Raw genomic sequence first — 204442 nt, 5'->3', positions numbered from 1 at the left:
GATCAGCCTGTTATCCCCAGCGTACCTTTTATCCTATGAGCGATGGCCCTTCCATACAGAACCACCGGATCACTATACTCTACTTTCGTACCTGCTCGGCTTGTATGCCTCACAGTCAAGCTCTCTTGTGCTATTACACTCTACGTACGGTTACCAAGCGTACTGAGAGAACCTTTAGAAGCCTCCGATACAATTTTGGAGGCGACCACCCCAGTCAAACTACCCACCATGCAATGTCCCATTTATAATGGTTAGACTCCAAGTAAATAAAGGGCGGTATTTCAAGGTTGACTCCTTAATGCCTAGCGACACTAACTCATAGTCTCCCGCCTATCCTACACATCATTTACCCAAAGTCAATGCAAAGCTATAGTAAAGGTGCATGGGGTCTTTCCGTCCCGATGCGATTAACCGGCGTCTTCACCGATACCACAATTTCACCGAGCTCACGGTTGAGACAGCGCCCAGATCGTTACACCATTCGTGCAGGTCGGAACTTACCCGACAAGGAATTTCGCTACCTTAGGACCGTTATAGTTACGGCCGCCGTTTACTGGGGCTTCGATTCAATGCTTCGCTTACGCTAACATCCCCTCTTAACCTTCCAGCACCGGGCAGGTGTCAGGCCTTATACTTTATCTTTCGATTTTGCAAAGCCATGTGTTTTTGATAAACAGTCGCCTGGGCCATTTCTCTGCGGCCTCACCGAAGTGAGGCACCCCTTTTCCCGAAGTTACAGGGTTAATTTGCCGAGTTCCTTAACCGTGGTTCACTCGAGCTCCTTAGAATATTCATCCCGACTACCTGTGTTGGTTTACGGTACGGGCTAATGTTGGAGCTTTTCTTGGAAGAGATTTTGTAACTTCGCTTTGTCCGAAGACTCAGCTCAACGTACTATTCCGTCAGTACGTAGTTACCACGTCTCTCCGTCCCTCTCAACTGGTACAGGAATATTAACCTGTTGTCCATCGACTACGCTATATCGCTTCGCCTTAGGTCCCGACTAACCCTGATTCGATTAACGTTGATCAGGAAACCTTAGTCTTTCGGAGTGCAGGTTTCTCGCCTGCATTATCGTTACTTATGCCTACATTGGCTTTTCTAACCGCTCCAGCATAACTCACGTTACACCTTCACCGCTGTTAGAATGCTCCCCTACCGATCGTATTTCAGATCCCATAGCTTCGGTATTAATCTTGATGCCCGTTTATCATCCACGCTCAATCGCTCGACTAGTGAGCTGTTACGCACTCTTTAAATGAATGGCTGCTTCCAAGCAAACATCCTAGCTGTCTTTGCGATTGAACCACGTTAGTTCAACTTAGATTAAATTTGGAGACCTTAGCTGATGGTCTGGGTTCTTTCCCTCTCGCCCTCGGACCTTAGCACCCAAGGGCTCACTCCCGCATATATGTCAGTAGTATTCGGAGTTTATCTGAGCTCGGTAGGCTTTGACACCCCCTCACCCAATTAGTAGCTCTACCTCTATGACACTCAACTGCGAGGCTGTTCCAAAAAACATTTCGGGGAGTACGAGCTATCTCCCAGTTTGATTAGCCTTTCACCCCTACCCACAGGTCATCCCGTAGCTTTTCAACGCTAATGAGTTCGGACCTCCATGTCGTGTTACCGACACTTCATCCTGCCCATGGGTAGATCACTCAGGTTTCGCGTCTGCCCCTACTAACTTTACGCCCTATTCAGACTCGCTTTCGCTTCGGCTTCGAACCTTAAATTCTTAACCTTGCTAGTAAGGAGCAACTCGTAGGCTCATTATGCAAAAGGCACGCCATCATCCCATCCGAAGAGGGACTCTGACCGCTTGTAAGCGTATGGTTTCAGGTTCTATTTAACTTCTCTATTCGAGATTCTTTTCACCTTTCCTTCACAGTACTAGTTCACTATCGGTCTCTCAGTAGTATTTAGCCTTACCAGATGGTGCTGGCAGTTTCACGCAAGGCGTCTCCGACCCCGCGCTACTCAGGATACTGCTATGTTCATATTGTTTACGTGTACGGGACTGTCACCCTATTTTGTCTGTCTTTCCATACAGTTCTACTTCGCGTTATGTAACAATGTTGCAGTCCTACAACCCCAATAATGCCGAAACATTATTGGTTTGGGCTCTTCCCGTTTCGCTCGCCACTACTCAGGGAATCATTTTTATTTTCTCTTCCTCCGCTTACTTAGATGTTTCAGTTCAGCGGGTTGTCCTTTCGTCCTGATAAATCAGGAGGGTTTCCCCATTCGGATATCTGCGGATCATTTCTCTTTGGCAGATCCCCACAGCTTTTCGCAGCTTAACACGTCCTTCTTCGTCTCTGAGAGCCTAGGCATCCCCCATACGCCCTTAGTAACTTAATCCTTTAATTTGGAATATTCTAATTTACAATTGTGGTTAATTGTTATTGTTTTCTTTCAATATGTCAAAGAACTTATCGTATATAGATACGATTTGTGGAGAATATCGGAGTCGAACCGATGACCTCCTGCGTGCAAGGCAGGCGCTCTAGCCAGCTGAGCTAATTCCCCAATAGCGGTGTAGTCCCGGGCAGATTCGAACTGCCGACCTCTACATTATCAGTGTAGCGCTCTAACCACCTGAGCTACGAGACTATTTTATTAATCTTACTCACTCAAGAGGTTTTAACCCTCCTGATAATTCTGCTATTGGCTTTATGCTTTTAAGAACTATTTTTCTAATTTTTGAATAATAATGAGATAGCAAACTTCAAATCTAGAATCTCTAGAAAGGAGGTGGTCCAACCACACCTTCCGGTACGGTTACCTTGTTACGACTTAGCCCCAGTTACTAGTATTGCCCTAGGCCGCTCCTTACGGTTACAGACTTTAGGCACTCCCAGCTTCCATGGCTTGACGGGCGGTGTGTACAAGGCCCGGGAACGTATTCACCGGATCATTGCTGATATCCGATTACTAGCGAATCCAACTTCATGAGGTCGAGTTGCAGACCTCAATCCGAACTGAGCGCGCTTTTTAGGGATTGGCTTCATGTTACCATGTTGCAACCCTTTGTAACGCGCATTGTAGCACGTGTGTAGCCCTGGACGTAAGGGCCATGATGACTTGACGTCATCCCCACCTTCCTCACTACTTACGTAGGCAGTCTCTTTAGAGTCCCCAGCTTAACCTGATGGCAACTAAAGATAGGGGTTGCGCTCGTTGCGGGACTTAACCCAACACCTCACGGCACGAGCTGACGACAGCCATGCAGCACCTTGTTTTGTGCCCCGAAGGGAAAGTACCTTTCGGCACCGGTCACTCACATTCAAGCCCAGGTAAGGTTCCTCGCGTATCATCGAATTAAACCACATGCTCCTCCGCTTGTGCGGGCCCCCGTCAATTCCTTTGAGTTTCACCCTTGCGGGCGTACTCCCCAGGTGGAATACTTAACGCTTTCGCTTAGACGCTGACCGTATATCGCCAACATCGAGTATTCATCGTTTAGGGCGTGGACTACCAGGGTATCTAATCCTGTTTGATCCCCACGCTTTCGTGCCTCAGCGTCAGTTTCGGTTTAGTCATCTGCCTTCGCAATCGGTGTTCTGTAACATATCTATGCATTTCACCGCTACATGTTACATTCCAATGACCTCAACCGAACTCGAGACTTACAGTTTCAATGGCAGTTCTTCAGTTAAGCTGAAGGCTTTCACCACTGACTTATAAGTCCGCCTACGCACCCTTTAAACCCAGTAAATCCGGACAACGCTTGGATCCTTCGTATTACCGCGGCTGCTGGCACGAAGTTAGCCGATCCTTATTCTAACGGTACCGTCAACTATTTACACGTAAATAGATTTCTTCCCGTTCAAAAGCAGTTTACGACCCATAGGGCCTTATTCCTGCACGCGGCATGGCTGGTTCAGGGTTGCCCCCATTGACCAATATTCCCTACTGCTGCCTCCCGTAGGAGTCTGGTCCGTGTCTCAGTACCAGTGTGGGGGGACATCCTCTCAGACCCCCTAGACATCGTTGCCTTGGTGAGCCGTTACCTCACCAACTAGCTAATGTCACGCATGCCCATCTTAAACCCCCGTAGGTTTAATATATCTAATATGCATTAAATATATATTATGCGGTATTAATCTCTCTTTCGAGAGGCTATTCCCCTGTTTAAGGTAGGTTGCATACGCGTTACGCACCCGTGCGCCACTAAACTAGTTCTATTGCTAAAACTAATCTCGTTCAACTTGCATGTATTATGCCTGCCGCTAGCGTTAATCCTGAGCCAGGATCAAACTCTCCATAGTAAAAGTTTATTTGATTGTCTGACTTTCAAGATTTGAATTCTCAAAGTTAAAAATGTTATTTCTAACAAGGTTTGCTATCTCATTATTTTCAAAGAACTTTATACCTTAAACTAATCTCTCGATTAATTTGATATGTCATTTTTTAATTCCCTCATTTCCTCTTTCACTTTCCGTCTCTCCTATTTTAAGGGGTTGCAAAGGTAATTACTTTTTTTTATTTTGCAAGAAAAATATTTTTTTTCTTTTACTCTTTAAAATTTATCGGGCTGCAAAGGTATTTTTTATTTTCTCTTTTACAAGTTTTATTTTTTTCCTCTACTCCTATTTTTAAAGGGCTGCAAAGCTAATTTTATTTTTATATTTTACAATATATTTTTTTCGCTTTTACCTTTTTTCTTTAGAACTGTCCCTCATTTAAGGGGCTGCAAATGTAGACCCTTTATCCAGCTCTCCAAATTTATTTTATAGCCCAATCCACATCTACCCTGTTTATCAAGACTATATTTTTTTTATCATCTTTTAATAACCCCGTTTTACTGCATTCTTAACACATTATACACTGTATTTATATTCGTTCTTTTATATCATTTTCGCTTTATTCTATATTATCTATATATAAAAGCTATCAAGTTTGATACAGAATTAACCATCGAAACGATAATAATACCTATTTATATTGATAAATATTATGCTTTTAAGGTAAGGAATCACTTTAGCCCAAGATATATTCTACTATATTTGCATGGAATATAATACTACAAGTACTTTATGGATAAATTCTCTTATGTAAGTAATGCAGATGTTACTGCGATTGATAACTTATATCAACAATATTTAAATGATAATGATTCGGTAGATTTTGGTTGGAAAAAATTTTTTGAAGGTTTTGATTTAGGCCAACAAAAATTTTCTTCACCTAATAGTACTTCTTCAGATCAACTGGTTTCTGAAGACATGATAAAAGAAATTAATGTTTTAAATCTAATTAAAGGTTACAGAACCAGGGGACATTTATTTACTAAAACAAATCCTGTAAGGGAAAGAAGAAAATATGCTCCCAATTTATCTATAGAAAATTTTGGTTTAGCAGTAACTGACTTGGATAAAACTTTTAATGCTGGTATTGAACTAGGTATTGGGGCTGCAAAACTAAAGGATATTATATTACACTTAGAGCAAACGTACTGTCAAAGTATTGGGGCTGAATTTACTTATATTAGGAATCCTGAAAAACTAGCTTGGTTACAAGAAAAAATGGAGGGTAACAAAAACACTCCTAAATTAGGTATAGAGGATAAAAGACATATTTTATCTAAATTAAATCAAGCTACTGTATTTGAAAATTTTATTCATACTAAGTTTGTTGGACAAAAACGTTTTTCATTGGAAGGGCTTGAAACGCTTATACCTGCACTTGATGAGGTTATTCAATATGGTGCGGAATTGGGTGTGGAAGAATTTGTACTTGGAATGGCTCACAGGGGCCGCTTAAATGTATTGGCAAATATTTTAGGTAAATCATACGAGGATATTTTTAAGGAGTTTGAAGGAAAAGGAGCTGAAGATGAAGGAATATTTGAGGGTGATGTAAAATACCATCTTGGATTTTCTTCTGAACTGATAACAAGAAGCAATAAAAAAATAAAACTTAGTTTATCTCCTAACCCATCGCATTTAGAAACGGTAAACCCTGTAGTAAAAGGATTGACAAGGGCTAAGCTTGATAAAAAACATGCCGGTAATATTGATAAAGTTGCACCTATTTTAATACATGGTGATGCTTCGGTTGCCGGACAGGGTGTAGTATATGAAGTATTACAAATGGCTGGACTGAAAGCTTATTCTGTTGGTGGATGTATTCATATTGTAACTAATAATCAAATTGGTTTTACTACGAATTATATTGATGCCAGAACATCGACTTACTGTACGGATGTTGCTAAAACTACTCTTTGTCCGGTTTTTCACGTTAACGCTGATGATGTAGAAGCGGTTGTTTATACCGTAAAACTGGCAATGGAGTATAGACAAAAATTTAACGGTGATGTTTTTATTGATTTATTAGGTTATAGAAAATATGGTCATAATGAAGGTGATGAACCTAGATTTACTCAACCTTTATTGTATAAAGCTATTGCATCGCATCAAAACCCAAGGGAGATATATAACCAAAAGTTATTAAGTGCGGGTAGTGTTGAAGCTGATTTAGCCAAGGAAATGGACGTTAATTTCAGAAAACAACTACAAGAAAAATTAGAAAGTGCAAAAGCAAGTGAACCATCGAAAGCTAAAAACTTTTTAGCTGATAATTGGGCGGGATATAAATCTGCAAAGAGAGAGGATTTTGAAGTTAAAACTAATACGAGCGTTCAATCGGATTTATTTTTAAAACTTGCTGATAAAATCAGCTCAATACCAAGTGGTTTTAAAGCTTTTAGTAAAATTGAAAAACTTTTTACTGATCGCAAAAACATGATTAAAAATGATAATTATGATTGGGCAATGGGTGAGCTAATGGCTTATGCAGCCCTTAGCCAAGAAGGACATAATGTAAGAATGACCGGACAGGACTGTGAAAGGGGAACATTTAGCCATAGACATGCTATTATTAAGCAAGAGGATAGTGAATTAGCGCATAATGTAATTGATAGTTTAGGGGAGGATAAGAAAGGCGAGGTTGAGTTTTATAATTCTTTATTAAGTGAATATGCTGTATTAGGTTTTGAATATGGCTATAGTATGTTTACTCCTAATGATTTAACTATTTGGGAAGCTCAATTTGGAGATTTTGCCAATGGCGCACAAATAATAATTGATCAATATTTAGCGAGTGCTGAAACTAAATGGAAAACTTATAGTGGTTTAACTTTAATGTTACCTCACGGTTATGAAGGTCAGGGACCGGAACACTCTTCGGCTCGTATGGAAAGATTTTTACAACTTTGTGCTAACTATAATATGCAAGTTTGTAATATTTCAACTCCTGCAAATTATTTTCATGCATTGCGTAGACAATTGAAACGTGATTTCAGATTACCATTGGTAGTAATGACTCCTAAAAGTTTATTACGCCATCCTATGTGTGTTAGCAAATTAACTGATTTTACAGAAGGTTATTTTCAAGAAATTATTGATGATGCTACTGTAAATAAAAAAGACGTAAAACGTGTTTTGTTATGTACCGGAAAAATTTATTATGAATTACTGGACTATCAAACAAAAAATAACAGAAAAGATGTAGCTATTGTTAGGGTGGAACAATTGTATCCGATGCCAGAAACGCAATTATCTGCCATTTATGAGAAATATGGTAATGCTGAGTTCTGCTGGGTACAGGAAGAGCCTAAAAATATGGGTGCCTGGCTTTATTTGTTACGTTGGGATAACAACCGCATTTTAAAACGTATCAGCAGGGAGAGCAGTGCTTCACCTGCAACTGGATTTAGTAAAGTTCACGCTAAGGAACAGGAAGCAATTATTGTTGAATCTTTTAATATATAATTCAATTATTTATTTGGGAAGCATTGTTATTAACTAACAATGCTTCTTTTAATTATTTGCAATGGTTTACTAAATTTACCATTGATTATTTTTTACTATGAAATTATTTAAAGTTTTTATTGGCTTTTGGCTATTGATAGGTTTGGTATTTGTAACTTCTTTATTCTTCCCAAGGGAGTTTAAGGTTGAAAGAAGTATTGTTATTGAGAAACCAATATTTGAATGTTATGCTTATTTAAATAATATAAAAAATATAGCTCAATTAAGTCCATGGGATAAAAGTATTGATAGTACGATGCGTTCGTTTTACTCTCAGCAATTAAACGGGACTGGTGCTTCTTATTATTTTACAGGTAATTTATTGGGCTCGGGAAGCTTAAAAATAAGTGAAAGCATAAACAATGAAAAAATATGTACGAAACTGGACTTAAATGGACACGAAATGTCAGCATCAACTACTTTTCTTTTTAAAGGTATTGGTTATAATAAAACTCAATTAACCTGGACTGACTATAAAGATGTAGGTTATAATCCTATTTACCGGTTTTTAATACCATCTAAGGAGAAGGAAACAGCTTTACAATTTGATGAGGGGCTTATGAAAATAAGAATAGCTATTATGAGCTTTAATTAATTACCAGCCATTGGCTACTAAACGTACTTTTTCTACTTCACCGTCTTCGTTATAGGTTTTCTTTACTTTTACTTCTTTTTTGGCCACTTTGTTATATAAGGCTAACATATTTAGGCCTACTGACTCTATAAACGAAATATTTTCCTGTACATTTTCTGGTTTGTTTACCGGAATAACTTCTGATTGTGCTGTATAACGCATTTGCTCTTTTATATAAGCTGAGATATCTACTTGCTTACGAACGGGAACTGAGTTGTTTGCTAGGAATTGGTTGTTATTTTCAGCAATCATTATTTTATTGGTATCAATTGCAGTATTAACCATGCTTTGGTTCGGTATTATTTTATTTATATCAGCTATATTATTCTCTGCAATAATTTTAACTGGTTTTATTGGCTGAACACTTTGATTGGTGTTATTATTATTTAACGGATTTTCTTTGGTTGATTTTTTTGTATTGGTTGGTTGCTTAGGGTTAATGGTGTTAACTGCTGGAGCCTTTTTAGTGCTTTTTTGCGCGGCTGCCGGGTTAATACCTCCAAATGCTACCATTTGTTTGTCCTGCTCATAAATCAATTGCTTTTCAACATCGCTTTTTCTGTTGATTACATTTTTTATTGAATCTTCTTTTTTGTTCACCTTAGCCAATTCTTCTTCATTTGTGGCTAACGCATTATCTTCTTTTGTATTGCTGTTTGTTACAAACAAAAAGAAAATAGCTATAAAAATAGCTGCCATAGAAGCTACTTTAAAATATAGAGGAATGATTCTAGCTGATTTCTTTTTCAAACTTTCTTTATCTTGAAATATTAGTTTATCGGCTAGATCTAATTTTGTTTTAGTAAATAGATTATATTCTTTTTTTAACTCCGGATAGGCTTCAATATCGTGTAATAATTGCAGTTCCTCTTTTTGAGTTAAATTACCCTCTATATGCGATATAATGGCATTATGGTACTCGTTAACTTTTATTTGAGTAGGTTTTTTCAGTGTTTCTTTGTTAAATGAAAACAATGGTTCTTCGGGTATGGATAAATTTGCCTCTTTAAGTAAAGAGAACTCTTCATTAATAGCTGGATTATTTTCTAAAAATAGAAGCAACATAGCTTCTTCTTGCTTATTTAAATTTCCATCTAAATAATCAATTAGTATAGCTTCATAATTATCTTTATTAATTTCCATATTACTAATTTTATTAAACTACGTTTTCTAAAGTACCTATAAACTCTTTCATGCTTAACCTTGCACGGTATATATATACTTTTACCTGACTTTCATTTAAACCTGTTATTTTACCTATTTCTTCGTAACTGTAACCTTCATAATCTCTTAACATAATTACACTGCGTTGTATATCGTTAAGTTTACTTAAAGCCATATCTATTACTTTTTTCAAATCGTTGTAATTATTTTTTGTGGTTAAATAATCATCGTGATAATCTTCGTATGTGGCCTTATATTTATCTTTTCTTATTGAGTCAATCATAGTGTTATAGGCTGCTGTAAATAAATATGACTTTGCTTTTTCAGCAATAATATCATTTACTTTAAGCCACATTTTTTCAAATGTATCTTGTACTATGTCTTTTGCTCTGTCTTCGTCTTTTATATTTTTATAAATAAAACGATAAACTGCATCGGCATAATTTTCTACACATGTATTGTACTCGGTAACAGTCATTCAATAAGCAGAATTTGGTTAATTTTTGTTTCTATACGCTTGAAATTATTTTTTGTTACAAATTTTAACAAATTATTTTCTGTCCTCCAACTTTTTTTCTAATTCGTTGATTCTTTTTACCAAATCTGGTAGCTTTTTAAACACAACTGACGACTTTAAAGCATCGCCATACTCAAAAGCCGGGCTTCCAAACCATTTTTGTTCTGCTTTTTTGAGGCTGCTGTTTACTCCGCTTTGGGCGCCAATAATTGAGCCATCGGCAATGGTTATATGCCCTACTACTCCTACCTGACCGGCTAAAATGCAATATTTACCAATTTTAGTACTACCAGCAACTCCACTTTGTGAGGCTATAACGGTGTGTTCGCCTATTTCTACATTATGGGCTATTTGCACCAAATTATCTATTTTAGCTCCTTTACGAATAATGGTGCTTCCCATAGTTGCTCTGTCTATACTGGTGTTTGAGCCTATTTCTACATCATCTTCTATAATAACATTCCCTGTTTGGGGTATTTTTTTGTATGATCGGTCTGCCTGTGGGGCAAAACCAAAACCATCGCTTCCTATAACGGTACCTGAATGTATAATAACATTATCTCCTATTACACAATCGTAGTAAATTTTAACGCCTGCGTATATGGTACAATTGTTTCCTATTTTAACTTTATCGCCAATATATGCAGTTGGATATATTTTTGAATTATTGCCTATTTCTGCTTTTTCTCCAATGTAGGCTAATCCGCCTACATATATATCTGTTCCTAGTATGGCATCGCTTGCTATGGCTGAATTGGGTTCTATTCCTTTTTTATTATTGGCTATAGCAGCAAACTGCTCTAATAAAAAGGTAAATGAGGTATAAGCATTTTCTACTTTTATCAGCGTGGTATCAATTGGTTGGCTTGGTTCAAAATCATTATTAACTAGTACTGCTGTTGATTTTGTCTGGTATAAAAAACTTTCGTATTTGGGATTGGCTAGGAATGATAATGCTCCTTCGTGTCCTTCTTCTATTTTAGCTACGGTATGTAGTAATTTATCTCCATTGCCAATAACGGTTCCATTTAATAATTGGGCTAACTGGGTTATACTAATTTGCATGTTTACTATTTTATAAAATACGAATATATAATTTTAGGTTTATGAATGGTTTATTTAACAAAGCACATGAAATATTTTGTGACTGTTTTTGTCAATGTTTCTATATTGTCCTGGTCGCTTGCCTGAGCTATATCTGTAATATGTCCATCTTTAAACAGTATATTGATATGGAAATTATTGTTGCTATAAGCCTTGTTTTGAACGGAATCGGTATATACAAAATAGTTGGCCTCTTCCATTGTAATATCTAGTTTTTCGGCTGCAGTAAACTTATAGCTTTCTAATAATGTTGGTTCAAAAGGTTGGTTTTGTAAAATTACTTTGGGTAAATTTCTATCACGCATCATTATGCATAGTTTGCTTAAAATAATATCGTCATGGTTACACCATACTTTTATGGATGTTAGGATATCATTGTCGTCAAGCTGGGTATAATGGTTAATGACTTCCTGACTTTCAAAAAAATGCTCTTTAGTGATGTTATTGTATAAAAAATAATGAAATGAGGGCGAGGCAAACAGGATTGTTCCTTTTGATATCAATAATTTTGCCCGCTCTATTATTTTTATGAGTAAATTTTCGGCAGCTACTACTGTTTTGTGTAAATATACCTGCCAATACATTAGCCTGCGTGCTATTAAAAATTTCTCTACTGAATAAATACCTTTTTCTTCTATTACTAATTCATCGTTAAAAACGTTTAGCATGTTTATTATCCTGTCGTGGCCAATGGAACCCTCTTGTACGCCTGTATAAAAACTATCTCTACGCAGATAATCTAGCCTATCCATATCTAGCTGACTTGATACAAGCTGGTGCAGGAATTTTTTAGGATATTTATTAGTAAATATATCTATGGCCATTGATAATTTCCCTTCAAACTCGGTATTGAGCAATTCCATATATTTTAATGAAATGGCTTCATGGGGTAAATCGGTAATAATAAAACCTTCTAAAGTATGGCTAAACGGACCGTGACCCATATCGTGCAGGAGTACTGCTATACAAACGGAGATTTCTTCTTCTTTACTTATTTCAATTCCTTTACTTTTTAATATTTCAACTGCCTGATAGGTTAAACTCATGGCACCTATTACATGCTGAAAACGGGTATGTTGTGCACCGGGATAAACTAAATAGGATAAACCTAGCTGTTTTATTCTGCGTAAACGTTGAAACCAAGGGTTTTCGATTAAATCGTATATTATTTCGAAGGGTATATTGACAAAACCATAAACGGGATCGTTTATTATTTTCTTTTTATTGATGGAATTCACGAAACGAAGGTAATTGATTTTTTGCAATGGGTTATTTGGGAAATTAAGTCATAACAAAAATTTAGAAATTTATAGGTTTTAATATAATACCTATATGGTTTGGAGGACATCAACCATAGACAATTTTTTATTTAAAGGAGGTTGATGTTATAAGAAGACCTTGCATGCAAGGTCTCTACAAGGGCTATTCTCAACTTCGTTCGAACTGAATAAGTGGAGAGGAAAATAACTGGTGTAATTAAAAACATACTAAATGACCATCAAGTGCGTTATATTTACCCTTTATAAAAGGAAACGTAATTAAAACATAAACAATTTTTAAATCCCATTTAAGGTATAATATTTGTATACTTTGAATTAAAAAACAACAAATGAGCGAAACAAAAATTCTTTGGGCTGATGATGAGATCGACTTATTAAAGCCTCATATTATTTATTTAACTAACAAGGGCTATACAGTAGATAAGGTAACCAGTGGTGTGGATGCGGTTGAAGCTGTAAAACAAAACAGATACGATGTTATTTTTCTGGATGAAAACATGCCCGGAATCAGTGGATTGGAAGCTTTGAGCCAGATAAAAGGTATTACTCCTGAAGTGCCCATAGTAATGATAACTAAGAGCGAAGAGGAGCATATTATGGAAGATGCTATTGGCAACCAGATAGCTGATTACTTAATTAAACCTGTTAACTCAAGCCAGATATTGCTTTCGTTAAAGAAAATTTTGGACTCGAAACAATTGGTTACTGAGAAAACGGCTCAAAATTACCAACAGGAATTCAGGCAGATTGCCATGGAACTATATGATGTGAATGATTTTGAATCGTGGGTAGCTTTATACAGAAAACTAATTTATTGGGAATTGGAGCTGGCTAAAAGTGGTGATACCGGTATGGATGAAATACTGGCCATGCAAAAACGTGATGCCAATAATGCCTGGGTTAAGTTTGTAGAGAAAAATTTTATTGATTTTTTAAAGAAACCTGATGCAAAAACTCCTGCTATGAGCCATACGGTGGTTAATAAAAAATTATTACCTGCTATTGATAATGATATACCTACTTTTTTGATTATGATTGACAATTTCAGATATGATCAATGGAAAATGGTTCAGGCGCAGTTGAGTGAGTACTTTAATATTGTGAACGATGATGTGTATATGACTATTTTACCTACTACTACTCATTATGCACGTAATAGTTTTTTTGCCGGTATGCTGCCAAGTGAAATTGAAAAACTATATCCTAACTTATGGATAAATGAAGAGGATGAAGAGGGTAAAAATATATACGAGGAGGAGTTTATTAATAAACAAATGCAACGATTGGGGTATAAGGAAAAAATTATTTATACCAAAATAACCAATTTAAATGCCGGCAAAAACTTAATTGACGATGTGGCTAACATGATGAACAATAAGTTTAATATTATAGTTTACAATTTTGTTGATATGCTAAGCCATGTGAGAACGGAAATGAATGTAATGAAAGAGTTGGCTGAAGATGAAGCTGCTTATAGAAGCATTACGGCCAGCTGGTTTGAACACTCTCCTTTATTTGAAGCCATAAAAAAAATAGCACAAAAGAAAGTACGTATTGTTATTACTACTGACCATGGTTCTATTCGTGTAAAAAACCCTGTAAAAATTGTAGGCGATAAAAGTACAAGCACTAATTTACGCTATAAGCAAGGTAAAAACTTAACTTATAATACAAGTGAGCTGTTTGGAGTAAAAAATCCTGCGGATATATTTTTACCTAAACAAAATATGAGTACGAGCTATGCTTTTGCTACGGGTGAAGATTTTATGGCTTACCCAAACAATTATAATTACCATGTAAACATGTATAACAATTCGTTTCAACATGGTGGTATTAGCTTGGAAGAAATGATTGTTCCTTTTATTGTATTGGAAACAAAATAGTTTTTATTTTTTCTTCATAAAAAAACCTCTCCAAGATTTTTCTTGGAGAGGTTTTTTATTGTTTATAGTTGTGATAAAATTATTTACCGCTTACCATAAACTTAATGCTTTGCATTCCGTTTGCATTGCTAATGTTTAAGAAATAAACACCGTTGTTTAACTGGCTAATGTTTAATTGCTCGTTAAAGTTTTTGGTACCGATTGTTTGTTTCATCATTTCTCTACCTAACATATCAGTAATTACTAATTGTGCAGGTAATTGATTGATGTTATCAATACTAACATTTAATTCAGCATAAGCCGGTGATGGATATACTTTAACACTTGAAGCAATTGTGCTTAATTCTTTTACACCTACTTTATTTATTACAACTACTGTACGTATTTTAGAAGCGGTATTACCTGCTATATCGGTAACTGTATAAGTTAATACGTAGCTACCAATTTGGCTTGAATCAACCATACCTGTACGAATAATTTTAGCATTAATATTTCCATCTATGTTATCTGTTGCTGTTGCTCCCGGATCTACATAGGTTGCAGTACGTTGTAATGTATCAGGGTTTTTACCTAATAATACAATAACCGGTTTAGTTGTATCTCCATAAAATACGGTTACTGTTCTTACTACTGAATCTTTATTACCTGCTAAATCGCTTACAACATATGATACATGGTAAATACCTGCAACAGCTGTATTTACAACTGCACCTGTTGTAATAATTTTACTTGTTATGTTTCCGTCTTTATCATCGGTTGCAGTTGCTCCCTGATCGTTGTAAATGCTATCTTTTTTAACTGCTATGTTAGCAGCACCAATCATAGTAATTACGGGTCTTACTGTATCTATATTTGAGAAATCGGCATCATTTGCATCTCTTGGAATTAATTTAAAATTACCATTGGCAAAATACATTGGACCTTGAATAAAGTTCATTTTCATACCTACGTAAATTAAGTTGCTGTAATTTTTAAAGTTGGTATTGTAGTCATCTATTCTTAATCCTGCACCATTTTGTTTTTTAACTGCAAACTCGCCAAAGTTTCCTGTTGGATCATCCGGGTTTTTGCTTGAAACTTCTACGCTATCAAAACGCATTAAAACTGCTTCCCATTGACGGCTGTATGCAATGCTTCCCAATGCAAATGAATCTACAGACAGTGATTTTTCGAATGGTGGTAATGGATTACCTGAAGAAATAACTGAACTTAATATGTTATTTAATGTAGTTACGTTAAATGATTCTCTTACGGTAGCTCTTGTAATTAAAACTGAATCACCTACTGCCCATTTACCTGTACTGTCAGCTCCTGTGTTTCTAGCTACAAAAATAGCTGAGTTAGGTCCTGTTCCGTCTTGAACGGTTACTAAACCTCCAAATCCTATTCCTGTTACTATACCTCTTACATTGATTCCAACTAATGAATCGTTATTCCAAATGGTAGTTCCATTAGGTACTACACTTGTTTGTAATGCACTAATTCTATCAACTCCATTTGGACCAGTAACATAATATTTGTTACCAAAGCTAAATGGATCAGGTACTAAAGTAACTCTTCCTTTTTTATCAACGGCTCCTACCCAATAAGTCATAACACATTCTGCATTGGTTGGAGGAAGTGTTGCACGGTAGTAATTAGGAAACGATGGTACTGCTACCAAAGTAAGTGAGTCAAGAATATTGGTTACTGAATTTTTAAAGTAAATTTTGCTTGCTTGTAAGGTTGTATCCCCTACAGTAATTTCAAAAGTTAATTTTGTTGAATCTGTTGATTTAACAACTGATGGTGTTCTGCTAATGTATTTAATAGAAGGAGGGCAATTGGTACAAACCTGATAATCGCTAGGATTAATTGGAGATAAACCATATCTAGCTTTACCTGAAACTATATATTCTGTAACCACACCTTGGATAAAATCTAATCTTGTTCCTATAGCTGGTGCTTTAAATCTGTTTGGATCTACTACATTTAAACCCAAGGTTGAATCTCCATTTCCATCTCTTCTATAATAAGCAGAGAAGTCACGGATTTCAATTACGTTTCCATTATCATCGATTACACTCCAAGCTGTTCTGTTTGAGTTACCACTAATGCTGTTTACAACATCGTATACTGTTACGTTTCTTAAACGTACCAATGTTCCTTCATAAGCTTCTCCTGTTAATTTTTGTGGATCTCTTGATGATGAATTCGGATTACCTAACATTAATTGGTCAGCAGTAATTTCAGAATACACTAAAGTATCTTTTACTAAACTTAATTGCTCTACTCCGTTTTCCCAATTAGGATTGCTTCTAATCAAGTTTACTTGTGTTTCGCCTTGAAAATCTCTGATCACTGCTGTTACTCTGATTTTGTATCCTTGTATAGCATTGTCATAAAATTTTGTTTCTGATAACAAACCAGCCAAATTAGTTCCTGTTCCTGAAGGTTCACACATAACTTGTATTCCACTCCAAGGTCCACCTCCTTTGCGTTGTATATAAACAGCTTTTCTGCTTGTAGATAATCCGTAAGCTTTAGGACTGCTAATAACAATACCTTCAAAACGAACTGTATCACGGTATACAGTATCTTTAAAAGTAGGATCAACATAACTAGGTAATGTATTACCTGTTGGGATGGTTAATTTAGACATGTTTACAAATTGAACTGAATCAATTGGTAAAATTGGATACGGATTTTGCGCGTTGGCAAACAATCCTCCCAATACTGTGGTGATAAGTAAAATTGTCTTTTTCATATTATTTTTTGTTTATTTATTTCTATTTAATTACTGCAAAACTTCCCGTTTGAACTATGCCTGAGTCTGTATCTTTAACACTGTACATATATATACCTTGTGCTATTTGATTTTTTGCATCGCTCAACAAATCCCATGCATGCTCTCCTCCTGTCATTACTGTTTTTTCTACATCGCTCAATCTTTCAAACCAAGCATTATCTGATCCATTGTAATTTTCGCCACTGTGTTTGAATGATGCTATAATATCGCCACTTGATGTATAAATGGTTATTTCTGCCTTAGCGGGCAGGTTATAAAAATATAATTTCCTGGTACGTGATGTTGTTCCATCCCATGCGGCACTGGTATTATATGGATTGGGATAAACGCCTGCTTTGGTGGCTTGGTCTTCTTTGGTAAAGTTATTTATATCGCTTCCTGTAAAAACGCGGTATTCGTTTTCGCTAAATGATGACTCTAACGATTCTATGTTTAAAGTTTTATTTCCTTTATCGAAAGCGGTTATAATAAACAGGTATTGCCAGCCATTACTTAAATTTTCGATAGTGTATGCATACTGGTATTGGTTTGTATCACCAGGAAAGGTTTTTGGTGTTTGTAATTTTATAGCATCGAAACCATTGTTATAACCTACGCTGTTTCCTGCACTATCCCACTGGGCTAATAAATTACGGGCATCTGTAAAATTGGGTTTCAAGTCATCGCCTATTTTACTTGAGTATATTCTATATCCTTCAAAATCTTTTTGGCGTGTAATCGGGTCTATTGAGTTTTCGGCATTATTGCTCCAGTAAATGGTTACTTTTTTATTGGCTGATACCATTCGCACTTGTGGTGAGGCCGGAGGCTCAGGTAATACGTATCTGTCTAACTTACCATTGGCATTGGCATCTTTTTCTATTGTATAAACACCATTTTCTTCTACATCTTCCCCCACATATGTTGCACGGCAACGTCTAAAATGGTCGGTTAATTCTGCTTGCGATTCTCCTGTGCTTAAAATGGATGTTGATTGTTGTATTACTCCGTTTCTGTCTTGTTTTGCTGCAATATAAGCAACGGTATAGGTAATGCTTGAATCCGGTTCTAGTGAACGAAAAGGGCCTACGCTCATTAATTGTATCCAATTGTTTGGCGCTCCGTTTACAGGACCGCCAGAAGCTTGTAAATCGTTTGAATCGATACCAACTGCTAATTTACTGTAACGGGTATCTTCGGCATCGGGCTTAATATAAGGTGGCGTAGTTGATCCGAATGTCCAGAAATTGGCATTGAACTTTGGTGCTGAAAAACCTTTGCTGGTAAATATTTCCGGTTTAGCCGGGTTGAAAAATAATCCGTTCCAATCGGCTCCTAAAAACTGCATGGCGCCATACGAACTTACGTAATCAAAATCATCAGCTTGTTTTGATGCCATATAAGCTACTATGGCATTGAATTTATTATCTACAAAATTACGTCCGCGTTGAAAAAAGGTTGACCCTGTTTCCCTGGTCACATTTACATTACGTACTACTAAATCAGCAAACTGGCCTATATAAACTGAATCCCAACGTTCTTTACTTTTATTGGTAATGGTATAGTTTAAAATAACAAAATAATCGGCATAGGAGTAGTTCCAATTATAGGTTTCTACTGTAACCACTGCTCTTAATGGATTGTTATGTCCGTTTATTGGTATGGTAGTTCCGGGAACAATTACATTGCTATCAGTCATGGAGAAAACAAAATCCTGATGCGAGATAGCTGAACTTGAATAATTATTGCTTCCTGTTAATTTGGAACGCTCTTTAATAGTTGAAGTGGGTGTAAATTCAAAATTGGCTCCTCCGGTACTATAACCTGCACTCGCTTCTGAAGATGAACTAGACAAGCGTACCTGACCATTTACATAAGCGCCTATCCAAATGCCTGATTCGAACAAATGTTCTACTCCGCTCCCTCTTGGGTACGCCATGGAAGGAGGACCGCTGGTATTTGACCTGACTGTTGGGCGACCAATGGTTCCAAAATTATTAACCGTTAATCCAAGTCGTGAGGCTGTAGTATATTTTCCATCATTCTTAACTTGTGCAAAACCTACTACTCCAATTGAGATTAAAATAACAACTAATATGTTCGATAAAATTGTTTGTCGCATAAATTTTAAGGCTACAAATATGGGCATTTTAATAATACGAAATCGTTAAATTATTTTTTACTCTTTATTTTTACAAAATAGTGAGGCTACTGCTTATTTAGCCTGAATTTAACACTAAATTTACTTTTTGTGGGTCGAAACTTAAACTATTAGCAAAAAAATTTCCACATTCTAAAATTCTTTAAAGACTTGTACCTGTTAAATTTGAGGTGTATTATTTCTTAATTTAATCAATGATAATTGTCAATACTGGAAAAACTTTTTACAAGTATTTGACACCATTGTTATATTGCAGCCCAATTCTAACTAAATTTATTAAAAATAACATACTAATGAAGCATTTTAACTTTAAAGCATCTTATGTATTTGTGATAGTGTTTTTGCTATTTAGCTCACTGTCTAGCTTTGCTCAGGTAGTAAGCGAAGAAACAAACGAAACAGTTAGCACAACTGCTAGTAATATCAACTGGCTAATAGCAGGTATTGCCATATTATTGGTATTTATTATCGGAATGGTTTTCGATATTTTATCGAAAGTTGGTGATGTTCAAAACAAACCAGTAATTAACTGGGGCAGAATTAATGCAGTTATGGCTATTGTATTTTTAGTTGCCGGATTGGGCGCTACAACATGGGAGTTCATGGCTCATAGCAAATTAACGGTATTCAATTTACCTGCTGCCTCTGCTCATTCGGATGAATATGATAACATGTTTATGATTACCTTGGTTTTAACAGGGATTGTTTTTGTAATTACTCAAATTTTATTGTTTTGGTATACTTATAAATATAAAGAAAATAAAAACAGAAAAGCTTTATACTATCCTGATAACCACAAGTTGGAGCTGATTTGGACTATTATTCCTACGTTGGTATTAACGGTATTGGTTGTTAGGGGTTTAATTGTTTGGAACAATATGACTTCAAACAAAGGCGAAAATGCTATGAATATTGAGTTGTATGGTTACCAGTTTGCTTGGAATGCTCGCTATAGCGGTGCTGACAACAAATTAGGCAAATACGATTTCCGTCAAATTGGTGTTGTAAATGCTTTAGGTGTTGATAGTTTAAAAGAGTTTGCCGGTGATGATGTAATAACTACTGAAATGCATGTTCCTGTTAACAAGGATTTGTATTTGCATTTCCGTTCTAAAGATGTTATTCACTCTGCTTATATGCCTCACTTTAGAGTACAAATGAATGTGGTACCTGGTTTACCTACTAAATTTAGTTTCAAACCTATTTTAACTACTAATGAAATGCGTGCTAAAACAGATAATCCTAAATTTGATTACGTTTTATTGTGTAACAAAATTTGTGGTAGTGCGCATTACAGAATGAAAATGACTATTGTAGTAGATACTCAGGAAGAATTTGAAAAATGGCTTAAAGCACAACCTGCTTTAACCGCAAAAGGAACTGAAGCTAACAAAGCATTTTCTTTCTTTAAGCCAAGTGGCTTAGCATCAAAATAAATAACAGCGTATTTAGAGTTTTAAACGATATAATTAACAAATAAAAATAAATATATGAGCGCAGCTGCACATCATGAAGAAGGCCAACACCACGATGACCACGGCCATCACAAGGAAACCTTCATCTCGAAGTATGTTTTTAGCATGGACCATAAAATGATCTCTAAACAGTTTTTAATAACTGGTATCATTATGGGCACAATAGGCATGTTAATGTCATTAATTTTCCGCTTACAACTAGCTTTTCCTGATACTAAATTCCCAATTTTAGCCTCACTTTTAGGCGAATGGGGTAAAGATGGTAAATTGGATCCGAATTTCTATTTGGCTTTGATTACTATTCATGGTACTATCATGGTATTTTTTGTGTTAACAGCCGGTTTGAGTGGAACTTTCAGTAATTTATTAATTCCATTACAGGTTGGTGCACGTGATATGGCTTCTCCTTTTATGAACATGCTTTCATATTGGTTTTTTGCCATGTCGTCAACGGTTTTAATTTGCTCATTGTTTGTACAAGGTGGCCCTGCTTCTGCAGGTTGGACAGTTTATCCTCCATTGTCGGCATTGCCTAAAGCTATTCCTGGCTCTGGTACTGGTATGACAATGTGGTTGGTTTCAATGATTCTTTTCATTGTGTCATCACTATTGGGTGGTATTAACTATGTAGCTACGGTAATTAACATGCGTACCAAAGGTATGAAAATGACTAGAATGCCTTTAACTATATGGGCTTTCACTTTTACTGCTATTTTAGGTATTTTATCTTTCCCTGTATTATTCGGAGGTTCTTTATTATTGGTATTTGACAGAAGTTTTGGTACTTCTTTCTACTTGAATGAAATTCCTGCTGACTTAGCGGGTGGTATTGAAAGAGTTGGTGGTTCGCCTATTTTATTCCAACATTTATTCTGGTTCTTAGGTCACCCTGAGGTATATATTATTTTATTACCTGCTTTGGGTATTACTTCTGAGGTAATTGCTACTAACTCTCGTAAACCTATTTTTGGTTACAGGGCGATGATTGGTTCTATTATGGCTATTGCTATATTATCTTTCATCGTATGGGGACATCACATGTTTATTACGGGTATGAATCCATTTTTAGGTTCGGTGTTTATGCTTGGAACGTTAATTATTGCGGTTCCATCGGCTGTAAAAACATTTAACTACCTGGGTACTTTATGGCAAGGTAACTTGCGTTTAAATCCGGCTATGATGTTTGCAATCGGTTTGGTATCATTCTTTATTTCGGGTGGTTTAACGGGTATTTTCTTAGGTAATGCTTCGTTAGACATTAACTTACATGATACTTACTTTGTGGTAGCTCACTTCCATTTGGTAATGGGTAGTGCTGCTATATTTGGTATGCTTTGTGGTATTTACCATTGGTTCCCACGTATGTTTGGCCGTATGCTGAACGAAAGTTTAGGTCAAATCCATTTTTGGTTAACTATTATTTCTGCTTATTGTGTGTTTTTCCCAATGCACTTTATGGGATTAGCTGGTGTACCTCGTAGATATTATGCTAATACTGCTTACGATCAATTCAATGTTTTTGTTGATATGAACCAGTTTATCACTTTTGCAGCTATACTAGGTGGTATTGCCCAGTTTATATTCTTATTCAATTTCTTCTATAGTATTTTTAAAGGTAAAAAATCGGTTCAAAATCCTTGGGAAAGTAATACATTGGAATGGACTGCTCCTGTTAAACACTTACACGGAAACTGGCCAGGTGAAATACCTCATGTATACCGTTGGTCATATGACTACAGTGTACCGGGTCATGAACAAGATTATATTCCTCAAAACATTCCTGACGAAGGACAAACTGATCCATTACAAGAACCTAAAGTAACTCCAATACCAGAACGCAAAGCTGCTCCAACTATTCAAAAAGAAGAAGTTGTTATGTTTAGCTTAGTGAAACGTTGGTTAGGATTTGCTCAATAATTAAAATCAAGAAAACACTAAACCAATTGTTTAGTGTTTTCTTTTAAAGAGTGATAGTAAATCATTCATAAAAATGCTTAACAACAATTTTGAAAATAGATTCAGACGCTTTGGTATTGCTACCATTGTTTCTATATTTTTCTTAATTTTTGTAGGCGGATTGGTAAGAAGTACCGGCAGTGGTATGGGTTGCCCTGATTGGCCAAAATGTTTTGGTAGTTGGGTACCACCTACTAGTGTTGATCAACTTCCTACTGATTACAAAACAAAATTTGCAGTTCAAGGTAAACAGATTGCTGATTTTGATACTTTTAAAACCTGGACTGAATATGTAAATAGGTTGGTTGGGGTTTTAATTGGGTTCTTTGTTTTTTTAACGGTGGTATTTGCATTCCCCTATCTTAAAACGCAGGCTTCAACCTTTTGGTTAAGTTTTATTGCTTTTATTTTGGTGGGCATTCAAGGTTGGATTGGAGCTAAAGTGGTTTCGTCTGATTTGGCAATTTGGATGATAACAATACATATGATGATAGCTTTACTAATAGTAGCTTTACTCATATATACGGTTACTCAATCTCAACAATTTTATATCACGCAGTTAAAAAAAGATAGTTCTTTAAAATACTTAATCATTATAGCCTTAACTGTTACTTTAATTCAAATAGTTAGTGGTACTCAGGTTAGGGAAAAAGTTGATCACATTGCTAATCTTTTAGGTGAAAACTATAGAAGTCAGTGGTCAAAGTTTTTTTCTGAAGAGTTTATTTTTAAGTTACATAGAAGCTGGTCAGTATTAAGTTTAGCACTTGCTATTGCCGTTTTTATTAAGTGTAAACGTGTGTTTGAAAGAAACTCATTGATATATAAAAGTGCTTTGGCTGTAATATTACTTTTATGTACACAAGCTTTTACTGGTGCGGTATTGGTTAACTGGGGTTTCCCAAAACAAATTACAGCGCTGCATTTAACTATAGGAAGTATAACAGCTGGCTTGCAAATATTAACAAGCTTATTAATTTTTAACAAAACCAAATTGGTTAGTTAAATAAACAAAAAAAACAAATTGAAAAACGTAAACGATAATATTACTATTAATTATGAAGCTTCATGGAAATTGAAGTTCTCTGATTACGCTCAACTTATTAAGTTCAGGTTGAGTAGCTTAGTAGTATTCAGCTCTGTAATTACTTATTTAACTGCTAGCCAAGGTAAAGTTAATTGGTTTGAAGTTTTTATACTGGGCTTTGCTGGGTTACTGGTTACTGGTGCTGCCAATGGTATTAACCAAATTATAGAAAAGGATTACGATAAACTAATGACTCGTACTGCAAACAGACCTGTTTCAACCGGTCGTATGAGTGTAATGGAAGCTGGTATTAGTTCTACTATTATGGGACTCATTGGGGTTCTATTAATTGGTATATTTTTAAATAAACTAAGTGGTGCTTTGGCTTTGGTATCGTTATTAAGTTATGCATTTGTATATACACCTCTTAAACGCATTACGCCTATTTCGGTATTTGTTGGTGCTTTTCCCGGTGCCTTTCCTACTATGTTGGGTTGGGTTGCTTATACTAACAGAATTGACTTAGCTGCTATTATATTATTTACTGTTCAGTTTGTATGGCAGTTTCCTCATTTTTGGAGTATAGCCTGGTTATTGGAAGATGATTATAAAAAAGCTGGTTTTAAAATGCTTCCTTTTAACCCTGGAAGAACCAAGAAAACTGCTTTTCAGTGTTTATTATTTTCGTTGTTGTTAGTTCCTATTGGTATACTACCAACTATATTTGGTATTTCGGGAATTGTAGCTGCAGTAGTAGCTGTTTTTGGAGCTTTATACTTTAGTTATTACGCCTATAAATTATATAAAAGTTGTGAGTTAGCTGATGCTAAAAAGCTAATGCTTGCAGCTATTGTTTATCTACCTATTGTTCAACTATTTTATTTAATTGATAAAATTTAAATGATTCAAACTTTGAATAAACAAATGATTGATGAGCGTGAGCCAGGTGTAGAACCTAAAAAGTTTGTGCTATGGTTATTATTGGTAAGTAGCATAATGCTTTTTGCTGGTTTTACAAGTGCTTATATAGTACGCAGGGGCGAAGGCGAATGGGTAGTGTTTGATTTACCTATTATGTTTATGCTAAGCACTGGTGTAATTGTATTGAGCAGTGTTTTTATGCAATGGGCATATATAGCTGCAAAAAAGGATGAAATAGGACAAACCAAAATTGCATTGACTATTACTTTTGCGTTGGGTGTTCTTTTTGCTGTTATGCAGTATTGGGGATGGGGACAAATGGTATACAATGGCATTTATTTTGGCTTTGCCAATCCGAGTGGTTCATTTGTATATGTAATAAGTGGCGTACACATATTACACGTAATTATTGGATTAATTTATTTATTAACTATACTGGTTCAATCGTTTAGATTTAAAATACATAGAAAAGCTTTAAGAGGTATTGCCATGTGCAATACTTACTGGCATTTTGTAGGTATTCTTTGGATATATCTTTTTGTATTTTTATTATTGAACCGCTAATTAAAATTATTAAAACTGAAACAAATATAAAATAATGGCAAATACAGCTACTTTAACAACGGACGACAGCAAAAAAACATGGGGAGGTGGAAAATCACCCTTCAGTGTTAGTTACGGTAAATTAATGATGTGGATTTTCTTACTATCAGATGCGTTTACTTTTTCATCATTATTAGTGGCCTATGGTTTTGTACGATTTACTTTTACATCGTCATTGCCTAACACAATTGTTAAACCTTTCTCGCATGTAGCGCATAATTTTTCTGAAGAAATGCAAAAAGCCGGTATGTTTACTACTGAGCGTTGGCCTTCACCTGAGTTGGTATTTAACCATTTTCCTTTTATACATGGTATTCACTTACCGTTAATGTTTGTGAGTTTAATGACCTTTATACTTATTTTTAGTTCAGTAACTATGGTATTAGCGGTAGAAGCCGGACATAGAATGGCTAAAAAAGAAGTAGAAAAATATATGATTTGGACCATTATTGGTGGTGCTGCCTTTTTAGGTTGCCAAGCTTGGGAGTGGAGTCAGTTTATTGGTGAAGGTGCTTCATTGCATAGCAACCCGTTTGGACCAACTGCTTTTGCTGCTTTGTTTTTTATTGTAACGGGCTTTCACGGAACTCACGTACTTTCGGGAGTAGTTATTAATATTATTATTTACTTAAACGTAGTAAATGATACGTATGAAAAAAGAGGCCATTATGAAATGGTTGAAAAAGTTGGTTTATACTGGCATTTTGTTGACTTAGTTTGGGTGTTTGTATTTACATTCTTCTATTTAATATAATTAGTTTTTAAAAAGAGTTTATTCATCAAATAATAAAAAAATTTATCATGGATCACGTAGAACATTTAGAACACACCGAATCACCCGCGGATATGAAAAGCCAAATTTGGCGTACATTTTGGGTTTTATTGGCCTTAACTTTAGTAGATATTGTTTTATACTTTGTATTGCTTTCATCACACTCTATTTACAAAAATATTTTGTTTGTAGTTTTAGGTATTGTAAAAGCATTTTACATTGTATCTGTATTTATGCATATGAAATTTGAACGCAAATTTTTAGTTTGGATTATTATTACTCCAATGCTATTTGTTGGCTTCTTAATATGGTTGGCTTTAACTGAAGCTGGCTATACATTCAATTTATTTAGCGGTAAATAATATCATCATTTAAAACCTCGTAAGGGGTTTTAATATTTTAATCAAATAATGAAAAGAAAATCGTTTTGGGTAGCAACTGGTTTATTAGTAATTCCAGTTGCTATCTTTTTTTTATTGAAAGCCAGTAAGCAAAATTTCAGACGCTTACCTTATTTAGGCGAAAAAGTTGAACCAAATGGTATTGATATAAAAGATACTATTTACTATCAGGCGCCCGTATTTAGCGTAACAGACCAAATGGGCAAAGAACTTAATTCAAGTATGCTCACGGATAATATTATAATAGCTAATTTCTTTTTTACCAGCTGTAAAGATATTTGCCCGACTATGAATTATAAATTAGCTGAAATATATAACAAGGCTAAAGAATGGAGCGAGGTTAAGTTTGTTTCTTTCTCTGTTGACCCTGATAATGATAGTACACAGGTACTAGCAAAATATGCACAACAGTTTAAAGCGGATAGCACTATCTGGCATTTTTGCCGTACTGATAAAGCCAACCTGTTTAAAATTGGCCAAGGCTTTTTATTACCTGTTGCCATTGAAGATAGCACAATAGACCATAGTCAACAAATATTGTTAATTGATAAAAGCCGCCATATACGTGGCCTTTACAATGGATTGGACAATAATGATATGAAAAGGTTAAATGATGAATTAAAAGTTTTATTATATGAATACCACCAACCAAAATAAACAGGATAAATTAGTATTTAATGTGGTTATGATTTTATCGGCAGTTGTGCTTATTGCCGTTATTATACTGAATCAAAAAATATTACCCCGCCCAAGTGTATTACCTGTTTGGGCTACTTTACTACCTACACTAAATGCTTTTATTAATGGTACTTGTTCTATACTGTTACTAGTTTCGTTGTACTTTATTAAACAAAAAAATATTAAAGCTCATAAAGCAGTTAATTTAACTGCTTTTGTTTTATCAGCCTTGTTTTTACTAAGCTATATTACATACCACTGGGTGGCTAACGAAACTAGTTTTCCTCTTGATAATCCAAATAGGACTTTGTACTTAATTATACTTATTAGTCATATTATTTTGGCAGCATCGGTACTGCCTTTAATATTGTTATCGTTTTACTGGGGCTTACAAATGAATGTAGAGAAGCATAAAAAACTGGTTCGCTTCACCTACCCTATTTGGTTATATGTTACTGTAACAGGTGTTATAGTTTATGCTATGATTAGTCCTTATTATCCATTTTAGTGTTTAAGCATCCTAAACTGAAAGCGTATTTAGCTTTTATAGCAGTAGCCTTTTTTTGGGGAACTACTTTTTTAGCTATAAGGGTTGGTATTACTGGCGATGAAACGTATAGTTTCCCCCCTTTTTTATTAGCCGCTTTCAGGCACGGAATAGCTGGTATTCTTATTTGTGGTTATTTTATTGTTTTTAAAAAAGTAGGCTTGCCTAACTGGAGTCAGTTTAAACAATATAGCTTAAATGGTATTTTGATGCTTGTTGGCGGCAATGGATTAATCAGTTGGGGTATGCAGTGGGTTGATAGCGGATTGGCTGCGCTAATAAGTGCTTTAACTCCTTTATGGATAGTATTGCTTAATATGGCTTTCGGTTATAAGGAAAAAGTAACTAAAATAATGTGGATTGGTTTTCTAATATGCCTTGTTGCTCAATACTTAATTTTTAAGGACCGTATTAATTTACTTTCAGATAAAACTTATTTGTGGGGATTAATTGCAGTGATGGCTTCTAATATATGTTGGTCGTTAGGCACTATTTTTTCTAAATCAAGTAAAAGTGAATTTCCTGTTTTATATACTGCGGGCTTACAAATGATTCCGGGTTCTATTATACTTTTTATAATTGCAAGTATTAATGGCGATTGGGGGCATTTTAACCCAAGTACGGATTCTATTATTGCCCTTATTTATTTGGTAACGTTTGGTTCATTATTGGCATACGGATGCTTTATGTATATACTGCAGGCATTACCTGCTGCATTGGTTGCTACCTACGCTTACTTCAATACCATAGTGGCTGTTTTATTGGGTTATTTATTCTTGAATGAAATTATAAATACAGAAACTTTACTGGCTATGCTTTTAACTATTTTAGGTGTTTACCTGGTAGGGCAAAAAGCAAAAGTTAAAGAGCCAAAATAAAAATACCTGCTTTACTGTTTTTGATTGTTTATAGATTTATTACATTGCTTTAAAATATGTAATATATGTCTGCAATCAATTCGTTTGTTCAACGCTATGCTATAGGTAAAGGAATAGTCAGTGGCTATTTATCCATTTTCCTCAGTCTGTTAGCTTTAGGTGGCGTTATCTGCTTTTACTTTCCTGAAGTATTTACTACACCTGAGTTTAGAGAAGTTTATACTGCCAAATCAATGAAATGGTTGCTAACAGCTGTCATTATTCTATCGTTTATTTTCGGATTAAGCAATGTATTGTTAAGTAGCAAAAGAACCAGGGGTATTGTTGGTATCTTTATAGCTTGTATTACCGTTGTCATTGGTGGTTTTGATGTACAGGGACGAGCTGTTGAAAAAGCAAACTGGCACTTAGGCTTGGATTGGTTGTTACTTGATTTATTGTTAATGGCTATTATTTTTATTCCTATTGAAATGGTTTTTCCTAAACGAGAAGAGCAGGACAGGTTCCATAAAGAATGGCGAACTGATTTGATTTATTTTACCATTAGCCATTTATGTATTCAGTTTTTTGGAGTTATTACCCAACAACCTGCCGTTTTATTTTTTGGTTCTTTAAACTTAGCCTCTTTTCAATTATGGATTCAACAACTGCCATTTGTTGTCGAGTTGTTTTTAGCCTTTTTTGTAACTGATTTATTCCAATACTGGGCGCACCGTTTTTTTCATTCGCATCATTATTTATGGCGTTTTCATGCAGTCCATCACTCTACACAATCCATGGATTGGTTAGCTGGCTCACGTACTCATTTTATTGATATTTTCTTTACCCGTTCCATTACTTTTATTCCATTGTATGTTTGTGGCTTCTCTCCTATTATTTTCAATATTTATATTTTTGTTATAGCCATTCATGCGGTATTTATACATGCCAATACAAAAATCAATATTGGCTTTTTGAAGTATTTAATTACTACACCTCAATACCACCATTGGCACCACTGTATTGAAAAGGAACACTACGGAAAAAACTTTGCAGTATTCTTTCCTTTTATTGATAAAATATTTGGCACTTACTATTTACCTGATAAGGTTTGGCCTAAAGGAACTGGCTTAGATGAAGCCCAGTTTCCAAAAGGTTATACCAAGCAATTGGTTTATCCTTTTAAACACAATCCATTTAAAAACCAATTGGACGAAGGAAAAGAAAGCAGTAGATAATATGCTGCTTAGTTCACTTTTAGGTTAATGATACTGGCTCCATCGCCACCCATTTCAATATGTTCGTTTTGAATAGATGAAACCAAAGGGCTGTTGTTTAGTGTTTCCCTCACCAACTTGCGCAATACGCCATAACCTTTTCCATGTACAATACGCACTTGTTTAAAGCCTAACAAATAAGCATCGTCAATATATTGTTGCAAACGTTTCATGGCTTCATCACCGCGAGTTCCTATCAGGTTCAGCTCCGGGTTAAAGTCCTTCATTTTATCGTTTAAGTTAATTCCCTGGCTACCCGCTTTCATTTGACTAACAGCTTTTGATTTAGCTACTACCTGCAGTTTTTTCACATCAACCATGGTACGCAAATCACCAAAAGCTACCGTTACTTTATTTTTATTGATAGCTAACACTTCGCCAATACTTTGTTGCCCTTCTACAATTACAAATGAACCCACTTTCAATGCATCGTTCAATACCTTTGGTTTTTCATTTTGCTCAATCTCGGCTTCCTTCACATCCTGGCTCAACTGTGCTATCTGTTCCTTTATCTCTGTTCTTGCTTTGCGTTGTGTTTCCGCATCAGCCTGGTTTTGTTTTACCTCTCGTATAGCAGCTTCTACTTTACTATTGGCTTCCGTAATAATGGCCAATGCTTCTTGCTTGGCTTGTTTTATCAATACCTTTTTATTGGCTTCCATGTCAGCTTTCAGCTGCGTGTATTGCTCCATTAGCGTATTCGCTTTTGCTTCTTTCTCCGCAAAACGTTGTCGTAGTTCTAATACATGTTTTTGTTCTTTCTCTACTTCAATCAATAAATCATCCACACGTTTTTGTTTTACGCCTACTCTATCCTTTGCATAGTTAATAATACTTTGTGCAAGACCTGTTTTAGTGGCTATTTCAAACGCATAACTACTACCGGGTTTACCCATTTCAAGCAAATACAATGGTTGCATTTTTTCATTATCAAAAAGCATACTTGCATTGATTAAACCTTTGGTATTATTGGCAAAGTTTTTTAAGTTACTAAAGTGGGTGGTTACTACACCAAAACTATTTTTACGGTTAATATGATTCAATATAGCCTCGGCTAATGGGCCACCAAATTGAGGATCGGTTCCCATACCAAATTCATCAATTAAAAACAAAGTTTTACCATCAGCAAAATCAGTAAAGTATTTCATCCGTAGTAAATGACTACTGTATGTACTTAAATCGTTTTCTATACTTTGTTCATCGCCAATATCAACCATTACATCTTTAAAAATACCCATTTCGCTATCAGCGCTAGCCGATACCAAAAGTCCGCATTGCAACATGTACTGCAATAAACCTACTGTTTTTAAACATACTGATTTACCTCCGGCATTAGGGCCCGATATAACAGCTATCCTGTTTTCTCCTTCCAACTGAATAGTTAAAGGAACAATAGTTTGTTTATTTTTTTCGTGATTAAGCTTTAATAAAGGATGATAAGCCGTACGTAAATTAACAACAGCATGTTTGCTTAATGCCGGTAAACTGGCATTTAAATCAATTGCCAACAAAGCTTTGGCTCTTATAAAATCAAACAAGCCCATGCGCTGTATATTTCTTTCCAACTCCGGAATTTCAGGCCTTACCTGGTCAGTAATTTCCAATAATATTCTTTCACGTTCCCTGCGATAAGCCAACTGTAATTCACGTATTAAATTGTTCATTTCAAAACATTCTGTTGGCTCTATATATACCGTTTGGCCCGTATTACTTTCATCGTGCACAAAACCTTGTACATGTCTTTTATGGTCAGCCAGTACAGGAATTACCAAACGCCCATCGCGTACTGTTATTTCCAAATCAGCAGCCGCATAATCATTCTTTACAGCTTTATCATAAATAGATTGAATACGCCTTCTTACTTCTTTTTCCTTCTCGTTAATTTTATCCGATATCTTAGCCAGTTCAGGCGAAGCATTAGGTCGCAACAAACCTTCATTGTCTATAATCCTATCAATGCGTCTTACTATTAAATCATTATACATCAACCCTTCCAATAAAGCCTCCAGGTGCTTGTATTTTTCGGGTCTGTCTCTGAAATATTTAGCTATTTGCAAAAACGACTGAATAGCCAGCTTTAATTTATGGAGCTCATCTTCGGCCAACCACATACCTTCAATTTTAGCCTTGTTAAAATAAGGCAATACATCAAAATAATGGTCTGCCGGAAAAGGCGTATCAGTTTGTAGTAAATTTTTAAATTCATTTACCTGCCAAAGCATACGTTCTACAATATCAAACTTATTGTTAAATCGTATTTTATCAATGTAACCCTGCCCTAAGGTTGATACACATTTTTTGGCAACTAATTCTTTTATTTGGTTAAACTCTAATTTAAGTTCTATTGATTGTGGATATGGCACTGTAAATTTCTTTTATATACTTGAATACGTTTAAAACAAAAATGTTTTATAGTGCCGCAATTTAAATATTTTTATGAGTTATATCGAATGGTAAAATCACTAGTAAATCTACTAAAACACAAGTATTTTACTTTACCCTGAAACAAAAAAGATTTGACCACTCCTAGGAGCAATCAAATCTTTTACAAACCAATTTCATTAAATTTCACTTAGTCTCTTCCGGAGCAGCAGCGGCCAATACTTCGCCTTTAAATGTTAAAGTAAAGTTGTTAGGCTCAGAATTGGTAGTTACTGTAGTGGTTTTGGTAAAGCTACCTACTGCGGCTGCATTGTAAGTTAACTTTACAAAACCTTTTTTACCGGGTGCAATGCTTTCCTTGCTAAAATCTTCAGTAGTACATCCACACGAAGGATTAACACTGGCAATAATTAAAGGAGAATTACCTGTATTGGTAAAAGTAAAAACAACCGATACCGGTTTACCTTGTACAATACCACCAAAATTGTGTGTTATTTTTTCCCAGGTACATACGGCAGTTTTTGCTGGTTGACTTGTAGCCATGGCTACAGTAGTTAAATTTGGTTTTTGTGCATTAAGCATACCACTTAATAACACGGCAGCACTTGCTGCTAAGATTAATTTTTTCATTGTTTCGTTTTTTATTACGATACAAATGTGTTGCTTCCATTGCATACATTTTGTTAACGGGTAGCGAATATTTCCTAATGATTTGTTAATTATCTTAACAAATTCTAAATGCACTGAATAAAAATATACATTTGTTCAATAGCCCCCTTTTTATTAATGAAAAGAAGAACCTTAAGTATATTTTTATTACTGGCACTTACCTCCATAATGGGTATAGTAGTTATACAGATATATTGGTTTAGCAAAGCATATGAAAACAATGAACAAGAGTTTGACACCAATGTAAACATTGCTTTAAAAGAAGTAGTAAAAGGTATTTTAAAATACAATAACATAACCAACATTCCGGTTGACCCTGTTAAACAATTAAAGCCCAACTATTATGCAGTAATGGTTAACGACCAGATTAATGCAGAAGTATTGGAGCACTACTTACAAACCGAGCTTAAAAAATTCAATATAAAACAAGGTTTTGAATACAGCATTTACGACTGTTCCAATAAAAAAATAATGTATGGTGGTTATGTAGATGGTGAAGGAAATGATGCACCGGTAGATAAAACCAATTGGCCGCAATGGAAAGCCGATAACTATTATTTTACCGTTTACTTTCCACATAAAACAATAGGCATAGTCGGGCAAATGGCGCTTTGGTTATATTCATCAGCCATTATCTTAATCATTGTTATTTTCTTTAGCTACAGCTTGTTTGTCATATTGAAGCAAAAACGCTTATCAGAAATCCAGCGCGATTTTATCAATAACATGGCACATGAAATAAGGACACCACTCACTACGATAAGCATATCAGCACAAACCTTAAAAGATCCGCAAATATTAGATAGTCCGCAACGTTTATTAAATTATTCAACCATTATTATTGACGAAGCGTCCAAACTAAAAAATCATATAGAGCGTGTTTTATCCATTGCTGAATCAGAAAGTAAACTCAAGCTTAATTTAGAAAAGTTTGACCTGCATGAAATGATACAAAAAATATCAACCCAGTTAATTCATAACAATACCCATAAAAATATACAATTGCATTTCACACCCGAAACTACCCATCAATCCATTGTTGCCGACAAATTGCATATAGGCAATATGATTTCAAATATTATAGACAACTCCATTAAATATAGTGCCACAGACCTCACTATAAACATAAATATTTTGTATAAAACACCTCTTGCTATCAGCATCCATTTTACCGATGATGGTTTTGGTATATCAAAAGAAAACCAGAAAAAAATATTCGATAAATTTTATAGAGTGCCAACAGGTAATATACACAATACAAAAGGATTTGGTATAGGCTTAAACTATGCTATATTAATTGCCAAAGCCCATAAAGGGAATATTACCGTGAGCAGCGAATTAAATAAAGGAACCACATTTATTGTAAACTTACCCATTGCATAAATTTACATGAAAACAAAAATTTTACTAGTAGAAGATGATGTTAATTTAGGCTTTGTAATAAAAGACAATTTGGTGCAACATGATTTTGATGTGCACTTATGCGAAGATGGAGAACTGGCTTGGACAGCTTTCGAAAAAACCAACTTCGATATTTGCGTATTTGATGTAATGCTACCCAAACAAGATGGATTTACATTAACAGAAAAAGTACGACAGATAAACAAAGAAATACCCATTATTTTTTTAACCGCCAAAAGCATGAAAGAAGATAAAATAAAAGGTTTTCAAATAGGTGCCGATGATTATATGGTAAAACCTTTTAACATGGAAGAATTAGTATTAAGAATAAAAGTGTTTTTAAAACGTACGGGCAAAGAATCAGTGGCCAGTATTTACAATTTATGTTCTTACCAGTTTAATTATCCAAACCTTGAATTAACACACGAAAAGGCATTAAAGCGTTTAACTCAAAAAGAAGCTAATCTATTAAAGTTATTGTGCGAAAGCAAAAACAAAATGGTGAAACGAGAGGATATTTTAAAACAAATATGGGGAAGTGATGATTATTTTGCAGGCCGAAGCATGGATGTATTTATTTCCAGACTCCGAAAATATTTAGCCCACGATAACAATATAGAAATTATTAATTACCATGGCATAGGCTTTATGTTTAGTTTAAAATAAGCCATTCTGAAAGTTCAGGCAAAAACCATAAAAAAATGTATTTATTTCCCTTTCCTGTTAAATAGGTTAAAATCATATTTCCCGCTCATATAAAATAGCAAAAAAGCGCATCAGGCAATATTATTTATGATATATTCGCGCACTATTTTTTCAAAATCAAAATGAACAAATACCGAGTTATTGGCGTTATGAGTGGCTCATCTATGGATGGTGTTGATTTAGCGTACTGCGAGTTTGAGTTAGTTAATACCACTTGGGAGTATAAAATTGTAGCTGCGCAAACAATTCCCTATGATGAAAAATGGAGAGTCAGGCTTTCGCAACTTTACAAACAACCTATTGAAATTTATCCAAAAACCGATGCTTTTTACGGTCGTTATTTAGGTCAATTGGTCAAAAAATTTGTTCAGGAATATAAACTAACTGTCGATTTTGTAGCCTCACATGGCCATACTATTTTTCACCAGCCGGAACAAGGTTTTACTGCACAAATAGGTTGTGGTGCAGGACTAAATGCTGAAAGTGGCTTGCCCGTTGTAACCAATTTTAGAAATATAGATGTTATGCTTGGGGGGCAGGGAGCACCATTGGTTCCCATTGGCGATAAATTTCTATTTACAGAATACGATGCCTGCCTGAATCTGGGTGGCATTTCCAATATAAGCTTTAACAGTCAGCAAGGCATTACCGCTTTTGATATTTCACCGTGTAATATCGTTTTAAACCGCGTAGCCCGCTGGTTAAAACTTCCTTTTGATGATGGAGGTAAAATAGCCGCCAGCGCTGAAGTTGATACAGAACTTTTATCGGAGCTAAACGAAATTCCTTTTTACCAGAAAAAAGGAGCCAAATCATTGGGTAGAGAATGGATTAACACTTCCTTTTGGCCCATTGTAAAAAACTATTTAGATACCAGCGAACCAGAAAAAATGGCTACGCTCGTGGAACATATAGCTACACAAATAGCTGATGTTTTAAACCATTACAACATACAAAAAATATTAGTAACCGGAGGTGGTGCTTTCAACACCTTCTTAATAGAAACTTTACAAAAGAAAACAAGCTGCCAGATTGTAATTCCTGAAGCTACTTTAGTGAATTATAAAGAGGCTTTAATTTTTGCTTTCTTAGGCATATTACGCTTACGAAACGAAAACAATATTTTAAGCAGTGTAACAGGTGCCAGCCGCGATAGTATAGGCGGAGCACTACATGGAAATTTCAATACAATAATTTAGTTAACTCAACTTGTAGGTTAACCATAACAAAACAAATATGCAATTACAAAAACTAATTAAGAAGTACGAAGACAAACAACCAGAAATTGTTTTCGAGTGGAAAGATAGTGAAACTGAAGCCGAGGGCTGGGTAGTAATCAACTCTTTAAAAGGAGGCTCAGCAGGCGGAGGAACACGCATGCGTAAAGGTTTAAACAAGCATGAGGTAACTTCATTGGCTAAAACAATGGAAATAAAATTTACCGTTGCGGGCCCTCCCATCGGAGGTGCAAAATCAGGTATCAACTTTGACCCTACAGATCCACGTAAAAAAGGTGTTTTAGAGCGTTGGTACACCGCAGTTATGCCTTTACTAAAAACTTACTATGGTACAGGTGGTGACTTAAACGTAGATGAAATTCATGAAGTAATTCCAATTACTGAAAAGTTAGGCTTATTACATCCGCAAGAAGGAACTGTAAATGGCCATTTTAAATTAAATGCAGCAGACAAACAAAAACGTATTGATAATTTACGTGAAGGTGTGTCAAAAAAATTAACCGATTTACGTTTTGTACCAACTGCCGATAACAACTTAGTTACAGCCGATATGATTACAGGTTTTGGAGTAGCTGAAGGAGTACGCCATTACTATGGTATTTGGGGTGGTAACATTACTATGAAACGTGCCATTATTCAAGGTTGGGGAAATGTAGGAGCTGCTGCTGCCTATTACCTAAGTTTATATGGTGTAATGATAGTGGGAATTATTGACCGCAATGGTGGTTTAATAAAAAACACAGGCTTTACCAAAGAAGAAATAAAAGACCTTTTCTTAAATAAACAAGGAAACACCTTAGTACATCCTGATATGCTAAGCTACGAAGAAGTAAATGCTAAAATTTGGGATTTAGGTGCTGAAATATTTGTACCGGCTGCTGCATCAAGACTTGTTACCAAAGAACAAATTGATAGAATGGCTTTAAATGATTTAGAAGTAATAAGTTGTGGTGCCAACGTTCCTTTTGCCGATGAAGAAATATTCATGGGTCCGATTGCAAATTACACAGACGATCAGGTAGCTATTATTCCTGACTTTATTGCCAATTGTGGTATGGCAAGGGTTTTTGCTTATTGCCAAAGTAATAATGAAGTTGACCTAAGTGATGAAGCTATTTTTAAAGATGCTTCAAAAATTATCTGGCAAGCATTAATGCGTTTGCACCAATTCAATCCTAAACACAATGGTTTACTAAAAAAAGGATTAGAAATGGCCTTGGTAAACTTAGTTAAATAATACACAATAAAAGGCTGGGAAATATTCGTTTCCCGGCCTTTTAAACAATAAACAATTTAAAATATGGAAGTACTTAATAATACCTTTTTAGAAAACCCATTACGAGAGTATCTCATATGCTTATCCATTATACTGGTAGGCTTTCTACTAAAACGATTATTTGCTACATTAATCAGCAAACAAACCTTCCGTATTTTTAAAAGTATTTCCCAAAATAGGTATTACGATAAATTCTTAGAGCTATTTAGAAAGCCCATTGAACAGCTATTATCACTAATTATTTTATACACCGCTTTTAACCGGTTAAACTTTCCTATAAGCTGGAATTTTGATGCCATTGAACATTTCGGTATCAGATGGATTATAGAAGCTGTTTTTGAAATAGCTCTCATTATAGTAATTGCAAAACTATTGCTCAAATCAGCCGATTTTATGGCTTACGTATTCATAGAAGATGATAGCGATAAATCAAACATTGATTTAATACGGTTTATGAAAGAACTGGGCAAAATTACTGTTGTTATATTAGCTTTTTTCATCATGTTGCGATTAGCCTTTGAGGTAAACATAACAGCTTTAATTGCCAGTTTAGGAATTGGAGGTTTAGCCATAGCATTAGCTGCACAGGATACCATTGCAAATCTTTTTGGATCTTTTATTATTTATTTAGATAAACCTTTTAAAGCAGGCGATCAAATTGAAATTTCCGATGTAAAAGGAATAGTGGAAAGAGTTGGGTTTAGAACAACCCGCGTAAGAACCTTAGATAAAACTTTGGTAACCGTTCCAAACAAAAAAATGGTCGATTCTACTTTAAACAATATATCGCAAAGTACAGAAAGACGCGTTAAGTTTACGCTTAACCTAACCTATAAAAGTAAGTCCGATTCCATTCTTAATATTATTAGTCAGATAAAACAAATAATAGAGCAACACCCACATACCAGTCCTGACATTACAGTAAACTTCACCGACTTTGATACAAGTTCATTGGTAATATTAGTAATTTACTTTGTACGTACTAACAAATACGAAGACATGGTTGCAGTAAGAGAAGATATAAATATAGCTATTATGAAAGTGGTTGAAAGCAATGATTGTCAGTTTGCATATCCAACGCAAACAGTGTATGTAAATAAAAATGAAGACTAAACTTTAATTAGTTCTTTTTATTTAATAACTCTTCAATTTCCATTTCAATATCCTGATTGTCGGCATCAATATCAGCAATTTTATGCTGATAAATGTATATAGGCAGTTGACCTAATATAATAGCTAAGCTAATAACAATACCGGTTAAAATCAATATTTCAGTATTACGCAATAAATAAGCAACAGTAATAAACAACACATTGGTTGCATATAAAGCATAACAAACCTCTCTGTGGCTTAATCCTATTTTCAATAACCAATGGTGAATATGGTTTCTATCCGCTTTGAATGGAGATTGTTTTTTGAATGCCCTTACCAGGAAAACACGCAGTGTATCGTACAAAGGAACAATTAAAATGGCAATAGCTATTGCGGGAGCCGTTGAAATAGTTAAATCGGTACTTCTGTTCACCAAACCTGATTCAATGAATTTAATAGAAAATATAGATATCAGAAACCCTATAGTTAAGGAACCAGCATCGCCCATAAATATTTTTGCAGGCGAAAAATTAAAAAACAAAAAGCCAAATAAAGCGCCCGCCAACGCAAAGCTTAATGAAGCCCATCCTAAATCGCCAGTAAAGTAAAACCACAAAGCATAGCTTAATGAAATAATAAAACCCAAACCACCCGCTAAACCATCCACACCATCTATTAAGTTAAAAGCATTGGTAATTACAATAAGGGTAAAAATACTTAACAATACACTCGAATAAATTGATAACTCGTGCAAGCCAAATAAGCCATGAAAATTAGTTATTCTAATGCCTTCAGGTATACATACCAAACAAGCTACAAATATTTGTACCAGTAATTTATTAATGGGAGAAAGAATAATAATATCATCTTTCAAACCAGCAAAGAATAATATAATAAGTCCTGCAGAAAGATATTGAAGTCTTGGTAAAGACGGATCACACCACAAACAAGAAGCTACGCTGAAAGCCGTGAATATGGCAACTCCACCTAAACGGGGAATTTTATTCTTATGAAGCTTTCTATCATTATGAGAGTCAAATAGTCCTTTAAGTTTTGCGACTGTTATTACCGATGGTAATCCAAATAACACGCCAATAAACGAAGTTATAAAAACAAGGATGATATGCTGCATAGAGTAATTAAAAATGCAATGTAGGGAAGCATATAGGGAAAACCAAACATTTAATTTTACCCATTAAAAATTTTACAAAGATTATTAAATTAGAATTTAAAAACGGTTATTCACATAAAAAAACCCTTACTTTTAATAAGTAAGGGTTTTAAGTAAATTTTATTCAGCAGTTTCAGTCGGTGTAGTTGAAGAAGTTTCCTCCTTTTTAACTTTACCACGTCTTGTTTTCTTGGCAGCTGTTTTAGCCGTTTTTAACGATAACATTGCTTCATTGAAATCAACTAACTCAATAATTGCCATTTCAGCGTTATCACCTTGACGGTTCATTAATTTTAAAACTCTGGTATATCCACCCGGTCTGTCAGCAATTTTAGGAGCCACAACACCAAATAATTCTTTTACCGCTTCAGCTTGCTTTAAGTAAGCAAATACTGTTCTGCGGCTATGTGTTGTATCATCTTTCGATTTTGTTATTAAAGGCTCTGCATATGTACGCAATGCTTTTGCTTTTGCCAAAGTAGTTGTTATTCTCTTATGCATAATTAGCGATGAAGCCATATTAGCCATCATAGCCTTTCTGTGAGTTGCAGTTCTACCTAAGTGATTAAGTTTGTTTCCGTGTCTCATTTTCTTATTTCTTTATTACGTAGTTTAAACAACTACGACTAGTCTTCATTTAATTTAAATTTTGCAACATCCATTCCAAATGTTAAACCTTTGTCGCGAACAAGTTCTTCTAACTCTGATAAAGATTTTTTACCGAAATTTCTGAATTTCAATAAATCTGCAATATCATAGCTAACTAATTCTGATAAAGATTTAATATCAGCAGCTTTTAAGCAATTGTATGCTCTAACTGATAAATCTAAATCCGATAAAGGTGTTTTTAAAATCTTACGAACGTGCAATAAGTTTTCATCAACTTCTTGTGGAATTTCTTTTACCTGAGTATCTAAAGTAATTAACTCATCACTGAATAACATAAAATGTTGAATTAATATTTTAGCAGCTTCTTTCAAAGCCTCTTCAGGATGAATAGAACCATCAGTGTTAATTTCAATGGTTAACTTTTCATAATCGGTTTTTTGCTCAACACGGTAATCTTCTACAGAATATTTAACGTTTTTGATTGGCGTAAAAATCGCATCAATAGGTATTACACCAACAACTGAATCTTTAGAACGATTCTCATCAGCCGGTAAATAACCACGTCCTTTTTCTACAACTAGTTCAATTTCTAAATGAACTGAACTTTCCATGTTGCAAATAACTAACTCTGGATTTAAGATTTTATAAGCGTTGGTATGTTTAGCAATATCACCCGCATTAAATTGTTCTTGTCCTTTAATGTTAATGTATATCTTTTCGTTATCAACACCATCCATGGTGCGTTTAAAACGTACTTGTTTCAAATTTAAAACAAGTTCAGTTACATCTTCAATAACACCTTTAATGGTAGAAAACTCATGATCAACACCAGTTATTTTTACTGAAGTTATGGCGTAGCCTTCTAACGATGATAAAAGGATTCTTCTTAATGAGTTACCAATAGTCACTCCATAACCTTTTTCCAAAGGGCGGAATTCGAACTGACCAAAAAAGTCAGTATCTTTATGCATGATAACCTTATCGGGCTTTTGAAAAGCAAGTATTGCCATTTATAATATTTGTTTTAATTATTTATTATTTAGAGTACAACTCTACAATTAACTGTTCTTTTATATTTTCAGGAACTTGATCACGCTCCGGTAAAGAAATAAACGTTCCGCTCATAGTTACAGCATCCCAAGTTAACCAATTGAATTTTTTAGCATTGCTGGTAGCTAAATTATCATTAATTGACTCCAACGATTTTGATTTTTCTCTAACACCTACAACATCACCTGGACGTAAAGTATAAGAAGAAATATTAACTACTTTTCCATTTACAGTTACGTGACGGTGGCCAACTAATTGACGAGCTGCTGCTCTTGTTCCTGCTAAACCTAAACGGTAAACAGTATTATCTAAGCGAGCCTCTAAAAATTTAATCAAATTCTCACCTGTAACACCTTTTCTTCTAACAGCTTCTTCAAATATTTTGTAGAACTGACGTTCTAAAACACCGTAGGTAAATTTAGCTTTTTGCTTTTCACCTAACTGGATAGCATATTCTGTTTGTTTTGTTCTTCTTCTAGCGTTACCGTGTTGTCCCGGAGGAATATTACTACGTTTTTCGTAATATTTATCATCGCCAAAAATTGGATCTTTAAAGCGTCTTGCTATTTTGGTTTTTGGACCTATATATCTTGCCATTTTCTAAACTTTCTTAATTAATGATTATACTCTTCTGCTTTTTGGAGGACGACATCCATTGTGTGGTAGTGGAGTAATATCTTTGATAGATAAAACCTCCAAACCAGCAGATTGTAAAGTACGAATAGCACTTTCTCTTCCGCTTCCCGGACCTTTTACAAATACGTCAACTTTTTTCATTCCTGCATCAACTGCAACCTTCGCACATTCCGAAGCTGCTGTTTGCGCTGCATAAGGAGTATTTTTCTTTGAACCTCTAAAACCCATTTTACCAGCTGAACCCCAAGAAACAACTTGGCCTGTAGCGTTAGTAATAGAGATTATAATATTGTTGAAAGAAGCTTTAATGTGCGCTTGACCATGAGAGTCAATTGCAACAACTCTCTTCTTGTTTACTTTTTTACCTGAATTTGTAGCCATTTTTTCTATTTTATGCTATTTATTACTTAGTAACTTTCTTTTTACCTGCTACTGTTTTACGTTTACCCTTACGAGTACGTGAATTCGTTTTAGTTCTTTGACCACGAACTGGTAGTCCTTTACGATGACGTAAACCACGGTAACAACCAATATCTAACAAACGTTTGATATTTAACTGTTTTTCAGAGCGTAAATCTCCTTCTACAGTAATGTTTTCTGTAATATGTTTACGAATGGCGTTCAACTCATCATCATTCCACTCACTAACTTTTTTGTTTACATCAATTCCATTAGATGTTAGAATTTGAACAGCAGTTGTACGTCCAATTCCGTAAATATAGGTTAAACCTATTTCACCTCTTTTATTTCTTGGTAAATCTATACCTGATATACGAGCCATATTATATTATTATCCTTGACGTTGTTTAAACTTTGGGTTCTTTTTGTTAATTACGTAAACCCTACCTTTACGTTTCACAATTATGCAGTCTTCACTGCGCTTTTTTACTGAAGCTCTTACTTTCATTTCTTCGGTTTATATATGTGTTTACTTGTACCTATAAATTATTCTTCCTTTAGTCAAATCATATGGACTCATTTCTACAGAAATTTTATCTCCTGGTAAAATTTTAATGTAATGCATTCTCATTTTACCTGAAATATGTGCAATGATTTCATGACCATTTTCAAGTTGAACTCTAAACATAGCATTACTTAATGCTTCTGTAATAATTCCATCTTGTTTTATTAACGCTTGCTTCGACATATTTTTTTAAAGGGTTGCAAAAATAATTGATTATTTCAATTTATCAACATTTATTATGCTGCTGATGTATTTCCGCTACGTCCTTTTATTTTTCCGTTTTTCATTAATCCATCATATTGACGCATTAATAAATGACTTTCTATTTGTTGTAAAGTGTCTAAAACAACACCTACTAGAATTAACAATGATGTTCCACCATAAAACTGTGCAAACTGGCTGTTGATGTTAAATGCACCTGCAAATGAAGGTAAAACAGCTACTATAGCTAAGAATATAGCTCCCGGTAACGTAATTCTACTCATTACATTGTCAATAAAATCAGCAGTTGATTTACCCGGTTTAACACCCGGTATAAAACCATTGTTACGTTTCATATCATCAGCAATTTGATTTGCATTTACTGAAATAGCAGTGTAGAAATAAGTAAACAATACTATTAATAAACCAAACGTAAAATTGTAAGCAAATGATAATGGATTAGCAAATGAAGCTAAGAAACTATTTGCTTCAATATTAGAAACAAACTGAGCTGCATAACCTGGTACAAACATTAATGCTTGTGCGAATATAATTGGCATTACACCTGCAGCGTTAATTTTTAAAGGTATGTATTGGCGAACTCCTCCATATTGTCTGTTACCAACAATACGTTTTGCATATTGTACAGGAATTCTTCTGGTACCTTGTACTAATAATATAGTTAATAGAACTACAGCAAATAAAGCTGCTAACTCTACTACGAATATTACTAATCCACCACCACCGGTAGTAAGTTTAAAGTTAAACTCTTCCCAGAACGAAAGTGGTAAGCGAGCTATAATTCCAATCATAATGATTAAAGAAATACCGTTACCAATACCTTTATCAGTTATTCTTTCACCTAACCACATTACAAACATGGTACTGGCAGTCAGTATAATCATTGAACTCAATGTAAACATAAAGTCCGATAAAAGTTCAGGATGAGCTATTGACATAATAGCCTGAGGATTTGTATTTTTTAAATTAATCAAGAAACCATATGATTGAACTAAAGTAATAGCAATAGTTAAGTATCTAGTAATTTGGTTAATTTTTCTTCTTCCATCCTCTCCTTCTTTCTGAAGGCGTTGGAACGAAGGTAAAGCTAATGATAACAACTGAACAACAATTGATGCCGAAATATAAGGCATAATACCCAATGCAAAAATAGATGCACGACCAAAAGCTCCTCCCGCAAACATGTTGATAATACCAAACAAACCACCATCGGCTTGTTTCGTGTCAAGTAAGTTTGGATCTATGCCTGGTAACGTTACATAACTTCCAATTCTATAAACTAACAACAACCAAAAAGTTATTTGAAGCTTATATCTTAAGTCATCTATTTTCCAGATATTTTTTAATGTATCAAGTAGTTTTTTCATTCGTTACATTTTTACAGCTGAACCACCAATAGCTTCGATAGCTTTTATTGCAGATGCAGAAAATGCATGAGCTTTAACTTCTACAGCTGATTTTAGTTCACCTCTTCCAAGTATTTTAACTAATTCATTTTTACCAACAACACCATTATTTACCAAAGTTTCGAAATCGATAGTTTTCAAGTTTTTACCATCCACTAACAATTGCAATCTATCTAGGTTAATACCTACATATTCAACTCTATTTAAATTTTTGAATCCAACTTTTGGTAAGCGTCTGTATAAAGGCATTTGACCACCTTCAAAACCACGCTTTGTGCTAGTACCACTACGTGAACCAGCTCCTTTATTACCACGTGCAGCCGTGCCACCTTTTCCACTACCTTCACCTCTACCTATTCTTTTTCCTTCTTTGTGAACAGAACCTGCTGCTGGTTTTAAACTATGTAAATTCATTGTTTATTTACTTTTAAACGTTTTCAACTTTTAATAAATGAGCAACTTTATTGATCATACCTAATACAGCGGGTGTGCCTTCAACCTCGCGTGATTGGTTTAACTTTGAAAAACCAAGTGCTTTTATAGTGCGCTTTTGTCCTTCAGGGCGGTCAATGATACTTTTTACGTATGTAATTTTTACTTTAGCCATTGTATTATTCTCCTCCGTTAAATACACTTTTTAATGATAAACCTCTAGTATTTGCAATGGTATAAGCATCACGCATATTTAATAATGCATTTACAGTTGCTTTTACCACATTATGAGGATTTGAAGAACCTTTTGATTTAGCTAACACATCTGTTACACCAGCACTTTCCAACACCGCACGCATAGCACCACCTGCAATTACTCCTGTTCCATGTGCAGCAGGTTTTAAAAATACTCTTCCTCCACCAAATTTACCAATTTGCTCGTGAGGAATAGTTCCTTTCATTACCGGCACTTTCATTAAATTCTTTTTAGCATCTTCAACACCTTTAGTAATTGAGTCAGTTACCTCATTAGCTTTACCTAATCCGTAACCAATTACACCATTACCATCTCCTACCACTACTAAAGCTGAGAAACTAAAAGTACGACCACCTTTTGTAACCTTAGCTACACGGTTAATTGCAACAACACGTTCTTTTAATTCTATATCGCTCGATTTTACTCTTTTAATATTTTCTGTTGACATAATATTTTTTATTATTGAATTTGTTTCTGTCTCTTACAAGAAGAAACAAGTTTCATAAAACAAAATTAAAACTCTAATCCTCCTTCTCTTGCGCCATCAGCTAAACTTTTAATTCTGCCGTGGTATAGATATCCGTTTCTATCAAAAACAACTTGTTTAATTCCGGCAGCAATTGCTTTCTCAGCAATTTCTTTACCTACTGCAACCGATGATTCTACTTTAGTTATTTTTTCTTTAATATTTCTAGATGATGCTGAAACAATCGTTTTACCATCTATATCATTAATTAATTGAGCGTATATAGCTTTATTGCTACGAAATACAGTTAAACGTGGTCTATTATCAGTACCTTTTATGCGGCCACGAATACCTCTCTTAATTCTTGTTCTGCGTAATTCTTTTTTTGTTGCCATGACTTATAATTATTTTGATGCTGTTTTACCTGCTTTTCTTCTAAGAACTTCACCCACAAATTTTATACCTTTGCCTTTGTATGGTTCAGGAGCACGAAGCGAGCGTATTTTAGCAGCAACTTGACCAATCAATTGTTTGTCTGCACTTTCTAAGGTAATGATTGGGTTTTTACCTTTTTCAGTTTCTGTTTTTACCGAAATTTCTTTTGGAACTTCGAAATATATATGATGTGAGTAACCAAGAATTAAATCTAAGATATTACCCTCGTTAGTAGCTTTAAAACCAACACCCACTAACTCTTGTTTCTTTTGGAAACCTTGAGTTACACCAACTACCATATTATTTAATAATGAGCGGTATAATCCGTGAAGTGCTCTGTGTCTTTTGTGATCAGTAGGACGGCTAATAAGTATTTCGCCATTTTCTACTACCACTTTTATATCGGCATCAATTTGTTGATGCAATTCGCCTTTAGGTCCTTTTATAGATACTAAGTTGTTGTTGCTGATTTTGAAATCAACACCAGCAGGCAATTTTATTGGGGCTTTTCCTATACGTGACATGTTAAACTATTCTCCTTTTTAATTAATAAATATAACATAAAACTTCACCACCAACATTTAATTTTCTGGCTTCTTTATCTGTCATAACACCTTTAGAGGTTGTTAAAACAGCAATACCTAAACCATTGATAACACGAGGCATATTTTCAATACCTGTATAACGTCTTAAACCTGGACGGCTAATACGATCTAGTTTTTTAATTGCTGAAGCTTTAGTAATTGGATGATATTTTAAGGCTATTTTGATTGAGCCTTGGTGATTAACTACTTCTTCGAATTTGTAGTTTAAGATATAACCTTTTTCAAAAAGAACTCTGGTTATTTCTTTTTTTAAGTTAGAGGAAGGGATTTCCACTATGCGATGTCCCGCTTTGATAGCGTTACGCAGCCTTGTTAAATAGTCTGATATTGGATCTGTCATTTTTGTTAAATTTAATACTTGCCGATAGTAAGCCAAGGGCACTCTTTTCGACTAAGTTAAGTTTATTACATTTTAAAGGGGTGCAAATATAATAATTCGCAACCCTCTAGCAAATTTATTTTTTTCTACCAAGATGATTTAGTCACCCCTGGTATTCTTCCCATTGAAGCTAATTCGCGGAACTGATTACGGCAAATACCGAAGTCGCTCATGTAGCCTTTAGGTCTTCCAGTTAATTTACATCTATTATGTAAACGAACTGGTGATGAATTTCTAGGTAATTTTTGTAAACCTATATAATCACCAGCTTCTTTAAGAGCTTTGCGTTTGTCGGCAAACTGAGCATTTAATTTTTCTCTTTTACGCTGACGTGCTTTTACTGATTCTTTAGCCATTATAATATTATTTATTTTGATTTTTGAATGGTAAACCAAATTCTTTTAACAATGATAAACACTCTTCATCTGTAGCGGCAGTTGTTACAAAAGTAATATCCATACCATTGATGCGGTTAACTTTATCAATAACAATTTCAGGGAAAATTATTTGTTCTGTAATACCCATGGTATAGTTACCACGACCATCAAAACCTTTATCATTTAATCCTGCGAAATCTCTTACACGAGGTAAAGAAACCGAAATAAGTCTATCTAAAAACTCATACATTCTCTCTCCTCTTAAAGTTACGCGAGCTCCAATTGGAATATCTTTACGTAATTTAAAATTCGAAATATCTTTACGAGATTTTGTAGGAACTGCTTTTTGTCCAGCAATAGTTGTCATTTCAACTAAAGCTTGGTCAACAATCTTTTTATCAGATACTGCAGCTCCCACACCTTGGTTTAAACAAATTTTAACCAATTTAGGAACTTGCATTACATTTTTATAACCAAACTTTTCTACTAGAGCTGGTTTAACTTTACCGTTATAGTCTTGTTTTAATCTAGGGACGTACGTTGTTGTCATATTCTTAGTCGATTATTTCTCCTGATTTTTTTGAATATCTTACAGTTTTGCCTTCCTCGTTTTTCTTACGACCAACTTTGGTAGCATTATTGCTTTTATCCATCACTTTAAGATTACTAATATGAACAGGGGCTTCTTTTTTAATAATGCCACCTTGTTGATTTTGAGCATTAGGTTTTGTATGACGGCTAACAATGTTAACACCTTCAACTACTGCACGGTTAGTAGCAGTAATAATTTCAATTACTCTTCCCGTTTTACCTTTATCATCTCCTGCTATTACAGTTACGCGATCGTCTTTTTTGATACGCAACTTAGCTTTGTTGTTCATTTTCTTTTCCATTATTATAATACCTCCGGTGCTAATGAAACAATCTTCATGAATTGTTTTTCCCTTAACTCACGGGCAACTGGCCCAAATATACGAGTAGCGCGTGGCTCATCTTGTGCATTTAATAAAACACAAGAGTTATCGTCAAAACGAATGTATGAACCATCAGCTCTACGAACTTCTTTTTTAGTTCTAACAACAACAGCCTTAGAAACTGCACCTTTTTTAACGCCACCTGATGGTAACGCTGATTTAACTGTAACTACTATTTTATCGCCTACAGATGCATAGCGTCTTCCGGTGCCTCCCAGAACGCGAATACATAATACTTCGCGCGCTCCACTATTATCAGCTACTTTAAGTCTTGATTCCTGTTGTATCATTTTATTATTTAGCTTTTTCTACAATTTCTACTAATCTCCAACGTTTATCTTTGCTTAACGGACGAGTTTCCATTAACTTAACGATATCATTCATAGCGCTTTCGTTTTTCTCATCATGAGCTTTAAATGTTGAAGTCATTTTTATAAATTTCCCGTATTTTGGGTGCATAACCTTACGCTCTACAGAAACTACAATAGTTTTCTGCATTTTGTTGCTTATTACTTTCCCAATTATAACCTTACGCGAATTTCTATTAACTGCTGTTGTTTCCATTTTGTTATAGTTTTTATGCGTTTGACAATTGGCGTGCTTTTTTCTCAGTAAGCATACGAGCAATAGTCAATTTACTTTCTTTAATTAATTTTGGATTTTCAATTGGAGATACTGCATTTTGTAAAGTCATTTTTGTTAAATTTAACTTTTCGTCAGCAATAGCAACTCTCAATTCTTTATCCGACAATTCTCTGATTTCTTTATTATTCATTACTAGTTTCCGTTATAATCAGGTTTAACAACAAATTTGGTAATAACAGGAAGCTTTTGTGCAGCTAAACGCATAGCTTCTTTAGCAGTTTCCAAAGAAACACCTTCTGCTTCAAAAATAATTGTTCCAGGTTTGCAAACAGCTACCCAAAATTCTGGAGCTCCTTTACCTTTACCCATACGCACTTCTGCGGGTTTTCTTGTCATTGGTTTGTCTGGAAACACTCTGATCCAAACTTGACCTTCTCTTTTCATAAAACGATTCAAAGCAACACGAGCAGCTTCTAATTGTTTTGATGTTAAAAAGCATGTGTCAAGGGCTTTTAAACCAAACGATCCAAAGGCAACCGTAAAACCTCTAGAGGCATTACCTTTAACTCTACCTTTTTGTTGTTTCCTAAATTTTGTTTTTTTCGGCTGTAACATATTTACAGTTATTTTATTTTAATGATAAAATCTTGAATTATTTTTTTTCTCTTCTTGGCTTTCTATCGCCACCACCAGCATTAGCTCCAGCACCACCTCTTCTATCTCCACCTCTTCTGTCTGAACCGCCTCTTCTGTCATCACCTCTTCTATCAGGGCGACCGCCATTACCTTTATTATCAGCTGCACCTTGGTTAGGAGATAAATCGCGTTTTCCATAAATTTCACCTTTACAGATCCACACTTTAATACCTATTTTACCATATACTGTTAACGCTTCAGATATTGCATAATCTATATCAGACCTTAAAGTATGTAACGGAGTACGCCCTTCTTTATATGATTCTGAACGAGCCATCTCTGCTCCACCTAAACGGCCGCTTATTGTAACTTTAATACCATCAGCACCCATTTTCATGGTATTTGAAATAGCTCCTTTTAAAGCACGTTTGTAAGATACACGGGCTTCAATTTGGCTAGCAATTTGCTCACCCACTAAAACCGCATCTAACTCAGGACGTTTTATTTCAAATATATTAATAGCTACGTCTTTTTTAGTAAGTTTTTTAATTTCTTCTTTGATTTTATCAACCTCAGAACCACCCTTACCAATTATTATTCCCGGACGAGAAGTGTGAATTGTAATGATAATACGTTTTATCGTACGCTCAATAATAATTTTTGACACTCCGCCTTTTATAATACGGGCACGAAGATATTTTCTTATGTTTTCATCTTCGATAAGTTTTTCAGCAAAGTTTTTGCCACCAAACCAATTACTTTCCCAGCCACGGATAATGCCTAAACGTAATGCTATCGGATTTACCTTTTGTCCCATTATGCTTTAGTATTTTCTTTTTCGTTATTAATTTCTACTGAACTATTAGCTGTAGTCATGCTATCTACAATAAGTGTAACATGATTTGAGCGTTTGCGTATTCTGTGTGCACGTCCTTGTGGTGCAGGCAAAACACGTTTTAACATGGCACCACCATCAACAAAAATTGTTTTTACATACAATTCGCTGCTTTCAGCACGTGCTCCTGTATTTTTTTGCTCCCAATTTGCTATTGCACTACGCAATAACTTTTCAACTCTGTGGGCGCTTTCTTTTTTATTATTAAAGCGTAAAGTATTAAATGCTTCTTCTACTCTTTTGCCACGTATAAGGTCTACAACAAGTCTCATCTTACGAGGAGAGGTTGGACAATTATTTAATTTTGCTACTGCTTCCATTATTAATCTTTCTTAACTGGGTGTGATTTAAATGTACGTGTAGGAGCGAACTCACCTAATTTATGACCAACCATATTTTCAGTAACATAAACAGGTATAAATTTATTGCCATTGTGAACAGCAAATGTATGTCCTACAAATTCTGGAGTTATCATTGATCTGCGACTCCAAGTTTTAATTACAGATTTCTTTTTCGACTCATTCATCGTATCAACTTTTTTCTCAAGTTTAATATCAACAAACGGTCCTTTTTTTAGTGAACGAGCCATACTTTATTACTTCTTACGCTTTTCTATGATAAATCTATTTGAATATTTTTTAGGAGTACGTGTTTTGTATCCTTTTGATTTGATACCGTTACGTGAACGTGGGTGACCTCCTGAAGCTCTTCCTTCACCACCACCCATTGGATGATCAACCGGATTCATTGCTACCGGACGTGTACGAGGACGAACACCTCTCCATCTGTTTGCACCTGCTTTACCTTTTCTCTCTAAATTGTGATCAGGATTTGAAACTTGACCAACAGTAGCGCTACATGCAACTAATATCATCCTAGTTTCACCAGAAGCTAATTTTACAATAGCATAACGGCCGTCACGATTCAACAATTGTGCAAATGAACCAGCAGAGCGAACTAACTTACCGCCTTTTCCTGGTAACATTTCAATATTATGAATTAAAGAACCTAAAGGAATTTCTTGTAAAGGTAAAGTATTACCTATTTCAGGAGGGGCACCAGCACCACTTTGTACTGTTTGTCCAACTTGTAAACCTTTAGGAGCTAAAATATAACTTTTCTCTCCATCTGCGTATTGAATTAAAGCAATACGAGCTGAGCGATTTGGATCGTACTCAATTGTAACTACATTGGCTTCGCCTTGTTTGCTACGTTTGAAATCTACTAACCTATATTTTCTTTTATGACCACCACCTATATAGCGCATAGTCATTTTACCACTATTATTTCTACCACCCGATTTCATTATAGAAACGGTTAGTGACTTCTCAGGTTTTGAAGCTGTAATTTCTTCAAAAGTATTAGCCGACTTAAAGCGTGTTCCTGGAGTTATTGGATTAAATTTTCTAATTCCCATTTTGTCCTTTATACGTTTTGGAAGAAGTCAATTTTTTGACCTTCTTGTAGTGTAACAATAGCTTTCTTAAAAGCAGGTTTTCTTCCATTGAATTGACCACGTTTAGTAAATCTAGATTTAGTTTTACCAGCGTAAACCATAGTGCTAATGCCTGTAACATTTACACCGTATAGTTTTTCAATCTCTTGGGTTATCTCAGGCTTAGTGGCCTTCTTTTCAACTACAAAAGCGAATTGATTTAACTTTTCACTGATGCGGCTATATTTTTCCGTTATTAATGGCTTTTTTAAGATACTCATTACTTAACTTTATTAAATAGGTTATCAATTACTCCAAGAGAATTTTCAAGTAAAATTACCTTTTGAGCATTTAAAATTTCGTAGGTATTAACATCGCCCGCAGTTACCACTTTTGATTTTGGTAAGTTACGGCTAGAGCGATAGATAAACTCGTTATAGTCACCAATTACAATTAAAGTTTTTGTATTGTTTAATTTTAAGCTATTTAAAATATTTACAAAATTCTTTGTTTTTGGAGCATCAAAACTAAAGTTCTCTAACACGGTAATGTTATTTTCTTTTGCTTTATAAGCTAAAGCTGACTTACGAGCCAATTGCTTTAATTTTTTGTTCAATTTGAAACTGTAATCTCTTGGTTGTGGTCCAAATATTCTGGCTCCACCAACACGAGTACCTGATTTGATACTACCTTTACGAGATCCACCTGTTCCTTTTTGGCGATGTAATTTTTTAGTTGAACCACTTACCATGCTACGCTCTAATGAAGAGTGTGTACCTTGACGTTGGTTAGCTAAAAACTGTTTTACATCTAAATATATTGCATGATCGTTAGGCTCAATTCCAAATACATCTTGACTTAGAGTAACTTTACGACCTGTTTCTGTTCCTGTTGTGTTAAATACTGCTAATTCCATCTGTCCTATTTCTCCAATAATATAAATGAACCTTTAGCACCAGGAATAGACCCCTTTATAACCAAAAGATTCTGATCTTTTATAACTTTTAAAATTTCAAGATTGGTTTTCTTAACTCTAACACCACCCATTCTACCAGCCATTCTCATGCCTTTTATAACTTTTGAAGGGTCAGAAGAAGCACCTATTGAACCAGGAGCTCTTTGTCTATCGTGTTGTCCGTGTGTAGCCATACCAACTCCACCAAAACCGTGGCGTTTTACAACACCTTGAAAACCTTTTCCTTTTGAAGTACCAACTACATCCACAAATTCGCCTTCAGCAAATAAGTCTGCAGTAATAACTTCACCTAATTGTAATGCATTTTCAAAACCTTTGAACTCAACCAATTTTTGTTTTGGTGTAGTATTAGCTTTTTTGAAAATACCTTTACGCGCAGCGGGTGTGTTTTTTTCTCTTGCTTCACCATACGCTAACTGAACAGCATTGTAACCGTCTGTTTGCTCAGTTTTAACCTGAGTAACAACACAAGGTCCAACTTCAATAACCGTACAAGCCATTTGCTTACCGTCTTTATTGAAAACACTGGTCATTCCTATTTTTCTTCCTATCAATCCTGACATAATTATACGCTGTCTAAATTTCTTTAATTAATTGATCAAACTTTAATTTCTACGTCTACCCCACTTGGCAACTCTAATTTCATTAATGCATCAACAGTTTTTGCTGTACTGCTATAAATATCAAGTATGCGTTTGTATGAACACAATTGAAATTGTTCACGTGCCTTTTTATTTACGTGTGGCGAACGTAAAACTGTATAAATTTTCTTTTGGGTTGGAAGTGGAATTGGACCACTAACTACAGCTCCAGTGCTTTTTACAGTTCTAACGATTTTTTCAGCTGATTTGTCAACTAAATTATAATCGAAACTTTTTAACTTAATTCTTATTTTTTGGCTCACAATATTTATTATTAAGCTTTTGCTTTTCCGTTAATTTTTGCTAATATTTCATCTTGAACATTCTTAGGAGCTTCAGTGTAATGGCTGAATTCCATTGTAGAAGTTGCTCTTCCTGAAGATAAAGTTCTCAATTGAGTAACATAACCAAACATTTCTGCTAAAGGTACTTTTGCTTTCACAACTTGTGAACCTGCTCTGCTATCCATTCCCTCTAATTGTCCACGTCTTCTGTTCAAGTCACCTATTACATCACCCATATTTTCTTCAGGGGTTAACACCTCTAATTTCATAATTGGCTCTAGTAGTACTGGTTTAGCTTTTCTTGATGCTTCTTTAAAACCCATCCTTGCAGCTAATTCGAAAGATAATGAATCTGAATCCACTGCGTGGAACGAACCATCAAATAAACGAACTTTTAAACTTTCAACTGCATAGCCGGCTAAAACACCATTGGCCATTGCACCTTTGAAACCTTTTTCTACAGAAGGTATAAATTCTTTAGGAATAGCTCCACCAACAATTTGGTTTACAAATTCCAATCCTGGTTTTTCTGGATCGCCTGGGATTAATTCAAATTGAATATCAGCAAACTTACCTCTACCACCTGATTGTTTTTTATATGACTCTCTGTGAGTAACCGGAACAGTAATTGTTTCTTTGTAAGAAACCTGTGGTGCTCCTTGGTTAACTTCAACTTTAAATTCTCTTCTTAAACGATCAACAATAATTTCTAAGTGTAATTCACCCATTCCTGAAATTACAGTTTGACCTGTTTCTTCATCTGTTTTTACTTTAAATGTAGGATCCTCTTCAGCTAATTTCGCTAAAGCCATACCTAATTTATCTGAATCTGCTTGGGTTTTAGGCTCAACAGCTAATCCAATAACCGGTTCAGGGAAATCCATCGACTCTAATACGATAGGGAATTTCTCATCACACAAAGTATCTCCAGTTTTTATATCTTTAAATCCTACAGCTGCTCCAATATCTCCAGCACCCAAACTATCAATAGGATTTTGCTTGTTAGCATGCATTTGGAAAATACGAGAAATACGTTCTTTATTTCCACTACGTGTATTTAATACGTATGAACCTGCATCTAATTTACCTGAATATGCACGCATGAAAGCTAAGCGGCCTACAAATGGATCTGTTGCAATTTTAAAAGCTAACGCTGCAAAAGGTTCATCATAAGAAGGTTTACGTGTTACTTCTTCATTAGTATCAGGATTAATACCTGTTACACTTTGTTTATCCATTGGACTTGGTAATAATTCCATTACTAAGTCTAACATGGTTTGAACGCCTTTATTTTTGAAAGATGAACCACATAACATTGGAACAATTTTCATATCAATAACAGCAGCTCTTAATGCATCTAATATTTCTCTTTCTGATATGCTGGTTGGATCTTCAAAGAATTTCTCCATCAACTTATCATCATACTCAGAAACTGCTTCTAACAATTTCTCTCTCCACATAAGAGATTCTTCCATCATATCTTCAGGAATAGGAATTTCTTGGAAAGTCATACCTTTATCGTGCTCATTCCAAACCATTCCACGGAAGTTGATTAAATCAACAACTCCTTTGAAACCATCTTCAGCACCGATTGGTAATTGTAAAGGAACTGCATTGCTACCTAACATTTCTTTAACCTGTTTTACCACGTTTAAGAAATCGGCACCAGAGCGGTCCATTTTATTAACGAAGCCTAAACGAGCTACGTTATAGTTATTGGCTAATCTCCAGTTAGTTTCTGATTGAGGCTCAACACCATCAACAGCACTAAATAAGAAAACTAAACCATCTAATACACGTAATGAACGATTTACTTCTACAGTAAAATCAACGTGACCAGGAGTATCAATAATATTAATTTGGTATTTGTTACCTCTGTATGCCCAAGGCACAGTAGTGGCAGCAGAAGTGATTGTTATACCACGTTCAGCTTCCTGTACCATCCAGTCCATTGTAGAAGCACCATCATGTACTTCACCAATTTTATGGTTAACACCAGAATAGTATAATATACGCTCAGTTGTAGTAGTTTTACCTGCATCAATGTGAGCTGCAATTCCTATATTTCTTGTTAGTTTTAAGTCGCGAGACATTTTGTTTACCCTTATTTATTTATTATGATATTTTAAAATGAGAGAACGCTTTATTGGCATCAGCCATTTTATGTGTATCTTCTCTTTTCTTTACTGAAGCACCTTCATTTTTAGAAGCAGCTATAATTTCAGCAGCCAATTTATCTGACATAGATTTTTCACTACGTCTGCGGCTGTATAAAATCATCCATTTCATACCTACTGCTACTTTTCTGTCAGCAGGAACTTCAATTGGAATTTGAAAAGTAGAACCACCCACTCTACGAGCTTTTACTTCTACTGAAGGCATTACATTATTTAATGCTTTTTTCCAAACATCGATTCCGCGCTCTTGTAATTTAGCTTCTACTTTATCTAATGCTTCATAAAATATAGCGAAAGAAGTATTTTTCTTTCCACTCCACATCATATTATTTACAAACCTTGTAACCAAAGTATCGTTGAACTTTGGATCAGGAGTTAAAATGCGTTTTTTTGGTTTTGATTTTCTCATTGTAATCTATCGCTTCTTTTCTTAGCTACTAAATTATTTTTTCTTTTTACCTTTTGCGTCTGCTGCAGGAGCAGCTCCTGGTTTAGGACGTTTTGTTCCGTATTTAGAACGTTGTTGTGTTCTTCCTTCAACACCTGCGGTATCTAAAGCACCACGTACAATATGGTAACGTACACCCGGTAAATCTTTCACACGACCACCACGAACTAACACGATAGAGTGTTCTTGTAAGTTGTGACCTTCTCCTGGGATGTAAGCATTAACCTCATTTCCGTTAGTTAAACGCACACGAGCCACTTTACGCATGGCCGAGTTTGGTTTTTTAGGTGTAGTTGTATAAACACGGGTACAAACTCCTCTACGTTGAGGACAATTGTCAAGTGCTGGTGATTTGCTCTTAAAAAGCACATCAGTACGACCTTTTCTAATTAGCTGTTGTATAGTTGGCATATTAATTAAATACTAAATATCCTTTTTTTAAAGGGCTGCAAAAGTAGACAGAATAGTTTAGCAATACAAGTGCTTGACAAAAAATATTTTAATAAGACTAATAAAATACCATTTGCTGAGCGGGTTGAATTTAAAACTAACCATCAGACAGTGCCGCTTGGGACTTTTCCCGTTAAAAGGGCTGCAAATATAATTTAGTTAATGGGTTATGCAAGTTATTTTGCTATTTTTTTTATTTTTATTTTTGAAAACCAATGAGAAAACAAAAAAAATGCCCTTTCGGGCAATTCACTTTTAAGCTATTTCTTTTAATCTAATCCAAGCCCCAAGCATCGTACAAGGCATTGATAAATTTATTTTCACCATTTTCCATTTTATTGTCGGCCATACAGATTTTCATGGCAAACTGTAGTATTTTATTACGTTCATTACTTGTACTAATTTTAAAAAACTGCTCAGCAGTTTCAATAAAATGATCCATCATATCATCCATAGGATAAGCCATCAAAAAAGCTTGCTCCTTAATTAAATCAATAGGTTGTCTAAAGCTTTTCTCTAAAAAATCTAACAATACATTTGATTCAGCTTTTTCAATTTTACCATCTACTTTTGATATGATCATCAACAAATGAAAACCTGCCTCGGTTTTATTCATTTTATTTATAAACTGGGTAGCCATGGGACTTCTTATATTTATTAGGAAAGATATTAAATTATTTTTTATATGCAAGAAATTTATGAAATTTTATTGCCGTCACATAATTGACTAGCAATAAAATAGGAATTATATTAATTGCTGGGTATGCGCTTTTGTGTCTACTTTTTCTATTACTTTTTCCAAAATACCTTTTTCATTTATGACAAATGTAGTACGTAATACCCCCATATACTTTCTTCCAAACATCATTTTTTCACCCCAAACTCCATATGTATCAGCTACTGAATGGTCCATGTCTGACAATAGGCTAAAAGGTAATTGGTACTTTGTAATAAACTTAATGTGCGATTTTGCACTATCAGGGCTCACTCCTAATATTTCGTAACCCTGGGCTTGAAAGGTATGGTAGTTATCTCTTAAATCGCAAGCTTCGGTTGTGCAGCCAGGAGTTGAATCTTTTGGGTAAAAGTATAGAACTAACTTCTTGCCTTTATAATCGGCTAAGGAAACGGTTTCTCCATTTTCATTAGTGCTTTTAAATATTGGTGCTTTATCGCCTTCTTTTAATATTGTCATAATTTAGTTCGTTATAAATTGTCGTGATTGATTAGAATATGATAGGCATGATAAAAAGTTTCTCTGCCACGTTTCCTTTTTTATCTGTAACACGGATTAGTATTTCTGGTTTTATAGTAGCCATGTCTTTTTGCTTACTATCTTTATTTTGAAGCACTAAATTATTCCATACCTCATCAAAATGATAAGTTAGCAGGTTGCTTTTAGCATCATAATCTAATAAAATCCACTGACCGTTTAAATAACCTTTGTATTTTCCAATTCCACTAAAATTATCTTTTATCTCAAAGTAATAATGTAGTGAATCGTTAACTGCTTCTTCTGTATTTATAAAAACTTGTTTTATAACAGGTGCAGTAGTATCTAAGGTTACAAAATAATGTCCAAAATTACTGGCTTTAGCTTTTACAAATCCGTTCTCAAAACTACCGCCAGCACTCCTATAATTTTTTCCATCGGTTAAGTAATAAGCCAGCATCAATTTACTTTCATACTCTTTTTTTACCTTTATCGGTTTAATGCTTATATCGGCCGCTTTGTGAATGGATGCTGTTAAATTTGATATGCAATAAACTTTGCTTAAAGTACTTTTCGTTTTGGGTAAAATGGTGTACTCATAATAAGTTGTATCATACAATGATTTTGGAACCATCTCAAATAAAAATTCTTTGCTTTTTATATTGTTTTGCTTTAATGGATAAAAAACTTTTTTACCTTTTAAAGAATTCGCATTCACTAATTTTTCTTTATCCATTTTTTTAGGCAATCCCTTTATCGGAATGGCTAAAAAATATTTATTTTCATTAAAGTCACTTACCTCAAAAACAAGTGTATCTAAACTATTTTTTGCAATGGTTACTTTTCCTTTTTGTGTATTGGTTTCATAGGTGCTAAATTCATTTCCATCATCAACAAAACATTTTTGAAAACGTATTTTGTTTGTTTTATAAAATGGATAATCGATATGTGCATTTATATACTTGCTCTCATCAAAAGCAAACTGATCTAAGGTATGCTTAAATACCTGTTTTGATTGCCAACTAAGCTGATAACTATAAATGCCTTTTTCTTCTTCCTGGTTGTGAATATAATCGTAGGTTTCTATTCCAAAACCATATACATCAGCATCTAATTCTATTGAATTTTTATAAATAAAATAATATGGTTTTTCGGTAGTTATTAATTGTGCATTATTTATTTTTAAACGTTGTTTAAGTAGTAACCCATCGGTAGTGAATTTATAAATAAATACATTTTTTATAAATGGTGTTAGGGTATCAATAGGTATAATGCCAAATAGTGCCGGGTTTAAAATCTTTTCAGATTTTGTATTTCTTATTTCATAATGAACATGTGGACCTGAACTGCCTCCACTATTACCACTTAAACCTATTAAATCTCCTTTTTTTACCAATAATACGGGCTTCTCAAAAACATAATCAAATTCAAAGGTTTGGTTTTTGTACTGATGGTTATGAATCCATTCGGCTATTTTACCTGAATACTTTTGTAAATGTCCATAAACCGTTGTATAACCATTTGGATGGTCAATATAAATGGCTTTTCCATAACCTATACTTTGAATTTTTATGCGGGATACATAACCATCGGCACTGGCATATACTGGTAAACCTTCGCGCTGATTAGTGCGTAAGTCCATACCACTATGGAAATGGTTATCACGCAGGCCACCAAAAGGCGAAACTAAATTAGGTAATGAATCTAATGGATAACGAAAGTAATTTTGCGGGTAGTTTTGAGCATTAACTGTTCTCTTCAAATTAACTACAACACTCAAAAGTATGATTACTAATTTACCCCACTTCATCCTATTATTTTACCTCACAGGTTAACATTAAATCAGTACCAATAAATCCTTCTAATTTATCTCCAATATTAACCTGGCCAACACCTGCCGGGGTACCTGTATAAATTAAATCTCCTACCTTTAATGTAAAATATTGCGATACAAAACTTACTATTTCTTCAAATGAAAAAATCATTTGTGAAGTATTCCCTTTTTGCACTAATGCTCCATTTTTTTGTAAACTAAAATCTATGTTCTTTAAATCTATATTTTCTATATTGATAAAATTTCCGATAGGCGCTGAACCATCAAATGCTTTGGCTAATTCCCATGGTAAACCTTTGCTTTTTAGCTCACTTTGTTTATCGCGAGCAGTAAAATCAATACCTAAACCAATTTCGGAAAAATAATTGTGTGCAAATTTCTCTTGGATTTTTTTTCCTACTTTATTAATTTTAATAACTAATTCTACTTCATGATGCACATCATTGCTAAAATCCGGTAAGTAAAAAGGTTCATTGTTTTTAAGCAGGGCAGTATCGGGCTTACTAAATATAACTGGGTTTTCAGGAACTGCATTACCTAACTCTTTAGCATGTTCACTATAATTTCGCCCTACACAAAGTATTTTCATGGAATAATTTTAAAACTAATTTCTACTGCGAATATATTTTTATATTGAATAAAATTATTGGTAAAATAATTATCAAAAATCATTCATTATGCTTACAAATACGCTTTACTTTGCAACGCTTTTGAATAACCAAGTTACTATATTATCAAAACTTTGCAGCGAGTTTGGAATTACACATGCTGTAATTTGCCCTGGCTCTCGTTCAGCCCCTTTGGTATTTGCTTTTAACCGCAATAAAAACTTTAAAACTTATACTATAATTGATGAGCGCAGTGCAGCTTATATTGCTTTAGGTATAGCGCAGCAATTACAAAAACCTGTAGCATTAATTTGTACCAGTGGAACTGCTGCGGTTAATTTTTATCCTGCTATTGCGGAAGCTTTTTATCAAAAAATTCCTTTGGTGGTTTTAACTGCGGATAGGCCTTTGGAAATGATTAATCAACAGGACGGACAAATGATTAATCAAATTAATTTGTTTGGCTCTCATGTTAGGGCTAGCATGCAGTTTTCAGTTCAAAGTTCGCAACTTGAGGTGCAAAATGTTTTAGAAAAATCAACTAATCCTGTTTTGGGCCCTGTACATATAAATGTGCCGCTGATAGAGCCTTTATACGAAAATTTAATTCCCGAAATAGAATTAATACAACTTGAGACTAACAAAGAAAAATCGGTTGAATTTGATACTACAAAACTGAGCGATGCTGTTGTCAAGAGTAAGAAAAAAATAATTTTAGTAGGGCAACTTTTACCTAACAGGGCATTGAATAAAGTGCTTATTGCATTACAAGAAAAGGGGTTTATAATTTTAGCTGATGTAGTTTCCAATCAACATGAAAACATTTGGTTAAAACAGTTTGATCTTATTATAGCACAAGCTACTAAAGATACTTTACAAGAACTGGAACCTGATTTAATAATAAGTTTGGGTGGCCCCGTTTTATCAAAAGCATTAAAGTTGTGGTTAAAGCAACAACAACCAAGCTTTCATTTCAGAATTCAGCAAGACGAAACATTAGTTAACACTTACAATAATGTAACTGATTATATTTTTTCAAGCAATATTTTGGTATTGAATTCAATAAATAATCTGTCTTTAGCAACGGATAGTTCTTATAGTGAACTCTGGTATAAAATTGAACAAAAAAGCAATGCATTAACCAAACACTTTACCATAAGTAATACTGCTGTTTTTAACGAATTAGTTGCTGTAGATACAGTATTGGATAATTTGCCTTCCAACAGCCAGTTACATATTGCCAATAGTACATCTATTCGTTATGTAAGCTATTTAGGTGTACCCCAAAAACAATTAACCGTATTTTGCAACAGAGGAACCAGTGGTATTGATGGCTGTAGCTCCACAACAATTGGGGCTGCTTTGGCTAACAATAATATTACTACATTAGTTACAGGTGATTTGGCTCTTTTCTATGATAGAAATGCATTTTGGAATAATTATGTACCAAAGAATTTACGTATAATTTTATTAAACAATAGCGGTGGCGGTATTTTCAATTTAATTGATGGACCCAGCGGCACACCCGAATTGGAGCAATTTTTCTTAACGAAACATCATTTAAAAGCTAAAAATTTAGCTACAGATTTTGGATTAATTTACGAAAATTGCACTTCGCAAGATGAATTGAATAATGCGTTAAAAACATTTTTCGAACCATCGGACACAGCTAAAATAATAGAACTTAGTTTTGACATGGAAGCAAGTGCGGAGGTATATAAAGTGTTTAGAAAAATGAATATTGACCATAGTTGATAGACGACAGACCATAGAGAATTTTAACTATGATCTATTAGCTATCAACTATTAACTAAATAAAATATGACAAGCAAATATAATTGGACTACTCTGAAGGAGTACAAGGAAATTTTATTTCAATACTATGAAGGTATTGCAAAAATTAGTATTAACCGACCTCATGTGCACAATGCATTTACACCATTAACGGTACAGGAAATGAGTGAGGCCATGGAACTCGCACGTCAAAACCAAGATGTAAGAGTAGTAATTTTAACCGGAGAAGGTGGTAAAGCTTTTTGCAGTGGTGGCGATCAAAGTGTACGTGGACATGGCGGTTATGTGGGTGACGATGGAATTCCACGTTTAAATGTGTTGGATTTACAAATGCAAATCCGCAGAATACCTAAACCGGTTATTGCTATGGTGGCGGGTTACGCTATTGGTGGTGGGCATGTATTACATGTAATTTGCGACATTTCAATAGCTGCCGAAAATGCTAAATTTGGTCAAACAGGACCGAAAGTGGGTAGCTTTGATGGTGGTTTTGGCGCGGGCTACTTAGCACGTGTAGTTGGACAAAAGAAAGCACGCGAAATTTGGTTTTTATGCGACCAATACAATGCACAGGAAGCATTGGATATGGGTTTAGTGAACAAAGTAGTTCCATTGGAATTATTGGAAGATGAAACCATTAAATGGTGCCAGAAAATGATTGAAAAAAGCCCCGTTGCATTGCGTATGATCAAGGCTAGTTTCAATGCTGAACTGGATGGACAAGCAGGTATTCAGGAGTTAGCAGGAAATGCTACTTTATTATATTACCTGAGTGATGAAGCCAAAGAGGGTAAAAATTCATTTTTAGAAAAGCGTAAACCTGACTTTAGTAAATTTCCTAAATTTCCATAATGGTTAAAAATAATAAGGCATAAAAAAAGCAGACAAAATTGTCTGCTTTTTTTATGCCTTAAGCTTATAATACTATTTAACAAACTTAGTTGTTAAACGACCTTGATTGGTCATCACTTCTATTAAGTAAGTACCATTACTCAAGTTGGAAATATCTAATTTGCTACCTGTACTTGTGTAATTGTTTATTTGTTTTCCTGTAATATCAAATACTGATACTTGCTCTATTTTAGCATTTTTATTTACTTCAATATTTAATTCGTTAACGGCAGGATTTGGATAAACTGTAGCTGTTAAAATATTATTGATTGTTTCAAAATATTTATCAATGCTTGTTCTGTTTTTAGCAATGGCAATTTCGAAACGTTTGTCTCCATAGCTTCCGGTAACTGAATCCATCACAAAAGAATAAGTAGTGCTATCCATTAAAGGTGTTGTTGTATTTGTAAATTTATCAATTAAAACAAAATCACTACCGGTAAAACCATTTACCCCATAAAAAGTAAATTTAAAGGTGCTTGCCTTTGCTGCAATAACTTTTAATGGAACTACTGTTAAATCAGCTAACTCAGGAATTACGCTGGCTGTTAATTGTTGTCCATCCTGACCGTATGATGATACGTTTACATTGGCATTACTTAATTTTATAATATCGAAACCATCATAGTTATTAGTTGAACCCGGCATTACTTTAAAGAAATACTTATCTATTTCATTGCTGGCAGCAGTTTCCATTCTAATTTCCAATTCAGGCTCTTTCATTTTAAAAGTTGATGAAGGCGTAATGGTTGATTTAAATGTTTCAGTAAATGTTAATGCTGGGCTTGCTCCGGTAGCTTTAATATAAAAAGCTGAGCCTGATGGAATAATTCCACTTGTTAAACCTCCTGTATTTGAGCTTGCATTGTAACTTAAATATGCATTGGTTGTACCATCAAAAATATAAACTGTCGGATCCATATTGGTTCTGTTTGAACCTCCATCGTAAAAAGAATTCCAATCGTATCCGCTAGCGTATGGATTTCCCAACATATTCCAACCATCGTTGGCAGCATTACCCGATGAAGTAAACGTTGGACTAAAAACAAAATTTCCATTGTTTAAAGGTCCAGTTACTGACAATGTAACTGCATCCTGCGGATCGTATGGTGGTACTAATTTAGCACCGCTTCTAGAACCTCTGACAAAAACTCTAAAACCTTTTCCTATTGTTAACGGATCGGTTGAACCATTAGTAGCTGATACCCATCCTGTATTTAAATCGCCAGTTATTAAAGTTTCATCGTAAGTATAAACTGAAGGTTGATCACCTACGGTTGCATCAAAATTATTGGTAGCTCCACCCGGTCCTGAAATATGAATGGTGTTTTTCCAAGCACTCATGGTTGCACCTGAAACAGGAGAGGCTAAAAATCTATATCTTCTGCCGGCAGCAGTAATAAATCGTTGAACATTTGCATTACCTGATATAGTACCTGTGCTAGTACCAACATTTGCTGTTTTGCTTGCGGTTGAGGCAATTGTAACGTTGCCATTTAAATTTAAAGTTCCACTAGTACAAGTTAACAGGTCAGTTATTGTTGTTGCTGCATTTACAGTGGCTGTGTTTGAACTTTTGCTACAAGTTAATGTATTAATACTTGCACCTGCTCCAAAATTAATTGATTGTGCAGCGGTATGTCTTAAAAATATAGTACTGGTACTTGGTGTAAAAGTACCTGAATTGGCTACGTTACCGCCAAAACTAATGGTGTTTCCACCAGTTACAAATGAAGCTGAACTATTAATAGTAAAAGTACCTCCAACATATAATGAACCTGAAGAAAGGGTAACCGCTGCTGTTGTATTTCCTATAGTCAAGTTAGGAATAGCTCCGGTTGAACTTGAAACATTACCCACAATACTTTGAGCCGAAGTACCGTTCATATTGATTGTACCTGTTAAAGTAGTTCCCACGGTTGTTGCATTATGCCCACTAACATCTAATCCTCCTTTTAGGTTAATAGTACCCGTTGCAAAGTTCAAAATTGATGAACTTGAATTACCTGATAAGTAAAGCGTATTATTAACTGTAATTGTTGAACCTAAAGTAATGGTAACCGCTGCATTTGTTGAATTGTATAATTCTAAATCAAAGAAAGTAAAATTAGGAACCGTCCTGGCTCCTCCAGCAGTAAAACGAAATTTACCTGAATTATGAACAAATGTGCCTGCAGTATAGGTTAAAGTACCTCCTAGTGAAGTTCCATTTGTTGTATTGCTTGATGCTCTGAAAGTAGCATTGTTACTGGTACCTGTTCCAAAACTTAAAGTACCTGCAATAGTAATTTGTGTAGCGTTTGTTCCATCAAACTCTCTTGTTGTTGTAATATTATTACCAAAGAAAAGTGACGTACAGGCAAATGTATTTACACCGACAACTATACGACCAGCGTTTAAATTGATAACACCAATTTCAAATGCAATAGCATCATCTATAGTTATTGTACCAGTATAGCCAGCTGCAAGCGTTAAACCAACTCCGGTAAGGGTAGCATTAGCACCTGCATCAACATAGCAATCATCAGTACTGGTACCATCGAATCTAATAGATTCTGACCCATCAGGAGCAGCACCACTCGACCAATTCCCGTCATCGCTCCAAACGCCCGTTCCGTTTGCATTGGTCCATGTATTTGTTTGTGCAATAGCCGGTATAACCAAGGCTAGCACAAAAAATAACATTGTAATTTTACGTATAAATGATTTCATAGTTTTCACTTTTAGTTTAGTTTGCGAATGTAATTTTTTTTACCCGTAAAACAAGCAGACAAACGGTTTTATAATAAAATTTTAATGTGCTATTTCTTGTCAGTCATTTTGTTGTCAATCAAAGCATTATTGTATTGCTGTATGACTATTTTTATTAATGTATCGAGATAGGATTTTTGTTGTTGAAACACTGCTTTATTAATCAAATTATTAGCCATTAAACTGTCTGTTTTTATTTCATAAAAACCCAGTCCTGACTTTCCAGTAAAATGGTATGTAAATGAATCTTTAATGATTTGATAATATCCATTTTGGTAAGTGAGTGAAAATCGATTGGTATCATTTCCATCAAAACTAAAATATGGTTTTTTGTAATTGGTTAATTTTAAAACCATGGGTAAAATGGATAACTGCTGGGTGATTGTATCATTTTTTTCAAAATAAGGTTTTCGGGCATCATACACCAATAAAGGAATTTCGTATTTCCCGGCATCTGTATTGTATTTGGCTTTACTATTTAAAGAGGAGTGATCGGCTGTAATAATAAAAACGGTATTTTTATACCAAGGCATATATTTAATTTTTGCAAAAAACTGCTGTAAACTGTAATCAACATAACGAACGGAACGATACATTTCTTGTTTTTCTTTTGGGAATTTTGCCTGTAACTCTTTGGGTATATTGTACGGGTGATGTGAAGAAAGGGTAAAACAAGTTGAGAAGAAGGGTTTCTTTTTTGCATTTAACTCGTCAGCCCAATAACTTAAATATTTATCATCGTAAATTCCCCAATTGCCATCATAATCGTTTTGATTTGGGTATTCATTTTTGCCATAATAATCTCCGCCATTGGTATTGGCTATAAAATTATCGAAACTCATGGTTCCGTTTATGCCGCCATGATAGAATGATGTTTTATATCCCTCCTCGCTCAGGTAAGCACCAATGCTTTTTAATTGATTGGTCTGGTAATAACTGCTTATGTAATCAGTTTCCATCCAACTTGGCATAGAAGCCATAATACAAGAAACTCCTTCAATGCTTCTTTTGCAATTAGCATAACATTGGGTATAAACGGTAGCATGTGAAGCAAGGCTATCAATAAAGGGTGTAAAACCCTCACCATTGTTGTAAAAACCAACATATTCTTTGCCGAGGCTTTCTACAATAATAAGTACTACGTTTGGCTTTGTAGTATCTGTTATATTGGTATTTTGCTTCACTAATTGGTAATATTGGTCTGCAATATTCTGTGTAAAATAATTTTGTTTTTCAAGCCCTACTTGCTGCACACTCATAATTACATGAAAGGGGGTATTGGTAGCCAAGTTTGCGGCATTCACTCCTACCAGCCTAGCTGCATCAAAAGTGTTTAATGGAATTAATGCAAAACCTCCACGTGCACCTATAAATGATAATGCTGCGATAACTGGTATTAATGCGGCTTGACAATACCATGACCATTCTTTTTGGGTTAACGTAAGCTTTGTATAGTTATAACATTTGTTTAGTAAAAAAAGTAAAACAAAAAACAGCAGGAACGCATACCAGTAATCTATTAAGTAATTAAATATAACCAATCCTTTTATTTCGCTCTTCATACCCATTAATTCAATTCCTGAGCGTTTACCACTGAATGAATAATAACTGGTATCAATTAAATTAAGTAATAGGGCAATTCCGTTCACGGTTAAAAAATAAATTTTTAACACTTGTTGGTACCATTCTTTTTGCCTTAAAGCTATAGGTATTATATGTAGTAAAATAAAAATAGCGTTGGTATATATAATGGCTGATGTGTCAAATAACAACCCGTAATAAAACGTGCTTATTATTTTTACAAACCCTAATTCATACATTGATGTATTAAACAATAAAAAAATCAGTCTACATAAAGCATAAAATATATATATAATGGCAAGCCTTTGTAACAATGCTTTTAAGTGCGGAATGTTATTAAACATAAAAGCAAAAATAATTTTTAAATTATGTTTAGGATATAATTTTTCTTTCATTTTATTTGAAGTATTGCATGATTATAAAACAAAATATATCGTTAAAACCATATAACACATTTGGAATAGAAGCCAAAGCCGCTGATTTTATTGAGATAAACTCTATTGAAGGTTTAAATTTTATTATTGATAACTTTAATTTAGCGCATAGAAAAATGATGATTCTTGGGGGTGGAAGTAATATTTTACTCACTAAGGATTACGATGGCCTGGTTTTAAAAATGGATATACTTGGCATTGAAAAAATAGCTGAGGATGATAATGCTGTTTTTGTGAAGGCCATGGCCGGAGAAAAATGGCACAACTTTGTTTTATATTGTGTAAGCAATGGGTATGCGGGAGTAGAAAACTTATCGCTTATACCTGGTTGTGTGGGAGCTGCTCCAATGCAAAATATTGGCGCTTATGGTGCTGAAATTAAAGATGTTTGTTTTGAGGTAGAAGCTTACCATACTGATACGAACGAACGTAAGGTATTTACGAATGCTGAATGTAAGTTTGGATATAGGGAAAGTATTTTTAAACACGAAGCAAAAGGATTATATATTATTACCTCGGTAACTTTTAAGTTGAATAAAAAAGCCAACCTTAACATTTCTTATGGAGCCATTGAGGAGGTACTAAAAAATAAGAACATCATTCAACCGTCTATTAAGGATGTGAGTGATGCTGTAATTGAAATAAGGCAATCAAAACTACCAAACCCTACTATTTTGGGCAATGCGGGTAGTTTTTTCAAAAACCCTGAAATACAAACTGAAAAGTATTTACAGCTGAAAGAACAGTTTACTGATATGGTTGGTTATAAAACTGGAGATAGCACTACTAAACTTGCTGCAGGTTGGTTAATTGAACAATGTGGCTGGAAAGGGAAAGTAGTTGGCAATACGGGCTCGCATAAAAACCAAGCTTTGGTTTTGGTTAATTATGGCGAAGCTACCGGCAATGAAATATGGAACTTAGCCCTTGCTATTCAAAAATCGGTATTGGATAAATTTGGTGTAACCATAGTTCCTGAAGTAAATATTATCTAACAACATCAATTTTTCTTCATTGATTTTCTCTAACCTATTATAAATAAAAAAAGCCTTTCACGAGGAAAGGCTTTTGAATCGAATATTGTAAAGTGTTGTTTAAAAATTTATTTTACTTTTTCAACAATGGCTTTGAAAGCATCAGGATGGTTCATAGCTAAATCTGCTAATACTTTACGGTTTAAACCTAAACCTTTTTTAGCTGCTAAACCAATAAATTGGCTATAGCTTAATCCATGAGTCCTAACACCTGCGTTAATACGCACTATCCAAAGTGAACGGAAATTACGTTTTTTGGTTTTACGGTCGCGGTAAGCATAGTTTAAACCTTTGTCTATGGTATGCTTGGCAACTGTTAATACATTTTTACGAGCTCCCCAATAGCCTTTAGCTAATTTAAGGAGTTTTTTTCTGCGCCTTCTTGAGGCTACTGAATTGACTGAACGTGGCATAATTTAATTTTTAGTTTTTTGAACCTAAGCGATCATTTCGGTTAGCATGATTCTTTGGGGCTTTTGTTCGGGTTAATACTTGTTTTGAAACCGATTTTAGTTTGGGTAATAATTTATTTGAAGACATTGCATGCAATGTCTCTACGAAAACTATTTACCTATTCCTAATAAATTTTTAACCAATCCCATATCAGGTTTACTGATATATGCAACCCCTGTAAGGTTACGTTTTTGTTTGGTTGATTTTTTTGTTAAAATGTGGCTTTTGTATGCTGAACCTCTCTTAATTTTTCCACTAGGAGTGGCTTTAAAGCGTTTCTTGGCCGCACTGTTTGTTTTTACTTTTGGCATTTTAATCTCCGATTCTTTTTATACTTTACAATTAACGATTTTTTATTTTTTAGGTTTAGGACTCATTATTAAAGTCATTTTTTTGCCCTCTAACTTCGGTAACATATCAACTTTACCCAGTTCTGCCAATTTTTGAGCAAACTGTAATAAAAGAACTTCTCCTCTTTCTTTGTAAACAATTGAACGTCCTTTAAAGAAAACATAAGCTTTTACTTTATGTCCTTCTTGTAAAAAACCTTCTGCATGTTTTAATTTAAAATCAAAGTCATGGTCATCGGTATTAGGTCCGAAACGGATTTCTTTGATGTCTTGTTTTATTTGATTTGCTTTTGCTTCTTTAGCTTTCTTTTTGCGTTCAAATAAAAACTTTTTGTAGTCAATTACTTTACAAACCGGGGGTTCTGCATTGGGTGAAATCTCAACCAAATCAAGTCCTTGTTCATCAGCAATCTCAAGTGCTCTTGTAATTGAAAAAACTCCTGGTTCAACTCCTTCTGCAATTAAACGCACTTCTTTAGCACGTATTTGCATATTGATGTTAAACTCGCCTTCTCCTGGTTTTGTAGGAAGACGTCTTTGTCCAGGAATGTACGCTGGTTTCTTTTTAGGTGGTAATGCCAATTCTTATTATATTTTTACTGTTTGTTCTTCTTTAAAATATTTGATAAACTCTTCTATTGTTAGTTTACCTACTTCTTCGCCTCCGTGTTTACGGACAGAAACGGTGTTTTCCAACATTTCCTGCTCGCCAACTACCAACATAAATGGTATTTTTTTCACTTCAGCATCCCTTATTTTCTTACCTACTTTTTCGTTTCTTTCATCTAAGGGGCCGCGAATATCTGCTTTATTTAGCACATTTACAACTTTTTGCGCATACTCATGATACTTTTCGCTAATTGGTAATATTGTAATTGGCTCAGGGGTAAGCCATAATGGAAAATTGCCTGCGCAATGCTCTATCAATACTGCCACAAAACGCTCTAGTGAACCGAACGGGGCTCTATGAATCATTACGGGGCGATGTTTTTGATTATCGCTTCCTGTATACTCCAATTCAAACCTTTCCGGTAAGTTATAATCAACCTGAATAGTACCTAATTGCCATTTACGGCCAATAGCATCTTTCACCATAAAATCTAATTTAGGTCCATAAAATGCTGCTTCGCCTAATTCAATAACAGTGGTTAATCCTTTTTCGGCTGCAGATTCAATGATAGCATTTTCGGCTAAAACCCAATTTTCATCACTGCCAATATATTTGGTTTTATTGTTTGGATCTCGTAACGAAATTTGGGCTGTATAGTCTTTAAAGTCCAATGCTTTAAAAACATAAAGTACTAAATCTATTACTTTGCAAAACTCTTCTTTTACCTGGTCAGGGCGACAGAATAAATGCGCATCGTCCTGAGTAAAACCACGTACACGGGTTAATCCATGTAATTCGCCTGCTTGCTCATAACGGTATACGGTACCAAACTCAGCATATCTTACCGGTAAGTCTTTGTACGATTTTGGTGACGCTTTATATATTTCGCAATGATGCGGGCAATTCATTGGTTTTAAAAAGAACTGCTCTCCTTCTCTTGGTGTTGAAATTGGTTGAAATGAATCAGCTCCATACTTCTCGTAATGACCAGAAGTGATGTACAAGTTTTTATTACCAATATGTGGCGTAACTACTTGCTGATAACCAGCTTCTACTTGTGCTTTCTGTAAAAACTGAATCAAACGCTCACGCAACATGGCTCCTTTAGGTAACCATAATGGTAAACCCATTCCTACTTTTTCTGAAAAAGTAAATAATTCTAACTCTTTACCTAACTTTCTATGGTCGCGTTTTTTTGCTTCTTCAAGCATGTGTAAGTACTCATCCAATTCTGATTTTTTAGGAAAAGTAATTCCATAAATACGTGTTAGTTGTTTATTGTTTTCATCGCCACGCCAATAAGCACCTGCTACTGATGTTAGTTTTAATGCTTTTATAAAACCAGTATTGGGAATATGCGGACCACGACACAAATCGGTAAAGTTACCTTGTGAGTAGAACGTAATAGTTCCGTCTTCTAAATCTTTTAATAAATCAAGTTTATACTCATCGCCTTTTTCGGTAAAGTATGCAATAGCATCTGTTTTAGAAACTTCTTTACGGTTGTATGCATTGGCTTGCTTAGCCAACTCAGCCATTTTTTCTTCTACTTTCTTTAAGTCATCGGTAGAAAATGATTGACCATTGAAATCAACATCGTAATAAAAGCCATTTTCTAAAGCAGGCCCTATTCCAAATTTTACACCGGGATAAATTACTTCCAAAGCTTCAGCCATTAAATGCGCTGATGAATGCCACATGGTTTGTTTGCCTTCTAAATCATTCCACGTCAGTAATTTTAACGTTGAGTCTTCATTGATAGCACGAGAGGCATCAACAATCTGGTCATTTACTTTTGCTGCGAGTACGTTTCGGGCCAAACCTTCACTAATTGATTTGGCTACATCTAAGGCGGTTGCACCCCGTTCAAACGTACGAACGGAACCGTCTGGTAAAGTTATATTTATCATAAAGGCCTGCAAAATACTATTTTTGCTTTTCAAATAGCTAAGAAAAATTAAAATCTTTTTTGCTGCTAAAATAAGCGGCTGAACTTCATAAAAATTAATGACTTTTGGTTTGCTAAAGAATGGACAACTCCTTACTATTGTTGTAATAGATAAGCACTCAATTTAATTTATGAAAATATTAATTACTGGTAGCAATGGCTTACTTGGCCAAAAGCTGATAGATTTATACAAAAAACACAGCGAACATGAGTTAATTGCTACTGCACGTGGTGAAAACAGGTATGCTGACAAAACAGGATTTTTATATGAAAGTCTAGATATAACAAACAGTAATGAAGTATCGGAAATAATTGAAAAGCATAAACCTGATGTAGTTATAAATACGGCTGCTATGACCAATGTAGACGCTTGTGAAACGGACAAAGAAGGTTGCGACCAGTTAAACGTAGCTGCAGTAAAATACCTGGTTGATGCTTGTAATGCGAACCAAGTTCATTTGGTTCAGGTTTCAACTGATTTTATTTTTGATGGTACGCACGGACCTGTAACGGAAGATGAAAGGCCAAACCCCTTAAGTTATTATGGCTTATCGAAATTAAAAGGCGAACAAATTGTTATTGGTCAGTCTAATAGTTGGTCTATTTTAAGAACGGTATTGGTTTACGGAGTAATAAATGATATGAGCAGAAGTAATATAGTACTTTGGGCTAAAGGAGCTTTGGAAGGCGGCAAAAACATCAATGTAGTTTCTGACCAATTCAGAACACCAACATTGGCAGAAGATTTGGCTATGGGTTGCAAATTAGCTGCCGATAAGAAAGCTCAGGGTATTTACAATATAAGTGGCAGGGATTTTATGAGTGTATTTGATTTGGTTTATAGGGTTGCCGATTTTTGGAAACTGGATAAATCATTATTATCTATTTCAACTAGTGAAGGAATTAATCAACCTGCTAAACGTCCTCCTGTTACGGGTTTTAATATTAATAAAGCTGTATATGAATTAGGTTATAACCCACATAGTTTTTCGGAAGGATTGGCACTGTTGAATGAACAATTGCAAGCAATTACTAAAAACAAAGGTTAATATTGCAGCATGCTAAATTTACTTACTTTATTGCAAACCGCAGTACCAGTGCAACCGGAACAAGAACAAGCCAGTTTTACTTTTTGGTTTATTACTGAATTGGTTGGTGCTGCTTTTGTTTTTATTCTGCTTTATGTCTTCTTTATAAAAAATCCTAAAATTAATCCTCCTCGACAAAAAAGAAGAGATGAAGATACTAAAGCTTAGACTAGAAAAATTTATAAAAATGTATTTCTACTTTTCGCCCAGCGAACGAAAAGGCATTATTATTTTATTGTTACTTACTATTTTGGTTGTATTTATACCAAGTGTTTACCGGCTTTTAAAGCCATTAAACAACACTTATGTAAGTATTAGTAAATTAAACAAATTGGATAGTATTAATGTTACAAATACTGCTAACGATCAGGAAAGTATTTTAACAAACCCCATTAACATTAATACTGCCAGTGATGATGAACTTAAACAACTTGGTTTAAGCGAAAAAAACATTGCTACTGTTCATAATTACTTAAGTAAAGGCGGTAAACTCAAATCGATTGATGATTTGAAAAAATTATATGGTATTAAACCTGATGTAATGGAACAACTAACACCATTTATTGTATTTACCAATGACACTAATTATACGCTTGATACTTATGCTGATAGTACAATAAAAAAGAAAACACCTTTTAAAGCTATTGAGTTAAATACAACTGATTCTGCAACATTGGTAAAGCTGTATAGAATTGGCCCAATAATGGCGGGCAGGATTATTGAATACAGAAATAAGTTAGGTGGCTTTTTAGACCTTAACCAACTAATGGAAATTTATGGTTTTGACGAAGACATTTTATATGATTTGCATGGTAAAATATATGTTGATGCAAGTAAAGCCAAGAAGATAAATTTGAATACTGTAAGTGAAGAGGAGCTAAAGCAACATCCTTATTTTAAATACAAGTTGGCTCGCATTATTATTAATTACCGCCTACAACACGGCAACTACAAAAGTTATACTGACTTATTAAATATTAAAATTGTAAATGATTCTATTTTAACGAGAATAAAAATTTACGGAGAAATTAAATAAACTACTTGAAACATTAAAACCAACAACACAGAAAAACTCAAAGGATAAAATTTATTATTTTAATTTTTAAAATTATCTGTGTTTAGCATTAAACCTTTATTATTGCCGAACTTTTAAAAACCAATAAATTACTATGCTTAATTTTGAGCAAACAGAAAACCAAAAAATGGTAGCGCAAATGGCGCATGACTTTGCAGAAAAACATATTCGTCCTTACGTAATGGAGTGGGATGAAGCACAACATTTCCCGGTAGAAACCATGAAAGAAATGGGCAAATTAGGCCTGTTAGGTGTTTTAGTTCCTGAAGAATATGGAGGAGCCGGACTTGGATACTTTGAATATATCACTGCTATTATAGAAATAACTAAAGTTTGTAGTTCTGTGGGCCTTAGTATGGCTGCACATAATAGTTTATGTACAGGCCATATTTTACAGTTTGGTAACGAAGAGCAAAAGAAAAGATGGTTACCTAAATTAGCTACTGCTGAGTGGATTGGTGCTTGGGGATTAACTGAAGCTAACACGGGTAGCGATGCCATGCGTATGCAATGTGTAGCAAAACAAGATGGTGATTATTGGGTATTAAATGGTTCGAAAAACTGGATTACGCATGGTATTACTGGTGATGTAGCTGTAGTTTTAGCCCGTACCGGTGAGTTATTGGATTCGCACGGTATTACTGCTTTTGTAGTAGAACGTGGCGCACCCGGTTTTAAAGGTGGCAAAAAAGAAAACAAATTAGGTATGCGTGCGAGCGAAACTGCTGAAATGATTTTTGAAGATTGCCGTATACATAAAGATAATATTTTAGGCAATGTTGGCGATGGTTTTAAACAAGCCATGAAGGTATTGGATGGCGGAAGAATTTCTATTGCATCTCTTTCATTAGGTATTGCCAAAGGAAGTTATGAAGCTGCGTTAAAATACTCTAAAGAACGCCATCAGTTTGGCCAACCTATTTCTAATTTTCAAGCTATTGCTTTTAAACTAGCTGATATGGCTACTAAAATTGAAGCAGCTGAATTGTTGACTTTACAAGCAGCTGATTTAAAAATGCGTGGTTTGCCAATGACCAAAGAAAGTGCAATGGCTAAATACTATGCATCGGAAGTATGTGTGTGGGCTGCTACTGAAGCTATTCAAATATTTGGTGGTTATGGTTATACTAAAGATTTCCCTGTAGAGAAGTTTTACCGTGATTCGAAATTATGTACCATAGGTGAAGGCACCAGTGAAATACAAAAACTGGTAATAGCCAGAAGTGTATTGAAAGACTAAACTACTATTCTTTTACCAATTGGTAATAATAACTTATAAAAAAGCCTTCAAGAAAACTTGAAGGCTTTTTTTATTCATAGCTGCCCTAATTCTGATGCAGCCAGTTTTGTATATCATTAATTACTTCAAAAGGTATATGGCGCATAATGCTATATTCGCTATAGGTTGACTCGCCTTCTCCTTCGTGCATAATGTGGTTCATTTTAGGGTATAGTTTAAAGCTGGCATTTTTCTTTTTGCGCAGTTTTTTTTGCCATACAAAAAAATTCTTTTCGTCCACCTGGTAATCTCTTCCTCCTTGCATAATAAAAACGGGAATACTTAATTTTTTTGCCACTTTTATTTGGTCATACTCATTAATCCAAAGCCAATAACTTGCCTGTAAATCGTAAGGTAAAATAGTATAGGAAGTATTTTCTTTTACTTTATGTTTCAATACTATTTTTGAACGCTCTTTTATTTCATCAAAATCGTGTTTTTTATGTGGAAGTATTTTAATTAAATAATCATTCTGATCATTCATCATTTCCAACGGATGATTGGCATTGGCACCTAACATAACAATTCCTTTTATAATTGATTTCTGACTGGCTACGTAAGGAGCTAAATAAGCACCTTCTCCATGTCCTAATAAATAAATTTTACTGCTGTCAACGTGTGGATTTTGTTTCAATAAGTCAATGGCTGCGTACAGGTCAAAAAGCACATCTAATTCCGGTGTATATTGGGTGCCATTCAATTTATATTGCATTATATTAAAACCATAATTTAAGCTCCGTTTATTATATCTGAATACGGCTATTCCATTGGAGGCTAAACCGACTGAAATATCTTTGTAAGGCTTTGATGCAAAAATACCGTCCATATCGGTTGGACCCGCTGCTGGAATAATAATAACTAAAGGTGCTTTTGCTATGGTAGCCGGTGATGTTAAAATACCTCTTAATGGCATAGTTGAATCGGCAGCAAATGTTATATTCTGTTCATTGTATAAACTGGCATCGGCATAAGCAGGAATAGCATATACTTTAAATGCTTCTCTTACGGTAAACATAACGAGCTTTTTGCTTGAACTCATAAAAGTAAGCTGAAATAATAGCTCCATACTATAAACTGTTTTACATACAAACTCCACTAATACCTGCGATTTATTATCGGTAAAACCTCCTAAACGATAAGATTGTATATTGCCATAAGTAGTTGTGGTGGGTGTATAGTTAGAGGCAATGGCAGCAGCACTATTATATGCTTGCTGATCTGCATTAAACTCTGCGGCAATGGAATCAAACTGGTTGGCTATAAATAAATCCAATACGTGCTTGCCTTTTTGCACAAACTCTTCTTTTGAGTTTTGGGCTTGGGCTACAAAACAATTGAACAGGGTTAAAACAATTATAAATATTTTTGTTAGTGACATAATTTAAAACAAGAATATGTGTTTTAATGGAAACTAAAATTTAAAAATTACTAAATAAAAAATGCAGCTTATTGTTCAACAAGCTGCATTTTTTATTGAGATTAAATTAATTACTGTTTAGGTACCAATATGGCCATTACTTTTACATCTAGCTCTTCAGCTATTTTAGCCAATACTAATTTAGGAATTTCTATTTTATGGTCGGCTACTTTAACTTTAAAGTTACTTACCAGTTCTATTTTACCCTCATGTACTGTTATGGTACCTGTTATGATTCTCTCCTGCTCTACCCCATGTATATTTAGTTTTCCTTTTACGGTTACATGGTAAGTTCCGGGTTTGGTTAAATCTATATTCTCCTGCACGGTTCCTCTAAACTGGCTTAATGGAAATTTTTCGCTTTCCATATACTTTTCGTTAAAGTGTTCCTGCATTAGTTTATTAGGAAACTGAAATGATATGTTTTGAATAACAAATGCGATATCTTTTGTTTTTACATTAATCAAAGTAGTAGCGCTTACTGTTTTAGCATCTATATTCTCAGCCGGGGTGCTTGAGAAGAAACTTACCTCTGCATTACTGGCTTTGTAAAGTGGTTGTGCCGTTAAATTGGCTAAAGCAATAGCGGCTGTAGCGGTAATGGTTAAAATTATTTTTTTCATACGTTTTATATTTTAATGTTTTATTTCAATAATAGTGCCAATGGGTGTATGTAGGCTTAGTTCATCTACTTCATCATTGGTTAAGGCTATACAACCTAATGTCCAGTCAAACAAGTGATGCACACTTCCTATAAAGCCAAAACCATTTTTTAAACCGTGTATTTTTATATCTCCACCCGTTGGTTTATTCAATTTTTGGCAACGCTCTACATCTGCTTTGTTTGGATACGATATACCTAAATTGTTATGGTAGCCACTGTCTTTATTTTTGGCATTGATAAAATAAACGCCTTCGGGTGTTTTTTTATCACCTTCATATTCTTTGGCTCCGTCTCCTCCCCTGCCAAAAGCAATTTTATATGTTTTTAGTAATTCGTTATTACTATAAACGTACATCTTATGTTGCGATTTAATTACTACTATTTTATCAATGACTATACCTTGAGGTATCGTTTTATTATTTTTTACTAATAAAAAACTTAGTAGTACTAATAAGCCTAATCCATATAATAGTAAGCGTTTCACTAGCTATAACATTTATACGTGCTACCTGTGCTCTTTATCAAACGAAAAGGTACGGGATAGGTTAAAGCCTATTCTTACCCCAAAATCGCCCCATTTGCCTGTGGTTTGTGTAACAAAACCCTGCTCGTACATGTAAGTGGAGTTACTTAGCATTAATTGAAAAACGTGCCCACCTGTTTCTATATCAAAACCAACAGCCAAATAATCAGTATAGTCTTGTCCTGATTCTGATTTTTCGTCTCTTCCGTTTAAACGGGGATAATATTCTATATTAAAACGGGTACTGCGTGTTAATTTAAACGAGCCGCCTAAACCTAGCGCAAAAACTGTATTCGGGTATGCCTTTTTCTCTACTAAATTTCTATGTACCATAGTGGGTGTTAATTGCAATGAAACAGCATTATTTACTTTGCGTGCAATGATTAACTGGTTACTGAAAGTTAAACGGGAAGAGAAATAATTGTTGATTGCTGTGTTTGTAAACGTTTCTGTTTTAATAGCCATATTACCATAATATGAAATAGCTAATGGAAAGTTTTTTTTGCCACCCGAAGTTTGCTGTGCCAATTTGTATTTAACACTGCCATCATACACCTTTCCAACTGTACTGCGTCCTGCTCCTATCATTAATTTATCGGTAATACCATAGTCAAAAGCTAAACGAACAGAAGCACCGTCTAAACCTAAAAAACTATAATACCAGGCATCATCTTTTAATTCACCAAAACGATGTAAAATCAAAAAGTTTAAATGCTTTTTTGAAATATTCTCATTGCTTTGGCCTGTGATAATCCTGGTGCCTTTAAAAGTAGCTAATACTGGTGTAGCTTTTGTATTTTCATCTTTTAACAAATCCAATAAATCATCTTGAGCCCAAACAAAATTTACAGCTAACAACAGCGTTACAAGAAGTATGTTTTTTTTCATTTTATTTCTATTTTATTCCGGCATTCCTGCCTTTATCCAATTATCTAATTTTGATATATTACAATCCGACATGCTTGATGGCGGCATATTTTTAACGAGAACAACCCTAGTATTTATTTCACTTGCTTTTGACGATAACAACTCATAGGTAGTTAAATCGCCAGCCCCCGTTCCTACTACATGGCAACCACTGTATGCACAATTGGCATCAACCAATGTTTTTATACCCCCTGTATAGGTTAAAGCGGCATTGCAACTATCTGTTGCGTTTACTATTTGCTGTTCTTCCTTTTTATGTTGGCAGCTAACGGCAACAACTATACTGCATATAAGCATTAAAGCAAATACTCTTTTCATAGCACTAATTTTCGGGCATTCCTGCTTTTATCCAGTTATCAAGTTTTGTAATATTACAACTTGACATGCCTGACGGTGCCGGCATATTTTTTTGTGTAATAGCCCTGTCGGTAATTTTTGATGCATTATTTTTCACCAATGTATAGGTCGACAAATCAATAGCCGTTCCTCCTGCAACATGACAATTTGAAGTACTGCAATTATTATCAATTATGGTTTTAATTCCGGTATTGTATGTTAAGGATGCGTTACAATCGGAATTAAGGTTCGGGTATAACTCTTCTTTGTTATCAAAATAACACCCTGATATAACTACAAAACTGAGCAGGACGCCTGATAGTATTATTTTTTTCATATATATCTAATTCACTATTATTTTATCGGTTGATACTCCATGGCAACTATTACATCCACCGCCATTAAAAGATTGACTCATTGCTACTGTGTCAACTCCGCTGATAGCTATGGGGTAACAACCGCCATTAAATTTTATAATTTTTTCGCTGTAAAAATTAGCCTCTTTATCTGTTGCTAAACTTAAAATACGAAATCCTTTACCATTTGGTTCACTCCAAAGCTCAATGCGTGCTTCTGTGTTCAATGCTCCTGAACCTTTAAAAATTGTTCCTGCTACATTCCACCAAGCATAAAATGAAGCTTCATGCTTGTCATCGTTATGGCAACGCATACAATCCTGACCACTATTGTGGCTACTTTTATTTGCACTGCTTTCTACCCCATTTTTTTGCAAACTATCATAATGGGAGCAAGCAATAAATAACAGGATTAAAACAGGTAATACAATTTTTATAGTTCTATTCACTTTTTTAAACACACCGCAATATGTTCAAAAATATTATTTTATTGATTGAATAACATAAAACTTATCAATAATCCTTATAAAATAATAATTTTTTTATACGTATTACAATTTGAAGATGATACGCTGATGATGTAAATACCTGCCGGGTATTCATTAGCAAATGTTAAGTTTAATTGTTGTTGACCAACCGATAATGTTTGTTGCAGTAAGGTTTCTTTTAGTTCGCCTTTTAAGTCTAACAATGTTATTTGGTAGTTATCTTTTGTTTGTACATCAAACTGCAATGTAACATCATTATGGACCGGATTAGGAAAAATACTTTTCCAGTTAATTACATCTAACGAATTAACTGTTGTTTTTGCCCCCGGTAATAAGGTTTTAGATGATGTATAAGTCAGGTCACCTGTATTTTGCTTATTATTATTGGAGGCTATTCCACCTGCATAAAACACAACGGTATCCATTGTTTGTGGAGCAGTCCATTTGAAAGTCCATGTTTTATTATTGCTTGCATCTATACTGGTTGACTCATGGGTAGCGTAGCTATTTGCACTAACGCCAGAACCGCTTTCTGCCAATAACTCTCCAACGGGTAAAAACAAAACACCTTTTTTTCTTACGTTAAGTGCAAAACCAAATCTATTTCTACCCGGATAATTAACCGTTACATTTACATCGTAAGTTTGTCCAGGGGTATAATGAGTTGGGTTGCCTGCAATGGTAATAACAATAGCACCTTTTGAATCGCTATTAGCCACTCCGGGGTGGCATCCGGTGCAATTATTTTCTTGCGGTGCACCTGTTAATGCTAATGCCCCTGACGACATAGAATGAATTTCAATACTCCAAACGCTTATAAAAAATAGTAGTATACTAATGGTTATAGTTTTTCTCATGCTCATATTAATAAAGTTTTAATAAGCAAAACTAACGGTATGCACTAAGAAGAAATTGTCAATTCCTATTCATTTCTTGTATATTTTTTATGCCTTTCCTATAACCAATTGGCGATATACCTGTGTGTTTTTTGAAAAAATGGGAGAAGTGGGTGTAGTCATTAAAGCCATGCTCAAAAGCAATATCCTTTAAGTCAATATCCGTATTATATAATAACCTTTTTACATTTGTTATCAGTAAATCATCCTGCATTTGCATAATGGTTTTACCTGCAATTTTTTTAACTTTTGTGTTTAAATTAAGTGCTGTTAAATTAAACATGGCAGCATACTGTTCGGTTGATAGCCGTTTCATGAAATTATTTTCCAATGCCTTTCTTACCAAGCGAGAAAAGTTGTTTTCAACACCCAAGTTATGGTCTATAAAAGGAATTAATTTAAGCAAAATGGCTGCACATATATTTTGTCTGTATGCATCGTTTATTTCCAGTTTCTGAATTTCATTTAAGAAAAAATCAAATGATTCAAACTCGCTGGCTGATAAATGAATCATGTGTTCTTTTTCAAACAAGGCTCTATAATTTGAATCACTATCAAAACGACTTAATTGCTCAATAAAAACATTGGTAATAGCAACGGTAAATCCCTTGCTTTCTGCATCGCGTGTAAACTGATGTGAGAAAAAATGAGGTACTATTTGAAAAGACTTGTTTTGTAATGGATAAATAGTTCCATCTATCTGGTGTAAACCATTGCCTTCTAAAATAACAAATATTTCGTGGTATTCATGACAATGTGGTTTTTCAACCTGGTAAAAATTAGGATCGTCCCATACAATTAAATCAACCAGTTTTTCTTTACGGCCAATTTTTTGAAAATTGTATGTTGGAATTTTGGTCATAGCTCAATAAACAAATAACTATTACAAAACCGGTATTAATGAATCGACTTAAACAACCTGCTCCAGCGCACTGTTTTATGGCCGGCATCCCAACTCATCCACACAAATAATGCTTTACCTACTATATGTGTTTCCGGTACAAAACCCCAGAAACGGCTGTCGGCTGAGTTGTCCCTGTTATCACCCATCATAAAGTAATAGTTATACTTAAACGTGTATGTTTTTATGGGTTGTCCGTTTAATAAAGCTTGTCCATTTTGCCATGTTAAACTCGGATTGTTTTCGTAATGTTTAATAGCAAATTCATACACATCGTAATTGTGTTCATTCATTTCTATTACATCGCCTTCTTTAGGAATATAAATAGGGCCAAAATCATCTATGCTCCATTTAAACTTTTCCTGAAAGGCTGTATAACCGCTAATATAACTGGTATCGTTACGTTCAACAGAAACAATGCCTTTATAACCTTTTAATTGTTCTTTGGCTTTATTGGTTAAGTTAATCAATAAATATCCTTTATCTGTAGATCCACCTTCTGTTATATCATTATCGTCAACAAATTTTTTGCTAATGCCTTCGGTGCTGGTAACTTTATAAAAGTGCTGCATCAAATCAGGATTATCGGCCGGTTTGTTATTTACAAACAATTGCTGATTCACTACTTTTAAACTATCGCCTGCAATACCAACGCAACGTTTAATATAGTTTTCTTTTTTATCTGTTGGCTTATCTATTTCAAATGGATAATTGAAAACGACTACATCGTTATTTTTAATACTTGATACGGCAAACAATCGTTTATATGGCATTTGCATCCACTCTAAATACGATTTTTTAGTATCGGAAAATGGCAATTTGTTATGTACGAATGGAAAGCTTAATGGCGTTTGTGGTAACCTGTTTCCATAGCTGTATTTACTTACAAATAAAAAGTCACCTACCAATAATGATTTTTCCATTGATGAGGTAGGAATGGTATATGCCTCCATAAAATAACCTCTGATAATAGTGGCGGCTATGGTGGCAAAAATTAAAGCATCGGCCCACTCATACGCTCTTTGCACATTCGTTTTTGACGAAGGCATAAAAATGCGGAATGAAAAGAAAAACAATGGAGAAATGACCAAGGCTATTAACCGGGTAAAATATCCGAATATGATAGCTATACCATAAATACAGTTAAGAAGCGCTAAGCCAAAAGAAGCTCCTGCCGCCATATACAAAACCATGCATATTAAATTAACCAGTATCCAAACAGTAATAATAATCCACTGTTTTTTAGAAAATAGTTTGGGGCTTTTATAAAAATAATTAAACAAGTCACTAAAATAATTGCTCTTTACCGCTTTGCTTGTTTGGTTGTTGGTGCTCATGAAAAATTTATTAATCCTACATAGGTAAAGCTATTTTTACTTACCGCCAGTAGGTTTTGTTAAGTTGTTTTAAAAATATTTAAACGGTAAAATTTAAAATTGTAATATATCATCTAAGGTGTAAATACCTTTTTTACCTACTATCCATTCAGCCGCCATAACAGCTCCTCTGGCAAAACCATTACGGCTTTTTGCACTGTGTGTAATTTCTATGGCATCAATAACACTTTCGTACCTAACGGTATGGTCGCCCATTACATCGCCTTCGCGGTGGCTTTCAATAAGCAGTTCGTTTGGTTTGGTACTTTGTGCTGGTGTTTCGGTATCAAACATTAAGCGGTCTTTTATTTTTTCTTTCGTATCTATTTCACTCATTATTTGTTTGGCTAAACTTAAAGCCGTTCCGCTTGGGTGGTCTTTTTTAGCCGTATGATGCACTTCGCTTATCATTACATCATAGTTATCGTGTTTTTGCATTATTTGTGCTAATAGTTTATTTATTTTATAAAATATATTAACACCAATGCTAAAATTACTGCTGTATAACATGCTTTGACCTTCGGTCAAACACTTGTCTTTAATAAAATCAAACTGATCGTACCAACCGGTAGTACCAATTACAATAGGTACTTTGGCTTCAAAACATTTTAAAATGTTTTCAACTGCTGCTGTAGGCATACTAAAATCAATAGCCACATCAACGTTTTGTAAACTAAGCGGTAAAAAATCAAACGCGTTATTTAAATCAACTCTATATACTATTTCGTGACCTCTTTCCTCTGCAATTTTTTCAATTGCTTTTCCCATTTTGCCATATCCGAGCAATGCTATTTTCATAAGCGTATTCTGTTAGTTGACTTTTAATTTTTAATTGATTGCACAATATAAAACTAAATTATAAAAGGACAAATTAATTGTTGACTATTTTGACCAAAAAACTAGTTTTAATAAGGTTTTCCATGCGTAAGGCTTACTAATTTATTAACTACAAATGGCATAGGTTTAAGTGCACTTATAACCATATTTGTCATTATTTTATTTCCAAACAATAGTTGAAACTGTCTGCCAAACCATAACCTGCTCTTAAATTGCTGATTCCATTGTTTTGTATATTCATTGGTTAAAGCGTGCTTGGTTATTTTTTTTTCAAAATACAACGGCAACAATTTACTTAACATATAGGAAGCATGCATGGCCATACTCATGCCATTTCCGCACAATGGCGTAATTAACCCGGCAGCATCTCCAAGCATAAGCACTCCATTCTCTGATTGGGTTTTAGCAGCAAAACTAATTTGCGATATAACCAGAGGCTTATCGTAAAATGATTTAAACTCGGTTAAGTATCTGTGTAAAAAAGGATTTTTCATCAGTATTCCTTTCTCCATTTCTGCTATACTTCCATTGTATTTTTTAAGGTTTGCGGCATTGGTTAAATAACACAGACAATATCTGTCGTCTTCAATTTTTGAAATACCACAATAGCCATTTTCAAAATTATGCAGCTCAATTATATTGGCAGGTAAATCGGCCTTTACATGGTACTTTACCCCGACATAATTGTTTAACCCCTGTAGTTTATTATTTATAAAATTACGCTGTAGTTTTATATCTATATTACTTCGTTTGCCATAAGCACCTATTAGTACTTCTGATATAAAGGAACCATTGCTCGTTTCTATCTGGTAAGCATTATCAGTAAATGTTACCTCATTTACTTTGCAGTTTTCTATTACTTTTACGCCACTTCCAATGGCTAGTTGTGCTAACGAATAATCTAACTTGTAACGCGATATACCAAAGCCCCCCGGCTTTAACGTATGTGTTAAATACTGCCCGTTGGGTGCTGATATTTTTAATTGTGTTAATGTAGGAAGATTGAATGCAGTTAGTGGAACACCACATCGTTCTAAGTAATTCCACGACTCCATAGAGACATATTCGCCACATACTTTGTGATAAGGATAATTTTCTTTTTCGAAAAGTACAACCTGATAGCCCTTTTGTGCCAATTGGATAGCCAGTGTTAATCCGCCCAGCCCACCTCCAATTATTGCACATTGAAAATATTGCATTGGCTTTATCTTATTATTTCAACCGTACCTCTTACTTTTCGTTCTTTGGTACCATCTAAATAATTTTCGTATATTTTTATTATATAGAAATACGTGCCTGCTACTAATTCTTTTCCTGAAGTTTGGTCTTTACCATCCCAGTTAATATCTATATCAGTAGTTTCAAACACGGGAGTTCCCCATCTATTGTATACCTGCAATTCTATTTTCTCAATAAACCTATATGGAAATGGTTTGAAAATATCGTTAGAGTTATCAGTATTAGGTGTAAAAGTGTTTGGCAATACATAATACGGGCAATTGTCAATACAAAAACTATTTCCATCCGGACTGCTCACATTGCCAACTGTATCAATAGCAATTACGGCATAGCAACCTGCTATTCCATAAGTTAACTGTGGTCTGGTATCAATATATGAATTGGCTCCTCCACTCAATGTGGCTAATTCTATCCAGGTATCGGTTACTTGTTTCCTGTACAATACTTTATACGACTGAATATCCTGCTTGCAATTGGCCGGATAAGTCCAGTTCAAAATAATATCGTTGATATTAAATTTATTACATGGTGTTGTATAACTTAATACGGGCGGACAAGGTGGTATGGTATCAACGGGAGTACCACATACAACTTGCGAATTATTGTATAAAGTATCTGGCCAAAACTGCTGATTATAGTTACCAACGGTTTTTACATAGTAACAATAGGTTTGGCCATTTATTAAACCGGTATCAATGTATGAACTGGATGAAGTAGTAGCAATGGAATCAAAATTTAATCCATTTTGCCTATACACTACAAACGAAGTATTTTTCCAAGGCACATCATATTGCAGGTTTAACACTACAGCCTGATTGGTATTGTATGGCTCTAAAAATGGTGAACTGGCAATAATACTTTCATCTACCAAAGTGGTACCGCTTACAAACGAAACCTTATAATAGTATTGTGCTGATTGTGTATTGATATTTGAATCGATTAAGCTGTCGTTTATAATATCTGCAAAGGTGCTGTAGTTTTTTGCTGTTCCTACATTTGTAAAATTAGTGGTTCCAACAACAGCTCTTTTTACCTGTACGGTATAAGGTGGCGGATTTTGATTGGAATCTAAAAGAAGTGGCTTTAACCATTTAACCAAAATAGCACCCGTAGCAGCATTGGTTTTTAAAACACTTACATTGGTTATAATGGGTTTGGTTCTTTGTATAAGTGCACATACTTCAATACTTGCTTTGCTTTCTGAAGGTTCGGCTAAATTAACAATGCCACCTACATCGTTACGGGCTAAATAAAATGCAGTAACTCTATAACAGTAATTAATCAAAGGAGAAATTCCTTTGCCAAAATCATTGTCAAAATAAGTATTGTTATTTACTCCCTCAACGGTATCTAACAAAACAAAACCTGTTGATGCGGGCACTCCAATCTGGCAATAAGCAGGGTTCCAAAACGAAGAATCAATGCGTCTGTAAATTCTATAACCAAAAGCATAACCACAGGTATCAACAGTCCAGTTTAATTTAAAGCCGTTATCTTGTATAACAGGAGTTAGGTTACGTGGAGCGGGACCATTTACTTTTATTTTAAATGATTGTACATCTGTTAAAGGAACAGGGTCTCCATTGTCAATGGCTCTAAAAACAGCTTGAAAAGAATCAGCTCTTATAGAAGTACAAGCAGGGCGCCATCTAAACAAAAAGCCTGCGGGATTACCCACTGCAGTTGACGGCAGGGTAAAAGCGGGACTGGTTTTTTGGGCAAATGGCCCACCAAAACCGGTTAAACTTATTTGGTTACCAGCATCATTGTCTTTTGCTGAAATATTTTTTTCTAATAAATCACCTGCTATTACGCAAGCATTACTCATAGATGCTATAATTGGAGGATTATTAGTACAAAGCAATATTCTTATTTGAATATCTCTATCTACATAACCAACTAATATGGGCTGTATAACACCATTTCGTCTGTATTCTTTTATACGAATAACTATATTGTAAAAACCAGAATATTTAGGGGTTCCCCAAGTTAATTGCCCGGTAAGCTGGTTAATGGTAAATGAGTCGGATGTTTCGGGTATAGTAAAACCCGGTACCGGCATATTGGGACCAATGTTTGGGGCTCTTATTTCGTATACTAAACTATCGCCATCGGGGTCGTAAGCACTTGGATTATGTACAAATACTTTTCCAACACATCCCCTGTCAATAGGTACCGAAAGTAAAATGGGCGACTGATTGGTATAACCTGCATCAATAATAATTTGTGACTGTACGCTGAATGGAATGTTAACTGAATTACCATCATTTATATTCCGGATGGCATCAACCCTGTTTGGATCAGAAATACTTACCACAAAAACACCTGCACCTTTGTAAGTATGGTTGGTTTTATAAGCATTACGCTTTACACCATAACTGGTACTTGGGTTTAAAATATCAAACGAGGTACGTTCAACTCTCAATGATGTATTATCGCCAAAATCAACATTTATACCATCTGTGCTCGGATCACCCGCACCAAATTGATCGGTATAGGTGTAAACAATTATTTCGTAATTTAAACCCGATATATTTCTAAAAACAATTTCACCTGCCCTATAATGAGTAGCTAATAAATTACTTGTTGAAAACAACAGTAATATGAATAATAGTAATTTACACTTATTAGTAAATTTAATCACTTGAATAGATTTGATAAAATATTTGTCAGCAAATTAGCACTTTTTGTTGCACTTTATATAAATAAAAAATCCATTAACAGTAAAATTATTGTTAATGGATTTCAGAAAAATGTGGTTTAGGTTTTATTTATTTAGAAGTCAACTGGGCTACTAAATACTCTCTGTTTAAACGGGCAATATTGGTTAATGATATTTCTTTAGGGCACTCAGCTGAGCAAGCACCTGTGTTGGTACAAGCACCAAAACCTTCGTTATCCATTTGGGCAACCATGTTCAACACACGTGAGCTACGTTCAGGAGCTCCTTGTGGTAATAATGCCAATTGCGAAACTTTAGCTGAAACAAATAACATAGCTGATGAATTTTTACAGGCTGCTACACAAGCACCACAACCAATACAAGCTGCTGCTGCAAATGCTTCATCTGCATCATCTTTTGGAATTGGCAAATTATTTGCATCCTGCGCGTTTCCGGTATTTACCGAAATAAATCCACCTGAAGCTATAATCCTGTCAAATGCGGAACGGTCTACCGCTAAATCTTTTATAACCGGGAATGCAGAAGCTCTCCATGGTTCCACTACTATGGTATCGCCATCTTTAAAACTACGCATATGTAACTGGCAGGTAGTAACACCTTGGTTTGGCCCATGCGGACGACCATTGATATACATGCTACACATACCGCAAATACCTTCTCTACAATCGTGATCAAAAGCTATTGGCTCATCTTTACCTTCGCTTACTAATTTGTCGTTTAAAACGTCAAACATTTCAAGAAAAGACATATCAGGCGATACATCTTCTACTTTGTAATCAACTAACTTACCTTGACTGTTGCCATTTTTTTGACGCCAAACTTTCAAGTTGATTTTCATATTTCCGCTCATTTTTTTAAGTTTTTGGTTAATGGTGATTATTGCTGATGGTTTTATAATACCTATCAACTTTTATTAACTGATTATATTATTTATAGCTACGTTGTGCAATTTTAATGTTTTCGTAAACTAAATCTTCTTTGTGCAATGTCCAGTTTCCTGTTTCGTTAAACTGCCATGCAGCAACGTGTTTGTAGTTGTCATCATCACGCATCGCTTCACCTTCGTCTGTCTGGTGATCTTCACGGAAATGGCCTCCACAACTTTCGTTACGCTCTAAAGCATCTTTACACATTAATTCTCCTAACTCTATAAAGTCGGCTACACGCCCTGCTTTTTCTAGTTCAGGATTAAACTCATTGGCTTCGCCCGGAACGCGAACATCTTTCCAAAACTCTTCCCTTATTTTTTGAATTTCAGCTATAGCCCAGGTTAAACCTTCTATATTACGAGCCATACCGCATTTATCCCACATAATTTTACCTAAACGTCTATGGAAATAATCAACCGGCTTGGTTCCTTTAATGGTTAATAATTTATTCAATCTGTCGCTCACTTCTTTTTCGGCAGTTACAAACGCTTCGTGGTCGGTTGAGATGGCTTTAACACTAATTTCGTTCGATAAATAAGAACCAATAGTGTAAGGAATTACAAAATAACCATCAGCTAAACCTTGCATTAAAGCTGATGCTCCTAAACGGTTAGCACCGTGGTCAGAGAAATTAGCTTCACCTAAAGCATATAAACCGGGAACAGTTGTCATTAAATTATAATCAACCCAAAGACCACCCATAGTATAATGTACCGCTGGATAAATCATCATTGGGTTTTTATATGGATCAACACCAGTAATTTGTTTGTACATATCAAACAAGTTTCCGTATTTTTCTTTCACTACTTCATATCCAAATGCAGTTAATTGCTCTTCGGTAGGATTTGCAATATGTTTTAAAGTAGCTACTTGTTTACCGTATTTATACTTCATGTTAAAAGCAAAATCCAAATAAACAGCTTCACCTGTTTTGTTTACACCAAATCCGGCATCGCAACGCTCTTTTGCAGCACGTGAAGCCACATCGCGCGGAACTAAATTACCAAAAGCAGGGTAACGTCTTTCTAAATAGTAATCTCTGTCTTCTTCTTTTAAATCGCTTGGATTTAATTTTCCTTCGCGAATAGCAACTGCATCTTCTTTGCGTTTTGGAACCCAAATACGTCCATCGTTACGTAACGACTCACTCATCAAAGTTAATTTTGACTGGTGATCACCAGAAACAGGAATACAAGTAGGATGAATTTGTGTATAACAAGGATTACCAAAGAATGCACCTTTTTTATGTGCTTTCCAAGCAGCAGTTACGTTACTTCCCATTGCATTGGTTGAAAGGAAAAATACATTTCCGTAACCACCGGTACATAACAATACTGCATGACCAAAGTGACGCTCTAATTTACCCGAAATTAAATCACGGGCAATAATACCACGGCATTTTCCGTCAATGTTTACTACGTCTAACATTTCATGACGGGCAAGCAATTGAACATTACCTAAACCTACCTGGCGTTGTAAACCAGAATAAGCACCTAATAATAATTGTTGGCCTGTTTGGCCTGCAGCATAAAAAGTACGTTGTACCTGTGTTCCACCAAACGAACGGTTACTTAATAACCCTCCGTATTCGCGTGCAAAAGGCACACCGCTTGCTACTGATTGGTCAATAATATTACCACTTACTTCAGACAAACGATGAACGTTTGCCTCGCGTGCACGATAATCACCACCTTTAATAGTATCATAAAATAAACGGTAAACTGAATCACCATCGTTTTGATAATTTTTAGCAGCATTTATTCCACCTTGCGCTGCAATTGAATGCGCTCTACGAGGTGAATCTTGAAAACAAAATACTTTTACTTTATAACCTAACTCAGCTAAAGTAGCAGCAGCCGAAGCTCCAGCTAATCCAGATCCAACAACAATTATTTCTAAACTACGTTTATTTGCAGGATTTACCAAAGGAACTGTTGAACGGTACTTTGTCCATTTTTGTTCTAGTGGGCCTTGAGGAATTTTTGAATCTAACATCGTATATAATTGATTAATGATGAATTTTTAATAATTTACTTAACGAAAAAATAAATAGGCATAGCTGCAAAACCCAGAGGAAGAATAATAGCAAATACCCAAGTGCTTACTGCTTCAATTAAGCCATTGTATTTTTTATGGTTTAAACCCAAAGTTTGGAAAGCCGATTTAAAACCGTGGTATAAATGGAATGCGATAGCACCCATAGATAATACGTATAATGCCACTAACCACCACTCAGTTTTAAATTCAAAAGCTACTTCGCGGTACAAATCTTTAACGATGGTTACCTTCATTGTACCTTCCATTACCTCTTCCATTTTTGAATGCATGGTAAAGTCTTTTGGTAAATTATCAGCAAACAATTCTCCTGTTTGTATATTCTCTGTATAGCGTGTATAAGGCACATGCCCAAACTTGTACTGAAACCAAAAGTTACTCATATGAATAACAATAAATACTAAAACAATAGTACCTAAAACACCCATATTTCTGCTGGACCAATGGCTGTTGGCTTTCCCATCAAATGCCTGGTATTTTACCGGTCTGGCTTTTTGATTTTTATAGGCTAACCATAAGCCTTTAAAAGCATGGAATAAAATAGCAGCATACAACAAATATGAGACTGTTTTAATTAAAGGATTGGTGGTCATAAAAACGGCATATTTGTTAAATGCTAAACCCATATCGTTTTTAAACAATTGTAAATTCCCAATCATGTGAATGACTAAAAACGAGCACAAAAACAGTCCAGTAAGTGCCATGATTAATTTTTGCCCTAACGAGGAGCCAAACATTTTAACTATCCAATTCATTTTTTAATTAATAAATATTTTGTTGACTGCGAATGTAAACCTTGCGTAAAGAAGAGTGTAGCTGATTAAAATCAAAAGGTATATTTAGAAAGAGTTTAAATAGCACTATAACATTTTGAAAAACAAATATTTGAATAAAATAAATTTAAATCTGTTTTAGTAAACAAGAGTGGTTTGGTCTTTTAAAAGCATGAACCGGCAAATTGCACCTAAAATCAATAAGGAAAAAAAATTGAAAAAACACCTTTTAAATCCATCCGCTAATTTTTTACGTAAATCAAACAAACTGAAAAATTACACGTATGAAAAAGACTTTACTAAAAATTGCAGCTTTTACCTTTTCAGGTATTTTTATTTTACTCATTGTACTTGGCGTACACATATACCAGGTAACTCATAAAAAAAATAATGACTCCCGCATACGACAGTTAAGCAGAATAGATTTTATTCAACCTATCGACTCATCAGAAGCTATAAAAATAAGAAATTTTGTAGCCGGTTTAAATGGAGTGGAAAGCGCTTACTTTAACCATAAAGACAAAATTTTAGTTTACACTTACTTAGTAGGTACACAAACCACTGATGGTGTTTTTACACAGGTGACACAGTTAGGAAACTATCAGGCAAAAAAATATACCGTTAATGAAAATGATTTAAAAACAGGCTGCCCTGTTATGAATGACAACAAATCAATCAGCGGAAAAATTATTGCTTATCTATCAAAATTATAAACCCAAAACATTATTATGAAAAAACAATTTATGCTGACAGCTGCTTTAGTGGCAGCCCTAGGCACATTTCAATCGTGCTCAAAAGATGATAACAAAACTACCACCACTCCTGCCGTTACTTTATACACCAGAGTTGGAGGTACTGAATTGGTTACAGACCCTAAAAATTCAGGGATTATGATTGAAAAAGGACGTTTAACACTGAGAGCCGTAGTTGACAGTTCTATCAATGTAATTGCAGCAGATGCACAACTGGCAAAATACTTTCCGGTTCTTTTTGCTGAATTAGGCAATGGTAACACTACGGGATTAACTGCATTAAGTGAAAACTTTACTGACTTTATGTGTGCAGCCACAGGCTCAACCAATACGAATTATGCATACTCCGGTAAAAACATGAAAGATGCACATGACCCTGCGAAGAACAGCCGCATAGCAGTAAAAATTAACAACGCTGACTTTGATAAATTTGTTGGAGATATAGGCGAAGGTTTAGCAAAAAATGGCGTTACCGCAAGCAATTCAAAACAGTTAGTTGATGACTTAGTAGCTTTACTTTACACTACCCAATCAGATATAGTTCAACAATAAGTAATAGTTATATGCAATTAAAAAGCCATTCAACCTAAAGATTGAATGGCTTTTATTATTTATTAAAGATATTACTACTAGTAAATTTTAGCGCTGTTACGGTAACCTGAAGTGTTTTTATACCAATCCTGGAATTGAACTCCTCCTGATTGTGCCCATGTTGCAAATTTTAAATGAGCTAAAATAATAGCTTCTCTTTCTGCTGGGTAATCAAAGCTTTCAGGAATATTGATTGCAAAAGGCAAATTGTTTTTAGTTTTATAATAAGTGTTATTCAATACACTTGAATTATCAGCACTTGTTCCAAATATAGCTGTATTAGCTAATTCAGTAGGCTTGTAGTCCGGTAAATGTACTTCATGTCCACGTCCTTTACCTATTTCATCCACATAGATAAACGGATTAAACGAACTTAAACTAAAGCTTTGTGGTGTTGTAAAACTCATTGCTACCGATATTGTATCTGTTACCTGTGCTGTTTGTCCTTTTACTGTATTGTAGTTAGGAATAATAGCAATTGAACTTGCAAATACTCTTAAAATAGCTTTGGTAGCTGCTGCTTCCAATCCTAATCCACCGGTTATAGTTGATACATCCGTTCTGTTTACAGGCAACTCAACGGAGAATGCATTTTTGAAAATTCCACCGGCTGCTCTTAATTTATATTTAGCTGACATATCAACCATTTTATTGCTGGCATTTAAAATACCTTTGTATTGGTAGTTTACAACTACATCGTTCATATCGTAATCACCTTTACTTGGCCATAAGTCTTCAAAAGCAACACTGGCAAAAGTGGTAGCACTTGGATAATAAACATTGTAAGCTCTTGCAGGGTCTGTTGGGTATTCATCGTAAGGGTTTAATACACCATCGCCATCGGTATCAGTTCCTGCTGCAGGTGTAGTATGTATAATATTTGTTTGATCAACTGCGGTTACCGGATTTGCAGTAGCGTAAACGATACAATCGTTAAAATCCTGATCACTACCTTGTTCACGGTTTATATCTTCAAAACCAATTAAAAAACGTTGTGTAGGATTATCGTAAAGCATAGCAACGTGTTCTCTATTGCTTGCACTTGTTTCAGGATTTAAATCGCGAAGTGTATAAAAGAAAGTATGGCTAGAAGCTACAGTGGTACCATTCCAAGCATCTTGAGCAATTGCAAATCCGATAGCAGTATCTGCACCAAAACGACCTATATATACTTTATCACCGGTAGTCATACCTCCTCCACTTCCACTGTATGAAGTATTAGGCATAATAGCAATTAAAGAATCAATTTGGTTGGCACTTGTTGGCTTGTTGTTTTTGTTATAAGTAAAGTAAAATAAAGAGTTTTTGTAACCTGCTCCTTCGTGTACAAAAGTAATCCAAACATCACACTGTGCTGTTAATACTAAATTTCTTTCTAACGAAGTATTTAAATATTGTGGGTTATAAGTTGGAACTGGTCTTTGTTCAGGTAAAGTAGCATTTACGTCAGCTAAAAACTGGCTGGTAACAACATCGCGTGGTTGTAATAAATAAGTGGGTACTCCACTGTTTGTTCCTGTAGAAAAAGTTCCTAATTTATAAGATAAACGACTAAAAGATTTACCTAAAGCTTTTGTACTTTTTAGTGAATATTTTTCAATTACAGTTCTAACCGTTTGTGGGTGTTTACCACCTAAGGTAAGTTGAACAGTACCATTTTGGCTTACCGGAACTATTACATCATTTACTACACCAACGTAATCGGTATTAATGACTACTTCTTTTAAAGCGGTTGGAATAGTATAATCCATATTTAAAGAACCTGCAGCATTGGTTATTCCCGTTGCTAAAATTTTTCCACCATTAGCAGGACTATCATCCATTATATCAATTCTAACTCCACCTAAACCTTGGTCGTTATTTGATAATAAAGTAATTTGAAAATTAGTATTACTAGTTGTTTTATAAGCAAATCCGGGAGGAACAACCATTTCATCCATAGTAGTTGGATTTGGGTTTACAGTAGTTCCATTTTCTTTAGCACTTGATACATCTTTAGTACAAGAACTTAATATAGATACTGCTAGTAATACAGGGATAATTAATTTTTTCATTTTCGGGTGTTTGTCTGTTTTAGTTACAAATATAAAAACACAAAGCATGCCACCAAACCAAATATATGGTTATCAGTCAATTATTTTTTCCTTATAACTGAAAAGATTCCCAAAACAGGAATCCATGTTCTTTTTCGCCACAAAAACACCCCATCTAACTGCTTCGCTATTAAGCAAAAAACTATTCTATATGTTTGAGTACTTAACCCGATATTAATTATGAAAAAAATTTACACTTCACTTTTAAGCTGTTTATAAAATTTTTAGGTGCGTGTGTAAATGAATTTAGTTTCATTCATAACCCAAGAAATAAAAACTTATGGTACAGGCTTTAAAAGATGGTTAGAAAAGAGGAGAAAAATACTATCGAAGGAAGTGTACGAAATAAAAAAGGAACACTTACTGTGTTCCTTTTTTATATTATTTGTTATCGAATACAAACTGTTGGCTGCTGTCTAAACTGATCATTATACTGGAATCTTTTTTGATTTTTCCTGCCAGTATTTCTTTAGAGAGCTCATTCAATATTCTACGTTGCATTACCCGTTTTAGTGGTCTTGCCCCATACTGTGGGTCGTAACCCAATTGCGCTAACCAATCCAGTGCTTCGTCAGTAATATTCAATTCTATTTGCTGATGCAATAAATTTGCTTTTAAGCCTTCAAATTGTAGTGCTACTATTTCTTTTACATGCTCACGGTTAAGCGGAGTAAACATTATAATATCATCAATTCTGTTTAAAAACTCAGGCTTAATTTGTCTACGCAATAACTCCATTACATTGTTTTTAGCTTTAGCTGTTATTGATTCTATATCAGCATCCACTTCGTCCATTTGTTCAAAGCTTTCCTGTATAATATGCGAACCAATATTCGAGGTCATAATAACAATGGTATTTTTAAAATTGGCCATTCTACCCTTGTTATCAGTTAACCGGCCATCGTCCAATACTTGCAATAAAATATTAAATACATCCGGATGTGCTTTTTCAATTTCATCAAGCAATACAACCGAATAAGGCCTTCTACGAATAGCTTCTGTTAACTGTCCGCCTTCTTCATATCCAACGTATCCCGGAGGGGCACCAATTAAACGACTCACGGTATGCTTTTCCTGATACTCACTCATATCAATACGCACCAAAGCACTTTCCTGGTTAAACAAAAACTCTGCTAAAGCCTTGGCTAATTCTGTTTTCCCAACACCCGTAGTGCCTAAAAATATAAATGAGCCAATTGGTTTTTTAGGGTCGCTTAAACCTGCTCTGCTTCTCCTGATGGAATCGCTTATGGCAGCAATGGCTTCTTCTTGTCCAACTACACGTTTGTGTAATTCTTCTTCTAGGTTCAGTAATTTTTCGCGTTCGCTTTGCAGCATTCTAGTTACAGGTATTCCCGTCCAGCGTGCTACTACATCGGCTATATCATCAGCAGTAACTTCTTCTTTAACCATTGGTGAATGGTTTTGTGCTTCATCCAGCTTGGCTTTAAACTCATCTAATTGTTTTTCGGCTTCTTTTATTTTACCGTAACGTATTTCGGCCACTCTTGCAAAATCGCCATTGCGTTCCGCTTGCTCTGCTTCGTATCGTAAGTTTTCAATTTCTTTTTTAGTAGCTTGTATTCCTTCTACTACTACTTTTTCACTTTGCCATTTGGCTTTTAAATCATTTCTATCGGCTTGCAAATTGGCAATCTCTTCCCCTAAATTTTTCACTTTATCATCATCACCCTCACGCTTTATAGCTTCTCGTTCTATTTCCAACTGCATAATGCGTCTGTCCAATTGATCTAACTCTTCAGGAACTGAATCAATTTCTAAACGTAATTTCGATGCAGCTTCATCCATTAAATCAATAGCCTTATCAGGTAAAAACCTGTCTGAAATATAACGTTGCGAAAGTTCTACCGCTGCAATAATTGCATCGTCTTTTATACGTACTTTGTGATGCACTTCGTAACGTTCTTTTAAGCCACGTAAAATAGAAATTGCATCTTCTGTATCCGGTTCTTCTACATATACTTTTTGAAAACGTCTTTCTAAAGCTTTGTCTTTTTCAATATAACGCTGGTACTCTGCTAAAGTAGTAGCACCAATACTGCGTAACTCTCCACGCGCTAAAGCCGGTTTTAAAATATTGGCGGCATCCATTGCTCCTTCACCACCTCCGCCTGCTCCTACTAATGTATGTATTTCATCAATAAATAAAATAATCTCGCCATCGGCACCTATTACTTCTTTCACTACTGATTTTAATCGTTCTTCAAACTCTCCTTTAAATTTTGCACCAGCAATTAAAGAGCCCATGTCTAAAGAAAATATTTTTTTTGTTTTTAAGTTTTCAGGCACATCACCATTTACAATTCTATGTGCTAAACCTTCGGCAATAGCTGTTTTACCAACACCCGGCTCTCCAATTAATACGGGATTATTTTTTGTTCTTCTACTTAGTATTTGTAATACCCTGCGTATTTCCTCATCGCGGCCAATTACCGGATCGAGTTTTCCTTTTTGTGCTAATTCATTTAAATTTTTAGCATACTTATTTAGAGCATTGTATTGGTTTTCGGCTGTTTGCGATGTTACTTTTTGCCCACCTCTTAATTCGTTAATAGCTGCCTTTAAATCTCTTTCATTTATACCTGCATCTTTTAACAAGGTAGCCACTGCATTTTTACCATCTAACATGGCTAAAAACAAATGTTCTACTGATACAAACTCATCGCCAAACTCTTTCAGGTATGATTGTGCCTTCATTAATGTTTGGTTGGCATCGTTCGAAAGGTATTGATTTTGTCCTTCCACTTTGGGAAAGCCTTTTATCATCGCATCTAGTGTTGATTCTATACGATTTTGATTAGCATTTAATTTTTTTAGTAAATAGGAAATAACATTTTCATCTGTTTGAATCAACGCCTTTAATAAATGTGCTGGTTCAATAGCTTGTTGGCCATTTTGTAAAGCAATCTGAACTGCTTCCTGTACGGCATCTTGCGATTTAATTGTAAAATTATTTAAGTTCATAATAATTATAAATTCTAAATAAGAAATATCGTAATTAGAATCTTTCTCAAATCGTCAATATCTGCTCCACTAGCAATTATCTGTACTATTGACATGCCGGAATGAAGCAAATAAGAATAGTTGACTTAAGTATGAATTAAATGCAAAGAAATAACATTTAAAAACAGTCAAAAAGTCTTTTCAATACATACTTCATTTAGCTAATTACATATTACTTTATTTTATAGGTTAATGATAAATAAGGATAAGCTACAAATTCTTCTTGTGTTCTTTCATTAGGTGTTGGGCTTCCATAATACTCATACACGGTTTGCTGGTATGTGTTCCCCATTAAACCAAAATCAAATACTGTATTTCTGCCCGACAATCTAAATGCTACACTCAAAAAATTATTATGATCACTGTTATTAATAAATAAATTATCAGTTATTAAGGCAAGTGTATTACCTACCTTTACATAACCGCTTACTGAAAAGCCGTTAATCGGATCCGCACTGGAACCACCCAGTCTCTTGGCCTGTCCTATGCTGGTTGTTATGTTTAAATCTTTAGTTCCAATAGTAATACCTCCACTTAAAACACCTGTTGATGAACTCCTGTTTGTATTAAACCCATTATTAGGTGTAAAAAAAACATTATAAGCTGCTCCTATTTTTACCATTTCTGAAATTTGAAACTGTGTTCTTAAATGTATATTGGTAAAAACAATCACACCCAAAAAGAAACCTCCTCCTCCAATAGAAAAATTATCGCTAAGGCCATAATCTACGCCATTATATAATACCCAAATGTTTTGGTAAATAAATTCTTTCTTTTTTAAGCCCATATAATTATTGCTGACTAAATATTTATGCTGGGCTAAATAAGGAACATAATTACCATTTGACTTTGATCCACCAAATGAAACGATAGGCAGATTATTAGGGTTTTTATCGTTTACGGCATTGGGGTTAGTTGTTACTGGCTGACTTACCCCACTATTTTTAACATTTACTATACTCGCTATATCTTCTTGTTTTAAAACTACGGTTCCGGCAAACGTGGTTCTAAGCGTTAACTCTTGCAAACTGATAGCTATGATACTTCCTTTTAACACTGTTCCATCTTTTAAAGTTACGTTTACTTCCTGTAAACTATCTTTTCTTTTTTCTGAATTTATTGTTGTGTCTTGCTGCTGCGCTTTTACCCGTGTAAAGCCAATCAGTAAAAAACTTATTGCTATTAAAATTCTTATTCTTTCTTTCATAATTTTGTTCTATATGCTATAAAATGTTTCGTTAAACTTTGCTCTGTTATAAATTTTCCTATCAAATCTAACTAAAGTTTTGAATTATACCCAAACGATATACCTATCCTGAAACCATCATTATTGGGTATTGTACTCCACACATTGATAGGTATATTCAATCGTCCGCTTTTTATTGTTTTACCACAAGCCACCACAATTGCTCCAGTTAATTCTACATCACCACGGCTGTCTATTCTTTTCTCCAAACTATAACCTTTTGCACCCATTATATCTAAGTCCTTTTTACTGTAAAACTTTCCGTTATAATCAGCTCCCTCCATTCTTTGCACAATACTAACAGTAGGTCCAAAAGCTATTTCCCAACCATTTTTGTTATTTCTAAAACCATTTAAAAACGTTAAACTAGGAATAAGCAATTGTTGGTCCAAACCTGTAATCATGGGTAAAAACTCAAACAATGCCTGGTAATTTCCTTCATTCAAATATTGTTTTTCAAATTGGTAACCAAACTGAAACATAGCCGGAGCAGCATTGTAACCTCCATCTTTCTCACTCTTTTTTATAATGTCATTTTCTTTACCAAATAAATAGGTATAACCAAAACGGGGGCCTTCTAAATTTATTCTATTCTTATTGGGGTTGTTGATGCTGTTGTCATAATCAAAACGCTTGGTTAGTTTCACCAACAAATCTTCGTTATTGCCTAAATTAAACATTTTTCGTACGGTAATTTTAATCATTGACTGTACTTCATTGGGTAAATTGTTAAACTCTTCAATCGTAGTTTTTTCTATAACCTGTTTCTTTACATTAATCAATCGTAAAGTAACTACTATATTTTGGCTTATTAATTCAACGCTTCCCGTTATCATGTATTCTGTTTGAATTACTTTAGCTACTTCCAGCAAACACATTTTACCATAACAATTACCAATGTTTAAATTATTCTTTTCTATTAAATAGCTTACATCATACCTGTCCGTTACATCAAAAGTGTCCAGCTTTTCTACCTCTGTTCTTAAAACATTACCTAATTGTTGTGCATCCAGAGTCAGTCCTTTGCTATCAACGTTTAATATAGTAACTGTTGGTTTGGTTATTTGCGCTGTTAAACTTGTTATGGCAAAAACGAAGGCTCCAACAAAGGCCATTTTAATAGTGTGTGAAATAGTTTTCATAATGTTTGTGTTTAAAATTTATGGTACAAACAAACCACTTATTCATAGCCTGTTAAAATTGAAAACAAGCGTCTTTTATAACAATTGAAGTGTTTTTTCTTTGAATAGTTCTTTACAATACTATCGGTAACACTGGTTTTACGCTTTTTGCAAATGAATTTTCTATAATTTGCATATTTTGCAAAAAATACCATTTTGAAATATTGCTAAGTAATTAAATAATGAGCTCAGAACAGACAAAAAACATTCAAAATTCTTTCATTGAAAAAATAAAAGCCGCCATTCCTCAAAATGAAAACCTTGTTCAAAGCATTGCCGATGTTTTAAATATTAGTGTTGATAGTGCTTATAGAAGAATTAGAGGTGAAAAATTGTTTAATATAAATGAGGTAGCCTTGTTATGTTCTACGCTTAAAATAAACTTTGATTCAAACATCAATGCCAATTCAAACCAAGCCTACTTTAACTTTAATAATTTAGAACGCGATAAAACAAAATTTAAAAACTGGTTAAATGCCATTTTGGATAACTTGAAACAAATTAGTGCCCGGCCGGAAAACAGTATTATTTACTCGGCAGACGATGTTCCTATCTGGCACCATTTTAACGATGATTTATTAATCAGGTTTAAGCTGTTTTATTGGTTAAAAACTATTTTGTGCGATGCAGACTTTATTGACAAAAAATTTGATACGCAATTAATCCCTGAAGAATTAGTAACAATAGCCAAAGAGGTTTCTCATTACTACAATCAAACTACCTCTACTGAAATATGGACCGAAGACACCTTTAACTCTACGCTTAAACAGGTAGAATACTTTTGGGACAGTGGATTTTTCAATACACAGAAGGATGCATTTGATGTTTGTAGCTCTATTAAAAATGAAATTACCTTACTGCAGAAAATGTGCGAAAAGAGTAGCAAGCTGGAAAATGGGAAAGAGAACTTTACCATGTATTGCAGCGAAGTAATGGTTGGGAATAACAGCATTGTAGCACAAATAGGCTCTACAAAATTATCATACGTAAGTTACAATACTTTTAACATGATGATTACAGCTAATGTCTCGTTTGTAAACGAAGCGGAAGAATGGTTAAAAAACTTAATGAAAAAATCAATATTAATAAGTGGAATCAGTGAAAAACAACGCAATCAGTTTTTCAATAAAATCCATCAAAAAATTGATAAGCTGGAACAGTCTATTAAAGTAGATGCTTAATTAAAATTTCCCAAGTCAGTTTCAAATAGTATTATTGGAGTCCATTTTAAACTCAAAAAAAATATAAAAACTGCGCTTATTTATTGGAATAAAGCAGTCGATAATTTGTTATGCTAGAAAAATTTATACCCGAAAAATTCCATAGAAGCATCTATCTCTTCAAAAAAAGCTTAATAGGATTCTCCCAAAAATCTTATGCTCAGGAAGGAGAAGATATGGTATTGCAAAGAAAGTTTCATAGCCAGAAAAAAGGCTTTTATATTGATATTGGAGCCCATCACCCACACCGGTTTTCCAACACCCATCTTTTTTACAAAAAAGGTTGGAGCGGTATCAATATAGATGCTATGCCCGGCAGCATGGATTTGTTTAACAAATACAGAAAACGTGATACCAATTTAGAAGTAGCTATTTCTGATATATCGCAAACACTTACTTACTATGCATTTGTTGAACCTGCTATTAATGGCTTTGACCCTGTTTTAAGCAAACAAAGAGTAGAAGCCGGGGAACAACTTTTATTTACCAAAGAAATTAAAACGCTTACACTACAGGAAATATTTGAAAAACATTTACCTGCTCAACAAGCAATTGATTTTATGAGTGTAGATGTAGAAGGAATTGACTTACAAATTTTAAAATCAAACAACTGGGCAAAATACCGACCTAAGATTGTTTTGGCTGAATGCCTTAGTAAAAATGTATTGGAGGTAATGCAAGAGGATGTATATAAATATATGATTGAGCAGGGCTATAGCTTTATAGCTAAAACCATTAATACTTGCTTTTTTGAGGATAATAAAATCTAAGATTTATATTATTATAAAAGAGTTTAATACTAACAGAAAATAAAAAAGGAGGAATTTAAAATTCCTCCTTTTTTATTTTATTTCAAAACATAATTGCTTGAATGAACCATATTATTGTCTATATACAACTCAACGGTATAGGTACCGCTTTCTAAATTTCGCTCTTCCCCTTCGTAGGCTAAGCAAATACTTTGTTTTTCGCTTTGGTAATCAATTTTAATATTTGATGTACACTCTAACGTTTCTCCGTTTACAACCACATTACCTTTGTTTACACCTGATAAAGGTTTTCCGTTAGGTGCCAATATTCTTAAATAAACAGTTCTCTCGCCTTTAGGAGCTACTTTGTTATCCATAATAGTCAAACAAGTTTCTATTTTATTGGTTCTTTTAGCCAATGTGCTTTCCACTAATTTACCGCTACTTTTCTTCTTAAACGAGGCTACTTTAATATACTCAACCTTTAAAACACTGGCTGTTTCAACTGTTTTTTCTAACTTGCTTTTTTCTTGGCTTAAGCCGCTAACAGCATTAGTCAATTCCTGGTTTTGTGCTTTTAACTGACCATTTTCAGTCATTAAAACATCTATTTTTTCTAAATACTCATCGCGTAATGCTTGTAATTTAGCCAATTCAACTTTTAATTTTTTACTTAATTGATTAGCATCTTTTTCATTTTTCAATATTGATCTTATTTTTCTTTCTTGATCATATATTTTGCCATTCGCATCAGAAAGTAAACTATCTAAATTACCAGCTATTCCTCTGTACTTATCTAATTCCATAGAGGTTGAAACTAATTCGCGTTCCACTTCAACACGAATATTAATAAGGCTATCAACTTCGGTTCCATGACTAATAATAGTAGTGGTATGGTTTTTATATTGGTATACATTAAAACCAATTGAACCTAATAACAATAATAACAGCAAAATCAATGCTGTCCGATTGTTGTTTTTTTCTTCTTCTTGCTTATTCATAATAATAGGTATTTTTTTATGCAATGTATAACATTTTTCCTATACAAAGTACATAGTTATGTCAATTAACCTTTAAATTTAAAAACCATTATTTTGATAAAATTACTTAACAATGCTATTATTGTAACTTATTTATGCTAAATAATAAAAAAATAGTGGTTGTTATGCCGGCTTATAATGCTGAATTAACACTTGAAAAAACATACAACGAAATTCCGTTTGATATAGTGGACGAAGTTATATTAGTAGATGATACCAGTAAGGATTTAACCAGTCAATTGGCTAAACAAATAGGTATTCAACACGTTATTCGCCACGAGAAAAACAAAGGATACGGAGGCAATCAAAAAACGTGTTATAACAAAGCGCAAGAAATTGGTGCTGATATTGTAATTATGTTGCATCCGGATTATCAGTATACACCCACACTTATTCACAGCATAGCTTCAATAATAGCTTACGATGTTTACCCTGCGGTATTTGCATCGCGTATTTTAGGCAAAGGTGCCTTAAAAGGGGGAATGCCTTTGTACAAATATTTCTTTAACAGATGTCTTACATTGTTTCAAAATATTTTAATGGGCCAAAAACTATCGGAGTACCACACCGGATACAGGGCTTTTAATGCTGAAATATTGAAAAAAGTAAATTACAATACTTGTAGCGATGATTTTGTTTTTGACAACCAAATGTGCGCGCAAATCTTTTATGCAGGATTTGAAATTGGTGAGGTTACCTGCCCTACTAAATATTTTGACGAAGCATCTTCTATTAATTTTAGCAGAAGTGTTAAATACGGTTTAGGTGTTTTAGCCACTTCGCTCCAATACCGTTTTCAAAAATGGGGAATCATAAATCTGGACCTGTTTAAACTAAATACTATTTCTAATTAACTCAATATGTCGAATTTTAATCCATGGCATGATGTAAGTTTTGGAACTGATGCCCCCAATCACGTAACTGCTATTATAGAGATACCTAAAGGCAGTAAAGGCAAATTTGAATTAGATAAGGAAAGTGGTATGTTAAAGCTGGACAGGGTTTTATTCTCAGCTGTTCATTATCCGGCCAATTACGGCTTTATTCCTCAAACCTATTGCGATGATAAAGATCCGCTTGATATTTTAGTCTTTACATCTATTGAATTGCCTCAACTGTGTTTAATTGATGCAAAAGTTATTGGCGTAATGCGTATGGTTGACCAAGGCGAAGCTGACGATAAAATAATTGCGGTAGCGCAAAATGATATGTCTGTCAACTATTTAAATGATATTAGTGAATTACCTCCACACACTATTATTGAAATGCGCAGGTTTTTTGAAGATTATAAAAAATTAGAGCATAAAGAAGTTAAAGTGGAAGAATTTCTTGGCAGAGAAGAGGCCTTAAAAATTATAGATGAAAGTATTGTTTTATATAAAAAGACTTTCGGTAACCAAGTTTAGAAAACTTCAAACTGAACAAGAAAAGTGTATTTATTTTTAAAATTTAGTACACTTTCCGATACACGCTAGAGCAGACCAACAAACAACAAAACAGAAAATACCTGTAAAACAGCATATTATAAATTCAAAAGTCGATTTAGAATATTATGGCACAGTCCTTGCTAAGTATTTATCAATAATACTTTTTTCTAAATTCATATAAAAGCCCCTTGTTTATAGCTAATCAAGGGGCTTTTTCTTTGGTATTATAAAACGTGAAACAATCAAAAATTAAATTGTTCCACAATTATTTTCCTATTTACTAGCTAACTGCAAAACTACTTGCCAGTTATCAACACCTATGTTGACAAGGCGTTAATTAATTGCTTTACACATTGAGTTTATTTGATGCAAATGCTGTTAACCTATTTAGGCCATTCTTGCTTTACTTTAGAACTAGAAAATAAAATAATTTTATTTGACCCCTTTATAAGTAACAATGAGCTAGCTAAACATATAAATATTGAGACTATAAAATGTGACTACATTTTACAATCTCATGGACACGAAGACCATTTATATGATTTAATAGAAATTGCAAAAAACAACGATGCGCTTATTTTGAGTAGCTGGGAAATAACTACTTGGTTGCTTAAACAAAACTATATCAATACCCATCCCCTGAATATTGGAGGAACCAAAAAGTTTGAATGGGGTTCCATAAAAATGGTTTATGCTGCACACAGCAGTAGTTTACCCGATGGCACCTATGGTGGAATTTCGGCAGGATGGATTATTGAAGCAGAAAACAAAAGAATATACTACAGTGGCGACACTGCACTTACTTTTGATATGAAGCTGATTGGTGATTATTGGAAACCTGATATTGCTCTTTTATGTATTGGTGATAATTTTACGATGAATTATGAAGATGCAGCTATTGCTGCTGATTTTATTCAATGTGATAATATTATCGGTATGCACTACGACACATTCGGTTTCATTAAAGTTAACCACCAGAAAGCAATTGATTATTTTAAACAGAAACAAAAAAACTTAATGCTGATGAACATCGGTGAAAGCATTACTATATAAATATTGGACATAAAAAACATGGCAAAAATAATATCTATAGCAAATCAAAAAGGAGGCGTTGGTAAAACAACTACTGCTATCAATTTATCGGCAAGCTTAGCTGCTTTAGAGTACAAAACATTACTGGTTGATGCTGACCCTCAGGCAAACTCAGCCTCGGGTACTGGTTTTGACCCGCGCGAAGTAAAAACCGGTTTATATGAAGTAATGGTAAATGAAACTGAATGCAGCAAAGCAATTGTAAAAACTGAGCTTCAGTTTATGGATTTATTGCCTTCTAATATTGATTTAGTGGGTGCTGAAATAGAATTGGTTAACTTACCCAACAGAGAAAGATTATTGAAATTTGCCTTGGATAGCATTAGAAAAGATTATGATTTTATCATTATTGACTGCTCTCCAAGTTTAGGTTTAATAACTACCAATGCTTTAGTAGCCAGTGATAGTGTAATTGTGCCTGTTCAATGTGAATATTTTGCATTAGAAGGATTGGGTAAATTATTAAACACTATCAAAATAGTTCAGCAAAGCCTTAATACTAACTTACAAATTGAAGGTATTTTATTGACCATGTACGATATGCGTTTACGCTTAAGCAATCAAGTTGTTGAAGAGGTAAAAATGCATTTTCAACAATTGGTGTTTGATACCATTATTCAACGTAATACTAAACTAAGTGAAGCACCTAGCTTTGGCAAACCTGTTATTTTACACGATGCGGAAAGCAGAGGAGCTGTAAATTATATGAACTTAGCAAAAGAGTTATTGGCAAAAAATGGAATGATTGACGGCAATAATGCTTTAGGTTTTGATGGACAATCGTTAAATTAAAAAAGAAATAAGAGAAAAAGAGTATGAGTAATCAACGAAGAAATGCATTAGGCAGAGGATTAAGTGCTTTATTAGAAAATGCAGCAACCGACATAACCAGTACGGAATCAAAACCCGTTAATTCAATAAGTGAAGTTCCTATAGCCCAGGTAGAAGCAAACCCTTTTCAACCAAGAACAGATTTTAAAGAGGAAGAATTAAACGAACTTGCTGAAAGTATAAAAATACATGGCGTAATACAACCTATTACTGTTCGTAAAATTGGTTTTGACAGGTACCAGCTAATAAGTGGTGAAAGGAGAACACGTGCTTCGAGAATAGCCGGTTTAGAAAAAATTCCTGCTTACATAAGAGTGGCAGATGATCAGGGAATGCTGGAAATGGCATTAATTGAAAATATTCAACGTGAAAATTTAAATGCTATGGAAGTAGCTTTAAGTTACAAACGTTTAATGGATGAGTGCAAATTAAACCAGGAAGAATTAGGTGACAGAGTAGGTAAAAACCGTAGTACGGTAAATAACTACATGCGTTTACTTAAACTACCTGATAATATACAGGCGGCTTTACGTGACGAAAAAATATCGATGGGTCATGCACGTGCCATTATTAATATTGACAATGCTGATGAACAACAATACTTATTCAATGAAATGATTTTAAAAGATCTTTCTGTACGTCAGGTTGAAGCACTGGTAAGGGAAGCCGCTGAAAGGTTGAAACAAGATGGAAAAGACATTGAAGAAAAACCTACTGCAAAAGTTAAAAAAGCCAATGCTTTAAGTGGCGTTGTAGCTAATTACCAAAAACAGCTAAGTACTAAATTTGGTAACAAAATAAAAATAGTAAACGATGAAAAAGGTAAAGGTAATATTACCATTCCTTTTAAGTCGGAAGCAGAATTGAGCAAAATATTTGAAATGCTTTCTTAAATAAAACGTCATTTAAAAAACTCGCCTGAATAAAATTCAGGCGAGTTTTTTATTTATAGCTGTTTCTATACAGCAAGTATTGTCAACTAAATATTGAAAATTAAATTGATTTGTAATTGACAAATCCTCTAATCTTGCACTTCGCTAAATTATTATGACAACTGTAAACATAAAACGAAGTTTTAAATCCCGGGTAAAAAAACTAATTAACTACTTTTTAAAAGGATTGTTGGTGTGTTTACCACTGGTATTAACTTATTATGTAGTATCAAATATTGTTATTTCTGTTGATACCATTATACCTTTTGAAATACCCGGTTTAGGGTTTGTTATTGTTATAGTTGGTGTTACTTTTTTAGGTTGGGTTGGCTCAAGTATTATTTCAAAACCATTGTTTAGCTTAATCGATGATTTTTTATCGAGCTTACCATTTATTAAGGTAATTTATACTTCGGTAAAGGATTTAATGGAAGCTTTTGTTGGTGAAAAGAAAAAATTCTCAAAACCTGTTGTTGTTGAATTATCGCCTGGAATTTACAAACCCGGATTTATTACCCAAGACGATTTAACGGAGATAAATGAACCAACTTTAATTGGTGTTTACTTTCCCCACTCCTATGCTTTTAGTGGTAATTTATTTTTTGTAGAAAAATCAAAAATTAAGTTGTACGAGGGCAATCCAACTGATTTTATGAAATTTATAGTGAGTGGTGGTGTAACTGAAATTGAACAATAAACTAATGAAAAGGCTGGTTGATTTCTTTAAGCTTATTCGGTATAAGAATATACTTATTATATCAATAACACAGGTATTTGCTTACTATTTCTTATCGCCCAATATTGGCGCTGACGATATACTTTCTCAACGGTTTTTACTTTTGGTAAGCGCTACTTTCTTATCGGCAGCGGCTGGTTATATTATTAATGATTATATGGATGTAAAACTCGATATGATTAACAAACCAAACGATGTTATAATAGGCAAAACAATCAGCAGGCGTTGGGCTATTTTACTCCACTCTTTATTCAATATACTTGCCTTTGTATTTGCCTGGATTATATCTTACAGAGTTGCTGGTTTGGTATTTACCTGTTCGCTGTTATTATGGATGTACTCGCAGTATTTTAAAAAAAGCTATCTATTGGGTAATTTATTGGTAGCCACCATGACAGCTTCAACCATTTTTATATTGATTCCCTTTGATGAAAATACCAATAAAATAGCTTGTATTGCCTATAGCTTATTTGCCTTTTTTAGCAATTTAATCAGAGAAATAATAAAGGATACTGAAGACATAAGAGGCGACTCAAAATTTAATGCTAAAACGCTGCCTATACAACTAGGTGTTCGCAAGACGAAAAACATACTACTTACACTACAAATTACTTTTATGTTGAGCTCATTAGGGTTTATATTTTTATTCCCCCATTTTAGCCAAACGGGCCCGGTAAACTTTGTTCTCTTCTTTATTTACTTTGCTTTCTTTATTGAGTTGCCATCCATATACAGCCTTTATTTAATGTGGAAATCGGATGTAAAAAAGGACTTTACCAAATTGAGTTTTATTTCAAAACTAATTATGGTATTGGGCATTATCAGTATGGTTTTTTGGAAAATTTAGTCAGCTTATTTTTCTAAATAATCTAAATCTTTATGAAAGCTTTCTTCTACATACAAGGTTGAAACCAATGCCAATAACAAACAAATAACACCTACCAATAAGGCCGCATAAGTAATGTTAAAGCCAAAGCTATTTTGCAATGCTGCAAATCCTAATGTAATAGGCACAACTGCACCTCTAACAAAATTGGGCACTGTATTGGTTACTGTTGAACGTATATTGGTGCCAAACTGCTCGCAGGCTACTGTTACAAAAAGAGCCCAATAACCTGTTGCAGCACCCAATAAAAAACACATGGTTTTAAAATACGTTACTGATACCTGATTATTGAACAAATAAATAAAATAGAGTATAAAACTAAAACCTAAATAGGCATAGATAACTTTTTTGCGGCTCTTTAATAACTGGCTGAATAAGCCACTGAATAAATCGCCAACGGATAAGCCTATATAAGCAAACATAACACTATCAGCTACTTTAATTTCAATACCTAAAGTACGGGCAAACAAATGCGATTTATTAACCAATACACCTATGCTAAACCAAATAGGTAAACCAATGGCAATACATGCTAAATATTTAAGCAGGTTATTTTTATTGGCTAATAAACTTAACAAATTACCTTTTTTGATATGATGGTTATTGGCTACTTCTTTATACATACCACTTTCGTAAGTACCTGCACGCAACAATAGGAGCATTAAACCTAATACACCACCTACCAAATAAGTTACCTGCCAGTTTTTTAAAGTAACTGAAAAATTACTGGATAGAAAATCTACTATATAATGTCCGTTTTTAGCCACTGCTGCTGCTGCAATAGCACCCAAAGCACCAACGGTTACAATAATCATGGTGCCAATTCCTCTTTTCGATTTTTCCATGTTCTCGCTTACCAATGTAATACCCGCACCTAACTCACCTGCTAAACCTATACCTGCTAAAAAACGCATCAAAGCATACGAGGGAACATCTGTTACAAAAGCATTGGCTATATTGGCTAATGAATACAAAATAATAGAACCAAACAGAACGGATATACGTCCTTTTTTATCGCCTAAAATGCCCCAAATTAAACCTCCTAACAACATACCTGTCATTTGACAATTGAATAAAAAAGTATCTGTTTTATCCATTTGATTGGCCGGAATAAAATCCAATAAACTTTCTTGTTTTACTACATTGAAAACAATCAAATCATAAATATCTACGAAGTAACCGAGGGCTGCTACTATAATTAAAAAAGTAAGTTTTTTATTCATTTTATATCAAAGTTTCTATAGGCTTATTCAATTAGCAATATATCCATTTATTGTTTTAATAATAGTGGCTTCATCTAAATCTATCATACATTTAAAATGTTTTTTAGGACACTGATGATAACCAATTTTACTACATGGACGGCAGTTTAAATTGTTGTTTTCAATGATGGTTTGTTTCACATTGCTATTGCCATAATAAGGATACATACCCAGCAATGGTGTGGTGTTTCCCCACAATGAAATAATTGGTTTTTGGTAAGCAGCACCAATATGCATTAAACCGGTATCATTGGTAATTAAAAAATTGCTTTCTTTCACCATATAAGCTGATTGATGTAAACTCAACTTTCCGCACAAACTTTTTACATGACTACCAGTTGCAGCAATTATACTTTCGGCATTACTTATATCTTCTTTTCCTCCTAGCAGGTAAATGGGTTTATTTATCTGATTGCAAATATTTATTATTTTACTAACTGGAAACTGTTTGGTAAAATGCTGTGCACCGATGGCCCATGCTATATAATTTTCTTTCACATCAACGGGGTAATCCCATTCAAAATTGGACGGTAAAAAATAATCTAGGCCTTTGTTATCGTTTACTACACCAAGCTGTGAAGCTGGCTCAAAATACCTGTCAACTATATGTATGTCGGGCATTTTATTTACTTTTAAATTAACCAATAACCATTTTTCAAAATTTAATTTGGGGAATGACCAGGCTTCTACATCAATTGTTTTTTTGAAAATAAGGGTGCGGATATTATTGTGTAAATCTATTACGTAATCAAAATTTTGTGCACGTAATTCTTTGGCTTTGGCATAAACACTTTTATCTAATATATGCAGCTTATCAATGTATGGATTGGTTTCGAGTATGGGTTTAAAATTAGGCTTGGTTAAAAAGTGTACTTCCGCATTTAGCTGCTGCTTTATACACCTGATAACGGGTGTTGTCAAAACAATGTCTCCAATGGAACTAAACCTTACTATTAATATTTTCATCTTACACACTTAATCTTTATACAGTAAATATTTTTTACGCATGGTTTTGTATTTTACCAAACCGGGTTGCCAACTTTGTTTTATTTGCTCCTCGCTTAAACCTGCTATTATTTGCTTTCTTAGCTTATCAGTTCCTGCTAATTTTTCGAAAAAACTAGTAAAAAACTGACTGCTATCGTTGCGTGCATTATAAAAATCAAGTAACCATGACAGGTTTAATTGCTTAATATTTTTAGCTTCATTAGTTAATAAAAAACCTTTGCATAACTTGTCTTTCTGTGGAGGATTGTCAGCCACGCCTTTAATTGCTACTGGTGTAAACTCATAATTTCCAATTTTACTATTGGGTATACCAATACACTCAAAAGGCTTTTCGGTTCCTCGTCCTAAACTCACATCTGTTCCTTCAAAAAAGCACAAGCTGGCATATAATCTTATGGCTTCGTAGGTACGTAGATTAGGTGAAGGAAAAATGGGTGGTGTATATGGTGTGTGATGGGTATAATTCAACATAGTAATTACTTTCAGTTTGCACTTTACTTTTTTATGTAACCACCCTTGTCCATTTATCATTTGGGCATACTCTCCCATTGTCATTCCATGTAATATAGGTATGGTATGCATACCTATAAACGATTTATAAGCTGTATCTAAAATAGGACCATCTATTATATCTCCATTAGGGTTTGGTTTATCTAATACTATTAACGTTTTATTGTTTTCTGCACAAGCCTCCATTACATAATGCAATGTACTTATGTAGGTATAGAACCTGGCTCCAACATCCTGTAAATCTAAAATGAGTATATCTACATTTTTTAGCTGGGCAGCACTTGGCTTTTTATTATTTCCGTACAATGAAACAACAGGTAATCCTGTTTTTTCATCAATGGTACTTTTAACTTTTTCGCCAGCAGAATAATTGCCACGTAAACCATGTTCAGGAGAAAACAAGGTACTTACATTTACACGTAAGCTTATTAAAGTATCTACCAAATGGGTTTGGTTTAAAACACTGCTTTGGTTTACTACTAATCCAACTTTTTTGTTTTTAAGCAATGGTAAATACGTACTTAATCTTGCAGCACCCAAAACTATTTGGGCCTGCGATTGATAATTAAGCAGCAAAAGCATTAAAAAACAAATGCGACTCTTATATTTGGACAATTTATTTCTCATTTGGATTGCAATTAAGTTTTTTTATATCAAAACGTTTAAGCCAAAGTAAACAAACTTCGTTTTCAAAGCTTATTGTAAAAATAGCCACTTTAGCGGTGGCTTTAAGTATTGCTGTAATGCTTTTAGCTGTAGCTATTTCCAGAGGCTATCAACAACAGGTTAAAGCAAAACTGGCTGGCTTTCAATCGCATATTGTTATTAATAACTTAGATCAAAACCAATCATACGAAAGTTTCCCCATAGAACAAAACAAAACAGTTGAACAGTTTTTATCAACTCAGAATGGCTTTAAACATTTTCAAAAATATGGTATAAAAACCGGAATTATAAAAACGGAGAACGATTTTCAAGGTGTTGTACTAAAAGGTATTGATAGCACATTTGACTGGAGTTTTATAAAAAAGAGCCTGATTGCGGGTTCTCTTCTTAATATAAACAGCCATAAAACATCGAACGAAATAATTATTTCTTCATCGCTGGCCCAAAAACTGGGCTTTAAAATAGGCGATGCAATTATGATATATTTTATTCAGGAACCTCCACGGGTACGTAAGTTTAATGTAACAGGCATTTTTGATACGAACCTGGGTGAACTGGATGACCTTTATGCTATTGTTGACTTAAAACAAATACAAAAATTAAACAATTGGCCAAGTAATGTTATTACCGGCTACGAAGTTTTTATCAATAATTTTGATTCGCTTGATACGCAAATGGACTTACTCTCAGGTGTAACACCTTATACTATGGGTATTACACCAATTACTTCTATTTATCCTGAACTATTTAACTGGTTAAAAATGCTTGATGTAAATGTATTGATAGTATTGGTGTTAATGGCTGCAGTAGCTATTATCAATATGACCACAGCACTATTGATATTAATTGTGGAACGCAGCAATATGATTGGCATGCTAAAAGCCTTGGGAAGCAGCAATAAAAATATTATTAAAATATTTATCAATTTGGCTTCTTTCATTGTGTTCAGAGGGCTTTTATTAGGCAATTTATTGGCCGGGCTATTGGGCTATTTGCAATATAACTTTCAATTTATTAAGCTTTCTGAAAAGGATTATTATATAGGTGCAGTACCTATTTCATTTGCTGTAACTGATTTTATTATCATTAACATTGCGTGCTTTTGCATATGTATCATACTTTTACTATTACCTGCTAATCTAGTTAGTAAGATACATCCAGTAAAGTCAATCAAGTTCGATTAATCCTCCATTAATAAAAATATTAGCTGTTATAATTGCATTTTCTCCCGTTGTCGTTTAAACTACTGTTGCCTGATTATAAATCAAACACGCTGCAACTCATCAACTCTATCATTTTTAATGATAATTATGGTATATATTGCCATTGGAAAATTAAATAATATTCAAAAAAACCATACGTTTATTTTATACGTAAATTGATATAATCAATTTATAGCCCGATACCATGGATAATCCATTAGTAAGCATAATTACTCCGAGTTTCAACCAAGCTAAGTTTTTAGAGGAAACAATATGTTCTGTATTGAACCAAACTTACAAAAACATTGAATATTTTGTAATGGACGGTGGGTCAACGGACGGAAGTCTTGACATTATAAAAAAATACGATTCTCAAATAACTTACTGGCAGTCGAAAGCGGATAAAGGCCAAGCTGATGCCATTAACCAGGCATTTGATAGGTGTAAAGGTAAAATTATTGCCTTCTTAAATTCTGATGATCTTTTATTGCCAACAGCCGTTGAGTCGGCTGTAAGATGTTTTGAAGTGAACCCGAATATTGGTTTTGTATATGGCAAATGTGCTACTATAGATGAAACAGGTACAGAACTACGAGAACCTGAGGGAGAGCGTATTTCAGTAGAATGGGCTCTTGATAAAGGTATGCTACCAAAAGTATTTCAGCCTGCTTGTTTTTTTAATAGAAGCAGAATTGAACGTTCGTACTTTTTGGATAGTTCGTTGCAATATACTTTCGACTATGATTTGATATTATATCTGTTAAAGGAAACGCATAGTTTTTTCATCAATAAACAATTTGCATCTTACCGTATACACAAAGAGGCTAAAAGTCAAAATATTAAAGATGCTTTTCAGGAAAAACTGCAGGTACAACTACGGTATATGAACAAAACCTCACCTAAATGGATTATAAGGAAAATAAAAAGTTTGTTTATGCAAAACAAAAAAGCCCTTTAATAAGGGCTTTTTTGTTGGAGGTATCGAGCAGATTCGAACTGCTGTAGGAGCTTTTGCAGAGCTCTGCCTAGCCACTCGGCCACGATACCTTATGCTTTAAAGGAGTGCAAATATATAAATATTATTTACATAGGTATAAAAAAATCAATTGTGACTGTATTTTTTTAGTTAAGTACTAAAAATCAATCGTTATAATCAATTCTAACCGATTTTATTTCCGTTGAGGAGAAGGTAATTCTAATCTATCAAAAATGGTATGTGTTTTACTATTGGGTTTAAAAGTGTTTCTATTTCTTTTAGCAATTGCTATCGGCTCCCAATTTTCGGTATAAACTACATTTTTCCTAATAACAATAGGAATCATTATAAGTGAACTACCCCCTATTAGTATATTACAGGTAATCAGTGATCCTATGCTTTGATTATTATACAATATATCATAGTTTAAAAAACCTAATAAAACCATACTTCCGGTAAATGCAATCATGTTGGCGTAATAGGAATTTGATTTTGTATAAATCCATTCTAATTGGTTAATTGGAATATGGAGAGAGTCTTCAAAATATAAGGTATCTAAACTTGCAATTATTAAAGTAGCGATAAGGCTTCCTGACATTTTATGTTTAACCTGTATAGAATCACTTAATTCTTTTAAGTAGTTGTCTTTTATTTTAAATTCAGTCCTGTCATTAAAACACAACTTAATCATCTTATTGTTGTTTTTATTCCGAAAATAAATACCCCTTCTATCCTGTCCGAAAGTATTGATTGTAAATAGTATAAAAAGGAAAAGAATAACGTTTTTCATTTGTTTCTCCCCTTTATTTCAAAACCGGTATTGTGATATTTTTTGGTATATGGAATCCCTATTAAAAAGCCAACTCCGCCCAGCAAAAGAGGGATAGTTATTATATTTGTATCGTACTTATACTTAGGCGTAATTATTCCTATAAGCAACAATGAGGAAAGAAATGTAATATGGAATACCCGAAAGCCTCGCTTCAAAGATTGCCCGGATAGCTTTATTGAATTAACCACATTAAAGGGTACAGCTAATTGCTGTTTGGCATTCCTGGGATTGGTAATGTAAAAAGTATCATTGCTTACTGAATCTAAAATTACGTTGCTAAAAAAATTAGGATTCTCATCTATTAAATTAATTTCAGCCTGATGTGGTAGTTTATAGACTTCCTGCGAACCCTTTTTTTTATTGGTAAAAACCACTTCCTTTACTTGGGCATAACAATTCGTGCACCATACAAATTGCAACAGGAATAATATAATAGTTAAATTACTTTTCATTTATAATTTTACTGAAAAACCAATATATAAATTAACATAAACAAACCGTCCTACTCCCTGTCCTGGTGAGTATGTGGAACCATTCTCGATACCATTAACAACAGTAGTAAATGGTATTGGGTTCTGAAACTTAAAGCCAGCGGTATAACCAAAAGTTAATTCAAACAAAGATGTCCTGTAAAATGAATGATTAGCCTCGAGTTCTATTGATTGATAAGTATTGGTTTCGTTATAGGTTTGTTGTAGCGTTCCAAATAATTGATCCTGTGAGGTAATAACCATTTTATCTTTACTTTGAGCAATACAGTAATTTAGTATACAAGCAGACCTAAGAATAGCTCCCTTTTTAGCATAAAGAACAATGCCCGGTTTTATAAAATAGGCAGTAAAAGATTGGTCAATACTAAAGTTTGGGTCAGAAGGCGGATACACATATATTCCAGCATTTCCTACCGCATTTTTGTAACCTTTACCATACCCTAATTTTAATGCATATGACGGTAATTTTTTACCTGAAAGGTGTAAATAAGAAAGTTCAAATGGCATTAAATCTATAAGCCTGGCTTGGAGTCCAATTACATTTAATTTTTCCCTTCTACTACTGTACTGAGCATAAGTGGTTATACTTAAACCATGAATGAATATATAAGTAATTAGCAAATAAATTTTCATGTTTAAGGTGTTATTATTAAATCATCAAAATCAATTCTATCATTATACCAACTACTACGTTGATATGAACCACTTCTAAAATAAGCATTATTAAAAGTATGTGCTACTATAATTGGTTTTTTAACTACATATTTAGACATATCTGCACCACTACACTCATCTGCCTCGTTATAGTAATAGGTGACTTTATTGTATAAAACTATAGTATCCAAATGGGTTTTGGTTTTAACATAAATAATGTTCTCTACATTTTCCGAAATAACCAAATCAACTATCGTATCATTTGATTTGAATACCTTATCTGAATTGCTATAACTTATCTCTACTATTTTATCGGTAGTATCGGTAATTCTCACTCTCCTTTTATAACCTGGAATTGACCCATATCCACCATCATCACCGCAACAGCAAGAACTCATTGAAGAGAAAATTATAAATATGAAAAAGAGGTTTTTGCTCATTTAATTGTATTATACCTATACAAACAAATATATTCAATACCAGAATAAAACCAAGTTTTAAAATTTTACTTCATTGCATATTAAATTTATTATTTTGCCACCTTATTATACTTTAATATGAAAAAAATAATTTTAAGTTCTGCCATTGTTTTGGCTCTTTTCTCATGTGGAAATAACAATACACCAAAACAGGAAACAAAACCAACTGATAGTACTGAAGTAAAAAGTGACAGTACTGCTCAAGCGCAATATTTTGGCGACAAAATAACTGAAGAAGGTGCAATTGCTTTAGCTGATTTAAAAACAGCTATGGGTGATAAGAAAGAATTAAACACTAAAGTAACCGGTGAAGTAGAGGCTGTTTGCCAAAAGAAAGGCTGTTGGATGAATATAAAAAATGCCGCTGGTGAAAGCATGCGCGTTACATTTAAAAACTACGAATTCTTTATGCCAATGGATTGTGCCGGTAAAACAGCTATAGTAGAGGGTGTGGCTAAAATTGAAGAAACAAGCATAGCTGATTTAAAAGAATATGCTAAGGACGATAACCAAAGTAAAGAAGCTATTGCAGCTATTAAAGAACCTAAAAAAGAATTGGTGTTTGAAGCCAATGGTGTTATCTTAAGATAATTACTCATAAGCAGTAAATGCTAAAACAAAGTCCGGATATAGTGCCCGGCTTATATTTTCATTTACTGCTTATTTTTTATCCTATCATTTATGAAAAAAACAATATACTATCTGTTATTGGTTATTACTGTTGCTTTGGGCATAGCTGCCTGTAATAATAGCCCTGAAAGCAAGCAACAACCAGCAAAGGACTCTTTAAAAGTAGAAAATACCATTAAAGATCCTAACCATCCGAAACCAATGGCTTTGATGATGCGCCAAATGGCAGCTAATGCTGATAGTATGAAAGCTAAACTTTTACGTGGTGAAAGTTTAGATAGTTTAAGTTTTCCTTTCATTCGGTTTTATTTGGTAGAACCAACTGACAAGGATGTATTAGAACCTCAATTTTTTGAAAATGCCAAAGTATTTCAGGCAGCACACAAAGCTGTTTTTACACACCCAGGTGAACAAAAAAAATATTATAATTTAATGATTCAAGCTTGTATTGGCTGCCACGAGAACTACTGTAGCGGACCTTTACGTAGAATCAGGAAAATGCCTATTGACAATTAAATGGCAATTATATTCTGATTGGCTTTTGTTTTCATTTCCTCAGGTACACTATTTAAAATAATTTCTTTCAAGGCTTTTATCAGCTTTTCCTTTACGTATTGATGGTGGGTAACTAAACTTACTTCTCGTACCGGAGTGGGCGATTTAAAATAACGTAATTGCATTTTTTGTTTGGCTGAAATTTTTGAGCAAGCCAACTCGGGAATAATGGTTACGCCATAGTTGCTATCTACCAAATTCATTAATGTTTCAATGCTTCCTGCTTCATAAGTAAATTGCGATTGAAAATGTTGTTCTTTCTTTAACTCGCAAAAATTAAATATTTGTGAGCGCATACAATGCCCTTCTTCTAAAAGCCACAATTTATCGAGTGTTATATGTTGTGGTAAAACATATTTCTTGTCAAACTGTGTTTCATTTTTGTTAATGTATAAAAAATATTGCTCATAGTATAAGGGCATTTCTACAATTGTTTTTTCTGCTAAAGGTGTTGCTAAAATACCTACATCTATTTCACCTGATTTTAGTTTTTCTATAATAATGTTGGTAGTAAACTCGTATATAAATAAATTCAGTTTTGGATACTTTTTACTGATGTTTTTTAAAACCAAGGGTAATAAATAAGGTGCTATGGTTGGTATAATACCTACTTTTAAATCTCCGCTTATTTGCCCATGTTCTGACAATACAATTTCTTTCAATTGTTTGCCTTCGTTTAAAACTCTGCGTGCCTGTGCTATTATTTTTTCGCCTACCAAAGTAGGCACAACGGGTTGTTTACTTCTATCAAAAATAATAGCATTTAATTCTTCTTCCAGTTTTTTCACCATCATACTTAAAGTGGCCTGTGTTATATTACATGCATTGGCGGCTTTTAAAAAATGTCTGTAATTGTCAATAGCTACTATATACTCCAGTTGTTGTAAATTCATTTTACGTTCATTATTTAGTTATTACAAATATATTTATTATTAGATAACATCTATTAAGTATTAGAAAATATCAATTTGATTGAATTTATTATTCGCTTCATCTTTGTTTCACTAAACAACACCATTATGAAACATCACTTAACATCTATCGGCTTAGATACGGCATTGAGTAACGAGTTAGCTGTAAAGCTAAATACCCTTTTGGCAAACTATCAAATTTTATACATGAACACCCGCAGTTTTCACTGGAATATAAAAGGCGAGAAGTTTTTTGAATTGCACTTAAAATTTGAGGAGCTATACAATAATTTTCAAATTAAGATTGACGATATAGCAGAGCGTATTTTAACGCTGGGCGAAACACCATTGCACACGTATGCAAAGTATATACAACATGCGGATATAAAGGAAGTGGACACCACAAGTGATGGAAAGGAATGTGTTAAACTGTTGGTAGATGCTTTGCAAATAATTATTGTATTACAAAGAGAGATATTGGACTTAGCTGGCAGGGCTACTGATGAAGGAACGAATGCCCTGATGAGTGATAATATCAGAGAGCAAGAGAAACTGATATGGATGTACCGCTCTTTTCTGACTAAAACTAAATAAACTATATGAAAAAATTAATTACGATGGCACTGCTTATGGCAGCCTCTTTAACAAACTACGCACAAACTATGAAAACTAACACCGGTGCGCCCGTTGGCGATAACCAAAACTCACAAACTGTTGGACCTAATGGACCTGTTCTTTTACAAGATATTCATTTGGTGGAAAAATTAGCTGCTTTTGACAGGGAACGTATACCAGAAAGGGTTGTACATGCAAGAGGTGCTGGAGCCTTTGGAGAATTTGTTTCTGAAGCTGATTTCTCGGCTTTCACCAAAGCAAAATTATTTTCTGCTAAAGGTAAAACAACGCCTGTAGCAGTTCGTTTCTCCACTGTTATTCACGGAACGGGTTCGCCTGAAACTTTACGCGACCCAAGGGGTTTTGCTACTAAATTTTATACGGAAGATGGAAACTATGATATTGTTGGAAATAATTTATCTGTTTTTTTCATACGCGATGCCATGAAGTTTCCTGATATGGTACATGCTTTAAAACCTTCGCCTGTTACCAATAAGCAAGACCCTAACAGGGTATTTGATTTTTTCTCACATATTCCTGAAGCCACTCAAATGTTTACTTATTTATATTCTGATAAGGGTATTCCTGCTTCGTACCGCAATATGGATGGCAGCAGCGTACATGCCTTTAAATGGGTAAACAATAAGGGTGAAGTTACTTATGTAAAATATGCATGGAAAACTTTACAGGGTGAAAAGAATTTAACTGTAAAGGAAGCAGAAGCTATACAAGGCAAGGACTTCCAACATGCAACCAATGATTTATATAATGCTATTCAAAAAGGTGATGCACCTAAATGGGATTTATATGTGCAAATGATAAAAGCTGCAGACTTAAACAATTTTGATTTTTACCCGTTGGATGCTACCAAAGACTGGCCAGTAGATAAAATACCGATGGTAAAGGTGGGCACGATGACTTTACATAAAAATGCGGATAATTATTTTGAAGAAGTAGAACAACTGGCTTTTGCTCCGGGTAGCTTAGTGCCGGGTATTGAAGCTTCGGAAGACAAATTATTGCAAGGTCGCTTGTTTTCGTACTTTGATACACAACGTTACCGATTGGGCACTAATTTTCAACGTATACCTGTAAATGCACCGCAACAAAGCAAAGCTTCAAACCATAATCAGGATGGCAACTTTGCCAATAAGAATGTGCAGTCTGATGTTAATTACCAACCCAGTGTAAGTAGTGGCACTATAAATGACAACTCTGAGTACAAAGTAGCTCCTACTGTTTATACCAATGCTTTTATTGCGCAACAAAAAATAGAAAAAACAAACGACTTTGCACAAGCAGGTGTTTTATTCAGGTCGTACAGCAAACAAATGCAGGCTAATTTAATTGCCAATTTAGCAGGCGATTTAGGTCAGGTAAAAAACAAAGATGTACAAAAGAAAATGATTACTCATTTTTACCTGGCTGATAAGGACTATGGCATGCAACTAGCGAAAGCATTGGGTTTTACTAAAGAAGACTTTATGCATTAATTGTTTAATACTATGTATACACTTAAAACATTTTTAGTCAGTTTAATTATTTTATTTATGCAAACCATTCAAGCGCAAAGTATACAAACGCAAAGCATATTTTATGCCTGCAGACAAGGAGATACTGTTTTGTTAAAACAATTGTTAAAAACAGATAGTTCGGTAATAAACTCCATAGACAGCAAAGGATATACTCCGTTGATTATTGCGGCTTACAATAACCAAAAGGAAATAGTTGAGATTTTAATTGAAAATGGAGCCAACGTAAACCAACAGGATATGATGGGCAATACGGCCTTAATTGGTGTTTGTTTTAAAGGGTATTTTGGCATTGCTGAATTACTCATAAAACACAAGGCAAATATTAACCTGGTTAATTTTAACAATGCCAGCCCGCTTATATTTGCTGTTACTTTCGGGCATCAGGATATTGTACGTCTGTTATTGAAAAATAAGGCTGACCCTTATTGGCGGGACAGTAATAACAAAACAGCACTGGACCACGCCTTTATCCAGGGCAATAGTGAAATGGTTCATTTGCTACAATAAATAAAAAGCCTGTCAGATAGTATCGACAGGCTTTTTTTATGCTCACCAATTGTTAAAATCAGTTCTCTAATCCCTTCATTAACACATAGATTAAGGGGAATAAAACTTTGTATAATATTCTTTTGTAAAAAAAGAAAAACAACTTAGCATTGCGGCTGATTACATTTAACTTTTAAAACAGGAACAACCAATATGCATAGTACTTTTGAAATAACTGAACAACTTACTTTTGATGACATTATCGCTATTATTAGTCAAAACAAAACCATTCAATTAAGTCAATCGGCTAAAGCTAAAATTACACGTTGCAGAGATTACCTGGATAATAAAATGGCCAATAACCAACAACCTATTTATGGTATTAATACGGGTTTTGGCAGCTTACACAGCACTAAAATAAACAATGAGGATTTAGAGCAATTGCAGGTAAATTTATTGCTTAGTCATGCCTGTGGTACGGGCGATTATGTACCCCAGGATATTGTTAAGTTGATGTTATTGCTTAAAGTACAAAGTTTATCATACGGTCATTCGGCCAGTCAATTAGAAACTGTTGAAAGGTTGATTTATTTTTTCAACCACAATATTTTACCTGTGGTATTTGAGCTGGGTTCATTAGGCGCGAGTGGAGATTTAGCTCCCTTGGCTCATTTAAGTTTACCTTTAATAGGTGAAGGTAAAGTTTGGATAGAAGAGAACGGTAAATATGAAATGTATGATGCCGGTACTGTATTAAAACAGCATAATTTACAGCCTATAAAATTAAAATCGAAAGAAGGTTTAGCTTTGATTAATGGCACTCAGTTTATGAGTGCATACGGTGTTTATTGCTTGCTAAAAGCTAACCATTTAATAAACGCAGGTAATCTAATAGCTTGTGTTTCTATTGATGGCTTTGATTGCAGATTGGAACCTTTCCACCATTTAATTCACCAAGTGCGTCCACACGAAGGGCAAATTGAAACGGCTAAAACTATTTTAGCTATACTGGAAGGTAGTGAAATTAGTAAACAACCTAAAGTGCAGGTACAGGACCAATATGCTTTTAGATGTATACCGCAGGTACACGGTGCCAGCAGGGATGCTATTAAACACATTCGTACTGTTTTTAATACGGAGATAAATGCTGTTACGGACAATCCGAATGTGTTTGTAGAAGAGGATTTAATTATTTCGGGTGGCAATTTTCACGGACAAACTTTGGCTATTCATTTGGATTTTCTGGCTATTGCTTTGGCTGAATTAGGCAGTATCAGTGAACGCAGAACGTATCAGTTAATTTCGGGACAAAGAAATTTACCTGCATTTTTAGTGAGTAACCCTGGTCTTAATTCTGGCTTTATGATTCCTCAATATACAGCGGCAAGCATTGTAAGTCAAAATAAACAATTGTGTACGCCTGCCAGTGTTGATAGCATTGTAAGCAGCAATGGACAAGAAGACCATGTGAGTATGGGTGCTAATGCGGCTACGAAGTGTTTACGTGTGGTTAAAAACCTAGAACGTATATTGGCTATTGAATTATTAAATGCTGCCCAGGCACTTGAGTTTAGACGCCCCTTAAAAAGCTCTGCTCAGGTAGAAGCATTTGTGGCTGATTATAGAAAAAGGGTTTCGTTTGTGGCTAAGGACAGATTGCTGCACAACGATATTGAAGAGAGCATTTTATTTATCAATCAGAACTGATAAACAAAACCCATTTGGTTACTGCCTATAATGGGCATAAAACCTCCTTTATTCATTTTCCATTTATATTGATGGGTGCTGTACACCAATTTGGTTGCGGCTATACCTATACCTGCTCCTACTAATACATCGCTAAACCAATGGCGGTTATTGAGTATGCGCATGCTTGCAGCCACTGTAGCCATAGTATAACCACTTATATAAACAAGGGGTTTATTTTTAAATTCCTGATGTAATACTTCTGCTAAGGTAAAAGCAAATACAGAATGCCCGCTCGGAAATGAATTATCGGCTGAGCCATCGGGGCGTGTTACTTGTGTACTGTATTTTAAAATATTGGCTATACCTAAACTAAGTATAACTGCTTTGGCTGTAATAGCAGCTTGATTAGGGAAATTACTTGCACTTTTTACTTTACAAGCATCTAAACTTAACAACAATAAACCCGGACCAAAAACTAAAAAATCATCTGTTCCATCCTTAAAACCGGCAAAGTTATCATTACGCCACGTTTCTACTTGCTTGCTACTTGGCCAACCATTGTTATCAAAACAAACTAAACCATAACCCACTAAAGCTGCAGGAATAATGTAACTACTAACAGTAAATTGGGGTTTAGCTATACTATCTGTTTGGGCTAGAACAATTTGTTTAGCAAGCACAAAACTTAGTAGTATGGCTAATTTAATTTTATGCATTGTCTATTTGACTATTGATAACTGAACAAGCATACATAGCTGCTGTTTCTGTACGTAAAATAGTATTACCTAAGGAAACAGGTATAAATCCTTTTGCTTCGCATTGTGCCAATTCATTATCGGTAAAATCGCCTTCGGGGCCAATTAACACCATTATTGAATAATCTTTACTTTGTAGTAAGTGTTTGGCTAAACCTTGTGTGGTTTCTGTTTTGCACCACGCAATGAATTTTGTGGTTTGTACGGTTTCTTTACTTAGCAATTCTTTTAAACTTATAATATTGTTTAATTGAGGTAACCAATATTGCTTGCTTTGTTTAATGGACTGTACTAAAATTTTTTCGCTACGTTCTTTATTTATTTTATCTCTTTCTGAATTTTCTGCTTCAATAAAGGTTATTTCATCAATACCAATTTCTGTACATTTTTCCAACATCCAATCCATTCTGTCAAAGTTTTTTGTTGGTGCTACAACCAAGTGTAAGTGTCTGCTGTTTGGTTTAGGATGGTGTTTAATTTGTACTGTTTTTAAAATGCATTTTTTAGGATTGGCATTGGTAATTTCACATTGGGCTTCGTTTCCTTTGCCATCTATTAATGTTAAAATATCACCCAGCTGTTTACGTAGTACTCTTATACAATGTTTTGATTCATCTTCGGGTAATTCTATAGTTGAATCTTGTAAATTGGAATGAAAAAATAATTGCATGGTTTATATAAAAAAAGACGCATGAAATACGTCTTCTTTTGCATTTAATATTGTGTGATAAGTTTACTCTGCTACAACCGCAGGTTTTACATTAATTGGATTGGAAGGTTTTTGTGCACCATTTGATGATTTACTTATACCCATTTGGCTACGTCCGTTAAACTCAGCTCCTGATTCAATAATTAGTTTTTGTGACGTAATATCGCCTACTATTTTGGCGGTTGCTTTTACTGAAAGTAATTCGCCTATTTCCATATTGCCACTTACTAATCCTGAAATATCGCAATTGGCTGCTTTAATATTACCTTCAATTTTACTACTTGGCCCAATAACTAATTTACTCTTTACCACTATTGATCCTTTTACTGAACCATCTATTCTCAAATCTCCTTCTGAGTTTATATTTCCAACAATACTCGTTCCTGCATTAATAATATTTATTTCCTGCGGATTGAATGTTTGGTTTTTATTAGCATTAAATATCGCCATTGTTACATGTGTGTTAAGGTTAAAAATTGTTTATTTCAAACCAAACAAAAATATATTTTTTATTGCGTGAAACAAGTTTTTAGCCTGCAAAAAATAACACATTAAAATTTAACACAATCGTAATGCTTAATTTTACTACTGAAAGCAAAAAAAAATTAAAAAAAAATTGAGACTGTATGAAAATACAAAATTAATTTATTACACTTGTAAGAGAAAGCCACAAGGCTTTAAAACAATATAATATTTAATTAAATGAACATTTACGTTGCAAATTTAAATTACAGTGTTTCTAGCGAACAACTGCAACAATTATTCGAAGGATATGGAGAAGTTACTTCGGCAAAAGTTATTTTAGATCGCGAAACAGGACGCTCACGTGGTTTTGGATTCGTTGAAATGTCTAACGATTCAGAAGCTCAAAATGCTATTGAAAAATTACACCAAACAGAACATGTTGGCAAAGTGATTAACGTAACTGAAGCTCGCCCACGTACAGAGAATACTGGTGGTGGTCGTGGTGGATTTGGTGGTGGAAACCGTAACAACAACGACAGAGGTCCTCGCAGATTTTAATATTTGTAAGTACCGAATAAAAAAAAGCAGGATTAATTAATCCTGCTTTTTTTATGCTTATAAACCTAATGGTTATTTGGGCCTCTGTTTATTCCATTTAATTAATAAAAACTTATCACCTACTTCGGAAAGCACATAGCCCATATCTTTCAAATTATCTTTGGCTTCCATGTATTTCATTAACTCTTCATGGCTTAGTAATTCAACTTCGGGATTGCGTTGCAATATATCAGGGCGTACAACACCGTATTGTTTAACCCAATTCATAACGCTTACGTGGCTTACTCCTAACAAACGTTCTATATCTCTATAACTTAATCCTTCGTAATAAAGTTGTATGGATTTAGTTACATAGTAATTATCTATTCGCTTACCTAGTTTATCTACAGTAAAAAAGTAACCGCAACTCTTACACTTGTGTCGTTGGCGGTCTTGTACTATTCCACTTTTAATAACTTTGTCAGTAGCACATTTGGGGCATTTAATTGCTGTATCCATAAAATGGTATTTAGGGCTCAACAAATATTATAAATATTTCATTACCAATGCCATGAGATATCTCATTATTGAATTACGCCAACGTACAATTTATTTTTCTAATTCTATAATCTCTATCGTATCGGGTAAAACACTATGTGATTCATTTAAATTAATACTTTGTTCATTTATTATATGGTATGCTTTGGTATAGTTTTTTAAAATTTCGCTAAACCTGATAAAGTTGACCTGTTGTGCTTTTACATTTCTATTTAAAATAACCATTACTGCTTTTGTATTGGTATACCTGAAGTAAACGTATACTCCATCGTTGGGAGCAAAATGCAATGTTTTTCCTTGTGTGATAGCTGCATTATTTTTTCGCCAATTAGCTAATTTTTTCACATATTTAAATGCTTCATTCTCTTCTTCTGTCCGGCCTGCTGCTGTAAACTTATTTTGCTTATCGCCAGGCCATGCTCCTTCAAAATCCATGCGCACCTGCCCATCGTTTGTTCTTGGTAATTGTGGGTTTTTTACCAATAATTCTGTTCCATAATAAATACTTGGTACGCCCCGTAATGTTAGCAACAAGCCTATACCCATCTTAAATTTCCTGATGTCATTTTTCATGATTGAATAAAACCTGTTCAGGTCATGGTTGTCTAAAAATGTCATGTTTAAATGTGGCTCATTGTACAAGCCATCCTGGGTTAATGTGCGGTACAATTGGGCTGTTCCTTTATCCCAGTCGGGTGTATCGAGCAAGGCTTCGTGTATGGCCCAATGCAAGTTAAAATCTATGGCACTGGTTAAATTACTTTTGGGCGATTTTGAATAGGCTGTTTGTTGTGTAAAATAAGCATTGCTTAAAACACCTCTTTCCCATATTTCACCTGAGCTCCAAAAGTTAGGGTATTCTTTTTTTATATAGTCCATACACTTATTCATAAATTCATAATCGTTATAACTGTATGTATCTATTCTAAATCCGTCTATTCCTGCATAGTTAATCCACCATAAATAGCTTTGCATTAAATAGGTTGCTATGCGCGGGTTGCGTTGGTTTATATCGGGCATTTGGTTATCAAACCATCCATCAACCATTTGTTTTTTTTCGGCTGTACTTGCATAGGGATCAAAATGGGTTGTTGCTCTATAATTGGTACGGGTAAAACCCGGCCATTGGTTTACAAAACTTTTTTCGGGCATGTTTAAAAACATCCAATGCTTATCGCCAATATGGTTAGGTACTAAATCCATAATTAGTTTCATATGGCGTTTTTTTAATTCTTGTCCTAATTTTTTATAGTCAGCATTAGTACCAAAGCGTGGGTCTGTTTTGTAATGGTCGGTTAAGGCATAACCGTGGTAACTGTATTTAGGCTGATCGTTTATTAAAGTGGGGTTTAACCATAATGCTGTTACTCCTAATTCGTCCAGATAATCTAAATGGGTAATTACTCCTTGCAAATCGCCTCCATGGCGTCCATGATATGAATTTCTATTGCAGCTGTCTTCTCTTAAACCCGCCACTACATCGTTGGTGGTATCGCCATTGGCAAACCTATCGGGCATAGCTAAATAGATTAAATCGGCTTGGGTTATGTTATCTATATCCTTACTTAGTTTTTGTAACTTATAGGGGTAACGGAAAGTTTCTGTTCCTTTTGTAAACTGTATGATAAACTGTGTATCGTTACAATGTTGCAGATTAACGTACACATATAAGTAGTCAGGGCTCTCAACCTTTTCTATTCTTACCAGTTTTACTTTGGGATTGATTATTTTAACTGAGTTACTAGCTATATCTCTACCATACAATTGTAATTGCAATTCTTTGTTGTTTAAATTATTCCACCAAAACGGAGGGTCAACTCTGTTTAATGGCTTATACGATTGCGCCCAACTTACATTACTTATTAAACAGACAAGAACAAACAATACTTTTTTCATAGTAACTATTTTTATGAAAACGAATATAAAAATTGTGCTATGTTTTTACTAATAAATAATAGCTATGTATTTGCTATAAACGGGAACTTACCAAACGCAAAAAGGCTACCCTTTGCAGGCAGCCTCTTTCATTGTATTAATACTTACTTATACTAATCGACTAGCATTAGTTTTTTGGTAAATGTATGATTGGTTGATTTACCTGTAATTAGGTAAATACCTTTTTGCAAATTACTTACATCTACTTTTAAATGTCGTGCGTTTTGTTTTTGAAAACTACCTAAGTCCATTATCTGTTTACCACTCATATCAACTATGCTTATGGTTATATCATCCTCTAAACCCTGGTCTATATCTATTGCTACATTTCCATTCGATGGATTTGGATATATTTTGATGTTTTGGCTAATGTTATTTTCTATATTGTTTACACCTACTTTTAACGCTATCAAATCTTTATGTAAGTTGTATAGTAATGGTATTAAAACCATATCGTTATCAATGCTATCCTGATTGGTTAATATTGACATGGACACTGAATTAACGGGATCGTACAGGTTTTCATTAACGCCTCCTAGATTGCTACCTCCATGGCTGTATACAGTGCGTCCGTTAAAACCTGCGTAGGTAAATATGCCTAAACCATAAGCTGCCCCATTTCCTATATTACGGGTTACTTTCATTTTGGTAATCATACTATCGGCAATAATGGTTTTGGTATTAAAAAGCGCATTGAAAAATTTAACATTATCTTCTGCAGTTGCATACAATCCTCCTGCTGCCCACGACACTTTATCCATAGCTACATAACTTAATCCTAAACCTTCCCAATCTGTTAAATAGGGATTGCCAATTGATGTACTCCAATGATGCGCTACATCCATATTGGTTGTTTCTTCTGCAGGTAAAAAGGTTTTGCCTAAACTTAAGGGATTGAAAATATAAGTGCGGTATGCTTCTGACAATGATTTACCTGTTACTTGTTTAATAATAATACCTGCTAGTAAATAGTTAGAGTTGGAGTACTCCCAACTGGCACCGGGCGCAAAAGATGCAGCAGGAATATAAGGAAGTATTTCTTCGGGTGTCCATGGTTTGGCTAAATCATTATTTACTGTTGACCAAAAGGTATTATTGTTGGTATAACTGGCTATTCCGCTGGTGTGGTTTAAAAGCTGCTGTATTTTAGCAGTACCGTTTACATTGCTTACATTGTTAAACCATTTTCCTATTGTATCGTTTATGTTTAACATACCTAACTGGTGTAATTTTAATATAACGGTAGCGGTGTATGTTTTGGTATTGCTACCTAATGTAAACAACATTTCGGTATCGGTACTTTTACCGGTATGTGATATGCCAAAATTTCTTTTCCATATACCCACATTAGGAATAAGTATAGCTGCTGACGAACCTTTTATATTAAGCTTGGTGCATATGCTATCATAAGTTTTGTTTAACTTATCGTTAATGACTTGTGGAACCTGAGCCATAATGCTACCAGTGACAATGGTAAGTAGTAAAGTATTTATTATTTTCATAGTTTATTTTTTGAGCAATATTGTCTATAAAGGCTATATCATCAAAAATTTTGTGATGAAAGGTTAAAACATGGGTAATTAACAAGCATATTCATTTATGCGGTAAAAATTATGTTTTGAAAACAATAATTATACAATAAAAACAAATTATTATATAAGCTAAAAAGGCCTGCTAAAAGCACCTTTGTATTGTATTTTACAATCAAGAATACAACCAAATTATGAAAACAATTAAAATCACGCTTTATGCACTGCTAATATGCACCGGCCTTCTCACTTTACTTCCATCATGTAAAAAAGGATCTGATGATCCTATTGTTTCGCTTAGAACAAGGAAGGATAGATTTACAAATACCTGGACCTTGGCTAAATATGAAAAAAATGGAATTAACCAGGATTTAAACGGTACTTCTTATATTTATAACATATTTAACAGTGGTACTTTAACACAAACTATTGAAGGAGCTCTTTTTGGTGCTCCTGTAAAAACTGTTAAAAGTGGAACATGGGCATTTGAAAATGATGATGAAGATGTTAGAATCACTATAGATGGTGCGGCTGACGTATACAATATTCAAAGGTTAGCATCTTCCGAATTGTGGTTGCGCAAATCTGTTGATGGTAATACATATGTTTATTACTTTGAAGGGAACTAAAAAAATAAAGACTAGCTATAATATTATAGCTAGTCTTTTTAATTTAAAGGGTTAATGGTATATTTTATTTTCCTAATTCAATATGCCCTAAATCTTCTTCTTCTTTTAGTTTCATTATCTGGTCTAATGCATCCGGCACTACATCGCTGCAAATGGTAATAAAGCTACCTTTTTTAGCATGTTTAATGGCGTACTCAATGGCCTCTTTTTCTTTTTTAATGGTCGTTACTTTTTTATTGGCATCTATTTGGCTGATACCGGACGTCATCAAATCAATAATCTCTTCTTCGGTTTTACCTCGTAAGTTTTTATCCTGACGTATAATTATTTCATCAAACATTTTAGCGGCTACTTTACCCAGGTTAATGGTATCTTCATCTCTCCTATCACCCACACCTGCTATAACACCTACTTTTTCTGTTGCATCTATTTTACTTAACATTTCTGAAATGGCTTCAAAACCGGCAGTATTGTGTGCATAGTCAACCATTACATCAAAGTTTTTAAAACGGAATATATTCATGCGACCGGGTGTTTGTGCAGGACCGGGAATAAAGGTAGCTAATGCTAAGCGCATATCTTCTATTTTATAATTGCGGATGAACCCTGCTAATATTACGGGTAATACGTTGGCTATATTGTAAGTGGCTTTACCACCAAATGTAAGTGGTATGTTAATGGCTTTTTCTACTCTTATTTTCCAAGTGCCTTTGCAAATGGTTACATAGTCGTTTTCGTAAATAGCAGCTAAACCTCCTGCTGCTGTATGTGCTTTTATAATCGGGTTGTTTTCATCCATGCTAAAGAATGCATGTTTACAACGCAGGTCTTTGGTCATACCCACGGTATGTACATTGTCTGCATTTAATATGGCGTAACCTCCGGGTAAAACGCTTTCGGGCACTACTGCTTTTACCCTGGCTAACTGTTCTATGGTATCTATATCGCCAAGGCCTAAATGGTCTTCGGCTATATTGGTTACGATGGCTATATCGCAATTATGGAAACCTAAACCTGAACGTAAAATACCTCCTCTTGCACATTCTAATACGGCAAAATCAACGGTTGGATCTTTCAATACAAACTCTGCACTTACAGGGCCTGTACAATCGCCTCTCATCATTAACTGGTTTTGAATATATACACCATCGGTGGTGGTATAACCTACTTTATGTCCCATGGTTTTTACCATGTGCGCCATTAAACGAGTAGTAGTGGTTTTTCCATTTGTTCCTGTTACGGCTATAATTGGAATACGGGCGGTGCTTCCAATCGGGTATAGCATATCTATTACGGGCTCTGCTATGTTACGTGGTAAGCCTGAAGCAGGGTCAATATGCATACGGAAGCCCGGTGCTGCATTTACTTCTATAACGCCTCCTCCTGTTTCGCTTACAGGCTCGCTCAGGGTTTCGGCCATAATATCTATTCCGCATATATCTAAACCTATAATGCGTGCTATGCGCTCGCACATAAATATGTTATCGGGATGTACAAGGTCTGTTATGTCGGTTGCTGTTCCTCCGGTTGAGAGGTTGGCTGTAGGTTTTAACCATAACTCTTCGCCTGCAGGTAAAACGCTTTCGAGGGTTAAATTTTTATTGGTTAAAATATCTAGGGTAAACTGATCTACTTTTATGCTGGTTAATGTTTTTTCGTGGCCATACCCTCTGCGTGGGTCTTCGTTGGTAATGTCAATTAACTCCTCAATGGTGTGCTTACCATCGCCTGTAACGGCAGCCGGCTTGCGAATAGCTGCGGCTACAAATTTGTAGTTGATTACTAAAACACGGTGGTCTAACCCTGTTATAAATTTCTCTACTATTACTCCGCGTGAATATTTTTTAGCGGCTTCTAATCCTTTTACGGCATCTTCCCAATTGTTTATATTGGTTGTAGCTCCTTTACCATGGTTTCCATCAACGGGCTTGGTAACTATTGGATATTTTATACTTTCTATGGCTGCCTGTAATCCTTCTTCGCCATATACTATGCGGCCTTTGGGTACAGGAATTTCTGCTGCACCTAAAAGATTTTTGGTTTCTTCTTTATCGCAAGCTATATCAACTGCTATACTACCTGTGGTACTGGCAATAGTAGCTCTTATTCTCTTTTGGTTTACACCATAGCCTAACTGTACTAATGAGTTTCTGTTTAAACGTATGTATGGAATACCTCTTGCTACGGCTTCGTCAACTATACAACCAGTGCTTGGCCCTAAGCGTTCGTCTTCGCGTATTTCTCTTAACTCTTGTATATCGCTGGCTAAATCGTATTCGCTTGCACTGATTAATGCTTCGGCTATGCGCACGGCAGCACGGGCTGCAAACACGCCTGCTTTTTCTTCCATGTAGCTAAACACTACATTATACACTCCTTCTTTTCCGGTAGAACGTGTACGACCAAAGCCTGTTTCCATCCCCGCCAGTGTTTGTATTTCAAGTGCTATATGCTCTATTACATGGCCCATCCATGTACCTTCTTTTACTCTGCTAAAAAAACCTCCCGGTGCACCAACGGAACAACGGTGGCTATACATGCTTGGAAACATTTTTTCTAAACGCTCCCCAAAGCCTTCAATTTTGTTGGTTGGTTTTTGCTCCATGTCTTCTAAATCCAAACGCATTTGAATAAGCTTATGTCTGCGAACGCTCCAATAATTGGGGCCGCGCATTGTTTTTATATCGAGTATCTTCATGAGGAGGTTAAATTAATTTTTGCTAATAATACTATTTGTTTTTAAAAAGGACTAAAACAATGATAAAAAAATATTTTAGAAAAGAAATGAATAGGAAATTAAAGGGTATTTTAATGGTATTTATTATAGCGTGTATTTTTAAATTAAAATTTTAATACTAAAAAAAATATGTTTGTGTTATTGAAATAATATGCGTCTAATTTTTACCCTTATTTTTATTTGCAGTTTACATTTTTCAAATGCTCAAATTGTATTGCAGTTAAATAACTTACCGGGCAATACACCTGCCGGGGCTACGTACAGTATTGTGTGCGAACAAAACGACTGGAATGCTACTGACAGTCTATTTCAATTTAAAAAGATAAAGAATAAATGGCAACTTGCTTTACCTCCATTAAAAGATACTTTTTATTTTAAAGTAACACGTGCTTCTAATAACAGCATAGAGGTTGACTCTAATTATGAAAGCATTCAGAACAGGGTGGTTTATCCTTATCAAAAAAAATCGTTGGTGACTATTGATGTGGCTAACTGGAATGATTTACAAAAGGAACATTCGGCCAATAGGAATGTTGAAATGCTAAGTGATAGTTTTTATGCATCTATGCTTGGCTATGCACGCAAAATATATGTTTACCTGCCTAATGATTATTACCAGCAACCTGATAAAAGGTATCCTGTTGTTTATGCTTTTCAAGGGCAAAATCTATTTGACAACTATACAGCCCAATACAAGGAATGGCGCATGGATGAAACCTTACGTATATTCCAGAAGCAGGGTGATAACGGTTGTATTGTAATTGGCATTGAAGAGTTACCTAAATACACCAACAAAGAAATAAATCCTTTTTACAAAGGTTTTTTTGCTAACGATACGGGTACTGCTTTTCAATTTGGTCTCTTTATTAATTTTCAACTCAAGCCTTATGTTGACTCCGTTTATAGAACCAAGCGCAGTGATTACTACAATGCCATTGTAGGGGCAGGTAAATTTGCTTCTATGGCTTTGTTTATCGGGCTTAATAATCACTTTGGCTTTTCTAAGGTGGGGCTTTTTTCTCCTATATTTGAAAACCGCGATTCTATTTTTGGCTTTGTAGCTAAAAATAAACGTTTTCGACCCAAACGCTTTTATATTACTTATGCTTATAACGACAGCCTTGTGAATATTAAAGATTGTGAAGAGCTTGCTGATTATTTACAAGACAGTGCCAATTATTTTGATACGGAGGTAAATGTAGCAGCTAAAATGACGGGCTCACACAATGAGGTTTTTTGGTCGAAACAATTCAGGCCTGCCTATGAATGGCTCTTTGACGGATACAACCCTAATAAAGCAAATCTTACTAAGTTTGACCAACGACCCGGTAAAAGTGAGTTGATATTTGCCACTATTTACCCAAACCCAGCACAGGGAAATGTAACCGTTGAAACGGATGCTTTAAATTTTAAAATTTTAACGGATGATGGCCTTATGGTAAAGGAAATAAACAATCCTCCAACTCTTCATAAATATGGAAAATATACTGTAACTTACCAGGAAAGGAAACAATACCTGATTGATTTAGCGGGTATGCTACCGGGCAATTATTATGTGGTTTTTACGGGCAAAGAATCTACTAAAAGTATCAGCAGAATATTGGTAGTACGTTAAAAGGTTATTGTTATTTTAGTTAAATTCCATACTTTTGGAGGTATTACTTAACTCATTTATGGACCAACATTTTGGATTTTCTGAATTAGCAAAACAGGCCTCACTACAACCTAAAGAAGCATTGCTTGAAAAGCGCAATCCACACAATACACTTTACATTGGTGTTCCTAAAGAAACTACTTTACAAGAAGGACGAATTCCATTAACGCCTTCGTCTATACAACTTTTAGTAAGCAATGGTAACGAGGTTTGGATTGAAACGAATGCGGGTAAGCAAGCTCATTTCAGTGATAAGGATTTTAGTGAAGCGGGAGCAAAAATTTGTTATAGTAAAGAGGAGGTTTTTAAAGCCAATGTTATTTTAAAAGTTGAGCCGCCAACGGAGGATGAAATAAAATTATTGACTCATGAGCATTTGTTAATTTCAGCGTTACAACATGCCAGCAAGAGTGATTCTTTTATTAAGCAATTGATGCAGAAAAAATTAACTGCGTTGGCTTATGAAAACTTAAAGGATAGTGATGGTTTATATCCCATTATAAGAAGTATGGGCGAAATTGCGGGTATTACTTCTATAGCTGTTGCCTCTGAATTGCTTAGTACTACGCAAGGTGGCAAAGGGGAGATGTTAGGTGGTATAACGGGTATTCCACCCACTGAAATAGTTATTATTGGGGCTGGTACTGTTGGAGAATATGCAGCTAAATCTGCCTTAGGCAAAGGAGCCAGTGTAAAGGTATTTGACCACTCATTGGCTAAATTGCGCAGAATTCAAAACAACTTATCGAGCAGTATTTATACTAGTTTATTGCATCCTAAAATTATTCAAAAGGCTTTGCAAACAGCAGATGTAGTTATTGGCTGTATGCGTGGTGACGATGGACGAAGCCCTGTTATAATAACGGAAGAAATGGTTTGTCAAATGAAACCTAAATCGGTTATTATTGATATTAGTGTGGACCAAGGCGGTATTTTTGAAACCTGTGAAATTACTTCGCATAAAGAACCCACATTTATTAAGCATGATGTAATACATTACTGTGTACCTAATATTACCAGCAGAGTATGCCGTACGGCCAGTTATGCTTTAAGTAATATTTTTACGCCTTTATTATTAAAGTTAGCCAATACTAAAGACACTGCTACTTTCTTGTACCAAAATGCAGGCGCACGTAATGGTGTGTATGTATACAGGGGTAATTTAACTGATAAACATATTGGCAATAGATTAAATATTTACCACAAGGATTTGGATTTATTGTTAACAGCACATATTTAATGGCTATTCAATTTTATAAAGTTTACGACTTTAAACTGGACGGAACTGACCCACAAGCCATCAATACGGTTAGAACAATTGACATAGAAGGAAAACGTATTTGCTTAACTCGTTTACACGATGGTTATTTTGCTATTGATGATAAGTGTCCGCATGCGGGAGCACCTCTTGGATCAGGTAAATGTGATGAAAACGAAAATGTTATTTGCCCTATTCACCGCTACAAATACAACCCACGAACAGGAAAGGGTTTAGCCAATCAAGGTGATTACGTTGACACCTACCCTACGCAGTTAAAAGATGATGGCGTGTACGTAGGTTTAACGGTTAAATGGTGGCGAAAAATATTGGGTTAATCAAAGTGCAAACCTGAAAAAAAAGCTGTTTTATTTTTTCACATCTTTTAACAAGCTGGCCGAAAATAAACCCAAGGCCAATATGCCAACACCAATACATGCCCACATAAACCATTGTTGCTCGTAAAATGGTTTGATAGCTATTATCTGGTTTTGTGGCAATCTTAAATCTATTGTTTCGCCAACCAATACTTCCGGTAAAATGCTTGCATCTAACTCATGAAAATTGGCAATATCATAAATGGGTGTATTTAAGTTGTTATCGCCACACTGAATGGTGTAGTTGTTATTGGGAGCAAGTTCTGCTGCCAGATAATATGGGTTTTGATAAAAATTAATGGAATCAATTTGCAGTGGTTCATTGTCGTAATTCGCTATTTCAATGTAAAAATCGTTTTCAAATAAATTTACATCGTACATCAAGTTGGTCTTGGAACGAATTTGAAATGCTGTTAAGGCACCATTGTATTGTACCGTTTTATTCTTGTACTTATTGCTTACTATTTTATACAAATTGGCTTCGCGTACATAATAGCTGGGACCGGTAACATACAGTTTCATCTGGTCTATTTGTTGTGCCTGTTCAAAACGAATGTGTATGGTTGTTTTATCGGCTATGCTATCATTGGCTACAGTAAAAGTAAAAGGTTGTATTTTATCTAATGTATTGGCTATTACTTCGCTTGTTGAGTAACCAATGGATAATACGTTTAATGGAACTGAGGTGCTATTGTCTATATTTATCTTTATGTAGTTATAATCAACCAAAGGAAAATCAATTACTTTATTCACTGCTACTTCCTGGTTGTCTACATACAGGGTAAGGTTACTGGTATCGGTTAAGGCAAACCATTTTTTCTTATCGTTACTACCACTTACGGTATATTGTTTGGTAACGGCACTGTTTTTTATTTTTAAAACAACCTGACTCCAAGTTGGCTTATCACCTTTTTCTATAATAAACTCGGTATTGTTGTTATTTACATATTGCAAAGGTTCTATGCTGTTAACAGCCAGCTGGGTAATAAATTTGCTTACTTTATAAGGAACTTGTTTGTTTTTTTCATCTAATATTCTTACATCGTATAAATCGGGCCCGGCAAACTGGCGTAAACTATTGGGTACATGTATTTTGCAATAGGCTTTTTTGGCTACTTGATTTAATAATGCCTTATGGGTAAATTGCTGTGCTGCACTGCTGGAAACAATAAAAACCAATAAAATAAAAAGGCTATAAATTTTCTTCATTGGTAATTTCTTTGGGTTCATCGTTAATAATGATTGCTTTAATTTTTTGATACATGAATGATATAACAAGTAGCACAATGCCTAACAATATGAATGCCAAAATTTTTCCACCTTCTGAAACTTCTCTAATATCGTATACAAATAATTTTATTAGGGTTAATCCTAATAAATACAAAGCAGCTATACGTAAGTGTTTTATCTGGTTTTTTATACCAAACCATAAAAATAAAAATGACAAAACGCCCCATAGCACCGGTAAAAATACTTTACCGGTTTGTTTTATCAGGTCGTTATAAATATCGAAATTAACGTAAAATGCACTATCGGTTACATCTTTGGCCGTAGGCATAACCCGTACCATTTTTATTTTAACCACATGTAAAATTACTTCGCTACTGGCTAAAAATGTTATCGCTATAACGGAACTCCAATACAATATTTTGTTTGACATTTTTTTGGTTTCAATGTCTTGTTTAAACAATCCATAGGTGATAAATGCCTGGTAAAATATGCAAGCCAACGAAACGTAATGGAAGGCAAAAGCCAAATGGCTTGCTTTGTTAAAGGTTAAAACATCATTTATATATTCCCATGAAAAATTGTATTCGAGCTCTTTAAACGGAAGGCTATTAAAGTAGCATACATATATAATTAAATTAATGATACCGATTGTTTTAATGGTATTGGCAAACGCATGTGAAATTTGTTTATTGATGAAGAATATAAGAATGCTTGTAAACAGAAAATGATACATTCCGGTGAGGAAATAGGCCGCTTCAGGAGGGCTTAATCTTGTGTTTAACTGGTAACTTACTTCTAACAAACCGGCTATATAAACCAAAGCAACTAAAAGGAATTTACTCACTTTTAAATAGACAGCTGCTTCATAAATTACTCCATAAAAATCTAAAACCAGCTCTTTGTCTTTTTTCAATAAAATGGTATTAATCCATAAGCTTACACATACAAATGTGCCGGCTATAAAACCTTTGTTAATGATTATAGGTAATGTTGATTGTAATGCATATTGCTGATTCCAGTCTATTATCAGACTAAGCAAGGCTAAAACATAGGTAATAGCCGAGGTTACCCTAAATATATTCATACCCGATTTTTGCGATAACCATAATAACAAAGCTCCTTCAGCTGCCCAGAACAGGGTAATGTAATTTCCTTTTAACTGTATTGGTGCAGCCAGGGTTATAAATGTTAAAGCCAAACCTATTAGTACGTACAATAAATTTTTATCGGCTTTGCTGTTTTTAACAATAAACCAGGCCAGTAAACAATTACTCAAAGCAAGACCCAAAGTAAATGCCCCTTTTAGCTGCGGATTGTAAGCACTGAACAATGCAATGCCTATACCGTAATAAGCAAAAGTGTTGCTTAATAAAATGCCAAAATCAATGCTTTTAAAATACTGCTTGTGCTTAATATTGTAAGCAATATTCATGGCTACAAATACAAAGTAAAATAAGGTAGCAAATATAAATGCACTGCTAAAATACTCCGGATGATTAGGCAGGCCTTTGGTTGTTAACCATGCTATGTATAGTATTAAACTTAATACGTAAGTTATTATATTAACCAATGTCCATTTACGTACAAAAGCCAATACGAGCATACCTAAATCGAGTATTAAAACATAAGAGAATAAAACTATATAGTTTCCACTTCCTGTACTCACTATAAATGGTGTGGCAAAACCTCCTATAATAGAAAGTATAGCCAACTCCTGCCTATTATAACCTATGGAAATAAATACGCTAAAAGCTGTTATTACCAGCATAATGGCAAAGGCTACTGTTTGGCTAAATAAATGATACTCTTGAAAGGCTAAGCCTATGGTAAAGTAGAATGTACTGATACCTCCTGCTACTAAAACGGTACTGAATGCTTTAAAATTTTCGCGAAGTTTATGGGCAAAACCTAATATAATACCACCTGCCAAAATACCAATGCCAACACGCGCTATTTCGTTTATCCAGTTTTGGTCAATAGCATATTTTACAAAAAAGGCTATGCCTAAAACCAATATAGCTATACCTATTTTGCTTATCAGGTTTTCTCCAATAAATTTCTCTAAATCGTTATTCTCAACCATGCCCGCAAACCACGATTTTTCTTCTTCTTTTACAGGCTCTTCTTTTACCTGGCTAAACATGTTAATAGGCTTCTGCTCAGCTTCTATCTTCTCCTCTATCGGCTTAACACTTTCGGTTATATATTTATTTATTTCTGCTACAAACGTTTGCGGTTTTTCTAAAATTTCTTCTTTGGTTTCAACAATAGCGGCATTGTTTACCGCTAAATCCGGCTCCCTATTTTTATACGTTTCAAATATATTTATTGGTGCTGCTACCTCTTTTTCCTGTTTCTGTACTATCTCTTTTTGTGGTGCTGCTTCATGGCTTTTTTGATTGTGTATATCAAAAAGTTTTTGTTCTATTTTTTCTAACCTGTCCTTGGTTTGAAAATAAAAAATAACAATCAGACCGAGTATAATTACCAATAAGAATATTTCCATAGGGGGTAAACTTTAATGAACAAGTATAGTAAAAATAAACATAGTTTGTATGCTCCATTTGTTATTAGACATTGCGTTTTATGGAATTAAAAAAACACCTTTCAAAACAAGTTTTGTAATTTCAATTAACTATTCAATATTGCATTTTTATTTAACTATGAAATCAGATATAGAAATTGCCCGCGAAGTTAAGCTTCAACCTATTCAAAAAATTGCTGCACAAATTGGTATTAACGAAGATCAACTAGAGCAATACGGAAAATACAAAGCTAAAATCAGCTTTGATTTTGATGATGCTAAAATAGCGCAGAGCAATTTGATTTTAGTAACTGCCACTACACCTAACAAAAGTGGAAGTGGTAAAACAACTACATCTGTTGCCCTGGCACAGGGCTTAAATAAAATTGGCAAAAAAGCCATTGTTGCTTTACGCGAGCCCAGCTTAGGCCCATGTTTTGGTATGAAGGGTGGCGCTGCCGGTGGCGGTTACAGCCAGGTTTTACCAATGGAAGATATTAACCTGCATTTTACCGGTGACTTTCATGCTATTACTTCAGCTAACAATACGTTAGCTGCTTTAATTGATAACTACCAATACTATAATAAAAACAATGCAAACGGATTAAAACAAATATTATGGCGCAGGGTGCTTGATGTAAATGATCGTTCGTTGCGCTATATGGTTTCGGGCTTAAATGGTTCAAGTAATGGTATACCCACTGAAACGGGTTTTGATATTACACCTGCTTCTGAAATAATGGCTATATTCTGTTTATCAACTTCGCTTGATGATTTGCGTAAACGTATTGAACGTATTTTAATTGGCTATAAGTACGATAACACTCCTTTTTATGTAAAGGATTTAGGTGTAGCGGGTGCTTTGGTTACTTTGTTAAAAGATGCTTTTCAACCTAATCTGGTACAAACCATTGAAGGGGGTGCGGCTTTTATTCATGGTGGACCTTTTGCCAATATAGCGCATGGTTGTAATAGTATTATGGCGACCAAAGCTGCTATGCAACATGGAGAGTATGCAGTAACGGAGGCAGGGTTTGGAAGTGATTTAGGAGGCGAGAAATTTTTAAATATAAAATGCCGTGCAGCAGGAATAAGTCCTAAAGCAGCGGTATTGGTTACTACTACACAAAGTATAAAACTACATGGTAAAGTTGATGAGAAACTGATTAAACAACCCAATATGGAAGGTTTAAAAGCAGGAATAAAAAATGTAGAACGCCATATTGAAAACTTACAACAGTTTGGACAAACAGTCATAGTTGCTTTAAACAAATTTGGTTTTGATACGGAAGAAGAAATTAATTTTATACAAAACTGGTGTAAAGAAAAAGGAGCTGAGTTTGCTATAAATGAAGGCTTTGCCAATGGTGGTGATGGTGCTGTAGCCTTGGCTAAAAAAGTGGTTGAAGTAGTGGAGAACAAAGCGAGCAAAAGCATTAACCACACGTATGAATTAACTGATTCGGTTGAAGAAAAAATAAGAAAAATTGTTACTACGATATACAAAGGCAGTAGCATAACTTTGGGTAAAAATGCCAAAGCTGCTTTGAAAAAAATAACTGATTTGGGTGCCGATAAATTACCAGTATGTATAGCCAAAACACAATTTAGCTTTACTGACAATGCTGCATTGGTTGGTGCTGCGGAAGGTTTTAATATTCATATTGAAAATTTGGTACTAAACAATGGTGCCGGATTTATAGTAGCAGTAGCTGGTGAAATTATGCGTATGCCGGGTTTACCAAAAGAACCTGCAGCTATGGTTATTGATTTTGTAAACGGTGAAATTACCGGCTTGAGTTAATTCAATACTTTATCAATTAATTTCATGAAAAAGGCGCTAATCATTACACTGGCATTTATACTGTTTGGTGGTGTATTTATAAAATGGAAATACTATTCAACAAATACTTTATTGGTTAAAGCCAAAGAAGAAGTAAAGGTTTTAAGTGATTTGGATTTATTGAAGAACGGAGATATTATTTTCCAGAATTCAAAATCGACACAAAGCAAAGCCATTGAATTAGCTACTCATTCTAAATACACACATTGCGGAATGATTTATATAAAGGACCATGAGTATTATGTTTTAGAGGCGGTACAGCCTGTTAAAACAACTGCATTGGCTTCTTTTATTGCAAGGGGTAATGCGGGGCATTATGTGGTTAAACGTTTGAAAAATGCAGGTCAACTGTTAACCGACAGTATATTGAATAACATGAAAACAATTGGCAACCAGTTTTTAGGTAAAGATTACGATATTACTTTTGAATGGAGTGATGATAAAATATATTGCTCAGAGTTGGTTTGGAAAATTTATAAACGTGGTGCAGGAATAGAAATTGGCAAGTTGGCTACACTTAAAGAGTTTGATTTGAGTAACGAGTTGGTAAAACGTATTATGCGGAAACGTTATGGTAATAACATTAATTACCAAGAGAAAGTTATTTCACCTGTAGCAGTTTTTGAAAGCGCTAATTTAGAAACCGTAAAAGAAAACTAGATAGCCGGCAGCCTGAAAATAAATGCATACTTTAGCTCAACTTAAACAAGGCCAATTACAAGGCGCCACACATATAAAAATTGCTGCCGGCTTAACTGAATTTCCTACTGAAATTTTCAACCTGGCGGATACATTGGAAATTTTAGATTTATCCCAAAACGAATTAAGCAGTTTACCCAATGAATTTGCCTGTTTAAGCAAACTTAAAATTGCTTTTTTCTCTGATAATAACTTTACTGAATTGCCTGCGGTTTTAGGCAAATGCAAAAGTTTAGAAATGATTGGTTTTAAATCGAATCAAATAAAAACAGTAAGCGAAGAATCGTTACCAGAAATAACACACTGGCTTATATTAACCAACAACCAAATTGAAGTAATTCCCGCTTCTATAGGTAAATGTTACCGCTTACAAAAACTGGCTTTGGCCGGCAATAAAATAAAAGCATTGCCTGCTGAAATGGCAAATTGTAAAAGTCTTGAGTTGATAAGAATATCGGCTAACTTACTTACTGAGTTACCTGTATGGATTTTACAATTACCTAAACTTTCATGGCTGGCTTACGCAGGTAATCCATTTACCGAAACGCACCAAATACCCAATAAATTAGCACTGATTGATTGGAACAATATTCATTTACTGGAACAATTAGGCCAGGGTGCATCGGGTGTTATTTATAAAGCTTATTTAAACAAGGATACGCAAGAAACAGTAGCGGTTAAAATATTTAAAGGTGAAGTAACCAGCGATGGTTTACCACTGAACGAAATGAATGCTTGCATGGCTGCCGGTAACCACCCTAATCTAATAGCAGTAATGGGTAAAGTCCACAACCATCCTGAACAAAAAGAAGCCTTGGTATTGTCGTTAATTCCCGCTCATTTTAAAAACTTGGGTAATCCTCCCAACTTAGCCAGTTGTTCACGCGATGTATTTGATAATGGAACTTCTTTTAGCTTACAACAAATACTAACTATTGCCAAAGGCATGGCTTCAGTTGGCGAGCACTTACATAGTCTTGGCATTAACCATGGCGATTTATATGCACATAATATTATGTACGACCAGGCAGGAAATCATTTGTTTGGTGATTTTGGTGCAGCTACTTTTTACAACCCGCAAACAAACGAAGGAGCAGCCATAGAAAGAATTGAGGTAAGGGCTTATGGTTGTTTACTAGATGATTTATTGGGCTATTTGCCTAATGAAGACAAACAACAAAATGTGATAAATAAATTAAGTCTATTGAAAGATGATTGTATGCAAGCTAGTATTTCACAAAGGCCTTCTTTTAGCGAAATCAATATTCAATTACAGGCAATAAATAACTAGGCTTTGTTACTATCCGGATATTCTTCTATGTTTAAATGGTTGTTTATTTCACGGATAATATCGTCTAATTCATGAGCGCTTTGTGCTATCATTTTTACCACTTCCGCATTTTCCGACTCACTTGAATTATCATTGTTAAACAATTTTGTTAGCCCTAAAATATTGGCAACAGGTCTGCGCACCAAATGATTATTGGTAAAGGTATATTGTCTTAATTTGCTGTTTGCATTTTCTAAAGTAAGGGTACGTTCTTTCACACGTTCCTGCAAAGTATTGTTTAGCAAATCAATTTCGTTTTTTTGTTTTTGAATAGATTCATTGGCTAACTGCAATTGTGAATATGCCTGACGCAGTTTACGCCTGCTACGTAAAATCAAAATCAAGGTCAACACACTAAAAGCCAATCCGGTTAATATAATTACAATCAATGTTTTTTGCCTGTTGTTTTCACGTAAATAAGCAGCTTCTTTTTCTAACTGTTCAGTCTTTAATAATGCTGCTTTATTTTCAAAATCAAAAGCAGCCTCAAGCCTCGCTATTTCCCAATCTCGTCCGTTGTTGATTAGACTGTCGGAATACAATTTAAACTGTTCATAATGATACAGTGCTTCATTATAATTATTTGCCTTTTTATATAAAGCACTTAAATGTTCATTTATATCTCGGTTATTGTCTTTATTGCCCAATTGTTTAGCAATAATCAATGCCTGTTTTGCATAATAAAAAGCTTTATCATTGTTATGGAGCTTATCGTAACATTCGCTTAAACTAAAATAAACATCGTATACACCTGATTGGTTATCTACTTCCTGATGTATTTGCAATGCTTTTAAATAATACGTCAAAGCATCTTGGCTCTTTTTCAACAATGACAGCACATTACCTATGTTATGCAATGTTATAGCTAAACTTTTTTTATCATTATATATTTGCTGAATGATTAGTGCTCTGTTGAACAGCTTTAGTGCTTGTGCATAGGAACGGTTGGAAAGACAAACACTCCCTAAATTATAATAAGAATTTGAAATACTTAAACTATCTTTTAGTTCTATAAATATAGCCAACGCTTTTTGGTACGTTTTCTCTGCTAATTTATACTGTTTTAGTTTTCTGTATACAATAGCAATATTACCATAACTATTGGCAATGCCTTTTTTATCACCAACCTTTTCCTTTATATGCAACGACTTATAATATAAATTCATTGCTTCGGTATATTTTCCCTGGTATTTATAAACAATAGCTATGGAGTTATATAACTTGCCTATTTCTTTTTCAATCCTGTTTTCCTGAGCCAGTGCTAAGGCTATATTAAAATTAGCTAAGGCTTCCGCATACCTACCTTTGGTGGTTAATGCCAAGCCAATACCTCTTAAAGCCTCTACTTTACTACCCACTACATTTACACTCAAAGCAAAACATTTACGCGCTAACGCAATGGAGCTATCTGGATTAACCTGCTGGTATAAATGTGCTAACTGGTTAAGTGTATTTAAATAATTGGTGTCTGTTTTATAGTTATTGGTTTTTTCAAAAGCATACACCTTTTGCCAAACACTGTCAATTTTGTGGTTTTGAGCAGTGCCAGTAATACTATAAAATAATACAAGTAGTAGTAAGAAAAATTGTTTTTTCAAGTGTATAAGTATGTAAGCAATGAGTGAGTTTTAGTTTTACAAATCTATCGCTGTAGCTATTAATTCTGCTACATCCAATACCTGTACTTCCTGTTCTTTATTGTGGTGTTTTATACCATCACGCAACATAGTCATACAAAATGGACAAGCAGCTGCTACTATATTTGATTGTGTTTCCAACATATCGTCTGCTCTTTCCAAGTTAACTTCTTTAGTTCCGTTTTCTGCTTCTTTAAACATTTGTGCCCCACCGGCACCACAACACAAGCCATTGGCTTTTGAACGTTTCATCTCCACCAACTCCACATCCAACTTCTCAATAATATTTCTAGGCGCTTCGTAAATACCATTGGCTCTGCCTAAATAACAGCTATCGTGGTAGGTAATACGTTTGCCTTTATAGGGGCCGCCTTCAATGGAAAGTTTGCCTGTAGTTAATAATTCATTGATTAAAGCAGTATGGTGAACTACTTCGTAATTACCTCCTAAAACAGGGTATTCATTTTTTAAAGTATTAAAACAATGTGGGCAGGCAGTAACAATTTTTTTTACGCCATAAGCATTCATGGTAGTAATGTTTTGCATGGCTAGCATCTGGAATAAAAACTCATTACCTGCTCTTTTAGCCGGATCGCCAGTACAGGCTTCTTCTGTACCCAAAATAGCAAATTTTATATCTGCATGATGTAGAATTTTAGCTACGGCCTTGGTAATTTTTTGTGCACGTTCATCAAAACTACCGGCACAGCCAACCCAAAATAATATTTCTACCTCTTCACCCGCAGCTACTACATTAGCTAAAGTTTTTACCTTAAATTCCATACCAATAAATAATTGCTTTTTAAATGAACGCAACAATAATAAGCGCTAAAGGAAAAATAACCATGAAAATTTGTGCTTAAATTTTACAAACGGATGCCATTAATGTTTTAATTTTATGAATAGCACTTATTTACAAGAGGTCACAGGTTTTATGAATGATTAATTCGTCCAATAAAAGAGTATCCTCCTATTTTAAAATATTTAGTAATCCATACTCTTAATAGTTTCATAAATCAGGGCATTAAGAATTTATTATGTTTAAGCCTGGTATACAATACTATATATTAGCAACATAACCCAAGCCTATTATGAAAACAAAACACTACTTCTTTTTTTTTCTTTTACTTCTTATACTTGGAAAAACAACAAAAGCGGAGATATTAGGAGCCGATTTAAGTTACCAATGTACACCTACCTTAGGAGTGTATAAAGTAAACCTTAAAGTATATCGTAGTTGCCAAGGGGTGCCCCTCTGTAATGGGTGTTCGCAAGCCATACCAAATGGCACTACAGCCGGATGCACGACCACAAATGCGGGTTTTGGTACGCCTATTATTGGGGCAGACTCATCCTGTTTAGGAACTAGCTTTGGAAACTATACTTTAGCCATACAATCAGGAATCAATGGGTATGATATTATTCAAACATGTGATTCGGTAAAAACTATTTGCACCAATTGTAATACGCGCACTGCTGGTACTTTTGCGCCTGGTATAGAAGTATATATTTTTGAAGGCAATGTGAATTTAAACTCCTTACCAACTTCGTGCTGTAAGGTAGCTTTGGGTTTAAGTATATGTTGTAGAACTGAGGCTATAACAAATTTTTTACCTAGTAATCTTTATACGGAATGTATCATTAACCGTTGCTTAACAAGCTGTAATAATTCCCCCATTTTTACCAACGAAGCAGTTCCTTTGGTTTGTGCCGGTGTTGATTATGTATACAATTTAGGCGCTATTGACCCCGATGGTGATTCCTTAAGCTATACCTTTGGCGCCAGTTTACAAAACCCAGGTTCGTCAGTTACCTATAATCCTCCTTACAGTGCTGGTTACCCTTTTGCTTATCTGGGAGCACCCAACGCTAGTGGACCCTATCCTGCAGGCTTGCGAATTGACCCTATAACTGGTGATGTGATGTTCAGACCCAGCGGTGCATGGGTTTCAAATTTGGTAATAGAAGTAACCCAATGGAAAAAATCAGGAAATACCCGAGTAAATGTGGGTATAACAAGACGTGATATACAATTCCAAACGCAATTGTGTAATGGCAATTTAACACCCAGAATAAAAATATATCAAGATGGTATTTTACAAAACACCCAAAGCTTTTCTGTTAATGTTAATCAACAAATATGTTTAGATATTGTGGCGGCAGACCAAGCAAATTTAAGTGCTACACCCAATCCTATATTAGCCGATTCGACAGACTTAACATGGAATAACCCGCTACAATATATCCCCGTCATGGCTAATGCCACTTGGGCAAGAAACTATATACTATCACAAAGGAGTACATCTGGCCCTTTAAACGACAGTTTTAAATTTTGTTGGACGCCTCCTACCTCTGCTATTAGAGATCAACCTTATTTATTTACCGTTACAGGTAGAGATAGATTTTGTCCATTAAATGCTTCTGCCATACGAGGAATTAGTATAAAAGTAAATACACCTCTTTTCGCCAAAGTAAGTTTTGATAGTACCAATAGAAAAGTGTTTTGTGCCAATAAAATAATACCTGTAAGTATGAGTTATAAGGTAAGCGGTATAACCTTAACGGCTGGCAATATATTCTATGCGCATTTGTCCGATTCATTAGGTAATTTTAATACCCCTATTCTTGTCGGTTCTAAAATAAGTAATGCCAATACTGGTAGCATTAATTTAAATATACCCAGTGAACTAAGTACTACTGGTAATTATAAATTAAGACTTAGGGTATCCAGTGATAGTACTGCTTATGACCCCTATTTCCCTATTAGCATTGTACCTGGTTTTACTCAACCCATTATTTTCAGCAATACAGATTCTATTTGCAAAGGTTCCAATATTTTGCTTTCGGTATTACCCAATGACAGCAACTATACTTTTAAATGGTTATTCAACAATACCGTTATTCCTGCTGCCAATAATGATAGTTTATGGTTAGATACGACTGGTGCTATCAGAGCCATTGTAAGCAATACCGGTTGTAGTGATACTTCAGTAGTTAAAACTTTTCATTTTTATCCTCTTCCTATTCCTTCTTTTACCAGTGGCAATCTTATTTGTTTACCAAATAATCCAGTTAGTTTTATCAATACTAGCGCCATTAACAGTGGAACAATGAGCTACAACTGGAAGTTTAGTGATGGGACTAACTCTAATTTAACATCACCTATCAAAAACATGGTTGATACAGGGAGTTTAACGGTTAAACTAATTGCTACCTCTGATAAGAACTGTATTGATTCTATACAAAAAATAATAATTGTAAAACAAACAGTAACCCCTCAATTCAGTATCAATGATTCTTCGCAATGTGTAAAAAACAATGCCTTTGTGTTCACCAACCAAACCAATAATCAAGGTGCATCTGTTAATTATATTTGGAACTGGGGTACTGGTTTTATTGCTTCTAATAATATCACTCAAAACTATTCTTACCCAAATGTAGGTAATTACATTGTGAAACTGATAAGCAATAACAACGGTTGTACTGATACGCTTACAAAAAATGTGACTGTAATTGCCAATGCTACTAATGTTGGTTTTACGGTTAATAAAGCTAGTCAATGTTTAAAAAATAATAATTTCTTATTTAACAATTCCAGTACCCCTGATAACATTACTATAAAGTATATGTGGCAGTTTGGTAATGGTGATACTTCTACCCAACGTTCGCCTGATTATTCTTATAATACATTCAATGTTTACAGTGTAAAACTTTTGGTTACTGCCAATAACAAATGTATTGACTCTTTCAGCACCAATGTTGCTGTTATTGCTTCACCTAAAGCCAGTTTTACAATTAACGACTCTGCACAATGTTTAAAAAACAACAATTTTGTTTTTACTAATACCAGTACTCCAGATAACAGCACTGTAAAATATTATTGGCAATTGGGTAATGGAAACAACTCAATACAACGTTCTCCATCAATAACGTATAGCAATAGTAACACATACCCTATTACATTGGTAGTAACAGTTAACGATAAATGTATTGATTCTATAAGTCAAAATATTACTGTGTTCCCTAACCCAATAATAGGTAGTATAACGGGTAGTATAACGGGTAGTATAAATGTAAGTAATCCGGGTATTGCAATACCATACTCAGTACCTGCACAAAACAATGCTACCTATAATTGGAGCATTCAAAATGGTACTATACAATCAGGTCAAAATACCAATGCCATTTCTGTGATGTGGACCAGCAAAGGAACAGGTAAATTAGGTGTATTGGCTACCAATACCAATGGTTGCAAAGACTCGGCTTCTTTAAATGTGAACATTAATAATGTAGGTATACACGATATCAATATCAATCAGGAACTAAGTATTTACCCTAATCCAACTAAGTCAAGCATTCGTATTAACAATACCAATAACAACCTTGTAGGTAAAAACTATATTATTAGTAATACCATAGGACAAATGCTTTTGAGTGGAAAATTAAATGCAGAAGAAACAACTGTTAACTTAGAGTCATTGAGTGCGGGTATTTACTTACTAAGCATTGAAGGCATCAGTAACCAAAGTATTAAAGTAATTAAAGAATAAAATAGTTATTGAAAGTATTTCTCCATGCATAAAAAAAGCTCAACACAATGTGTTGAGCTTTTTTGTTTATTTAATTTTCGGTTAGTTTTCAACCGGCAGTATTCCGTATTGTTTACCCAACTGTAATTGATTTTCTAAAAAGTTCTTAGGGTATTCTACTTTTACATCAACCATTTCATTGCCTTTCATTACCGGTACTAATTTAGGTTGAATAAAACCTTTGTAAGGAGCTACATCTAATTTAGTAAAACGTTCTTTTACTTCTTTTAAAAGCTCCTGATCAACGTTTACACCGTAACCCTCAACCAAGGCAGTAGCTGCTTTGTAATCGCCTTCTGATTTTATACGTTGGATTTCTTTTAACAACTGGCCAAATAAGTCGCGTAACTTTTCATAGTTATTTACACGTACATAGGTTTTACCATCGCGTTTAATAAACTCTATTACATTGTCTTTTTTACCCATTTCGTAAGCCCATTTAGCATTTAATTGTCTGTTGCGCATGTGTGCTTCTTCTAAGTTTTCTCCAACATTTAAACGGGTTAATTGGGTAATTAATCCATTCATAATATAGTTATCGTACTCTGCTTTACCTACCTCAAGGCTAGGCATTACACCCATATCAACTAGTTTTTTATCCATGATATAGTATAAAGCCACTAAGTCTGCACGGGCTTCTTCTAAAGTACTTGCGTAATTTTTTAAAGTTTGGTCAGGGTCACCAACACCTTTGTTTATTTGTCCGCTAGCATGTCCGATTACTTCATGCAAATCGGTATGTAAATCGCCTGCCAATGCACCATGTAATTTAGCACGCTCTATTTGTCCTTTGTTTTCAGCAAACTCTTTTGACATAGGACTTTTAGCGGCCACTATATTATAACTGTGTACTATATTACTTAACGATACTGATTTACTACCGTGTTGCTGACGAATCCAATTGGCATTTGGTAAATTAATACCTATTGGTGTAGAAGGTGCAGCATCACCTGCTTCTTGTATTACAGTAATAACTTTAGCAGTAATTCCTTTTACTTCTTTCTTTTTATGCTCAGCCATAATGGGTGAATTATTTTCAAACCATTGTGCCTCTTTAGCTACTGCAGCAATACGTTTGGTGGCTTCCATATCTTTCATAGAAACTACACTTTCGTAGCTGGCACGTTTGCCTATTGCATCGCCATATACTTCAATAAAACCATTTACTACATCTATGCGGCTTTCGGTATCAGCTACCCAGGCTATATTGTATTCGTCCCATTTTTTCAAATCGCCTGTTTTGTAAAACTCAATTAACAATGATAAGGCTCTTTCTTGCTTTGCGTTTTCCGCCACTTTCACCGCTTTTTCTAACCAATAAACTATTTTATCAATAGCAGCACCGTACATACCGCCTGACTTCCAAATTTTTTCTACTGCGTTACCATTCTCTTTTACCATTTTGCTGTTTAAACCCCAACTAATAGGTTCTGCATCGTCTTTTTTCATACGGGCATCGTAATAGGCTTCTACTTCTTGTTGGGTAAGGCCCTCATAAAAATTATTAGCCGATGCTTTTACATTGTCAATACCTGATGCTAAATCAACCGATTTGCTTTCAAAGTTAGGATCGAACATGATGTTTTTCATCGAACCTAAAAATGCATCAACAGTCTCTCCGGTTTTTAATGGTAACAAAGCTGCATTTGTATTTTTAACTAATCCGCTAAAAAACTCGAACGAGCAGCTTGGTACAAATTTTAAATTAGAATAATGGTGGTGAATACCGTTTGAGAAAAACACGCGCTTGGCATAAGTTTCAAATTGTTTAAACTCTACCGATTTCCTGTCACCTTTATAGCTGCTGTAAATGGCTTCAATTGTTTTACGGATAGCTAAGTTGTGTTTATACTTCTGGTCGTAAATAATATCGCGGCCTGCGTTAGCTGCTTCAAATAAATAATAAGCCAGCTTTTTTTGCTGTATCGTTAATTTTTCAAAACCGTCAATATGGTAACGTAGTATTTGTAAATCGGCAAACCGATCGCACTCTACTTCAAAGCTGTCTTTCTTTACCACTTTTTCTTTTTCACTCATACCTTTTATGTTGTTATTACTACCATAACTGGTTAATGTTAAACTTACTCCTGTTGCTATTGTAACTAGTAAACCGTTTACTTTCATATTATTTATCAATTATAATTTTTTGAATATGGATAATTTCGTTATTGTTTAATAACTGTAGCAAGTAAACATCTTTTGATATATTGGTTACATCTATTACATTAGTGGTAGGCATTGGACGACTCAATATCAGTTGTCCGTTTATATTGAATATTTTATATGTTTCAATTTTTTCATCAGTAATTACTTCTACACTACTGCTGGCTGGTTGTGGATACAAAGTAAATACTTTTGTTTTGCTTAATAATTTATAACCAACACCCGTCTGTCCTTCGTTTTCGGTAGTTAACGCCAAATTAGGCTCACTTTCCATAGCGGTTTTTAAAATACTTAATTGCGAACCTGTTGAATTTACATTAACCAATATCCAGAAATAGAAATAGTCAGTACCGCCTGTTAAATTCATGCGACCTGCTATGTATTGATTACCGGTACCTGCAAAACCTGTATAACCTAAACCGGGGCTATGGATAAATATGCCATTCGATTTCCAGTTTGGTAAACTGGTAAAAGTTTGGTTGTTTGACACCTTGCAAGGACGGCTGTTGGAGCCGCTTATTGTTTCCGTTGCCAACATATAAGCATTGCCATTACCAACGCGGGTTGTAATAGTAAAAGCACCATTGGCAAAATAATTAAAAGTAGCATCAAAGGCTTGATCTCCATTAATGTCAAGCTGATACGATGTTACAGTAGAATCAAGCGTTTGATTAATTACTTGTTTTGTTATAGTTGCCCACGTAGCTTGGCAAACAAAAAGTAAAAATAGGGGTAGTAAAATGTGTTTTTTCATTTTGGGATAAAGAATTGATTTTATATTGCAAATAAAAAGCAAAAACAAAACTCTTAAAACTATATTAGTAATCAAGTTATCACAATCTCATGCACAATGTCCAAATTTTCAAATCGTTCGTTACAAAAAGAGTTATTAGACAATAGTGATATACCCACTGCCGATTTATACCAAAACCTGAAAGAGCTGGCTTTCATCAATACTTGGCTGGGCGGACACAAAGTAACCGTTAAAGGCTTGGAATATCTTAATTTATCGAAACAAAAAACCTATACCCTCATTGATATTGGCTGCGGAGGTGGCGATAATTTAATTTTTGTGGCAAAATGGGCTAGGAAAAATGGATACACCTTTAATTTATTAGGGGTTGATTTAAAAAAAGATTGTATTGATTACGCAAAGAAGCAATGTGCCGCTTTTTCGGAAATTAGTTTTATAGAAACCGATTATAGAAACTTACCACAATTTAATTACTCGTTCGATATTGCTTTGGCCTGTTTGTTTACCCACCACTTAAGCAATAATGAAATTAGTGATTTAATCAGTTGGTGCGATGAGAATGCTCAAGTTGGTTTTGTTATTAATGATTTGCACCGGCATTGGTTTGCCTATTACTCCATAGCATGGTTAACAAGTCTATTCAGTAAATCTTACTTGGTAAAAAACGATGCAAAACTATCTGTACTGAGGGCTTTCGGTAAAACGGACTGGGAAACTATTTTAATGCAGGCGAAAATAAAACAATTGCACATTACCATCAATTGGGCCTGGGCTTTCAGGTGGCTAATAGTAGGAAAACGTAAAGCTTAAAACTTTAACCTTACTGATGCTCCAACAAAGGCGTGTCCGTAAACTACTTGGTAACTAGGATCCCAACGTAGGGTTAAATTCTCGCTCACATCAAATTCTTGCAAATGTGCATCAACAGCCGCATCTATTATTTGCAATGCATATAAACCGCCAATTCCTATCCACGATAAATCGCGGCTTTCCCTGTAAAAATCTCTCAATTCAATCAAATAAGAATCCTGTAGCGGTTCTATTTGAGGATCGCCAATGGGTTGTTTTGCATTGCGCTTTTGAACAGCTACCCTATATATATCGTATTGATTTTGGTAAAAACTAACCGAATAAATTAATGCAGCAAAGCCACCATATACAATAGGTAGTTTCCAATATTTTTTATTGTAAATCTGACCCAAACCCGGTACGAAAGCCAGCAAGGTAGCTTTCTTAGGGCGGCTCATTTTAGTGGTATCGGGTGTGTAAGTAGTATTGGTTTGTTTTTGTGCATATACATTTTGCAGTAAAACAAGCGCACATAAAACAAAAAACAGTTTACGAAACATGGTGGTAATTACTTTTAAACAAAGCACAAAAGTAGCCAATTCAAAAGGTTAAGCAAGTTTATTTCTGGCGCAATTTATCGCCAAATACTTTTTTAAACTTCTCTAACTTAGGGGCTATTACAAACTGGCAGTAAGGCTGATCCCCATTTTGATTGTAATAATCTTGGTGGTAATCTTCGGCCGGGTAATAATTATTCAGCGCTGTAATTTCAGTTACAATAGGGCTACTAAAAGCACCTGACTGGCTTAATTCTGCTTTGTATTTTTCGGCTATTAGTTTTTGATTTTCGGTAGTATAAAATACACCCGAACGGTATTGAGTACCAACATCATTGCCCTGTCTGTTTAAAGTAGTTGGGTCGTGTGTTTGCCAAAATACGGAAAGCAGTGTTTCAAACGAAACTTTGGAAGAATCGTACCATATTTTACATACTTCTGCATGGCCGGTTTTACCATAACATACCTCGCGGTAAGTTGGGTTTTTCACATCGCCATTGGTATAACCACTTTCTATTTTTACGACTCCGTCTATACGTTGAAATACGGCTTCAACACACCAAAAACAGCCTGCGCCAAAAACAGCGGTTTGTAAAGTATCTAAATTTTCTGTTGTCATATTGTTTGTTTTGCTAGTAGTGGCTTTATTATTGTTTTGTGCACAGCCTGTATGCATACAAATAAGCAATAAGGTAATTACATAGGTAATATTTTTAATTGTTTTCATCTTGGTAATTTTTACTGCTACAAATGTGTAACTTTAAATAACAAACGATTTTTTTAATTGTTTGGATTTGTAAGACAGATTACATTACACAATAAAAAAGGGTTATTGCACACTACATGCAATAACCCCCATAAGTTACAATTTTTAAACTTACTCTATTATTAATTTTTGAGTGCTGGTTCCGTTATCAGTATAAGCTTTAACAAAATAAATACCTTGTTTTAAATCGCTTACATCTACGCTATTCATAGTTTGTGAACTTACCAGTTCTTTCATTGTTTTACCACTTAAATCAATAATCTCTATGTTTCTTAAGATGTTATTGCTAAACTCTATATTTACTTTACCATTAGTCGGATTAGGGTATAATTTTAAAGTATTAGCTGTTACACTTTTTACTCCTACCCCGTTTGTTTTAATATCATCAAACAAAAAATCGCTTAACATTCTTTCGGTAGTATCCATATAAGCAGTACTGCTTTCTGCAGAACCTACACCCGGTGAAAAAGGAACATGCGGTGCATTTTGGAAAGTATAGAAAACGGACTTCATGCCCAATGCTTTAGCCATAGAATCTACCACAAAACTGCCGCTTAATCTGGCTACTTTAATACCTGAAGCATAAAAATAATCTGTTTTATAAGGAACAGTTTGGTCATTGGTTCCGTGCACGCTGAATATAGAAAGGTTTGTATTGTTTCGCATCCATTCTATATCGCCTAAACCACCACATAAGTTAATAATACCTTTTACTCTCCAGCTATATCCGGGCGAACCTGTTGAGCCTTCAACTCCACCAATACTGGTCGTATCAATTTTAGGTGTGCTGTTACCTACTTCTCCCGGTAAATCTAAAAAGGCTTCATGCAAACCCAATACACCACCTGCTGAAACACCACCTAAATATACTTGTCCTGCGCTAATTTTATAAGTATTTAAATGGGCTCTTAAATATCTTACAGCTGCCCTACCATCAAGCGTTCCGCGCCATACTGCATTGGCAAACTGAGGGCCCGCTTGGTTTTGGTCTAATATTATTTCGGAAATGTTAACCCCTAAACGGTATTGTAAAGAAATACAAACGTAACCACGTTTTGCAAACTCATTACAAAGGTAAACCACATCTGCATCGTATTGGGTTCCATTAACAAAAGAACCACCGTGTGCCAATACCAATAAAGGACGGTTGGTAGCAGTGTCTCCCATTGGTTGGTAAATATTCATTTTAAGGTCAATAGCTATGTTATTGTATTGGGCAGCATTGCCATACACAACACTATCAATAGTAACATTGGTAAAAATTTTATCTTTATAACGTTGGGCCTGGCTTACAAAAAATGAAAGGGAAAGGGCTAAAATTGTAAATAGTTTTTTCATTAACTTTAGTTTGTTTTGAATGGCAAGTTTAACAAAATATTCTTTTACTTCAATACAATAAATTTAGCATATTAAACCTATTATTTTAAAATAAAGGGTTACTTTTGTACTTCTTTTTATGAGTGATCCTATCAAACACGAATGCGGAATAGCCCTTATCCGCCTTTTAAAACCGTTAAGTTTTTATGAACAAAAGTATGGCTCTGTATTATACGGTTTAAAGCGCCTTTATCTTTTAATGGAAAAACAGCATAACCGGGGGCAAGACGGTGCCGGTGTTGGAACCATTAAAATTAATGCTTTACCGGGCGAAACTTATATTAACAGGCAACGTGCCAATGGCAGCAACGCCATAGCGGAAATTTTTGAAAAGCTAAATAAAAAAATTACCAAATCGGGTACCAAAGAGCAATTAAAGGACCCTGATTACTTGCGCTCCAATGTACCTTTTGCGGGTGAGTTGCTGTTAGGTCATTTGCGTTACGGAACGCATGGTGGCAACAGTGTTGATTTGTGCCATCCGTTTATTCGCGAAAACAACTGGATGAGCAGAAATTTAATGCTTGCAGGTAATTTTAACTTAACCAATGTTGACGAGCTTTTTAATGTATTGGTAGAATTAGGACAACATCCGAGTGAAAAAGCTGATACGGTAACGATGCTTGAGAAATTTGGACATTTTATAGATGAAGAAAACCAACGTTTGTTTACGCGCTATAAAATTGAAGGACACAGCAATCAACAAATATCGAGCTTAATAGCCAGCGAATTAAATATTGAAAATATATTAAAACGCTCCTTACGCGATGCGGATGGGGGTTATGTAATGGCCGGTTTATTAGGTCACGGAGATGCATTTGTAGTGCGTGACCCGAATGGAATAAGACCTTGCTTTTATTACTACGATGATGAAATTGCAGTAGTAACCAGTGAGCGCCCTGCTATACAAACGGGTTTCAATATTCCGCTGAGAGATATTAAAGAATTAGGCAGAGGTAATGCCTTAATTATAAAAAAAGATGGTAAAATAAGTGAGGTAAATATTATTCCTCAGGCCGAAAACAAAGCATGCTCGTTTGAACGTATTTATTTTAGCCGTGGAAACGATAAAGATATTTACAAGGAACGCAAACAATTAGGATTTTTATTGGCTGATAAAATTATGAAATCGGTTGGTAACGATTTTGAAAATACGGTTTTCAGTTATATACCGAATACAGCAGCTGTTTCATTTTACGGAATGATTGATGGTATAAACGATTTACTGAACATTCATAAAATTGAGCAGATAAAAAAATTAGGTTCTGAAATAAACGAAGGCCAGCTAAAAACTATTTTAGCCATGCACCCGCGCAGGGAACGAGTAGCTGTTAAAGATGCTAAACTGCGTACTTTTATTACAGACGATACTAACAGGGAAGATATGGTAGCACACGTGTACGATGTTACTTATGGTATTGTTAAAAACCATGTAGATACGCTTGTTGTTATTGATGATTCTATTGTAAGGGGAACAACTTTAAAAAGTTCTATCTTACGTATATTAGACAGGTTACATCCTAAAAAAATAGTGATTGTTTCATCGGCTCCGCAAATACGTTATCCTGACTGTTATGGAATTGACATGAGTCGTTTAAAGGACTTTGTGGCTTTCCAGGCCATGATAGCTTTGGTTAAAGAACGTAAATTAGATAAGAAAATTGATGAGGTTTACAAAAAATGTAAAGCGCAGGAAAACTTACCTAAGGAGCAAATGAAAAACTACCTGATTGATTTGTATAGCTTATTTACTGATGATGAAATATCGGCTAAGATTGCTCAAATTGTAACGCCTGCTGAAATTACAGCGGAGGTAGCCATTATTTTCCAAAGCATAGATAATTTACACGAAGCTTGTCCTAACCACAAAGGCGACTGGTACTTTAGCGGACACTACCCTACTCCGGGCGGAACCAAAGTAGTAAACAAAGCTTTTATTAATTATTACGAAGGCAGCAATGCCAGGGCTTACTAATAGCTCTCATAACATTCAAAAAAAGAGTCCGCGTATATTCAATTATACGCGGACTCTTTTTTTGCCCCTACTTTTATTGACTGGTAGTATAAATGCACCTGAACCCTAACCAAAGCCGGGGTTTAGTATATATCTGCACATTATCCGGTTGGCATTGCCAGGCATATAAATTGTAGTTACCTCCTACTGCTTTGCCTTCGTCCATTACCATTTCTGAAACATTGCCAAAGAAATTATCTAAACCTAAATTATTACCGGGAAACATTCCGTTGGGTTGAATAGCGGTTTTAAAAGCAGGCCACTTTTCTACCAATTGATTGTTATAGTTAAACAAGGGATACTTGCCTTTAAACAGTGTATCATTTTTGTTTGCTGTTAAAACATACGTAGCTATTCCTGTCCACTCCTGCAAATTGGCTAACCTGTATGCATAGTTGGTTGTGGTAAATAATGTGGAACGCCATTTACAAAACTTCATTACCTGTTTGTGATTAATGCCTGTAATGGCTACATCTAATAATGCTGACTCATCTTTACTTAATTTGCTGGTTTGGTAATAGCCTAAATAGGTTTTTAAGTCTGATACTTTTACAATATCTAATTCGGTTTTTGATTGCTTTAACCTGATAGCGATATCAAACTCCATACAGCTTCTTTGTATAAAAGTCCATATAGCGGGTTCTATGGCACTGCTATCGGGTAATAATGCATTGGCTGCATCCAGCGTTTCATGTTTCAATGTCCAGTTATAAAAGGCCAGCCACATGCCAACGCTTACTTCTGTTTCATCCATGTATAAAGTATCGTTTATTTTAACCATCCCAAACGGACGATTACTAGGTTCTTCTGCACGGCTTGTTAAAGTTAAACCAATACATACAGCCAGTACAATCATCCATTGAGCGAGGTATCTATTTATAACCATCATTACACTTGTATTCCATTTATTCATGCTTCGAAAAACAATTATAGTTAAATCCTGAATACGAACATAAAAACCCAAATGTCAATTTTCACAACATGCATTTTAATTACATTTGTTATCTGCTATTTTTGGCGCATGGATTTTGAGATTTTACATACGGAAAGGCTTTTATTAAGAAAATCATCGATAGAGGAATTTCATTATATTTTTAAGCATTATACTGATGATGGATTGAAAACTTTTTTCGGATTGACTACAGACGAGGAATTACAAAAGGAAAAGGATAAATATAATAACGGGTACACTTCTTATAACCGCTCTTTTTTGTTGTTTCATTTAATTGATAAGGCTACGCAACAAAACATAGGTGCCTGTGGTTTTCATAATTGGTTTGCCATGCACAGCAGGTCTGAAATTGGTTATCATTTACGTGATGATAACAATAAACGCAAAGGTTTTATGAAAGAGGCTTTGCAAGCTATTATTGCTTATGGTTTTAACAATATGAACTTAAACCGCATAGAAGCTGTTATAAGCCCTAAAAACGAGCCTTCGCTCAAGTTGGCAAAACATTATAACTTTAAAGAAGAAGGCCTCTTAAAGGAACATTATTGCGTGGATGGTGTACCGGAAGATTCTGTTATCTTCGGATTGTTGAAAAAGGAATACGCAGCCTAATGGCTTTCATTAAAAGCCATTCATGATTACTTTTAAATTACCTTCGGTAATTATATTTATGTTGAGTGCATTGGGTGTAATATAAATAGTTGATGGTTCTATATTTTTGATGGTACCGTTTATATCTATCATATCAATCCATTTTTTATTAACTGCTTCGTTGGCTACTTTCTTAGCTTCGGCTAACTGGTCGGCAATGGAGAATACCATTTGCTTCTCTATGTTCTCCCTGAATTTTTTGGAGTTTACTAACCAAGAGGCGCTTTTTACCAATATATCACGGGTTTTTATATCAAAATCAAACTGCTTTATTTCTATTGATTTATTGATTGGGTTATAGGATGGAATACCGGTAACGTACACTATTCCTTTAATGCCTTTACCCATTTTCCCTTTTTGCACCTTGCCTTCTAAATCTATTGCTATCATTATTTTGGTGCCGTATGCAAAGGCTTTGGCTTCTTTAATATTTATTTTATACTCGTTTGATTCGAGCACCATTGGCTTAGCAGTAAACTGTTTATTTATGCTTGCGTTTATCTGGTCAAAGGCAATGGTGGCTGCCAGGTTTATCTTCACCTCATCATTTAACTGATTGGCTTGCCTTAAAGGTGGCAAGGCTAAATTAAATGAATCGTTGGTGGGTTTATAACCAGAAACTACTTCTATAATACTTGCTATGCCTAGCTTAATTTGCATTTCCTGCTCGGTATAGGTAATGGGTGTAATAAATATGTTTTTAGGTTTTAATACTAACCAAGCATTATATGCTGTATCTAACAAAGTGGGTTCTGCCAAACTTTTCCAGGTATCGCCTACCATTTTTTTGAGTGGAACTGATTTGGGAACTTCTTGGTCTATTTTACTGGCCATTTTATTTACCTGGCCCTGAATAATGGCACCAAACAATTGTGGTAAATCGAGTTTGGTAATACCCAAATTGATAACGGGTAAATCGTCCCAATAGATTTTACCTTTGCTGTTTAAATTTAAATTCCAATCTCTGTCAATGGAGGGTGTGGTATTAAAAATAACGGTTAGGTTGAGGGATTGGCTGATTGGTTTTTCGAAACCACCGAATACTTTTATATTGTATACAAAATCTATATGCAATGGTGCGGTAATGGTCAATCCATCGTTGGCTGTATTTACAATAAAATCGGTTCTTTTGAGTACGGTTAGTTTTAAATTATCGTTGCCGTTGTCGTCAAACTTATCGTCTTTATATAACTCTATAGTAAATTTTTTATTGATGGATGAAGCGATACCGGCTGTATTAATATGAATAGGTAAACCAATAATAGAGGTTGGCTTGGGTGGCACTACTATACTTACAGCGGGTGGTTTGGGTGCTGTAATTATTTTTGTTTTACAGGCATGGATTATAAACACTAAAAAGCAGGCAACAACGAAATAAAACTTTCTCATAGTGGGCGCAATATATTTTGCATTGTTTACATTATAAAAATTATGCCGTTTTTTTGTTTTATGCCTATTGATAACTGTTTTTTCCTTTTAAATAAAAACATATGCGAATTGACAACTTACTCTTATTTTGCATCGCACTTTATGTTGTTTTTATAAGCGCATGACATTAACCGAAAATATAAAAATTGCTTTTACCTCTATCAGTGCCAATAAAACAAGGGCTGTTATTACTGCCCTTATTATTTCTATTGGTATTATGGCATTGGTTGGCATATTAACGGCTATTGATGGCATGAAAATAAGCATTAATAAAAGCTTTAACAATATAGGGGCTAATACGTTTACCATTAAGAACAGGGGTAATAATGTGCGGTTTGGTGTGAATGGAAAGCCGCAGAAAAAATATAAAACCATTACGCAACAGGAAGCAGAGAAGTTTGCTGAGTTTTTTCAATTTCCCTGTGTTTTCTCAACTTCGGTAAATGCCAGTTTTGCTTCCACTGTTAAGTATGAAAGCTTTAAAACGGAGCCTAATATTATGGTACTGGGTGGCGATGAAAATTATTTACAGGTAGCCGCCTATGAATTAAGTATTGGTCGTAATTTTTCGAAACAGGATGTTGCTTCGGCTGCCAATGTTTGTATTATTGGTAAAGATGTAAAGGATAAACTTTTTAAAACCAAAATACCTTTAGGCGAAATGATTGCCATTGGCGGAGCCAAATACAGGGTAATTGGCGTACTGAAAGAGAAAGGCTCTTCGATGGGTTTTGGTGGCGACAGGATGGTGCTTGTACCTATTAATAATGCTTACCAGGTATTTACTGATAGGGTAATGAGTGCGGTAGTAACGGTAGCTGTTTCTAATGTTACCAATATGGAATTTGCGGTTGATGAGGCGGTGAGTGTGTTTAGAAGGGTGCGCAGGCTAAAAGCTACGGAGGAAAATAATTTTGAAATAATGAAAGCTGATAATGTAGCCAACAAGGTTATTAGTCAGCTTAGTTTTATAACTATAGCCGCTACGGTTATTGGCTTTATTACGTTATTGGGTGCTGCTATTGGTTTAATGAATATTATGCTGGTTTCGGTTACGGAACGTACGCGCGAAATTGGTATTCGTAAATCGTTAGGGGCTACGCAAAGTACTATTCGCAAACAGTTTTTAATTGAAGCTTTGGTTATTTGCCAGATGGGTGGCATTGGCGGTATTATATTGGGTATTATTGTTGGTAATATTGTTACCTCGTTTATTGGTGGGGGCTTTGTTGTTCCGTGGGCTTGGATATTGCTGGGTTTAACTTTGTGTTTTATTGTGGGTATTGCCTCGGGTTATTATCCTGCAAAAAAAGCGGGTCAGCTTGACCCGATTGAAGCACTCCGCTTTGAATAAGAAGTATCGCTTTACACCGATACAAATTCAAAAGCTCTTTTCTCACTATAATAAGCACCAGTTGCATGACTTAATGCAAAACCCACATGCCCTCCTTTGGGTGGTGTTTCTAAAAACAAATAATCACTTTGTTTAGCTATATCAACCGGATAACAAGTTTCTGAAAGAAAAGGATCGTTCATGGCATTTACCAGCAAGGTAGGAATGGTAATGGCCGGTAAAAACTGTAACGAGCTTGATTGTTTGTAATATTCGTGTGCACTGTCAAATCCATTCAATTTAGCGGTATAGGCATTGTCCCACTCATAAAATGTTTTAATATGTTTTATTTGGTCGGTACTAATTTGATTGGGAAACTGTTTGGCTTTAAACACCATCTTTTTATTGAGCGAGTTTAAAAACCTTTGCATATATACTTTGTTTGATGTTTTGCTCATGGTAATGGCACAGCCTACCATATCAACGGGTACTGAAAAGGCAAAGGCTCTTTTTATTTTTGTATTGATGTTTTCGGCTTGTTCGCCCAGGTATTTAAGCAATACATTACCGCCCAAGCTAAAGCCACCCATAATGTATTGGGAATAATTGTACTGTTGTTCTATGTGTTTTAATACGTGTGTTACATCGACTGATTTGCCACCGTGGTAGGTGCTTAGCAAACGGTTGTTCTCACCGCTACAGCTTCTGAAGTTAACGGCACAAATATCGTATCCTCTGTTGGAGAAGTATTCTGCAAAGCCTTTTATATAACTTGATTGGGAGCTGCCTTCTAAACCATGGAACAGTATGAGCAGCTTATCGTGGTTGTTTCTTTTCCAGTCTAAATCTAAAAAATCACCATCGTTTAATTCTAAACGCTCCCGTTTATAAGCCACGTTTGTTTTTCTAAATAAAGCGGGGTAAATAGTTTCAAAGTGCCTATTGGCAAAATATTTATTTCCTTTAAAACTACTTATTAAATAAGGCATGTTAGAGTTGTTTAACGGTGAAACGGAGTACAAATCTATTATTTAATCCGGCACCTCCATACATAATTATGCTCAACCATTTAACTAATAATTACCTAACTATTTGCAAAAGGTAACTTAATATTAATTTGTTTTGGCACAGGGTTTGTAAATACCGAAACAACAATTATTTTCGAACAATAAAATTATTATTATGAAAACCACAATGATTAAATCAATAGGCGTTGCTGCTGTGGCATTAGCCCTTATTTTACCTTCATGTAAATCAAAAAAAGGAGTAACTTCTATTGAGAAAAGCACAGGTGCTGTTGAACTTTCGTTACCTTTTAGCAGTAAGGAGTTTTTTAGCGATAAAGAAAACTTCCGCTCTACTTCAAGTGGTGCAAGCCCTGATTTACAAACTGCCAAGAAAATTGCTTTGCAAAATGCAAAATCGCAAATGGCCAGCTTAATTAATACTACTGTTAAAAAGGTTACGGACCAATATACGCAACAACGTAATATTGATAACAAAGTTGAGTTTAACAATAAGTTTGAAGAGTTAGCCCGCGAGGTTACTAACCAAGAGTTGAGCGATATTAAGATTATTGGCGAGAAAGCTTTTAAGGAGCAAAACGGTGCTTATACTTATTGGGTTGCTATTGAAGCTAACAAACAAGATGTATTGAACGGCTTGCAAAAAGGTATTACTAACAATGCTAAATTGAACCAAGACTACGACAAGAAAAAATTTGAAGATACTTTTAACTCTGAAATGGATAAGTTAGCCAAAGAAAGAGGTAACTAATTCTAATCTGAAAATTTGATACGGGCTGCCTCAAAAGGTTATTTAATTAATACTTTTGATGCAGCCTTTTTATTACAACAAAATACTTTGAAACACTTATTTACATATTATTTAGCTTTACTGTTAATTGGGTTTGGTGCCTGCGGCACTACCAAAAACGGAGTTAACAGAAAGGACCGGAATGCACAGCCTGACTGGGTACAACAAAGGCCTGTGAACAGCCTGTATTATGTTGGCGTGGGTTATGTAAATAAATCGTTGAACCCAATGGATTACCAACAAATAGCTAAAAAGAATGCTTTGAATGATTTGATTGGGGAGATAAAGGTAGTGGTTTCAACCAATTCTATTTTATCGCAATACCAGAACAACAGTAATTTTAGCCAAATATTTGCCAACGATACGAAGGTAAATGCACAGGCTATGGTGGAGGGTTTTGAGGTGGTGGACAGCTGGGAGAACAAAAGTGATTTCTGGATTTACTATCGCTTATCGAAAGAGGAATATGAAGCGGCTAAAAGAAGAAAACTGCAGGCTGCCATTAATCAGTCGTTGGATTATTTGGAGCGTGCTGACAGGCTTACGGTAAATGATAATTTTATGCAGATAGTACGTTTGCGTGTAAAGGCGCTTGGTGCTTTGCAAAGTTATTTGAACGAGGATATTGCCACTGTTTACAATAACAAAAAGGTTTTTTTGGTGAATGAAATTATTAATGAATTGCAAGACCAATTATACAAGCTTCAGGTTAAAACGGATATTATTGAATTAAAAGGTAAAGTGGGAAAGCCTATTAAGAATACTTTTAAAGCTTCGGTAAAAGTACGCAGCAATAATACTGTTGTACCATATATGCCTTTGACTTTGATTGCTGAAAAGGGTAATGTAAGTTATGGTGGCAATACTGAAACTGATCAGTTGGGCGATGCTACGATGGCTATTGCTCGTGTAATTAATAAGGACCCTATTCAGCAAATAAAGGTTTCGGTTGATATAGCAAGCATTATAAAAACGGATAGTTTAAATAACTCGCTTAAAAATATTTTACTGAGTATTGATGCACCGAGTGCCATTATCAGGTTATTAGTGGAACCTGTAAAGGTTTTTACAAATAGTACTGAATTAATATTGGGTAAGAGGATTGAGTTTAATATTATGGAGCCTCAGCTAAAACGTAAATTGGTGGAGAGTGGCTGTAATTTTGTAGGCACTTTAAAAGAGGCTGACTACGAAGTAAAAATAAATGCCAACACTACTGACTTAGGGGTTATGTGGGGCAAAATGTTGCAGGCTGAAATAAATATGGAAATAAGTATTGTTGATGTAAAGAACAATGCGGAGATTTATAAGGATGCCATCAAAGGTGTTAGGGGTTTTCAATTAACGCCTGAAAATGCGAGTAAGGATGCTTATAACAATATGCTAAACCAGTTTTGGCAACAGGACTACCCCACTTTTTTGGATGAGCTTTTATTAAAAGAACGCTAAGCTTTAATAGCTTTAGTTTGCTTCAGCGGCTAACTGTTGCATACAGTTAGCACACAAACAATCGGTATATTTACTAGCTATATAATTAAGTTGGTTGGCATTTAGCTTTACGGTACTGCACTGGCATTGGCTTATATCATCAACCTTACATTTAAAATAGGTGAAGCAATGGGGACACTTTTTGTATTGGGTATTGCTTGGGTCTATTAAACTTAATTCGTTGTACCAAAATCCTTTGGTTTTTATTTCTGTATTGCAAACATCGTTATCGGTATTGACAGGAAGGGTTAATGGCATGTATATTTTTTGTTCTGCTTCTATAGGAATGGCTTGGTTAAATATGGGGCCATCAAAACAAAAGGTATGGAATTCGCCATTTTCACCGCAAGGGTCAACTCCGACAGGTAGTTGATTGATGTAGTCGTGGGTAATTAGCTGACCTACATGTTCGGCTGTTAAACAGGCATCGTTAATGCAACAGGTAATTGTTTTAAAACCGGTATCTATAAATTTATTGACAAGGTATGTGGTGTCTTGTTTCCATAAGGGAAACACGGCTTGCATTTGTACTTTGGCTAAATTGTTTTCGCGATAGGTACGCAGGTCTTCTAAAAATATATCGCCAAAAATAACATGCTGTATGCCTTCGGCTTTTGCTTGCAGTAGGGTTTGTTCCATGGCTTTTTCATAGGCATCGTTGGTGGCTTCGTATGTGTATACTTTTAATTGTGGTATACCTATGGCTTGTGCCTGCGCATCAAGCAAAGCTTCTTTTACGCCATGCATAGCTATGCGGTGGTTTTGTCCGTTTATGGTGGTTAGCAAATACTTTACTTCGTATTTGTTTTCCTGCAAAATGGTATACAAAGCCATAGCGCTATCTTTACCCCCGCTCCAACAAAATATGGCTTTTATTTTTTCCATGTCTTCATTTTACTGCATAAAAAAACACCAGTTTAGTTAACTGATGTTTTTTTAAAATTCTTTTATTTATTTAAAGCTTTTACTATTTCTTCTTTCGTAGTTAAACCTATATTGGTCCAGGTTGCTTTTTTGTTGCGGTATATTTGTAAGGTAGGTAATTCGTCTATTTGCAATTGGTCTAACAAGGCTTTATTGTCGTCTGCATTGATTGTAATTACCTCTACTTTGTCTTTCATTTCTTTGGCAATTTCTTCTATATATGGTTTTATTTTTCTGCATGGTGCACACCAGTCTGCGTAAAAATCGACCAATACTATTTTATTGGTATTGAGTAATTGCTCAAATTGTTGTTTGGTTAAACCGCTTGTGTTTATCTGGGGAGTGGTGCTTACTTCGGGCAGCTTAGCGGCTCTCCATTTCATCATGCCTCCTTGCAACTCATATACTTTGGTAAAACCTGCCTTACGCATTTTATTGGCTGCTGATGAGCTTCTGCCTCCACTTAAACAATATACCATGTATTCTTTGCTTGTATCAAGTGCAGCTATTTGCTTATCAAAATCGGCTCCGTTGTAATCTATATTATGGGCATTAGCAATATGGCCTTCGGCATATTCGCCCGGGGTTCTTACATCTACTATAATGGCTTGGTTTGATTGTTTTATTTTCTCGCTGAATGCAGTAGCGGTTAGCGATGTATTGTTTTGTCCGTTTGAGCAAGCACCTAATAAAATGCTGAGTACTATGAATAAATATGTTCTGATCATTGTTGTGTTTAAATGTGGCTGCAAATTAATTATTATCCTGCAATATTGTGCTACAATATTTCTTTGGTATGCCGGCCAATATTATTTAAAATGTATTGCATAATTTGCCCTCACAATAAAATTGAAAATGGATAAAATTAATATTGCCGAAAAGCTGGCTTTGTTTACTGATTACTGGAACCCGCGTATTGTGGCGGAGTTGAACGGGCAACATGTGAAGCTGGTTAAGTTTAAAGGTGAATTTGTATGGCACCAACATGAGCAGGAGGATGAAATGTTTTTGGTGGTTAAAGGCAGCTTTGTGATGGAGTTTCGTAATAAGAAAGTTACGCTTAACGAAAATGAATTTTTGGTAGTGCCCAGAGGTGTGGAGCACCGGCCTGTAGCGAAGGAGGAAGTTTCTGTTTTATTGTTTGAACCGAATACTACTTTAAATACGGGCAATACAAAAGGTGAGTTGACGAAGGAGAGTTTGGATAGAATATAGTTGTGAATTCCTTGCTTTTTTCTAATCATTGTGAGAGAAGTAAAAATATTATATTATTGTCTATAATTTGAACAAAATAATATGCTGATGAATAAAATATTAATAATTATTGGATTAACTATCTTGGTTGGATGTGCTTCGAAAAAGAACTCAGCTACTTCCTCCGTTGGGCAAGGAGACACCAGAACCAAGCCAGTAGAGTTTATAAATGAGAATACATTTTTACTGACTGAAATAAGTGAGGATAAATCTTATGGGTTCGATAAATTAAATCCAATTAAAGTAGGTGGTGAAGGTGGTGGGCCTAGCAATGAAAGGAAGTTTTTAAATGCTTTATTGGGACCCAATGGCGAGGAATCAAAATACTTTAGAGCCGGAAGTTGTTGTCCGTTTAAAACACCTAATGGACTTTTTGATAATATGGGCTTGTTAGATAAATATAGAGTAACTTGGATAGGCTCTAAAGACACTGTTACTATTTTTATAAATATGTATGATAAGGGTGACCTAAAGATACCTGTTGGATTAACAGCTAAGAAGAAGTAATTATTAAAATAAATAGAGACAATAGCTGTAACTATTCTAATAAAAATAGTAAAAAATTATGCATTGGAAGGTTAAAGTAATTGTTTTTCTTATTTTATCTGCAATTGTAATTAGCTATCCATTTTTTGCCATTAAATATTTTGAAACAGAAAAAGCCTTGAAAATAACTGCAAAATATTTTCTTGGGCCTACTTTCATTTGTCTCTGTTTATTTGGACCAAGATTTTACTTCAAAAAAGTAAAACCACTTGATAGTTATTTAACACAATCTAAATTGAAGGAAAAAGCAAGAGACATTTTTTCTATAATAATAATGATATGTTATAGTTCAATAATATTTTGTGGAATGTTTTTTTCATTAATCATAACAACAAATAGTTTTGGCAAATCACAATTAGTTATAATTAGGCAAACAATAATTAAATACAGACCAGAGGTGACAAAAAATGGAAGATTAAGACATTATATTGATATTAGCAATCCTTATGACAATGACAACATACATTTAGAGGTTTATCGAGAATATAAGCCGGGTGAAATTTTTGAGAAAGAAATGAAATATGGCCAATGGGGCATTTTGTACTCGAAAGAATAGAAATATTAATTGGTAATAAGCATTTGACAAAAGTTGAAACTCATATTCATGTAAACTCAAATCTTGGAAAAATATGGGCAAACTATTGCCAAAGGTTGACAAATAACAATGAAAGTTTTGTAGCCGATGCAGGCGTCCTCGCCTGCAATTGCGGAAATAACAAACTTATACAATTGCTATCATAGTACTTAAATTCATCATTAAATTTTGCATTTATTTTTATCTTAGTTACGGACTTTCGTTTTGCAACTCGCAACTAAAACTGTTTAGGAAACATTGCTGATAATTTTATGACAACTCGATTAAGCATACTATTACTTCTCATCTTGACCGCTTGTAACTCAAGTGTGAATGATAAAACTAGTGTCAATAATCAATCACCTATTAAAAGTGATATTCAAAGACGAGATACTTTAAGAATTAATAACTACCAATATGTTCAGATTTTAAAGGACGATAAATTCTATTGTTTATTTTCTATACAAGGCGATACAATAGTAAAACCTGCAAACTATTACCATGAAGCTTCGTTTTTAGACATTGATGAAGATGGTTACAAAGACATTCGCGTTTTTGTAGTTGGTAATACTCCAAATGAATGTGACAATTATCTATTTGACAAGGAACTTAGAACATTTAAACTCATTGAGCATTGTGACCTTGATATACAAAAAATAAAGAGTACGCCTTTTTATTACTCTTATAACAGGGCTGGATGTGGAGACTTGAATTGGGAAAGTTATTTAAGTAAAATTGACAATTATAAATTGGTAAATTACGGTTACCTTTATGGACAAGGTTGCGACTTTGAAACAAAAGCTACTCCACAAGTGATAGAAATATATAAAGTAAGTGATTCAAATAATGGAGAAAAGAAATTAGTTGAGCGTCTTTCTTATTTAAAGCATATTTCAAAACAAGATGATAAATGGGTATTTATCGAAACATACTGGAAAAACAACTTCAAAAAGTTTGATCGATGAAAAATGTTTTTCTATCCATGCAGGCGAGGACGCCTGCAATGGCTAATTGGTAATAGATGTTCTGTTTGCACCTTTTTTAGTACACTTTGTTTTATTCACCATAAAGTATTTGTTTGACCCTTGAAGCAATTTGTTTGAGGTTAGGAAGCATTTGTTTGAGATTAATAACAGGCGTTTATTTGTGGTTGGTGAGGGACACCAACCACGGACACAAGACAATTTACGAGCTATTGTAACAAAAGTAAAAACTACATATTATTGTATAACTTATCAATTATCCGTAATACCAAAAACAAGAAACTATGCTATTGACTATAATATTAATTGTGTTTTTTCTCCTTGCTATTTTAATGTGTTGGCAAGAGAGTAAAAAACGTAGAATCAATTTCTTTGTGGCCCTTTTTATATGTGTAATAACTACTCCTTTAATCGGCTATTTTATTATCTCTTCGTTTGGGTTAAGAAACCCTCGCGGATGTAAGTGGTGTGGCAATGAATATAATGAAGCTGAGTATTGCGGGATTTGTAAAAAAAATGAAAATGGTGAACTTAAAAATGAACCAGCTATATGAGAAAAATAATTGCAGCCATTAATATGACTCTGGACGGGTTTTGCAACCACGATGCCGATGGAATGATTGTAGATGATGAGATACATGAACATTATAATGAGCTACTCCGGAATGCTGATGTTCTTTTATACGGAAGGAAAACTTATCAATTAATGGAAAGTTATTGGCCAACGATAGTAAAGGAACCTACGGGTAACAAAGCTACGGATGACTTTGCGGTGCTTATAGACAATATTGATAAATTTGTTTTTTCGCGCACGCTTGAACGGGTTGACTGGAAAAACTCAACATTGAAAAGAGAAATTATTAAAGAGGAAATTTTAGCGCTTAAGCAACAGGCTGGTAAAAACATTTGTGCCGGCAGCCCGAGTTTAATAGTGGCTTTAACGGAACTGGGCTTAGTTGATGAATACCAGCTTTGCATACAGCCCGTTATTTTAGGTAAGGGCTTGCCATTATTTAAAAACATAACTGACAGTGTTAGCCTTAAGTTTTTACATACTAAAACATTTGATTCGGGACCGGTAATACTTTACTATGAAACGGTAAAATAACCGTAGAGGCGTTGCATGCAACATCTCTACAAATAATTACTTTTATAGGTTGAATAGTAGCGGTTGGTCGGGAGACACTTCCCGATAGCTATCGGGAGCGGACAATATTAGTAGTACAGATTCTTTCTATTTTAACAAAAAAGACGTTGCAATGCAACGTCTCTACAGGTAATTGCGGTTACGCAATTTTAAAAATAGCTATACGTGCACAAACGTGATAGTCGGACCCACCAATTCGCAGGTAAACTTTAGGGTACGGTGCTTGCGGATTGTTATACGAGCATTGATGCCCGAGTGAAATTTCGAGTGGCTTATCTTTTACTTCTAACACGCAATCGAAAATACTGGGTGTACCATCGTAAGCTGTGCCCATGGTTCCTACGCATAAAGCTCCTGTCATGTTATTGAGTGTTGGTGGATTATTGGCATCATACAATATGCAATAGCCGGGATATACATCGATAAGGGGACTTACGGGAACGGGTGGCACGGGTGGAACACCTGCACTGAGCATGGTGAGGAATGAAAGGCCATTTACGCGATATACTCCACGCTGCAAACAAATCCGTTCGCCCTTGAATTCTTTGGGAATATGGATTGCATTGCCTGAAAATGCTTCTACTTTGTTGAAGATGCGGTTGGGCATATTCTCTTTCATCTCTTCGGTTCCGAGGTCGGAACCGGTACATTCTGCGTAAATGGCATACGCTTCGTAAATGGCTGGCATAGGCTTTTGGGTTTGTTAAATAAAAAATAATATCTATAAAACGTGGTTGGTAAGGACGCCAACCACGGACAAATAGTTTAACAATGTAAAATATAAAGACGTTGCGTGCAACGTCTCTACGGGTAATTTCTATTTAATGATATTCTTGTTTTTCCAATCGGTTTTTCTGAAATCCATTGCATTTTTTTGCGGATTGGTTGCTTCAAAACGGAACACTTCATTGCTCACCACTCTATGCAGTACTATATCTATGAGTGTTGTACTATTAGGCTTAAATACCTTATCGAGTAATTCATCATTGGCTGTTATCTGGCAAGGCACAAAACGAACAAAACCTTCCAGTGGCCTTGGGTTAATTTGTAATCCTAACTTGGTGATTTTATCTTTAAAATTTGTTTCCTGTGAACCGTTCTTCAATACATCGTAATTGAAATAATAGGTAATCATTTCGGGGTTATTACTGTTTCGCTGACGGTCGGCAGCAAACCCTGCAGGTAAATGATTTGGATTGTTGTTGCCTGCTGTTAAAAGCAAATCAAAATCGGTTACGGGGTGTCCTTCTGAATCGGTTACTCTGAATATTACCTGTGAATAACGGTTATGAATAAACGTACGTGTTGTTTTGAAAATACCTTTTACTTCTTCTATCAGTTCGTCTTTTTGTACTACATCTGTTTCTGTTTTAAATTTTTCAACGAGCTTATTGTAATCATCATTGTTCTTCACTTTTATACAATCAAAAATGGCATTTACTGTTTCAGCGCTCTTCACATCATCTGTGCCTTTTTTTACGCTTTTCATAATACCCATTTCATCACCTGAATGTGATTTACCTTTAACTACTCGTAAAGGTGCTGAGGGCGATTCTTTGTATTCTTGTATTTTTAATTCGGATGACAAAGCATATTTTTTTGCTGCATCAACGGTTATGTCTTGTGTTACTTTTATGTAGGTTGAATTTAAGCTTGTACTTGATGTACGCACCACACCATCTGATCCTAATTCACCGGTATAGCTGTTCAAATTATCATAAAACTTTCTATCTATTGATTGGCCTGTTACCACAAAAGGGAAAACGCCATTATTGCTTATTTGAGCACCATCACTCATAATCCATTTCTTATTAAGCTCCCATGCCTGCATGCTGCCCAGCTCCAACCAATCTAATACTTTTTGTCCGGGTTCTACATCATCAAACCAAGCTTTTATACGGCTTAACTTGCCTTTTCCTAATATGGCTAAAGCTGAACCAAAATTAGCGGGAGCAAGCATAATAAGATGACTTACGGGTGGAATACGGTCTGTATTGTATCTTTGCCACCAGTCTCTTAATACAGGAGCTCCTGTTGAGTGGGTAATACATACATATCGTTCTTGCTTAACACTCAGTTTTTCATTAATGGCATATTCAAATGCGCGTGAAATATCCTGCAAACTAACTTCGTCATGAAAGCTGATATAACGGCCAAGAAATATCTCTTCTACTTTAATATCTATATTGTTTTTTTGTGCTTCTGCCTGAAGTCTTAATGGTAAATCGCCATAAGTGTCTATATTGGTTACACTCCAGCCATGAATAAATAGAATTGTTGTTGCCATTGTATTTCTGTTTTTAATACCGCCTGCGCGGAATTGTTTTATATTAGGTTTAACTCAAACCTATTTATAAAAGTGTATTGAAACAAGTACTTGCTTTTGGGGAAACAAATTGATTTAACTACACTCGCAAGCGAAAAAAAGCTTAAACCACTGACAACAAAATAGATAAAACAGATAACTGTATTTTACAGTTAAGAACTGTTCCTAAAAAAAGAGTATTTATACTACTAAAAAAGGGTATTTATACTACGTGTATTAAGTCTATTTAACCATGGTAATGTATAGTGTACATGTAACGTCTTAAAATATTGCAGGCGAGGACGCCTGCAATGGCAGCAACAAAAAAGACGTTGCATGCAACGTCTCTACGACTTAAAACTCGGCATGGAAACGGATGGCAAATACATGTGCGGGGCCGCGGTCTTGGTTATAAGCGGGGTTTATTACCAATTGGTAATCGGGGCTTAACCAAAAATGGTCTTCGTGTAACAAGGCATTGTAAAACAATTCTACTATCATTTCGGGTGCATAATTAAGCGTACCATCACCTATCATAAATCCTTTGCCTCCCGCTTTTAAATAATCTTTGTGTTGTGTTGAAATACCATTGGCTACAAAGGCTAACCCCAACACATCTTCATTGCGTTTCCATTTACTTCCGTTAATGGAAATTCCTGCACTTATGCTCTGGTCTATTTCGGTAAAAGCCCAGGTTTCATTTAATCCATCGTTCCAACTTACTCTGCTAAATAAACCCATGTAATTGTTTAATGCCTGCTCATAATTTAAGCTAAAACCGTATTTGTTTCTTGCACCATTTCTGGTAGCTGTAATATCGGGTGTGAGCATAGTGGTACTTGGAGCTATTGCCTGGGTATAATTACCCATGTGGGCCTGATTATTGAAAAGTAATAATTTTAAAGTGCCTTTTTGGCTTCTTACTTTTACCTTTTTTTCTACCTCTACTACTTGCGAGTTGTATTGTAACAAATCTGTTTCTAAAGTAGGTCCATTAGCATACTCTGGCACCATAGCCAATGCATACCTTACACTCCAAACGGGTGTTACATATTGCAGTACTATACCTACTGTATATCCACGGGTATTGGCTGCATAATCCCATGCACCGGTACTCATTAACGACCAATTTAAAAACTGTGTGCGTGGATCGTGTGAGTATTGGTTGTTATCAAAATAATCGGCTAAACTGAACTTTCCTGCGGTAATGGAAATGTATTTTTCGGGCTGGTAGGAAGCTAATTTATTCATGCCATCGTCTTGCCAGATTTTGCTATTGCCTAATGCAATTTTTTGGGTAACAAATGCTCTTGCTATGTATGGTTGCGGAGCAGGGTTTCCAATTCTAAATGTTTCGCCATTGGTAAAACCGGCTACGCCACGTGCTGCACTCAAACCGCTACCACCGGCTAATTCGGGGTTAAAATAGGCTTCGGCTCCTTTCCATAATTTGGCTCCTAAAAACAAGGTGGTGGTTAATGAAACAGCATCTTCTTCTTTGGGACTTAAACTAAAATCGCTAAAATAGTTTCCACTTACACCGGGCTGCATTTGGTAAACGGTGGTTTGCTGAAAATGAAAACTTAACTTCTTATTTATACTGTCATTATTGTTTTGACTCATTGCTTTGTTGAAGGAAGCAATGAGGCATATTGCTATGTATATTTTATTCATGTTGTTATTCATTGGGCTCTTCTTTCATTGAGTTTAGCAAACTCTTCCATTATTTCTAATTGTTGTCTTTGTAGTTCATGCAAATGTTGCCCTTGATGGTTTAAAATAAAATCAATTTTTTCATGGAGCATGCGTATTTCTAATTCGGCTTTTAAATTTATTTTGTAATCGTTTTTTGAGCGTAACCTGTCGCGTTCTTCCTGCCTGTTTTGGCTCATCATAATAATGGGAGCCTGAATAGCCGCCAAACACGACAAAACGAGGTTTAATAAAATAAAAGGATAGGAATCGAAAGCTTGTTTACTTAATAAAATGGCGTTAACAAACATCCATAAAAGTATAATAGCAAAGAATATAATAATGAATTTCCAACTGCCACCAAACGCTGCAATCTTATCAGAAATTTTTTGCCCGAATGTTAAGCTGGTATCAAAGTTTTCATCTACATCGGTAGTCATTAAATCCTGGTCATCAAAGCTGGCTAAAACATCTTTTTGTAATGCATTGAGCTCCCCATTTTCTTTGGCTAAAAGTTCCTGCAACTGAAGCTTTTTCATGGCATTATATGCTTCATGGCTTATGTATCCATCGGGGTTTAATTCGTACCCTTGTTTTTTTATAAATGCAGCCATGGGGCTCGCAACTGAAAAATTAGGTTTAAGTTCATGGGGCAAATAGACTTTACCATTAACTGAGCACGGCATTTGGTTTTTACTGTTTTGCATAGCCTGATTAAAATATGTTTTGTGTTTTTATTTTCTATTACTGCAATGATAGAGCTATATCATTACAACATTTAAACTCCTTATAGCGAAAAGGCCGACTCTTCAGACGACCTCTCCAATTAACTATTTAACTTAAAATAAGTACTATATCGCTATTTGAAACTGCAATACTACCATGCTTTTTCTATCGCTTTCTTTTAAATCTGTACTGCTAAATACGGGGCGATTCTGATAGTTTAAGGTCAACTTACTTCTGTATCCATTGATGTACCAGTTTAGCCCTGCATCGTATTGCAGCATGCTTTGTTGTAGTCGGTCAAAATTACCATGCAGCACCATAATGTATGGCTGCAACTGACCATTTTTTTCACCTAATACGTTTTGTGGTAATAACACGCCAACTTGCCCTGCTATAATAGTACCTGTTCCCATCATTGGAAAAGCATTGCCTGCCCCGTTAATGGTTGGTGTACCGGCAGCTACTCCATCAGCCGGATTCATAACGCCCAGGTTACGGATATAGTTTTTACCATAACCTAAATACATAGCTGTTACATACGCACTAATAGCCATTCCTTTTGTGCCCATGGGTGCATCGTAATAGACATCTATTGCGTAGTTTAGCATATCTTCCTGTATGGTATCTTTTAACACTGCATCGCCATAACGCCACATGGCATTGGCTTGATATTGAAAACCTGCACCAACATTAAACACGCGCTTTTTACCTAAATAGGTTCCGGTCATGTAGGGTGTTAAATTGCTTTCTTCTTCTAAAAACTGATACATTACATAGGCACTTGTTTGCATATGTGGTGGCTTATAGCTGAAGTCTGAATTAACACCAATGGTTTTAACTACACTGCTTGCTGCTTTGCTTGCCAATAATGGGTCTGATACTATAAAGCGATAATCTAATTTACCTGTTTTTCCTTTGGCATATATACTTAACTTACGTAAAAACTGGTCGTTGGCATCGTTGGTATTTTGCTCAAACAAAGGGGCATCGAAACCCATAATACTGGCTACTGCAGGCGATGCAAAACGGGTAAAACCTGTCCACGCTGTTAAGCCCATACCTACTTGTAATGCTTTGGGTGTAACGTAATATTCGGCCAATACATCGTGGAAAAATATACCGGGTTTTCTATCGGCTATATTGTTAAAATTATTGATACCTAGTTGTGAATAGAAAAACACTTTATCGGTTACCATACCAAATATTTGCTGACGCATGCGCCTGATTCCAATATCGAAGCTTGATGGATTGTTAAAGCCTCCAATGGTGCTTCCGGGGTTCATATCGGTATAACGCCCCCACAACTGAGCGGTAAGTGTTGTTTTTATATAATGCGTTCCTTCATCATTTAAATTCAAACGTAATTCTTTATCGGGTTTGGTTTGTGCGTTTACATTACTGTTAATGCTTAAAGCACCAAGTATTAAACAAATTACTATTGTATACTTTTTCATATGACTGTTTTGCTTGTAGTGAATGTCAATGATTAAACGGAAAGTCTAATCATAACCAACAATGAACATTGCAATATATATAACCGCCATTTAAAACCTTAATTGCAGCTTTACATTTAACCTGCGCGAGGTTAAATAATTTGGTACCGCCCAGGTCTGTGCGGTAGCGTCTTGCAACCAGGTATAGCTAATGGTATTGTTCACGCCTAAAATATTAAATACTTCTAAAGCCAGGTTAGCATATTTTATTTTACGCTTTAAAAAACTGTTTTTGTTTTTATTGTCTTCGGAAATCAAATCCTTGGTAAATCCTATATCAACCCTGCGGTAACTAGGCATATCGTTAATATCGTTATACCTGTCTTTATCAGGTACACCAAAAGGAAAACCGCTACCGTACACCAACATTAAATTAACTTTATAGCTTGGATTATTAGGAAAATAATCCTGAAACAAAATAGCAAACTGAAACATTTGATTGGTTAAACGCGGTATATATCTTTCAGCTTCGGCTTGCCCTTGCGGGGTAACCTGATTGCTAATAATTTCCTGGGTATTCATTAAACTTAAACTAGCCCAACTTTCTGTACCTCGTACAAACTCTCCGTTTACCCTAAAGTCAATTCCTGTGGCATAACCACGCGATGAATTTTCGGCAAAATAGCGTATGCGTACATTGTCTATTTCGTATGGAATAAGGTTGGATAAATCTTTGTAATAACCCTCCACCACAAATTTAAATGGTCTGTTCCATGCTTTAAAATTCATATCGGCTCCCAGTACATAATGTATAGAGCGTTGTGCCTGAATGTTTTTATTGAGCACGCCATCAAACCCTCTTAACTCACGGTAAAATGGAGTTTGGTAGTACCAGCCGTAAGCCGCTCTTATAACCCAGTTTTTGCGTAATTTTCTATTGCTGTTCGAGTCTAAAATTTGTTTGTTGTGACGCCTGTTGGGTTCAAAGGCAAACTGTACTCTCGGGCTCACCACATTCTCATTGTTATAACTCCACCAATTGCTTCTGATACCATAGGTTAAAGTCATGTTGGTTGATTTTTGTAACAAGGTGGTATTTTGTATATAGCCATTTAACCTAAATGTGTTTAAGGCCAAACTGGTTCTTAAATAATCGGGTAAAACAATGGCACTGTCACCAACCAGAGTGGGTTGTGCAAAGCCTGCACTATCGCGGTAATTCCATTCTTTTATTTTATCGTTAATGCTTTCGGTTTGTACAAATGCTCCCCATTGTAAGCTATTGTTTTTGGTATTGGTGGTACCTCTGTGGCCTATGTTAATTACTTTGGCTTCTATGGTATTGCGCGCATTGTTTATAAAATAGCCCACCCCTAACAAGTTTTTAGCACGTCCAAAATTACCACTACCCTGGTCTGTTTCTAATTCACTTAACCTGTAAGCTCCCTCTATGGTAAAAAACTCATTTTCGTTGCTATAAAAAACAGAGCCTATTAACTTAAGTTGTGTTTTACGTGTAGGGTTAAATACCAAACTGGCAGCTCCTGTAGCGGTTCGGTATTCCATTAAATCGGCTCCGCCAAAATATACGTTTAACTGCAGTGCTTGTTTTACGGTACCAAAGGTTGTTTGCCTGTCGCTAGGCACTAAAAAATATCTGTTTTGTGCATAGCTGCCTAATACACTTAAACTTAAGTTTGACCTGAAATGATAGGTTAAAAGGGTTTGCACATCGGTAAATGAAGGTTGGTAATCGCCCTTGGTATCTAAGGTTGAAACTACGTATTTATTGGTCCAGTAACGGGCACCTAATAAATAGGTAAAACGTAAGTTTTTAGTGGCTCCTTCTACATGTGTTTGTGCACCTAATAAACCAACATTAATAGAGGAAGCAAATTTCTTTGGGTCCTTGTATTTAATATCAAGTACGGAACTCATTTTATCGCCATACTTGGCTTCAAAACCTCCTGCACTAAACTTTATGTTTTTTACCAACTCGGTATGTATAAAACTTAAACCTTCCTGCTGTCCGCTGCGTGGTAAAAACGGGCGGTATATTTCAATATCGTTTACATACACTAAGTTTTCATCAAAGTTTCCGCCTCGTACATTGTACTGCGCACTTAACTCGTTGTTTGATGAAACACCCGGCAATGTTTTTAGTATTTGCTCAAAATTACCCGATATATTGGGTAAGGCACTTAATGGCTTAGGGTCTAAAGTAAATGTGCTGGCAAACTCTCTGTTTTTTTCTTCTCTGATTTGCACTGCGCCCAGTACCAAACCTAAATTTAAAACCACGTTGAGGTCGTACTTTTGTTTGGGGTTTAAAGCGGGTACAAAATAAATCTGGCCCTGACTACCTACATAGGAGAATTTAAGTTGAATGGGGTCGTTGGCATCTACCTCTATTTTGTAATAACCAGCACCATTGGTTACAACGGCTTTACCTTGTGATGAGCTAACGGTAACGCCTTCCATTATTTGTCCTGTACTGTCGCGCACTACGCCACTAACACTTGCAGGATTATTTTGTGTTTGCGCACTGGAAACTAACTGAACACCAAAAACTAAAATTAAAAAACAGACTAACTTTTGCATTAAGTGGTTTAAATAAGCGTAATTGTTACTATTCAGATGCGGTATTGTTTTGGTGTTTGGCAATAATAGGGGTTTCGTTTTAAAAATTTGGTCTTTTTTAAACGACAATGGGCTTATTTTAGTTCAGCAGTTATTTTTTTGCTTACCTTTTTCTTGGGTCAACTTGTACGTAATGGTTTTTCAATGCCTGAAACTTTTCCATATCTACCGGCCTGAGCTTTTTATTGGTTTCTGCCGGAAAGTTTTTAAGGCAATCTGGCGTAACACATTGGGTTGGACGTGAAGGTCTTTTTTCAAAACCGCCTCCGCAATTAGGGCATACATTTTCAAAAAGGTTTGTTGCACACTCTTTACAAAAAGTACATTCAAAAGTACAAATCATAGCTTCGTGGCTGTCGTTAGGCAAATCTTTACCGCAGTTTTCACATATAGGTCTTAGTTGTAACATATTATTTTGTTATTGTTTTACGGCCTGTATAATCAGGTAAGCATTCTTTACGGGTTCTTCAAAAAACACCAAATCGGCTTCTTGTTTTAAAGTAGTGTTTACAATCTTAAAACCGTGTTGTGCTAGTAAATCTAAGCAATCGGCCTGGGTGTATAATGTAAACCCATGTGGTGTAAATGGAAAATGTTCCATTACTTCTTTGGGCCTTAAAGCAAGTACTAACTGTCCTTGCGGTTTCAGCACTCTTTTTATGGTGGCTAATACTGCTGCTACATCATCCCAAAAGTAAATGGTATTAACAGTAAAAACGGTATCAAATTGTGCTTCGGCATAAGGCAATTGATGAGCTTCAGCCTTTACAAATGCTGCTTGCCCGTTTGTTATAAAATGCTGATTTATGGTTATAGCTTCTTCTACCATTGCAGCAGAAAAATCGCATCCATTATAAATTACACTTGGGTTTTGTGTGAGTATATCTTGCACAAAAAAACCATTACCCATTCCTATTTCTAATAGCTGTTGGTTAGCTTGTATATTAAGGCACTCAATGCTTTCTAAATTCATGAGCTTATTGCTTTCATTCATTTTTTCGCCTACTGTTTTACCTAAATCGCCTGTTGGCTTACGCAACTGTTCGGCCAGTGTTTTAAAAAAGTCTTCGCTCATGGTGTATGGTAGTTTTAGTATATGTTTTATGCAAAATAAAGGGCTGCAAAAAAGCACTATTCTATTTGTTTACAAACAGGGTTTGTGTAAAATTTAACAGGCAAAAACTAATTGCATAAAAAACGCCTGCAACAATGTTTTTGTTGCAGGCGTTTTAAAATTAATGGTGTTTACTCAACTATTAGTTTGTTTACAAAACTTTCGTTGCCATTGCTTATGCTAATAATATATAAGCCTTTTGAAAACTGGTATTCATCCAGTTTAATAGCTGTACTTACTTGTTGTGTATTGTTTGTACTGCTAAAGGTTTTGCTATATACCAGTTTGCCTAATACATCGGTTACCATAATTTTTACAGGTAAATTCTCCTTAAAGCTGTAATCAACATATACAGCGCCTGTAGTGTTTGGATTAGGATATACATTGGCAAAACTGGTTGATCTTTTATTTACAAGTGCTTTTTGAGTTTCATCCTTTGCTTTTTTTCCAAAATCTATACACCTGCCACATGATATAAAATTACTTTGGTTTTGTGTCCAGCTTCCGTTAAATGGCGACCATCCCTGATACGAAGCAGGATTAAAAACATAATTGATATTCCACGGTGGGTTATGGCCCCAAACGTCATACCTAAAATCAGCATTTATATTATCTCTTATGGCAAAGTCGTTGGCTTTTGAATAAAAGCCCGGTTGCATGCCACCTCCCATACCATTTGCATACCTATACCAAGGGTTGCTGAATGTATTAATATATGTTTCATATTCTGCTTCGTATATACTACTTCTTGAACAATCATAATTATCGAAATAAACTATTTCATCACCAATTTCTCTGTTTATCCAATGTCCAAATATGCCAGTTCCATTGCCTGTAAAACCACAGTCTCTGTATCTAAAATGCCATTCCAGAAAAACATCTTCTCTTTCGTATTTCACATATAAATGGCTTCTGTTTAAATTATGCACTCCTAAATGTGTATCATCCTTTTTGCCATTTGCCACTATTACATCAAACGGGGTATTGCTGTTTATAATTGCCGGGGTAGACTGTAAATCTTTTTCAAAATCGTAATTGAGTGGTACAGCTGTTAACTTGCCATAATCCAATGCACTTTGTACGGGTACAAACCCAAAATGCATCCCATCGCTACAAATAGATAAATCATAATTAATACTTGAAAAACCTTCAAAACCAACATGGGCCTTACTACCCCAACAACCTGCACCATCTGAACCTGACTTAAATGAGGCAACATTCAATATCCAATACCTACTTACATTAAAATTGGTTCCAACATTTGTTGATTTCCCAACCACTTCCTGTAATCCATCTCCAAAATAACCTCCCGCATTTACACAATACGGTTGTACATCGGCAAATTCGCTAATATTAACAAGGGTATTATAGCCTCTTATTAAACGTACACCAAACCAATAGAATTTTAAACGGATACCCCAAGCTCCTACATTTAATTGAAAAACTTGTCCTGCACCTGCCGGATTGGTTTTTAATTCTAAATCGGCTCCAAAAATAGGTACTTTAATAAACCATAATATTTTAGCAAATAATTCGGTGTGGAAATCCAATAGCCGGTCGTTGGCCACCCTATCAGTAAAACTATAAAACCGGGTTTGCATTTCACCATCTAAAGCTCCATCTGACACAGCCATTTTCTTGCAAAACTGAGGGTAATTGCCCATCATTGCTAAGTCGCTCATAAAATTGGTTCTTTCTTTATGCTCTGTATAGTTTTTATACAAACCCCAACCGTTTTTTGTATCAATATGGTATATTAAAAGTTGTTGAGCTGCCCTGGCATCTATAAACAAATTAAAATACCTGGTAACAAGACGTGTGGCCATAGGCATACCAAACAAAGCACCACCCAACACCTTAGCACTTACATCGTACATATGTTGAAGTGATAAAGGAATATTGGCTCCTTGGTGTGGGGCATCTATCGTTATCATTAACCTGCAATTGTGCATCCTTTCTCGCCTATTGGCATCAGGCCAGTTTTTAGGGTCCATATAACCTGCCGACTCCATGAAGGTTAAAGCATAGCGTGCTATTACGCCTCCCATACTTTCCCCTATAATTACAAACTCATAATCGTTTTCTACATCTTTCTTGAGTTGATCAATCATATTGACGACTCGCATAGCATTGCTTCGCATATCAACCCGGCTATTTGACCAATCAACTATATAAAAATCGTAACCAAAATTAGCCAGTTGACTGATATTAGGTACCTGCAGCATGCTATAATACATATCCTCTGCCGTTTTATTTTGCTTAGGTATAAAATCTAAAATATCAATTCCTTCTAAATAAATAACTACTCTTCTGTTTTTAGGGTCAGAATTACAGGCTCTGTAAACAACTACTGGCATATCATCGTAATAAATAATTTCGGTGTAAGGTCTTACTGTCGGACGCGCTTTACCTAACAAAAATTTACTGCGTGAGTGTTTTTTTAACTGCCCGTCTTGTGTGATACGTGCATTTAAATAAATTTCATCGGAAATACCTAAAGCTCCATAATCTATAGTAGTATAGGTAGTGGTAGTAGGGTCTATTAAATGAAAACCGGTACCATCTCCAAAGTCTACTTCAAAATTATACATGGCAGGATTATAAAAAGGTGAATTGACTATATCGGTAAAAAGTGCCCCGCCAATTACCCAGGTAACTTTTGCATACTTAGCTTGGTCATATAATGGAGCACAAGCAAATATATTTTTAACAAAATAGGGCTCCATAGGCCTGTTAGGAATATCCGTTATTTCATCAATGATGGTATCAAAATCAAAATAAAGATTTGATTCCAAAGCTTTATTTACCAACTGGTAATAGGACACATCCATAATACCAAAAGGAACCGTGTCGCCTCTGTATTGTTGTGCAGCTTCGTATACATCTTCATCGCGTGGTAATACGGTTGTATCGTAAGCCATATAAAAGTGTTCCCAATACAACCTGAACCAATTATCGGTGGTGCTTGAGTCGTACGAAATTTTATTCCAATACTTATCATCGGTTACGTGTGCCGACATATCGTACAAATACTCTTGCACCGGTAAAGGGGGTCTGAAAAGTGGAGTAAACAAATGGCGTAGTTGTGCATTTACATCTTGCAGCGGATTGTAAACAGGAGGTGGCGGTGGTATTTGTGCAAATACCTGTAGCGATAGCAATACCAAAACGCTTAGCATGGCTAATTTGGAGAGTAATTTTTGTTTCATTTTTAAAGTTTATTTATAAGTGAATAAATAGGGGTTTCAATAACCATTACTTCTAACAAAAACGAGTTTCATTTTTGTTTCTTTTGGCTCTCGGCTATTGCATTTTGTTCACTGCATGTAAGCCATTTTATAGGTTGTGTAAAATAAATGAACTTAATTTTACAGACCTAAATTCACATTAAAAAGAGGGATATATTTATTAAAAAAGAGTATTTACACTACAACATGGCATAGGCATGTAGGGTGCATAAAAAAGCTATAAACAATTACCAATAAATGATTTACAGGTTTACACGTTAATAAACACAAAAGTTTATGTGTTAGTCAAAAAGATTAAAAAAGGGAATTGTGTAGGGGTTTTGATACGCCAATTAAGAAAAAATAAAGAAACAGTACTTACTATATAAATTCACTATCCCGACTTCGTTCGACATGCCTGACTTGTAGCGAAGAAACAGAACAGGCACAAAAAAAGCCCTGCGGGTGGGCAGGGCTTCGTTTTATTTAAACAGTGGCGTGTGAAATGCGCTCCAATGCTTCTTTGTTAAGTATTTTTATACGTTTGCCTTCAAAATCAATATACTTATCGGTTTTAAATTCCGACAGTAAGCGGATTAAAGTTTCGGTTGCGGTACCTACTATATTGGCTAAATCTTCACGGGGTAAACTGATAGGAATAACGGGTTCTTCTTCTACTGATTTTTGTGCAAAGGTTTGGTGTAAATATAAAATGGTTTCTGCTACGCGTTCTCTTACACTTTTTTGAGCCAGACTTTGTACTTTTTCGTTGTTTAAGCCCATGTCATGACAAAGTGCTTTAAACATTTGTTTGTTTATTTCAGCGTTGCTTTGCAGTAAATCTAAAAAAACCTGGCGGGGTATAAAACAAGCTGTTACATCTTCAATACATGTGGCAGTAGCGGTTAAAGGCTCTTCAGCTATTACAGCACGGTAACCTAAAAATTCACCCTCTTTTGCAAAACGTAAAATTTGTTCCTTACCAAAATTATTGCTGCGGGTTAATTTTACTATTCCTTTGGTTATGCAGTATATACCTAATGGAACATTGTCTTCATAAAAAACGGATTGCCCTTTTTTATAATAACCACACGATTTTGCCATAGTCACCTTTAAGGTTTCTTCTGGCGTACAATACTTCATAAATGAAATGGCCTTTGAATTGCACATTTCACATTCAAGTTTTACTTTTTGCATAGTAAAAAACTATTGGTTTTAAGGTTCAAATATATAGACCTAACGGTTTAACAAAAAATTAAAAAGCGGATTATTTTCTGCAGCTTCTGTTTTTGTTAATTTATTATTATCTATATAACAACCAAAATGGGGCAAAATGTTTTGTAATTCAGCAACTATATTGCCTTTACCCCAAATTATATTTTCGAAATAATGTTCAAAACTTTCTTGCCCGTATTTCTCCAGCAGTGCTTTATAGTCGGCTTCGGTGTATCCTTTATTTTGTTTATAGTATTGGTGGTACAGATCGTGCAGCACATTATCCAAACTATATTTTCCGGCTGAGTTTTTAATAATGGTCAGGTCGGCTATCATGGCGGCCAGCATACCTTCTACATAAATGCTTGTTTTGCGGGCAGGTATGCCGGGCACGTATCCATCTAACCAGGTATCGAAACTGGATTCGGCTACGGAATAATTGTATATGCCGGGGTTGTATATATGCCTTAAAAAATCTCCATTCCAGCCATCTGCGTATTGTTCCCAAGTCCAAACGCCACTGCGCAACAACATTAAATCGCCATAATAGGTAGTAACACCTTCATATACATAACCTAATTCGCTGTAGTTTTCTTTGGTAAAATCATAAGGCCACATAGCGGCAGGGCGTATGCGTTTAATATTCCATAAGTGAAACAGCTCATGGCTGCTAATGGCTAATAAATCGTTGTAAAACTCGGCTAACAAAGTATCAGCACCTTTACCCATAGCTATCACGGTGGAGTCAGCATGCTCTACCCCATGTCGGAATCCGTTGGGTAACATTTGATACAGGAAATGGTAATCTGCACAAGGTAACTCGTTAAATATGGCTGTTTGTACCAAGGTATATTTTAAAGTATCGGCTTCCAGTTGGGCTATGTCTAACTCGTGCTTACCCTGAAACCAAAAATGAATGTTTGTGCTGGCGTTTAATGCAAACCGATGGTGTTGTAATGTTGGGCTGGCTATAAACGGACTATCGGCCAAGTGATCAAAATTCTGCGCCAACAGGGTATGCCCTTTTTGTGGCAACTGGCAAGCTATGGTATAATTTTGTGGTACGTTTAACTTTACTTCAAAACTGTTATTTTGTTGTCCTACTTCGTACATAAAACAATGTACAGGGTTTACGTACACTTGTTCCTGATTAATAAAACAAGCACCTGCATCTAACTGATTGGCATAGTACTCATAACTGATTTTAATTTCATTGTTCTGCGGAATATTGTAAACCGTCCAGCAGTCTTTGGTGGTTTTGCGTACTTTTAAAGCTTGTCCGTTTTCACTGTAAGCACTGAAACACCTTATATTTTTGGCAAAATTGCCTAATTCGTATCGGCCGGGGCGCCAGGCCGGCAATTGTAATTCAATTTGGGTTTGACTACTTATAATAATGGCCTCTAAAACAATAAAATTTTCAGAAGCCTTGTTTATTGATAAAGTGTATTTCATATTTGTTGCAAAATATGAACATAGCTATCATAACTGCAATTTTTTCTGTAACAATGTTATTAATTTTTACAGCTCTCTCTCTTTTAAAAAGTCAAAACATGTTTATACAACTCATTTTTGTGGTGGTAGCGGCATTTAATATTGGCATTATTTCATGCTTATTGTTGGTTAACTACGACAATAAAACGGCACTCATTTGGCCGGGGCTTTTTATTATTATGTTGGTGAATAAAGTAATTGAGTTGCGTAAAAACTTACGTTCATAATTTAATAAGTATATGTACCCAAAAACAAAGTATAATTGCATGGTGAAAAATTGGATATTTATTTTAATTAGCTTATTTGGCTTACAGATAGCAAGCGCACAAACAAGCAAAGAAGCGGATGCTTTAATTGATAAAATAAGCAAACGCTATAAAAAGTTTAAATCAATAAAAGCCGACTTTACTTACAGCATAGAGAGCAAAGCGGAAAAAATAAACGAAAAACAAAAAGGAACTATTGTTATAAAAGGCAATAAGTTCAGGCTTGATTTTGCGGGTCAAACCATTATATGCGATAACAAAACGCAATGGACCTACAGCAAAGAAATAAACGAGGTAAACGTACAACACTATAAACCCAAAGAGGGTATTATAAAGCTGGATGATATTTTTACCATGTACAGCAAAGGTTTTTTCAGCAAGGTATTGGAAACGGTAAAAGAGGGTGGACGTGAGTTAACGGTATTGGAACTAACACCAAAGGATAAAAAGAAAAACTACTTTAAAATAAAATTGTACGTAGAAAAAAACAACCAGCAAATTATTAAGTCGGTTATTTTTGACAAGAATGGCAGTATTCATACTTACTCTATTACCAACCAAATTCCGAATATTAAGTTTGATGATGGCTATTTTGCTTTCAACACAAAAAAATATCCGAACATTGAAGTGAACGACATGAGATAAGATGAAAAAGCAACTTGGCATATTAATTTTTTTACTGGTATTAACATGTGCTGTAGGTGGGTATTTTTTGTTTGAAAACTCGGCTAAAGCCAACATGAGTGAAGTGGACTCTATAGTTGACAAACAACTTAAAGCCTACCCGAATTATTATACCAGTTCCGATAAGTTTACTGACACGTTAAGTTTGGCTATTACTGCCATGAAATATTATACCATTGGTAATTACAACTCGGCTTTAGATGCTTTTCAAAAGTTTGAACCTTTGGAAGAAGATGATGGGTACTACAATTTGTATTTGGGCATTTGTTATTTAAAAACAGGTTACAGTAGTTTGGCTATTCGCCATTTTGACGAAGCCCTTAATTCATTTACTACTTTTAACGAAAAAACGGTAGTGCGTTGGTATTTGGCTTTGGCTATGTTAAAGTCAGAGCGCATAAACGAAGGCCGTGAATTACTTGACGAGCAAGTAAAACAAAATACCCCTTACAAAAAACAAGCGGCTGAGATTTTAAACCAGCTTGATTAATACTGCTGCGTGTTTAATTTACTGTTCTTCTTACTGTAAGTAAAATAAATAATAAGCCCTAATACTAACCAAATACCAAAAGCTATCCAATTGCTTTTGCCTAGCTGTGTCATTAAATAAAAGTTGGTTATCATACCCAATACGGGTAGTAATGAAAAGCGGTGTAAAAACGATAGTATGGCTACCACAGTAAACAATATCCAAAAGCTATAGGCAGGAAAATTTACAGCCCAATCAAAGTTCAGGAATATTTTATTTTCATCAAACACAATAAATAAAAACAGGCTAATTAAATACACCAAAGGCATAATAATGCGCCCACTGATATAAGGTACTTTAAAACCTTTGTGGCTGGTATTGTGGTGCGATTGCATTTGTATAACGCCTGCATTTACCAATACAAAAGCAAACAAGGTTCCAATGCTGCTTAAATCGGTTACCTCGCGTAAGTTCATAAACAAAGCGGGTATAGCTACTAAAGCACCTGTAATTAAAGTAGAGAAAAAAGGTGTTTTGTATTTGGGGTGAATGGCACTGAATTTTTTAGGCAATAAACCATCACGGCTCATGCTCATCCATATACGTGGTTGTCCGTTTTGAAAAACCAATAATACGGAAGCCATAGCTATTACAGCACTTACTGCAACTATACCACTCATCCAGGTTACATTTAAGTTTTCAAACACAAAGGCCAACGGATCGCCAACACCTAATTGTTTGTAGCTAACCATACCTGTTAATGTTAATGAAATAAGAATATATAAAACGGTACATATAATGAGTGAGGCTATCATTGATTTAGGTAAATCGCGTTCAGGGTCTTTACACTCTTCGGCTGTGGTAGCCAAAGCATCAAAACCTATATAAGCAAAAAATACGGATGAAACGCCTTGCAATACACCTGCCAATTTATTGGGCATAAACGGAGTCCAGTTTTCCGGATTTACATAAAAAGCACCTACTATAATAACAAGTACTATTACGAAAAGCTTAATGCCTACAAATATGTTACTGGCTTTTTTGGTTTCGTGTACACCTCTATAAATTAAAGCGGTAATGGCTAATACTATACCTACTGCCGGCAAATCAAAAACTATGCGTAAGCCTAGTATATCAGGTGCATTTTTCCATGCTAAAAACTGTTCCTTTACGATATTTGTAACGGTTTCATTTTTCAATACTAAATCCTGGTAATGTATAAAGCCTTGTTTGGCCGAAGCATAATCCATGGTTAAGTATTCAGGAATATGTATATGCAAACCCTCTAAAAGCCCGGTAAAATAATCGCTCCAACTAATGGCTACAACTATATTGCCTATGCCGTATTCCAGTATCAAAGCCCAACCAATAATCCATGCTATTATTTCGCCAAAGGCTGCATAAGCATAAGTATAAGCACTACCGCTTATAGGAATAGAAGAAGCAAACTCGGCATAACTCATAGCCGAAAAACCACAGGCTATGGCAGTAAAAATAAATAGTAAAATAACAGCAGGACCTCCACTTGCGCTTGCATTGCCTATGGTGCTAAATATACCTGCACCTATAATGGCAGCTATACCCATGGCCGTTAAGTCGCGTAAGGAAAGGGTGCGGGTTAACTGGTGGTTTCCCTCCTCTACTTTTTTTGCTTCGTTAAGTATATGGCTAACTGATTTTTTTCGTAAAAGTTCTTTCATGCAAGTTTTTAAATTTTAAACTTTTTGTGCTGCGCAATTAATTAAATTTAATTGAATAATTATTGATTTAAAGATAGCTTCTTTACCACAATACCATTGTTTGTTTGTATTTGCATAAAATACACTCCGCTATTGATGTCGTGGTAGCTTATTTTATAATGCTTTGCATCTATTTTATGGTTTGTTATGTTTTGAATGGCCTTTCCTTCTGCATTAAAAATACTTATTTTTAAAATATCGGCCTGAGTAGTTTTTACCATTACTTCTTTTAACGATGGGTTGGGATATACGCTGATTTGATTTTCCAAAGCATCCACCTGTTGAACTTGGGTAGTGTTGGCAAACAACCAATCGTAACAAGCACCAAACTCAGCACTCCAAAACGATTCGGAATGGCTGCCATTGGCTTTAATTACATTTTTTAACTCTATATTATTGCGGTATCCTTTGCTTTGCAACAGGCTGCTCATACTACCCTGCCACTTGGCCATATTGCTTCCTTCTGTTAAACCACATACAAAATATATTTTCTGGTTGGTGGTTTTACTTTGTGTGGCTATGTAACTATACAAACTATCGCTAAACCAAAAAGCAGGCGAAAAAACACCTGCCTTACCAAATACATTTGGATATTTAACCATGGCATACATACTGATGAGCCCACCCATGCTGCTGCCTGCTATAGCGGTATTGGGTTGGTCATTTAAGGTACGGTAAGCGGAGTCAATATAAGGCTTTAGTGTGTTTACTATAAAATCTACATACTGGTTTCCTTTGCCCCCACCGTATTGTTTGTTTACATAAGGCGAGTATTCATCTAAGCGGCTTGCTCCTCCATTGTCAATAGCTACTACTATGCATCCGTAATCGCCATTGGTTTGTTTGGCATTTAAGGTTTCATCTACCCCCCACTCACCTGCAAACGCGGTTAGTTTATCAAAACAATTTTGGCCATCGTGCATATACATAACGGGGTATTTTTTTTGTGTATTGGTTTCGTAATCCTTGGGTAAGTATATCCATACTTTTCTGCCAGTATTTAACTGCGGTATCCAAAATGCATTGTTTAGTATTTTAACATTAGCAGCAGCGGTTGAATTATTGCCCCCACCTGTTTTTAAATCTTCCCATCCTTCCACAGTAATTGTTTGTGTACTGTTAGGTGTGTTTATATTCATGGTGCGGTTTGGAATAAAATTTCCGTTCTTATCACCCTCCACTGTAGCCCAACTGCCACGTGTAATTTTGTATTCTGCCGGGGTAACACTGTTGGCTATAGTTAATGTATAAGTATTGCCGGTTTTGGTAAAAGCATGTGGGTTACTTTTGGCATTCCAGTTGTTAAAATTACCAGCCAGATACAAGGTATCGTTTGCAGGCGTATTACTGGAAACAGAACTGATGGTAATAATTACCTGCGCTCGCGTAATGGCAACAGAAAAAAGTATTAAAATAAATGTACTTATTATTTTCATAGGGGCAAGTTAAGCGAAAGTTTTTAAATAGGTTCATAGCCCCATTTGCATACTCAATTTTTACACTTACACTATTTATAGCTTTATTTTTTATACTATTGACTCATGAAAAAATGGATACTCTTCCTTTCGGTTTTGTTTTTAATAAGCCATTACCAAACGGTAGCGCAAACGATTATTCTTATCTCAAAAGATAAAAGCGAAAACATTAAAAAATGGTTGTTGCAAAGTGATAGCTCGGTTGTAACCAAAGAGTTTTATTTTTTATCGCCCGACTCACAACAATACTACTTAGCCAAGAGCAATGGCATTGTTATAGGTGGTGGCGAAGACATTAATCCAGGTCTTTATAAACAAGAGGAATTAATAAGCGATTGTGGTAAAATAGATAATTACCGCGATAGCATTGAGTATATTCTAATAAAACATGCACTGAAAAACAAAAAGCCTATTTTAGGTATTTGCCGTGGGCAACAAATATTAAATGTGGCAACCGGTGGCAGCTTAATTGTCGATATTCCCAAAACGGGTAAAACTACTATGCAACACTCACAACCGGGTATTGATTCAGTGCATTGGGTTTTGTTTGATAAAAAATCGTGGTTGCAAAACACCACGCATTTAGACAGCATCATGGTAAATAGCTCGCACCACCAAGCGGTAGATAAAATTTCGCCTTTGTTTAAAGTAACGGCTCGTGGCAACGATGGTATTATTGAAGCCATTGAATGGAAAGACAATAACCATCCTTTTGCAGCGGCTATTCAGTGGCATCCAGAACGCTTGTATAACCAAGCTTCGCGCAACATGAGTTTATCGTTTGTAAAAAAGGTAAAAGCACATTGATGCTTTTAAGCCACACTTGCTAAGCTTACAGTAAAAGTACTTCCTTTACCTAATTCACTTTGCACCTGAATGGTGCCACCTTGCGCCTCTACAAATTCTTTGCTAATGGCCAAGCCTAAACCCGTGCCTTCGGTTTGTGTACCAGGTACGCGAAAGTATCTGTCAAAAATTTTATCCTTGTATTCCGATGCTATTCCTTGTCCGTTGTCTTGTATTATAAAATTAACTTTGTTTTGGCTTTCATTGGTTTTTACCTGTACCGTTACGTTCCCCTTTTGCGGAGAGTAACGAATAGCATTGGATAATAAGTTGGTTAACACCCATGCTGTTTTTTCACTATCAGCCATTATAGGTGGCAATGGTTCCAGTTTTGTTACTAGCAATGTTATTTGCTTTTGTTCTGCTTGTGTTTTTACGGATTCTAATGCATAGTGCAAAATGCTTTGCGCCTCACTTGGTTTAATCGTCAATTGAATATTACCACTTTCTACCTGAGTCATATTTAACAACTCCGCTGTTATTTTTAACAGCCTGTTAGTATCGTCATTAATGCTTTGTAATAAGTTTTTTTGTTCTTCATTCAATGTGCCTACTTTATCGTTATCCAGTAACTGCAAGCTCATTTTTATAGCCGAAATGGGTGTTTTAAACTCGTGCGAAACGGTAGCTATAAAATTGGTTTTTGCAAAATCGAGTTCTTTGTAATCGGTTACATTGCGGAGTATAATAACATGCCCAATCAATTTCTCTATTTGTTCACCAGTAGGTATAATGGCAATTGGAAACGTTTCTTTTTCAAAATAACTCTCCTTGTTATTGGCATAAATTTTTAAGGGCTTTGTTTTATCGGCATTCTTATCTGTTAAATCTTTTATCAACAACCTAATTAAGTCATTATTCACAGCTAACTTAAAAGCATTTTGCCCAATAAATTCATGCTCTTTTAAACCTACTGTTTTAATAGCTTCTTCGTTCACAAAAATTACATCCCATTTTTCATCTAAACCAATCACCGGGTCGTGCATATTATTAATGAGGGTTTCAATGCGCTTTTTACTCATCATTAACTTGGCTAAATTGCTTTGACTGTACTCTTGTAACTTTTGCGCCATGGTATTAAATGATTGAGCCAACTCTTTAAACTCACCGTGGTTATCAAAATGAATGCGTTCATCGTAATTTTTAGCAGCTATTTGTTTAATACTATCAGACAATTTTTTAATAGGATTGGCTATGTATGCAGGTAAATTAACGAATAGTGTAAAGGCAATAACAAAACATAAAGTACTAACCATAGCTATCCAAAAAGTAGCATTGCCTGCTGTTATTTTAGCCAACACATTTTTTCTTTCTATGGCTTTCATATTTAAATCTATCACTTCATAAATCTGATTACGCAATACATTTTTCAAACTATGACTATCTGGTTTGATTTTATATATTTCAAAAACACGCCTTACTCTTCGTGTACTTTCTTGCTCTCCTTTTTCAGTAATATTGGCTTCCTGTTTTTGTAAGTTAATCTCAAAAGAGTCAATCAATGAATTGTTGTTGACTTCTAAACTAGCTAGCATACCACTGGTAAATTCTAACGTATTGTAATTATCAACTAAAATATTTTCGGTATCGCCTTTTAATAAGTTAATATACCATGCACTTACTCCTCCCAATAATATAATCAAGGCAAATAACAGGCCTATGCCTAATGTAAGTTTTGTTTTTATTTTCACGGTAGTCAACAAAATATTATTTGAATTTAAATGTTTACGTTAAATATGATTTGGCAAAAGTATGTCATTTATTTATTCAACTATTTTCTTTTTCACTACGGTTAATTTTTAACTCAATATAACAAGGTCAATATCTGTTGATGACAATTTCTTTAACAACTTATTAAACTGACTAGTAGCAAAAATAATCCTGAGTAAGTTAATATGTGGTTTGCCTATACAAATTGTTTTTATCTGCAATTTGTCAGCCTGCTCTATTATTGATTTAGCTATAGATGCACTCTCCACTTTAATAATTTCGGCACCCAACTCTGTAGCTAATTTAAAATTATTGATTAAATGGCGTTGTTTAACCAATGTTATTTTATCGCTCCGTTCATAGGGTGTTTGTACATATAGTACAAACCATTTGCTGTTATAGTAATTAGCCAATCGGGCTGTCTTTCTAATTACATTTTTAGCGGTTTGTTCATTGCTGCTTATGCAAGCCATTAACTTATCGTGCTTAAGGGTATTGGTTATTTCAATTTCTACTTTACGCTCAACTTGCGAGGCTACTTCTTTTAAAGCCAACTCTCGTAATTGCAAAATGTGATCACTTTTAAAAAAATTCTGTAGCGCAGTAGCTATTTTATCTGCCTGATATATTTTACCTTCCTTTAAGCGTTCTATCAACTCATCGGCAGTTAAGTCAATATTTACAACCTCATCGGCTTGCGCCAATACGCTATCAGGTATTCGTTCTTTTACTTCTATGCCCGTTATTTTTTTTATTTCGCTATTTAAACTTTCTATGTGTTGAATGTTAACGGCTGAAATAACGTTGATACCTGCTTCCAAAATTTCCAATACATCTTGCCAGCGTTTTTCGTTTTTACTACCTTCTATATTGGTATGGGCTAACTCATCAACAATAACTACCTCGGGTTTTAAATTAATAACGGCTTGTACATCTAATTCATCAAGCTCTTTCCCTTTATAAAAAATTTTTCTCCTACTTATAATAGGTAAGCCTTTCAGTAATTCTTCTGTTTCTTTTCTATGGTGTGTTTCTATAAAACCAATTTTCACATCAATGCCATTGCGCAACAAGGAATGCGCTTCCTGTAACATACGATATGATTTACCAACGCCCGCACTCATGCCAATGTAAATTTTAAATTTACCTCTTCTCGATTTTTTAATTAAATCAAGAAACTCTTGTGCTGATTTTCGGGTTTGTTCCATCGTTACTAAATATAAAACATAAGGAATGTTATTAATAACATTCCTTATGTTGGGATTTTCAAAAATTGTATTACTACAATCTAAATAACATAGCCAATATAATCCTGCTTTCCGATTTTACTAAATCAGGTCTCCAATTAGGATCAAGTGGAGTGGTAGTATAACCCGTTTGCGAAGTTACGCCTCCTTTACCTGCAAAATAAGGCACATTCGATTCGCGGTATACAAACTCCGCACGAAAAGTAATATGTTGTGTAGGCATAAAATCAATATTGGTAGAGCAATCCCAACCTTCAAATTTGTCGCCCGGGTTGGCACTAAAAGGAAATGCTCCTGCTGTTTGCGTAGGATTATTTGGATTAGGCAAAGGACTTGCCTGCCCTGTAGGATACAATACTAAATAACGGCCTGGATTAGTCATAATACCACCGCCTATAGTCCATGCAAATTTGTTTTGACCAAACCACATACGGTTATAAAACATGGCACTGGCAAAATACTGAGCAGGGCCTTTTACTGCATCATCGGTAAATCCATTTACGCCACCTCCATTTTCAAAACCTATATCGCCTGTCAATGAAAAAGCCATTTTATTGATTCCTCGCTTAGCGGGATTGTTGTAATACCTTACCAATACGCTATTATCTGAGTGAAATCTTTTTCTATCAGCAATACCGGCCGCATCGGTTCCATAATAATTATTGCTAACTACTTTTAAGTTGCTATTGTTTGATAAATAAGTGATGCTTCCTCCTAAACCTGGCATGCTGTTAAACTTACCATAACTTTGCCATCCATTGATAAGCCATGGTTCAATTTTCCAGTTTTTATTCGGGAATATTTGAATACGCAAACCATTGAAAAACCATGGTGTATTATCAGAAGTAAATGATGCTTGGTACTCCCAATTCTCTGCCTGATAAAAGGAGTTTAACCCAATATAACTCATAAACAAACCCGCATCTATATTGATACCGTTCCATTTATTTATATGATAACCTGCATAAGCTTCACTTAAGTAACGGTATACATTGGCTAAATCATACTGACCACGATATGGGCTATAATCATTACGAGGTACCACAGTTGAACGGGTTCCAAATTGGGTCATAATTCGGGCACGGGCATTGTTAACATTAAAGTCTCCACCAAAGTGTATGGCCGATAATTGTATTTCATTGTTACGAGCCAATGAAGTAGAACCCACTACCGTATTGTCATTAGGGTTGTTAAACGAATACGTATAGTTGGCATCAATAAATATACTCGGTGTAAAATATTTCATGTCTTTAAAAACAGATGAATCTCTACGGTCGTTTCCGTTTTGCCATGTTTGGTCAATACCTTCAAATGGTTCGCCCTTTTGTTGTGCATGAACTGTTTGGTAATTGCTTACTTGCAATCCAATCAAGCATAGTATGCCTATTTTTTTAGTCACTTTTTTCATTCTATAATTGTTTGTTTAATTGTTGAAATAGATAATTGATTTGATATATACCGTTTGCTTCGTTATAAACTTACTCTTGTTCATTTTAATACTATTTATCAAGCGCTGTATTCAATTTTAACACATTAATTTTAGTTGGACCGAATAATCCAAGAAATGGTTTTTCGGTATTCTGATTGATTAAATTAATCAAAACCTCCTCATCTATTTTACGTATAAATGCAATGCGTTTTACCTGCACTTTTGCTGCCTGAATAGATATATGAGGGTCTAAACCACTTCCACTTGCCGTAATTAAATCAATAGGAATTTCTTCTTTATGTACACTTGGATTATGTACTAAAAAAGTATCTATTCGTGCTTGTACTTGTAAAAGGTATTCGGCATTATTAGGGCCTTTATTGCTACCACCTGAACCTGCAGCATTGTATGCCACCGCTGATGGTCTTCCATTAAAATAAGCATCACTGGTAAACGATTGCCCGATACTGGCATAAAAAGTTTTGTGTTGATGTGTAATCATTTCACCCTTTCCACTATTGGGCATTAATTGTGCTACACCCCAGATAAAAACAGTATAAATACCGGAGAAAACAATGATTAAAAGAAGAGATAATTTAATGCTTGAAATAATATATGATTTCATAAAAAATGTGTGTTTTAAATAAATACGGAAACAAGAATATCAATAAGTTTTATACCCATAAATGGGATAACCACTCCGCCTAAACCATAAATTAAAAGGTTTCTGCGTAACAAAGCACTTGCGCCAATGGGTTTGTACGAAATGCCTTTTAGTGCCAATGGAATAAGCACCGGAATAATAACAGCATTGAATATAACGGCTGAAAGGATAGCGCTTTCTGGGCTATGTAGGTTCATTATGTTTAATGCTCGCAAAGCAGGTATAGCCACGATAAACAAGGCGGGTATAATGGCAAAATATTTAGCTATATCATTAGCTATACTAAACGTAGTCAATGCACCTCTTGTCATTAACAATTGTTTTCCTATCTCCACTATTTCAATCAATTTGGTTGGATCATTATCAAGATCAACCATATTGCCTGCCTCTTTAGCTGCTTGTGTCCCGCTATTCATAGCCACTCCCACATCTGCCTGAGCCAAAGCAGGGGCATCGTTTGTACCATCTCCCATCATGGCTACCAGTCTTCCTGACGCTTGTTCTTTTTTGATGTAGTTCATTTTATCTTCTGGTTTTGCTTCAGCTATAAAATCATCTACTCCTGCTTTTTCAGCTATAAATTTTGCGGTTAATGGATTATCGCCTGTAACCATAACTGTTTTAATACCCATCTTTCTCAAGCGTTCAAAACGTTCTTGAATACCCGGCTTAATAATATCTTGTAATTCTATTACACCCAACACCTCTTCGTTTTCAGCCAAAACCAATGGTGTTCCTCCATTGCTTGAAATCAATTTTACTTTTTCAGCCGAATCACTTGGAAAATAATTTCCTGCTTCTTCACACAAGTGTTTAATAGCATCTGATGCACCTTTTCTAATTCTAGTATGCCCAAAATCAATACCGGAACTACGCGTTTCTGCCGTAAACTTTATAAACTTAGGATTTTCTATTTGGTAACTTAAAGGATCAATATTAGCCAGTTCAATAATTGATTTCCCCTCAGGTGTTTCATCGCTCATGGAACTAAGGACTACACACTTTTTAAAATGCTTTTCATCTACGCCAAATGTTGGATAAAAATGGGTTGCCTTTCTATTACCAATGGTAATGGTTCCTGTTTTGTCTAATAATAATACATCAACATCACCAGCTGTTTCTACCGCTTTACCACTTTTAGTTATTACGTTTGCACGTAAAGCCCTATCCATACCCGCAATACCAATAGCTGATAGTAAACCGCCAATGGTGGTTGGAATTAAACATACGAACAAGGAGATAAAAGCCGCAATAGTAATAGGTGTATGTGCATAATCAGCAAATGGTTTTAATGTAACAGTAACTATAATAAATACCAGCGTAAAACCTGCTAATAAAATATTGAGCGCAATTTCATTAGGTGTTTTTTGGCGACTAGCCCCTTCTACCAAAGCTATCATTTTATCTAAAAAACTTTCTCCAGCTTCAGTTGTAACAACTACTTTAATTTTATCAGATAATACTTTGGTACCACCTGTAACTGAGCTTTTATCGCCTCCCGATTCGCGAATAACGGGAGCACTTTCACCTGTTATAGCACTTTCGTCTATGGTAGCCAAACCTTCTATAATTTCACCATCTGTAGGAATAGTATCACCCGCTTCACATACAAACACATCTCCTTTTTTTAATTGTGATGATGTAAGTTGTAAAATGTGAGATGGCTGTATTTGTGATAAACTTAACATTTCACTTTTCACATCTAACATTTCTGCTTTAATAACTTTTGCAAGTGTTTCTTCTCTGGTTTTTCTTAAACTATCGGCTTGTGCTTTACCACGTGCTTCGGCAATAGCTTCGGCAAAATTTGCAAACAAAAGTGTAAGAAATAAAACGATGAATACCGTTAAATTATAGGCAAAGCTGCCTTGGGTAGTTTCGCCAAACAGTATCCAAACACATACAAAAAACATAACTACTGTTCCAATTTGCACCGTAAACATAACTGGATTACGAAACATACTAACAGGATTCAATTTAACAAAAGCTTGTTGTAAAGCCTTCCGCATTAGAGGTTTATCAAATAAATTATTTTTCATAATGTGAAATGTTGTTTGTAAAATGTAAAAGGGTTTTAGATTTGAAGAAATTATCAATTATGAAACCACATAAGAATTTAAATGCTTGGCTAAAAAGCTTTGAAATTGTTAAAGAATTATATGAGGTAACAAGTAACTTTCCTATTGAAGAAAAATTTGGATTAGTTTCCCAAATCAGACGTGCTGCTGTTTCTGTCCCCGTTAATATTGCTGAAGGAGCTGCTAGAAAAAGTAAAAAGGAATTTATACACTTTTTACATATTTCTCTAGGGTCTTTAACCGAATTAGATACACTAATTCTCCTTTCTACAGATTTGGGATTTATCAAAAAAGATGAGTCCGAATTAATTATTTTAAAATTTGACACGATTGGTAAACTAGTTTATGGTTTAATTAAAAGTCTTGAAAAAGAAGCATGAGTTTCCTTTATAAAAGTTGGATATAAATAAGGAGCGTTTTACATCTTACAAGTCACATTTCACGAAGAAAAACATCTCCCTTATCACGATTAGCATTTTATTTAATTGAAAAATATTCAGTTATTGGACCCAATGTTAATGCGGGGAAAAACGATAATGCTGCCACTAAAACAATAATGGCTAATACCATCATACCGAATGTAGCAGTATCCGTTTTTAAAGTGCCTGCATTTTCCGGTATATATTTTTTGTTAGCTAATATTCCGGCAATAGCTACAGGACCAATAATGGGTAAAAAACGAGCAAGTATTAATACAATACCTGTACTTATATTCCACCAAGGTGTATTGTCTCCTAATCCTTCAAATCCGCTGCCATTATTAGCTGCCGATGAAGTGTACTCATAAAGCATTTCTGTAAAACCATGTGCCTCAGGATTATTGAGTGTACTGGTTGTAAACTCAGGAAAAATTATTGCCAAAGCTGTTCCTGTCAATATTAAAAACGGATGTAACAATGCTATAATCATGGCTATTTTCATTTCTCTGACTTCAATTTTTTTACCCATTAATTCAGGAGTACGGCCAACCATTAAACCACTTATAAATACGGCCAAAATGATAAAGATGAAATAATTTAAAATACCTACACCGCAGCCTCCATAAAAACAATTGGTCATCATTGCCAATAATTGATTCATACTTGAAATAGGCATAAAACTATCATGCATAGCATTTACTGAACCTGTAGAAATAACAGTAGTAGCAATACTCCAATAAGCAGAAGCAGCTGCCCCAAAACGAACTTCTTTACCTTCCATTGCCCCTCCATTATTGCTAATACCCATATTAGTAATAACATTATTTCCCTGACTTTCGGTAATAACAGTGGGTACTACCAATGCTAAAAAACCTATCGTCATTACACCAAAAATGGTCCATGCTAATTTTTTGCGCTGCAGGAAATAACCTAAAGCAAATACCATGGCAAATGGAATAAGCATTTGACTTATCATTTCAAGCATATTGGTAAAGTAGTTTGTGTTTTCCAATGGATGCGCAGAATTGGCGCCAAAAAATCCGCCACCATTGGTGCCTAAATGTTTAATTGGAACAAAAGCGGCAACAGGTCCCGTACTTACTTGAATGGTGTCACCTTGCAAAGTTGTCATTACTTGTTTGCCTTCAAAAGTCATTGGCATACCATTTAATAAAAACAACAATGCCAATACCGTTGATAATGGTAATAAAATACGGGTGCACGACTTAACAAAAAAACTATAGAAATTACCCAGGGTTTTATAAGTTCCTTTACGCAATGCATAAAAAACAGTAATTGCAGCAGCCATACCTATAGCAGCAGTAACAAACTGTAAAAACATTAAATATAGTTGCCCTAAATAACTTACTCCCGTTTCTCCCGAATAATGTTGCAAATTACAATTGACCAAAAATGAAATAGTGGTATTAAAAGCTAAGTGAGCTGATTGGTTAGGGTTGTGATCGGGATTTAGTGGCAACCATCCCTGATTCATAAAAATAAACATTCCTAACAAAAACCAAAGAAAATGAATACCTAACAATGCTTTTAACTGCTCTTTCCACGTTTGTTCTTTTGCCGCATCAATACCACTTAGTTTAAAAATGCCTTTTTCTATGGGAGCAAATATTTTATCTAAAAAAGTGGCTTCATTTCGATATACTTTAGCCATATATTTACCTAATGGAATGGCTAAAATTAAGGTAACAAAAAACATGGCCACTATACCTACTATTTCTGTATTCATACGTTAAAATTTTTCTGCTTTAATTAATACGTAACACATGTAACCAAACACGGCAACCGATATGATGAATAATGCTATCATTTTTTAATTATTTAAATGTTATCAAACCAATGAATGGCTTTATAAAAAAGAACAAAGCACAACAGTACAAGTCCTATTAAAAAAACTGTTTCCATCATTAAACCCCACAGCTATTCACTTGCAAATCGTATTCGCGTTTCAACGAAAATGGTAGAATAGCAAACACTTCATTGCTCATTTCATCGTGCTTATCTAACACCCTTGAAAGTGAATACACAAATACATTGGCAATGGCATTTTTTATAATGATGTTTCCTGAACGGAATAACTTATCGGCAATTTGCAGGCATTTAGCAGCCCTGTTTAACTGTCCGTTTAAAATGAAGTTTACTGTGATATCAGCGAAACGTTGCATTACTTTATAAAGGTTCTTTGATTTTTGGGTTTTCATAGCAAATACTATTTTGCTAATGCTATAATCAAATGGTATTCCTGCAATCCTTTTAATCTATAACTAACTGATAATCCAATCAAATAA

General features: G+C 34.9%; 192 protein-coding genes, 3 tRNA genes and 2 rRNA genes. 70 read left to right on the top strand and 127 right to left on the bottom strand.

All coding sequences use genetic code 11. The features are described from left to right. The 4 genes from V4538_05650 to V4538_05635 all read right to left on the bottom strand — a co-directional run. Positions 1 to 2364: ribosomal RNA gene (locus V4538_05650) — 23S ribosomal RNA — on the bottom strand; the annotation flags it as partial. Between the two features lie 94 nt (positions 2365 to 2458). Continuing rightward, positions 2459 to 2532 (bottom strand) — tRNA-Ala (locus tag V4538_05645). Between the two features lie 10 nt (positions 2533 to 2542). After that, positions 2543 to 2616: transfer RNA gene (locus tag V4538_05640), tRNA-Ile, on the bottom strand. A 134-nt stretch (positions 2617 to 2750) separates the two neighbouring features. Continuing rightward, positions 2751 to 4274: ribosomal RNA gene (locus V4538_05635) — 16S ribosomal RNA — on the bottom strand. Positions 4275 to 5042: 768 nt separating this feature from the next. Here V4538_05635 and V4538_05630 point away from each other — a divergent pair. Together V4538_05630 and V4538_05625 are read left to right on the top strand one after the other, a co-directional pair. Continuing rightward, complete coding sequence (locus tag V4538_05630) at positions 5043 to 7775, top strand: 2-oxoglutarate dehydrogenase E1 component (GenBank protein ID MES2380502.1); 2733 nt, start codon at positions 5043 to 5045, stop codon at positions 7773 to 7775. 97 nt (positions 7776 to 7872) lie between these two features. Continuing rightward, positions 7873 to 8409: a hypothetical protein gene (locus V4538_05625; protein ID MES2380501.1), complete on the top strand. Its 537-nt coding sequence runs from the start codon at positions 7873 to 7875 to the stop codon at positions 8407 to 8409. Here the strand turns inward: V4538_05625 and V4538_05620 are convergent, their stop codons facing one another. The 4 genes from V4538_05620 to V4538_05605 all read right to left on the bottom strand — a co-directional run bounded on the left by V4538_05620 (position 8410) and on the right by V4538_05605 (position 12498). Continuing rightward, positions 8410 to 9591 carry a hypothetical protein gene (locus V4538_05620; GenBank protein ID MES2380500.1) on the bottom strand — a complete coding sequence of 394 codons (1182 nt, stop codon included), beginning with the start codon at positions 9589 to 9591 and terminating at the stop codon, positions 8410 to 8412. 13 nt (positions 9592 to 9604) lie between these two features. Next, positions 9605 to 10090, bottom strand: coding sequence for an RNA polymerase sigma factor (locus V4538_05615; protein ID MES2380499.1), 486 nt, complete (start codon positions 10088 to 10090; stop codon positions 9605 to 9607). 72 nt (positions 10091 to 10162) lie between these two features. Beyond that, positions 10163 to 11194 carry a UDP-3-O-(3-hydroxymyristoyl)glucosamine N-acyltransferase gene (gene lpxD / locus V4538_05610; protein ID MES2380498.1) on the bottom strand — a complete coding sequence of 344 codons (1032 nt, stop codon included), beginning with the start codon at positions 11192 to 11194 and terminating at the stop codon, positions 10163 to 10165. Positions 11195 to 11244: 50 nt separating this feature from the next. Further along, complete coding sequence (locus V4538_05605) at positions 11245 to 12498, bottom strand: HD domain-containing protein (GenBank protein MES2380497.1); 1254 nt, start codon at positions 12496 to 12498, stop codon at positions 11245 to 11247. 344 nt (positions 12499 to 12842) lie between these two features. Between V4538_05605 and V4538_05600 the strand changes: the two genes are divergently transcribed. After that, positions 12843 to 14396 (top strand): response regulator, encoded by a 1554-nt coding sequence (locus V4538_05600; GenBank protein ID MES2380496.1) that lies wholly within the window; start codon positions 12843 to 12845, stop codon positions 14394 to 14396. 79 nt (positions 14397 to 14475) lie between these two features. On the opposite strand, the gene V4538_05595 is transcribed toward V4538_05600, so the two are convergent. Beyond that, on the bottom strand, positions 14476 to 17142 hold the full coding sequence (locus tag V4538_05595) for an immunoglobulin-like domain-containing protein (GenBank protein MES2380495.1): 2667 nt from the start codon (positions 17140 to 17142) through the stop codon (positions 14476 to 14478). 22 nt (positions 17143 to 17164) lie between these two features. Further along, positions 17165 to 19285: a hypothetical protein gene (locus V4538_05590; GenBank protein ID MES2380494.1), complete on the bottom strand. Its 2121-nt coding sequence runs from the start codon at positions 19283 to 19285 to the stop codon at positions 17165 to 17167. A 332-nt stretch (positions 19286 to 19617) separates the two neighbouring features. Between V4538_05590 and V4538_05585 the strand changes: the two genes are divergently transcribed. The 11 genes from V4538_05585 to V4538_05535 all read left to right on the top strand — a co-directional run bounded on the left by V4538_05585 (position 19618) and on the right by V4538_05535 (position 29799). After that, a complete protein-coding gene (locus tag V4538_05585; GenBank protein MES2380493.1) occupies positions 19618 to 20760 on the top strand; it encodes a cytochrome c oxidase subunit II in 1143 nt (380 codons plus the stop codon). 54 nt (positions 20761 to 20814) lie between these two features. Then, on the top strand, positions 20815 to 22716 hold the full coding sequence (locus V4538_05580; GenBank protein ID MES2380492.1) for a cbb3-type cytochrome c oxidase subunit I: 1902 nt from the start codon (positions 20815 to 20817) through the stop codon (positions 22714 to 22716). 73 nt (positions 22717 to 22789) lie between these two features. Next, positions 22790 to 23761, top strand: coding sequence for a COX15/CtaA family protein (locus tag V4538_05575; GenBank protein ID MES2380491.1), 972 nt, complete (start codon positions 22790 to 22792; stop codon positions 23759 to 23761). A gap of 18 nt (positions 23762 to 23779) precedes the next feature. Continuing rightward, a complete protein-coding gene (gene cyoE / locus V4538_05570; protein MES2380490.1) occupies positions 23780 to 24682 on the top strand; it encodes a heme o synthase in 903 nt (300 codons plus the stop codon). Continuing rightward, entirely contained in the window at positions 24683 to 25267 is a 585-nt protein-coding gene (locus tag V4538_05565) for a cytochrome c oxidase subunit 3 (GenBank protein ID MES2380489.1), read from the top strand. A gap of 34 nt (positions 25268 to 25301) precedes the next feature. Continuing rightward, positions 25302 to 26060 (top strand): cytochrome c oxidase subunit 3, encoded by a 759-nt coding sequence (locus V4538_05560; protein ID MES2380488.1) that lies wholly within the window; start codon positions 25302 to 25304, stop codon positions 26058 to 26060. 47 nt (positions 26061 to 26107) lie between these two features. Then, entirely contained in the window at positions 26108 to 26440 is a 333-nt protein-coding gene (locus tag V4538_05555; GenBank protein ID MES2380487.1) for a cytochrome C oxidase subunit IV family protein, read from the top strand. 48 nt (positions 26441 to 26488) lie between these two features. Beyond that, complete coding sequence (locus V4538_05550; protein ID MES2380486.1) at positions 26489 to 27136, top strand: SCO family protein; 648 nt, start codon at positions 26489 to 26491, stop codon at positions 27134 to 27136. Next, a complete protein-coding gene (locus tag V4538_05545; protein ID MES2380485.1) occupies positions 27114 to 27665 on the top strand; it encodes a DUF420 domain-containing protein in 552 nt (183 codons plus the stop codon). Before V4538_05550 ends, V4538_05545 begins: the two co-directional genes overlap by 23 nt. Further along, positions 27665 to 28582: an EamA family transporter gene (locus V4538_05540; protein ID MES2380484.1), complete on the top strand. Its 918-nt coding sequence runs from the start codon at positions 27665 to 27667 to the stop codon at positions 28580 to 28582. Before V4538_05545 ends, V4538_05540 begins: the two co-directional genes overlap by 1 nt. Positions 28583 to 28647: 65 nt before the next feature. Further along, positions 28648 to 29799: a sterol desaturase family protein gene (locus V4538_05535; GenBank protein ID MES2380483.1), complete on the top strand. Its 1152-nt coding sequence runs from the start codon at positions 28648 to 28650 to the stop codon at positions 29797 to 29799. A gap of 8 nt (positions 29800 to 29807) precedes the next feature. Here V4538_05535 and V4538_05530 read toward each other — a convergent pair whose 3' ends face one another. Beyond that, positions 29808 to 32201, bottom strand: coding sequence for a Smr/MutS family protein (locus V4538_05530; protein ID MES2380482.1), 2394 nt, complete (start codon positions 32199 to 32201; stop codon positions 29808 to 29810). Between the two features lie 205 nt (positions 32202 to 32406). Then, positions 32407 to 32850 (bottom strand): DUF1573 domain-containing protein, encoded by a 444-nt coding sequence (locus tag V4538_05525; GenBank protein MES2380481.1) that lies wholly within the window; start codon positions 32848 to 32850, stop codon positions 32407 to 32409. 156 nt (positions 32851 to 33006) lie between these two features. Here V4538_05525 and V4538_05520 point away from each other — a divergent pair, with 156 nt between their 5' ends. The 5 genes from V4538_05520 (at position 33007) to V4538_05500 (ending at position 38622) form a co-directional block, all read left to right on the top strand. Then, a complete protein-coding gene (locus tag V4538_05520) occupies positions 33007 to 34272 on the top strand; it encodes a HAMP domain-containing sensor histidine kinase (GenBank protein ID MES2380480.1) in 1266 nt (421 codons plus the stop codon). A 6-nt stretch (positions 34273 to 34278) separates the two neighbouring features. Beyond that, entirely contained in the window at positions 34279 to 34956 is a 678-nt protein-coding gene (locus tag V4538_05515) for a response regulator transcription factor (protein ID MES2380479.1), read from the top strand. A 161-nt stretch (positions 34957 to 35117) separates the two neighbouring features. After that, positions 35118 to 36194: an anhydro-N-acetylmuramic acid kinase gene (locus V4538_05510; protein MES2380478.1), complete on the top strand. Its 1077-nt coding sequence runs from the start codon at positions 35118 to 35120 to the stop codon at positions 36192 to 36194. A 37-nt stretch (positions 36195 to 36231) separates the two neighbouring features. Continuing rightward, positions 36232 to 37470 (top strand): Glu/Leu/Phe/Val dehydrogenase dimerization domain-containing protein, encoded by a 1239-nt coding sequence (locus V4538_05505; GenBank protein MES2380477.1) that lies wholly within the window; start codon positions 36232 to 36234, stop codon positions 37468 to 37470. 63 nt (positions 37471 to 37533) lie between these two features. Beyond that, the gene (locus tag V4538_05500; protein ID MES2380476.1) at positions 37534 to 38622 is read left to right on the top strand and encodes a mechanosensitive ion channel family protein; all 1089 of its coding nucleotides are present in this window, start codon (positions 37534 to 37536) and stop codon (positions 38620 to 38622) included. 7 nt (positions 38623 to 38629) lie between these two features. Here the strand turns inward: V4538_05500 and V4538_05495 are convergent, their stop codons facing one another. The 37 genes from V4538_05495 to V4538_05315 all read right to left on the bottom strand — a co-directional run bounded on the left by V4538_05495 (position 38630) and on the right by V4538_05315 (position 60746). After that, positions 38630 to 39733: an MraY family glycosyltransferase gene (locus V4538_05495; GenBank protein ID MES2380475.1), complete on the bottom strand. Its 1104-nt coding sequence runs from the start codon at positions 39731 to 39733 to the stop codon at positions 38630 to 38632. A 159-nt stretch (positions 39734 to 39892) separates the two neighbouring features. Then, positions 39893 to 40360: a 50S ribosomal protein L17 gene (rplQ, locus tag V4538_05490; protein ID MES2380474.1), complete on the bottom strand. Its 468-nt coding sequence runs from the start codon at positions 40358 to 40360 to the stop codon at positions 39893 to 39895. Between the two features lie 38 nt (positions 40361 to 40398). Next, positions 40399 to 41391 (bottom strand): DNA-directed RNA polymerase subunit alpha, encoded by a 993-nt coding sequence (locus V4538_05485; protein MES2380473.1) that lies wholly within the window; start codon positions 41389 to 41391, stop codon positions 40399 to 40401. A 25-nt stretch (positions 41392 to 41416) separates the two neighbouring features. Continuing rightward, positions 41417 to 42028, bottom strand: a complete 612-nt coding sequence (gene rpsD, locus V4538_05480; protein MES2380472.1) for a 30S ribosomal protein S4 — start codon at positions 42026 to 42028, stop codon at positions 41417 to 41419. 24 nt (positions 42029 to 42052) lie between these two features. Beyond that, a complete protein-coding gene (rpsK, locus tag V4538_05475) occupies positions 42053 to 42448 on the bottom strand; it encodes a 30S ribosomal protein S11 (GenBank protein ID MES2380471.1) in 396 nt (131 codons plus the stop codon). Positions 42449 to 42470: 22 nt separating this feature from the next. Further along, complete coding sequence (gene rpsM / locus V4538_05470; protein MES2380470.1) at positions 42471 to 42848, bottom strand: 30S ribosomal protein S13; 378 nt, start codon at positions 42846 to 42848, stop codon at positions 42471 to 42473. A 9-nt stretch (positions 42849 to 42857) separates the two neighbouring features. Next, positions 42858 to 42974, bottom strand: a complete 117-nt coding sequence (ykgO, locus tag V4538_05465) for a type B 50S ribosomal protein L36 (GenBank protein MES2380469.1) — start codon at positions 42972 to 42974, stop codon at positions 42858 to 42860. Between the two features lie 21 nt (positions 42975 to 42995). Then, a complete protein-coding gene (infA, locus tag V4538_05460; protein MES2380468.1) occupies positions 42996 to 43214 on the bottom strand; it encodes a translation initiation factor IF-1 in 219 nt (72 codons plus the stop codon). A gap of 53 nt (positions 43215 to 43267) precedes the next feature. Beyond that, on the bottom strand, positions 43268 to 44620 hold the full coding sequence (secY, locus tag V4538_05455; GenBank protein MES2380467.1) for a preprotein translocase subunit SecY: 1353 nt from the start codon (positions 44618 to 44620) through the stop codon (positions 43268 to 43270). Between the two features lie 3 nt (positions 44621 to 44623). Further along, positions 44624 to 45073, bottom strand: a complete 450-nt coding sequence (rplO, locus tag V4538_05450; GenBank protein MES2380466.1) for a 50S ribosomal protein L15 — start codon at positions 45071 to 45073, stop codon at positions 44624 to 44626. A 13-nt stretch (positions 45074 to 45086) separates the two neighbouring features. After that, positions 45087 to 45266, bottom strand: a complete 180-nt coding sequence (rpmD, locus tag V4538_05445) for a 50S ribosomal protein L30 (protein ID MES2380465.1) — start codon at positions 45264 to 45266, stop codon at positions 45087 to 45089. A gap of 4 nt (positions 45267 to 45270) precedes the next feature. Further along, positions 45271 to 45795, bottom strand: a complete 525-nt coding sequence (gene rpsE / locus V4538_05440) for a 30S ribosomal protein S5 (GenBank protein ID MES2380464.1) — start codon at positions 45793 to 45795, stop codon at positions 45271 to 45273. A 65-nt stretch (positions 45796 to 45860) separates the two neighbouring features. Next, complete coding sequence (gene rplR / locus V4538_05435; protein ID MES2380463.1) at positions 45861 to 46208, bottom strand: 50S ribosomal protein L18; 348 nt, start codon at positions 46206 to 46208, stop codon at positions 45861 to 45863. 9 nt (positions 46209 to 46217) lie between these two features. Beyond that, on the bottom strand, positions 46218 to 46772 hold the full coding sequence (gene rplF / locus V4538_05430; GenBank protein ID MES2380462.1) for a 50S ribosomal protein L6: 555 nt from the start codon (positions 46770 to 46772) through the stop codon (positions 46218 to 46220). A gap of 22 nt (positions 46773 to 46794) precedes the next feature. After that, on the bottom strand, positions 46795 to 47193 hold the full coding sequence (gene rpsH, locus V4538_05425; protein MES2380461.1) for a 30S ribosomal protein S8: 399 nt from the start codon (positions 47191 to 47193) through the stop codon (positions 46795 to 46797). A 125-nt stretch (positions 47194 to 47318) separates the two neighbouring features. Then, the gene (gene rpsN / locus V4538_05420) at positions 47319 to 47588 is read right to left on the bottom strand and encodes a 30S ribosomal protein S14 (GenBank protein ID MES2380460.1); all 270 of its coding nucleotides are present in this window, start codon (positions 47586 to 47588) and stop codon (positions 47319 to 47321) included. Between the two features lie 7 nt (positions 47589 to 47595). After that, positions 47596 to 48159, bottom strand: coding sequence for a 50S ribosomal protein L5 (rplE, locus tag V4538_05415; protein MES2380459.1), 564 nt, complete (start codon positions 48157 to 48159; stop codon positions 47596 to 47598). A 4-nt stretch (positions 48160 to 48163) separates the two neighbouring features. Next, positions 48164 to 48502 (bottom strand): 50S ribosomal protein L24, encoded by a 339-nt coding sequence (gene rplX / locus V4538_05410; GenBank protein MES2380458.1) that lies wholly within the window; start codon positions 48500 to 48502, stop codon positions 48164 to 48166. A gap of 2 nt (positions 48503 to 48504) precedes the next feature. Further along, positions 48505 to 48873 carry a 50S ribosomal protein L14 gene (rplN, locus tag V4538_05405; GenBank protein ID MES2380457.1) on the bottom strand — a complete coding sequence of 123 codons (369 nt, stop codon included), beginning with the start codon at positions 48871 to 48873 and terminating at the stop codon, positions 48505 to 48507. 4 nt (positions 48874 to 48877) lie between these two features. Continuing rightward, positions 48878 to 49147, bottom strand: a complete 270-nt coding sequence (gene rpsQ / locus V4538_05400) for a 30S ribosomal protein S17 (protein ID MES2380456.1) — start codon at positions 49145 to 49147, stop codon at positions 48878 to 48880. Between the two features lie 13 nt (positions 49148 to 49160). Continuing rightward, entirely contained in the window at positions 49161 to 49358 is a 198-nt protein-coding gene (gene rpmC / locus V4538_05395) for a 50S ribosomal protein L29 (protein ID MES2380455.1), read from the bottom strand. A gap of 2 nt (positions 49359 to 49360) precedes the next feature. Next, positions 49361 to 49783: a 50S ribosomal protein L16 gene (gene rplP, locus V4538_05390; protein MES2380454.1), complete on the bottom strand. Its 423-nt coding sequence runs from the start codon at positions 49781 to 49783 to the stop codon at positions 49361 to 49363. 37 nt (positions 49784 to 49820) lie between these two features. Next, positions 49821 to 50621, bottom strand: coding sequence for a 30S ribosomal protein S3 (gene rpsC / locus V4538_05385; GenBank protein MES2380453.1), 801 nt, complete (start codon positions 50619 to 50621; stop codon positions 49821 to 49823). Next, the gene (gene rplV / locus V4538_05380; protein ID MES2380452.1) at positions 50621 to 51019 is read right to left on the bottom strand and encodes a 50S ribosomal protein L22; all 399 of its coding nucleotides are present in this window, start codon (positions 51017 to 51019) and stop codon (positions 50621 to 50623) included. The genes rpsC and rplV overlap by 1 nt, the downstream gene beginning before the upstream one ends. A gap of 2 nt (positions 51020 to 51021) precedes the next feature. Next, on the bottom strand, positions 51022 to 51288 hold the full coding sequence (gene rpsS, locus V4538_05375; GenBank protein ID MES2380451.1) for a 30S ribosomal protein S19: 267 nt from the start codon (positions 51286 to 51288) through the stop codon (positions 51022 to 51024). A gap of 6 nt (positions 51289 to 51294) precedes the next feature. After that, positions 51295 to 52116: a 50S ribosomal protein L2 gene (gene rplB, locus V4538_05370; GenBank protein ID MES2380450.1), complete on the bottom strand. Its 822-nt coding sequence runs from the start codon at positions 52114 to 52116 to the stop codon at positions 51295 to 51297. An 8-nt stretch (positions 52117 to 52124) separates the two neighbouring features. Continuing rightward, entirely contained in the window at positions 52125 to 52415 is a 291-nt protein-coding gene (rplW, locus tag V4538_05365) for a 50S ribosomal protein L23 (GenBank protein ID MES2380449.1), read from the bottom strand. Continuing rightward, positions 52415 to 53050, bottom strand: coding sequence for a 50S ribosomal protein L4 (rplD, locus tag V4538_05360; GenBank protein ID MES2380448.1), 636 nt, complete (start codon positions 53048 to 53050; stop codon positions 52415 to 52417). Before rplD ends, rplW begins: the two co-directional genes overlap by 1 nt. Positions 53051 to 53055: 5 nt before the next feature. Next, complete coding sequence (gene rplC / locus V4538_05355; protein ID MES2380447.1) at positions 53056 to 53673, bottom strand: 50S ribosomal protein L3; 618 nt, start codon at positions 53671 to 53673, stop codon at positions 53056 to 53058. Between the two features lie 35 nt (positions 53674 to 53708). Next, positions 53709 to 54014, bottom strand: coding sequence for a 30S ribosomal protein S10 (gene rpsJ / locus V4538_05350; GenBank protein ID MES2380446.1), 306 nt, complete (start codon positions 54012 to 54014; stop codon positions 53709 to 53711). Between the two features lie 11 nt (positions 54015 to 54025). Further along, positions 54026 to 56128 (bottom strand): elongation factor G, encoded by a 2103-nt coding sequence (fusA, locus tag V4538_05345; GenBank protein ID MES2380445.1) that lies wholly within the window; start codon positions 56126 to 56128, stop codon positions 54026 to 54028. A 22-nt stretch (positions 56129 to 56150) separates the two neighbouring features. Continuing rightward, complete coding sequence (gene rpsG, locus V4538_05340; protein ID MES2380444.1) at positions 56151 to 56621, bottom strand: 30S ribosomal protein S7; 471 nt, start codon at positions 56619 to 56621, stop codon at positions 56151 to 56153. A gap of 33 nt (positions 56622 to 56654) precedes the next feature. Beyond that, a complete protein-coding gene (rpsL, locus tag V4538_05335; protein MES2380443.1) occupies positions 56655 to 57071 on the bottom strand; it encodes a 30S ribosomal protein S12 in 417 nt (138 codons plus the stop codon). Positions 57072 to 57384: 313 nt separating this feature from the next. After that, on the bottom strand, positions 57385 to 57726 hold the full coding sequence (locus tag V4538_05330; protein MES2380442.1) for a TerB family tellurite resistance protein: 342 nt from the start codon (positions 57724 to 57726) through the stop codon (positions 57385 to 57387). Between the two features lie 129 nt (positions 57727 to 57855). After that, positions 57856 to 58305: a thioredoxin-dependent thiol peroxidase gene (gene bcp / locus V4538_05325; GenBank protein ID MES2380441.1), complete on the bottom strand. Its 450-nt coding sequence runs from the start codon at positions 58303 to 58305 to the stop codon at positions 57856 to 57858. 31 nt (positions 58306 to 58336) lie between these two features. Continuing rightward, positions 58337 to 60085 carry a M23 family metallopeptidase gene (locus V4538_05320; protein MES2380440.1) on the bottom strand — a complete coding sequence of 583 codons (1749 nt, stop codon included), beginning with the start codon at positions 60083 to 60085 and terminating at the stop codon, positions 58337 to 58339. A 52-nt stretch (positions 60086 to 60137) separates the two neighbouring features. Further along, positions 60138 to 60746 (bottom strand): fumarylacetoacetate hydrolase family protein, encoded by a 609-nt coding sequence (locus V4538_05315; protein ID MES2380439.1) that lies wholly within the window; start codon positions 60744 to 60746, stop codon positions 60138 to 60140. Between the two features lie 88 nt (positions 60747 to 60834). Here V4538_05315 and menD point away from each other — a divergent pair, with 88 nt between their 5' ends. Both menD and menB read left to right on the top strand, forming a co-directional pair. After that, entirely contained in the window at positions 60835 to 62520 is a 1686-nt protein-coding gene (menD, locus tag V4538_05310) for a 2-succinyl-5-enolpyruvyl-6-hydroxy-3-cyclohexene-1-carboxylic-acid synthase (protein ID MES2380438.1), read from the top strand. Between the two features lie 66 nt (positions 62521 to 62586). Beyond that, positions 62587 to 63411, top strand: a complete 825-nt coding sequence (gene menB, locus V4538_05305) for a 1,4-dihydroxy-2-naphthoyl-CoA synthase (GenBank protein ID MES2380437.1) — start codon at positions 62587 to 62589, stop codon at positions 63409 to 63411. Between the two features lie 72 nt (positions 63412 to 63483). Here menB and V4538_05300 read toward each other — a convergent pair whose 3' ends face one another. Together V4538_05300 and V4538_05295 are read right to left on the bottom strand one after the other, a co-directional pair. Further along, complete coding sequence (locus V4538_05300; protein MES2380436.1) at positions 63484 to 66162, bottom strand: T9SS type A sorting domain-containing protein; 2679 nt, start codon at positions 66160 to 66162, stop codon at positions 63484 to 63486. An 89-nt stretch (positions 66163 to 66251) separates the two neighbouring features. After that, complete coding sequence (locus tag V4538_05295) at positions 66252 to 68177, bottom strand: sulfatase-like hydrolase/transferase (protein ID MES2380435.1); 1926 nt, start codon at positions 68175 to 68177, stop codon at positions 66252 to 66254. A 17-nt stretch (positions 68178 to 68194) separates the two neighbouring features. Between V4538_05295 and murB the strand changes: the two genes are divergently transcribed. Next, positions 68195 to 69211 carry a UDP-N-acetylmuramate dehydrogenase gene (gene murB / locus V4538_05290; GenBank protein MES2380434.1) on the top strand — a complete coding sequence of 339 codons (1017 nt, stop codon included), beginning with the start codon at positions 68195 to 68197 and terminating at the stop codon, positions 69209 to 69211. Positions 69212 to 69318: 107 nt separating this feature from the next. Here murB and rplT read toward each other — a convergent pair whose 3' ends face one another. The 4 genes from rplT to thrS form a co-directional block, all read right to left on the bottom strand. Further along, positions 69319 to 69663, bottom strand: coding sequence for a 50S ribosomal protein L20 (gene rplT, locus V4538_05285; protein MES2380433.1), 345 nt, complete (start codon positions 69661 to 69663; stop codon positions 69319 to 69321). A gap of 150 nt (positions 69664 to 69813) precedes the next feature. Further along, complete coding sequence (gene rpmI / locus V4538_05280) at positions 69814 to 70014, bottom strand: 50S ribosomal protein L35 (protein MES2380432.1); 201 nt, start codon at positions 70012 to 70014, stop codon at positions 69814 to 69816. A 42-nt stretch (positions 70015 to 70056) separates the two neighbouring features. Beyond that, entirely contained in the window at positions 70057 to 70545 is a 489-nt protein-coding gene (gene infC, locus V4538_05275; protein MES2380431.1) for a translation initiation factor IF-3, read from the bottom strand. Between the two features lie 96 nt (positions 70546 to 70641). Further along, positions 70642 to 72573 carry a threonine--tRNA ligase gene (thrS, locus tag V4538_05270; GenBank protein MES2380430.1) on the bottom strand — a complete coding sequence of 644 codons (1932 nt, stop codon included), beginning with the start codon at positions 72571 to 72573 and terminating at the stop codon, positions 70642 to 70644. A 169-nt stretch (positions 72574 to 72742) separates the two neighbouring features. Between thrS and V4538_05265 the strand changes: the two genes are divergently transcribed. The 4 genes from V4538_05265 (at position 72743) to V4538_05250 (ending at position 76014) form a co-directional block, all read left to right on the top strand. Beyond that, positions 72743 to 73660, top strand: coding sequence for an SDR family oxidoreductase (locus V4538_05265; GenBank protein MES2380429.1), 918 nt, complete (start codon positions 72743 to 72745; stop codon positions 73658 to 73660). Positions 73661 to 73669: 9 nt separating this feature from the next. Then, positions 73670 to 73867, top strand: coding sequence for a hypothetical protein (locus V4538_05260; GenBank protein MES2380428.1), 198 nt, complete (start codon positions 73670 to 73672; stop codon positions 73865 to 73867). Between the two features lie 19 nt (positions 73868 to 73886). Further along, positions 73887 to 74735 (top strand): helix-hairpin-helix domain-containing protein, encoded by an 849-nt coding sequence (locus tag V4538_05255; GenBank protein MES2380427.1) that lies wholly within the window; start codon positions 73887 to 73889, stop codon positions 74733 to 74735. Positions 74736 to 74868: 133 nt separating this feature from the next. Next, positions 74869 to 76014 carry an acyl-CoA dehydrogenase family protein gene (locus V4538_05250; GenBank protein ID MES2380426.1) on the top strand — a complete coding sequence of 382 codons (1146 nt, stop codon included), beginning with the start codon at positions 74869 to 74871 and terminating at the stop codon, positions 76012 to 76014. A gap of 85 nt (positions 76015 to 76099) precedes the next feature. Here V4538_05250 and V4538_05245 read toward each other — a convergent pair whose 3' ends face one another. From V4538_05245 to V4538_05170, 16 genes are all read right to left on the bottom strand, one after another. After that, positions 76100 to 77431, bottom strand: coding sequence for a hypothetical protein (locus V4538_05245; GenBank protein MES2380425.1), 1332 nt, complete (start codon positions 77429 to 77431; stop codon positions 76100 to 76102). A 110-nt stretch (positions 77432 to 77541) separates the two neighbouring features. After that, a complete protein-coding gene (locus V4538_05240; GenBank protein ID MES2380424.1) occupies positions 77542 to 78093 on the bottom strand; it encodes a YceI family protein in 552 nt (183 codons plus the stop codon). A 12-nt stretch (positions 78094 to 78105) separates the two neighbouring features. Then, positions 78106 to 78618 carry a L,D-transpeptidase family protein gene (locus V4538_05235; protein MES2380423.1) on the bottom strand — a complete coding sequence of 171 codons (513 nt, stop codon included), beginning with the start codon at positions 78616 to 78618 and terminating at the stop codon, positions 78106 to 78108. A 21-nt stretch (positions 78619 to 78639) separates the two neighbouring features. Continuing rightward, on the bottom strand, positions 78640 to 79545 hold the full coding sequence (locus V4538_05230; protein MES2380422.1) for a DUF5777 family beta-barrel protein: 906 nt from the start codon (positions 79543 to 79545) through the stop codon (positions 78640 to 78642). A gap of 12 nt (positions 79546 to 79557) precedes the next feature. Further along, complete coding sequence (locus tag V4538_05225) at positions 79558 to 79902, bottom strand: hypothetical protein (protein ID MES2380421.1); 345 nt, start codon at positions 79900 to 79902, stop codon at positions 79558 to 79560. Between the two features lie 4 nt (positions 79903 to 79906). Next, positions 79907 to 80257 carry a hypothetical protein gene (locus tag V4538_05220; GenBank protein MES2380420.1) on the bottom strand — a complete coding sequence of 117 codons (351 nt, stop codon included), beginning with the start codon at positions 80255 to 80257 and terminating at the stop codon, positions 79907 to 79909. 6 nt (positions 80258 to 80263) lie between these two features. Then, a complete protein-coding gene (locus tag V4538_05215) occupies positions 80264 to 80725 on the bottom strand; it encodes a hypothetical protein (protein MES2380419.1) in 462 nt (153 codons plus the stop codon). A gap of 74 nt (positions 80726 to 80799) precedes the next feature. Next, complete coding sequence (locus V4538_05210) at positions 80800 to 81621, bottom strand: choice-of-anchor V domain-containing protein (protein ID MES2380418.1); 822 nt, start codon at positions 81619 to 81621, stop codon at positions 80800 to 80802. 58 nt (positions 81622 to 81679) lie between these two features. Further along, on the bottom strand, positions 81680 to 82522 hold the full coding sequence (locus V4538_05205; protein ID MES2380417.1) for an AraC family transcriptional regulator: 843 nt from the start codon (positions 82520 to 82522) through the stop codon (positions 81680 to 81682). A gap of 35 nt (positions 82523 to 82557) precedes the next feature. Beyond that, positions 82558 to 83898, bottom strand: a complete 1341-nt coding sequence (gene lepB, locus V4538_05200; protein MES2380416.1) for a signal peptidase I — start codon at positions 83896 to 83898, stop codon at positions 82558 to 82560. Positions 83899 to 83991: 93 nt separating this feature from the next. Further along, positions 83992 to 84735 (bottom strand): 4-hydroxy-tetrahydrodipicolinate reductase, encoded by a 744-nt coding sequence (gene dapB, locus V4538_05195; GenBank protein ID MES2380415.1) that lies wholly within the window; start codon positions 84733 to 84735, stop codon positions 83992 to 83994. A gap of 107 nt (positions 84736 to 84842) precedes the next feature. After that, the gene (locus V4538_05190; protein MES2380414.1) at positions 84843 to 85973 is read right to left on the bottom strand and encodes an NAD(P)/FAD-dependent oxidoreductase; all 1131 of its coding nucleotides are present in this window, start codon (positions 85971 to 85973) and stop codon (positions 84843 to 84845) included. 5 nt (positions 85974 to 85978) lie between these two features. Then, positions 85979 to 88609 carry a gliding motility-associated C-terminal domain-containing protein gene (locus V4538_05185; GenBank protein MES2380413.1) on the bottom strand — a complete coding sequence of 877 codons (2631 nt, stop codon included), beginning with the start codon at positions 88607 to 88609 and terminating at the stop codon, positions 85979 to 85981. Between the two features lie 175 nt (positions 88610 to 88784). After that, complete coding sequence (locus V4538_05180; protein MES2380412.1) at positions 88785 to 89546, bottom strand: succinate dehydrogenase/fumarate reductase iron-sulfur subunit; 762 nt, start codon at positions 89544 to 89546, stop codon at positions 88785 to 88787. 76 nt (positions 89547 to 89622) lie between these two features. Then, on the bottom strand, positions 89623 to 91620 hold the full coding sequence (locus tag V4538_05175; protein MES2380411.1) for a fumarate reductase/succinate dehydrogenase flavoprotein subunit: 1998 nt from the start codon (positions 91618 to 91620) through the stop codon (positions 89623 to 89625). 35 nt (positions 91621 to 91655) lie between these two features. Further along, positions 91656 to 92435: a succinate dehydrogenase cytochrome b subunit gene (locus tag V4538_05170; GenBank protein MES2380410.1), complete on the bottom strand. Its 780-nt coding sequence runs from the start codon at positions 92433 to 92435 to the stop codon at positions 91656 to 91658. A gap of 302 nt (positions 92436 to 92737) precedes the next feature. Between V4538_05170 and V4538_05165 the strand changes: the two genes are divergently transcribed. Then, positions 92738 to 93166, top strand: coding sequence for a hypothetical protein (locus V4538_05165; protein MES2380409.1), 429 nt, complete (start codon positions 92738 to 92740; stop codon positions 93164 to 93166). A 15-nt stretch (positions 93167 to 93181) separates the two neighbouring features. Beyond that, positions 93182 to 93757, top strand: a complete 576-nt coding sequence (locus tag V4538_05160) for a group 1 truncated hemoglobin (GenBank protein MES2380408.1) — start codon at positions 93182 to 93184, stop codon at positions 93755 to 93757. A gap of 77 nt (positions 93758 to 93834) precedes the next feature. On the opposite strand, the gene V4538_05155 is transcribed toward V4538_05160, so the two are convergent. The 4 genes from V4538_05155 to V4538_05140 form a co-directional block, all read right to left on the bottom strand. Next, a complete protein-coding gene (locus tag V4538_05155; GenBank protein ID MES2380407.1) occupies positions 93835 to 95850 on the bottom strand; it encodes an LruC domain-containing protein in 2016 nt (671 codons plus the stop codon). Positions 95851 to 96270: 420 nt separating this feature from the next. Further along, positions 96271 to 98874, bottom strand: coding sequence for an ATP-dependent chaperone ClpB (gene clpB, locus V4538_05150; GenBank protein MES2380406.1), 2604 nt, complete (start codon positions 98872 to 98874; stop codon positions 96271 to 96273). Between the two features lie 211 nt (positions 98875 to 99085). Continuing rightward, a complete protein-coding gene (locus V4538_05145; protein MES2380405.1) occupies positions 99086 to 100120 on the bottom strand; it encodes a hypothetical protein in 1035 nt (344 codons plus the stop codon). Between the two features lie 71 nt (positions 100121 to 100191). Further along, the gene (locus V4538_05140; GenBank protein ID MES2380404.1) at positions 100192 to 101301 is read right to left on the bottom strand and encodes a hypothetical protein; all 1110 of its coding nucleotides are present in this window, start codon (positions 101299 to 101301) and stop codon (positions 100192 to 100194) included. A 221-nt stretch (positions 101302 to 101522) separates the two neighbouring features. On the opposite strand from V4538_05140, the gene V4538_05135 reads away from it, so the two are divergent. Together V4538_05135 and V4538_05130 are read left to right on the top strand one after the other, a co-directional pair. Then, positions 101523 to 102521: a hypothetical protein gene (locus V4538_05135; protein MES2380403.1), complete on the top strand. Its 999-nt coding sequence runs from the start codon at positions 101523 to 101525 to the stop codon at positions 102519 to 102521. A 110-nt stretch (positions 102522 to 102631) separates the two neighbouring features. Then, a complete protein-coding gene (locus V4538_05130) occupies positions 102632 to 103330 on the top strand; it encodes an FkbM family methyltransferase (GenBank protein ID MES2380402.1) in 699 nt (232 codons plus the stop codon). Positions 103331 to 103407: 77 nt separating this feature from the next. Here the strand turns inward: V4538_05130 and V4538_05125 are convergent, their stop codons facing one another. Continuing rightward, complete coding sequence (locus V4538_05125) at positions 103408 to 104310, bottom strand: hypothetical protein (GenBank protein ID MES2380401.1); 903 nt, start codon at positions 104308 to 104310, stop codon at positions 103408 to 103410. Between the two features lie 134 nt (positions 104311 to 104444). On the opposite strand from V4538_05125, the gene V4538_05120 reads away from it, so the two are divergent. From V4538_05120 to V4538_05090, 7 genes are all read left to right on the top strand, one after another. Next, positions 104445 to 105203, top strand: a complete 759-nt coding sequence (locus V4538_05120; GenBank protein MES2380400.1) for a glycosyltransferase family 2 protein — start codon at positions 104445 to 104447, stop codon at positions 105201 to 105203. 6 nt (positions 105204 to 105209) lie between these two features. Next, on the top strand, positions 105210 to 105755 hold the full coding sequence (locus V4538_05115; GenBank protein MES2380399.1) for an inorganic diphosphatase: 546 nt from the start codon (positions 105210 to 105212) through the stop codon (positions 105753 to 105755). Positions 105756 to 106148: 393 nt separating this feature from the next. Beyond that, positions 106149 to 106829, top strand: a complete 681-nt coding sequence (locus tag V4538_05110; protein MES2380398.1) for a metal-dependent hydrolase — start codon at positions 106149 to 106151, stop codon at positions 106827 to 106829. An 18-nt stretch (positions 106830 to 106847) separates the two neighbouring features. Beyond that, positions 106848 to 107660, top strand: a complete 813-nt coding sequence (locus V4538_05105; GenBank protein MES2380397.1) for an AAA family ATPase — start codon at positions 106848 to 106850, stop codon at positions 107658 to 107660. A gap of 23 nt (positions 107661 to 107683) precedes the next feature. After that, on the top strand, positions 107684 to 108592 hold the full coding sequence (locus V4538_05100; GenBank protein MES2380396.1) for a ParB/RepB/Spo0J family partition protein: 909 nt from the start codon (positions 107684 to 107686) through the stop codon (positions 108590 to 108592). A gap of 154 nt (positions 108593 to 108746) precedes the next feature. Next, positions 108747 to 109328 (top strand): DUF502 domain-containing protein, encoded by a 582-nt coding sequence (locus V4538_05095; protein MES2380395.1) that lies wholly within the window; start codon positions 108747 to 108749, stop codon positions 109326 to 109328. 4 nt (positions 109329 to 109332) lie between these two features. After that, positions 109333 to 110214 carry a geranylgeranylglycerol-phosphate geranylgeranyltransferase gene (locus tag V4538_05090; GenBank protein MES2380394.1) on the top strand — a complete coding sequence of 294 codons (882 nt, stop codon included), beginning with the start codon at positions 109333 to 109335 and terminating at the stop codon, positions 110212 to 110214. 5 nt (positions 110215 to 110219) lie between these two features. On the opposite strand, the gene V4538_05085 is transcribed toward V4538_05090, so the two are convergent. Genes V4538_05085 through V4538_05075 form a run of 3 tightly spaced genes read right to left on the bottom strand, consistent with a single transcriptional unit; the run spans position 110220 to position 113660 of the window. After that, positions 110220 to 111476: an MFS transporter gene (locus V4538_05085; protein ID MES2380393.1), complete on the bottom strand. Its 1257-nt coding sequence runs from the start codon at positions 111474 to 111476 to the stop codon at positions 110220 to 110222. Positions 111477 to 111503: 27 nt separating this feature from the next. Next, positions 111504 to 112481, bottom strand: coding sequence for a glycosyltransferase family 9 protein (locus V4538_05080; protein MES2380392.1), 978 nt, complete (start codon positions 112479 to 112481; stop codon positions 111504 to 111506). 9 nt (positions 112482 to 112490) lie between these two features. After that, on the bottom strand, positions 112491 to 113660 hold the full coding sequence (locus V4538_05075) for a DUF1343 domain-containing protein (protein ID MES2380391.1): 1170 nt from the start codon (positions 113658 to 113660) through the stop codon (positions 112491 to 112493). A gap of 5 nt (positions 113661 to 113665) precedes the next feature. On the opposite strand from V4538_05075, the gene V4538_05070 reads away from it, so the two are divergent. Beyond that, a complete protein-coding gene (locus tag V4538_05070; GenBank protein ID MES2380390.1) occupies positions 113666 to 114883 on the top strand; it encodes an FtsX-like permease family protein in 1218 nt (405 codons plus the stop codon). Between the two features lie 223 nt (positions 114884 to 115106). Further along, positions 115107 to 115859, top strand: coding sequence for a glycosyltransferase family 2 protein (locus V4538_05065; protein ID MES2380389.1), 753 nt, complete (start codon positions 115107 to 115109; stop codon positions 115857 to 115859). Positions 115860 to 115874: 15 nt separating this feature from the next. Here V4538_05065 and V4538_05060 read toward each other — a convergent pair. The 5 genes from V4538_05060 to V4538_05040 all read right to left on the bottom strand — a co-directional run bounded on the left by V4538_05060 (position 115875) and on the right by V4538_05040 (position 118252). Beyond that, positions 115875 to 115948 (bottom strand) — tRNA-Cys (locus V4538_05060). A gap of 122 nt (positions 115949 to 116070) precedes the next feature. Continuing rightward, a complete protein-coding gene (locus tag V4538_05055) occupies positions 116071 to 116667 on the bottom strand; it encodes a hypothetical protein (GenBank protein ID MES2380388.1) in 597 nt (198 codons plus the stop codon). Then, complete coding sequence (locus V4538_05050) at positions 116664 to 117161, bottom strand: hypothetical protein (protein MES2380387.1); 498 nt, start codon at positions 117159 to 117161, stop codon at positions 116664 to 116666. Before V4538_05050 ends, V4538_05055 begins: the two co-directional genes overlap by 4 nt. After that, positions 117162 to 117833 carry a hypothetical protein gene (locus V4538_05045; GenBank protein ID MES2380386.1) on the bottom strand — a complete coding sequence of 224 codons (672 nt, stop codon included), beginning with the start codon at positions 117831 to 117833 and terminating at the stop codon, positions 117162 to 117164. 2 nt (positions 117834 to 117835) lie between these two features. Then, entirely contained in the window at positions 117836 to 118252 is a 417-nt protein-coding gene (locus V4538_05040) for a hypothetical protein (GenBank protein ID MES2380385.1), read from the bottom strand. 159 nt (positions 118253 to 118411) lie between these two features. On the opposite strand from V4538_05040, the gene V4538_05035 reads away from it, so the two are divergent. Then, positions 118412 to 118924, top strand: coding sequence for a DUF4920 domain-containing protein (locus tag V4538_05035; GenBank protein MES2380384.1), 513 nt, complete (start codon positions 118412 to 118414; stop codon positions 118922 to 118924). A gap of 90 nt (positions 118925 to 119014) precedes the next feature. Further along, positions 119015 to 119479 carry a hypothetical protein gene (locus V4538_05030; protein ID MES2380383.1) on the top strand — a complete coding sequence of 155 codons (465 nt, stop codon included), beginning with the start codon at positions 119015 to 119017 and terminating at the stop codon, positions 119477 to 119479. Here the strand turns inward: V4538_05030 and V4538_05025 are convergent. Then, positions 119476 to 120411, bottom strand: a complete 936-nt coding sequence (locus V4538_05025; protein MES2380382.1) for a hydrogen peroxide-inducible genes activator — start codon at positions 120409 to 120411, stop codon at positions 119476 to 119478. The genes V4538_05030 and V4538_05025 overlap by 4 nt on opposite strands. Before the next feature lie 126 nt (positions 120412 to 120537). Between V4538_05025 and V4538_05020 the strand changes: the two genes are divergently transcribed. The 4 genes from V4538_05020 to hutH all read left to right on the top strand — a co-directional run bounded on the left by V4538_05020 (position 120538) and on the right by hutH (position 124772). Next, positions 120538 to 121023, top strand: a complete 486-nt coding sequence (locus V4538_05020; GenBank protein MES2380381.1) for a Dps family protein — start codon at positions 120538 to 120540, stop codon at positions 121021 to 121023. Positions 121024 to 121028: 5 nt separating this feature from the next. Then, positions 121029 to 122537 (top strand): catalase, encoded by a 1509-nt coding sequence (locus V4538_05015; protein ID MES2380380.1) that lies wholly within the window; start codon positions 121029 to 121031, stop codon positions 122535 to 122537. Positions 122538 to 122549: 12 nt separating this feature from the next. Continuing rightward, entirely contained in the window at positions 122550 to 123086 is a 537-nt protein-coding gene (locus V4538_05010) for an ankyrin repeat domain-containing protein (protein MES2380379.1), read from the top strand. A gap of 192 nt (positions 123087 to 123278) precedes the next feature. Beyond that, positions 123279 to 124772, top strand: coding sequence for a histidine ammonia-lyase (hutH, locus tag V4538_05005; GenBank protein ID MES2380378.1), 1494 nt, complete (start codon positions 123279 to 123281; stop codon positions 124770 to 124772). Here the strand turns inward: hutH and V4538_05000 are convergent. The 3 genes from V4538_05000 to V4538_04990 all read right to left on the bottom strand — a co-directional run bounded on the left by V4538_05000 (position 124763) and on the right by V4538_04990 (position 126668). Beyond that, positions 124763 to 125470, bottom strand: coding sequence for a phosphatase PAP2 family protein (locus V4538_05000; GenBank protein MES2380377.1), 708 nt, complete (start codon positions 125468 to 125470; stop codon positions 124763 to 124765). The genes hutH and V4538_05000 overlap by 10 nt on opposite strands. Continuing rightward, positions 125463 to 126179, bottom strand: a complete 717-nt coding sequence (locus V4538_04995) for a 16S rRNA (uracil(1498)-N(3))-methyltransferase (protein ID MES2380376.1) — start codon at positions 126177 to 126179, stop codon at positions 125463 to 125465. Before V4538_04995 ends, V4538_05000 begins: the two co-directional genes overlap by 8 nt. Positions 126180 to 126242: 63 nt before the next feature. After that, positions 126243 to 126668, bottom strand: a complete 426-nt coding sequence (locus tag V4538_04990; protein MES2380375.1) for a polymer-forming cytoskeletal protein — start codon at positions 126666 to 126668, stop codon at positions 126243 to 126245. A gap of 252 nt (positions 126669 to 126920) precedes the next feature. Between V4538_04990 and V4538_04985 the strand changes: the two genes are divergently transcribed. Then, positions 126921 to 127241 carry an RNA-binding protein gene (locus V4538_04985; protein ID MES2380374.1) on the top strand — a complete coding sequence of 107 codons (321 nt, stop codon included), beginning with the start codon at positions 126921 to 126923 and terminating at the stop codon, positions 127239 to 127241. 72 nt (positions 127242 to 127313) lie between these two features. Here the strand turns inward: V4538_04985 and V4538_04980 are convergent, their stop codons facing one another. From V4538_04980 to V4538_04970, 3 genes are all read right to left on the bottom strand, one after another. Beyond that, complete coding sequence (locus V4538_04980; GenBank protein MES2380373.1) at positions 127314 to 127739, bottom strand: hypothetical protein; 426 nt, start codon at positions 127737 to 127739, stop codon at positions 127314 to 127316. A 90-nt stretch (positions 127740 to 127829) separates the two neighbouring features. Further along, positions 127830 to 129674 (bottom strand): alpha-amylase family glycosyl hydrolase, encoded by a 1845-nt coding sequence (locus V4538_04975; protein MES2380372.1) that lies wholly within the window; start codon positions 129672 to 129674, stop codon positions 127830 to 127832. Positions 129675 to 129826: 152 nt separating this feature from the next. Further along, positions 129827 to 131215 (bottom strand): serine hydrolase, encoded by a 1389-nt coding sequence (locus tag V4538_04970; GenBank protein ID MES2380371.1) that lies wholly within the window; start codon positions 131213 to 131215, stop codon positions 129827 to 129829. Between the two features lie 221 nt (positions 131216 to 131436). Between V4538_04970 and V4538_04965 the strand changes: the two genes are divergently transcribed. Continuing rightward, positions 131437 to 131871: a hypothetical protein gene (locus V4538_04965; protein MES2380370.1), complete on the top strand. Its 435-nt coding sequence runs from the start codon at positions 131437 to 131439 to the stop codon at positions 131869 to 131871. Between the two features lie 64 nt (positions 131872 to 131935). On the opposite strand, the gene cphA is transcribed toward V4538_04965, so the two are convergent. Continuing rightward, positions 131936 to 134569, bottom strand: a complete 2634-nt coding sequence (gene cphA, locus V4538_04960; GenBank protein ID MES2380369.1) for a cyanophycin synthetase — start codon at positions 134567 to 134569, stop codon at positions 131936 to 131938. A gap of 190 nt (positions 134570 to 134759) precedes the next feature. On the opposite strand from cphA, the gene V4538_04955 reads away from it, so the two are divergent. From V4538_04955 to V4538_04945, 3 genes are read left to right on the top strand one after another with little or no spacing between them, the layout of a single operon-like run. Beyond that, positions 134760 to 136223 (top strand): alpha/beta hydrolase-fold protein, encoded by a 1464-nt coding sequence (locus tag V4538_04955; GenBank protein ID MES2380368.1) that lies wholly within the window; start codon positions 134760 to 134762, stop codon positions 136221 to 136223. A gap of 58 nt (positions 136224 to 136281) precedes the next feature. Continuing rightward, positions 136282 to 137502, top strand: coding sequence for an alanine dehydrogenase (locus tag V4538_04950; GenBank protein MES2380367.1), 1221 nt, complete (start codon positions 136282 to 136284; stop codon positions 137500 to 137502). Next, positions 137502 to 137858: a Rieske (2Fe-2S) protein gene (locus tag V4538_04945; GenBank protein MES2380366.1), complete on the top strand. Its 357-nt coding sequence runs from the start codon at positions 137502 to 137504 to the stop codon at positions 137856 to 137858. Before V4538_04950 ends, V4538_04945 begins: the two co-directional genes overlap by 1 nt. A gap of 30 nt (positions 137859 to 137888) precedes the next feature. Here the strand turns inward: V4538_04945 and V4538_04940 are convergent, their stop codons facing one another. Then, positions 137889 to 139106, bottom strand: a complete 1218-nt coding sequence (locus V4538_04940; protein MES2380365.1) for a hypothetical protein — start codon at positions 139104 to 139106, stop codon at positions 137889 to 137891. Next, a complete protein-coding gene (locus tag V4538_04935) occupies positions 139090 to 141633 on the bottom strand; it encodes a DUF2339 domain-containing protein (protein MES2380364.1) in 2544 nt (847 codons plus the stop codon). Before V4538_04935 ends, V4538_04940 begins: the two co-directional genes overlap by 17 nt. 157 nt (positions 141634 to 141790) lie before the next feature. On the opposite strand from V4538_04935, the gene V4538_04930 reads away from it, so the two are divergent. From V4538_04930 to V4538_04920, 3 genes are read left to right on the top strand one after another with little or no spacing between them, the layout of a single operon-like run. Further along, the gene (locus V4538_04930; protein ID MES2380363.1) at positions 141791 to 143455 is read left to right on the top strand and encodes a formate--tetrahydrofolate ligase; all 1665 of its coding nucleotides are present in this window, start codon (positions 141791 to 141793) and stop codon (positions 143453 to 143455) included. 24 nt (positions 143456 to 143479) lie between these two features. Next, positions 143480 to 144154: a YiiX family permuted papain-like enzyme gene (locus tag V4538_04925; protein ID MES2380362.1), complete on the top strand. Its 675-nt coding sequence runs from the start codon at positions 143480 to 143482 to the stop codon at positions 144152 to 144154. Between the two features lie 22 nt (positions 144155 to 144176). Then, complete coding sequence (locus tag V4538_04920; GenBank protein ID MES2380361.1) at positions 144177 to 145484, top strand: leucine-rich repeat-containing protein kinase family protein; 1308 nt, start codon at positions 144177 to 144179, stop codon at positions 145482 to 145484. Here the strand turns inward: V4538_04920 and V4538_04915 are convergent. Beyond that, on the bottom strand, positions 145481 to 147121 hold the full coding sequence (locus V4538_04915) for a tetratricopeptide repeat protein (protein ID MES2380360.1): 1641 nt from the start codon (positions 147119 to 147121) through the stop codon (positions 145481 to 145483). The two genes, V4538_04920 and V4538_04915, sit on opposite strands and share 4 nt — an antisense overlap. A gap of 36 nt (positions 147122 to 147157) precedes the next feature. Beyond that, positions 147158 to 147943 carry a (Fe-S)-binding protein gene (locus tag V4538_04910; protein ID MES2380359.1) on the bottom strand — a complete coding sequence of 262 codons (786 nt, stop codon included), beginning with the start codon at positions 147941 to 147943 and terminating at the stop codon, positions 147158 to 147160. 308 nt (positions 147944 to 148251) lie between these two features. Between V4538_04910 and V4538_04905 the strand changes: the two genes are divergently transcribed. Then, positions 148252 to 151710 carry a PKD domain-containing protein gene (locus V4538_04905; GenBank protein ID MES2380358.1) on the top strand — a complete coding sequence of 1153 codons (3459 nt, stop codon included), beginning with the start codon at positions 148252 to 148254 and terminating at the stop codon, positions 151708 to 151710. A gap of 81 nt (positions 151711 to 151791) precedes the next feature. Here V4538_04905 and V4538_04900 read toward each other — a convergent pair whose 3' ends face one another. After that, positions 151792 to 153873: a dihydrofolate reductase gene (locus tag V4538_04900; GenBank protein MES2380357.1), complete on the bottom strand. Its 2082-nt coding sequence runs from the start codon at positions 153871 to 153873 to the stop codon at positions 151792 to 151794. A 1-nt stretch (position 153874) separates the two neighbouring features. Continuing rightward, the gene (locus V4538_04895) at positions 153875 to 154666 is read right to left on the bottom strand and encodes a T9SS type A sorting domain-containing protein (GenBank protein ID MES2380356.1); all 792 of its coding nucleotides are present in this window, start codon (positions 154664 to 154666) and stop codon (positions 153875 to 153877) included. A gap of 96 nt (positions 154667 to 154762) precedes the next feature. On the opposite strand from V4538_04895, the gene V4538_04890 reads away from it, so the two are divergent. Beyond that, positions 154763 to 155476 (top strand): methyltransferase domain-containing protein, encoded by a 714-nt coding sequence (locus V4538_04890; protein MES2380355.1) that lies wholly within the window; start codon positions 154763 to 154765, stop codon positions 155474 to 155476. Here the strand turns inward: V4538_04890 and V4538_04885 are convergent. The 3 genes from V4538_04885 to V4538_04875 form a co-directional block, all read right to left on the bottom strand. Further along, the gene (locus V4538_04885; protein MES2380354.1) at positions 155473 to 156015 is read right to left on the bottom strand and encodes a DUF5683 domain-containing protein; all 543 of its coding nucleotides are present in this window, start codon (positions 156013 to 156015) and stop codon (positions 155473 to 155475) included. The two genes, V4538_04890 and V4538_04885, sit on opposite strands and share 4 nt — an antisense overlap. A gap of 58 nt (positions 156016 to 156073) precedes the next feature. Beyond that, on the bottom strand, positions 156074 to 156739 hold the full coding sequence (gene msrA, locus V4538_04880; GenBank protein MES2380353.1) for a peptide-methionine (S)-S-oxide reductase MsrA: 666 nt from the start codon (positions 156737 to 156739) through the stop codon (positions 156074 to 156076). A gap of 150 nt (positions 156740 to 156889) precedes the next feature. Further along, a complete protein-coding gene (locus V4538_04875) occupies positions 156890 to 158116 on the bottom strand; it encodes a T9SS type A sorting domain-containing protein (GenBank protein MES2380352.1) in 1227 nt (408 codons plus the stop codon). Positions 158117 to 158234: 118 nt separating this feature from the next. Between V4538_04875 and V4538_04870 the strand changes: the two genes are divergently transcribed. Continuing rightward, positions 158235 to 160130, top strand: a complete 1896-nt coding sequence (locus V4538_04870; GenBank protein ID MES2380351.1) for an amidophosphoribosyltransferase — start codon at positions 158235 to 158237, stop codon at positions 160128 to 160130. 73 nt (positions 160131 to 160203) lie between these two features. On the opposite strand, the gene V4538_04865 is transcribed toward V4538_04870, so the two are convergent. Next, positions 160204 to 161082 carry an SUMF1/EgtB/PvdO family nonheme iron enzyme gene (locus V4538_04865; GenBank protein MES2380350.1) on the bottom strand — a complete coding sequence of 293 codons (879 nt, stop codon included), beginning with the start codon at positions 161080 to 161082 and terminating at the stop codon, positions 160204 to 160206. Positions 161083 to 161190: 108 nt separating this feature from the next. On the opposite strand from V4538_04865, the gene V4538_04860 reads away from it, so the two are divergent. Continuing rightward, positions 161191 to 161733 carry a GNAT family protein gene (locus V4538_04860; protein MES2380349.1) on the top strand — a complete coding sequence of 181 codons (543 nt, stop codon included), beginning with the start codon at positions 161191 to 161193 and terminating at the stop codon, positions 161731 to 161733. 9 nt (positions 161734 to 161742) lie between these two features. Here V4538_04860 and V4538_04855 read toward each other — a convergent pair whose 3' ends face one another. Next, the gene (locus V4538_04855) at positions 161743 to 163161 is read right to left on the bottom strand and encodes a DUF4403 family protein (GenBank protein MES2380348.1); all 1419 of its coding nucleotides are present in this window, start codon (positions 163159 to 163161) and stop codon (positions 161743 to 161745) included. 160 nt (positions 163162 to 163321) lie between these two features. Here V4538_04855 and V4538_04850 point away from each other — a divergent pair, with 160 nt between their 5' ends. Beyond that, positions 163322 to 164554, top strand: coding sequence for an ABC transporter permease (locus V4538_04850; protein ID MES2380347.1), 1233 nt, complete (start codon positions 163322 to 163324; stop codon positions 164552 to 164554). 11 nt (positions 164555 to 164565) lie between these two features. On the opposite strand, the gene V4538_04845 is transcribed toward V4538_04850, so the two are convergent. Continuing rightward, the gene (locus V4538_04845; GenBank protein MES2380346.1) at positions 164566 to 165522 is read right to left on the bottom strand and encodes an alpha/beta fold hydrolase; all 957 of its coding nucleotides are present in this window, start codon (positions 165520 to 165522) and stop codon (positions 164566 to 164568) included. A gap of 193 nt (positions 165523 to 165715) precedes the next feature. On the opposite strand from V4538_04845, the gene V4538_04840 reads away from it, so the two are divergent. After that, the gene (locus V4538_04840; protein ID MES2380345.1) at positions 165716 to 166309 is read left to right on the top strand and encodes a hypothetical protein; all 594 of its coding nucleotides are present in this window, start codon (positions 165716 to 165718) and stop codon (positions 166307 to 166309) included. A gap of 15 nt (positions 166310 to 166324) precedes the next feature. Beyond that, entirely contained in the window at positions 166325 to 167797 is a 1473-nt protein-coding gene (locus V4538_04835; protein MES2380344.1) for an LPP20 family lipoprotein, read from the top strand. Positions 167798 to 167809: 12 nt separating this feature from the next. On the opposite strand, the gene V4538_04830 is transcribed toward V4538_04835, so the two are convergent. Further along, the gene (locus tag V4538_04830; protein ID MES2380343.1) at positions 167810 to 168721 is read right to left on the bottom strand and encodes a diphthine--ammonia ligase; all 912 of its coding nucleotides are present in this window, start codon (positions 168719 to 168721) and stop codon (positions 167810 to 167812) included. Between the two features lie 62 nt (positions 168722 to 168783). After that, positions 168784 to 169488, bottom strand: coding sequence for a thioredoxin domain-containing protein (locus V4538_04825; protein MES2380342.1), 705 nt, complete (start codon positions 169486 to 169488; stop codon positions 168784 to 168786). Between the two features lie 127 nt (positions 169489 to 169615). Here V4538_04825 and V4538_04820 point away from each other — a divergent pair, with 127 nt between their 5' ends. The 5 genes from V4538_04820 to V4538_04800 all read left to right on the top strand — a co-directional run bounded on the left by V4538_04820 (position 169616) and on the right by V4538_04800 (position 173225). Continuing rightward, on the top strand, positions 169616 to 169975 hold the full coding sequence (locus tag V4538_04820) for a cupin domain-containing protein (protein ID MES2380341.1): 360 nt from the start codon (positions 169616 to 169618) through the stop codon (positions 169973 to 169975). A gap of 87 nt (positions 169976 to 170062) precedes the next feature. After that, positions 170063 to 170521, top strand: coding sequence for a 2-dehydro-3-deoxyphosphooctonate aldolase (locus V4538_04815; GenBank protein ID MES2380340.1), 459 nt, complete (start codon positions 170063 to 170065; stop codon positions 170519 to 170521). Between the two features lie 58 nt (positions 170522 to 170579). Continuing rightward, positions 170580 to 171116 carry a hypothetical protein gene (locus tag V4538_04810; protein MES2380339.1) on the top strand — a complete coding sequence of 179 codons (537 nt, stop codon included), beginning with the start codon at positions 170580 to 170582 and terminating at the stop codon, positions 171114 to 171116. A gap of 347 nt (positions 171117 to 171463) precedes the next feature. Continuing rightward, positions 171464 to 172099, top strand: a complete 636-nt coding sequence (locus V4538_04805; protein MES2380338.1) for a hypothetical protein — start codon at positions 171464 to 171466, stop codon at positions 172097 to 172099. Between the two features lie 568 nt (positions 172100 to 172667). Continuing rightward, entirely contained in the window at positions 172668 to 173225 is a 558-nt protein-coding gene (locus V4538_04800; protein MES2380337.1) for a dihydrofolate reductase family protein, read from the top strand. 178 nt (positions 173226 to 173403) lie between these two features. Here V4538_04800 and V4538_04795 read toward each other — a convergent pair whose 3' ends face one another. The 11 genes from V4538_04795 to V4538_04745 all read right to left on the bottom strand — a co-directional run bounded on the left by V4538_04795 (position 173404) and on the right by V4538_04745 (position 189071). Further along, positions 173404 to 173871 (bottom strand): hypothetical protein, encoded by a 468-nt coding sequence (locus V4538_04795; protein MES2380336.1) that lies wholly within the window; start codon positions 173869 to 173871, stop codon positions 173404 to 173406. Between the two features lie 210 nt (positions 173872 to 174081). Further along, positions 174082 to 175551, bottom strand: coding sequence for a phospholipase (locus V4538_04790; protein MES2380335.1), 1470 nt, complete (start codon positions 175549 to 175551; stop codon positions 174082 to 174084). A gap of 372 nt (positions 175552 to 175923) precedes the next feature. Next, the gene (locus tag V4538_04785) at positions 175924 to 177243 is read right to left on the bottom strand and encodes a carbohydrate porin (GenBank protein ID MES2380334.1); all 1320 of its coding nucleotides are present in this window, start codon (positions 177241 to 177243) and stop codon (positions 175924 to 175926) included. 8 nt (positions 177244 to 177251) lie between these two features. Continuing rightward, a complete protein-coding gene (locus V4538_04780) occupies positions 177252 to 177875 on the bottom strand; it encodes a DUF1003 domain-containing protein (GenBank protein ID MES2380333.1) in 624 nt (207 codons plus the stop codon). Between the two features lie 237 nt (positions 177876 to 178112). Then, positions 178113 to 179441, bottom strand: a complete 1329-nt coding sequence (locus tag V4538_04775) for a hypothetical protein (protein ID MES2380332.1) — start codon at positions 179439 to 179441, stop codon at positions 178113 to 178115. A 90-nt stretch (positions 179442 to 179531) separates the two neighbouring features. Continuing rightward, positions 179532 to 182021 (bottom strand): TonB-dependent receptor, encoded by a 2490-nt coding sequence (locus V4538_04770; GenBank protein MES2380331.1) that lies wholly within the window; start codon positions 182019 to 182021, stop codon positions 179532 to 179534. Positions 182022 to 182163: 142 nt separating this feature from the next. After that, the gene (locus tag V4538_04765) at positions 182164 to 182469 is read right to left on the bottom strand and encodes a DUF1272 domain-containing protein (GenBank protein ID MES2380330.1); all 306 of its coding nucleotides are present in this window, start codon (positions 182467 to 182469) and stop codon (positions 182164 to 182166) included. A 9-nt stretch (positions 182470 to 182478) separates the two neighbouring features. Then, positions 182479 to 183135 (bottom strand): class I SAM-dependent methyltransferase, encoded by a 657-nt coding sequence (locus V4538_04760; protein MES2380329.1) that lies wholly within the window; start codon positions 183133 to 183135, stop codon positions 182479 to 182481. A gap of 170 nt (positions 183136 to 183305) precedes the next feature. Continuing rightward, the gene (locus tag V4538_04755; GenBank protein MES2380328.1) at positions 183306 to 186383 is read right to left on the bottom strand and encodes a T9SS type A sorting domain-containing protein; all 3078 of its coding nucleotides are present in this window, start codon (positions 186381 to 186383) and stop codon (positions 183306 to 183308) included. Positions 186384 to 186887: 504 nt separating this feature from the next. Continuing rightward, positions 186888 to 187598 (bottom strand): Crp/Fnr family transcriptional regulator, encoded by a 711-nt coding sequence (locus V4538_04750; protein ID MES2380327.1) that lies wholly within the window; start codon positions 187596 to 187598, stop codon positions 186888 to 186890. 39 nt (positions 187599 to 187637) lie between these two features. Then, the gene (locus V4538_04745; GenBank protein MES2380326.1) at positions 187638 to 189071 is read right to left on the bottom strand and encodes a M61 family peptidase; all 1434 of its coding nucleotides are present in this window, start codon (positions 189069 to 189071) and stop codon (positions 187638 to 187640) included. Positions 189072 to 189124: 53 nt separating this feature from the next. Between V4538_04745 and V4538_04740 the strand changes: the two genes are divergently transcribed. From V4538_04740 to V4538_04730, 3 genes are read left to right on the top strand one after another with little or no spacing between them, the layout of a single operon-like run. Further along, complete coding sequence (locus tag V4538_04740; GenBank protein ID MES2380325.1) at positions 189125 to 189337, top strand: hypothetical protein; 213 nt, start codon at positions 189125 to 189127, stop codon at positions 189335 to 189337. A 39-nt stretch (positions 189338 to 189376) separates the two neighbouring features. After that, a complete protein-coding gene (locus tag V4538_04735; protein ID MES2380324.1) occupies positions 189377 to 190021 on the top strand; it encodes an outer membrane lipoprotein carrier protein LolA in 645 nt (214 codons plus the stop codon). Between the two features lies 1 nt (position 190022). Beyond that, the gene (locus V4538_04730; GenBank protein ID MES2380323.1) at positions 190023 to 190550 is read left to right on the top strand and encodes a hypothetical protein; all 528 of its coding nucleotides are present in this window, start codon (positions 190023 to 190025) and stop codon (positions 190548 to 190550) included. Here V4538_04730 and V4538_04725 read toward each other — a convergent pair. Both V4538_04725 and V4538_04720 read right to left on the bottom strand, forming a co-directional pair. Continuing rightward, positions 190547 to 192229, bottom strand: a complete 1683-nt coding sequence (locus V4538_04725) for an amino acid permease (protein ID MES2380322.1) — start codon at positions 192227 to 192229, stop codon at positions 190547 to 190549. The two genes, V4538_04730 and V4538_04725, sit on opposite strands and share 4 nt — an antisense overlap. 59 nt (positions 192230 to 192288) lie before the next feature. Then, on the bottom strand, positions 192289 to 193704 hold the full coding sequence (locus tag V4538_04720) for an alpha/beta hydrolase-fold protein (GenBank protein ID MES2380321.1): 1416 nt from the start codon (positions 193702 to 193704) through the stop codon (positions 192289 to 192291). 105 nt (positions 193705 to 193809) lie between these two features. On the opposite strand from V4538_04720, the gene V4538_04715 reads away from it, so the two are divergent. Further along, the gene (locus tag V4538_04715) at positions 193810 to 194550 is read left to right on the top strand and encodes a gamma-glutamyl-gamma-aminobutyrate hydrolase family protein (GenBank protein ID MES2380320.1); all 741 of its coding nucleotides are present in this window, start codon (positions 193810 to 193812) and stop codon (positions 194548 to 194550) included. Between the two features lie 5 nt (positions 194551 to 194555). Here V4538_04715 and V4538_04710 read toward each other — a convergent pair whose 3' ends face one another. The 5 genes from V4538_04710 to kdpB all read right to left on the bottom strand — a co-directional run bounded on the left by V4538_04710 (position 194556) and on the right by kdpB (position 201678). Beyond that, positions 194556 to 196280, bottom strand: coding sequence for an ATP-binding protein (locus tag V4538_04710; protein ID MES2380319.1), 1725 nt, complete (start codon positions 196278 to 196280; stop codon positions 194556 to 194558). Positions 196281 to 196388: 108 nt separating this feature from the next. Beyond that, a complete protein-coding gene (locus tag V4538_04705) occupies positions 196389 to 197507 on the bottom strand; it encodes a sensor protein KdpD (GenBank protein MES2380318.1) in 1119 nt (372 codons plus the stop codon). A 73-nt stretch (positions 197508 to 197580) separates the two neighbouring features. Then, positions 197581 to 198954, bottom strand: coding sequence for an outer membrane beta-barrel protein (locus V4538_04700; protein MES2380317.1), 1374 nt, complete (start codon positions 198952 to 198954; stop codon positions 197581 to 197583). A 91-nt stretch (positions 198955 to 199045) separates the two neighbouring features. Next, positions 199046 to 199600: a K(+)-transporting ATPase subunit C gene (locus V4538_04695; protein MES2380316.1), complete on the bottom strand. Its 555-nt coding sequence runs from the start codon at positions 199598 to 199600 to the stop codon at positions 199046 to 199048. 14 nt (positions 199601 to 199614) lie between these two features. Then, complete coding sequence (gene kdpB, locus V4538_04690) at positions 199615 to 201678, bottom strand: potassium-transporting ATPase subunit KdpB (protein MES2380315.1); 2064 nt, start codon at positions 201676 to 201678, stop codon at positions 199615 to 199617. Positions 201679 to 201737: 59 nt separating this feature from the next. Between kdpB and V4538_04685 the strand changes: the two genes are divergently transcribed. After that, entirely contained in the window at positions 201738 to 202097 is a 360-nt protein-coding gene (locus tag V4538_04685; GenBank protein ID MES2380314.1) for a four helix bundle protein, read from the top strand. Positions 202098 to 202194: 97 nt separating this feature from the next. Here the strand turns inward: V4538_04685 and kdpA are convergent, their stop codons facing one another. The 3 genes from kdpA to V4538_04670 all read right to left on the bottom strand — a co-directional run bounded on the left by kdpA (position 202195) and on the right by V4538_04670 (position 204355). Continuing rightward, positions 202195 to 203883 carry a potassium-transporting ATPase subunit KdpA gene (gene kdpA, locus V4538_04680; protein MES2380313.1) on the bottom strand — a complete coding sequence of 563 codons (1689 nt, stop codon included), beginning with the start codon at positions 203881 to 203883 and terminating at the stop codon, positions 202195 to 202197. A 3-nt stretch (positions 203884 to 203886) separates the two neighbouring features. Continuing rightward, a complete protein-coding gene (kdpF, locus tag V4538_04675) occupies positions 203887 to 203964 on the bottom strand; it encodes a K(+)-transporting ATPase subunit F (GenBank protein ID MES2380312.1) in 78 nt (25 codons plus the stop codon). 97 nt (positions 203965 to 204061) lie between these two features. Then, the gene (locus V4538_04670) at positions 204062 to 204355 is read right to left on the bottom strand and encodes a hypothetical protein (protein MES2380311.1); all 294 of its coding nucleotides are present in this window, start codon (positions 204353 to 204355) and stop codon (positions 204062 to 204064) included. Positions 204356 to 204442: the final 87 nt, after the last annotated feature.

The organism is Bacteroidota bacterium (genome assembly GCA_040388375.1).
Taxonomy (GTDB): Bacteria; Bacteroidota; Bacteroidia; order UKL13-3; family UKL13-3; genus JAAFJM01.
Note: the sequence above shows the minus strand (reverse complement) of the source record. Positions and strands in the feature narration are given on the sequence as shown.

Excerpts from the sequence above, each read along its gene's own strand:
- V4538_05485 (MES2380473.1), bottom strand. The coding sequence starts at position 41,391 with ATGGCAATACTTGCTTTTCAAAAGCCCGATAAGGTTATCATGCATAAA.
- V4538_05300 (MES2380436.1), bottom strand. The coding sequence starts at position 66,162 with ATGAAATCATTTATACGTAAAATTACAATGTTATTTTTTGTGCTAGCC.
- V4538_05575 (MES2380491.1), top strand. The coding sequence starts at position 22,790 with ATGCTTAACAACAATTTTGAAAATAGATTCAGACGCTTTGGTATTGCT.
- V4538_05160 (MES2380408.1), top strand. The coding sequence starts at position 93,182 with ATGAAAAAACAATTTATGCTGACAGCTGCTTTAGTGGCAGCCCTAGGC.
- V4538_04875 (MES2380352.1), bottom strand. The coding sequence starts at position 158,116 with ATGAAAAAACTATTTACAATTTTAGCCCTTTCCCTTTCATTTTTTGTA.
- V4538_04830 (MES2380343.1), bottom strand. The coding sequence starts at position 168,721 with ATGGAAAAAATAAAAGCCATATTTTGTTGGAGCGGGGGTAAAGATAGC.
- V4538_04810 (MES2380339.1), top strand. The coding sequence starts at position 170,580 with ATGCATTGGAAGGTTAAAGTAATTGTTTTTCTTATTTTATCTGCAATT.
- V4538_05625 (MES2380501.1), top strand. The coding sequence starts at position 7,873 with ATGAAATTATTTAAAGTTTTTATTGGCTTTTGGCTATTGATAGGTTTG.
- V4538_04790 (MES2380335.1), bottom strand. The coding sequence starts at position 175,551 with ATGGCAACAACAATTCTATTTATTCATGGCTGGAGTGTAACCAATATA.
- V4538_05125 (MES2380401.1), bottom strand. The coding sequence starts at position 104,310 with ATGAATAAGCAAGAAGAAGAAAAAAACAACAATCGGACAGCATTGATT.
- rplR (MES2380463.1), bottom strand. The coding sequence starts at position 46,208 with ATGGCAACAAAAAAAGAATTACGCAGAACAAGAATTAAGAGAGGTATT.
- V4538_04730 (MES2380323.1), top strand. The coding sequence starts at position 190,023 with ATGAAAAAGCAACTTGGCATATTAATTTTTTTACTGGTATTAACATGT.
- V4538_05085 (MES2380393.1), bottom strand. The coding sequence starts at position 111,476 with ATGAATAAAAAACTTACTTTTTTAATTATAGTAGCAGCCCTCGGTTAC.
- V4538_05525 (MES2380481.1), bottom strand. The coding sequence starts at position 32,850 with ATGAAAAAATTAATCTTAGCAGCAAGTGCTGCCGTGTTATTAAGTGGT.
- V4538_04885 (MES2380354.1), bottom strand. The coding sequence starts at position 156,015 with ATGTTTCGTAAACTGTTTTTTGTTTTATGTGCGCTTGTTTTACTGCAA.
- V4538_04715 (MES2380320.1), top strand. The coding sequence starts at position 193,810 with ATGAAAAAATGGATACTCTTCCTTTCGGTTTTGTTTTTAATAAGCCAT.
- V4538_05205 (MES2380417.1), bottom strand. The coding sequence starts at position 82,522 with ATGACCAAAATTCCAACATACAATTTTCAAAAAATTGGCCGTAAAGAA.
- V4538_04870 (MES2380351.1), top strand. The coding sequence starts at position 158,235 with ATGAGTGATCCTATCAAACACGAATGCGGAATAGCCCTTATCCGCCTT.
- V4538_04955 (MES2380368.1), top strand. The coding sequence starts at position 134,760 with ATGCGTCTAATTTTTACCCTTATTTTTATTTGCAGTTTACATTTTTCA.
- V4538_04940 (MES2380365.1), bottom strand. The coding sequence starts at position 139,106 with ATGAAGAAAATTTATAGCCTTTTTATTTTATTGGTTTTTATTGTTTCC.
- V4538_04965 (MES2380370.1), top strand. The coding sequence starts at position 131,437 with ATGAAAACAATTAAAATCACGCTTTATGCACTGCTAATATGCACCGGC.
- infA (MES2380468.1), bottom strand. The coding sequence starts at position 43,214 with ATGTCGAAGCAAGCGTTAATAAAACAAGATGGAATTATTACAGAAGCA.
- V4538_05505 (MES2380477.1), top strand. The coding sequence starts at position 36,232 with ATGCAATTACAAAAACTAATTAAGAAGTACGAAGACAAACAACCAGAA.
- V4538_05550 (MES2380486.1), top strand. The coding sequence starts at position 26,489 with ATGAAAAGAAAATCGTTTTGGGTAGCAACTGGTTTATTAGTAATTCCA.
- rpsC (MES2380453.1), bottom strand. The coding sequence starts at position 50,621 with ATGGGACAAAAGGTAAATCCGATAGCATTACGTTTAGGCATTATCCGT.
- kdpB (MES2380315.1), bottom strand. The coding sequence starts at position 201,678 with ATGAAAAATAATTTATTTGATAAACCTCTAATGCGGAAGGCTTTACAA.
- V4538_04950 (MES2380367.1), top strand. The coding sequence starts at position 136,282 with ATGGACCAACATTTTGGATTTTCTGAATTAGCAAAACAGGCCTCACTA.
- V4538_04935 (MES2380364.1), bottom strand. The coding sequence starts at position 141,633 with ATGGAAATATTCTTATTGGTAATTATACTCGGTCTGATTGTTATTTTT.
- V4538_05140 (MES2380404.1), bottom strand. The coding sequence starts at position 101,301 with ATGAAAACTATTTCACACACTATTAAAATGGCCTTTGTTGGAGCCTTC.
- V4538_05535 (MES2380483.1), top strand. The coding sequence starts at position 28,648 with ATGTCTGCAATCAATTCGTTTGTTCAACGCTATGCTATAGGTAAAGGA.
- lpxD (MES2380498.1), bottom strand. The coding sequence starts at position 11,194 with ATGCAAATTAGTATAACCCAGTTAGCCCAATTATTAAATGGAACCGTT.
- V4538_05055 (MES2380388.1), bottom strand. The coding sequence starts at position 116,667 with ATGAAAAACGTTATTCTTTTCCTTTTTATACTATTTACAATCAATACT.
- V4538_04900 (MES2380357.1), bottom strand. The coding sequence starts at position 153,873 with ATGAAAGTAAACGGTTTACTAGTTACAATAGCAACAGGAGTAAGTTTA.
- rpsG (MES2380444.1), bottom strand. The coding sequence starts at position 56,621 with ATGAGAAAATCAAAACCAAAAAAACGCATTTTAACTCCTGATCCAAAG.
- rplN (MES2380457.1), bottom strand. The coding sequence starts at position 48,873 with ATGATACAACAGGAATCAAGACTTAAAGTAGCTGATAATAGTGGAGCG.
- V4538_05135 (MES2380403.1), top strand. The coding sequence starts at position 101,523 with ATGAGCTCAGAACAGACAAAAAACATTCAAAATTCTTTCATTGAAAAA.
- V4538_04930 (MES2380363.1), top strand. The coding sequence starts at position 141,791 with ATGAAATCAGATATAGAAATTGCCCGCGAAGTTAAGCTTCAACCTATT.
- V4538_05585 (MES2380493.1), top strand. The coding sequence starts at position 19,618 with ATGAAGCATTTTAACTTTAAAGCATCTTATGTATTTGTGATAGTGTTT.
- V4538_05600 (MES2380496.1), top strand. The coding sequence starts at position 12,843 with ATGAGCGAAACAAAAATTCTTTGGGCTGATGATGAGATCGACTTATTA.
- V4538_04720 (MES2380321.1), bottom strand. The coding sequence starts at position 193,704 with ATGAAAATAATAAGTACATTTATTTTAATACTTTTTTCTGTTGCCATT.
- V4538_04735 (MES2380324.1), top strand. The coding sequence starts at position 189,377 with ATGGTGAAAAATTGGATATTTATTTTAATTAGCTTATTTGGCTTACAG.
- V4538_04705 (MES2380318.1), bottom strand. The coding sequence starts at position 197,507 with ATGGAACAAACCCGAAAATCAGCACAAGAGTTTCTTGATTTAATTAAA.
- V4538_05315 (MES2380439.1), bottom strand. The coding sequence starts at position 60,746 with ATGAAAATACTTTGTGTAGGGCGAAATTATAGTGAACATGCTAAAGAG.
- V4538_05035 (MES2380384.1), top strand. The coding sequence starts at position 118,412 with ATGAAAAAAATAATTTTAAGTTCTGCCATTGTTTTGGCTCTTTTCTCA.
- rpsH (MES2380461.1), bottom strand. The coding sequence starts at position 47,193 with ATGACAGATCCAATATCAGACTATTTAACAAGGCTGCGTAACGCTATC.
- V4538_04770 (MES2380331.1), bottom strand. The coding sequence starts at position 182,021 with ATGCAAAAGTTAGTCTGTTTTTTAATTTTAGTTTTTGGTGTTCAGTTA.
- menB (MES2380437.1), top strand. The coding sequence starts at position 62,587 with ATGACAAGCAAATATAATTGGACTACTCTGAAGGAGTACAAGGAAATT.
- V4538_05580 (MES2380492.1), top strand. The coding sequence starts at position 20,815 with ATGAGCGCAGCTGCACATCATGAAGAAGGCCAACACCACGATGACCAC.
- V4538_04740 (MES2380325.1), top strand. The coding sequence starts at position 189,125 with ATGTTATTAATTTTTACAGCTCTCTCTCTTTTAAAAAGTCAAAACATG.
- ykgO (MES2380469.1), bottom strand. The coding sequence starts at position 42,974 with ATGAAAGTAAGAGCTTCAGTAAAAAAGCGCAGTGAAGACTGCATAATT.
- V4538_05075 (MES2380391.1), bottom strand. The coding sequence starts at position 113,660 with ATGAGAAATAAATTGTCCAAATATAAGAGTCGCATTTGTTTTTTAATG.
- V4538_05045 (MES2380386.1), bottom strand. The coding sequence starts at position 117,833 with ATGAAAATTTATTTGCTAATTACTTATATATTCATTCATGGTTTAAGT.
- V4538_05115 (MES2380399.1), top strand. The coding sequence starts at position 105,210 with ATGTCGAATTTTAATCCATGGCATGATGTAAGTTTTGGAACTGATGCC.
- rplP (MES2380454.1), bottom strand. The coding sequence starts at position 49,783 with ATGTTACAGCCGAAAAAAACAAAATTTAGGAAACAACAAAAAGGTAGA.
- secY (MES2380467.1), bottom strand. The coding sequence starts at position 44,620 with ATGAAAAAACTACTTGATACATTAAAAAATATCTGGAAAATAGATGAC.
- V4538_05245 (MES2380425.1), bottom strand. The coding sequence starts at position 77,431 with ATGTCACTAACAAAAATATTTATAATTGTTTTAACCCTGTTCAATTGT.
- V4538_05145 (MES2380405.1), bottom strand. The coding sequence starts at position 100,120 with ATGAAAGAAAGAATAAGAATTTTAATAGCAATAAGTTTTTTACTGATT.
- V4538_05620 (MES2380500.1), bottom strand. The coding sequence starts at position 9,591 with ATGGAAATTAATAAAGATAATTATGAAGCTATACTAATTGATTATTTA.
- V4538_05615 (MES2380499.1), bottom strand. The coding sequence starts at position 10,090 with ATGACTGTTACCGAGTACAATACATGTGTAGAAAATTATGCCGATGCA.
- thrS (MES2380430.1), bottom strand. The coding sequence starts at position 72,573 with ATGATAAATATAACTTTACCAGACGGTTCCGTTCGTACGTTTGAACGG.
- V4538_05050 (MES2380387.1), bottom strand. The coding sequence starts at position 117,161 with ATGAAAAGTAATTTAACTATTATATTATTCCTGTTGCAATTTGTATGG.
- V4538_05190 (MES2380414.1), bottom strand. The coding sequence starts at position 85,973 with ATGCAATATTTTCAATGTGCAATAATTGGAGGTGGGCTGGGCGGATTA.
- lepB (MES2380416.1), bottom strand. The coding sequence starts at position 83,898 with ATGAGCACCAACAACCAAACAAGCAAAGCGGTAAAGAGCAATTATTTT.
- V4538_05015 (MES2380380.1), top strand. The coding sequence starts at position 121,029 with ATGAAAAAATTAATTACGATGGCACTGCTTATGGCAGCCTCTTTAACA.
- rpsK (MES2380471.1), bottom strand. The coding sequence starts at position 42,448 with ATGGCTACAAATTCAGGTAAAAAAGTAAACAAGAAGAGAGTTGTTGCA.
- rplB (MES2380450.1), bottom strand. The coding sequence starts at position 52,116 with ATGGGAATTAGAAAATTTAATCCAATAACTCCAGGAACACGCTTTAAG.
- V4538_05255 (MES2380427.1), top strand. The coding sequence starts at position 73,887 with ATGTATTTCTACTTTTCGCCCAGCGAACGAAAAGGCATTATTATTTTA.
- rpsS (MES2380451.1), bottom strand. The coding sequence starts at position 51,288 with ATGGCTCGTTCACTAAAAAAAGGACCGTTTGTTGATATTAAACTTGAG.
- rplO (MES2380466.1), bottom strand. The coding sequence starts at position 45,073 with ATGAATTTACATAGTTTAAAACCAGCAGCAGGTTCTGTTCACAAAGAA.
- V4538_05295 (MES2380435.1), bottom strand. The coding sequence starts at position 68,177 with ATGAAAGAAAAATTATATCCTAAACATAATTTAAAAATTATTTTTGCT.
- V4538_05120 (MES2380400.1), top strand. The coding sequence starts at position 104,445 with ATGCTAAATAATAAAAAAATAGTGGTTGTTATGCCGGCTTATAATGCT.
- V4538_05495 (MES2380475.1), bottom strand. The coding sequence starts at position 39,733 with ATGCAGCATATCATCCTTGTTTTTATAACTTCGTTTATTGGCGTGTTA.
- V4538_05565 (MES2380489.1), top strand. The coding sequence starts at position 24,683 with ATGATTCAAACTTTGAATAAACAAATGATTGATGAGCGTGAGCCAGGT.
- V4538_04945 (MES2380366.1), top strand. The coding sequence starts at position 137,502 with ATGGCTATTCAATTTTATAAAGTTTACGACTTTAAACTGGACGGAACT.
- rpsM (MES2380470.1), bottom strand. The coding sequence starts at position 42,848 with ATGGCTCGTATATCAGGTATAGATTTACCAAGAAATAAAAGAGGTGAA.
- V4538_05010 (MES2380379.1), top strand. The coding sequence starts at position 122,550 with ATGTATACACTTAAAACATTTTTAGTCAGTTTAATTATTTTATTTATG.
- V4538_04670 (MES2380311.1), bottom strand. The coding sequence starts at position 204,355 with ATGAAAACCCAAAAATCAAAGAACCTTTATAAAGTAATGCAACGTTTC.
- V4538_04750 (MES2380327.1), bottom strand. The coding sequence starts at position 187,598 with ATGCAAAAAGTAAAACTTGAATGTGAAATGTGCAATTCAAAGGCCATT.
- V4538_04905 (MES2380358.1), top strand. The coding sequence starts at position 148,252 with ATGAAAACAAAACACTACTTCTTTTTTTTTCTTTTACTTCTTATACTT.
- V4538_04815 (MES2380340.1), top strand. The coding sequence starts at position 170,063 with ATGAATAAAATATTAATAATTATTGGATTAACTATCTTGGTTGGATGT.
- V4538_05090 (MES2380394.1), top strand. The coding sequence starts at position 109,333 with ATGAAAAGGCTGGTTGATTTCTTTAAGCTTATTCGGTATAAGAATATA.
- hutH (MES2380378.1), top strand. The coding sequence starts at position 123,279 with ATGCATAGTACTTTTGAAATAACTGAACAACTTACTTTTGATGACATT.
- V4538_04850 (MES2380347.1), top strand. The coding sequence starts at position 163,322 with ATGACATTAACCGAAAATATAAAAATTGCTTTTACCTCTATCAGTGCC.
- V4538_05155 (MES2380407.1), bottom strand. The coding sequence starts at position 95,850 with ATGAAAAAATTAATTATCCCTGTATTACTAGCAGTATCTATATTAAGT.
- V4538_05595 (MES2380495.1), bottom strand. The coding sequence starts at position 17,142 with ATGAAAAAGACAATTTTACTTATCACCACAGTATTGGGAGGATTGTTT.
- rplV (MES2380452.1), bottom strand. The coding sequence starts at position 51,019 with ATGGAAGCAGTAGCAAAATTAAATAATTGTCCAACCTCTCCTCGTAAG.
- V4538_05510 (MES2380478.1), top strand. The coding sequence starts at position 35,118 with ATGAACAAATACCGAGTTATTGGCGTTATGAGTGGCTCATCTATGGAT.
- rplT (MES2380433.1), bottom strand. The coding sequence starts at position 69,663 with ATGCCACGTTCAGTCAATTCAGTAGCCTCAAGAAGGCGCAGAAAAAAA.
- V4538_05000 (MES2380377.1), bottom strand. The coding sequence starts at position 125,470 with ATGCATAAAATTAAATTAGCCATACTACTAAGTTTTGTGCTTGCTAAA.
- V4538_05180 (MES2380412.1), bottom strand. The coding sequence starts at position 89,546 with ATGAGCGGAAATATGAAAATCAACTTGAAAGTTTGGCGTCAAAAAAAT.
- V4538_05100 (MES2380396.1), top strand. The coding sequence starts at position 107,684 with ATGAGTAATCAACGAAGAAATGCATTAGGCAGAGGATTAAGTGCTTTA.
- rpsE (MES2380464.1), bottom strand. The coding sequence starts at position 45,795 with ATGTCAACAGAAAATATTAAAAGAGTAAAATCGAGCGATATAGAATTA.
- V4538_05020 (MES2380381.1), top strand. The coding sequence starts at position 120,538 with ATGAAACATCACTTAACATCTATCGGCTTAGATACGGCATTGAGTAAC.
- V4538_04795 (MES2380336.1), bottom strand. The coding sequence starts at position 173,871 with ATGCCCAACCGCATCTTCAACAAAGTAGAAGCATTTTCAGGCAATGCA.
- V4538_05515 (MES2380479.1), top strand. The coding sequence starts at position 34,279 with ATGAAAACAAAAATTTTACTAGTAGAAGATGATGTTAATTTAGGCTTT.
- V4538_05030 (MES2380383.1), top strand. The coding sequence starts at position 119,015 with ATGAAAAAAACAATATACTATCTGTTATTGGTTATTACTGTTGCTTTG.
- infC (MES2380431.1), bottom strand. The coding sequence starts at position 70,545 with ATGCAAATACGTGCTAAAGAAGTGCGTTTAATTGCAGAAGGAGTTGAA.
- V4538_05230 (MES2380422.1), bottom strand. The coding sequence starts at position 79,545 with ATGAAAAAAAACATACTTCTTGTAACGCTGTTGTTAGCTGTAAATTTT.
- V4538_05265 (MES2380429.1), top strand. The coding sequence starts at position 72,743 with ATGAAAATATTAATTACTGGTAGCAATGGCTTACTTGGCCAAAAGCTG.
- V4538_05095 (MES2380395.1), top strand. The coding sequence starts at position 108,747 with ATGACAACTGTAAACATAAAACGAAGTTTTAAATCCCGGGTAAAAAAA.
- V4538_04910 (MES2380359.1), bottom strand. The coding sequence starts at position 147,943 with ATGGAATTTAAGGTAAAAACTTTAGCTAATGTAGTAGCTGCGGGTGAA.
- bcp (MES2380441.1), bottom strand. The coding sequence starts at position 58,305 with ATGACAATATTAAAAGAAGGCGATAAAGCACCAATATTTAAAAGCACT.
- V4538_05330 (MES2380442.1), bottom strand. The coding sequence starts at position 57,726 with ATGAATAAAACCGAGGCAGGTTTTCATTTGTTGATGATCATATCAAAA.
- fusA (MES2380445.1), bottom strand. The coding sequence starts at position 56,128 with ATGTCTCGCGACTTAAAACTAACAAGAAATATAGGAATTGCAGCTCAC.
- V4538_05560 (MES2380488.1), top strand. The coding sequence starts at position 25,302 with ATGGCAAATACAGCTACTTTAACAACGGACGACAGCAAAAAAACATGG.
- rplX (MES2380458.1), bottom strand. The coding sequence starts at position 48,502 with ATGGAAAAGAAAATGAACAACAAAGCTAAGTTGCGTATCAAAAAAGAC.
- V4538_05250 (MES2380426.1), top strand. The coding sequence starts at position 74,869 with ATGCTTAATTTTGAGCAAACAGAAAACCAAAAAATGGTAGCGCAAATG.
- V4538_05110 (MES2380398.1), top strand. The coding sequence starts at position 106,149 with ATGCTGTTAACCTATTTAGGCCATTCTTGCTTTACTTTAGAACTAGAA.
- V4538_04745 (MES2380326.1), bottom strand. The coding sequence starts at position 189,071 with ATGAAATACACTTTATCAATAAACAAGGCTTCTGAAAATTTTATTGTT.
- V4538_05545 (MES2380485.1), top strand. The coding sequence starts at position 27,114 with ATGAATACCACCAACCAAAATAAACAGGATAAATTAGTATTTAATGTG.
- V4538_05500 (MES2380476.1), top strand. The coding sequence starts at position 37,534 with ATGGAAGTACTTAATAATACCTTTTTAGAAAACCCATTACGAGAGTAT.
- V4538_04865 (MES2380350.1), bottom strand. The coding sequence starts at position 161,082 with ATGAATAAATGGAATACAAGTGTAATGATGGTTATAAATAGATACCTC.
- V4538_04920 (MES2380361.1), top strand. The coding sequence starts at position 144,177 with ATGCATACTTTAGCTCAACTTAAACAAGGCCAATTACAAGGCGCCACA.
- V4538_04890 (MES2380355.1), top strand. The coding sequence starts at position 154,763 with ATGTCCAAATTTTCAAATCGTTCGTTACAAAAAGAGTTATTAGACAAT.
- rplC (MES2380447.1), bottom strand. The coding sequence starts at position 53,673 with ATGTCAGGATTGATAGGAAGAAAAATAGGAATGACCAGTGTTTTCAAT.
- V4538_05555 (MES2380487.1), top strand. The coding sequence starts at position 26,108 with ATGGATCACGTAGAACATTTAGAACACACCGAATCACCCGCGGATATG.
- cphA (MES2380369.1), bottom strand. The coding sequence starts at position 134,569 with ATGAAGATACTCGATATAAAAACAATGCGCGGCCCCAATTATTGGAGC.
- clpB (MES2380406.1), bottom strand. The coding sequence starts at position 98,874 with ATGAACTTAAATAATTTTACAATTAAATCGCAAGATGCCGTACAGGAA.
- V4538_04995 (MES2380376.1), bottom strand. The coding sequence starts at position 126,179 with ATGCAATTATTTTTTCATTCCAATTTACAAGATTCAACTATAGAATTA.
- murB (MES2380434.1), top strand. The coding sequence starts at position 68,195 with ATGATTATAAAACAAAATATATCGTTAAAACCATATAACACATTTGGA.
- V4538_05080 (MES2380392.1), bottom strand. The coding sequence starts at position 112,481 with ATGAAAATATTAATAGTAAGGTTTAGTTCCATTGGAGACATTGTTTTG.
- V4538_04840 (MES2380345.1), top strand. The coding sequence starts at position 165,716 with ATGAAAACCACAATGATTAAATCAATAGGCGTTGCTGCTGTGGCATTA.
- V4538_05260 (MES2380428.1), top strand. The coding sequence starts at position 73,670 with ATGCTAAATTTACTTACTTTATTGCAAACCGCAGTACCAGTGCAACCG.
- rpsL (MES2380443.1), bottom strand. The coding sequence starts at position 57,071 with ATGCCAACTATACAACAGCTAATTAGAAAAGGTCGTACTGATGTGCTT.
- V4538_05220 (MES2380420.1), bottom strand. The coding sequence starts at position 80,257 with ATGAAAAAAATAATACTATCAGGCGTCCTGCTCAGTTTTGTAGTTATA.
- rpmD (MES2380465.1), bottom strand. The coding sequence starts at position 45,266 with ATGGCTAAAGTAAAAATTACATACGTAAAAAGTATCATTGACCGCCCT.
- rpmI (MES2380432.1), bottom strand. The coding sequence starts at position 70,014 with ATGCCAAAAGTAAAAACAAACAGTGCGGCCAAGAAACGCTTTAAAGCC.
- rpmC (MES2380455.1), bottom strand. The coding sequence starts at position 49,358 with ATGAATAATAAAGAAATCAGAGAATTGTCGGATAAAGAATTGAGAGTT.
- kdpA (MES2380313.1), bottom strand. The coding sequence starts at position 203,883 with ATGAATACAGAAATAGTAGGTATAGTGGCCATGTTTTTTGTTACCTTA.
- rplQ (MES2380474.1), bottom strand. The coding sequence starts at position 40,360 with ATGAGACACGGAAACAAACTTAATCACTTAGGTAGAACTGCAACTCAC.
- V4538_04780 (MES2380333.1), bottom strand. The coding sequence starts at position 177,875 with ATGGCTGCATTTATAAAAAAACAAGGGTACGAATTAAACCCCGATGGA.
- V4538_05130 (MES2380402.1), top strand. The coding sequence starts at position 102,632 with ATGCTAGAAAAATTTATACCCGAAAAATTCCATAGAAGCATCTATCTC.
- V4538_05040 (MES2380385.1), bottom strand. The coding sequence starts at position 118,252 with ATGAGTTCTTGCTGTTGCGGTGATGATGGTGGATATGGGTCAATTCCA.
- rplW (MES2380449.1), bottom strand. The coding sequence starts at position 52,415 with ATGAGTATCTTAAAAAAGCCATTAATAACGGAAAAATATAGCCGCATC.
- V4538_04765 (MES2380330.1), bottom strand. The coding sequence starts at position 182,469 with ATGTTACAACTAAGACCTATATGTGAAAACTGCGGTAAAGATTTGCCT.
- V4538_05170 (MES2380410.1), bottom strand. The coding sequence starts at position 92,435 with ATGAATTGGATAGTTAAAATGTTTGGCTCCTCGTTAGGGCAAAAATTA.
- V4538_04985 (MES2380374.1), top strand. The coding sequence starts at position 126,921 with ATGAACATTTACGTTGCAAATTTAAATTACAGTGTTTCTAGCGAACAA.
- V4538_04845 (MES2380346.1), bottom strand. The coding sequence starts at position 165,522 with ATGCCTTATTTAATAAGTAGTTTTAAAGGAAATAAATATTTTGCCAAT.
- V4538_04855 (MES2380348.1), bottom strand. The coding sequence starts at position 163,161 with ATGAGAAAGTTTTATTTCGTTGTTGCCTGCTTTTTAGTGTTTATAATC.
- V4538_05210 (MES2380418.1), bottom strand. The coding sequence starts at position 81,621 with ATGAGAAAAACTATAACCATTAGTATACTACTATTTTTTATAAGCGTT.
- V4538_05175 (MES2380411.1), bottom strand. The coding sequence starts at position 91,620 with ATGTTAGATTCAAAAATTCCTCAAGGCCCACTAGAACAAAAATGGACA.
- V4538_04925 (MES2380362.1), top strand. The coding sequence starts at position 143,480 with ATGAAAAAGGCGCTAATCATTACACTGGCATTTATACTGTTTGGTGGT.
- dapB (MES2380415.1), bottom strand. The coding sequence starts at position 84,735 with ATGAAAATAGCATTGCTCGGATATGGCAAAATGGGAAAAGCAATTGAA.
- V4538_05225 (MES2380421.1), bottom strand. The coding sequence starts at position 79,902 with ATGAAAAGAGTATTTGCTTTAATGCTTATATGCAGTATAGTTGTTGCC.
- V4538_05025 (MES2380382.1), bottom strand. The coding sequence starts at position 120,411 with ATGAATTTACAACAACTGGAGTATATAGTAGCTATTGACAATTACAGA.
- V4538_04820 (MES2380341.1), top strand. The coding sequence starts at position 169,616 with ATGGATAAAATTAATATTGCCGAAAAGCTGGCTTTGTTTACTGATTAC.
- rpsN (MES2380460.1), bottom strand. The coding sequence starts at position 47,588 with ATGGCTAAAGAATCAGTAAAAGCACGTCAGCGTAAAAGAGAAAAATTA.
- rplF (MES2380462.1), bottom strand. The coding sequence starts at position 46,772 with ATGTCACGTATAGGAAAAGCCCCAATAAAATTGCCTGCTGGTGTTGAT.
- V4538_05065 (MES2380389.1), top strand. The coding sequence starts at position 115,107 with ATGGATAATCCATTAGTAAGCATAATTACTCCGAGTTTCAACCAAGCT.
- V4538_04775 (MES2380332.1), bottom strand. The coding sequence starts at position 179,441 with ATGAAAAAGTATACAATAGTAATTTGTTTAATACTTGGTGCTTTAAGC.
- V4538_05630 (MES2380502.1), top strand. The coding sequence starts at position 5,043 with ATGGATAAATTCTCTTATGTAAGTAATGCAGATGTTACTGCGATTGAT.
- msrA (MES2380353.1), bottom strand. The coding sequence starts at position 156,739 with ATGAAAACAATTAAAAATATTACCTATGTAATTACCTTATTGCTTATT.
- V4538_04755 (MES2380328.1), bottom strand. The coding sequence starts at position 186,383 with ATGAAACAAAAATTACTCTCCAAATTAGCCATGCTAAGCGTTTTGGTA.
- V4538_04990 (MES2380375.1), bottom strand. The coding sequence starts at position 126,668 with ATGGCGATATTTAATGCTAATAAAAACCAAACATTCAATCCGCAGGAA.
- rplE (MES2380459.1), bottom strand. The coding sequence starts at position 48,159 with ATGACAACAACGTACGTCCCTAGATTAAAACAAGACTATAACGGTAAA.
- V4538_04785 (MES2380334.1), bottom strand. The coding sequence starts at position 177,243 with ATGAATAAAATATACATAGCAATATGCCTCATTGCTTCCTTCAACAAA.
- V4538_05105 (MES2380397.1), top strand. The coding sequence starts at position 106,848 with ATGGCAAAAATAATATCTATAGCAAATCAAAAAGGAGGCGTTGGTAAA.
- rpsD (MES2380472.1), bottom strand. The coding sequence starts at position 42,028 with ATGGCAAGATATATAGGTCCAAAAACCAAAATAGCAAGACGCTTTAAA.
- rpsQ (MES2380456.1), bottom strand. The coding sequence starts at position 49,147 with ATGGAAACAACAGCAGTTAATAGAAATTCGCGTAAGGTTATAATTGGG.
- V4538_05165 (MES2380409.1), top strand. The coding sequence starts at position 92,738 with ATGAAAAAGACTTTACTAAAAATTGCAGCTTTTACCTTTTCAGGTATT.
- V4538_04760 (MES2380329.1), bottom strand. The coding sequence starts at position 183,135 with ATGAGCGAAGACTTTTTTAAAACACTGGCCGAACAGTTGCGTAAGCCA.
- V4538_04970 (MES2380371.1), bottom strand. The coding sequence starts at position 131,215 with ATGAAAATAATAAATACTTTACTACTTACCATTGTCACTGGTAGCATT.
- V4538_05590 (MES2380494.1), bottom strand. The coding sequence starts at position 19,285 with ATGCGACAAACAATTTTATCGAACATATTAGTTGTTATTTTAATCTCA.
- kdpF (MES2380312.1), bottom strand. The coding sequence starts at position 203,964 with ATGATAGCATTATTCATCATATCGGTTGCCGTGTTTGGTTACATGTGT.
- V4538_04700 (MES2380317.1), bottom strand. The coding sequence starts at position 198,954 with ATGAAAAAAGTGACTAAAAAAATAGGCATACTATGCTTGATTGGATTG.
- V4538_04695 (MES2380316.1), bottom strand. The coding sequence starts at position 199,600 with ATGAAATCATATATTATTTCAAGCATTAAATTATCTCTTCTTTTAATC.
- V4538_04895 (MES2380356.1), bottom strand. The coding sequence starts at position 154,666 with ATGAAAAAACACATTTTACTACCCCTATTTTTACTTTTTGTTTGCCAA.
- V4538_04980 (MES2380373.1), bottom strand. The coding sequence starts at position 127,739 with ATGGATACAGCAATTAAATGCCCCAAATGTGCTACTGACAAAGTTATT.
- V4538_04685 (MES2380314.1), top strand. The coding sequence starts at position 201,738 with ATGAAACCACATAAGAATTTAAATGCTTGGCTAAAAAGCTTTGAAATT.
- V4538_05520 (MES2380480.1), top strand. The coding sequence starts at position 33,007 with ATGAAAAGAAGAACCTTAAGTATATTTTTATTACTGGCACTTACCTCC.
- V4538_04860 (MES2380349.1), top strand. The coding sequence starts at position 161,191 with ATGGATTTTGAGATTTTACATACGGAAAGGCTTTTATTAAGAAAATCA.
- V4538_04975 (MES2380372.1), bottom strand. The coding sequence starts at position 129,674 with ATGAAAAAAGTATTGTTTGTTCTTGTCTGTTTAATAAGTAATGTAAGT.
- V4538_04800 (MES2380337.1), top strand. The coding sequence starts at position 172,668 with ATGAGAAAAATAATTGCAGCCATTAATATGACTCTGGACGGGTTTTGC.
- V4538_04725 (MES2380322.1), bottom strand. The coding sequence starts at position 192,229 with ATGAAAGAACTTTTACGAAAAAAATCAGTTAGCCATATACTTAACGAA.
- V4538_04825 (MES2380342.1), bottom strand. The coding sequence starts at position 169,488 with ATGATCAGAACATATTTATTCATAGTACTCAGCATTTTATTAGGTGCT.
- V4538_05240 (MES2380424.1), bottom strand. The coding sequence starts at position 78,093 with ATGAAAAAAATAATTTTAACCATTACCGCTACAGCCGCTATTGCTTTA.
- menD (MES2380438.1), top strand. The coding sequence starts at position 60,835 with ATGCTTACAAATACGCTTTACTTTGCAACGCTTTTGAATAACCAAGTT.
- rplD (MES2380448.1), bottom strand. The coding sequence starts at position 53,050 with ATGGAATTAGCAGTATTTAACACAACAGGAACAGAAACAGGTCGTAAA.